Source organism: Myroides fluvii, assembly GCF_009792295.1.
GTDB lineage: Bacteria > Bacteroidota > Bacteroidia > Flavobacteriales > Flavobacteriaceae > Flavobacterium > Flavobacterium fluvii_A.
In genome coordinates this window covers 3218406-3449091 of sequence record NZ_CP039934.1, presented here as the reverse complement: position 1 = coordinate 3449091, position 230686 = coordinate 3218406, and the positions used below count along the sequence as shown (strand labels likewise).

181 protein-coding genes, 1 other RNA gene and 3 pseudogenes (2 of these 185 only partly in view) are annotated in these 230686 nt (G+C 35.9%); 101 read left to right on the top strand and 84 right to left on the bottom strand.

The annotated features are described in order from the left end of the window. The 7 genes from FBR08_RS15250 to FBR08_RS15220 form a co-directional block, all read left to right on the top strand. Window positions 1–481 carry the 3' portion of an HAD-IIB family hydrolase gene (locus FBR08_RS15250; protein ID WP_158963639.1) on the top strand. Its footprint begins 374 nt before the window's first position, so 481 of the gene's 855 nt are visible here — the last part of the coding sequence; the start codon falls outside the window, past its left edge; the stop codon is at window positions 479–481. 144 nt (window positions 482–625) lie between these two features. Next, window positions 626–1612, top strand: coding sequence for a fumarylacetoacetate hydrolase family protein (locus tag FBR08_RS15245; RefSeq protein ID WP_158963637.1), 987 nt, complete (start codon window positions 626–628; stop codon window positions 1610–1612). A gap of 852 nt (window positions 1613–2464) precedes the next feature. Further along, a complete protein-coding gene (locus FBR08_RS15240; protein ID WP_158963635.1) occupies window positions 2465–3046 on the top strand; it encodes a non-canonical purine NTP diphosphatase in 582 nt (193 codons plus the stop codon). A 220-nt stretch (window positions 3047–3266) separates the two neighbouring features. Continuing rightward, window positions 3267–3854 (top strand): peptide deformylase, encoded by a 588-nt coding sequence (gene def / locus FBR08_RS15235; RefSeq protein WP_158963633.1) that lies wholly within the window; start codon window positions 3267–3269, stop codon window positions 3852–3854. Between the two features lie 57 nt (window positions 3855–3911). Next, complete coding sequence (locus FBR08_RS15230; protein WP_158963631.1) at window positions 3912–4325, top strand: DUF5606 family protein; 414 nt, start codon at window positions 3912–3914, stop codon at window positions 4323–4325. A 72-nt stretch (window positions 4326–4397) separates the two neighbouring features. Beyond that, a complete protein-coding gene (mazG, locus tag FBR08_RS15225; protein WP_158963629.1) occupies window positions 4398–5174 on the top strand; it encodes a nucleoside triphosphate pyrophosphohydrolase in 777 nt (258 codons plus the stop codon). A gap of 18 nt (window positions 5175–5192) precedes the next feature. Then, on the top strand, window positions 5193–5849 hold the full coding sequence (locus tag FBR08_RS15220) for a hypothetical protein (protein WP_158963627.1): 657 nt from the start codon (window positions 5193–5195) through the stop codon (window positions 5847–5849). A 412-nt stretch (window positions 5850–6261) separates the two neighbouring features. Here the strand turns inward: FBR08_RS15220 and FBR08_RS15215 are convergent, their stop codons facing one another. Further along, window positions 6262–8382: a TonB-dependent receptor domain-containing protein gene (locus FBR08_RS15215; RefSeq protein ID WP_158963625.1), complete on the bottom strand. Its 2121-nt coding sequence runs from the start codon at window positions 8380–8382 to the stop codon at window positions 6262–6264. Between the two features lie 426 nt (window positions 8383–8808). On the opposite strand from FBR08_RS15215, the gene bcp reads away from it, so the two are divergent. From bcp to FBR08_RS15175, 8 genes are all read left to right on the top strand, one after another. Continuing rightward, on the top strand, window positions 8809–9264 hold the full coding sequence (gene bcp / locus FBR08_RS15210; RefSeq protein WP_158963623.1) for a thioredoxin-dependent thiol peroxidase: 456 nt from the start codon (window positions 8809–8811) through the stop codon (window positions 9262–9264). Between the two features lie 52 nt (window positions 9265–9316). Continuing rightward, window positions 9317–10306, top strand: coding sequence for a DUF2157 domain-containing protein (locus FBR08_RS15205; RefSeq protein ID WP_158963621.1), 990 nt, complete (start codon window positions 9317–9319; stop codon window positions 10304–10306). After that, entirely contained in the window at window positions 10296–11399 is a 1104-nt protein-coding gene (locus FBR08_RS15200) for a DUF4401 domain-containing protein (protein ID WP_158963619.1), read from the top strand. Before FBR08_RS15205 ends, FBR08_RS15200 begins: the two co-directional genes overlap by 11 nt. Then, window positions 11389–11889, top strand: a complete 501-nt coding sequence (locus tag FBR08_RS15195; protein WP_158963617.1) for a GDYXXLXY domain-containing protein — start codon at window positions 11389–11391, stop codon at window positions 11887–11889. The genes FBR08_RS15200 and FBR08_RS15195 overlap by 11 nt, the downstream gene beginning before the upstream one ends. Window positions 11890–12286: 397 nt before the next feature. Then, entirely contained in the window at window positions 12287–12748 is a 462-nt protein-coding gene (locus FBR08_RS15190) for a copper resistance protein NlpE (protein ID WP_158963615.1), read from the top strand. Between the two features lie 974 nt (window positions 12749–13722). Next, complete coding sequence (menA, locus tag FBR08_RS15185) at window positions 13723–14634, top strand: 1,4-dihydroxy-2-naphthoate octaprenyltransferase (protein ID WP_158963613.1); 912 nt, start codon at window positions 13723–13725, stop codon at window positions 14632–14634. Between the two features lie 10 nt (window positions 14635–14644). Next, the gene (locus tag FBR08_RS15180; RefSeq protein WP_158964329.1) at window positions 14645–15331 is read left to right on the top strand and encodes a metal-dependent hydrolase; all 687 of its coding nucleotides are present in this window, start codon (window positions 14645–14647) and stop codon (window positions 15329–15331) included. A 6-nt stretch (window positions 15332–15337) separates the two neighbouring features. Further along, the gene (locus FBR08_RS15175; protein WP_158963611.1) at window positions 15338–16366 is read left to right on the top strand and encodes an o-succinylbenzoate synthase; all 1029 of its coding nucleotides are present in this window, start codon (window positions 15338–15340) and stop codon (window positions 16364–16366) included. A gap of 84 nt (window positions 16367–16450) precedes the next feature. Here FBR08_RS15175 and FBR08_RS15170 read toward each other — a convergent pair whose 3' ends face one another. From FBR08_RS15170 to FBR08_RS15150, 5 genes are all read right to left on the bottom strand, one after another. Further along, on the bottom strand, window positions 16451–17323 hold the full coding sequence (locus FBR08_RS15170; protein WP_158963609.1) for a helix-turn-helix domain-containing protein: 873 nt from the start codon (window positions 17321–17323) through the stop codon (window positions 16451–16453). 250 nt (window positions 17324–17573) lie between these two features. Next, window positions 17574–19367 carry an acyl-CoA dehydrogenase family protein gene (locus tag FBR08_RS15165; RefSeq protein WP_158963608.1) on the bottom strand — a complete coding sequence of 598 codons (1794 nt, stop codon included), beginning with the start codon at window positions 19365–19367 and terminating at the stop codon, window positions 17574–17576. Between the two features lie 29 nt (window positions 19368–19396). Next, a complete protein-coding gene (locus tag FBR08_RS15160) occupies window positions 19397–20578 on the bottom strand; it encodes an acetyl-CoA C-acyltransferase (RefSeq protein WP_158963606.1) in 1182 nt (393 codons plus the stop codon). Between the two features lie 22 nt (window positions 20579–20600). Then, window positions 20601–23006: a 3-hydroxyacyl-CoA dehydrogenase/enoyl-CoA hydratase family protein gene (locus tag FBR08_RS15155; RefSeq protein ID WP_158963604.1), complete on the bottom strand. Its 2406-nt coding sequence runs from the start codon at window positions 23004–23006 to the stop codon at window positions 20601–20603. 47 nt (window positions 23007–23053) lie between these two features. After that, the gene (locus tag FBR08_RS15150) at window positions 23054–23494 is read right to left on the bottom strand and encodes a MarR family winged helix-turn-helix transcriptional regulator (RefSeq protein ID WP_199268610.1); all 441 of its coding nucleotides are present in this window, start codon (window positions 23492–23494) and stop codon (window positions 23054–23056) included. A gap of 277 nt (window positions 23495–23771) precedes the next feature. On the opposite strand from FBR08_RS15150, the gene FBR08_RS15145 reads away from it, so the two are divergent. From FBR08_RS15145 to FBR08_RS15110, 8 genes and pseudogenes are all read left to right on the top strand, one after another. Further along, entirely contained in the window at window positions 23772–24542 is a 771-nt protein-coding gene (locus FBR08_RS15145; RefSeq protein WP_158963600.1) for a GNAT family N-acetyltransferase, read from the top strand. A gap of 327 nt (window positions 24543–24869) precedes the next feature. Next, a complete protein-coding gene (locus FBR08_RS15140; protein ID WP_158963598.1) occupies window positions 24870–26210 on the top strand; it encodes a peptide-N-glycosidase F-related protein in 1341 nt (446 codons plus the stop codon). A gap of 77 nt (window positions 26211–26287) precedes the next feature. Further along, complete coding sequence (locus FBR08_RS15135) at window positions 26288–26908, top strand: SCO family protein (RefSeq protein ID WP_158963596.1); 621 nt, start codon at window positions 26288–26290, stop codon at window positions 26906–26908. Between the two features lies 1 nt (window position 26909). After that, window positions 26910–27287, top strand: coding sequence for a hypothetical protein (locus FBR08_RS15130; RefSeq protein ID WP_158963594.1), 378 nt, complete (start codon window positions 26910–26912; stop codon window positions 27285–27287). A 116-nt stretch (window positions 27288–27403) separates the two neighbouring features. Then, complete coding sequence (locus FBR08_RS15125) at window positions 27404–28270, top strand: AraC family transcriptional regulator (protein ID WP_158963592.1); 867 nt, start codon at window positions 27404–27406, stop codon at window positions 28268–28270. A gap of 164 nt (window positions 28271–28434) precedes the next feature. Further along, entirely contained in the window at window positions 28435–29853 is a 1419-nt protein-coding gene (locus FBR08_RS15120) for a class A beta-lactamase-related serine hydrolase (RefSeq protein WP_233266131.1), read from the top strand. A gap of 513 nt (window positions 29854–30366) precedes the next feature. Further along, a complete protein-coding gene (locus FBR08_RS15115) occupies window positions 30367–31917 on the top strand; it encodes a hypothetical protein (protein ID WP_158963590.1) in 1551 nt (516 codons plus the stop codon). Window positions 31918–32144: 227 nt separating this feature from the next. Next, a pseudogene (locus FBR08_RS15110) lies at window positions 32145–32309 on the top strand (Fic family protein); the annotation flags it as partial. Between the two features lie 87 nt (window positions 32310–32396). Here FBR08_RS15110 and FBR08_RS15105 read toward each other — a convergent pair. Further along, window positions 32397–32501, bottom strand: coding sequence for a 30S ribosomal protein THX (locus tag FBR08_RS15105; protein ID WP_158963588.1), 105 nt, complete (start codon window positions 32499–32501; stop codon window positions 32397–32399). Window positions 32502–32768: 267 nt separating this feature from the next. On the opposite strand from FBR08_RS15105, the gene FBR08_RS15100 reads away from it, so the two are divergent. The 5 genes from FBR08_RS15100 to FBR08_RS15080 all read left to right on the top strand — a co-directional run bounded on the left by FBR08_RS15100 (window position 32769) and on the right by FBR08_RS15080 (window position 40523). Further along, window positions 32769–34754 (top strand): alpha-ketoacid dehydrogenase subunit alpha/beta, encoded by a 1986-nt coding sequence (locus FBR08_RS15100; protein ID WP_158963586.1) that lies wholly within the window; start codon window positions 32769–32771, stop codon window positions 34752–34754. A gap of 27 nt (window positions 34755–34781) precedes the next feature. Beyond that, window positions 34782–35735, top strand: a complete 954-nt coding sequence (locus tag FBR08_RS15095; protein WP_158963584.1) for a phosphoribosylaminoimidazolesuccinocarboxamide synthase — start codon at window positions 34782–34784, stop codon at window positions 35733–35735. A gap of 10 nt (window positions 35736–35745) precedes the next feature. Then, on the top strand, window positions 35746–36381 hold the full coding sequence (locus FBR08_RS15090; protein ID WP_158963582.1) for a nitroreductase family protein: 636 nt from the start codon (window positions 35746–35748) through the stop codon (window positions 36379–36381). A 237-nt stretch (window positions 36382–36618) separates the two neighbouring features. Continuing rightward, window positions 36619–39024, top strand: a complete 2406-nt coding sequence (locus FBR08_RS15085) for an alpha-ketoacid dehydrogenase subunit alpha/beta (protein WP_158963580.1) — start codon at window positions 36619–36621, stop codon at window positions 39022–39024. A 233-nt stretch (window positions 39025–39257) separates the two neighbouring features. Beyond that, the gene (locus FBR08_RS15080) at window positions 39258–40523 is read left to right on the top strand and encodes an aminotransferase class I/II-fold pyridoxal phosphate-dependent enzyme (protein WP_158963578.1); all 1266 of its coding nucleotides are present in this window, start codon (window positions 39258–39260) and stop codon (window positions 40521–40523) included. Between the two features lie 109 nt (window positions 40524–40632). Here FBR08_RS15080 and FBR08_RS15075 read toward each other — a convergent pair whose 3' ends face one another. Next, window positions 40633–41169: a hypothetical protein gene (locus tag FBR08_RS15075; protein ID WP_158963575.1), complete on the bottom strand. Its 537-nt coding sequence runs from the start codon at window positions 41167–41169 to the stop codon at window positions 40633–40635. A gap of 286 nt (window positions 41170–41455) precedes the next feature. Here FBR08_RS15075 and FBR08_RS15070 point away from each other — a divergent pair, with 286 nt between their 5' ends. Beyond that, entirely contained in the window at window positions 41456–41941 is a 486-nt protein-coding gene (locus FBR08_RS15070) for a hypothetical protein (RefSeq protein WP_158963573.1), read from the top strand. 229 nt (window positions 41942–42170) lie between these two features. Here the strand turns inward: FBR08_RS15070 and punC are convergent, their stop codons facing one another. After that, on the bottom strand, window positions 42171–43349 hold the full coding sequence (gene punC, locus FBR08_RS15065) for a purine nucleoside transporter PunC (protein ID WP_158963571.1): 1179 nt from the start codon (window positions 43347–43349) through the stop codon (window positions 42171–42173). Window positions 43350–43562: 213 nt separating this feature from the next. On the opposite strand from punC, the gene FBR08_RS15060 reads away from it, so the two are divergent. Beyond that, window positions 43563–43973 carry a hypothetical protein gene (locus tag FBR08_RS15060; protein ID WP_199268608.1) on the top strand — a complete coding sequence of 137 codons (411 nt, stop codon included), beginning with the start codon at window positions 43563–43565 and terminating at the stop codon, window positions 43971–43973. Here FBR08_RS15060 and FBR08_RS15055 read toward each other — a convergent pair. Beyond that, window positions 43929–45020, bottom strand: a complete 1092-nt coding sequence (locus tag FBR08_RS15055; RefSeq protein WP_158963569.1) for a M42 family metallopeptidase — start codon at window positions 45018–45020, stop codon at window positions 43929–43931. The two genes, FBR08_RS15060 and FBR08_RS15055, sit on opposite strands and share 45 nt — an antisense overlap. 79 nt (window positions 45021–45099) lie before the next feature. Between FBR08_RS15055 and FBR08_RS15050 the strand changes: the two genes are divergently transcribed. The 12 genes from FBR08_RS15050 (at window position 45100) to FBR08_RS14995 (ending at window position 58239) form a co-directional block, all read left to right on the top strand. Further along, window positions 45100–45795: a DUF4294 domain-containing protein gene (locus tag FBR08_RS15050; RefSeq protein ID WP_158963567.1), complete on the top strand. Its 696-nt coding sequence runs from the start codon at window positions 45100–45102 to the stop codon at window positions 45793–45795. A 47-nt stretch (window positions 45796–45842) separates the two neighbouring features. Next, a complete protein-coding gene (gene dnaX / locus FBR08_RS15045) occupies window positions 45843–46928 on the top strand; it encodes a DNA polymerase III subunit gamma/tau (protein WP_158963566.1) in 1086 nt (361 codons plus the stop codon). Between the two features lie 32 nt (window positions 46929–46960). After that, window positions 46961–47710, top strand: coding sequence for a hypothetical protein (locus FBR08_RS15040; protein ID WP_233266130.1), 750 nt, complete (start codon window positions 46961–46963; stop codon window positions 47708–47710). 16 nt (window positions 47711–47726) lie between these two features. After that, complete coding sequence (locus FBR08_RS15035; RefSeq protein ID WP_158963564.1) at window positions 47727–48557, top strand: CvfB family protein; 831 nt, start codon at window positions 47727–47729, stop codon at window positions 48555–48557. Window positions 48558–49166: 609 nt separating this feature from the next. Beyond that, the gene (prpB, locus tag FBR08_RS15030) at window positions 49167–50060 is read left to right on the top strand and encodes a methylisocitrate lyase (RefSeq protein ID WP_158963562.1); all 894 of its coding nucleotides are present in this window, start codon (window positions 49167–49169) and stop codon (window positions 50058–50060) included. Window position 50061: 1 nt separating this feature from the next. Then, window positions 50062–51213, top strand: coding sequence for a bifunctional 2-methylcitrate synthase/citrate synthase (gene prpC / locus FBR08_RS15025; RefSeq protein WP_158963560.1), 1152 nt, complete (start codon window positions 50062–50064; stop codon window positions 51211–51213). A 28-nt stretch (window positions 51214–51241) separates the two neighbouring features. Further along, window positions 51242–52693, top strand: coding sequence for a bifunctional 2-methylcitrate dehydratase/aconitate hydratase (locus FBR08_RS15020; RefSeq protein WP_158963558.1), 1452 nt, complete (start codon window positions 51242–51244; stop codon window positions 52691–52693). 81 nt (window positions 52694–52774) lie between these two features. Next, window positions 52775–54274, top strand: coding sequence for a CoA-acylating methylmalonate-semialdehyde dehydrogenase (locus FBR08_RS15015; RefSeq protein ID WP_158963556.1), 1500 nt, complete (start codon window positions 52775–52777; stop codon window positions 54272–54274). A 14-nt stretch (window positions 54275–54288) separates the two neighbouring features. Further along, window positions 54289–55449, top strand: a complete 1161-nt coding sequence (locus tag FBR08_RS15010; RefSeq protein ID WP_158963548.1) for an acyl-CoA dehydrogenase family protein — start codon at window positions 54289–54291, stop codon at window positions 55447–55449. Between the two features lie 10 nt (window positions 55450–55459). Beyond that, a complete protein-coding gene (locus FBR08_RS15005; RefSeq protein WP_158963546.1) occupies window positions 55460–56569 on the top strand; it encodes an enoyl-CoA hydratase/isomerase family protein in 1110 nt (369 codons plus the stop codon). A 3-nt stretch (window positions 56570–56572) separates the two neighbouring features. Further along, window positions 56573–57454 (top strand): 3-hydroxyisobutyrate dehydrogenase, encoded by an 882-nt coding sequence (gene mmsB, locus FBR08_RS15000; RefSeq protein WP_158963544.1) that lies wholly within the window; start codon window positions 56573–56575, stop codon window positions 57452–57454. A 2-nt stretch (window positions 57455–57456) separates the two neighbouring features. After that, a complete protein-coding gene (locus FBR08_RS14995; RefSeq protein WP_158963542.1) occupies window positions 57457–58239 on the top strand; it encodes an enoyl-CoA hydratase/isomerase family protein in 783 nt (260 codons plus the stop codon). Window positions 58240–58299: 60 nt separating this feature from the next. Here FBR08_RS14995 and FBR08_RS14990 read toward each other — a convergent pair whose 3' ends face one another. Further along, window positions 58300–59286 (bottom strand): diaminopimelate dehydrogenase, encoded by a 987-nt coding sequence (locus FBR08_RS14990; RefSeq protein ID WP_158963540.1) that lies wholly within the window; start codon window positions 59284–59286, stop codon window positions 58300–58302. A gap of 185 nt (window positions 59287–59471) precedes the next feature. Here FBR08_RS14990 and FBR08_RS14985 point away from each other — a divergent pair, with 185 nt between their 5' ends. The 3 genes from FBR08_RS14985 to FBR08_RS14975 all read left to right on the top strand — a co-directional run bounded on the left by FBR08_RS14985 (window position 59472) and on the right by FBR08_RS14975 (window position 62240). After that, the gene (locus FBR08_RS14985; protein ID WP_158963538.1) at window positions 59472–60284 is read left to right on the top strand and encodes a helix-turn-helix domain-containing protein; all 813 of its coding nucleotides are present in this window, start codon (window positions 59472–59474) and stop codon (window positions 60282–60284) included. A 122-nt stretch (window positions 60285–60406) separates the two neighbouring features. Next, window positions 60407–61633, top strand: coding sequence for an NADH:flavin oxidoreductase (locus tag FBR08_RS14980; RefSeq protein ID WP_233266129.1), 1227 nt, complete (start codon window positions 60407–60409; stop codon window positions 61631–61633). 178 nt (window positions 61634–61811) lie between these two features. Further along, window positions 61812–62240 (top strand): GNAT family N-acetyltransferase, encoded by a 429-nt coding sequence (locus FBR08_RS14975; RefSeq protein ID WP_158963536.1) that lies wholly within the window; start codon window positions 61812–61814, stop codon window positions 62238–62240. A gap of 37 nt (window positions 62241–62277) precedes the next feature. Here FBR08_RS14975 and FBR08_RS14970 read toward each other — a convergent pair whose 3' ends face one another. Next, window positions 62278–63000 carry an FAD-binding oxidoreductase gene (locus FBR08_RS14970; protein ID WP_233266128.1) on the bottom strand — a complete coding sequence of 241 codons (723 nt, stop codon included), beginning with the start codon at window positions 62998–63000 and terminating at the stop codon, window positions 62278–62280. A gap of 395 nt (window positions 63001–63395) precedes the next feature. Here FBR08_RS14970 and FBR08_RS16960 point away from each other — a divergent pair, with 395 nt between their 5' ends. From FBR08_RS16960 to FBR08_RS14930, 7 genes are all read left to right on the top strand, one after another. Continuing rightward, window positions 63396–71462: a GEVED domain-containing protein gene (locus tag FBR08_RS16960; protein ID WP_233266127.1), complete on the top strand. Its 8067-nt coding sequence runs from the start codon at window positions 63396–63398 to the stop codon at window positions 71460–71462. A 75-nt stretch (window positions 71463–71537) separates the two neighbouring features. Further along, a complete protein-coding gene (locus FBR08_RS14955) occupies window positions 71538–72398 on the top strand; it encodes an outer membrane beta-barrel protein (protein ID WP_158963534.1) in 861 nt (286 codons plus the stop codon). A gap of 82 nt (window positions 72399–72480) precedes the next feature. Then, a complete protein-coding gene (locus tag FBR08_RS14950; protein ID WP_158963532.1) occupies window positions 72481–72969 on the top strand; it encodes a hypothetical protein in 489 nt (162 codons plus the stop codon). Between the two features lie 240 nt (window positions 72970–73209). After that, complete coding sequence (locus FBR08_RS14945) at window positions 73210–73677, top strand: lipocalin family protein (RefSeq protein ID WP_158963530.1); 468 nt, start codon at window positions 73210–73212, stop codon at window positions 73675–73677. Between the two features lie 202 nt (window positions 73678–73879). Beyond that, window positions 73880–74359, top strand: a complete 480-nt coding sequence (locus tag FBR08_RS14940; protein ID WP_158963528.1) for a lipocalin-like domain-containing protein — start codon at window positions 73880–73882, stop codon at window positions 74357–74359. An 89-nt stretch (window positions 74360–74448) separates the two neighbouring features. Next, the gene (locus FBR08_RS14935) at window positions 74449–74937 is read left to right on the top strand and encodes a lipocalin family protein (RefSeq protein ID WP_158963526.1); all 489 of its coding nucleotides are present in this window, start codon (window positions 74449–74451) and stop codon (window positions 74935–74937) included. A gap of 35 nt (window positions 74938–74972) precedes the next feature. Next, the gene (locus FBR08_RS14930; protein WP_158963524.1) at window positions 74973–75428 is read left to right on the top strand and encodes a DUF1801 domain-containing protein; all 456 of its coding nucleotides are present in this window, start codon (window positions 74973–74975) and stop codon (window positions 75426–75428) included. 78 nt (window positions 75429–75506) lie between these two features. Here the strand turns inward: FBR08_RS14930 and FBR08_RS14925 are convergent, their stop codons facing one another. Together FBR08_RS14925 and FBR08_RS14920 are read right to left on the bottom strand one after the other, a co-directional pair. Then, a complete protein-coding gene (locus tag FBR08_RS14925) occupies window positions 75507–77447 on the bottom strand; it encodes an oleate hydratase (RefSeq protein ID WP_158963522.1) in 1941 nt (646 codons plus the stop codon). Window positions 77448–77695: 248 nt separating this feature from the next. Next, entirely contained in the window at window positions 77696–78055 is a 360-nt protein-coding gene (locus FBR08_RS14920) for a DUF6713 family protein (RefSeq protein WP_158963520.1), read from the bottom strand. A 300-nt stretch (window positions 78056–78355) separates the two neighbouring features. Between FBR08_RS14920 and FBR08_RS14915 the strand changes: the two genes are divergently transcribed. The 3 genes from FBR08_RS14915 to FBR08_RS14905 all read left to right on the top strand — a co-directional run bounded on the left by FBR08_RS14915 (window position 78356) and on the right by FBR08_RS14905 (window position 79794). Next, complete coding sequence (locus FBR08_RS14915; protein WP_158963518.1) at window positions 78356–78610, top strand: hypothetical protein; 255 nt, start codon at window positions 78356–78358, stop codon at window positions 78608–78610. Window positions 78611–78901: 291 nt separating this feature from the next. Further along, window positions 78902–79462 carry a helix-turn-helix domain-containing protein gene (locus FBR08_RS14910; RefSeq protein WP_158963516.1) on the top strand — a complete coding sequence of 187 codons (561 nt, stop codon included), beginning with the start codon at window positions 78902–78904 and terminating at the stop codon, window positions 79460–79462. A 98-nt stretch (window positions 79463–79560) separates the two neighbouring features. Then, window positions 79561–79794: a hypothetical protein gene (locus tag FBR08_RS14905; RefSeq protein ID WP_158963514.1), complete on the top strand. Its 234-nt coding sequence runs from the start codon at window positions 79561–79563 to the stop codon at window positions 79792–79794. 218 nt (window positions 79795–80012) lie between these two features. Here FBR08_RS14905 and FBR08_RS14900 read toward each other — a convergent pair whose 3' ends face one another. Beyond that, window positions 80013–80867, bottom strand: a complete 855-nt coding sequence (locus tag FBR08_RS14900; protein ID WP_158963512.1) for an isoaspartyl peptidase/L-asparaginase — start codon at window positions 80865–80867, stop codon at window positions 80013–80015. An 11-nt stretch (window positions 80868–80878) separates the two neighbouring features. Beyond that, window positions 80879–81751: a cyanophycinase gene (locus tag FBR08_RS14895; protein ID WP_158963510.1), complete on the bottom strand. Its 873-nt coding sequence runs from the start codon at window positions 81749–81751 to the stop codon at window positions 80879–80881. A gap of 142 nt (window positions 81752–81893) precedes the next feature. Here FBR08_RS14895 and cphA point away from each other — a divergent pair, with 142 nt between their 5' ends. Continuing rightward, window positions 81894–84503 (top strand): cyanophycin synthetase, encoded by a 2610-nt coding sequence (gene cphA / locus FBR08_RS14890; protein WP_158963508.1) that lies wholly within the window; start codon window positions 81894–81896, stop codon window positions 84501–84503. Between the two features lie 475 nt (window positions 84504–84978). Further along, window positions 84979–85560, top strand: coding sequence for an HPP family protein (locus tag FBR08_RS14885; protein ID WP_158963506.1), 582 nt, complete (start codon window positions 84979–84981; stop codon window positions 85558–85560). A 160-nt stretch (window positions 85561–85720) separates the two neighbouring features. Here the strand turns inward: FBR08_RS14885 and FBR08_RS14880 are convergent, their stop codons facing one another. Together FBR08_RS14880 and FBR08_RS14875 are read right to left on the bottom strand one after the other, a co-directional pair. Further along, on the bottom strand, window positions 85721–88612 hold the full coding sequence (locus FBR08_RS14880; RefSeq protein WP_158963504.1) for a tetratricopeptide repeat protein: 2892 nt from the start codon (window positions 88610–88612) through the stop codon (window positions 85721–85723). Between the two features lie 127 nt (window positions 88613–88739). Then, complete coding sequence (locus tag FBR08_RS14875) at window positions 88740–89498, bottom strand: LuxR C-terminal-related transcriptional regulator (protein ID WP_158963502.1); 759 nt, start codon at window positions 89496–89498, stop codon at window positions 88740–88742. Window positions 89499–89611: 113 nt separating this feature from the next. Here FBR08_RS14875 and FBR08_RS14870 point away from each other — a divergent pair, with 113 nt between their 5' ends. From FBR08_RS14870 to FBR08_RS14835, 8 genes are all read left to right on the top strand, one after another. After that, window positions 89612–89893 carry a hypothetical protein gene (locus FBR08_RS14870; protein ID WP_158963500.1) on the top strand — a complete coding sequence of 94 codons (282 nt, stop codon included), beginning with the start codon at window positions 89612–89614 and terminating at the stop codon, window positions 89891–89893. Between the two features lie 265 nt (window positions 89894–90158). Continuing rightward, window positions 90159–90710 carry a hypothetical protein gene (locus FBR08_RS14865; RefSeq protein WP_158963498.1) on the top strand — a complete coding sequence of 184 codons (552 nt, stop codon included), beginning with the start codon at window positions 90159–90161 and terminating at the stop codon, window positions 90708–90710. A gap of 128 nt (window positions 90711–90838) precedes the next feature. After that, window positions 90839–92053: a hypothetical protein gene (locus tag FBR08_RS14860; RefSeq protein ID WP_158963496.1), complete on the top strand. Its 1215-nt coding sequence runs from the start codon at window positions 90839–90841 to the stop codon at window positions 92051–92053. Further along, entirely contained in the window at window positions 92050–92472 is a 423-nt protein-coding gene (locus FBR08_RS14855) for a hypothetical protein (RefSeq protein WP_158963494.1), read from the top strand. The genes FBR08_RS14860 and FBR08_RS14855 overlap by 4 nt, the downstream gene beginning before the upstream one ends. 70 nt (window positions 92473–92542) lie before the next feature. Beyond that, window positions 92543–93625 carry an alpha/beta fold hydrolase gene (locus FBR08_RS14850; RefSeq protein ID WP_158963492.1) on the top strand — a complete coding sequence of 361 codons (1083 nt, stop codon included), beginning with the start codon at window positions 92543–92545 and terminating at the stop codon, window positions 93623–93625. A gap of 247 nt (window positions 93626–93872) precedes the next feature. Next, on the top strand, window positions 93873–94322 hold the full coding sequence (locus FBR08_RS14845; protein ID WP_158963490.1) for a hypothetical protein: 450 nt from the start codon (window positions 93873–93875) through the stop codon (window positions 94320–94322). Between the two features lie 12 nt (window positions 94323–94334). Next, window positions 94335–95033, top strand: coding sequence for a hypothetical protein (locus tag FBR08_RS14840; protein ID WP_158963488.1), 699 nt, complete (start codon window positions 94335–94337; stop codon window positions 95031–95033). An 8-nt stretch (window positions 95034–95041) separates the two neighbouring features. After that, entirely contained in the window at window positions 95042–95755 is a 714-nt protein-coding gene (locus FBR08_RS14835; RefSeq protein ID WP_158963486.1) for a DUF1266 domain-containing protein, read from the top strand. 241 nt (window positions 95756–95996) lie between these two features. On the opposite strand, the gene FBR08_RS14830 is transcribed toward FBR08_RS14835, so the two are convergent. Next, entirely contained in the window at window positions 95997–97490 is a 1494-nt protein-coding gene (locus FBR08_RS14830; protein WP_158963484.1) for an FAD-dependent oxidoreductase, read from the bottom strand. Window positions 97491–97924: 434 nt separating this feature from the next. Here FBR08_RS14830 and FBR08_RS14825 point away from each other — a divergent pair, with 434 nt between their 5' ends. Continuing rightward, window positions 97925–99052, top strand: coding sequence for an erythromycin esterase family protein (locus FBR08_RS14825; protein WP_233266126.1), 1128 nt, complete (start codon window positions 97925–97927; stop codon window positions 99050–99052). A gap of 649 nt (window positions 99053–99701) precedes the next feature. Then, a complete protein-coding gene (locus FBR08_RS14820; protein ID WP_158963482.1) occupies window positions 99702–100028 on the top strand; it encodes a hypothetical protein in 327 nt (108 codons plus the stop codon). Between the two features lie 63 nt (window positions 100029–100091). On the opposite strand, the gene FBR08_RS14815 is transcribed toward FBR08_RS14820, so the two are convergent. Genes FBR08_RS14815 through FBR08_RS14800 form a run of 4 tightly spaced genes read right to left on the bottom strand, consistent with a single transcriptional unit; the run spans window position 100092 to window position 107834 of the window. Beyond that, a complete protein-coding gene (locus FBR08_RS14815; protein WP_158963480.1) occupies window positions 100092–102653 on the bottom strand; it encodes an alpha/beta hydrolase family protein in 2562 nt (853 codons plus the stop codon). Window positions 102654–102657: 4 nt separating this feature from the next. Continuing rightward, entirely contained in the window at window positions 102658–103380 is a 723-nt protein-coding gene (locus FBR08_RS14810; protein WP_158963478.1) for a hypothetical protein, read from the bottom strand. Continuing rightward, on the bottom strand, window positions 103370–104761 hold the full coding sequence (locus FBR08_RS14805) for a RagB/SusD family nutrient uptake outer membrane protein (RefSeq protein ID WP_158963476.1): 1392 nt from the start codon (window positions 104759–104761) through the stop codon (window positions 103370–103372). Before FBR08_RS14805 ends, FBR08_RS14810 begins: the two co-directional genes overlap by 11 nt. Before the next feature lie 10 nt (window positions 104762–104771). Beyond that, window positions 104772–107834 (bottom strand): SusC/RagA family TonB-linked outer membrane protein, encoded by a 3063-nt coding sequence (locus FBR08_RS14800; protein ID WP_158963474.1) that lies wholly within the window; start codon window positions 107832–107834, stop codon window positions 104772–104774. Window positions 107835–108941: 1107 nt separating this feature from the next. On the opposite strand from FBR08_RS14800, the gene FBR08_RS14795 reads away from it, so the two are divergent. The 9 genes and pseudogenes from FBR08_RS14795 to FBR08_RS14755 all read left to right on the top strand — a co-directional run bounded on the left by FBR08_RS14795 (window position 108942) and on the right by FBR08_RS14755 (window position 123325). Further along, window positions 108942–109286, top strand: coding sequence for a hypothetical protein (locus FBR08_RS14795; protein ID WP_158963472.1), 345 nt, complete (start codon window positions 108942–108944; stop codon window positions 109284–109286). A gap of 292 nt (window positions 109287–109578) precedes the next feature. Then, window positions 109579–109695 (top strand): annotated as a pseudogene (locus tag FBR08_RS14790) (DUF4138 domain-containing protein); the annotation flags it as partial. A gap of 224 nt (window positions 109696–109919) precedes the next feature. Continuing rightward, the gene (locus tag FBR08_RS14785) at window positions 109920–110186 is read left to right on the top strand and encodes a helix-turn-helix domain-containing protein (protein ID WP_158963468.1); all 267 of its coding nucleotides are present in this window, start codon (window positions 109920–109922) and stop codon (window positions 110184–110186) included. Between the two features lie 417 nt (window positions 110187–110603). Continuing rightward, window positions 110604–112943 (top strand): type I restriction-modification system subunit M, encoded by a 2340-nt coding sequence (locus FBR08_RS14780; RefSeq protein WP_158963466.1) that lies wholly within the window; start codon window positions 110604–110606, stop codon window positions 112941–112943. Between the two features lie 2 nt (window positions 112944–112945). Next, window positions 112946–114178, top strand: a complete 1233-nt coding sequence (locus FBR08_RS14775) for a restriction endonuclease subunit S (protein WP_158963464.1) — start codon at window positions 112946–112948, stop codon at window positions 114176–114178. A 36-nt stretch (window positions 114179–114214) separates the two neighbouring features. Further along, window positions 114215–118651, top strand: coding sequence for a protein NO VEIN domain-containing protein (locus FBR08_RS14770; RefSeq protein WP_158963462.1), 4437 nt, complete (start codon window positions 114215–114217; stop codon window positions 118649–118651). Next, window positions 118635–121646, top strand: a complete 3012-nt coding sequence (locus FBR08_RS14765) for a type I restriction endonuclease subunit R (RefSeq protein ID WP_158963460.1) — start codon at window positions 118635–118637, stop codon at window positions 121644–121646. The genes FBR08_RS14770 and FBR08_RS14765 overlap by 17 nt, the downstream gene beginning before the upstream one ends. Before the next feature lie 11 nt (window positions 121647–121657). Beyond that, on the top strand, window positions 121658–122701 hold the full coding sequence (locus FBR08_RS14760) for a DUF6615 family protein (protein ID WP_158963458.1): 1044 nt from the start codon (window positions 121658–121660) through the stop codon (window positions 122699–122701). 366 nt (window positions 122702–123067) lie between these two features. After that, window positions 123068–123325: a transposase gene (locus FBR08_RS14755; protein ID WP_158963456.1), complete on the top strand. Its 258-nt coding sequence runs from the start codon at window positions 123068–123070 to the stop codon at window positions 123323–123325. A 73-nt stretch (window positions 123326–123398) separates the two neighbouring features. On the opposite strand, the gene FBR08_RS14750 is transcribed toward FBR08_RS14755, so the two are convergent. The 3 genes from FBR08_RS14750 to FBR08_RS14740 all read right to left on the bottom strand — a co-directional run bounded on the left by FBR08_RS14750 (window position 123399) and on the right by FBR08_RS14740 (window position 126554). Continuing rightward, window positions 123399–123683, bottom strand: a complete 285-nt coding sequence (locus tag FBR08_RS14750) for a hypothetical protein (protein WP_158963454.1) — start codon at window positions 123681–123683, stop codon at window positions 123399–123401. Window positions 123684–124259: 576 nt separating this feature from the next. Further along, window positions 124260–125093: a hypothetical protein gene (locus tag FBR08_RS14745; protein ID WP_158963452.1), complete on the bottom strand. Its 834-nt coding sequence runs from the start codon at window positions 125091–125093 to the stop codon at window positions 124260–124262. 108 nt (window positions 125094–125201) lie between these two features. Then, a complete protein-coding gene (locus tag FBR08_RS14740; RefSeq protein WP_158963450.1) occupies window positions 125202–126554 on the bottom strand; it encodes an AbiH family protein in 1353 nt (450 codons plus the stop codon). Window positions 126555–127511: 957 nt separating this feature from the next. Between FBR08_RS14740 and FBR08_RS14735 the strand changes: the two genes are divergently transcribed. Then, the gene (locus FBR08_RS14735) at window positions 127512–128729 is read left to right on the top strand and encodes a hypothetical protein (protein ID WP_158963448.1); all 1218 of its coding nucleotides are present in this window, start codon (window positions 127512–127514) and stop codon (window positions 128727–128729) included. A gap of 441 nt (window positions 128730–129170) precedes the next feature. Then, window positions 129171–129398 (top strand): hypothetical protein, encoded by a 228-nt coding sequence (locus FBR08_RS14730; RefSeq protein WP_158963446.1) that lies wholly within the window; start codon window positions 129171–129173, stop codon window positions 129396–129398. A gap of 46 nt (window positions 129399–129444) precedes the next feature. Here the strand turns inward: FBR08_RS14730 and FBR08_RS14725 are convergent, their stop codons facing one another. Next, a complete protein-coding gene (locus FBR08_RS14725; RefSeq protein WP_158963444.1) occupies window positions 129445–129759 on the bottom strand; it encodes a hypothetical protein in 315 nt (104 codons plus the stop codon). Window positions 129760–129897: 138 nt separating this feature from the next. Between FBR08_RS14725 and FBR08_RS14720 the strand changes: the two genes are divergently transcribed. From FBR08_RS14720 to FBR08_RS14705, 4 genes are all read left to right on the top strand, one after another. Beyond that, entirely contained in the window at window positions 129898–130425 is a 528-nt protein-coding gene (locus tag FBR08_RS14720) for a hypothetical protein (protein WP_233266125.1), read from the top strand. A gap of 718 nt (window positions 130426–131143) precedes the next feature. Beyond that, complete coding sequence (locus FBR08_RS14715) at window positions 131144–133102, top strand: hypothetical protein (RefSeq protein ID WP_158963442.1); 1959 nt, start codon at window positions 131144–131146, stop codon at window positions 133100–133102. A gap of 412 nt (window positions 133103–133514) precedes the next feature. Further along, on the top strand, window positions 133515–134570 hold the full coding sequence (locus tag FBR08_RS14710; RefSeq protein ID WP_158963440.1) for a hypothetical protein: 1056 nt from the start codon (window positions 133515–133517) through the stop codon (window positions 134568–134570). 530 nt (window positions 134571–135100) lie between these two features. Next, window positions 135101–135484, top strand: a complete 384-nt coding sequence (locus FBR08_RS14705; RefSeq protein ID WP_158963438.1) for a hypothetical protein — start codon at window positions 135101–135103, stop codon at window positions 135482–135484. Window positions 135485–135916: 432 nt separating this feature from the next. On the opposite strand, the gene FBR08_RS14700 is transcribed toward FBR08_RS14705, so the two are convergent. Beyond that, window positions 135917–136384: a hypothetical protein gene (locus tag FBR08_RS14700; protein WP_158963436.1), complete on the bottom strand. Its 468-nt coding sequence runs from the start codon at window positions 136382–136384 to the stop codon at window positions 135917–135919. Between the two features lie 188 nt (window positions 136385–136572). Continuing rightward, window positions 136573–136969: a transfer-messenger RNA gene (gene ssrA, locus FBR08_RS14695) on the bottom strand. 163 nt (window positions 136970–137132) lie between these two features. Here ssrA and FBR08_RS14690 point away from each other — a divergent pair. The 3 genes from FBR08_RS14690 (at window position 137133) to FBR08_RS14680 (ending at window position 140211) form a co-directional block, all read left to right on the top strand. Next, window positions 137133–138338, top strand: a complete 1206-nt coding sequence (locus FBR08_RS14690) for an NAD(P)-dependent oxidoreductase (protein WP_158963434.1) — start codon at window positions 137133–137135, stop codon at window positions 138336–138338. A 319-nt stretch (window positions 138339–138657) separates the two neighbouring features. Beyond that, a complete protein-coding gene (locus FBR08_RS14685) occupies window positions 138658–139086 on the top strand; it encodes an acyl-CoA thioesterase (RefSeq protein WP_158963433.1) in 429 nt (142 codons plus the stop codon). Window positions 139087–139314: 228 nt separating this feature from the next. Further along, on the top strand, window positions 139315–140211 hold the full coding sequence (locus FBR08_RS14680; protein ID WP_158963431.1) for a 3-hydroxyacyl-CoA dehydrogenase: 897 nt from the start codon (window positions 139315–139317) through the stop codon (window positions 140209–140211). A gap of 127 nt (window positions 140212–140338) precedes the next feature. On the opposite strand, the gene prmC is transcribed toward FBR08_RS14680, so the two are convergent. After that, window positions 140339–141181: a peptide chain release factor N(5)-glutamine methyltransferase gene (gene prmC, locus FBR08_RS14675; RefSeq protein WP_158963429.1), complete on the bottom strand. Its 843-nt coding sequence runs from the start codon at window positions 141179–141181 to the stop codon at window positions 140339–140341. A gap of 45 nt (window positions 141182–141226) precedes the next feature. Here prmC and ribD point away from each other — a divergent pair, with 45 nt between their 5' ends. Next, entirely contained in the window at window positions 141227–142300 is a 1074-nt protein-coding gene (gene ribD, locus FBR08_RS14670) for a bifunctional diaminohydroxyphosphoribosylaminopyrimidine deaminase/5-amino-6-(5-phosphoribosylamino)uracil reductase RibD (protein ID WP_158963427.1), read from the top strand. Continuing rightward, window positions 142300–142929 carry an IMPACT family protein gene (locus FBR08_RS14665; protein ID WP_158963425.1) on the top strand — a complete coding sequence of 210 codons (630 nt, stop codon included), beginning with the start codon at window positions 142300–142302 and terminating at the stop codon, window positions 142927–142929. The genes ribD and FBR08_RS14665 overlap by 1 nt, the downstream gene beginning before the upstream one ends. Before the next feature lie 189 nt (window positions 142930–143118). Here the strand turns inward: FBR08_RS14665 and FBR08_RS14660 are convergent, their stop codons facing one another. From FBR08_RS14660 to pnuC, 27 genes are all read right to left on the bottom strand, one after another. Then, window positions 143119–143982 (bottom strand): EamA family transporter, encoded by an 864-nt coding sequence (locus FBR08_RS14660; protein WP_158963423.1) that lies wholly within the window; start codon window positions 143980–143982, stop codon window positions 143119–143121. 181 nt (window positions 143983–144163) lie between these two features. Continuing rightward, window positions 144164–144727 carry a hypothetical protein gene (locus FBR08_RS14655; protein ID WP_158963421.1) on the bottom strand — a complete coding sequence of 188 codons (564 nt, stop codon included), beginning with the start codon at window positions 144725–144727 and terminating at the stop codon, window positions 144164–144166. A 109-nt stretch (window positions 144728–144836) separates the two neighbouring features. Beyond that, window positions 144837–145400, bottom strand: coding sequence for a hypothetical protein (locus tag FBR08_RS14650; RefSeq protein ID WP_158963419.1), 564 nt, complete (start codon window positions 145398–145400; stop codon window positions 144837–144839). 59 nt (window positions 145401–145459) lie between these two features. Next, a complete protein-coding gene (locus tag FBR08_RS14645) occupies window positions 145460–146485 on the bottom strand; it encodes a cytochrome-c peroxidase (protein ID WP_394350561.1) in 1026 nt (341 codons plus the stop codon). Between the two features lie 53 nt (window positions 146486–146538). Further along, window positions 146539–147408, bottom strand: coding sequence for an MbnP family protein (locus FBR08_RS14640; protein ID WP_158963415.1), 870 nt, complete (start codon window positions 147406–147408; stop codon window positions 146539–146541). Window positions 147409–147426: 18 nt separating this feature from the next. After that, window positions 147427–149409: a TonB-dependent receptor plug domain-containing protein gene (locus FBR08_RS14635; protein ID WP_158963413.1), complete on the bottom strand. Its 1983-nt coding sequence runs from the start codon at window positions 149407–149409 to the stop codon at window positions 147427–147429. 3 nt (window positions 149410–149412) lie between these two features. Then, a complete protein-coding gene (locus FBR08_RS14630; protein ID WP_158963405.1) occupies window positions 149413–150309 on the bottom strand; it encodes a FixH family protein in 897 nt (298 codons plus the stop codon). Between the two features lie 283 nt (window positions 150310–150592). After that, the gene (locus tag FBR08_RS14625; protein WP_158963404.1) at window positions 150593–150922 is read right to left on the bottom strand and encodes a hypothetical protein; all 330 of its coding nucleotides are present in this window, start codon (window positions 150920–150922) and stop codon (window positions 150593–150595) included. A 264-nt stretch (window positions 150923–151186) separates the two neighbouring features. After that, the gene (locus FBR08_RS14620; protein ID WP_158963403.1) at window positions 151187–153139 is read right to left on the bottom strand and encodes an OmpA family protein; all 1953 of its coding nucleotides are present in this window, start codon (window positions 153137–153139) and stop codon (window positions 151187–151189) included. 12 nt (window positions 153140–153151) lie between these two features. Then, window positions 153152–154084: a PorP/SprF family type IX secretion system membrane protein gene (locus FBR08_RS14615; protein ID WP_158963402.1), complete on the bottom strand. Its 933-nt coding sequence runs from the start codon at window positions 154082–154084 to the stop codon at window positions 153152–153154. 11 nt (window positions 154085–154095) lie between these two features. Next, window positions 154096–155403, bottom strand: a complete 1308-nt coding sequence (locus FBR08_RS14610; RefSeq protein WP_158963401.1) for a gliding motility-associated C-terminal domain-containing protein — start codon at window positions 155401–155403, stop codon at window positions 154096–154098. A 58-nt stretch (window positions 155404–155461) separates the two neighbouring features. Then, on the bottom strand, window positions 155462–156196 hold the full coding sequence (locus FBR08_RS14605) for a hypothetical protein (RefSeq protein WP_158963400.1): 735 nt from the start codon (window positions 156194–156196) through the stop codon (window positions 155462–155464). A gap of 1 nt (window position 156197) precedes the next feature. Continuing rightward, a complete protein-coding gene (locus tag FBR08_RS14600; protein ID WP_158963399.1) occupies window positions 156198–156899 on the bottom strand; it encodes a hypothetical protein in 702 nt (233 codons plus the stop codon). Window positions 156900–156909: 10 nt separating this feature from the next. After that, complete coding sequence (locus FBR08_RS14595) at window positions 156910–157632, bottom strand: hypothetical protein (RefSeq protein ID WP_158963398.1); 723 nt, start codon at window positions 157630–157632, stop codon at window positions 156910–156912. Window positions 157633–157662: 30 nt separating this feature from the next. Beyond that, complete coding sequence (locus tag FBR08_RS14590; RefSeq protein ID WP_158963397.1) at window positions 157663–162996, bottom strand: hypothetical protein; 5334 nt, start codon at window positions 162994–162996, stop codon at window positions 157663–157665. A gap of 589 nt (window positions 162997–163585) precedes the next feature. Then, window positions 163586–164845: a tetratricopeptide repeat protein gene (locus FBR08_RS14585; RefSeq protein WP_158963396.1), complete on the bottom strand. Its 1260-nt coding sequence runs from the start codon at window positions 164843–164845 to the stop codon at window positions 163586–163588. 19 nt (window positions 164846–164864) lie between these two features. Continuing rightward, on the bottom strand, window positions 164865–167420 hold the full coding sequence (gyrA, locus tag FBR08_RS14580; RefSeq protein WP_158963395.1) for a DNA gyrase subunit A: 2556 nt from the start codon (window positions 167418–167420) through the stop codon (window positions 164865–164867). 311 nt (window positions 167421–167731) lie between these two features. Further along, window positions 167732–168529: an ABC transporter substrate-binding protein gene (locus FBR08_RS14575; RefSeq protein WP_158963394.1), complete on the bottom strand. Its 798-nt coding sequence runs from the start codon at window positions 168527–168529 to the stop codon at window positions 167732–167734. Continuing rightward, window positions 168523–169347, bottom strand: coding sequence for an orotidine-5'-phosphate decarboxylase (pyrF, locus tag FBR08_RS14570; RefSeq protein WP_158963393.1), 825 nt, complete (start codon window positions 169345–169347; stop codon window positions 168523–168525). The genes FBR08_RS14575 and pyrF overlap by 7 nt, the downstream gene beginning before the upstream one ends. A 59-nt stretch (window positions 169348–169406) precedes the next feature. After that, window positions 169407–170480 carry a peptide chain release factor 1 gene (gene prfA / locus FBR08_RS14565; protein WP_158963392.1) on the bottom strand — a complete coding sequence of 358 codons (1074 nt, stop codon included), beginning with the start codon at window positions 170478–170480 and terminating at the stop codon, window positions 169407–169409. Window positions 170481–170574: 94 nt separating this feature from the next. Continuing rightward, the gene (locus FBR08_RS14560; protein ID WP_158963391.1) at window positions 170575–171180 is read right to left on the bottom strand and encodes a YceI family protein; all 606 of its coding nucleotides are present in this window, start codon (window positions 171178–171180) and stop codon (window positions 170575–170577) included. Window positions 171181–171294: 114 nt separating this feature from the next. Next, window positions 171295–171717, bottom strand: coding sequence for a hypothetical protein (locus tag FBR08_RS14555; RefSeq protein ID WP_158963390.1), 423 nt, complete (start codon window positions 171715–171717; stop codon window positions 171295–171297). Between the two features lie 177 nt (window positions 171718–171894). After that, window positions 171895–172410 carry a hypothetical protein gene (locus FBR08_RS14550; RefSeq protein WP_158963389.1) on the bottom strand — a complete coding sequence of 172 codons (516 nt, stop codon included), beginning with the start codon at window positions 172408–172410 and terminating at the stop codon, window positions 171895–171897. A 159-nt stretch (window positions 172411–172569) separates the two neighbouring features. Next, a complete protein-coding gene (locus tag FBR08_RS14545; RefSeq protein WP_158963388.1) occupies window positions 172570–174042 on the bottom strand; it encodes an aminoacyl-histidine dipeptidase in 1473 nt (490 codons plus the stop codon). Between the two features lie 142 nt (window positions 174043–174184). After that, window positions 174185–175027 (bottom strand): EamA family transporter, encoded by an 843-nt coding sequence (locus FBR08_RS14540; protein WP_158963387.1) that lies wholly within the window; start codon window positions 175025–175027, stop codon window positions 174185–174187. A 133-nt stretch (window positions 175028–175160) separates the two neighbouring features. Beyond that, a complete protein-coding gene (locus tag FBR08_RS14535; protein WP_158963386.1) occupies window positions 175161–176180 on the bottom strand; it encodes an acyl-CoA dehydrogenase family protein in 1020 nt (339 codons plus the stop codon). Next, a complete protein-coding gene (gene pnuC, locus FBR08_RS14530; RefSeq protein ID WP_158963385.1) occupies window positions 176170–176763 on the bottom strand; it encodes a nicotinamide riboside transporter PnuC in 594 nt (197 codons plus the stop codon). Before pnuC ends, FBR08_RS14535 begins: the two co-directional genes overlap by 11 nt. A gap of 638 nt (window positions 176764–177401) precedes the next feature. On the opposite strand from pnuC, the gene FBR08_RS14525 reads away from it, so the two are divergent. The 4 genes from FBR08_RS14525 to lpdA all read left to right on the top strand — a co-directional run bounded on the left by FBR08_RS14525 (window position 177402) and on the right by lpdA (window position 182197). After that, on the top strand, window positions 177402–178451 hold the full coding sequence (locus FBR08_RS14525) for a carboxypeptidase regulatory-like domain-containing protein (protein WP_158963384.1): 1050 nt from the start codon (window positions 177402–177404) through the stop codon (window positions 178449–178451). Window positions 178452–178919: 468 nt separating this feature from the next. Beyond that, a complete protein-coding gene (locus FBR08_RS14520; RefSeq protein WP_158963383.1) occupies window positions 178920–179513 on the top strand; it encodes a TetR/AcrR family transcriptional regulator in 594 nt (197 codons plus the stop codon). A 91-nt stretch (window positions 179514–179604) separates the two neighbouring features. Then, window positions 179605–180777, top strand: coding sequence for a thiolase family protein (locus FBR08_RS14515; RefSeq protein ID WP_158963382.1), 1173 nt, complete (start codon window positions 179605–179607; stop codon window positions 180775–180777). Between the two features lie 16 nt (window positions 180778–180793). After that, complete coding sequence (lpdA, locus tag FBR08_RS14510) at window positions 180794–182197, top strand: dihydrolipoyl dehydrogenase (protein ID WP_158963381.1); 1404 nt, start codon at window positions 180794–180796, stop codon at window positions 182195–182197. Between the two features lie 134 nt (window positions 182198–182331). On the opposite strand, the gene FBR08_RS14505 is transcribed toward lpdA, so the two are convergent. Further along, window positions 182332–183426: a hypothetical protein gene (locus FBR08_RS14505; RefSeq protein WP_158963380.1), complete on the bottom strand. Its 1095-nt coding sequence runs from the start codon at window positions 183424–183426 to the stop codon at window positions 182332–182334. A 274-nt stretch (window positions 183427–183700) separates the two neighbouring features. Here FBR08_RS14505 and FBR08_RS14500 point away from each other — a divergent pair, with 274 nt between their 5' ends. Further along, entirely contained in the window at window positions 183701–184372 is a 672-nt protein-coding gene (locus FBR08_RS14500) for an endonuclease III domain-containing protein (RefSeq protein WP_158963379.1), read from the top strand. Between the two features lie 13 nt (window positions 184373–184385). On the opposite strand, the gene FBR08_RS16790 is transcribed toward FBR08_RS14500, so the two are convergent. Continuing rightward, window positions 184386–184541, bottom strand: a complete 156-nt coding sequence (locus FBR08_RS16790; protein WP_199268607.1) for a hypothetical protein — start codon at window positions 184539–184541, stop codon at window positions 184386–184388. A 48-nt stretch (window positions 184542–184589) separates the two neighbouring features. Beyond that, a complete protein-coding gene (locus FBR08_RS14495; protein ID WP_158963378.1) occupies window positions 184590–185174 on the bottom strand; it encodes a sigma-70 family RNA polymerase sigma factor in 585 nt (194 codons plus the stop codon). Window positions 185175–185399: 225 nt separating this feature from the next. On the opposite strand from FBR08_RS14495, the gene uvrA reads away from it, so the two are divergent. The 3 genes from uvrA (at window position 185400) to FBR08_RS14480 (ending at window position 189227) form a co-directional block, all read left to right on the top strand. Next, window positions 185400–188210, top strand: a complete 2811-nt coding sequence (gene uvrA / locus FBR08_RS14490) for an excinuclease ABC subunit UvrA (RefSeq protein ID WP_158963377.1) — start codon at window positions 185400–185402, stop codon at window positions 188208–188210. Between the two features lie 469 nt (window positions 188211–188679). After that, complete coding sequence (locus FBR08_RS14485) at window positions 188680–188931, top strand: type II toxin-antitoxin system ParD family antitoxin (RefSeq protein WP_158963376.1); 252 nt, start codon at window positions 188680–188682, stop codon at window positions 188929–188931. Next, window positions 188928–189227 carry a type II toxin-antitoxin system RelE/ParE family toxin gene (locus FBR08_RS14480; protein WP_158963375.1) on the top strand — a complete coding sequence of 100 codons (300 nt, stop codon included), beginning with the start codon at window positions 188928–188930 and terminating at the stop codon, window positions 189225–189227. The genes FBR08_RS14485 and FBR08_RS14480 overlap by 4 nt, the downstream gene beginning before the upstream one ends. A gap of 62 nt (window positions 189228–189289) precedes the next feature. Here FBR08_RS14480 and FBR08_RS14475 read toward each other — a convergent pair whose 3' ends face one another. From FBR08_RS14475 to FBR08_RS14460, 4 genes are all read right to left on the bottom strand, one after another. Next, window positions 189290–190597, bottom strand: coding sequence for a glycosyltransferase family 4 protein (locus FBR08_RS14475; RefSeq protein ID WP_158963374.1), 1308 nt, complete (start codon window positions 190595–190597; stop codon window positions 189290–189292). 19 nt (window positions 190598–190616) lie between these two features. Further along, on the bottom strand, window positions 190617–193043 hold the full coding sequence (locus FBR08_RS14470) for a YfhO family protein (protein ID WP_158963373.1): 2427 nt from the start codon (window positions 193041–193043) through the stop codon (window positions 190617–190619). Window positions 193044–193317: 274 nt separating this feature from the next. After that, the gene (locus FBR08_RS14465; RefSeq protein WP_158963372.1) at window positions 193318–193608 is read right to left on the bottom strand and encodes a DUF4834 family protein; all 291 of its coding nucleotides are present in this window, start codon (window positions 193606–193608) and stop codon (window positions 193318–193320) included. A 78-nt stretch (window positions 193609–193686) separates the two neighbouring features. Continuing rightward, window positions 193687–194061, bottom strand: a complete 375-nt coding sequence (locus tag FBR08_RS14460) for a rhodanese-like domain-containing protein (RefSeq protein WP_158963371.1) — start codon at window positions 194059–194061, stop codon at window positions 193687–193689. 91 nt (window positions 194062–194152) lie between these two features. Between FBR08_RS14460 and hemN the strand changes: the two genes are divergently transcribed. The 3 genes from hemN to FBR08_RS14445 all read left to right on the top strand — a co-directional run bounded on the left by hemN (window position 194153) and on the right by FBR08_RS14445 (window position 196356). Beyond that, complete coding sequence (hemN, locus tag FBR08_RS14455; protein WP_158964319.1) at window positions 194153–195514, top strand: oxygen-independent coproporphyrinogen III oxidase; 1362 nt, start codon at window positions 194153–194155, stop codon at window positions 195512–195514. A gap of 8 nt (window positions 195515–195522) precedes the next feature. Beyond that, window positions 195523–195723 (top strand): hypothetical protein, encoded by a 201-nt coding sequence (locus FBR08_RS14450; RefSeq protein ID WP_158963370.1) that lies wholly within the window; start codon window positions 195523–195525, stop codon window positions 195721–195723. Window positions 195724–195957: 234 nt separating this feature from the next. Continuing rightward, on the top strand, window positions 195958–196356 hold the full coding sequence (locus FBR08_RS14445; RefSeq protein WP_158963369.1) for a DUF5367 domain-containing protein: 399 nt from the start codon (window positions 195958–195960) through the stop codon (window positions 196354–196356). Window positions 196357–196451: 95 nt separating this feature from the next. Here the strand turns inward: FBR08_RS14445 and FBR08_RS14440 are convergent, their stop codons facing one another. The 6 genes from FBR08_RS14440 to ychF form a co-directional block, all read right to left on the bottom strand. Next, window positions 196452–197369 (bottom strand): phospholipase A, encoded by a 918-nt coding sequence (locus FBR08_RS14440; protein ID WP_158963368.1) that lies wholly within the window; start codon window positions 197367–197369, stop codon window positions 196452–196454. Between the two features lie 39 nt (window positions 197370–197408). After that, entirely contained in the window at window positions 197409–200054 is a 2646-nt protein-coding gene (locus FBR08_RS14435) for a DNA gyrase/topoisomerase IV subunit A (protein ID WP_158963367.1), read from the bottom strand. Window positions 200055–200057: 3 nt separating this feature from the next. Then, a complete protein-coding gene (locus tag FBR08_RS14430; protein ID WP_158963366.1) occupies window positions 200058–201911 on the bottom strand; it encodes a DNA topoisomerase IV subunit B in 1854 nt (617 codons plus the stop codon). Window positions 201912–201997: 86 nt separating this feature from the next. Continuing rightward, on the bottom strand, window positions 201998–202924 hold the full coding sequence (locus FBR08_RS14425; RefSeq protein ID WP_158963365.1) for a YihY/virulence factor BrkB family protein: 927 nt from the start codon (window positions 202922–202924) through the stop codon (window positions 201998–202000). A 4-nt stretch (window positions 202925–202928) separates the two neighbouring features. Next, window positions 202929–203597: a TIGR02117 family protein gene (locus tag FBR08_RS14420; RefSeq protein ID WP_158963364.1), complete on the bottom strand. Its 669-nt coding sequence runs from the start codon at window positions 203595–203597 to the stop codon at window positions 202929–202931. An 82-nt stretch (window positions 203598–203679) separates the two neighbouring features. Further along, window positions 203680–204774: a redox-regulated ATPase YchF gene (gene ychF / locus FBR08_RS14415; protein ID WP_158963363.1), complete on the bottom strand. Its 1095-nt coding sequence runs from the start codon at window positions 204772–204774 to the stop codon at window positions 203680–203682. Between the two features lie 180 nt (window positions 204775–204954). Between ychF and FBR08_RS14410 the strand changes: the two genes are divergently transcribed. Then, window positions 204955–205422 carry a GNAT family N-acetyltransferase gene (locus FBR08_RS14410; RefSeq protein ID WP_158963362.1) on the top strand — a complete coding sequence of 156 codons (468 nt, stop codon included), beginning with the start codon at window positions 204955–204957 and terminating at the stop codon, window positions 205420–205422. Window positions 205423–205590: 168 nt separating this feature from the next. Here the strand turns inward: FBR08_RS14410 and FBR08_RS14405 are convergent. The 4 genes and pseudogenes from FBR08_RS14405 to aroB form a co-directional block, all read right to left on the bottom strand. Continuing rightward, a pseudogene (locus tag FBR08_RS14405) lies at window positions 205591–205887 on the bottom strand (DNA primase); the annotation flags it as partial. 94 nt (window positions 205888–205981) lie between these two features. Next, a complete protein-coding gene (locus FBR08_RS14400; RefSeq protein ID WP_158963360.1) occupies window positions 205982–206956 on the bottom strand; it encodes a deoxyhypusine synthase family protein in 975 nt (324 codons plus the stop codon). A 30-nt stretch (window positions 206957–206986) separates the two neighbouring features. Continuing rightward, the gene (locus FBR08_RS14395; protein ID WP_158963359.1) at window positions 206987–208390 is read right to left on the bottom strand and encodes an arginine decarboxylase; all 1404 of its coding nucleotides are present in this window, start codon (window positions 208388–208390) and stop codon (window positions 206987–206989) included. 299 nt (window positions 208391–208689) lie between these two features. Then, complete coding sequence (aroB, locus tag FBR08_RS14390) at window positions 208690–209757, bottom strand: 3-dehydroquinate synthase (protein ID WP_158963358.1); 1068 nt, start codon at window positions 209755–209757, stop codon at window positions 208690–208692. Window positions 209758–209851: 94 nt separating this feature from the next. Between aroB and FBR08_RS14385 the strand changes: the two genes are divergently transcribed. Continuing rightward, window positions 209852–211024 carry a proline dehydrogenase family protein gene (locus FBR08_RS14385; protein ID WP_158963357.1) on the top strand — a complete coding sequence of 391 codons (1173 nt, stop codon included), beginning with the start codon at window positions 209852–209854 and terminating at the stop codon, window positions 211022–211024. Window positions 211025–211096: 72 nt separating this feature from the next. Here the strand turns inward: FBR08_RS14385 and FBR08_RS14380 are convergent, their stop codons facing one another. Both FBR08_RS14380 and FBR08_RS14375 read right to left on the bottom strand, forming a co-directional pair. Then, window positions 211097–212047: a phosphodiester glycosidase family protein gene (locus FBR08_RS14380; protein ID WP_158963356.1), complete on the bottom strand. Its 951-nt coding sequence runs from the start codon at window positions 212045–212047 to the stop codon at window positions 211097–211099. Window positions 212048–212050: 3 nt separating this feature from the next. After that, on the bottom strand, window positions 212051–213097 hold the full coding sequence (locus FBR08_RS14375) for an SGNH/GDSL hydrolase family protein (protein WP_158963355.1): 1047 nt from the start codon (window positions 213095–213097) through the stop codon (window positions 212051–212053). A gap of 240 nt (window positions 213098–213337) precedes the next feature. Here FBR08_RS14375 and FBR08_RS14370 point away from each other — a divergent pair, with 240 nt between their 5' ends. Further along, the gene (locus tag FBR08_RS14370; protein WP_158963354.1) at window positions 213338–213871 is read left to right on the top strand and encodes a DMP19 family protein; all 534 of its coding nucleotides are present in this window, start codon (window positions 213338–213340) and stop codon (window positions 213869–213871) included. A 76-nt stretch (window positions 213872–213947) separates the two neighbouring features. Here the strand turns inward: FBR08_RS14370 and FBR08_RS14365 are convergent, their stop codons facing one another. From FBR08_RS14365 to FBR08_RS14330, 8 genes are all read right to left on the bottom strand, one after another. Continuing rightward, the gene (locus tag FBR08_RS14365) at window positions 213948–214817 is read right to left on the bottom strand and encodes an AraC family transcriptional regulator (protein ID WP_158963353.1); all 870 of its coding nucleotides are present in this window, start codon (window positions 214815–214817) and stop codon (window positions 213948–213950) included. Between the two features lie 855 nt (window positions 214818–215672). Then, complete coding sequence (gene acs, locus FBR08_RS14360; RefSeq protein ID WP_158963352.1) at window positions 215673–217580, bottom strand: acetate--CoA ligase; 1908 nt, start codon at window positions 217578–217580, stop codon at window positions 215673–215675. 176 nt (window positions 217581–217756) lie between these two features. Further along, window positions 217757–218701 (bottom strand): NAD(P)H-dependent flavin oxidoreductase, encoded by a 945-nt coding sequence (locus FBR08_RS14355; protein ID WP_158963351.1) that lies wholly within the window; start codon window positions 218699–218701, stop codon window positions 217757–217759. A gap of 16 nt (window positions 218702–218717) precedes the next feature. Beyond that, window positions 218718–219932, bottom strand: a complete 1215-nt coding sequence (gene mnmA / locus FBR08_RS14350) for a tRNA 2-thiouridine(34) synthase MnmA (RefSeq protein ID WP_158963350.1) — start codon at window positions 219930–219932, stop codon at window positions 218718–218720. A 179-nt stretch (window positions 219933–220111) separates the two neighbouring features. After that, entirely contained in the window at window positions 220112–220972 is an 861-nt protein-coding gene (locus FBR08_RS14345; protein WP_158963349.1) for an outer membrane beta-barrel protein, read from the bottom strand. 64 nt (window positions 220973–221036) lie between these two features. Next, window positions 221037–227528: an MBG domain-containing protein gene (locus tag FBR08_RS14340; protein ID WP_158963348.1), complete on the bottom strand. Its 6492-nt coding sequence runs from the start codon at window positions 227526–227528 to the stop codon at window positions 221037–221039. A 441-nt stretch (window positions 227529–227969) separates the two neighbouring features. Beyond that, window positions 227970–229868 (bottom strand): membrane protein insertase YidC, encoded by a 1899-nt coding sequence (yidC, locus tag FBR08_RS14335; protein ID WP_158963347.1) that lies wholly within the window; start codon window positions 229866–229868, stop codon window positions 227970–227972. 47 nt (window positions 229869–229915) lie between these two features. Further along, window positions 229916–230686, bottom strand: the 3' portion of a protein-coding gene (locus FBR08_RS14330) for a CTP synthase (RefSeq protein WP_158963346.1). 843 nt of this gene lie beyond the right edge of the window; only the last 771 of its 1614 coding nucleotides appear in the window; its start codon lies beyond the right edge, outside the window — the gene reads right to left on this strand; it ends in the stop codon at window positions 229916–229918.

The window sequence follows — 230686 nt, the reverse complement described above, 5'->3', positions numbered from 1 at the left end:
AGGATTGCAGTACTTTATGAATCTTCGTCCACACGATCCTCGATTCATAGAAGTAGTAGATTTGGCACAAGAGGCAACAGCTTGGGATGCACAAAGTCTCGTGCTGATGTTTATTGATGCGTATGATATTTTAGTACCACTTAAACTTCAGTTGCAAGAACAGCATGGAGAAGAACTCAAGTGTTTGTTACTGCAGGATCAATACATTCCCAATCACTTTGTATTGGAAGTTTCAAGCGCTAAAGCAACCAAAGAAAAAGCGATTGAATATTTACAAGAACAATACAATATTAAAGGAGAAAATTTACATCTATTTGGCGATAATCTCAATGATCAAGGTATGCTGAAATTGGAAGCACATACCTATGCCGTAGGCAATGCACATCCCTCTATTTTAGATTTGGCACAGCATAAGATAGCCACCAATGATCAAGATGGAGTGGCGCAAACCATTAAACACCTTGTAAATCAAGTCCTCTAAATAGGAGCGTGAGCAAAACAACTGCGAGGGAAAGGAAATTATAGTATTCTCTATTTTTTTTATACCTTCGGCTTTTCCTTTTCCTCTCTTTTATAGGAAGGAGAAAAAGAAGTAAACCAACAATAAAAACTAAAACATAAATTCATGAAATTAGCTAGTATCAACAATGGCACAAGAGATGGTCAATTAGTCGTTGTTTCAAAAGATTTGACAAAAGCAGTTGTAGTAAGTGAAATTGCAACTACCATGCAAGCAGCATTAGATCAATGGGCAACAAAAGAAACACTTTTAAAAGAAGTGTATGACAACTTAAACGCAGGAAAACTATCTAATACCATCGATTTCACAACCGCAAAAGTAATGGCGCCAATTCCACGCGCGTATCACTGGGCAGACGGAAGTGCTTATGTAACACATGTTGAATTAGTGCGTAAAGCGAGAAATGCAGAATTGCCAGCATCATTCTGGACCGATCCTTTAATGTACATGGGAGCTTCAGATGCTTTTATCGGAGCAACAGATGATATCTTAATCGAAAAAGAAGAATGGGGAATCGACTTCGAATCGGAAGTAGCTGTTATTACAGATGATGTACCTCCAGGAGTAGATGCACAAACGGCGTTAAAGCACATCAAAATGGTAACGATCTTAAATGACGTATCATTGAGAAATTTAATTCCAGCAGAATTAGGAAAACAGTTTGGATTTTATCAATCAAAACCATGGACCACTTTCGCACCTGTCATGGTAACCCTTGATGAATTAGGAGATGATTGGAAGGACGGGAAATTGCATTTGCCGTTACACTCAACATTGAACGGAACTTTAGTCGGATCGCCAAATGCAGGAGTAGATATGACCTTCAATTTTGGACAGTTGGTTGCTCATGCGGCAAAAACGCGTTCGTTAATGGCTGGAACAGTAATCGGATCTGGAACGGTTGCTAACCAAGGAAGCCCATCAGGATCAAGCTGTTTAGCAGAAGTTAGATGCTTAGAAACCATTAAGGAGGGCAAACCAGTAACCCCATTCATGCAATTCGGAGACCGAATCGAAATTGAAATGATGGATAAAGAAGGAAAAAGCATCTTTGGTAGAATTAACCAAGTGGTGAAAGAATACAAAAAATAGTAAAAAAAGGAGCGAATTTTCGCTCCTTTTTTTATGGGGATCAGGTTATCGGTTATGAGTTATCAGAGATCAGATTACAGTTATCGGTTAATTTTCTGATTTAAGGATATATATTCTTTCATCGATAATCTGCCGAAAAAGCAACTGGCGAAAAAACGAAAAAGCAAATCTAAAGGTTATGAGTTATCGGTTATGAGTTATGAGTTATCGGTTATGAGTTATCGGTTATGAGTTATCGGTTATGAGTTATGAGTTATCGATTGATTACTAGAAAAGACAAGACTGTCTTTAAACGAAAATTTCAACATCTCATCATCTCATCCTCTCATCCTCTCACCAAACAACAATCACCAAACAACAAACACCAAACACCAAACACCAAACACCAAACACCAAACACCAAACACCAAACACCAAACACCAAACACCAAACACCAAACAACAAACAACAAACAACAAACACCAAACAACAAACAACAAACAACAAACAATTGAGCTCCCTATATCCACGTTTGAGTGTTTATATTTTTCCGTTTCGGTATGTTTTTTTGAAACAAAACCCGAATTAGAAGTACTATTGTAGTAGGTTAAAACTTGTGAAGGAAATGAGGTACAGCTATTTAACTGTTTGTGATTCTTTTTTTGATATAAAATGGTTGAGTTAAAATTTTATTAGGATCACTTACGCGATAGCTTGTATTTTCTTTTACTAGGTTAGTAATTGATAAGGTGAATGAGAAGAACAAACTTGTAATGAGTTTGTTCTTTTTTTATGTTCTTTTTTCATTACTCATTTCGTTTTTCCATCATTCACAACTATTTTGTATTTTTGACCTTACAAAAACAAACCCAATGAAACTTATATTTGCCTCAAACAACAAGAATAAGATCCAAGAAATTAAAAACCAATTACCCGATTCAATTGAAATATTGAGTTTAGAGGATATAGGTTGTATGGTAGACATCCCCGAAACCGCAGCTACTATAGAAGGGAATGCCTTATTAAAAGCAGATTACATCAAAAGACACTATGGATTCAACTGTTTCGCTGATGATTCTGGCTTAGAGGTAGATGCGTTGGATGGTGCGCCGGGTGTATATTCGGCAAGATATGCAGGAGAAGAGAAAAATGATCAAGCAAATAATGCAAAATTACTTGGTGAATTAGCAGATAAAGACAATAGAAAAGCAAACTTCAAGACGGTTATCGCCTTACATTATAACGGTGAGCAACATTTGTTTACAGGTATTGTTGCAGGAAAAATTTTAGAAGTAGCCCAAGGAGAAGGCGGATTTGGATACGATCCTTTATTTCAAGCAGAAGGGATGACTAAATCATTTGCCGAACTAACGTTAGAAGAGAAAAATGCCGTGAGTCACAGAGGAAGGGCCGTGAGTCAATTGGTAGACTTTCTAAAAGAAAAAGAAGAATAGAAAACGCTTTTTTATTCAATAAATTCATTTAAAACACTAGCACTTAGTTTGTTACTTTTGTTTTTTTAAAACTTTGCACAAGTAGGAGAGTAGAAAAACCAGATTGATATGCAAGAAAGGTGAAAAGTTAAACCGAAAAAAGTTTTGTGGTCTGCGAGAATACTATAAATTTGACTAATTTTGCAATCGTTTAAATCAATAAAGTTACAAAAGAACAACTATGATACTATCAATTGTTGGTTATGGAGATCCTGTTTTGCGTAAAGTAGGAGAAGACATAACAAAAGATTACCCGAATCTAGATGAATTAATTGCTAATATGTACGATACGATGTATTCGGCTAGTGGAGTAGGATTAGCAGCTCCTCAAGTGGGATTGCCTATCCGTCTATTCGTAGTTGATTGTGCGCCATTTGCAGAGATTGAAGACAATACACCAGAAGAAAAAGAATTTTTAACTACGTATAAAAGAACATTTATCAACGCTAAAATCATAAAAGAAGAAGGCGAAGAGTGGTCGTTTAACGAAGGTTGCTTGAGTATTCCGGATGTACATGAAATGGTAGTTCGCAAAGAACAAATTACCATTGAATATTGCGATGAGCATTTTGTAAGCTACACCGAAACAATCAATGGATTAGCAGCACGTGTTATTCAGCATGAGTATGATCACATTGAGGGAATCTTGTTTACAGATAAATTATCAAGCCTGAAGAAGAAATTAATTGCCAAGCGATTAAATAATATTATGGAAGGTAAAGTATTCACAGACTATAAAATGAAGTTTGCCACTAAAAAAGGTAGATAAAAAATTGGAAATTAAGAAGTAATTAAGATATTTGTTACCAAAGAAAAATTTTAGAAAATGAGTTTAGAAAAAGTATTAGCTATTTCTGGTAAACCAGGATTATTTGAGTTAATTGTTCAAACACGCACAGGATTTATTGCAGAATCATTAGCTGACGGGAAAAGAAGCACAGTAGGATTAAAAAACAACGTTAGTTTATTATCTGAAATCTCAATATACACGCACGAAGGAGAAATTAAACTTTTCGACGTATTTAAAAATATAGCGACAAAAGAAAACAACGGAGAAGCAATTTCTCACAAGGTTTCTGATCCAGAATTAGTAGCTTACTTCCAAGAAGTATTGCCAAACTATGATGCAGAGCGCGTTTACAATTCAGATATTAAAAAAGTAATTAACTGGTATAATATCGTACAAAAAAGAGGGTTAATTCAAGAAGCTTTCCAAGAAGCAGTTGAAGAAAACAAATAAGAAAAAAAATAGATAAAAAGCTCGTTATACAACGGGCTTTTTTATTTTTACATGGAATTAATAGAACTTGCTATGCATACACAACAAGAAAAATTAGAAGCTGTTGGGCGTTTATTGACCCTTATGGATGAGTTGAGAGTACAATGTCCGTGGGACAAGAAGCAAACTTTTGAGTCGTTGCGCTCGTTGACCATTGAAGAAGTCTATGAATTAGCGGATAGTATTTCAGTTGGTGATTCCAAAGAAATGCAAGGGGAATTAGGTGATTTGCTCCTGCATATTGTCTTTTATGCCAAGATCGGTAGTGAAAAAGGATTGTTTGATGTTAAGACCATCGCAGATGGTATTTGTGATAAGCTCGTTTACAGGCATCCTCATATTTATGGAGATACTCAAGTAGCCAATGAACAAGAAGTCCTACAAAACTGGGAACAACTCAAGCTAAAAGCTGGGCGCACATCTGTTTTAGAAGGAGTGCCTACGAGTCTGCCAGCTATTATTAAAGCCCTGCGCATGCAAGAAAAAGCAAGTGGTATTGGTTTTGATTGGAGCGATAAAACAGAGGTTTGGGCTAAAGTAGTAGAAGAAATTGAAGAGTTTAAAGCGGAAGAAATAGCTGGAAATAAAGAGCTGATGGAAAAGGAATTTGGCGATATTTTATTCTCTTTAGTTAATTATGCCCGTTTTGTGGGAATTGATCCTGAACACGCCTTAAGTCAAACCAATCACAAGTTCATGACGCGTTTTCAAATGATGGAAAAACTAATACAAGAAGAAGGTAAGGCCTTGCCTCAAATGAATTTAGAAGAAATGGATGTGTATTGGGAGAAAGCAAAAAAAAAGGAATAAACTGAAATTAAGGACAACATGAAACAAATACATCGCGTTTGGGCTACATGGATCGTGGGATCTATGGTCTTGCTCTTTTCTCTCGCAACTTATGGACAACGCATTCAACAAGATATTTTTGATGATTTAGTGTATAAATCCGATCATTATAATGCAAAGCTGAAGAAAAATATCTTTGATGATTTGACCTTTACTGATTCAAATCAGAACACCCTCAAATTTAATAAAGCCTACCTGGAAAAGAAAATGGGGCTGAACTACAATGAGGTAGACATGAAATCCATGTTTTTTCAAGACTTAATTTTCGACTACATGCAAATTAACAACTATGAAGCTACGTATGCGGTTGATCTATTTGGTACCATAACAATTGAGGATAACCAAGGAAAGAAACTAGTCCTAAAAGAGAATGGCTTTGGTAATTTTCAAGTTAGTAAAGAGTGGGATAAAAAGCGTTGGAATATACAGACGACAAGTGCGGGAGATTTGGAGTATCTCGGTAATCAACAGACGGCAACCCTAATTAAAAACAAGGAAGGACATCGAATTTATACGGATAGTTATAAAACTAAAATAGTAATAGAACAACTTATTTGGGAGCGCCTACTCAAGAAGCATGGGTCAGAGTATCACGTATTCATCAAGTTTTTAGAGGATTACCTACTAGTGAAGTAGTGAAATTATTACACTTTATGATGTACTTTTGAATATAATGTATTAAAGTGAAGGCTATCTGCTGATTCTGCTATGTTTGTTTGAATAATTTAGTCAAAGCGGCTTCTGGTTTTGTCATTTAAATTATTTGAACTACTTTGCATGCCAAAATAAAACGAAAGTTCCCCACTTCAAGTAGACGGTTTCTTATAAAGAAGAGTTTTGAAGGGATCTTAAAAATAAAGAACAACATCAGTTGGAAATCAAATTAGACAAGTAGCCACGTCTTGATTTTATGGTAAAAAAAAGCCGACTCACTGAGTTGGCTTTTTCATTTCACCCCTTTTCCAATCTCGTGTTTGAATCAAATAGTAAAAAACACACCCTCGCTTTCACAGTCGAGAGGCAAAGGTGTGCTGAAATAAAAGATGACTTAAAATTTATAATTGAAGGATAAAGTGAAAATACGACTGTCTAGATTGTACTCTTGTTTTACTTTTGAATTGAAATTATCTCCTTGAATGGTATAGTTATTGGTTTTTAATACATCAGTAAGTGCCAATTTGATACTTCCTTTTTCTTTTAATACTGGAGTAGAGGCACCGATGGATAGATCAAAATAAGAATCTCTTTTGTATAAGCCGATATTTGATTTGGAAAAGTATTGCGCATTCACTTCGGCTTTTATTCCTTTAAATAGGGTAAAGCTATTTTGTGCATTTAGGGTGAAAGCCAATTGTTCACTGTCAATGGTTGTTCCTTCATATGTACCCTTGTACTTGTTGTTGAAAAGATTAAACATCGTACTCATCGTCCAAAAATCCGTTGGATTTGTTGTGGCAGTAAGGGTAGTTCCATAATGGTACGATTTGCTTAAGTTCTCTTGTGTTTTAACGAGAATTGTATGGTCTTGTTCATACTTGTAAACTTGGGTCATTACATCATGGGTCTGGCTAAAATAAACCGTCGCAATCAGGTATTTACTCCAAATATAACCAACCTCGGTAGCATGGGTAGTTTCTGGTTTTAGGTTTGCATTTCCCTGCCAATAATTAAAAGGGTCGTCGTAAAAGCGGAAAGGGTTTAAATCAAAGTGACTCGGTCTGTTAATGCGTTTGCTGTACGAAGCATAATAGCTGTGTGCATTGTCTGTTTCGTATTTTATCGAGGCACTAGGGAAAAGCTTATTGTAGTTCTTGTTGTATTCCTCTTTCGTCGTTTTTTGATTGATCTTGCGGTCCGTATATTCATTGCGCAAACCAAATTGAATCTGCCAGTGGTCTAAAGCAATCTTATAGTTGGCATATAGAGCGTGAATCTGTTCCTTGTAATCGTAGTGATTCGTCGTTACAGGGTCAATAATCCATTGACTATTTTGTTCTAATTCATACACGGAAGGATTGTCGTTGGATTTAACAATGGACTTCCAACCTGTTTCTAGCGTTTGTTTTTCATTGATAGGAATAGTGAAATCTAATTTTCCATTCCATACTTGTAGCGTGGATGGAATCTTTCCTTTTCTATTGGGATAATTCTCTGAGGATGGCAGGAGGTTTTCCTGTAATTGAGTTTGCAGTGATCTAAATTTGGAGTTCTCGTATTCCACATCAAAATCAAAGTGAACACCGTCTTCTGAAAATTTGTGTATTCCATTCATACTAAACGTATAATCGTACCAGTGTTCGTCGTTGTAATTATTGGAGCGAATATCAGAAAACAACGTGTGAATAGGGGTATAAATCTGACTGCTTCCTTTCGACTTATTCTCGTAGCGACCAATTTTTGCATCAAATAGAACGCCAAGAGTTGTTTTAGTGGAAACTTGGTAATCCGCACCAATCTTGAAGTTATTGGAGGTTAACGGTTCGCTCGTTCTATACGTTTGCGCCGTTTTTTTGATTAGGGTATTTGGCTGATTGGGATCAAAAAAGTCTTGATCAAATGCTTTGCGCTCTTCTTCGCCTCGAAACGTATAGCTGTAATCGGTGTAGAGACTTAGTTTATTGTGGGTGTAGTTTAAACTCAGTCCTGAATTGACGCGGTTTTTTCTTCCTCTTCCGCCGTTGACATAGACCGTTCCGTTGAGCCCTTCTAAAACGCTTTTCTTCAATACAATATTGATGATTCCCGCATTTCCTGCTGCATCGTATTTAGCAGAGGGATTGGCGATAATCTCAATATTCTTGACGACGGATGAATTCGTTGATCGAAGTAGATTGGCTAGTTCCTTTGAAGAAAGCGAACTCAACTTGCCATTGATCATCACACTTACTCCTTTTTTTCCTCTCAAAGATAGTTCCCCATCCTGTGAAACAACAACACCGGGTGCACGACCTAATACTTCCAATACCGTACTTCCTTCTGATAGTGTACTGCTTTCAACATTGAAAACCATTTTATCCGCTTTTTGTTGAAATACGGGCTTATCCATGCGGATAATTACCTCACCCAAGTTGGTGGTATGCTGTTGAAAGATACTGTCTAATTGTGCTTCGGTTTGAGCGTTTAAGTTCAATCCGCATAATGAAAGTAATAAAATATAAGCGTTATTCATGTTTAAAATATATAAGATATAGGCTGGTTTTACTTTTTTTATTTTGATGCTTGATTCAGTCTACTAAATAATACTGAACAAGAAGTGACAGGTAATCCTTACTAAAATCTACTGAATCCCCTTTTTGGATGAAGTAGTTGTATTAAATTCCAATCTCATTAGATAAAACGAATGTTTATTTAGATTTAATATAAATAAATAAACCAAAACGCAAATATAATATTATTTAGAATCATTTTAATCTTTAGAGAAAGTATTTTGTAAAGGTTTGTTTTTGAGTATTTTGTATTGTTTGTACGATGCTATTATGCTCTTTAATCGGAGCGTAATTTCAGATAATAAGGCATAATGAAGAAGATTTGCTTTAATTTTTAATTGCTACTTAAAAAAAAAGTAATTTTACTAATCATTAAAAAACGAATCAAAATGACACAGTTGAAAGTTGGTGATCAAGCGCCAAATTTTGTTGGTATAGATCAAGCAGGAGTAAAGCATCAATTAAGTGATTATAAAGGGAAAAAATTAGTGGTCTTTTTTTACCCTAAAGCCAGTACACCGGGTTGTACTTGGGAGGTATGTAACTTGAGAGATAACTACCAGGAATTGAAAGATCAAGGTTTTGAGTTATTAGGAGTAAGTGCTGATTCTGCAGCAAGACAACAAAAGTTTATCGATAAAAATAAGTTGCCATTTCCCTTGTTGGCAGATGAGAGTAAAGAAGTATTAAATGCTTTTGGCGTTTGGGGGCCTAAAAAATTCATGGGACGAACTTATGATGGCATTCATCGCATGACTTTTGTTATCAATCCAGAGGGAATAATTAGTGAGATTATTGAAAAGGTGAAGACAAAAGATCACGCAGCTCAAATTTTAGGACAATAGAGAACAGGATATTTTTACGCTTCTCTGCATGCTAAGTGCTTATAAAAAGAATATGAAAGAAAAAGAAAATAACATCTCAAAACAAGAGTTGTTCTTGCTTAAGGAGTATTCTTCTATGGATAATCAACAGCTTTCGGAGCTCTATGATTCCCATGGAACGGTATCCGAAAAGGATTGGAAGAACTTTGTTTATTATGCGCTACTTGTTAGTGGAGCAGGATTTTTAATTAGTGGAATTGTATTCTTCTTTGCCTTTAATTGGGATAATATGCCGAAAAGTGTTAAATTTTCACTCATTGGAGCTGGACTTTTGCTCAGTGTATATTTTTCCTTAACGAATCGTGTAAAAGAAGGGATACAAAAAATTAGTTTACTGGCGAGTACAGTGTTAGTCGGGGTTTTAATGGCTGTTTTTGGACAAACGTATCAGACAGGTGCCAATGCCTACGATTTATTTCTTACTTGGTTAGTAGTCATCACACCACTTACTGTGTTAAGTAAGTTTACTTATCAATGGTTATTCTACAGTATTTTAGCTAATACAACCGTTATTTTAGCCTTGGTACAGTTGCTGCAGGTGGATTCTATTTTTATGGGGATTTTGTATTTGTTAGGTACCAATCTTCTTTTGTTTATCCTTCCACAGCTCAAATTGGTGGCTGCAGATTTTAAAATTGACCAATTTTATAAGCAAATCCAATTGATTGCTATTTACCTTTTAGCAGCAACAGGCGTTGGCTTTTGGTTATTTACCAATACCCAACGCCATGAGGCTAATGATGTACAAGGAGCAACCTGGACATTGATTAGTGCCCTATTGGTGTTAGTGGCAGGATTAGGGATGGGATGGAAACAGAAACAAATCTACTTGTTTTCCTATGCGTTTATTGCGTGTATTAGCTGTGGATTAATGTTGTTAATGAAGCTTGTTGAAGACGGTGCTGAAGGCTTGTTGGTTTATATGTTATATTCAATAGGGGCTATATTCCTTATTATTAAAGTAGTGTCAATGAAATCTAAAGCGTGGAAGCATGAAGAATAAAGCATTAGATTCTTTGATGAGTCAATTGGAAAATCGTGGAATAACGATTCAGGAACAAGTACTTGAACGCATACAAGATGAACAGTCAATCAAGTATTCCTTTTTAAAGGTAGTAGCTATTTTAGGTAGTTTATTGGCCGTTGGTTTTTTCTTTGGTTTCTTGTATATGGCGATTGGCGATAGTCTTGGTACGGTTAGCTTTTCTTTGTTTGCTGTTATCTTATATGGAATCAGCTTACTCGGAAATAAAAAGAGCGAACCAGCCTTGAGAGATGGCGTTTTTGTAGCTACCTATATCAGTTCATTAGCGTGCTTAATTTTTGCTTTTATTGATTCAAATGCTTCAGAAACGACCAATTTATTGATTGTAACCGTATTCAGTATAATCGGATTTTTGTCGTTTAAAAGTAAGCTAATTCAATTTTTGTCTGTCGTAGGTTTCTATTATGGGCTTATTTATCTTTTAAAACTGATCCCTCTTTCGTACGGAGATAGCTTTGTTTTTTGGCTTGCACTAATCGGATTGTATTTGATGTTTTACTTTGAATTAAATCTTCGTACTTGTTCTGTATTTTTAGCCGCGAAGTTTAATGCGTTGCGCAATGGACTTTTTGTCGTGGTATTCTTGGATTTAATCCAGCAAAATTTTGAGCGTATTAACCCCATGCGTTGGATGCTAGGGCGAAGTTATGGAGAGTTTAATATCGTATATCATCGCATTTACCTTGTATTTGTAGCTATAATATTAATTGGATTAACTTATTCTACCGTAAAAGCAATCCAGGACAAAGTAAAAATAAACAAAATGCCAGTGGTAACTGTTCTAAGTTGTTTGTTGATTGTAGGACTGTCTTTCTTGATGAGAGGCTTTGGAATTCCTTTTGCCATTAGCGTACTGCTTTTGGTTTGGTCGTTTCATTTTCGCTTTCAAAAAGGGATGGCCTTAGCTTTGGCAACTCTCGCTTTATCTCTTATCTCCTATTATTACTATTTAGATGTTACTTTACTTAGTAAATCGCTTATTTTAATGGGATTAGGAGTTTTGTTTTTAAGTTTATTTGTAATCTATACTAAATTGAATCGTGAAAAATAAAAGAAATATAGTAGTTATAGCTACGTTTATCTTGTTTGGATTGTTTTTCATTCGTGCCGTGTGGCAAAAAGAAAATACCATCCACAAGGGAAGACTCGTTTTGTTGGAACTAGCTCCTGTAGATCCTAGATCTTTAATGCAGGGTGATTATATGCAACTAAATTATGCCTTAAACAGTCAAGTAAACGTATTAGATAAGGATAAAATCACAAAGCGAGGGTATATTACTTTAGCTTTAGATCGTGAAAATAGAGGGGTATTTAAAGGAATAAATGACGCTTTACCCACAACGGAAGTAGATTCGTTCATTGTAGTTAAGTACTTCAATTGGGATGGATTTAGTCTCTCTGTTGGTGCAGATAGTTATTTCTTCCAGGAAGGAAAAGACACACTATTTGAACAAGCTAAATATGGAGGACTTCGAGTTGATGATAAAGGAAATAGCGTTTTAATAGGTTTGTACAAAGAGAATTTAGAGCGTATAGAATAGACAACTGCATGGAATACCTCTGATATGAGGGATGTTTCGGTACTGTAACGTACAGAGCGCAAGAGTCAAATCACAAAAAAGACGAATAGTAAGGTTGTAATTCGAAACAAGGTGAAATAAAGGCAATAGGCGTATTTACACTTGATCCCGACCCTGAATTTACGCTATTCAATCTACTATCAGGAAGTTTAAACTAGGTTATAAAATCGCTTTTTGCAAAGTAAATGAGTATCAATTAGATAAGAATTATTAGCTTGTTTTAAAACATAAAAAAATAAGTAATCGTTAACAGTTTGGTGAGATTTAAACTTATTTTGTGTTTTTTAGGATAAATGATAAACTTCTATTAAAATTTAGTTGTAAATTTGATAGTACAATAATAATATAAAATCTCACTATGAAAAGAAAGTATTTTGCTGTATTAACAGTGGCTGCAATGAGTGTGTTAACTCTTGCTAGTTGTAAAAAAGAAGTAAAAGACACAACAGAATCAGCGACAATTGAAGAAGTAACTTCAACTGAAACTATGGCTGATAATTCAAAAACTTCATTAGATTGGGCTGGAACGTACAAAGGAACTATTCCATGTGCTGATTGCCCTGGTATTGATGAAACAATCGAATTAAAAGAAGATGGTACATTCAAATTAGTGGATCACTATCAGGAAAAAAAAGACGGACATTTTGAAGAAGAAGGTACGTTTGAGTGGGACGCTGCGGGAAATAAAATCACCCTTACTTTAAAGGATGGAAGTAAAAAACAAGTCGCAGTACACGAAGGAAGTATCTTGCTTTTGGATCAAGAAGGAAACGTGATTACAGGAAATTTAGCTGAACATTACCGTTTGAAAAAACAATAAGTCAAGCTAAAAAAAGCATAGTAAAAAAGGATGAGAATGTTTCTCATCCTTTTTTTTTTGTCTTAATTCTACGCTGTTGAACTTGTAAAAGTATAAAAATGAGAACCGTTTAAGCAAGGGTAAGACAGCCCAAAAAGAGAGAATAACGAAAGAATAGTGCTGGAGGTAGTTTTCGTTTTTTTATCAATAGTAGTGAAAAAAAGAAGGAATGCTAGATTCTTTTTTAGTACGCCTATAGAGAAATAAATCAAGTAGAAGCAAAGTAAATAAGAGCAGGAAAAAAATAATAGGTTGAGGATATAACCGTGTTTATTGCTTTTTTTCAAAGACATCAAACAACAGGAGAAAGTGATTTTTGTGTTAGAATAGCAGCGATTTACGTTGACTGATTACAGCAGTAAAAACAGAAGTAGGAGTGGCGTAACTTTTTAATGAATAGTGGAGAATAAGGGCGTGAAACAGAGGGGAATTACTGTTTTTGGCTATCTATTAACCTATAACTTTTTGTTATAACTATGTGAATTTATATATAACTTATTCTTCTTTAATTACTTAAATATGTTTAATTCAAGTAAAAATAGAAGTTGAATATGATTCGCTTGAGGTGAAACCAAAAGATGCTTGTATGACTTGAATAAAAAACAAAACAGACTCTAAAACAGATTACTGCACTTTATCTAAAGTAAAGATTTAAGTAAAAAAGGGTTATTTGTTTACAAGGAGATTCCGCTTCTGCTCATCGAGTCTCAAGTTATTTTTATTGGAGCTACTTGTTTTTCAGTAATGCTATCCATCGATTTTAACGTTGTTTTTGTTGATGGATTTTTACTTCTTTTTTCTTGATGAAAACCAAGTGAAAAAAGAGAAATAATTATAAAATCAAAACGGACAACAAGGTTGTATTTACTTTCATTTATACTTAATTTTGCGCAACTGGACCGATAAGATTATTTGTCTGTTGAAAGTTTATATCTATGTCTAAAATTAAAACTTGGGTTTCTGCAGCTAGATTGCGTACGTTGCCTTTATCTATATCTGGAATTATTGTAGGAACGGCCTGTGCATTTCCCTATTATCACAACCGGGAAGATTTTAATCTGATTTTTTTGTTTGCTATCTCAACAACTTTGTTGTTTCAAATTCTATCCAATTTTGCCAACGACTATGGAGATGGGGTAAAAGGAACAGACAATGAAAATAGAGTAGGTCCGCAACGTGCTTTGCAAAGCGGTTTGTTGACGAAAGAAGAATTGAAAAGAGGTATTATTTTTACTTCGGGCTTATCTTTGGTATCAGCCCTAATTTTAATCTACCTCGCCTTTGGAAGGGATCATTTTTTTACCTCCTTATTTTTCTTTGTATTGGGAATTAGTTGTGTGGCAGCCGCTATAAAATACACCGTTGGAAAATCAGCTTACGGTTATCGCGGGTTAGGTGATTTGTTTGTTTTTATTTTCTTTGGATTAGTAAGTGTAATCGGATGTTTCTACCTCTACGGACAGACAATCGATCCATGGGTAATTTTACCCGCAGTAGCGGTAGGTAATTTGAGTATAGCAGTATTGAATATTAACAATATGCGCGATTTAGACGCAGATAAAGTGGTAGGTAAAAATACACTAGCTGTAAAATTAGGTCGTGCAAAAGCGAAGCGCTATCATTATTTCATTGTGGTCTTCGCTTTAGTTGCTTTTGTAATTTATGGGATTTACAGCCAAAAGCCTTTACTCAATTTCGCTTTTGTCTTGGCCTATTTCCCCTTGGTAAAACACTTGATTTTCGTTAAAAATAATACTAACCCTAAAGAATTAGACAGCCAAATGAAAATAGTAGCCTTGAGCACTTTTATGGTTTCTGTACTTTTTTCCTTAGCTTTAATCTTCTAAAATAAAAATGATGAAAATAACTTATTACGGACACGCTTGTTTAGGCATTCAGATTGAAGATTTTAACCTGATTGTCGATCCTTTTATTACGGGAAATCCATTGCCTGCTGCAAAAGACATCAACGTTAATGAATTAAAAGTAGATTACATTTTATTGACACATGCCCATGGGGATCATATTGCGGATGTTGAACTAATTGCTCAAAATAACCCCGAGGCCATTATTGTTTCCAACGCGGAAATCGCTGGTCATTATGAAGCCAAAGGATTTAATGCACATCCAATGAATCACGGTGGAAGTTGGCAGTTTGATTTTGGAAAAGTAAAATACACGCCTGCGATCCATTCGAGCTCATTCCCCGATGGAAGCTATGGAGGACAGCCTGGTGGTTTTGTAATCGAGAGCAAAAATAAAAACATCTATATCGCAGGGGATACTTCTTTGACGATGGACATGAAATTAATTCCCCTGTTTACAAAATTGGATTTGGCCATTTTGCCTATCGGAAGTAATTTTACGATGGGAATTGATGAAGCGGTAATTGCTGCCGATTTCGTACAGTGTGATAAGATCATGGGATATCATTTTGATACCTTTGGATATATTGAAATTGATCACGAAGAAGCAAAACGCAAATTCTTTGCAAAAGGAAAAGACCTCATGCTTTTATCTATCGGTGAAAGCTTAACGTTATAAAAAGAGATGAAGGCAACGTACAGCAAGCATATTCTTCAATTTAAGCGACCTTCGGGAACTTCTAGAGGGGTAATGACAGAAAAAGAAACTTGGTTGCTTAAAATCGAGGAAAACGACAAAATCGGAATAGGAGAGTGCGGAATACTGCGAACGCTTAGTTTTGATGATCGCCCTGATTATGAAAACCAGTTGCAATGGGTAATAGAACACATCCATTTGGGCAAAGATAATTTATGGGAAGCACTGCGCGACTGGCCTTCGATTCAATTTGGCGTAGAACAGGCTTTTTTATCGTTGGAAAGCGATAATCCGTTTGTTCTTTTTCCCTCTGCTTTCGTACAAGGTAAACAAGCCATCCCAATTAATGGATTGATTTGGATGGGAGAGGAAGCTTTTATGAAAGAACAAATAGACGAAAAACTCGCTCAAGGATTTACTTGTGTTAAATTAAAAATTGGCGCGATTGACTTCGATGCAGAAATCAACCTGTTAAAATACATCCGACAGCATTATAATGTAGATCAAATTGAATTGAGAGTAGATGCCAATGGCGGATTTACAGTTGCTGATGCGCCAAGGAAATTAGCGCAATTAGCGCAATTGGATATTCACAGTATTGAACAACCCATTAAACAACATCAGATTGCTGAAATGGCCGCCCTTTGTAAAACAACAGCTTTGCCCATAGCTTTAGATGAAGAATTGATTGGCGTAACAGCTTATGCAGATAAAGTAGCTTTACTTCAAGCCATTCGGCCACAGTATATTATTTTAAAACCAAGCTTGGTTGGCGGTTTTAAAGGAAGTCAAGAATGGATTGAAATAGCTGAACAATTGCAAATCAAGTGGTGGATTACGTCCGCTTTGGAGAGCAATATTGGCCTCAATGCAATCGCACAATGGACTTTTACACTACATAGTTCCCTGCCTCAAGGATTGGGTACGGGAGCTTTATATACCAATAATTTCGATTCTCCTTTGGAAGTAAAGGACGGAAAACTTTGGTATGATAAAATAAAGGGTTGGGAGTTGTAGGGAGTTTGTTGTTGGCTGTAGGTAGGTTGTTGGCTCTGTCAACATACAACAACTCACAACAAACAACTCACAACAAACAACTCACTATTTTCTTCTATATTCATCTGGCCCTACACCGATGTGTTTTTTAAAAAACCTCGAGAAGTAGGAGTTGTCTTTAAAATTCAATTGGTACGCAATTTCACTCGCAGATAAATCGGTGTGAATGAGCAGTCGCTTGCATTCAACTAAAATCCGATCGCGAATCATGTCACCAGCAGATTTGTGTTTAATTTTTTGACACAAGGCGTTTAGGTAATTTGGGGAAATCAAAAGAACCTTAGCATATTCTTTTGGAAAGCGATATTCGTAAAAGTGCTTGTCAATTAATGATTCAAACGATTTAATTAATTCATTGTTTTTTACTGAGTTAAGGCTAGTTAGAGAAGTCTGATCCACCTCTTTTTTAGATAGTAGAAGCACTTCTAAAAGATAAGCTCGTATCAAATTGATGTATTCCCCATCTTCCGTTTCGTATGCTGTAAGCATCCGCTCCATGGCAATCTGAATATTGTCTTTTAACTCTCCTTGCAGTTCTAATACACTGTGCTTGGTAAATCGCTTGAAGAAGGGTAGGTCGTGAACAAAGAGATGATCAGAAACGAATTGCGTAATAAAACTCGGAGTAAAACGCAGTACATATCCCTGTATCGCAGCATCATAGCTCCAGTGATGTTGTTGCCAAGTATTGAGAAAAATGATATCTCCTGCCTTAACTTCATAGGTTTGTAAGTCGATGCAATGAACCCCTTTCCCTCCAGTGACGAGAATAAGCTGAAAAAAGTCATTTTTTTGTATTTGTGCGGTTGTATAGCTATTTTCGAGACGCAAGGCATGCTGTAGTTTCATGGCAATAAATTCTCTTCGTTCTCCTTTACTGTCAAATAACCCATGTTTGTTTAAATCCCCATTGTACATTTTGTCTGTTTTGAATAATAGGCTAAAGATAGATTTATTGTTCTAAATAAATTGTTTTATTAGTTATTTTAGTATTTTTTTATAAAAAACATACGTAATGAGGGAAATATATGCGAATTAGTTATTTGATATGTATAAGTGCGATGAAGTTTTTTTACGCTTATTGTAAGAAATCAAAAAGACCGCCCTTTCGACTAAACGAGAGAAGCGGTCTTTTTTTTTAACAAACTAAACCAATCGTTTGTTTTCTTTAGAAAACATATTCGTTAGCTTCTATTGCTTTTTTGGCAATAGATTCGCGTAATGCATTTACATTTGGCAGATTTACATATTTTGTAAATCTTCTTAATCCCATTAACATGATGCGTTGTTCATCACCCTCTGCAAAAGAAGCAATCCCTTCTTTTCCTTTTTGTGCCACAATGTCTACAGCGTGGTACAAGTAGAGTTGAGCCATAGCGATTTGCTCTTGTACTTGTTGTTCACCTTTGCTTTTTGCTAATTTCTCTGTTCTTAAAATAGCACTTTCAGCCATGTAGATTTCAATCATCATATCTGCCGCGGCCATCATAAGCGCTTGGTGCTTTTCTAAGTCCGGACCAAATTTTTGAACAGCACTTCCTGCTACCATTAAAAAGGCTTTTTTCAATTTCTCAATCATTTCCTTTTCTTCGGTAAACAATTCCGTGTAATCTGGTGTGTCAAAACTAGGGATACTCATTAATTCATCCGCTACTTGCATGGCCGGTGTTAATAGATCCACGTGTCCTTTCATCGCTTTTTTAATCAACATGCCCACAGCTAGCATGCGGTTGATCTCATTGGTTCCTTCGTAAATACGGGAAATACGAGCATCTCTCCATGCGCTTTCCATTGGGGTATCTTCTGAGAATCCCATCCCTCCAAAGATTTGAATTCCCTCATCTGTACACATTTGTACGTCTTCTGAAACCGCCACTTTTAAGATGGAACACTCAATGGCGAATTCTTCTACTCCTTTTAATTCTGCTTCTTGGTGTGTATTTCCTTCCGCAATGCGCTGGTTGATGCGTTTCTCAATACTTCCTGCTGCACGATAGGAAGCCGATTCCCCTACATAAGCATTGGTTGCCATTTCGGCAATCTTGGTGCGAATAGCACCAAAAGAAGAAATAGGCACTTTGAACTGTACGCGTTCGTTGGCGTATTTAATTGCCTCCGTAATTAAACGACGTTGAGAGTCTAAACAAGCAGCAGCTAGTTTGATGCGCCCCACGTTTAAGGCATTCATGGCAATTTTAAATCCATTTCCGCGCTCAGACAACATATTTTCAACAGGTACCTTGGTATTGTTAAAGAATACTTGACGAGTAGAAGAGGCTCTAATTCCCAATTTGTGTTCTTCTTCTCCTAGCGCAATGCCATTTGAAGGATCGTTTTCTACAATAAACCCCGTGATATTTTTATCCTCTTCAATACGAGCAAAAACGATGAATACATTACAGAATCCCGCATTGGAAATCCACATTTTTTGTCCCGTGATATTGTAGTATTTTCCATCTTCAGATAATACGGCTTTCGTTTTACCTGAGTTTGCATCCGAACCAGCATCAGGTTCAGTCAAACAATAAGCCCCGAACCACTCACCACTTGCTAGTTTAGGAACGTATTTTAGTTTTTGTTCTTCATTTCCGTATAAGGTAATAGGCATGGTTCCAATCCCTGTATGTGCTCCAAAAGCAGTAGAGAAGGAGCCTGTAGCTCCAGAGATGTAATCACAAACGAGCATGGTAGAAACAAAGCCCATTTCCAATCCACCGTAAGCTTCTGGAACAGCAACTCCTAAAAGGCCTAGCTCTCCCGCTTTTTGCATACACTCTTTCGTGAAAGCGTAATCTTTATTTTCAAATCTATTCTTGTGTGGCCAAACCTCTTTGTCGATAAATTCCTTTACCGAATCGCGCATCATCAATTGCTCTTCTGAAAAGTCCTCAGGAGTAAAGATGTTTTCGCTTTTTGTTTCCTGTATTAAGTATTGACCTCCTCTTGTTATAGCTGTATTCATGGTTATTTTTTTTATGGTTAATAGATTGGTTATAGCAATTCGTATATTCCAGCAGCTCCTTGTCCTGTTCCCACACACATGGTTACCATGCCGTATTTAGAGCCTCTGCGTTTCATTTCGTCGAATAATTGAACCGATAGTTTAGCACCTGTACAGCCAAGAGGATGTCCTAGGGCAATGGCTCCTCCATTTACATTGACGATTTCGGGATTAATACCCAGTTCTCTAATGACAGCCAAGGATTGCGAAGCAAAGGCTTCGTTTAATTCGATTAAATCGATGTCTTTTAACTGCAAACCGGCTTGTTTCAGTGCCTTTGGAATTGCCTTAATCGGGCCAATTCCCATGATTCTAGGTTCAACACCTGCGGCCGCATAGTTTACCATACGGGCAATGGGTTCAATATTGAGTTCCTTGACCATTTCTTCTGACATAACCATCACAAAAGCAGCCCCGTCACTCATCTGAGAAGAGTTTCCTGCTGTTACGGATCCGTCAGCAGCAAAAACCGGTCTCAGTTTTGATAAAGCTTCTACTGATGTTCCCATACGTGGTCCTTCATCTTGAGTTACTGTATACGATTTGCTTTCTCTTTTTCCCTTTTCGTTGACAAATACTTCCTCAACGGTAATGGGTACAATCTGATTGGCAAATTTCCCATCTGCTTGTGCTTTTAAAGCCTTCAGATGCGATTGATAAGCGAATTCATCTTGATCGGCACGAGATACCTTGTAGTCATTGGCCACTGCTTCAGCTGTCAAGCCCATGCCCCAGTAATAATCTTCGTGTCCTGCTTTAGCAACACCGTAATCGGGGGTCGGTTTGTATCCACCCATGGGAATATAACTCATGCTTTCCGCACCACCAGCAATGATACAATCCGCCATTCCAGCTTGAATCTTAGCCACAGCCATACCAATAGTTTCAATTCCCGATGCACAATAGCGATTTACGGTAACACCAGGCACATCATCTACTTTTAATCCCATGAGGGAAATTAGGCGTCCCATGTTTAACCCTTGTTCCGCTTCCGGCATTGCATTTCCTACCATGACATCATCAATGCGCGACTTGTCAAATTCAGGTAGTGCGTTCATTAAGTATTCGATGGTTTCTGCTGCTAACTCATCGGGTCTTTTAAAGCGAAAGACACCACGAGGAGCTTTTCCCACAGCTGTTCTATATCCTTTTACTATATATGCAGTTTTCATGTTTCTGTAATTAGTTGGTTAATTAGTTTCTCAAAGGTTTACCTGTTTTCAGCATGTGCTGGATACGCTCTAAAGTTTTACGCTCTCCACATAGCGAAAGGAAAGCTTCCCTTTCTAAGTCAAGCAAGTATTGTTCTGAAACTAAAGTCGCTTCAGATAAATCTCCTCCAGCCATCACGTAAGCTAATTTATTAGCAATTTTGTGATCGTGTTCTGAGATGTACTTTCCTGCCATCATACTATCTGTTCCAACGTAGAACATACCTAAAGCTTGACGCCCTAATACTTTGACGTCTTTGCGTTTTACTGGTTGCGTATAACCTGCTTGAGCCATAACCAACGCTTCGCGTTTGGCTTGAGCAATTTGAAGATCTTTGTTCACTACCACAAGGTCTTTTCCTCTTTGAAGAATATTATAGTCAAAAGCTTCTTCTGCTGAAGTAGCTACTTTTGCCATTCCAATGGTTAAGAAATGCTCTTGTAACGTATTCAATTCAACGTCGTTTTTGCGGTACAAGTCAGCCGCTCTAAGGGTCATCTCTTTAGAACCACCACCACCAGGGATTAATCCTACACCAAACTCAACCAATCCAATATAGGTTTCGGCTGCGGCAACTACTTTATCCGCGTGTAAACTAAGTTCACATCCACCGCCAAAGGTCATCCCGTGAGGAGCAGCGACAACTGGAATCGCAGAATAACGCATTTTCATCATCGTGTCTTGGAACATTTTGATGGCGATATTCAATTCATCCCAATCTTGTTCTGCGGCCATCATGAAAATCATCATCAAATTGGCCCCAACCGAGAAATTTGAACCTTGGTTTCCGACAACTAATCCCTCGAAATCATTTTCTGCAATTTCAACGGCTTTGTTTAGTCCTGCTAAAACCCCACCGCCAATGGTATTCATTTTCGAGTGGAATTCTAAGTTTACAATTCCATCACCCAAATCGAGTAGGGTAGCTTCGCTATTCCCCCAAACTTTATTGGTATTGCGGATATTGTTTAAGATAATAAAGGCATCTTGACCTGGAATAGCGTCAAAAGTTTGCGCTTGTTGGTTGTAGAATAACTTCTTGCCATTTTCAATTTTGTAAAAACTCGTTGCTCCCGAAGCGGCTAAGTCTTTTACCCATTGGGCTACTTGATACCCTTCTTTTTCAACTAAGTCGATACCCTTTTGAAGTCCCAACACATCCCAAGTTTCGAATGGTCCGTATTTCCAAGCATAGCCTGTACGCATAGCGTCATCAATAGAGAATAAGGTATCGGTAATTTCGGGTACACGTTGAGAAACGTAAGCAAATAAAGACGCAAAGTGCTTGCGCATCAACATACCTGCTTTTCCTTGATCTGCTAGAAGTACAGACCATTTTGCTTTAGTACCACCTGCTTGATTAGCCGTTTCAACAGCTTCAATTTTAGCGCGTTCTAAAGGTCTATAGGTTAACGTATTTAAGTCTAGGGCAAAGCGGTTGGTTTTGCCGTCTTTGTCTATTTCTTTGTAGTAGAATCCTTTTCGGGTTTTATCTCCTAAGAATTTATTTTCCAGTAAGAAGTTCAAGGCTGCATTGTCTTTTACCTCTTGAATCATGGCATCGTCCGGACAATTTTGTTTTAGTCCCATCGTTACGTTAATTGCCGTATCCAATCCAACTAAATCACCTAACTTGAAGGTTCCCGTTTTAGGACGTCCTAAGAAAGATCCTGTTAAGGTATCGGCCTCTTCAATGGTAAGTCCAATCTCTTGTGTAAGTTGCATGACCATGGCCATCGAATACACTCCAATTCTATTTCCAATAAAACCAGGAGTATCTTTACATAAAACGGGTGTTTTACCTAAAAATACACGCGCGTAGTTCTGGAAAAAAGAAACCACAGCTGGAGCCGTTTGAGGACCAGGGATAATTTCAAATAAAGGTAAATAACGCGGTGGGTTAAAGAAGTGTGTCCCACAGAAATGTTGTTTAAAATCCTCCGAACGACCCTCAACGAGTAATTTCATCGGAATTCCAGAAGTATTAGAAGTAATTAAAGTGCCCGGTTTTCTGTGCTTCTCGATGTTTTCAAATACTGATTTTTTAATATCTAGACGTTCAATAACCACTTCAATAATCCAATCTGCGGTTTTGATTTTCGCTAGATCGTCTTCTAGGTTTCCAACTGTAATACGATCGGCAAAGCGAGGCGTATAAATAGGGGATGGCTTTGATTTGAGTGCATTCGTTAAATGAGTCTGTGCAACTTTGTTTCGAATCGCACGGTCATTTAAAGATAAACCTTTTTTCTCTTCTTCTGGAGTTAAAGCATTGGGAACAATATCCATTAACAATACCTCAACACCAATATTGGCAAAATGACATGCAATAGCTGATCCCATGACACCTGAACCAATTACAGCCACTTTTTTAATTCTTCTTTTCATATGTTTATACAATTCCTAGGGTTAATACTTTTTTAAATTCTATTTCGCTACTTCTTAGAGTCAAAAATAGCCTTGTCAGCAATCAATTGATTTATCGTTTCTGTAACAGCGATAAAATTGGCAATTTGCTCTTCTGTCAAATGCTTGCGTATCGCTTCGTTGAATCGTTTTACTTTATCTTTGGAAAGTTCTCTCTTTTCAAGTCCTAAAGGAGTGAGCTTTATGATAACCCCTCGACCGTCATTCGGGTTTTTCTCTCTAGTGATTAATCCTTTTTCCTCCATTTTTTTTAGTGTACGAGTTAAACTCGTTGCTTCCATGCCCATATTGGGTCCTAATAGAGTAGAAGGTGTACCTTTTTTGTCAATACTCAACAGAGCAAAAGCCAAAGACATCGTCGCGTCGTATTTAGCAGCTTCTTCGTTATACATCCTCGCTACGGCTTGCCAAGTTGCTCGTAAAGTATAGTCTATTGTTTTGTCCTTCATTTCAAGTTGGTTAAACTCAAATATAAGAAAAAAATAATATGCACGCATACTATTGGGTTGATTTTTTTTAAGTAGTTGTTTTTTCCTCGCTAAATAAAACACCCAACCTGTTTAAGTTCTTCTAAATTAGTGATTTATTTTAAAATAGAAAAGAGAAGAAGTTTATCGTTTGGTTAACAAAAGGTAGAAAATAGGAAAAGCGCAGGTGATTTGGGAAGAAAGAGTATCTTTGGCCTGTTTAATAAAAATAGATTCATCCTAGGCAATTTTTAAAATCATGGACAGCGATACAAGCCACTTTTCTTTCATAAGAACATCGAAAACCTATTTACCTCAATATGATGTATTATTGGAAAAAGTAAATGCTTATAGTGAATGGCCCACGTTTATTTTACAAGATAAAGTAAATGTTAAATACTGGGAAGACCTTTACGTCGAATTTCCACTGTACCAGTTTTTCTTAGTTGACGGACAAGAAGTAGTCGGAAATGGAAATTGTGTGCCGCTCAGTTTAACAGCTGCGGAATTGGATAATCTGCCCGCAGAAGGATGGGATTGGGCCTTGGAACGCGCATTTTTGGATAGACAAGCAGGAAAAACGCCTAATGTGTTATGTGCCTTGCAAATCGGAGTGAATCCAGCCTATCAAGGAAAAGGCATAAGCAATACGCTAGTGCGTTTTATGAAGGCCATTGCCAAAGAGCAACAAGTAGATTCGTTTATCTTGCCTATTCGACCAAATCGAAAGTATCAATATCCCCTGCAGCAAATGGAGGATTATATTATGTGGAAAAACGAAGACGGATGGCCTTTTGATCCTTGGATTCGCACCCATTGTAAAAATGGAGCTACTCTTGTTAAGGTATGCTCCAAAGCCATGTTCGTAGAAGGTAGTGTACAGGAATGGGAGCAATGGACCAATCGCTCGTTTCAAAGTTCTGGAAATTACGTCATCGATTTTGCATTAAATCCCATTGAGATCGATATCGAAAAAAATATAGGACGTTATATTGAACCCAATGTTTGGATGAAATATGCGTTAGATTAAAAAATAGAAGTAAGGATTGAAGCCCACAAAAAAACTCTTTTTGTGGGCTTTTTTGTACGCAAAAGGCAGGAAAATTATAAATGAAATAAAAAGAAAGAGGCACTTGTTTATTCTTTTATTTTAGTATAATTTTAAGTTAAATTATTGTTGTTTCTTTTTCTTTTCAGTTAATCGTTTTTTAGTGTTTTTGCAGCAGCTATACTTGTTGTAAAGGAACAAGAAATCAAAAGGGAAGAAAGAGGTTAGTTACTCCGGGTTTGACAAGGAGAATTTGGAGAGAAATGACAACAGCATAAACCGCAAACCAATCTGTTAATTTATAAATCAATGAAGAGAAAACTACCCTTGTTGAGCTTGATGACAACTTGTTTGTTTAGTTCATTAAGCTTTGCACAAGAGAATACCCGTACAACGACAATTTTCGACAAAATTGTTTTTTACGATGGGTATGCCGCAACGTCTGAAGAAGCCACACCTCCAGGTATTGTGCGGCTAAATAATGCACTATATGCAAAAAAAATGAGCGCAGAAGAGCGTCAGGCAATTTTGTCCACCTTAGAAGTAGAGGTTACGATAGGTGCGCTTTGTGATAATTACGACCGTATTGGCGGTGTTTTTCTCTCGTTGGTTCCTCAAGGAGAACCTCTAACGGAGCAAAATAAGAAGTCGATTGAGATTGGGCGTTTTATTACGCCTTTTATGAATAAAAATAAACAACCGAAAGAAGTCCCTTATGTCTTTGATTTGACGCATTTGGTTCCTATGTTCAAGGATCGATCTTTTGCGGCGTATGACTTTTGGATTGAATTTAATGTGTTTGGCGTGCCTTATGCGGCCAATAATGAAGTGCAAGGATGTGCGGGACGATCAGACGTGTTTGAAGGGACGTTGAAATTGAAATCACAAGAGACAGGAAATCCTTTAGATACCTTTTTCTTATTGCCTTTGGCTAGCAGAGATTCGTTTAACAATTACAATGCAACAGATGAAGCAGGTACTACAACAAAAATCTATCAATTTGAATTAGAAGAAGCGCTTAATGAGTCGTTTTTTCATTTGATTACTTCAAACCACGGAGCAAACAGTGGAGGAGAGGAATATATTCGCCGTACGCATCAAGTCTATTTGGATGGCACATTGATCGAAACCTATAAGCCAGGAGGGAAGTCTTGTGAACCTTATCGCCAGTACAATACCCAGGGCAATGGAATTTACGGTTCGCGACCTAAAAGTGAAGCAGATTGGACCAGTTGGAACAATTGGTGTCCTGGAGATGTAATTCCCAATCGAATCCTCCCTATTGCCCATCTTGAAAAGGGAACACACGAATTTAAAATCACCGTGCCTGATGCGCGTTTTAAAGAGGGACAAGGCGATTTTCCATTATCGCTCTACTTTTTTGCTAAAGGGGTGAATGGCGTATTGTCTACGGATAAATTTGAACAAGCCAGCTATCAGATATATCCAAACCCCACTACAGATGCAGTTTATATTCATTCACCCAATGAGGTTAAAACAGTTGTGGTGTATAATATGAGTGGAAGCAAAGTACTCGAAGCGCAACATACAACGACAATCAACTGCAAAGCTTTGGCTGAGGGAACGTATATTTTCTCCATTGTATTTGCCAATGGAATCAAGACGACAGAAAAGATTGTCAAGAAATAAACATAGCCTTTATTATGGCGTGAACAAAGCACTGTTTTTATCGAACAGTGCTTTGTTATTTTTAGTACTTTTGTTAGATGAAACAAATACTCCTTTTTCTTGTTGTTCCTTTTTTTTGGGCTTGCTCCAAAGAAGTGAAGCAATTGCCGTATTTGGGTAACCCTACAGAAGAAGTTGCCGCAACAGGAGAACGAAAGGAGAAGCCGTATCAAATTCCCCCATTTTCATTGATTAATCAGGATAGTCTGGTTGTTTCAAATCAAACACTTGCAGGGAAGGTGTATGTAGCGGATTTTATCTTCTTGCAATGCCCGACCATTTGCCCGAAGATGAATTTCGAAATGAAAAGGGTGTACGATGCTTATCAAACGCAGGAAAATGTCCTATTTGTTTCCCATACCATTGATCCAAAAAACGACACCATTCCCCTGTTAAAAGCTTTTAGTGAATCCATTGGTGTTCAAGCTCCAAAATGGCAGTTTTTACATGGAGAAGAAGGAGTGATCCATCAATTGGCACAAGGCTATTTCATGCAAGCTTACCAAGAAAACAATGTCCCTGGAGGGTATGCGCATAGTGGAGGTTTTTTGTTAATTGATAGCAAACAGCATATTCGCGGGGTTTACGATGGAACAAATGCAACTGATGTTGATCGATTAATACTGGATATCAAACAATTGTTGAAGGAGGAACGATAAGATGAAAAAGCAACTGTTACTACTTTTATTGCTTTCATTTATATACCAAAACACCTCGAGTTTTTGGATCCTAACCTCATTCTATATTAATCAAGCGTACATTGCTGAAAATATCTGTATTAACCGCTTTGACGCTATTCCCATGTGTTATGGAAGTTGTTATCTTCAAAGCGAATTATCGGAAGATTCGGATAAGAAAATGGACCTTCCTCAATTAAAAATGAAGGAAATACAACCTTTATTCAGTCAATCCATGGCTTATGAAGCGTATGAGATTCGCCCTATTCTTTTAGAAAATAAACCCTACCCAAGTGATGTAAATACCTTGGAGGTCACTGCCTTTATTTATTCTGTTTTTCAACCGCCCGAATGGGTTTAATCCCTTGAGAGAACCACATCGTTGTAGCAATGCTCTAGTAGCTTAAGCCTTAGTTATTGGACCTTTTGTTCTACTTCGATGTAAAGAGTGAAGTTGAACCAGAAAAAAACAACCATATGCAAGCGACAAGAGTACCCGTTTGCACATTGGGTTTATTCAATGCGAAACAAGATATTTGGATGGATTCTCTTGAGAATTTACTCCAAAAATATCCTGTATTAGCTGCGCCACATACCCCCGCTTTTTATTTGATCCTCTGTATCGATAAAGGGGAGGGAGCGCTTGTTGTAGACCAAGATAGAATCCGATTTAGATCAGGACAAGTCTTGATTATCAAACCCAATTGTATTAACACCATTACCTTAGAAGAAGGAAGCACAGGAACCGTAATTGGTTTTACGACCGACTTCTTTTCGTTGCGATACAACACCAATGTATTGCATCAGTTTTCTTACTTTAACGAAGGAAATCAAACGGCTTTTTACGTCCCTCAAGAGGCGGTAAAAGGCATGCAATTCCTCTTGTGGCAAATGTTGGAAGAGTTTAGAATGCAGAAAAAAGCCACTCAGAAAGTATTGCGTTCTTATTTGAATATACTTCTAATAGAATTAGATCGAATACACGTGCCTCAGCATACCATCAAAATACACAATGCCTTGCACGAAAAAATACAGAAGTACCAAATGCTCATTGAACAGCATTTTAAAACCCATAAGATGCCGTCAGAATACGCGGATATGTTGCATATCAGTACGAATTACCTCAATAAGATTTGCCGTACTATTTTAGGGCAAACCTCGGGTAATTTGATTAAGCAACACATTATTCTAGAGGCGAAGCGATTGTTGAGTTATACCACGCATTCTATTAGTGAAATAGCCAATGAATTAGGCTTTGAGCATGCGTCTTATTTTGTGACTATTTTCAAAAAGGCAACCAATCAAACGCCAGAGCAGTATAGAAAAAGTCAATGGATTGCGTAATCTATAAATGAAGGGCAATGCACTAGATTGCCTTTCATTTACATCGCATAAAAAAACAGTAGACTATTTCCTAATTCTAGTGAAAAACACTTTCGTTTTGTTAAAAGTATCAAGGATTCATTTCTAAATGACTACCTTTAATTTTTATAAAGTAAAAAGATATTATGTTCAAGCGTTTGCTATTGCTTTTTTGTTTGTTCGGTGGTTTACTGTCTCTACAAGCACAGAATCGAGTAGAGCAGGTGATGGAAATCTTCAGAGAAGATTACAATACCAGCAATTACGATCAATTCTATCATCGTTTTTCAGAGTCCCTTCAAAGTAGAGTGCCCTTCAATACGGTAGAAGCTTTCTTTGATGAGATGAAGCAAAACTTAGGGTCGATTGTCAATATCGAATACTATGGGTTGAATGACGACCAAACCCCTTTGTTTAAAACACAATTTGAAAAAGATACAGCTATTGTCAATTTCGCTTTTGATGAAGAGGCAAATATTATAGGGTTTCGCATTTTAGATTATGTAAATCAAGACGACTTACGACAAGGTTTACAAGAAAAATCACTGGAAGATATCATTTTAGATAATGCCAATCTGTTACCTGAACAAGGAGAAATTGCCTTGGCTATTATTAAAGGAGATCAAGTGTATTATTATGGCTTGAAGAAGAAATCCAAGTTAATTCGCGATATCGATAACAAAAGGGGATTATTCGCCTTAGGAACATTTACCTCCATCTTCACCAACACGATTTTGGCCCAAGCAGATGTAGAAGGCAAAGTAAAACTGTGGGAAGACATCAATGCATACTATCCACAGCCGTTTAAAGATACGCTGTCCTTTTCTTTTTCCTCTTTGGCTAATGGAAGTGCGATGCTGCCTTTCTTTCCAAAAATCACTTTAGTAGGCGAGGATTTAGTATCCAATAAAAAGAAGAAAAAAGGACAAGAAATCAGTATAGGAAATCCGTCTATTGCCCATTATCTAGCCCAAGATATCGAATTAGATACCCTAAAGGTAAGAGGTCGTTTCTCTATCTTTGGCAGCAGTGTCTTAGGAGATGCTTTGGCTCGTGTATACAACAAACCCTATGCGGATTTGTTTAAAACGCATATCGTAGACCACTATAAATTGCCGTCTACGCAGTTGATTAAATCCAGAAAAACCAAGCCAGTAGAATCGATAGGCAAGGTTGATTTAGGACTAGACAACAAAGCAAGCTATATGGACATCTTCTTGCCTTCCACGCAAGGGTATTCTACAATAGAGGATTTATCTACCTATATTCAGGCGTATTTTGATCCCAAACACAAAGAATTAGCCCTTATGCAGAAGCCAACGTATATGATTACTCCCGATGATTGGATTAGCTTGGGATGGCGATTAAACTTCTTCGGAGATAACGAATCCCTCTATTTTCATCGCGGTATAGACGTGGCTTACTCCAATTTTGTCAGCTTTAGCCCGGAGCGAAAAGAAGGGGTTATCGTATTAGCCAATAGCTCCATGGATGACATGATTCAATTGGTTGAGAATTTGAGTTTTCAGTTGTGGTCTAAACTCGTTTTAGAAGATAAAGAATAGAGACATAAAAGGGCTGATTTAACGATCAGCCCTTTTTTTATGCTTGAATGTAGCCTTTCATCGTATCAAATGATAGTGCGTAATCGCTTTGGCTAAAGCCTCCGTGCCATCGAGGTTAAATTTTATATAGTCGAATCTAATTCGGAAGGATTAAGCAATATACAAATGTGAATTATTGTATATTTGTTGATAACGATAGGTATACCTTGGAGATATTCATTAGATTTTAGTGAACTCATATTTACTAAATTGGAAGATTTTAGAAAGAATTAAGGAGCGCTGTTGTGCGGCTTCAATGGGTATTTACAAGTTAAGATAAATATAGGATCTCTACAGTATATTTTTCGTTCATACTCCATAAGAAATATTAATTAGTAGTTATAGATGACAATACTTCAATTGCTTAAACAGTAACCTGCTTTAAAAACGAATCATTTAGTCGTTCGTGAATTAGACCAAGAAGAAAAAGATTATTGGGTTGGCTTTGTCGATGATGATGCATATAGTTTTGACGTGCATATTAGGTTAAAAGGCAAGCAAGTAGTAACGATGACTTGTGATTGTGGTGAGTTAGAGGAGGGGCTTTGTATCCATAAATTTTGTATGCTGGAAGAAATGCATCAACAGTTAAATGGTGCGAGTAAAGGCACCCAAACGCCTACGCTTAAAAAACAAAGAAGTTCAACAAAAAAACTAACCCCTAGTGCTGCACTTCTCCATGAAACTGGGCAAGAGCAAGTTTATGCTTGGTTTTTAGAATTGTTTAAAAAAAACAAAGAAGTAGAGCAAGAATTTTTACTTACTTTTCAGGAAAAAGAACAGAAAATCTATACTGTTCAAAATCTTGAAACTATTTTTGATGATGTGCATAAAGCGGTGTTCGGAAAACGAAAATCAGCTGATGCAAAAGACATAAAAAAGTATGTGGATTTACTGGCCTTAGCGTTGAAGCCCGTTCAAGATTTTATGTTGGTATCTATTGGTCAGTCTAGTGTATTTGACTTGTATCACTACAGTATGAAAAGAATGTATTTCCTAGGAAATCGAGTGAACTATACCTCAAAGCGAATTGAAACTTTTATAGTTAAACTTGTCGACTTTTACAGTTTAGCTCTTGTAAATATTAAAGATCATACTACACAAGAAAATATAGTAAAACAGTTGTTTATTAAGCTTTATGATCAAAGTGATTTCCACCTAGAGACGATAACCCTGGAATTATTAGCTAAAATATATACCCAAAACAGCAATCCTAGTATTAAACAAGTATTTTCTATTGAAATAACTAAATTACTTGAATACAATAAGAATAAAAAACGAAAGGTCGAAGTAGAGCAATTATACTTTTTTCTAGCTATCTCAATAGAGACTGATACCTTTAAAGATCACTATAGGTTATTTGAGCCTATCAGGTATGAAAATAAATATAATCTACTGTTATTAGAGCATTTAGTTGATTATGATAGGGATCTAACTGCAAAGTATTGTAAAGAAATTATCGCTTCAAATTATAATCCGTATTATAATGTACCTTATATTAATTTACTTGATGAGCTATATAGAGTGAATGAAAATTACCAAGGGTTAGCTCAACTTAAGGCAGATCATTTTCTATTAGATCCTACTATAGAAGACTATTTGTTTATTGTAGAACATTTAGACGATGAAATGTTAGTATCCAGGTTTAGAATAAAGGTTTTATCATCTTTGCGCAATAGTTTCTCCTGTTATGCAGAAAGTACTGATTATGCAGATTTATATTTCAAAATACTTTATTATGAACAGAATTATAAAAAAATGCTAGAGGTTTTAGATCGTAATGTTCCTCAAAGTATTATCTATTTATATGCTGAGGAAATACATAAATTTAACGCCAAAAATTTCTTAAATGCTGTATTGAATTTGGGGCAATATGCTGGTTACAATTATATTGCAGAACCTAAGTTAGCAGCGTTTATTGTGAATCATTATACCAAAGAAGAAATTCATCAGGTTTTTAAAAAATACAAAAGCCAGAAACAAAGTCTAAACGAACTCATCTTAAACAGTTTAAAAGCGGATTGATGCGATTATTTATGTGGATACTAATCTCGGATCGCGCGAATTTGACTTCGTTCCATTCGGCTGATGCCTCGAGTGCAATCTTCGCTATCAAGTATTGTTTATAGGATATAAAAGGCACGGATTACAACCTTAAATCCGCGCCCCCGTATTCTTCCTAATTTTATATGATTAGGCATCACTGATGAATTAAATGTTTAACTTTGTGATAGTATCAAATGATAGTATCAATGAAGCTGCCTTATGAAATAACAGCAACAATCTTAAAGTATATTTCTTCCATTTCAGAAAAAATTGGAGCAGTTAATGCAAAGTATATCATCAAAACAAACCCAACGTTAAGAAAAGAAAATCAAATTAAAACGATTCATTCTTCTCTTCGCATTGAAGGGAATCAGACTTGTAAAAGAAAGTAAATCACAAGGGCAATAAAAAACAAAGCGGATGTCTTTTTGAGATATCCGCTTTGTTTTTTCTATTTATTATCCTTTAGAAGAAGTAGGTTTGTTAGCCTTTCTCGGTCTTCTACGACCATATGATTTATTTACAATCTTCCCTCTTCTTGTTTTTAAATCTCCTTTTCCCATAATAAAAAATTAAAGTTTAACATTCGATTCTCCAAGATACGAATTTTAATCCAAAGGATAAGCTTTAAGAGTCTAAAAGTTTAAGAATCAGTTGTTTTGTTTCTTCTGGTGCTTGTTGAATGCAAAATTGAAGAAGGAGTGAAGAAGGAGTGAAGAAGGAAATAACTTCCTTGGAAAAGGAGGTGAAAATTTAGTGGCAAAATGTTGTGCAAATTAGTTTGTAGAGTTCCTATTTAAGCTTTATTTTAGTGCCCTTTAAAACCAATTATGAAACATATAGATTATAACCGAAAAGACCTATCGGATCAAACGTTAGTTGAGCTGTATAAAAGGCTATTGAAACCAAGAATGATTGAAGAAAAGATGCTTATTTTAATCCGTCAAGGAAAAGTGTCGAAATGGTTTTCTGGAATTGGGCAAGAAGCAATATCGGTCGGTATTGTAGCTGCTTTAGAGAACGATGAGTATGTGTTGCCTATGCACCGTAATTTAAGTGTTTTTACCTCTAGAGATATTCCGTTGTACCGTTTGTTTTCACAATGGCAAGGAAAAGGAGAAGGTTTTACAAAAGGAAGAGATCGCTCGTTCCACTTCGGTACCCAAGAGTTTAATATCGTAGGGATGATTTCGCATTTAGGTCCACAATTAGGTGTGGCAGACGGAATCGCCTTAGCTCATAAATTGCGTGAAGAAAAGAAAATTACCGCTGTATTTACAGGAGAAGGCGCAACTTCAGAAGGAGATTTTCACGAAGCCTTAAACGTAGCTTCTGTTTGGGATTTACCCGTGTTGTTTGTTATCGAGAATAACGGATATGGTTTATCAACGCCAACAAACGAACAATACCGTTGTGAGCACTTAGCTGATCGCGGCATTGGGTATGGAATGGAAAGCCACATCATCGATGGAAATGACATTTTGGAAGTCTATACAAAGATTGACGCATTGGCAAAATCAATGCGCGAAAACCCACGTCCCGTATTGGTGGAGTTCTTGACTTTTAGAAGAAGAGGACACGAAGAGGCGAGTGGTACGAAATACGTTCCACAGGAGTTGATGGACATGTGGGAGAAGAAAGATCCAGTTGAAAATTACCGCGCTTACTTAAAAGAAATCGGTGTTTTAACCGATGCTTTAGATGAGGAAATTAGAGCGGCATTCAAAAAAGAAATCGATACCGATTGGAAACGCACCCAAGAAGAGGAGCCAATCCAAGCGAATCTGGAAACGGAAATGAATGATATGTACGCACCATTTACCTATGAACACGTAGAAGCAAGTGGGGAGATGAAAAACATTCGTTTAATCGATGCAATCTCAGAAGGATTAAAACAGTCGTTCGAGAAACACCCCGAGTTAATCATCATGGGACAAGATATTGCAGAATATGGAGGAGCATTTAAAGTAACCGACGGATTCGTAGAGCAATTTGGCAAAGGACGCATTCGCAACACGCCAATTTGTGAGAGTTCAATCGTTTCTGCTGCCATGGGATATTCAATCAACGGAGGAAAGGCAATTATGGAAATGCAATTTGCCGATTTCGTGTCAACTGGATTCAACCCAATTGTAAACTATTTGGCAAAAGTACACTACCGTTGGAATGAAAAAGCCGATGTAGTGGTGCGTATGCCATGTGGAGGAGGAACACAAGCTGGGCCTTTCCACTCGCAAACCAATGAAGCTTGGTTTACAAAAACACCAGGATTGAAAGTAGTTTATCCTGCATTCCCAATAGATGCAAAAGGATTGATGAATACTGCAATTAACGATCCTAACCCGGTTATTTTCTTCGAACACAAGCAATTGTACAGAAGTATTTACCAAGATGTACCGAGCAACTATTATACCATTCCATTTGGTCAAGCGGCTTTAGTAAAAGAAGGAGCAGATGTAACGATTGTCTCTTTTGGAGCAGGAGTACACTGGGCGTTAGAAACATTGGAGAAACACCCGGAAATCAAAGCCGATTTAATTGACTTGCGTACCTTACAACCGTTAGATACAGAAACTGTATATAAATCAGTAAAGAAAACAAATAAAGTTATAATTTTGCAAGAAGACACTCTATTTGGAGGTATTGCAAGTGACCTATCAGCAATGATTATGGAAAACTGTTTTGAACACTTAGACGCGCCAGTAAAACGCGTAGGAAGTATCGAAACAGCCATCCCATTTGTGAAAGCTTTAGAAGATCAATATTTGCCAAAAGGTAGATTTGAAACCGCGCTATTGGATTTATTAGCGTACTAAACAGAAAGAACTACACAACATACATATATGAGTAACACAATCACACAGACTAATTTTAAATTTCCAAACCAAAAAAGTGTGTACCACGGAAAAGTAAGAGAAGTTTACACCATTGCAGACCAAGTTTTGGTTATGGTAGCAACGGATCGTTTATCTGCTTTTGACGTGATTATGCCTAAGGGGATTCCTTACAAAGGACAAATATTGAATCAAATTGCAACGCGATTTATGCAGCTGACTGAAGACATCGTGCCGAATTGGCTGATTGCTAGTCCTGATCCCAATGTTGCAGTTGGGCATATTTGTGAACCTTTTAAGGTGGAAATGGTAATTCGAGGCTATTTAGCAGGACATGCGGCTAGAGAATACAAAGAAGGAAAAAGAGTATTGTGTGGTGTTGCCTTGCCTGAAGGGTTAAAGGAAAACGACCAATTGCCACAACCGATTATCACCCCTTCAACGAAGGAGGAATTAGGGTTGCACGATGAGGACATTTCCAGAGAAGATATTCTCGCTCGTGGTATTGTTTCAGAAGAAGATTACCTTGTTTTGGAGCAGTATACAAGAGCCTTATATCAAAGAGGAAGTGAAATTGCGGCTCAAAGAGGATTGATTCTCGTAGATACAAAATACGAATTTGGCAAAACCAAAGAAGGAAAGATTGTATTGATTGACGAAATTCACACCCCAGATTCTTCGCGTTATTTCTATGCAGAAGGATACGCAGAGCGTCAAGCGAAGGAAGAACCTCAAAAGCAATTGTCAAAAGAATTCGTTCGTCAATGGTTAATTAGTCACGATTTCCAAGGAAAAGAAGGACAACAAGTACCAGAAATGTCCGACGAATACATTCAAACTATTTCAGAGCGCTATATTGAGTTGTATGAACATATTTTAGGAGAGCCTTTTGTAAAAGCAGATGTTTCGAATATCGATCAGCGAATTGAAACCAATGTAGCGGCTTTTTTGTCTAAAATTTAAAAATTAGAACATGACATTATTAGATAATTTACAGTGGCGCTATGCTACAAAACGCTATAATAGCGCAGTTAAGTTAGAAGATGACAACGTAATGCAAATTGTAGAAGCTGCTCGCTTGGCGCCTACATCATCTGGATTACAGCCTTTCGAAATGATTTTGGTTAAAAACCAAGAAGTAAAAGAGCAGTTGTTTCCTATTGCGATGAACCAAATGCAAATCAAAGAATGTTCGCATCTTTTGATTTTTGCCGCTTGGGATAGCTATACAGCAGCGCGTATTGACGCTGTTTTTGACAATATGGAAGCCATCAGAGCCTTGCCAAAAGGGGAGATGGACGATTTCAAAAATAGCATTAAAGCTAATTTTAAAGGACAAACGCAAGAACAACAGTTTCAACATGCTGCCAGACAAGCGTATATCGCTTTTGGAATGGCAATTGCAGCAGCAGCAGAATTGAAAATTGACGCCTCTCCAATGGAAGGTTTTCACAATGATCAATTGGATGCCTTCTTAGGATTGGATAAAAAGGGATTGAAGAGTGTTACAATCTTAGCTTTAGGAGAAAGAGATGCAGAAAATGATTGGTTGATGCCGATGAAGAAAGTGAGATTTCCTTTAGCGTCGATGTTAACCGTTATCGAATAAATTTTAAAAAAGCCTTTGTTGATGAAAACAAAGGCTTTTTTCTTTTTAGCAAGTTGAGGATTTAGTAATCAAAAGCTTTTTTTTAAGATATGATTTTTAAATTCTTATTTATTTTAATGTTTTAGCTTGTTAAGTTCAAAGAATTAGTGTGGGAATTCACAATTTTACTTGGGTTTAAATTAGCTTTTTTGCTTGGATTATTTTATATTCGTATCCTGTAAAATATTAGATTACGCGATGAGTCAAAATAAAAAAAACACAGCACTTTCTTTTGAAGATTTTAAGAAAGAGGTTATTCAAGATTATACAATTGCAAAGATCAGTAGAGAATGTAGTTTACTAGGTCGTCGTGAAGTTTTAACAGGTAAAGCTAAGTTTGGGATATTTGGAGATGGAAAAGAAGTACCACAATTAGCAATGGCTAAAGCTTTTCAGAATGGAGATTTCAGATCCGGATACTACCGCGATCAAACCTTTATGATGGCAATTGGTCAGTTAAATATCCAACAGTTTTTTGCTGGTTTATTCGGTGATGCCAATATTGAAAATGATCCAATGTCAGGTGGGCGCCAAATGGGAGGACACTTTGCAACACATAGTTTAGATGAAAATGGGAACTGGAAGAAACTAACAGAGCAAAAGAACTCGAGTGGAGATATTTCTCCAACTGCTGGGCAAATGCCTCGTTTACTTGGACTTGCACAAGCTTCAAAATACTATAGAGCGATTCCAGACGCAGATAAAGATCAACAATTTTCAGTTAGTGGAAATGAAGTAGCTTGGGGAACGATTGGAAATGCATCTACTTCTGAAGGGTTGTTTTTTGAGACGATCAATGCAGCTGGAGTATTACAAGTGCCGATGGTAATGAGTGTTTGGGATGATCAATATGGAATCTCAGTGCACGCCAAATACCAAACAACAAAAGAAAATATATCTGAAATTTTAAAAGGTTTCCAACGCGATGAGCATGGAAACGGATATGAGATTTTACGCGTAAAAGGATGGGATTATCCAGCCTTAGTAGAAACGTATGCTAAAGCAGCTCAAGTCGCTAGAGAAGAGCACGTTCCAGTGTTGATTCACGTACAAGAATTAACGCAGCCTCAAGGACACTCAACTTCAGGATCTCATGAGCGTTACAAAAGCAAAGAGCGCTTAGCTTGGGAAGCAGAACAAGACTGTATCCTGCAAATGAGAAATTGGATGATTGAATCCAATATCGCTACTGCAGAAGAGTTAGACGTACTAGATAAAGACTTGAAAAAACAAGTATTAGACGGTAAGAAAGAGGCTTGGAAAAACTACTTGGATCCAATTATTGCAGAACGCAATGAGTTAGTTGCTGTTTTACAACAAGTTGCTGCTCAAAGTCCCAACAAAGTATTTATTGAAAAACACATTGCTGATTTACAAGGTACAAAAGAGCCTATTCGCCGTGATGTAATGATTACAGCACGCAAGGTATTGCGTTTGATTATTCAAGAAGGAAGCAAAAGTTTATTGATTCAATTTATTGAGAAATACTATGCGACTGTTCAACCAAAATACAGCTCTCATTTATTCTCAGTTTCGGATCAAAAAGCAGAAAATATTCAAGCAGTAGCGCCAACCTATGATGCTGATGCAGAAGAGGTGGATGCCCGTGTAATTTTACGCGATAACTTTGATTATATCTTGGCTAATCACAAAAATGTAACTGTTTTTGGAGAGGATTCAGGTAATATCGGAGACGTAAACCAAGGATTAGAAGGATTACAAGAAAAACATGGGGAAGAACGCGTAACCGATACGGGAATTCGCGAAGCGACAATTTTAGGACAGGGAATTGGTATGGCAATGCGTGGACTACGTCCAATTGCAGAAATTCAATACTTAGACTATTTGTTGTATGCTATTCAAATCATGAGTGATGATTTAGCTACGCTACAATATAGAACTGTAGGTCGTCAAAAAGCGCCTTTAATTGTGCGTACACGTGGGCATCGTTTAGAGGGAATTTGGCACTCTGGATCTCCAATGGGAATGATTATCAATGCAATCCGCGGAATGCATGTATTGGTTCCAAGAGATATGACAAAAGCAGCAGGTTTCTATAATACACTATTAGAAAGCGACGAGCCAGCCTTGTTAATTGAGTGTTTGAATGGATATCGCTTGAAAGAGAAAATGCCAAACAATATCGGACAATTCAAAACGCCTATTGGAGTTGTGGAAACAATTAAAACAGGTAGTGATTTGACGATTGTATCCTATGGATCAACCTTGCGCATTGTTGAACAAGCAGCAAAAGAATTATTGGAAATTGGAATTGATGTTGAAATCATTGATGCACAATCCCTATTGCCATTTGACATCAACCAAGATGTAGTGAAAAGTTTAGCTAAAACGAATCGCCTATTGGTTGTGGATGAGGATGTACCTGGTGGAGCATCGGCTTATTTGTTGCAGCAAATTTTAGAAGTGCAGAAAGGATACCGTTATTTAGATAGCGAACCTCAAACCTTAACTTCGAAAGCACATAGACCAGCGTATGGAACCGATGGAGATTATTTTAGCAAGCCATCTGTTGAAGATGTATTCGAAAAAGTATATGAATTAATGCATGAAGTAAACCCAACAAAGTTTCCTAAACTGTATTAAAAATAAAGTAAAAACCTCTCAATTTGAGAGGTTTTTGTTTATTTGATAAATTTAATTTATAAATTGTGTGTTTCTAAACGAATTATTTGTTTTATATATTACTAAATTCTTGTAGTTTTAGGGGAAATAGGAATATTAAATAATCTATAAGTGAAGAAATTCTCTTTAATTTATTATGAAAGCATACAAAATATGAGTAATTTTGCAATTGTTTTTTTAAACATAGTTATATTATGGTAAATGATTTATTTGACAGAATACAAAAGAATAAAGGACCATTAGGAAAATGGGCATCTCAAGCTGAAGGATATTATGTTTTCCCTAAACTTGAAGGACCTTTATCAAATCGTATGATGTTTCATGGAAAAGAAGTAATCAATTGGAGTATCAACGATTACTTAGGGTTGGCAAATCATCCAGAAGTACGAAAAGTAGATGCGGAAGCTGCTGCTGAATATGGTGCGGCTTATCCAATGGGCGCTCGTATGATGTCTGGGCACACTACTGTACACGAACAACTTCAAGATGAGTTGGCTGCTTTTGTTCAAAAAGAAGCTGCTTATTTACTAAACTTCGGTTACCAAGGAATGGTGTCTATTATTGATGCTTTGGTAACGAAGAATGACGTTATCGTTTATGATGTTGATTCACATGCTTGTATTATTGATGGTGTGCGTTTACATATGGGAAAACGCTTTACTTATAAACACAACGATATCGAGAGTTTTGAGAAGAACTTAGAGCGTGCTACGAAAATGGCTGAAACAACAGGTGGAGGTATTTTAGTAATCACAGAAGGTGTGTTTGGTATGCGTGGGCAACAAGGAAAGTTGAAAGAAATCGTTGCTTTAAAAGAAAAATATAACTTTAGATTGCTAGTTGATGACGCGCATGGTTTTGGTACCTTAGGTGCTACAGGAGCAGGAGCAGGAGAAGAGCAAGGATGTCAAGATGGTATTGATGTTTACTTCTCTACGTTTGCTAAATCAATGGCTAGTATCGGAGCATTCGTTGCAGCTGATAAAGACATTATCGATTATTTAAAATACAACCTTCGTTCGCAAATGTTTGCAAAATCATTACCTATGATTTTCACAAAAGGTGCATTGAAGCGTTTAGATTTATTGCGTACACAACCAGAACTTAAAGCTAAGTTATGGGAAAATGTGAATGCTTTACAGAATGGATTAAAAGATAGAGGATTCAATATTGGAGATACCAACACTTGTGTAACACCTGTTTACTTAGAAGGAAGTATTCCTGAAGCAATGGTGATGGTAAATGATTTACGTGAAAATTACAATATTTTCTTGTCAATCGTTGTTTATCCAGTAATTCCAAAGGGAATTATCTTGTTGAGAATGATCCCTACAGCAACGCATACAATGGAAGATATCCAAGAAACCCTATCAGCTTACGAAGCAATTCGCGAGAAGTTAGAAAACGGAACATACAAGCGCATAGCTGCTGAAACAACAGTAGATGTGTCAAATGCATAAAGAATAAAAAAACTCGAAACAATGTTTCGAGTTTTTTTTGCCTCTAGGTATAACCTCTTCTTTACAAGAGGATGGCCTTCAGGTCTAAAATATCCCGATTCCTCTTCACTTATTTCTTTTCTCTTAAAAAAAGTATTTTCTCTTCTACTTCTTTAATTTTAGCTATCCAATAATCAATCCCCTCTTGATTGGTAATCCCCCCTTTTTTTCTGTTGGGTTTTATTTTGTAATACTTATGCCAGTTGCGCTGATCATCTTTAATTCGCTCTGTTTTTGTTTCGGGTTCTATTCGAGCTCTCCAAAATAGAAGTTCCTTTTCATAGGACGTCTTAAGTGTTGTAAAATATAGAAGTAAAGCCTCGTAATCTCGCGGAATATAACCTGGTCCTACACAACCACAAGAATACCAAATGAATCCCACTTGATATAAATCTTTGATGTGTTTCCACGCTTTGTCGTCTCCTTTTTTTGGCGCTTCAAAATCCTTGCCCATATCGGCCATTAAATTTCCACATTGTGGGCATTTAGCAGCGGAATTAACGAGATCCCCTTTTCTAATGTCCTTCCACAAGCGTCGTTTAAAGGTTTTTTGACAATCAAAACAAGCATAATGAGGCTTGTACGTTGTCATGGAATATCTGCACATGTCTCCTTCTTTAATTTAATTATCAAACATACAGTATTAATTTACATGATTCCCTTTATTGTAGGTTAAAACTCATATAAAGGAATAAAAATGGTTTATTTTTTGCTTTTTTAGTAATTTATACTTTGACTTCAATTAAGTTTAATAAAAATTGCTTTTTAAAGTTGATGTAAAATTATTTATTCTTAAATTTGTTAACACATTTAAGTGAATTTTAATTAAAAATAAAATGTAGCTTTGCTATACGTTTTTGTTTAGCCGAAGCGTTATAGCTATAAAATAGAGCATGAAAAGGATAATTTGTATTTTAGGTCTAAGTTTTCTCTTTGTACAGTGTATGGGAGAGAAGAAAGAACGTGTAAAAAACACGCCAATTGAGCAAGAAGGAACAATTAAATTATATCAATCAACGGAAGTTCCCTTTCAGTTGAATGGAAACTATGTATTAAAGAACAAGGGACATGTGGTAGGTGTTCAACACGTTAAAATCACAAGTAAAGCCCACTTTGATCGATTGTTTGATCGCAACACTAAACAAGAGGAATCACAAGAGGTAGACTTCTCCAAATCCTTTGTTTTGGCTTTAGTTGGATTGCCTAGTACATTGGAAACATCCTTTAAAATTGTCAGTATAAAAGAGAAAGGCGATGTTATTGAATTGATTTATTGCTTAGAAGAGGAAGAAAAAGAACTCGCTCAAGCCGTTTATCCGTATGCAGTTTTAGTGGTTGACAAGAAATTTAATAAGGATATTCGATTCTTGATTGAATAAGCGCAAGAAACAAGAAGAGAAAAGATAAAAAAAGACTGAGTTAAAATGGAAGGTACTAAAAAAGCTGTTGATAGAGAAAATAGGGAGATACATAAAACCTCTGTTTTTTACTATTAAGGGATTCAGGTCTACTTACAATTAGCAAAGGAAAAAAGAAGAAATAAGCATAAACACAAAGGGTCTTTCGCTAGCGAAAGACCCTTTTATAGTAAGAATGCGATAGGTTAGTTTACTTTTTTGTCCAATTATAGGCCCAAAAGGCAAGTGGAATGGTACCAACCATAACTAAAGCTGTTGAAAATAAGGCGTCTTTGGAAAATAGTGATACTATAGCGCTAGCTATAAAGCACATTCCCAATTGAATGGTATTTTGTAGGGCTGCCGCTTTTCCAGAATTTTCGGGAAATAATTTCAATGCTTCAGCTACCACAATAGGGTAGCATGCACCATTGGCTAACGCCATAAAACAAAAAGGAATTAACAAACTCGTTAGGGTCGGTGTAGTGAATATAGCCAAAGCAGCTGTAATGACAATGGCTATAGCAAATAGCGAAACAAAGTAGGCGATTAGTTTTGTGCCATCTACTCTTGGAGCAAGGGTTCGATACCCAAAACCACCAATTAAGAAAGCAATCGTCTGTGGAACAAAGCTAAAGCCAATTTCACCTTCGCTATATCCCATTTCCTTTAGAAAGAAAGGAGATCCCGTTAACCACGCAAAGAAAGCAGCAGAACAACAGGCGTAAATCATGACGTTGCCTACATACGCTTTGGATTGTAAAAGCCTCCAATACGATAGGGAGGGTGGTGTTGTATCCTTTTTTGAAGGACTGTCTGCCGTTGCTTTTTTATGCTGAATGGTAAAAGTATAAAGCATTAGCGCGATAGCGATAAGGGCTAAAGTGATAAAGATAGAACGCCAACCAAAGTGCTCGAGTAAATAAACGCCTAATAAAGGGGCTAGGGCGGGTGATAAAGCTACTAAAGGCATGATGGTGGCAAAAACTCGATTCGTTTGTTCTTTGGGGTAACGCTCTATGACGAGCGCTTGCCAACTAACTGCAGCGGCACAAACTCCAATGGCTTGAATCAATCGCAAAATTAGAAAAGCAGTTACACTAGAAGTGAAAAAAATAGCTAGAGACGAAAGGATAAAAATACTCAATCCCATTAAGATTGTTTTGGGCTTTCCTACTTTATCAGAAATAGGCCCCCATAATAGTTGAGCAATAGCATAACCTGCTAAAAATAGACTTAAGGTTGCGCTAATGTTGCTTTTTGTAGTATCCAAATCTACTCGCATTTGCTCAAAAGCGGGTAGATACATATCGGTTGCAAGGAATCCAATAATACTTAATCCTGTTAAGTACACCAGGAATAAAAAGTTGTTTTTATTTTGTTTAGGCATATAGGTTGAAAAAAATTAATCCGCGAAGATACACTTTTATAGGAAATTGGTAATCACTGAACCGTTTAGTTTTCTCTGATCTAAGCTTACTTGTTCTTACAACATTCTTTTAAAAAGACAATTTTCTAAAAACCATACTTTCTTTTGTCTTGATACAAAAGAAACAAAAAATCAAGACGGATACCCCATATACCGGTCAAAAGAAGATTGTCTTTGATAGCAAATTATTACTTTAAAAGAAAAAACCATCCCTTACACAGGAATGGTTTGTCTATTAGTGATGATTTTCCGTCAACCTTTAGGTTTGCTTTTTTGCTAGTTGCTTTTTCGCCAGATTATCGATTAAAGGATATATCCTTAAATCAGAAAAATCAACCCACAACTATCAACTATCAACTATCAACTATCAACTATCAACTATCAACTATCAACTATCAACCGTCAACCGTCAACTATCAACCGTCAACTGTCAACCGTCAACTGTCAACCGTCAACTGTCAACCGTCAACTGTCAACCGTCAACTGTCAACCGTCAACTGTCAACCGTCAACCGTCAACCGTCAACTGTCAACGAATCACCTATTTAAAATACGAAAAGGTCTCGCCGTTTTCGATTTCCAATAGGGTGTGGTAAATCAATTGAATGGTGTTTTCAACATCGTGTCGGTGAATCATTTCCACTGTGGTGTGCATATAGCGCAAAGGCAATGAAATTAGCGCTGAAGCTACGCCGCCATTGCTATAAGCAAAAGCATCTGTATCCGTTCCTGTTACGCGTGACAAGGCATTGCGTTGAAAGGGAATTTCATTTTTCTCAGCGGTTTGTTCAATCAAGGCGCGTAGGTTGTTCTGTACGGCTGGGGCATAAGCAATTACAGGTCCTTTTCCAATGGTATTATCACCTTCGATATTTTTATCAACCATCGGGGTATTAGAGTCGTGGCAAACATCCGTTACAATCGCCACATTCGGTTTGATGGTTTGCGTAATCATTTCTGCTCCACGTAATCCTACTTCTTCCTGTACTGCATTAACAATATAAAGCCCAAAAGGTAATTCTTTCTTATTTTCTTTTAATAAGCGAGCAACTTCCGCGATCATAAATCCGCCAATGCGATTATCTAAGGCTCTACAAACCCAGCGTTTGTTGTTTAATACCGTAAATGTATCCGGGTAGGTAATGACGCAGCCAATATGAATGCCTAAATTTAAAACTTCCTGTTTGCTGTCGCATCCAACATCAATAAAATTGGTTTCAATTTTTGGTGATTCTTCTTTACCAGCTCTATTTCTAATGTGAATTGCTGGCCAACCAAATACTCCCTCAACAATTCCCTTAGGAGTATGAATATTTACGCGCTTAGAAGGTGCAATCATGTGATCACTACCTCCATTGCGAACAACATGGATAAACCCATCTTCTGTAATGTACTTCACATACCATGAAATTTCATCTGCATGTCCTTCAATAACTACTTTATAAGGGGCATCAGGATTAATAACGCCTACGGCATTGCCATAGGTATCCGTAATAAAAGTGTCTACATAGGGTTCTAAATAATTCATCCACAGTTTTTGACCTACATGTTCATGTCCTGTTGGAGAAGCATTATTCAAGTAGTCCGTTAAAAAATGTAGGGAGTCCTGATTTAATATTGTATTTTTATCCATGATTATTTTTTACACGAATGTACTGATTCGCTTGGAAATACTCAATCTAATTCTTTACATTTGGTTATATTTTTTACCTATGAAAAAGCTATATTTCTTTTTTATTGTCATCGTTAGTTTTACATCCGCCCAGGCTCAGGAAAAGGAGTTACAAGCTGTGCCTAGTTTAGTGCCGATGATTGAAATAGAAGACGATACTTTAAAGTATAGTATTCCAGAGATTTACATTGGATCCAATGCGAAAGAAGATCAATATCGACAGGATATGAATATCTTGCGCAATCGCATTCGCCGAGTTTATCCTTATGCTCGTGCTACCGCAGAAAATTTAATGATCCTCAATGAAAATTTAGAAAAATTAGAGACCAATAAACAAAAGCGACAATACATCAAACGCTCGCAAAAATATTTAGAGAGTCAGTTTAAGGAGAAATTAAAAAAATTATCTCGAAAAGACGGGAAAGTTTTGTTGAAATTAATACACCGAGAAACGGGAGAAACGACCTTTAAGCTCATAAAGGAATTTAGAAGCGGATGGACGGCTTTTTGGTCTAATACAACAGCAAGAACCTTTGATTTAGACTTAAAGTCTGAGTATCATCCCGATAGTAATTTACAAGATTTTTATTTGGAAACCCAATTGCAATTTTTATTCTACACCTATCAATTAGAGCGCAGCAGCGGCAAGCAAAAAATCGATTTTAATGCGTTGAGAAAAATGTGGGAAATCAAAATTTCAGAAGAAGAGTTTTTTCCATTGGAATTGAGGGAATAGTTTTGGCTTTCTAAAAATTAAGCTACCTTTGCAGTAATAGTGATTTTATGGAACAATTTATCGTATCAGCAAGAAAATATAGACCACAAACTTTTCAAGAAGTTGTAGGGCAACAAGCCATTACCAATACCTTAGTAAATGCTATAGAGAGCAATCACTTAGCGCAGGCCTTGTTGTTTACCGGACCTAGAGGAGTTGGGAAAACCACTTGTGCGCGTATTTTGGCTCGTAAAATCAACCAGGTGGGGTATGATGATCCTACGGAAGATTTTACGTTTAACGTTTTTGAATTAGACGCGGCGTCAAATAACTCGGTGGATGATATTCGAAATCTAATTGACCAGGTGCGTATACCCCCACAAACAGGAAAGTACAAAGTGTATATTATTGACGAGGTTCACATGTTGTCAACCGCAGCATTTAATGCCTTTTTAAAGACTTTAGAAGAACCACCTCGTCACGCTATTTTCATCTTAGCAACTACAGAAAAACACAAAATTATACCGACGATTTTATCGCGTTGCCAAATATTCGACTTTAAGAGAATTACCATCGCCGATGCGGCGGATCATTTGGCTTTAGTAGCCAATAGTCAGGGCATAACTTATGAAAATGATGCCTTGCGTATTATTGCACAAAAAGCAGATGGAGCTATGCGAGATGCTTTGTCTATTTTTGACCGTGTGGTGTCTTATTGTGGAAAAAACTTGACAAGACAAGCTGTTGCCGAAAACTTAAATGTACTTGATTTTGAGTACTATATTCGCGTAACCGACTTGATTCTAGCTAATAATATTCCCTCTTTGCTCACTTCTTTTGATTCGATATTGGCCAAAGGATTTGATGCACAGCACTTTATTGCAGGCTTAGCTTCTCATTTTAGAAATCTTATGGTTTGTAAAACGCCAGAAACAGCCGCTCTTTTAGAAGTAGGGGAGCACGGAAGACAATTGTTTGACGAGCAGGCACAGAAAGCAAGTGTTGCTCTTTTATTGGAAGCAATTGACTTGGCAAATGAAGCAGATTTAAAGTATAAAGCGAGTCAGAATCAACGATTATTAGTAGAACTGTGTTTAATGAAATTGGCGTCTTTATCTTATGAAGGCGAAAAAAAAAAGATAAATCTTTCATAATTCCAGTTGATGCAGTAAAGCGAATTGAATCGATGCCAGCAGTAGTGTTGTTGTCTACTTCAGATCTGCCCGTTACTGCGCCTACAGTTGTGCAACCAATAGAACAACAGACACAAGAGCCAGTTGTAGCGACTGAAGCTATTGTAGAAGTTGCGCCTGTTGTTCAGGTAAATCAGGTAAATGAACCCCAATCAGAAGAAATTCAAAGCTCAGCTCTTTCTCCTGCAGCACCCGTTACAACAGCGGCAATAGAAGATGACACAGCTCCAGCACGCTTTGATGTCGATCCTATTCCGGACGCAGTACCTGTAGAAAAAAAGGTGTCAGCCCTTTCTCTTTCTAGTATTCGCGCGCGAAAGGAAATGGAGTCTTCCATTGAAAAGAAAGTAGTTAATCCCGATGATTTACCTAAAGAACCGTTTACATCAGGACAATTTATGGAAGAGTGGGGTAAATATGCAGATAAATTAGCTCGATCGGGCTTTATGTTAATGTCTTCGCTTATGGGAATGGTTCCCCCAGTAATTAACGGTGCTTCTGTTTCTTTAGAAATGCCAAATGAAGGCTCAAAACTCAGTTTTGACGAGAATAAGTTTGACTTAGTTAACTACCTGCGAAAAAAACTAAGTAACTATGATTTAGAAATTGAAATCACAGTTAATGAAGAAGTTAAAATTCAAAAAAGAGTACTAGATAAAGAAGATAAATTAGTTCGTTTTATAGAGCTAAATCCTGCAATGCAGCATATGAAAGAAATCTTTGATCTAGAATTTAAATACTAGTAAAATCTAATCGTTTATGATTAAAATTGGAAATGACAATACGCTAAAAGTAGCTAGAAAGACGAGCATCGGTTTGTATTTAACTGATGGAGAAACGGACATTCTATTGCCAAATAAATACGTGCCTAAAAATATAGAAGTAGAAGATGAAATTGTAGTTTTTGTTTACTTGGATCAAGAGGAAAGACCCGTAGCTACTACATTAGAACCTTATATTTACATCGATGAATTCGCCTTGTTAAAAGTGAGTTTTACCAATCAATTTGGGGCATTTTTAGACATGGGGTTGGAAAAGGATTTATTTGTTCCTTTTGCAGAACAAGCCCGTCCAATGCAAGAGGGGAATTACTACTTGGTGTACATGCAATTGGACGAAAAGTCGAATCGCTTAGTTGGATCAAGTCGATTGAATCAGTTCTTGAATAATGACAATATTACAGTGAATATTGGAGATGAAGTGGAATTGGTGGTGTCTCATATTACTGATTTGGGAATTAATGTTATTATTAATGAACTACACAAGGGATTGATGTACAAGAATGAAGTCTTTGAAGATTTGCGTACAGGAGATCGCATTGTGGGGTATATCAAGAATATACGTCCTGATGGAAAAATAGATGTTTCTAGAACACGTGTAGGATTTGAGGCCATTACGGATGGTGCAGAACAAGTACTAGCAGCTTTGATTGAAAACAACGGCTTTTTAGGACTATCTGACAACAGTCATCCAGAAGATATTCGCACCGTACTGAACATGAGTAAAAAGATGTTTAAAAAAGCCATCGGAGGCTTGTATAGAGACAAGAAAATTACGATTACAGATAAAGGGATTTTCCTTTCGAAGTAACGAAGTAAACTATTTAATTAAAAGCACCTGATTATCAGGTGCTTTTTTTTGTTTGTGCTAAAGTGTTAGTTTAAGGTGGTTCAAAAATGGTATCGCTGAATTATTTAACATTAATATTTCCCTTGCGTTGTGTACAACAAAGTAAAAATCAGTATATTGAGAATGCGAAAAAAAAGTAAATCTACAGGCTTTGAATAAAGGTGATGTCTTATGCACCGGGTGTCGCGCTCAATTGCAGTAGAGGCAATGTGATTTATTTTTCGTAGGAATAGGTTTTTTAAAGGGTTTTATCCTATCCTTAGATTTTATTTTTATTATAAATCCTCAGTTTTAGCCCTTGTAGATTGTTATTTCTTCTTAATAAAGGGTTAATTTAATCGCTGTTTTGTCTATTCGACAGTATTTAACTTTTATTTGGCTGATTTTATTTTATGGAAATTTAGATATAAAAAAATTTTCAATAAAAATATTCATATATTTATCAAATATAAGTAGTTTGTCACCCCTTGAGACTAGTAAAGACTGTGGCTATTCGGTCCACTAGAGGATGTGTGTTTTTTGGCGAATTGCGACTTACACTCAAAATGTAGATTATTAACAACCATAAGAATGAACAAAACAAACAATTTCAAATCTCCAGGATTACTTTTCAGGGAGGCAATGCAGAAGGAAAGTCCCCTCCAAATTGTTGGTGCCATTAATGCGAATCACGCTTTATTAGCACAACAGGCAGGATTTAATGCTATTTATTTATCAGGAGGCGGTGTTGCAGCGGGATCATTAGGTGTTCCTGATTTGGGTATTACCACATTAGAAGACGTTTTAATTGATGTACAACGCATTACCAATATATGTGATTTACCTTTAATGGTAGATGTAGATACGGGATTTGGTCCGTCTGCGTTTAACGTAGCGCGTACTGTAAAATCGCTTATTAAGGCAGGTGCTGCCGCTTTACATATTGAAGATCAAGTAGGAGCAAAACGCTGTGGTCACCGTCCTGGAAAAGAGGTGGTGAGTCAGCAAGAAATGGTTGACCGTATTAAGTCGGCTGTAGATGCTCGTACAGACGAACATTTTGTTATAGGTGCTCGAACGGATGCTTTTGCTAACGAAGGATTAGAAAAAACACTGGAAAGAGCCATTGCTTATAAAGAGGCGGGCGCAGATTTCATTTTTGCGGAAGCTGTTCCCGATTTGACTTTTTATCAAAAGTTTGTAGATGCTACAGGAATCCCTGTATTGGCAAATATCACCGAATTCGGCATGATAAAAATGTATACTGTAGAAGAGTTAAGAGCAGCAGGCGTTGGCTTAGTGTTATATCCACTATCCGCTTTCCGCGCAGCAAATAAAGCCGCTTTGAATGTATACACCCATCTTCGTCAAGAGGGGACACAAGCCAATGTGTTAGACACCATGCAGACCCGTGAGGAGTTGTACCAAAGCATCAACTACCATGATTATGAGCAAAAATTAAACAACCTATTCAAAAAACAATAATATGTCAAATAACGAAACAACTTTTAAGCCAAAGAAAAGCGTGGCTCTTTCGGGAGTTACAGCTGGAAATACGGCTTTATGTAGCGTTGGAAAAAGCGGAAACGACTTATACTATAGAGGATACAATATTTTAGATTTAGCGCAAAATGCTGAATTTGAAGAAGTAGCATACCTTTTGATATACGGGCAATTGCCAAACGAAGCACAATTAAAAAACTACAAGGCGAAATTAAAATCGCTGCGCGGGTTGCCAAAATCGGTTCGCAGTATTCTAAAAAATATTCCAGCTGCTGCACATCCAATGGATGTAATGCGTTCAATGGTATCAGCTATTGGTACAATTCAACCAGAAAAAGATGATCACAATACAGCTGGAGCAAGAGACATTGCCGATAAGTTATTAGCTTCTTTTGGTTCTGGATTGTTGTATTGGTATCACTATACCCACAATGGAAAAGAAATTGATGTAGAAACAGATGACGATACAATCGGAGGGCATTTCTTGCATTTATTACACGGAAAAAAACCATCAGAATCATGGGTTAAAGCGATGCAAGTATCTTTAATTCTCTACGCAGAACACGAATTTAATGCCTCTACCTTTACAAGTCGCGTTATTGCAGGAACGAATTCAGATTTCTATTCTTGTGTAACAGGAGCGATTGGTGCCTTAAGAGGACCAAAGCACGGAGGAGCAAATGAAGTAGCTTTTGAAATTCAAAGCCGTTATAACAGTCCAGATCAAGCCGAAGAGGACATTCGAAAACGAGTGGAAAACAAAGAGGTTATTATTGGTTTTGGACATCCGGTTTACACGATATCAGATCCTAGAAATGAAGTAATTAAAAAAGTAGCCGAAGAGCTTTCTCAAGAAGCAGGAGATATGCTATTATACAATATTGCAGAGCGTTTAGAGCGCGTGATGTGGGAAGAGAAAAAAATGTTCCCGAACCTCGATTGGTTCTCTGCGGTATCTTACCACCAAATGGGCGTGCCAACGTTGATGTTTACTCCTCTTTTTGTAGTCTCTCGTATTACAGGTTGGAGTGCACATATTATGGAGCAACGCCAAGATGGAAAAATTATCCGTCCAAGTGCGAATTACACGGGACCAGATAATCAAGAATTTGTTACAATCAAAAACAGAAAATAATTTAATAACTAAAAAATAAGAATTTAAAATGTCATTACACATTTCAAACGAACGACCACAACCAGATCAAGTATTAGTGGACATTGCGGATTACGTATTAAACTATGAGATTAAAAACGATTTAGCTTGGAAAACAGCACATTACTGTCTATTAGACACGATAGGATGTGGGTTAGAAGCGTTAACATATCCTGCATGTACTAAATTATTAGGCCCTGTAGTAAAAGGAACAATTGTACCAAACGGAGCAAAAGTACCGGGAACACAATTCCAATTGGATCCAATTCAAGCGGCATTTAACATCGGAACAATCGTACGTTGGTTAGATTTCAACGATACTTGGTTAGCCGCAGAGTGGGGACACCCTTCAGATAACTTAGGTGGAATTTTAGCAACTGCAGATTGGTTGTCAAGAACGAATATCGCAGAAGGTAAAGCACCTTTAAAAATGAAACAAGTTTTAGAAGCAATGATCATGGCACACGAAGTGCAAGGAATTATGGCTTTAGAAAACTCGTTCAACCGCGTAGGATTAGACCACGTATTATTAGTAAAATTAGCCTCTACAGCTGTAGTAGGTAAATTAATCGGATTAACACGTGATGAATTAATCAACGCTATTTCCTTAGCATTTGTTGATGGACAAGCGTTGAGAACGTACCGTCATGCACCAAACACAGGAAGCCGTAAATCATGGGCTGCTGGAGATGCAACGTCGCGTGCGGTTCGTTTAGCTTTAATGGCGAAAACAGGAGAAATGGGCTATCCATCTGTTTTAACAGCGAAAACTTGGGGATTCTATGATGTTTCTTTCAAAGGAAATGCATTCAAATTCCAAAGAGACTATTCTTCTTACGTAATGGAGAACGTATTATTCAAAATTTCGTTCCCAGCAGAATTCCACTCTCAAACAGCAGTAGAAGCGGCAATGACGTTACATGCAAAATTAAAAGAGCTAGGAAAATCAACAGAAGATATTAAAAAGATTACCATTCGTACGCACGAAGCAGCAATCCGCATTATCGATAAAAAAGGGCCATTAGACAACCCAGCTGACCGTGACCACTGTATTCAATACATGATTGCTGTTCCATTAATCCACGGAAGATTAACTGCTGCAGACTACGAAGATAATATCGCTTCAGATGCGAGAATCGACGTATTACGCGATAAAATGGAATGTGTGGAAGACGTTCAATTTACAAAAGATTATTTCGATCCAGAAAAACGTTCAATTGCTAATGCATTGACTATTACGTTCAATGATGGATCGTCAATTGATGAAGTAGTAGTTGAGTACCCAATCGGACACAAACGCAGAAGAGAGGAAGGAATTCCGGAGTTAATTAAAAAATACAAAATTAACTTAGCTCGTGTTTACCCAGAGAAACAACAACGAGTAGTAATGGAAAACTCTTTAGATTACAACACTTTAGTGAATCTAAATGTAAATGAGTTTGTTGACTTACTAGTTATCTAAGCTGATAAAGAACACAAGAGTTGATTGCAAAATCAACTCTTGTTCCTTAAGCAACCACCAACCCAATAAATTATGACAACTATGACACAAAAAATAAACCTATATATAAATGGTGCTTTCACTGCTAGTAAAGCAACAGCCTATTTACCAGTTGAAAACCCAGCAACACAAGAAATTATTGCTGAAGTTCCCTTAACCGAATTAGCAGAAATTGATCAAGCGATAGCTTTAGCAGGAGAAGCGTTTAAAACGTGGAAAGAAGTAGCTACACCCGAGCGCGCAAGATTATTTTTGAAATACCAACACTTATTAAAAGAGAATCAAAAGGAAATCGCTGAAATTTTAGCCACTGAAAACGGAAAGACTTTTGCAGATGCAATGGGCGATGTGTGGAGAGGAATTGAAGTAGTGGAGCACGCTTGTTCGATTCCAACGTTAATGATGGGAGAAACGGTAGAAAACGTAGCTCGTGCCGTAGATACCTATAGCTACATTCAGCCGTTAGGTGTATGTGCGGGAATTACCCCGTTTAACTTCCCAGCGATGATTCCTTTGTGGATGTTCCCAATGGCAATTGCTTGTGGAAATACTTTTATTTTAAAACCATCGGAACAAGCGCCAATGACAGCAATGAAATTGGCTGAGCTATTCCATCAAGCGGGATTCCCTAAAGGCGTTTTGAATATTGTTCACGGATCAAAAGATCAAGTAAACCACATTTTAAACCACGAGGATATTCGCGCGATTTCATTCGTAGGATCCGTTCCAGTTGCAGAGCACGTTTACCGTACGGGTACGCACAACCTAAAACGCGTACAAGCGTTTGGAGGAGCGAAAAACCATATGGTTGTGATGCCAGATGCTAATAAACAACAAGTAATCAACAACTTAGTTGGCGCATCATGTGGAGCAGCGGGTCAACGTTGTATGGCAATTAGCGTTGCTGTATTAGTTGGAGAAGCTCAAAACTGGGTGAATGATATTAAAAATGCATTAGGCACAATCAAACCAGGCGTTTGGTCAGATGATGCGGCAGCTTATGGTCCGTTAATCAACAAACAAGCCAAAGAAAAAGTATTGCGTTTAATTAAAAGTGGATACGACCAAGGGGCAGAAGTACTATTAGACGGAAGCGACTGTGTTGTACCAGGTTACGAGAATGGATATTTCGTAGGACCTACTTTATTCAACAAAGTAACAACGGATATGGATATCTACAAAGAAGAGATATTCGGACCTGCTTTATTATTGATTACAGCTGATTCACTAGATGAAGCCATCGAAATTATCAACAACAACCCATACGGAAATGGTACTTCTATTTTTACCAATTCTGGAGCCGCAGCGCGTAAATTCCAACACGAGATTCAAGTAGGGCAAATTGGGGTGAACTTACCAATTCCAGTGCCATTACCATTCTTCTCGTTCACAGGATGGCGCAAGTCGTTTTTCGGAGATTTACATTCTTACGGAAAACAAGGCGTTCGCTTCTATACTGAAACCAAAACCATTACAGCGCGTTGGTTCGAAGAAGATGTGCCTGCAGGAGGGAATGTGAATATGACGATTAATCTTAAATAAGGAGAAAGAGTATTATGCAATTTAATTTAGATGAAAATCAACTCGCATTTCAAGACGCAGCAAGGAGTTTTGCAGAAAAAGAACTAGCTCCGTATGCCTCAGATTGGGATGCAAATAAAATATTTCCGCGTGAAGCGATTCAAAAAGCCGGAGAACAAGGTTTTTGTGGCGTTTACACGCGTGAAGATGTCGGTGGATTAGGTTTTTCAAGATTAGATGCTGCAATTATTTTTGAAGAATTAGCAGCGGCTTGTCCTTCTACCACTGCGTATATTACCATTCACAATATGGTAACGTGGATGATTGATACCTTCGCAACAGAAAACGTGCGTCAGGCTATTTGTCCCGAATTAGCTTCAGGAATGAAGTTAGGATCCTATTGTTTAACTGAGCCTGATTCAGGTTCGGATGCAGCAAGTTTAAAAACAACAGCCGTTAAACAAGGAGATACCTACATTTTGAACGGTACCAAAGCGTTTATTTCTGGAGCCGGAGAAAGTGATTTCTTAGTGGTTATGGCGCGTACAGGAGAAGCAGGACCCAAAGGGATCAGTGCTTTTGTGGTACCGGCAGATGCCAAGGGAATCAGTTTTGGAGAAAAAGAAAAGAAACTCGGATGGAATACACAACCTACGCGTTTTATCTTTTTAGACCAAGTGGAAATCCCCGCTGAAAACCTATTAGGTAAAGAAGGCGACGGATTTAAAATCGCTTTAAAAGGATTAGATGGTGGGCGTATCAATGTGGGAATCTGTTCCGTTGGAGCAGCACAAGGAGCGTTAAATTTAGCGCAGCGCTATATGCATGAGCGCGTGCAATTTGGCAAATCATTAGCCCAGTTTCAAGCCTTACAGTTTAAAATTGCCGATATGGTAACCGAATTAGTAGCAGCGCGTCAGATGGTGTATTTAGCAGCATTCAAATTGGATTCAAAAGATGCCAATGCAACAACCTATTGTGCGATGGCGAAGCGATTAGCAACAGACAATAGCTTTACCGTGTGTAACGATGCCCTTCAAATTTTAGGAGGATATGGTTGTACACAAGATTTCCCTGTAGAACGCTTAATGCGCGATGCACGTGTACATCAAATTGTAGAAGGAACCAATGAAATTATGAAGTTGGTGATATCCAGAAGGATATTAGAAGAAGGAGCAACTGCTGAAATCCGTTAATTGAGAAAGCATGAGTTTAATACAAACAGAAATAAAGAATAAAGTAGGGTTTATCACGTTGAATTCAGAAGCAACGCTAAACGCCTTGAATTTAGAAATGATCGAAGGGCTAACTGCCGCAGTAGAATCTTGGAAAAATTCAAGTGAAGTGGCGTGTATCTTTATTCAAGGAGCAGGTGAAAAAGCGCTTTGTGCTGGGGGAGATGTCAGACAGTTGTATGACAATATCATCGCACAACGCGAGGTAGATGCAACGCAAGTTCCGCCAGGATGTTTTGATTTCTTTGCCAAGGAATACGCGTTGAATTACGCGATTCATACCTATCCTAAACCCATCATCGTATGGGGACATGGAATTGTAATGGGCGGAGGAATTGGCGTGATGGTGGGCGCTTCTCACCGCATTGTAACTGAGCGAAGCAAATTAGCCATGCCGGAGATTACCATTGGTTTATTTCCCGATGTAGGAGCGACGTGGTTTTTGAATAAAATGCCTTCTGCTTATGGCTTGTATTTAGGGTTAACAGGGGCGCGTTTAGACGGAGCAGATTGTCGTTTTCTAGGGTTAGCCGATTACTATATGGAATCGACCGCCAAACAGAATGTATTGGATGGGCTAGCGCAAGCAACGTGGACAGGAGATGCATCAGAAGAAGTATCTGCTATGTTAGCCACTATTGCGGCAAACTATACCGTAGCACCTTCTCAAGCGGCAGCGCATCAATCGTTTGTTTCCTTGTTTGAACAGGTTGAAACAGTAGAGGAATTTCGCGCTATATTGACGAATTATACCGAAAGAGATACGTGGATTGAAACCGGGATGCAGAGCTTTGAAAAGGGTTCTCCAAGTTCAGCACATAGTATCTTTAGACAGTTAAAAGAAGGAAAAGAGTATACCTTGGAGCAAGTATTTCAAACCGAATTAAACTTGGCTTGTCAATGTTGTATTCACCCTGATTTTGCTGAAGGTGTACGTGCATTATTAGTAGATAAAGATCAATCTCCTAAATGGCAACCTGCTACTTTAGAAGAAGTTACGTCCGATTGGATTGAGGGTTACTTTAAGCCTCTTTGGACGAAAGAAAATGACGTTTTAAAGAATTTAGGTAAAAACGAATAGCGTATGGCAAAAATAGCTTTTATAGGTTTAGGAAATATGGGTGGTCCAATGGCTGCTAACTTACTAAAAAAAGGACACCAAGTAATGGGATTTGATTTGAGTGAAGTTGCATTAAATCAACTGGTTGCTCAAGGTGGGAGCATTGCAAAATCAGCGTTAGAAGTAGCACAAGGAGCAGAAGTAGTGGTTTCGATGTTGCCTTCAGGAAAACACGTGGCAGACTTGTATACAGCGGATTTTATGGCTAATTTACAACCCAATGCAATCTTAATCGACAGCAGTACGATTGATGCAGTAACGGCACGTGTTGTTGCCGCTGCCGCTGTTGCAAAAGGACATGCTATGATTGATGCGCCGGTTTCTGGTGGAACCGCAGGCGCTCAAGCTGGAACATTAACCTTTATTGTAGGGGGAGCCGCTTCTGATTTTGAACGAGCGAAACCCATTTTAGAGGCCATGGGGCAAAATATATTTTATGCGGGAGAATCAGGTGCTGGACAAGTAGCAAAGATTTGCAACAATATGTTATTGGCTATTCACATGATCGGTACTTCCGAAGCGATTAATTTAGGGGTACGCCACGGGTTAGATCCGAAGGTGTTAAGCGAAATTATGCAGAAGAGTTCCGGTAGAAACTGGTCCTTAGAAGTATACAATCCCTATCCAGGTGTAGCGGAGAACACGCCTGCATCAAGAGAATACGCGGGTGGTTTTGCAGTAGACTTAATGACGAAAGACTTAGGTTTAGCAGCAGAAGCAAGTTTGGATACGAAAAGTTCAACCCCATTGGGAAATACAGCTTTAAATCTATACCGAATGTGGAGTGAAGCAGGCAATGGCAAGATTGATTTTTCGAGTATTATTAAATTTTTAAACCAGCAATAGACATGAATTTTGAGACTTTAATTTACCAACAAGAGGGGTATATTGGCACGTTGACGATTAATCGTCCAACTGCGCTAAATGCGTTGAATGCAACGGTATTGGCGGAATTAAAATCATTTGCAGCACAAGCAAAAAGCAAAGGCGATATTCGCGCGTTGATTATTACGGGTTCTGGAGAAAAAGCATTTGTTGCAGGAGCAGATATCAAAGCCATGCAAAGCATGACACCAGAAGAAGCAACTGCCTTTTCCTATATGGCGCAAGAAGCATTTAATGCCATTGAAGCCTTACCTTTCGCTGTGATTGCGGCGGTAAATGGTTTTGCACTAGGGGGAGGATGTGAATTAGCCCTGTCTTGTGATATCATTTTAGCCAGTGAGAAAGCGAAATTTGGTTTACCCGAAGCTACCTTAGGCTTGTTGCCTTGCTTTGGGGGTACCCAACGTTTACCACGCGCTATTGGTCTGTATAAAGCAAAAGAAATGGTGTTTACTGGCGATTTCTATTCCGCAGCTGCTTGTGAAGCCATGGGGTTTGTGAACCGTGTAATTGCACCAGAAGAGCTATTGAACCAAGCACAAGTCATGGCACAAACCATTGCTTCAAGAGGTCCAATTGCCATCGCGAAAGCAAAAGATTCCATGCATACTGGTTTTGACCTTTCTTTAGCAGAAGGATTAAAGCAAGAAGGTGCCCTTTTTGGAACTCTATTTAATACAGCAGATCAAAAAGAGGGAATAGGTGCTTTTGTAGAAAAAAGAACACCTGAATTTACAGGGAAATAATTATTTCTAAACAAAAATAAAGGGCGTACTAAAATAGTACGCCCTTCTTATTTGATTTATTTACAAGAGTTCTTTGCGCAATTGTTCTGCTGATTTAGGCGATAAAAAACCTAAAGGAATATCGTAAACCGTCTTCGCTCCAACCTGTCCTTCTTTTGCCATTTTGGCAATAGCACGAGTAAAAGCAACTAATACAGACGCAGTAAACTCGGGGTTGCTTTCTAATTTTAAACGGAACTCTAGGTGTTGTTTGTTTCCTTTTCCAGTTTCACCAGAACGCAAGACAAATCCACCATGGGGCATAGCACTGTGATTGAGTTTTAATTCTTCTTCTGAAATAAAATAAACGGTAGTGTCATACGGTTCAAAGTAATTGGGCATTGTTTTAATTGCTTGTGCAATTTGTTGTTGATCTGCACCTTCTTCTGCTGCGACATAACAAACGCGTTTGTGTTTCTGTGCTGCGGTAAAGTTTGGATTTTGACCCGCGCGCACTTGCTCTAGCGCTTGTTCGATTGGCAGGGTATATTGTACTCCATTTTTAACTCCTGGTAAGCGGCGAATAGCGTCGGAATGCCCTTGACTTAACCCTTTACCCCAAAAGGTATACGTTTCTCCCTGTGGTAAGATCGTTTCGGCTAGTAAGCGCAACATAGAGAATAGACCGGGATCCCAACCTGTTGAAATTAAACTTAGGGTTTGATTTGCTTTTGCACACTGATCCACTTTTGAAAAATAAGCGGGAATTTCTGCGTGATTGTCAAAGCTATCGACTGTATTAAAATGAGTAGCTAATTGAATGACTTGCTCTGGTAAATCCGTTGAAGATCCACCACATAAAATCATCACGTCTATTTTGTTTTGGTAATCTAATACTTGATCCAAAGCCACCACTTTAGTCGTTGTTGGCAAGGATTCGGGCGTGCGTCTTGTAAAAATAGCAACAAGTTCTAAATCTTCATTTTGTGCAATTGCATGTTCTACACCTTTTCCTAAATTGCCATATCCTACAATACCTATGCGAATAGGAGTTGTTTGCTGTGTCATATGTTGTCGTTTTTAAACCATGCCTAGCCATGGTGTTCAAAAGGGACAAAAATAGGTAAAACTTTAGTGAGATTCGGAAATTAGGTTATTTTTAATTGTCTCTTGATATCGTTGTGGTAACTCTCGTTAATCAGCTTTAATTATCTTATCTTAGTTAGGCTCAAAATACATAAAATTAAGGCGATATGAAAGGGATTTCTGTTTTTCAACCCCATAAACAACCCGATGTATTAATAGAAGAAGGATATTTCTCTATTCTCTTTATTAAAGCGGGACATCTGCAATTTCATCAAGGAAATGAAGCGCTCCTTGTTACAAAGGGACATATTGTAATCAATACGCCTGCTAGGGCAGAAAAACCTTCCTATGTTAGTGATGATTGTCAAGTAATAGGAGTAAAGTATACCTTAGATTATTTGAAGGAAATAACAACGTTAAATAATTTTTATAAGACTTTCGCCCATTTTGAATACCAATATCTTCCTATTTGGGATTTGTCTCCGACGGAACAGCAGACCATAGCAGAACTAATTCGAAAGCTAAAACGCAGAGAAGAGGCTTTCGGACATCATTTATTTGCGGATCATTTGTTTAACTTGACTTTTACCGAATTAGTTTTAGAGTTAATCGATATCGGCAGTAAGCAAGACAAGACTTCTTTTCAAAACTACAACCGTGCAGAATACCTTGCTTTACAGTTTATGATTTTGGCAAGAGACGCTTATAAAAATGAAACTAAACTTGATTTTTATGCCGATCAATTGGCTGTATCGGTTAAATATCTTTCTGAAACATTAAAGAGTATAACCGGCAAAACAGCGAAAGAAATTTTGGTTGAATTGCGCATGAATCAGGCTAAGTCTCTTTTAGCTACGAGTGATCTAGATATTACTGAAATAGCCTATGCATTGTCCTATGATTCCTTGTCTTCTTTTTCTAGATCTTTCAAGCTAATTGAAGGAATGTCACCAAAAGAATACAGAGATTCACATCTATAGGTGTTTTTAACAACAATAGGCGTGATTTTCCTATGGGGTTAGAATAAGTTATTGATTATCTTTACTATACAAGTTTGAGTTTTGGGTATTGCTATAGCAATTAAGTTGAACAAATAAGTAAAATGATGGATAGAAAAGATAATAATTTAACCGTAGAAACTATTTTTCAACCCGTTCAGTTGGGGCCAATTGTATTGCGAAATCCGATCATTAAAGCTGCAACAAGTGAAGGGCGAAGTCCGGAGGGAAAAGTAACACAAGCTTTAATTGACTTCCACCGCGGATTTATCGAAGGTGGAATTGGGATGACTACCTTAGCTTATTGTGCAATTTCTAAAGAGGGATTTGCTGCCCCAGGTGAGATTTTGATGGTGAAGGAGAATATGGGCGGATTGAAAAAATTCACTGAGGCGATGCATGAAGCAGGAGGAAAAGCCTCTGCACAATTAGGACATGCAGGACCTGTTGCAACAAAGAAAATTACAGGTGTGCGGCCTATTGCTCCTTCGCGTTTTTTTAATTTGACGAGTTTGCAAACCTGTAGGGCTATTACACTAAAAGAAATAGAACAAATTAAAGTGCAATTTGCGGATGCGGCAGAAGTAGCTGTGGAAGCAGGCTTTGACGCGATTGAACTCCATTTTGGTCACTTGTATCTCGTCTCTTCATTTTTCAGTCCCTGGTTGAATAAAAGAACCGACCAATACGGAGGATCAATTACAAATAGAACCCGATTTGCCAAGGAGATTTTATTAGCAGTAAAAGAACGTATTCAAGACCGGTTGGCTATTATAGTGAAACTCTCTATGGATGATGGCATTAAAGGATCCATATGGTTGGATGAATCTACGGAAACGGCTAGAATATTAGATGAAACAGGTGCAGTTGACGCGTTTGAATTAACGATGGGGTCTTCTGTTTCCAATCAAATGTACTTATTTAGAGGCGAAACAGATATTGACGGAATGGCCGCTACGCAAAAAGGAATTATGAAGCTAGGGGTCAAGTGGTTCGGAAGAAAAATTTTAGGTGAATATCCATATAAAGACCTCTATATGCTCGAATCCGCTCGTCAGTTTCAAACTGTAGTTAAAAAGGCTAAATTAATTTTGCTCGGGGGAATCAATAACTTTGAGCATATTGCAATAGCGAAACAGGAAGGATTCTCTTTAGTTGCGATGGGAAGGGCACTATTGCGTGAACCTGATATCATCCAAAAAATGAGAACCCATCCCTATAAAACAGGATTGTGCATCCATTGTAACAAATGTATGTTCTCTGTGTATTCAACAACCAACTGTGTATTTACTAAGGATTATGCAACCACATCACAAGTGGCACTGGGTTAATTTTTCTTATCATTACCCGAATCGAGCGATACCTACTTATGGATCGCTCGATTCATTTTTGTGCCTTTTGTTCTTTGTTTAAACCTTTTTATCTATTGTTGGTAAGCGCATTTTTTACCTAAGCTCCGTATTTTAGGTGGATAAGTACCTAACTTTGCACTTCTAACATAAAATAGATATGATAAGACAAATTGAAACTGCGGACTATCCTGGTTTATTAGCCATTTGGGAAAGTGCTGTTTTGGCTACACATGATTTTCTGAAAGCAGAGGACTTTGCTTATTACAAAGAGAATCTACCGACTTATTTTTCCTTTGTTTCTCTTTGGGGATATGAAGAGAATGGAATTTTAGTTGGTTTTCTGGGTTTAGCAGACAACACAATCGAAATGTTGTTTATCGCAGCTACAATCCGAGGAAAGGGCATTGGTAAAAAACTCCTTGAATACGCCATAGAGCAAAAGGGAGCCAATCAAGTAGATGTTAATGAACAAAATGAGCAAGCAGTTGGTTTTTATGAGCACCTTGGATTCAAAATAGAAAGTAGAACTGAGCTAGATGGCCAGGGAAAAGCATATCCCATCTTAAAAATGGTATTAGCACAATAAATACAGGTAGCAAGGAGAATACTCCTTGCTACCTTTTTTATAGACCTTCGATGCCTTCAATCCAATAACCACGGGTATAGACTTTACTCGTTGTTTTATCTTTAATTACTTTTCTAAAAATCTGTATGGATTTTGCATTACCTGTCAATAGAAAAACAGCATCTTTCCACTGCATCGATTCAATAGGCTCAAGTGCTCCAATTATTTTTTCATTTCGAAATACTTTGTTTTTAGGATAAATCACGGCATGCTCAAATCCGAGTTTTTCGGGGAGTGCTTTATTTTCTTCATCTAACTCAAAAAGAAAGAGAAAGGTAACATTCCTTTTTTTCCATTTTTGCAATAACGATAGTCCTAGGCCCAAAGAGGTTTCATCGCCAAAAAAAACAAAGGCAGTGGAAGGTAAATCTAAATAATTGCTATTGGCGCGTAAACTATTCATACTTATTTTATCACCGATGCTCAGTTGATTCATAAATACTTGTCCACTGCCCTTGTATTTGTGCCCGTAAACAATAAATTCCAAATAGCCTTTTTCTTTATCTAATGTCGCTACCGTATACGTCCTAATCTGTACATGATTCAGTTTAAAACTAACATAAGAGCCGCTGTCACAATGTAGTTTTTCAAACGGGCCTTTAAGTCTGATTTTTTTAACAGAAGGGGATAGGATATCAACATCGACTACTTCTGCTGGAGGTACTTTTATCGGCGCTATACCTAAAAAGTCTAACATTCTTCTAACGCTATTTGATATCATTGTTTTTTCTTGCAAATGTAAATTAAAAAAGGAGGGGGAATTAGTAAACAAAAGCTGTAGATGATGGACAAAACGCAGTTTTTAAAGGACCTCCATTATGCTACAAGAAGCTATTTTTATTTTTATTAACATAAGTGCTACTTGTTATTTTTTTTATTAAATTCATTTTGTTGTTTATTTTAAATATTTGCATAAATAATGATGTAATTTTATTATAATTACTATATTGGCAACTATGATAGAATAAAACAAAATAAGAACGACAATATAAGGGCTTAATTTGCTGAATACTGTAAGAATTATTTAACATTATTAACAAAGGGTATCAATAACACAACAGGATGAAACCCATTATTTGATTAAACGAACCGAACGAACGAACCAAACAAATGATTATGAATAAAAAACTACTTTTACAGTTCTTTTTAATCTTCATGTTATTATCTGGACAATTCACTAGAGGACAAAATTATACGCCTTTAGTTGTTACATCTGGATTTAATGAAGATGTTATTGCAGAGGATAGACCGGCGTCTACCCATAGTACCGCAGCCGTTGATGCAACAAGCGGTGGTGCTAACAATGCGTTTATGAGTATTAATTACCCAGGCGCGACAGTGGGTCTACCCGCTAATGGATTGATTACCACCATTGCAACAGAAACCCCTGGATTGACGTTTCAACTGGCTGCTTACAACCAGAATAATGCATTAAAAATTAATGCCAATAACGGAACGGGCTCTTTGGCTGTTCAAGCTGCGCCTAATTTGAGTAAACTATATGTTTTAGTAACTTCAGGTAGCGCAACTTCTTCGTTTACGGGAACCATTACGTTTACGGACACAACAACGCAAACGTTTACCTCACAATCGGTACCCGATTGGTATCAAACTGGAACACCTCCTGTTGCCATTCGAGGAATTGGGAGAGTACCGCGTACTGGATCAGAAAATCCAGATAACAATACTACAAATCCTAAATTGTTCCAGGTTGCTATTGCTATAGATGTAGCCAATCAAAACAAAATAGTCCAAAAAGTAGATATTGTTAAGACAAGTTCAACTAGTGGGTTTTTAAATATTTTTGCTTTATCAGGAGAGATTACCCCGACATGTTTTCCACCCACTCAGTTGGGTATTGAAAATCTAACTGCTACTACTGTCAATTTAACTTGGCTTAGTTCAGGTACAACTTTTGATATTAAATGGGGGGCTAGAGGGTTCAACGTTGCTTCGGCAGGAACTTTAGTGACTGGATTTGCCAATGGAGGTACACTATCTAATTTAACAGCAGATACGAATTACGATTATTACGTACGCCGTGATTGCGGTGCTACAGATGGAGTAAGTACTTGGGCAGGGCCTTTCCAATTTAGAACGGGTTATTGTATTCCTACTGGAGCATCGAATAACTCAGATGAAATTAGAAATTTCACCTTGGGTAATTTAAATAATAGTTCTACCGCTTCAGATGGTGTAAATGGATATAAGGATTATTCGGCTACAGTTGCACCAGCACAGTTGCAAGCAGGAGTTACTCACGTTGCTTCTTTGACGAGTGGATCTGGAACTGGAACTCATGGAGCTGCTATTTGGATTGATTACAACAATAATCTACTATTTGATACAGATGAAAAGGTAGCTATAATAGGAAATACAATTGGTGCAAACGCAACGGTTAATTTTCCATCATTTACAATTCCTGAAACAATGCCTCCAGGAATATATCGCTTGAGAGTACAGTATCAACATAATAAATCAGGAGCAGATTTAAATTCTTGTTTAGCATCGAGTCAATATGCGGAAACAGAAGATTATGCAGTGCAAATTCTTCCACCGCCAGCTTGTGCGCTACCTAGTTTATTAACTGCAACTAATTTGACGTTTCAAAGTGCGGATTTAGCTTGGGCTAGCTTGGGAACAACCTTTGATATCAAATGGGGAGCTAGCGGTTTTGCTGTTGAAACGGCAGGAACTTTAGTCAGTGGGTTTGCCAATGGTGGAACGTTGACTGGATTAACAGGGGATACCAACTACGATTATTATGTACGTCGTGATTGTGGTGCAGATGGTGTAACCGTTTGGGTGGGACCCTATGCATTTAGAACGGGCTATTGTATTCCTACAGGTTCAGGGAATAATGCGGATGAGATTAGAAACTTTACCTTGAGTAATTTAAGTAATAACTCAAATCCAAGTGATGGTGTGGCTGGATATAAAGATTATGCTGCAACGGTTGCTCCGGCACAGTTAGAAGCAGGAGCTTCTTATACGGCTTTCTTAACTGCTGGTACAGGAAGTGGAAGTCACGGTGCAGCCATCTGGATTGATTACAATACTAATTTAGTATTCGATGCAAATGAAAAAGTAGCGGTAATTGGAAATACCATTACTGCAAATGCGACCGTTAGTTTTCCTGAGTTTACAGTACCAGCTACGGTACAACCGGGTATTTATCGATTGAGAGTACAGTATCAACACAACAAAGCAGGAGCAGATTTAGATCCATGTAATGCTTCATCTGCAAATGCTGAGATAGAGGATTATGCGGTTCAAATTTTACCTGCAGGTACGTGTGCAAGACCTTCTGCTTTAGGAGTGACGAACGAAACTGTTACAAGTGCTGTGCTAAATTGGACTAGTTCAGGAACTTCATTTGATATCAAATGGGGACCAAGTGGATTTGACGTAGAAACAGCAGGTACTTTAGTTACAGGTTTTACGAATGGAGGTACATTATCAGGATTAACACCTGGTACATATTACGCTTATTATGTACGCCAAAATTGTGGTGGAACTAATGGAGTAAGTACCTGGGTAGGTCCATTTAGATTTAATACTACCTTATATTGTATTCCTACTGGATCATCGAATAACTCAGATGAAATTAGAAATTTCACTTTGGGTAATTTAAATAATAGTTCTACCGCTTCAGATGGTGTAAGTGGATATAAGGATTATTCCGGAACAGTGGCTCCTGCACAGTTGCAAGCAGGAGTTGCTCATGTTGCTTCTTTGACCAGTGGATCGGGAAGTGGTACGCATGGGGCTGCTATTTGGATAGACTATAATCAAAATGGTATATTTGATGCTAACGAAAAAGTAACGGTTATTGGCACTACCATTACTGCTAATGCAACAGTTAGTTTTCCAAGTTTCATCATACCTGAAACACTAGTTCCAGGTCTTTATCGCTTGAGAGTTCAATACCACAGCGGGAAAAAAGGAGAGGATTTGAATCCATGTACGGCAACTTCAAGTTATTCAGAAACAGAAGATTATGCCATTCAAATTTTACCGCCACCAGCTTGTCCTTTACCAAGTGTATTACAAGCAGATAATATGACATTTGTAAGCGCTGATTTATCTTGGACAAGTTTAGGAACAACCTTTGATATCAAATGGGGAGCTAGCGGTTTTGCTGTTGAAACGGCAGGAACGTTAGTCAGTGGGTTTGCCAATGGTGGAACGTTGACTGGATTAACAGGGGATACCAACTACGATTATTATGTACGTCGTGATTGTGGTGCAGATGGTGTAACCGTTTGGGTGGGACCCTATGCATTTAGAACGGGCTATTGTATTCCTACAGGTTCAGGGAATAATGCGGATGAGATTAGAAACTTTACCTTGAGTAATTTGAGTAATAACTCAAATCCAAGTGATGGTGTGGCTGGATATAAAGATTATGCTGCAACGGTTGCTCCGGCACAATTAGAAGCTGGAGCTTCTTATACGGCTTTCTTAACTGCTGGTACAGGAAGTGGAAATCACGGTGCGGCCATCTGGATTGATTACAATACTAATTTAGTATTCGATGCAAATGAAAAAGTAGCGGTAATTGGAAATACCATTACTGCGAATGCGACCGTTAGTTTTCCTGAGTTTACAGTACCAGCTACGGTACAACCGGGTATTTATCGATTGAGAGTACAGTATCAACACAACAAAGCAGGAGCAGATTTAGATCCATGTAATGCTTCATCTGCAAATGCTGAGATAGAGGATTATGCGGTTCAAATTTTACCAGTAGGTACGTGTGAGAGACCTTCTGCTTTAGGAGTTTCAAATGAAACGGCTACAAGTGCGGATTTGAATTGGACAAGTTCAGGAACAACTTTTGATATCAAATGGGGACCTAGAGGATTTGATGTAGCAACAGCAGGTACTTTAGTTACGGGATTTGCTAATCAAGGTACACTTTCAGGACTAACCATTGATACGGCGTATGATTACTTTGTGCGTCAAGATTGTGGTGGAACTGATGGAGTAAGTACCTGGGTAGGTCCATTTAGATTTAATACAATAGCTTATTGTATTCCAACGGGTTCATCTAATAATTCAGATGAGATTCGCAATTTTAAACTTAGTAACTTAAATAATAACTCTGCCACTTCTGAAGGAATAAGTGGATATATAAACTATGCCAATACAGTTGCTCCAGCGCAATTGCAACCGGGGAGTTCTTATGTAGCTTCTTTGACAAGTGGATCAGGAAGTGGTACACATGGGGCTGCGATTTGGATTGATTACAATCAAAATGTAGTATTTGATGCGAATGAAAAAGTAGCTGTAATTGCGAATACGATTAGTGCGAACTCTACGGTTAACTTTCCAGCATTTACCGTACCTATCACCACTACACCGGGTATTTATCGTTTGCGCGTGCAATATCATCATGCGAAAAATGGGGCAGATTTAAATCCCTGTTCGGCAACGTCTAGTTATTCGGAAATCGAAGATTACGCAGTTGAAATTTTACCACCGCCTTCTTGTTATTTCCCATCCAATTTAGAAGTAACTCAAATAGGTAAAACAACAGCTAAATTAACATGGGGACTACCTTTAGTTGGTAATACAACGAATGTACAATACAAAGTAGAATTGCGCACTTCGGGTGTACCTGGAGAAGCCACTGGTTTGGTCAATACGTTTACAACGACTGATTTGTTTTTACTATTAACAGGTTTAAATAATGAAACAGCGTACACCGTTTATGTACAAACTGTATGTTCACCTACAGAGCAAAGTGATTGGAGTTCGCCAAAAGTATTTAGAACTTTGTGTAATTTTCCCGATTATGAATTTGTAACAAATGAGGAAGACCTAACTTTTTGTGGTACACGCGATGTTACCTTAGAAGTAGCTACGCAAGGAATTGTGAATTGGTATAATTCAAGTACTTCAACTACCCCAATCCACGTAGGTAATACTTATACAACGACTATTGCTGCAAGCACTTCCCTTTGGTATGATGTAACTTCTACTACAGCATCAGATGTTAGTACGGGTCCATTAAATGCGGCAGCTGTAGGTACAGGTCAAGATGCTTGGACGACTAGCACTTGGGAAGTAAACTTTACAATTTTAGAAGCGACAACGCTAAAGACCATTGATATTTACCCTTATACAAACGGAGTAAGTGGTAGTATGGTGTTTAAACAAACTGGGGCAACAGGTTCTGCAACGGTTGGAACAATCAATTATACTACAGTAGGAACTGGAGGAACGACAAAACAGGAACTTCCGATTAACCTTCAATTAGCACCAGGTACGTATAAAATAACAAATAGTTTACCGTCAGGTGGAATTCGAAGAAATACAAGTAGAGCATCCTATCCGTATACTTCGCGAGTAGCCTCTATTACAGGTAATGGCTATGACTCGGCATATTATATGGGGTATTACAACTGGGTTTTTGAAGTAAAATGTAAGTCAGCAAGAGAGGAAGTTGCCATCACGGTTATACCTGCTCAAGTCATTGCGGATGCAATTGTCGATGTGACAGCAACTGATGGACCAACACTAAACATCATTTCTGATGCTACTCTATTTAATATAGAGTATGGATTAACTGGTTTTGAACGCGGAACAGGAACTGTGGTTGAAAATATTGAAAATCCATATACATTCAGGAGTTTACATGCATATACAGTTTATGATGTTTATATTCAGGGAGTTCCTTGTGGAATGTGGTATGGTCCTGTTATATTCATGACACAAGAAGCTACAGATAATCAAATCATTACCGCTACTGATCTTGCGAAAGATTACGGAGATGAGCCTTTTGTTCACGGAACATCTGATAGTGGATTACCGGTTTCTTTTGAAATCGATAATGAAGATATCGCTGTTTTTGAAAATGGACGATTTGTTATTAAAGGTGCTGGAACAACTCGAATTAAAGCGAGTCAAGAAGGAAATTCACAGTATTTACCAGCTGACGATGTATTCTTCAATTTAACAGTAAATAAAGCCATGTTAACGGTTACTGCAGACGCAGATCAATACAAAGAATACGGAGATGCAGATCCTGTTTTAACCTATACTGTTGACGGGTTGCAATATAATGATGATGCGCGTATTTTACTCAATGGCATCAGTAGAGATGCAGGGGAAAACCTGGGTGAATATCCAATTACTCAAGCAAATTTATATGCTGGACCTAATTATGACATCACCTTTATTGGATCTACTTTTGAGATTACAAAGGCTACATTGAATGTAAGAGCGAATGCATTGACAAAGGTATATGGAGACGAAGATCCAGTTTTGACTTATACAGTAACAGGATTGAAAAATAATGATACCGATGTTTTAGCAGGAACTTTAGCACGTGTTACGGGAGAGAATGTAGGCAACTATATGATTAACCAAGGAAGTTTACATTTGATGAATGCCAATTATATGTTGGTCTATCACTCAAGTGTGTTAACAATTAACCCTGCACCATTAACAATCAATCCTACTGTGGGGATGTCAAAAACATATGGCGCTCTAGATCCTGTATTTACATTTACCGTGACAGGATTCAAGTACAGCGATACAAGTGAAACCATACTTCGCGGTACACTTCAGCGAACAGCAGGTGAAAATGTAGGTTTATATTCTTATGAGGCGCGTAGTTTAAGCACTACTTCTGCTAATTATAATCTTGTTATCATAAATGAGAGTAAATTTGAAATTAAACCAGCATTAATTACCGTTCGCGTAAATGAAAATCAAGGTAAATCATTTGGTCAAGCAGATCCATTGTTAACCTATACAGTTGAAGGATTACAACGCGGAGATCAAACGGAACAAGTTATGTCCGGTCGTTTAGTTCGTCAACCAGGGGAAGCATTAGGACTTTATCCAATTGGGCAAGGAACCTTAGCCGCAAGAACAAATTACCTGATTGACACATTTGTTCCTGCTGATTTTGAAATTGTTAGTGGAGCAATTACAGGCTTGTCTTTACCATCACGTACATTTATTTATGACGGAACAACTAAGTCGTTAGCTGTAGTGGGCAATGTGCCTGAAGGTGCAGTAATTACCTACACAAACAACGATAAAATCAATGTGGGCACCTATACTGTTACTGCACGTGTAACGGGAGGAACAAATTATGAACCACTCACATTAAGTGCGGTATTAACTATTGTACAAGCAGATCAAACGATTGATTTTAATGCTCCTACACCAGTAGTACTTGAGGATACACCAACTTTACAACTACATGCAACAGCTAGTTCATCTTTACCAGTTTCGTTCAGTATCGATTACGCTGAAGATCGCGAAATAGCCACTGTTAGTGCAAATGGACAAGTGACGTTCTTGCGTTCAGGTTTTGTAACAATTACTGCACGTCAAGAAGGCAATGAAAATTACAATGCTGCAATGCCTGTTAGTCGTACCATAGAAGTAGTTAGCAAAAATGTAGATATTCTCGATTTAATTGTAGATGGGGTGTCGTATGGCAAAATAGAAAAAGAAGTTTATGTTGTTGTAGGTTGCGACTCAAAACAAAATAGCGTAACCATCGAGGTGAAAACGTCAGAAGGAACAATCGTAACTCCTGCAAAACACATTGTTGTAGCGGTACCTAACTATGGTCAATATGTACAACTAATTACCGTTAAATCCCCACATGGGACAACAGAAACCTACAAAGTGATTATTGATAAACACATGCCTACAGATAAGATTGTATATCAAAAATACAACAACGTATTATTGGTAAACAACAACAAACAAACCAATGGAGGTTATGTATTTACTGCTTATGAATGGTTTAAAAATGGAGAATCAATAGGAACGGGGCAGGCTTATTCCGCAGGAGATGCTTATGGCAGCGTCTTAGAAGTAGGTGCTACTTATCACGTAGCGTTGACTTTAAGTGACGGTAAAAAAATAATTAGCTGTCCAATTTATATTGAAGCACCAACAAAGAGTGAATTGAGTGTTTATCCAAACCCAGTGAAGAAGAATCAGCTTTTACATGTTCGTTTAGATCAACCAAATCAAGAAACAGTAGGTTATGTGATTTACGATGTTAAAGGGCAGCTGATCCAAAAAGGAGAAGTACAACTTGGCAATTCAAATATTGCTATTCCTACAACAGTTGCATCTGGATCTTATTTCTTAGTGTTGAAAATGATAAAAGGAGAACAAAGCGTCCAATTCATTGTTAGAGATTAATTATATTACTTTCAATATTGTAGGGTTTTAATTCTAGAACCCTACACTTGAAAGTAAGTTTATAAAACATAAAAGATGAAAAAACACAACATCCTTTTGATTTTTGGCTTGCTCATTGCAGGTTCTTACCAAGCACAAGCACAATACAGCCGTTATTATTTTAATAAACACGAAGTTGGCGTAAATGCTAAAGCGGGATTAATGAAAGCCTATGGTAGTTTACCAGAACAGTTTTCAAGTGATTTGAAGTTCAATACGGCCTTAGGTTTACAGTATGACTATTTCTTACACCGAAAATGGAGTGCTGGAATAGGCTTACAGTATGCCATGCAAACGATAGATTTTAATGCCTCAAATTTGAGTGGTAAAAATCCTCAAGTGGATTCAGAACAAGAGAATTTCATTTTTGTATATTCAGGGAAAAGCTACAAAGAAGAATGGAAAGTAAATCAGATCCATATTCCCTTAACTGTTCAATATATAGGAGAAGGAGAGACGGCTTTGTACGCCCGCACTGGGATACAATTTTCTTTAGTTATGAGTAGTAAAACTACACTTTCGTGGAATGACTTTAAAACAGAAGGCCATTTTCCACAATATAATCTAATTTTAGACAAGCCTACATTTGCTGGTTTTGGTTCTTACGAAAGCAAAGAATACCAACCCGATTTAGATCTCAAAGATCGTTGGTCTTGGATTGCAGAAGTTGGTGTACGACACAGTTTAAAAGAAAATCAACATCTCTATGTTGGTGCTTATTTTGACCTGGGATTAAACAACCAAAAACCAACGGTTAGTCAACCAAAAGAGCATTTGTTAGGTTATACAGCAGATCCCTTAGAACCCATTGAATACAACAGTATTCAGCAACGTTCTTCTGCGGTTTTCAAAAATTACAACTTTGGCATTCAACTGCGCTATGGATTAGGTTTATAAAAAAACAAAATAGAAATAAAAAGTGCTGTTTAGCCTTTTATAATCAATGAAAAACAATTTTAAAACACTAATTTTTTTAACGATGAGAAAAAAAATACTAGCGGTAGCACTAGTTGCATTAGGGTTGAGTACAGTTAGTTGCTCAAGTGATGATTCTAGTTCTTCTAAGCAATATAAAAAAGAAATTCAAGGTGAATGGATAGAAGTTGAAACATTGTACTTAGATGAAAACAGAAGGGTCGTTTCAACTGAAAAAGCTAGTGATAATGAGGGATGTGGTTTTGATGAAGTTGAGTTTAAAGAAAATAAAATGATAGTAAAAATGCCTTTTAGATCAGTTAAAGATGCGAATTGTCACGTCGAGCTGATTGAAAATCGATTTACATTAACAGATAGAACGATACTTGTTCAAATTAAAAATGAAGAAGAGATAGAGCTAATCAAAAATAAGATTATCCAGGTAGATGAATCTACATTAGTTTTGGAATATGCGAATACGGGAGATGAATCACAAGAGGGAATCACCTACGTACAAACCAAACACACCAAAAAACAGATAGCTCAAGAATAAATTTTTATCCTTCCTGCTTTTTGTAAATAGAAAAATCATCAAGTAAATACAAAAGTGAAATTCTAGCGAAGGGAGTATAAGTTAAAGGATGAAGGCTTTATATAACGGGTTTACAAGAGAAAATAATAAAAAGAAGCTTAAAGATATTGTATTTAAGAAAAATAAAAAGCAATACGCTGTTTTTATCATTGCTTAATTGAGTTATTTTCATAATTTTGCGCTAATTTTAAATATAATTTTATGAAAAAGTTTTTCTCAATCGCAGCATTAGCTGTATTTGCTTTTGGAACAATTGCTTGTTCTAGTGATGATAATTCATCTAGTTCATACAAAAGTGATATTTTAGGAGAATGGAAAGAAGTTAAGATTACGTATTTGGATAAAGATAAAAACGTGATCGATGAAGAACTAGCTAAAAATGAGGATTGTGGACCAGATGAAGTAGAGTTCAAAACGAAAGAAGTTAATTTTAGATATAGTTATAAGGATTTCTTTACTAAGGATTGTATAACTGAAATAGAGACTAATATCTACTCTATTTCTGGAAATACAATTACGGTTGAACTTGAAGAAGAAGGAGAAAAATTATCTATTAAATCTCAAATCCTCGAGATTTCTAAGACTAAATTAGTTATTGAAGCTAAAGATCAGTTTGAAGAATTCAACGATGGAACGGTCTATGTTAGAAGTGAATATAGCAGAAAATAAGCCAAATTTAATCGACTAATAGAAAGGGGAATGTGTTCACATTTCCCTTTTTTTATGCCTTATATTGTTAAAAAACCAATAATATTTGTCCTGTATTTAGAAAATACGAATCCATTTTTTTTTAATAAAGTGAATTTTTGTAAAAAATTATACTTTAATTATAAAATTATCTTAAATTCGCGAATTAATTTACTAACAAAATATGAGAAAATTTTTTTTATTAACTGTTGTTGCAGTTTTAGGATTGGCTACAGTGGGATGTTCTAGTGATGATAGTGGTTCATCAAAATTTGACAAAAGTATTCAAGGAGTTTGGAAAGAATCTAGAATTATTTACTTGGATAAAAATATGAAAGTAATAGACGAAGAACATGCTTATGATGAGGGTTGTGGCTTTGATGAAATTGAATTTAAAGGTTCAACAATGTTTGTGAGAGCGTTTTTTAAAACAATAAAGGGATGTGATAAAGATGAAGATCAACAAGAATTTTCAATCAAAGGAGATCGAATTTATATTAAGGGAACCAAAGAAAGTGCTAGAATTATTGAAATAACCAATAAAAAATTAGTGATCGAAGGAGAGTATTTGGGATCTGATTATACTACTGGAATTAAAGCACTTGGAGAATGGGTAGACCCATACGAAGATGTAAAAGAGGTTCATATTGAATATGTACGATAATACGAAAGAGGATGCTATTAGGGCATCCTTTTTTTTTATGCTTTTTTCCTAAAAATTGCTATATTTATTTAACATACAATTGCTATTTAATGAAAAGAAATTTTTTTTTATTTGCTGTAGTTTCACTCTTAGGGTTAACTTCAGTAGGATGTACAAGTGATGACAATAGTTCATCTAACTTTAATCAAGATATTCAAGGAATTTGGCAAGAATCAAGAATACTTTATCTGAATAGTGACCGTCAAGTTATTAATCAAGATATTCTTGTTGACGATGGATGTGGTTTAGGAGAATTCGAATTTAAAGGTAATGTTTTAACTACAAGATCCGTTGATTATGGACTAGACGGTTGTGAAACTGAAGAACAGAAACTAACGTATTTTATCAAAGGAGATCATATCTATAGTAATGAAAGAGAAGAAAACACAAGAATTGTTGAGCTAACAGCTAAAAAATTAGTTTTAACCGCAGACTTTGCGATTGAATTTCAAGGTCAAAAAAAAGCGTTTGATCAACCCGAATTGGGGAAACCGGATAAAAACATAACAGAAGTTCACGTTGAATTTAGAAGAAAATAAAAAAAACTCATCATCTCAATTAGCATTAGACATCTATGAAAGCAGTAGGAAATACAGTAGAAGAAATTTTATCTCATATCCCCTCAGCGCGCATTGAAGCTTTTAACAAGTTACACCAAACGATTGTAGATAATCTTCCAGAGGGATTTAAACCAGCAATCAGTTATGGTGGTTTAGGTTATGTAGTGCCGCACGAAATTTATCCTGCGGGGTATCACTGCAAACCTATTGAACCATTGCCTTTTGCTGGATTAGCCTCTCAAAAAAATTCCATTAATTTTTACCACATGGGCATTTATTCTGATCCAGACTTATTGGATTGGTTTGTAACCGAATATCCCAAACACAGCAAGCAAAAATTAGATATGGGTAAGAGTTGTATTCGATTTAAAAAATTAGAGGACATTCCATATGACCTCATCGGAGCATTGATGCGAAAAATGAGCGCTCAACAATGGATAGACTTATACGAAAGTAAATTAAAAAAATAAATAAGCGGTATCGGCAGAATAAAGAGGTCTAGGCATTCTTAACTTTTTATTCTGTGTTTCGTATGTTTTCAAATCCGTTTAACCGAGTATCTTTTTAAACCAATCTCTTGCTTTTTCGTATTGTTCAACTAAAAAGGACTCGTGTTCATCCTTATTTTTTTCAACTGGGGGTAAAATGTGTTCATAATAAGTTCCCCTTAAAAATTTTCGCACTAGTGCTTCCCCAGCAATGGGCTGATCGTCATTTAATGCATGTGCTGCCTTTAGGAGGTGGCGAATATCATATTGAAACGGAAAAATATCAGGTACTTGTTTGTTTAGATTCAACAATTGATATACGGCTTGCCTTCCAGTACGCACAGAACTTTCCATCGTAAAAACAACATCGTTAGGTGTTTCTACAAATTGTCCAATTAATCCTAGATTGCGACAACCTTGGGGTACAACTTGCGGGCGATCTCCCTGAGCACGTGGCATAAACATCGAAGTAATATAAGGCATATAAGCAGTTCTTACGATGGTGTTTTCAATGATCTGATCTATTTTATCCACAATACCAAAGTGATAGCATAGCTCAGCTAGAATCTCATTTCCAGTACAAGCGGGCATGGTTTTCTTTACGTAATTTCCTTCTTTATCCATAAATAAAGCATAAACCCAAAGGACAAGAATATCATCTGGTTGAGTAGGGAAGTGGGGTTGACGATTACACGTAAAACTCATCAACCACTTGGAGTCAGTTATTGTGATAATACCTCCAGTTACCGTTTTTCCTGAATAGGGATCATTAACGCTATATTCTTTTAGCTTGTCAATTAAAGGCGAAGGTTTACATGTTAACGTAGCAGATTCCCAAGAGGATTTTTCAATATTGGAACAGAATTTCTCTGGATTTCCAAAAAGAGGTGATTTAGCCGCTAAGTTCTTCCACAAGGTCCATCCCGGACTCTTACCGCTTGTAGTAGGATCTACTTTTAATATAGGAACCGTTGTATTCGTTCCATATGCTGTATCTTCCGTCATAGAACCTGTGGTAATCACCACAAAATCTTGTTCATCGATCGGAATACGCGTTTCCTTTCCCCCTTGCTTAACTAGTAAACTTTGTACCACTTTTCCTGTTGTATTGCTGTGTAATTCGATATCTTCAACAAGTGTATCCAATTGAATTTTCACCCCTAATTCAACCAAGTGTTTTCGAAGAGGAGTGACAAAAGTATCATATTGATTATAACGTGGGAATACGAGAGACGATAGATCTTTTAAACCGTCGATGGCGTGTAAAAAGCGATGCATATAGAGTTTAAACTCTAACAAACTATGCCAATTTTCAAAGGCAAACATCGTTCGCCATAAGGTCCAAAAATTACTTTCAAGAAAAGAAGGAGTAAAATATTGCTCTATCGCAATATCATCGAGTTCCTCTTTCTTTTTCAAGAGGAGTTTAACCAGGGCCATTTGATCTTTTTTAGCCAGCCCAAATTTTCTAAAGTCTTGCACTTCCCCTAACTGGTGAATAAATCGAGCTTTAGAATAGTTGGGATCATTGTCGTTAATCAAACGATATTCATCCAATACACTATAGGGTTTTGGGAGTTCCAAAGCTGGGATATCTTGAAAGATATCCCATAGGTTTTCATAGGTCATATCCATTTCCCTACCCCCGCGAATAATATAGCCTTCTTGCGCAGTACCAGCACCATCTAAAGATCCACCATCAATGGATTGCTGTTCTAAAAAGGTGATATTCGCCCCAGGAATACGTCCATCTCGAATAAAGTAATAAGCAGCAGACATACCTGCAATTCCACTTCCTACAATATACACTTTGCTTTGGGTGTAATCCTTTGTAGGAAGTCCTCTATTTCGTTGATAATTTCCAGGTTCATCCGCAAAAGGCATGGAGCGTTGAGCTGTATTCATTGGAGGCTCTGTATTGGCATTGGGCGCGTGATTGACGCGTCCATACGTAGAAGAAGTTTCTACTACCTTATCAAATTTGTGGGTATCTACTTTCATTTTTTTAGTTTTACGATTAACAATTTAGCAAACGGTCTAGCTAAAATTAAATAAAAAAACCACACGTACTTTGTGAATGAGGAACTAAAAATAAGAATATTTGAATATTTTAACAAAATGAATAAATGCTGTGATTTACTTTAATACTCTTCCTGGTCTTGCTTAAAAAATAAAAAGCGTATTCCTCCTGTAAGTGAGCATTTATTACTATTTCTATGCTAAGCAGAAGGAAAAGAAGGAACGAATAGCTACGCCATCCTAATCAATTGAAGTAAACCTGATACACCCGCACCAATAATTAAGGTCCAGGAAATCCAATCCTTAAACTCATTGTATTTATGTTTTAAAAACAAAAGGTGAAGCCCGATATGAACGATGCAAAAAATGCTAAATCCCTTGATAAAAGGCAGTGGATTTTGACTGTGATTCAACAGCCATAAAACGAAGACAAACAACGGCAAGTGAGCAAAAATAAAGAGGATATAACCTACTTTATCACCTAAAGAAGCAAGTCCTGGAAATATTCGCCATTCTTTGCAGCGAACGGCATCAATTTCATGCATGATCATAAAAGAAAGTCCAAAATAAAAAAAGAGGTACTCCATCATGGGATTAAAATTAGATTTACTAAATATACAGGCAAATTTAAATCCTTTTTAGCATACTGCAAGCCTCAACCAAATCTTCTAGTCTCACTAGTATAAAACATTGATTTATAATTAAATGATTCAATATTTGGTGTTTTCTCTTATTACAGTTGTGTCTCAATCCTATCAATCATTAACGCTAAAAGAGAATTTACAGCAAATAAAAAATAGATAAGTGTGAACTATATAATATATATCCATTATTATGTAACACTTTCAAGTCTATTAAGCGGGATATTTGACGTATAACGATGAAGTAAAATGGACATAAAAAATCAAACCGCCACAAGCACCTCCAAACAGGAAGTGTTAGAGCAAGAGATACTAAACCACAACCAAGCGGTTCGTTATTTGGAATTAGCCGTAAAACACCATTTTGATGCAGCAAGGCATTTTGAGAATGGCAACCTCGATAAAGCTAATGCATGTAGTGCAAAAGCACAAAACAGCACCAATAGGGCGGTAAAGTTTCATTCTAAAATAGAGAATAAACAATTGAATGAGGGGATAAAGTAAGGCGAAGGGAAGAAACAGACGTTGATATTGAATGCCCAAAAGGTAGTTTTATTCAGTATTCCTTCTCTTCGTTTTATTTTATGACTTACAAGGCTAAACCACAAACATTTTTTTCGCAAAACCTCAACCTAGGGGTTTTAACTAATCAGCGTTTTGCTAAAAGAGAAAGTTCTTTATTGAGCTTTCTCTTTTTAGCCTAGCATCGTTAGTTTCTTATTTTATAGCTTATAATTGAATGCCAATTAGTTAGATATTTAGTTTACCTTTAAACAAATAGCTTTTACCTTAAGTATGAATATTTTTATAAAATATATGGTAAGTTTTCGTTGCAAAATGATAGTGAAGATGGAGTTAGAAAAACTCGGAATTGCCTATGGCTCAGTTGATCTTGGGGAAATTGAAATAAAACAAGAACTTACTTCTGAGGAGTTTTCAAAACTAAAAAGCGCATTACTTAAAACAGGATTAGAGCTCATGGAGAGTAAAAGAGCCATTTTAATTGAAAAGATTAAAAAAGTAGTCATAGAACAGGTGTATGGAGATATTGAAAATTTAAAAATAAAAAAATCAGACTACATCAGTAAGCAACTAGATTATGATTATACCTATCTCGCCAATATATTCTCCGAGGCAACGGGTACTACGATAGAGCAATTTGGTATTGTTCACAAAATTGAACGTGTAAAAGAACTGTTGATCTATGATGAGTTAAACTTATCTGAGATTTCGTATAAACTTAATTACAGCAGTGTAGCCCATTTATCTGCTCAATTTAAAAAAGTCACTGGTTTAACACCTACCTTTTTTAAAAAGCTCAAAGATAAAAAAAGGATAAATAGGGAAGATGTGTGAATCATGTAATCTATTATGTTTATTGTGTAATACTTTCTATATCAATAAATACAACCTTTGTAGGGTAGTAATAAAGCTATAAGATAACACATAAAAAAATGGATAGAAAAGAGGAAAAAAACAAAGCTGTAGCTCTGAATTCTGAAAAGGAAATCAAAGGTCATCGCGAAGCTGCTGGTCATTTAGAATCAGCTGTAAAATACCATTTAGATGCTGCTAGACACTATGAAGATGGATTACCTGAGAAAGCGATAGAAAGTCATACAAAAGCACAAGCCTGTACAGAAAAAGCAATTAGCGAAACAACTAAAAGAATGCGTACTAGGCTTTAACGTTATTGAAATAAGAGATTAAACGCTAACAAGATAAGTTCTTTACTGAATTTTACAACTTTATTAATGATTTGTTGCTTCTTTCTAAAACCACTTGATATTTGTCGTCAGGTGGTTTTTTAATGACTGTAATAGATCAAGTGCTTGATATGTTACACGTTCTCTTTTTACTCCCTTCAGGTAGGCTTAATCAGGAGGGTGGAGGTTGCTAACTTCATTTAGAAAATATCCAATAGAATTCCATCATAACTAGCATACACCATGGTGGGGTGTGATTCTTGATGCTGTATATTTCCCTTGTCATCAATTCCTATAGCTCCAGCTAATCCGTCTATTTGTTTCAACTCCAGGAAGCTTTTTTCAAAAGCATGAGCCAAAGTCATTCCATCACTAACTCGTGTTGCAATTTTTGCTGCCATGGCAAGGCTTACAATATCCTCACCAATACCAGTTAGACTAACGCCACAATGCGCATTGGCATAATTCCCTGCTACTGTTGCAGAATCAGAGATTCTTCCTGGCCTTTCATATCCTTTACCGCCAGTAGAGGTTGCCGTTGCAAGTTTACCTAACTTGTCTATACAAACGCATCCTACGGTGCTTGTTCTTGTTGTAGCGTGATTCTTATTGTCTTTTTTCTTATCATATTCCTCTTTTCGCTCTTTAGTTTGTGGGTCAAAAAAAGGGAAATGATGTGTTCTAGCAAATTCAATAGCTCCGGTTCCACCAAGTATCTTATCCTCATAAGACATCAATTTCTCAGCTACCAAAATTGGATTTTTTACATGTTCAATATTAACAACCCCTGCCATTTTTAAAGAACTACCATCCATTAGTGCGGCACTCATCCTAATCCTTCCATCCGCTTGTATCTGAGACCCTGTCCCAGCATTAAAAAGAGGATCATCTTCTAAAAGCTGAACAACATACGCAACGGTTTGAATCGAAGTATGGTTTTTTAAGTATTGGAAACCTTGGTGAACAATGCGTTTTAGCGCTGCTTGTTTTTGGCTTTTTGTTTTGTCATGGGTATGGGATTCTGAAAAAAATCCCCCATGTATAATTAATTTCATGGTGCTTATTTTTATTCGTTATTATATTGAGAATCCTTTATAACTATTTTATTTTTTTTAAAGTAAAAGATATCATTTTGAGTCATAACATGGGTAATTATATTACTAATGGAAATGGGGCTTCCAATCTCTATTTGCGTTAGATTGGTATCTGTAATTTGTCGTCCATCGACAAGGATAATGCTACCAGAACCAATGGCAATCATGGTATCATTGTTATCCGTGATGATTAAACCTGTATCCTCGCCTAAACCTATACCTATTTTCATGGGATTTCCCACAACAACTTGGAACAATCGACCGATTCTACCTCGTTGAATAAAATGAGTATCAATAATGACAGAATCAATCAGGCCTAACCCACTATTTATTTCTACCAAACCTTTTAATAAAGCATCTGAGCTATTTCCTTGATAAATCATACTAGATGATACTGCGGCAGCTCCTGCAGAGGTCCCTGCATATAAAAACTCTTCCTGGTTATATTTATTCAACAACATTTGCTGAAAGGGAGTTCCTCCTATTACAGAAGTTAAGCGCAATTGATCGCCTCCTGTAACTAGCACAGCGTTTGCTTGAGTGAGCCGTTGTAAATTGTCGGGATTATTAGCTTCTAATCTACTATTGATAGGCAGATGAGCTACGTTTTTAGCTCCAAGAAGTTTAAAAGCACGTATATACATCTCACTTACTTCTTTTGGTATTTTGGAGGCGGTGGTTATAATTTCAATTCGGGATTCTTCCTTGTATTTCGATTCCTCTATAATATTTTTCAAAATACCACAACTGCAAAAGTAACTCCTGTTTATTTCTTTCTCATTCGCTATAGAATCTCCCACATCTATTCCTCCACCAATGATAATTAATTTTCCTTTAATACTCATGAGTAAAATTATTGATTTTGTAATGTAATCAAATTAAATCATTATTTCATTAAATAATTGTCATAATTTATTAATAATATTTTTAATTAAAATAGCAGTAGTCCCTATTTAATGGTAACTTAATAAAAATAAAGTAAGAACTATGATTATAGAAAAAACATCAGTTTTAAGAGGCCCTAATATTTGGAGTAAAACAAGAGTTAAACTCATTCAAATGAGATTAAATTTAGAAGAATTAGAACAAAGTCCCACAGATGTAATTGACGGGTTCTCAGATCGACTCCAAGCGCTATTGCCTTCACTGTACAGTCACCGTTGTTCTGAAGGAACTCCAGGTGGCTTTTTTAGTAGAGTTAGTACAGGCACTTGGATGGGGCATGTAGTAGAGCATATAGCCATTGAAATTCAGTCTTTAGCAGGCATGCAAACGGGATTCGGTAGAACGAGAGAAACTAGCGTTTCAGGTACCTATCATGTTGTGTTTGACTATGAAGAAGAAAATGCAGGTCTATTCGCTGCTAGCGCAGCAGTGGAAATTGGCCAAGCCCTAGTAGATGGGGTTCCTTATGACTTGGATGTAACAATCCAAAAAATGAAGGAAATGTATCAACGTTTTACACTAGGGCCTTCTACTTTGAGTATTGTAAAAGAAGCCGAAATTAGAAATATTCCCTGGACACGATTGGACAATCAATCGCTCATTCAATTGGGCTATGGAGTGAATCAAATGCGCATTCAAGCGACCATCACTTGCAAAACGAGTCACATCGCTGTAGGTTTAGCATGCGATAAAGAAAAGACTAAGTTGATGCTCAAACAATCCGCTATACCTGTTGCAGAGGGAGGAGTTTGCATCAACCAAAACCAACTCAAACAACTTATCAAAAAAATCGGATATCCACTAGTGCTAAAGCCTCTTGATGGAAATCAGGGGAAAGGTGTCTCTATCAATATTCTAGATTTTGATTCGGCTAGTCAAGGGTTGATCCATGCACAACAATACAGTGAAAGGGTCATCGTAGAGCAATTCATTACAGGCTATGATTTTAGGATTTTAGTCATCAACAACAAAGTTGTGGCTGCATCCAAAAGGGTTCCTGCTCATATTGTTGGGGATGGAGTTCGTACAATAGAAAAGCTCATAGAGCTAACAAATAAAGATTCTTTGCGGGGAAAGGGGCATGAGAATCTTTTAACTAAGATTGAAGTCGATCGAGATACGCTCAATCTTTTGTCAAAAAGGGGACTTCAATTGGATTCTATTGTTGAGGATGCTGTAATTGTTGATTTAAAATCCACGGCTAATTTAAGTACAGGAGGCACAGCCCTAGATGTAACCGATCAAATCCACCCGGAGAACATGTTACTAGCAGAAAGGATTGCAAGAGTCATCGGATTAGATATTTGTGGTATTGATATAATGGCTGTTAATCTTACCACGCCAATAAAAGAAAATGGAGGTATGATCTTAGAAGTAAATGCAGCGCCCGGATTTAGAATGCATTTAGCTCCTAGTGAAGGAATGCCACGGAATGTAGCAGCACCTGTATTGGATATGTTGTATCCTCAAGGAAAAGAATCTAGGATTCCTATACTAGCAGTGACAGGAACAAATGGAAAAACAACAACAACTCGCTTACTGGCGCATATTGCTAAAGGGCATGGTTTAAAAGTAGGTTTTACAACATCTGATGGAATATACATCGATCATCAATTAATGGAAAAAGGAGATACTACGGGGCCAATTAGTGCTCAGTATGTACTGCGAGATCCAACAGTAGAACTCGCTATATTAGAGACTGCTAGAGGAGGAATTTTACGTGCAGGATTAGGGTTTACTAGTTGCGATATTGCTATTATTACAAATATAAAAGAAGATCACTTAGATTTAGATGATATTCATACCTTGAGTGATTTGGCAAAAGTAAAAGCGGTTGTTGTTGAAAGTGTAAAAAGTGAAGGTTGGGCTATCTTAAATGCAGATGATCCTTATTGTATGAAAATCTCAGCAACATTACACTGTCAAGTTGCTTATTTTTCACTAGATGAAAATAGCCCTATTATAGAGGCATGCCTGAAAAGAGGCGAAATAGTTGCTGTTTATGAAAATGGATACATCACCATTAAAAAAGAGAATTGGAAAATTCGAATTGAAAAAGTGCGTCATGTTCCACTTACCATGCAAGGAAAGGCGAAATTTATGGTGCAAAATGTTTTGGCAGCTACCTTAGCCAGTTATGTATATGGATTTGAACTAGCACATATCAGAATATCCCTACAATCTTTTCTTCCTAGCGTCACGCAAACCCCAGGAAGAATGAATGTCTTTGAATTTAAAAAGTTTAAAATCATGGTTGATTTCGCTCATAACCCTGCAGGATACTTAGCTATTGAAGACTATTTAACTTTTATAGAAGCCTCTAGGAAAATTGGGATAATAGCAGGAGTAGGAGACCGACGAGATGAAGATATCATTCAATGTGGTAAAATTGCTGCGCGAATGTTTGATCACATTATTATTCGTCAAGAAACTAATCTACGCGGAAGAACAGAAGAAGAGATAATACAATTGTTATTAATAGGGATAACAAGCGTAGATAAACAAGTCACTTATCAAGTAATTCCAAAGGAGATTGAAGCGATTAAACATGCCATTTCTATTGCAAAAGAAGGAAATTACATCGTTGCCTTAAGCGATGTGGTATCCAATGCCCTAAATCTTATTCAGTCCTATCTTGAAAATGATCAATAGCAAGATTGTAATTTATTCAAATCGAACTAAGTACCATTTGCTTTATGCATTCGAAAATAATATCCAATCTTATCTCTGAACAGTTCGTGATATCGGCTTATGATCGGATTTACATCTGATTCAGATAAGACACAAACTACGTACATATTTAGGTTTAAAATCTTTTTCGTACTAAGATTTTAGTTTGAAAGGCAAAACCTTCTTTCCCCATTCTTTGCAGCGAACGGCATCAATTTCATGCATGATCATAAAAGAAAGTCCAAAATAAAAAAAGAGGTACTCCATCATGGGATTAAAATTAGATTTACTAAATATACAGGCAAATTTAAATTCTTTTTAGCATACTGCAAGCCTCAACCAAATCTTCTATAGCAATAGATAAAAAGCGAGTAAACCAGCGGAGGATATAAAATAAAAATCCCCCTCTTATCTAGTCTAGATGTAATATATTTGCCATTCTATAGCAATCGAGCAAATGTCAATTAAAAAAAATAAAGTATACCGCAGAACGCGTTATTTGTTGTATAAAGAAACACTCGTTGATTTTAAAGAGCATTTTTGGGCTTTTATCGGCTCATTTGTTGGGTTAGGAATGATTTGTTATCTTCATTTCGAGGCATTTTCTCAATACGACCTAACCTTGCTCATTGGTTCTTTTGGAGCAAGTTGTGTTTTGATTTATGGCGCCATTGGCAGTCCGTTGGCACAACCTAAAAATTTATTCTTTGGTCACCTTATTTCAGCTGTGATTGGAGTTACCATTTTTAAACTACTAGGCAGCTACATTTGGATTGCAGCTCCCTTAGCAGTATCCTTATCTATTATTGGGATGCAAATGGCTAAATCCCTACATCCACCAGGTGGTGCAACTGCGCTGATTGCTGTAACAGGGGGTAGTAGTATAACCAACTTGGGCTATACCTATGTATTTTCACCTGTATTAACTGGGGTTATCATTTTGTTTATTGCGGCTCTTATTTTTAATAATATTCCACACAAACGACAATATCCTGTAAAATCGTTTATTTTATTCCACCGAATAAAAAGACGAAAATAGAACCTCTTTAGCTTCTTTTTATGCTGAATGAATGAAGATCACACTAGTAAAAGCAACTTAAAAGTAGATAAAGTTTAGAGGTAGACTCAAAAAAAAACCTGTCAAGTAGAAATACTTAACAGGCTTAAAAGGGATATGATAGGTAAACTATATCATGGGTTTATCTTTTGATTGAAGAAGGAGAAAAACCGAAATGTTTTTTGAATACTTTACTAAAGTAAACGGGATCTTCGAAACCAACGGCCCAAGCAACATCAGCAACAGTTTCCCCTTTTTTCAATAGTTCAATTGCCTTCTCCAGTCGAATATTTCGGATAAACTCTGCAGGTGTTTTTCCGGTGATGGTTTTAAGCTTTCGAGTAAGCTGACTGACCGATAGGAATACCCCCTCAGCGAGAATATTTACTCCAAACTGTAAATTGGAAATGTTTTTCTCTACTAATGCTGTCACATCATCTACAAATTTTCTATCTCGACTGTTTAATTCTGGCGTTTCTTCGGCCGTTGGGAGGGTGTTGCCTTTAAACTTTTTGCGGAGCAATTCTTTAAAGGCCAAAATATTTTTCACGCGGAGCTTGAGCTCTTGAAGGGAAAAGGGTTTGGTCAGATAATCGTCAGCTCCAGTTCCCAAACCAACCAGTTTATCATTTTGTTCGGCTTTTGCCGTAAGTAATACAATCGGGATATGGGAAGTAGCGACATTGTTTTTGAGTGTTTCACACAATTCAAATCCGCCTATATTGGGCATCATAACATCGCTAATAATCAAATCAGGTAGTATTTCTTTTGCTAGTTTTATACCATCCTTACCATTTGAGGCTTGTTCATAACGATATTCGTTTCCTAGATTCTGCACGATAAAAGAACGCAATTCCGATTGGTCTTCTATAATAAGAAGTAAAGGAAGCTCTGCATTTTGCAGTTCCTTTTCCTTGTTTGTAGCTTCTGCTTCTTGCCTAATCGGGAAGTCCGTATTTAATTCGACATCGTCTGTGCGATCGATATTTTCTATTTGCGCGCTCATGATCCAAAAGGTAAAAATACAACCGCCCTCGATGGGAGATTCTAGAACAATATCACCTCCGTGTAGTGTGACTAATTCTTTGACCAATGCCAATCCAATGCCCGAGCCAGCATAAGTACGTTGTCCGGGGTCGTCCACTTGATAAAAGCGTTCAAAAATTTTAGGCAAATGCTCCGGGGCAATACCTTCTCCCGTATCTGCAAGGGTAACAGTCATTTTGCCTTCTAGATAATCTATAGTAGCCGTTATACTTCCTCCCGAAGGTGTATATTTGATTGCATTGGATACTAAATTGGCAATAATAATAGTCAAAGCTTCCGAAGAATAGCCAAATGGAGACGCTGCTAATTTTTTTGCATTTTCGGTTTGCTGAAGTAGGAGTGAAATACCTTGCTGTTCAGCATAAGAATGAAAAGATTGTACCAACATATTGACTTCGTTTAGCACATTTGCATTTTTGTATTCCAACTTGTATTGGCCACTTTCCATTTTTGAGAGATCAAGCAACTGATTGATTAAAGTAAGAAGTCTTTTTCCATTTTGTTCAATTTCATTAAAACGAGAAAAATCTTCCTGACGTCCGTTCTCTTTCAATACTTCGATATGCCCGTTGATTAAAGTGAGTGGAGTTCTGAATTCATGTGAAATATTAGCCAAAAATCGAGTTTTAAACTGTTCATTTTCCTTTATAATTTCTACCTCTCTGCGTTGCAACTCTAGGTTTTGCTTTTCAACTTTCAATTTTTTATTTCTCAACTTAAAAAAATAAACAATTAAAGTGGTTAATATCAGCATCCCTCCAAATCCAGCAAAAGCTACATTGCGCTGTAATTTTTTTGTTTTAAGTTCGGCTTGGATAACGGCTGCTTTTTTATCGAATTCATAGCCCATGGATAATTCTAGGCTTTTCTTTTCTTTTTCTTCGTTGATCAGGCTGTCGCGATAAACGATATAGTGTTTGTAGTTTTGGTAAGCATCTTTGTAATTTCCCAGCGTGCTGTCTACTAGTGTAAAATTGTAATACAGGTCTCTAAGTAGGCTATTCATTCCTATTTCTCTGGCAAGGGTCAAGGATTTTTCGTAGTTAGTTTTAGCAGAATTCGGTCGATTTAATTCAAATTCAACAAGCCCAATATTGTTATGAGCTTGTGCGATGCCATATTTATCACCAATTTCTGTTGCTAATTCTAAAAATTTAAAATAATTTTCCAGTGCTTCAGTGTACTTACCTTGCTCTTTATAGATAACACCTATGTTGTTATAAGAACCCGAAATTTCATGTTTATTTTCTAGTTCTTCTTTTATTTTCAAGGCTGCGAAGTGACTTTTTAATGCTTCGGGGTATTTACCTTGAAGGTGATAAACAACCCCAATGTTATTGTAAGTCATTCCAATCCCTTGTTTATCATCAATTTCTTTAACTATTTTCAAGGTTTTGAAGTAGTTTTTCAATGCTTCGGGATATTTTTTTTGATTTTTATAAATAATACCGATATTGTTAAGCGAATTTACAATTCCCTTTTTATACTCGATTTCTTCAAATATTTTTAAAGCTTTGAAATGATTTTCCAGCGCTTGGGGATAGTTTCCTTGATATAAAAAAATAATGCCTATATAATTGTATGAATTTGCAATTCCTTTTTTGTCTCCGAGCTCTTCAGTTATCTCCAAACCAGCGTGGTGACTTTCTATTGCTTCTGTATAATTGCCTTTAAATGTATTGATGATTCCGATAATGTTGTAAGCTCTTGCTTCACCGCTTTTAAAATTTAGCTTTTCCGATATTTTTTTTGATTTTTGAGCATAGTTAATCGCTAGATCAAATTGAGATACTCTTAACAAAAGAATAGCTAACTCATTCATATGGTTTACCGTTAAGGTATCAGGAGCGGTTTGTTTCTGCAGAATAGTTGTAAGCGAGTCTATTTTTATTTGCTGCATCTGCTTTTTTTCTTGTGCAAAAAGCACCAGATTAATTAAAAAAGTAACAAGGATAATTCGATAGGGGATCGTGTGGTGATTAAACATGATTTGTTTTTAAAAAAGGTCAAAAGTAGAGAAAAGAATTAGATACCTAAGCCATGTTCTCCTTCAATTTAGTAACTAACTTAACCTTTGTTTTTTTAGCGTTTGAGGAAAGGCAATGTTATTGGTGTTATACCCATCCTTCTCGAATTGATTTAACTAGTAATTCCTGCAAATTCTTACACCCTGATTTTAGTAAAATATTTTTGCGGTGATTCCGAATAGTAAAGATACTACGACCTAAAAGAGTAGCTATCTCCTCACTTTTTTTTCCTTGTACCATATAGCGCAATATCTCCCGTTCTCTAGGAGTAAATAACCGATTTGCTGTAGTAAACTCTTGTGTTAAAGGAACATTGTAATAAGAGGGGGCACCTTGCATGCCGATAAAGGATAATTTGGGAATTCCCGTAACATTTAAGTGGGAGATATCCGTTAAGATCGTTAAGGTGCGTACACCTCCTTCTGGAAAATAAAGAAGAGGAATTGTTTGTTGTTGTATTCTTTTTATTGCGCCACTCTTTGTTTTAAAACGATAGTCATAAGCAAATTTATATTTAAAAACTAAATCCTTTGTTAAACCAGAAAAAAAGCGAACTGCACTTTGCTCATAATGATAAAAATAAGGTAGATCTTCTGGGTGTATACGATCTATAACAAATGGCAGGTAAAACTCCTCAGCTGTATAACCTAAAACATGTTCAATAGAGGGGCTCACGTATTCGATTTCGGCCTTTAGTGTATTGAAGATTAAATAAAAATAATTTCCAAAGTGAAACACATCCATGTAGCGGTTAATAAATTCCTCTTGCGAGAGATCGATGGGTTCGGTTAGTCCTTCGGGAATATCGTCCCAAATATCGCGCAATTTGTCAATGCTGTTATCCATAGTTAGTAGGTGCTAAGTGTTATATAATCAACAACATGGTTCGGTGTGTTTATTTTTAACAAAAATATAAAAAATATTTTTGTTAAAAAAATTAACACATTGAATAGTTCTTTATGAAATTGATTGTAAAAAGCATAGGAAGCTTAGTTGGGCTAATCGTTTTATTTAGCTCTACTGATATAGTAGCGCAAAGAACATCCACTTCTTTTTCTTTATCGCAGCAAGGTACTCGTTTACAAGTTAGTATGGAGTATCAATTTGAAGATAATAGCGTTTTGGGGAGATTTTCCGATGACTATCGTATCAACGTGCAAAATAAAACCAACGATAAACGGCATCGTTATAGGGAATACGAATTGGGAATACGAATTGGAAAAGCTTGTATAATCAAATAGAAATGGATTTTATTTCATATCCAAAACGTAAGCTGGGTCTGTAGTAGTTGGATTGCACGTAGCGCTCTACCTTGGTTTTTAAAGACGTAGGGCCTATAAAAAAACGACTTAACTTTTCAGGAATTTTTCATTAACATTTTAAGAAGTAAAAATGTTATCAGTGTGTTAAAATTATTAACTTTGTCTCTTGCTATTGACCCTAAAACTAGGACTGTCAAGCAACAGAAAACCGTATTCTTTGATTAAAAATCAATTGGACTTTATTATGAATCTATTTTTTAAAAAACTAAGTTTTAGTTTACTTTTTATGGCTGCTACTTCTACAGCTTTCGCACAAGACACACCTACTCAAACCCCTAAAGAGCCTAATAACGTTTATATGGGATTGGGACTGGGATTGGATTACGGTGGAATGGGGGCTAAAATTGAATACTTGCCTGTTGAAAATTTTGGCGTTTTTGCTGGTTTAGGTTACAATTTAGAAACAGCAGGGTGGAATGTAGGTGCTTCTTATAAACTGTGGGCGAGCGAGCGCTTGTCTATTAATCCGATGGCTATGTATGGGTATAACGGAGTGCTTAAAGTAGACGGAATTTCTGAATACGATATGGTTTCTTATGGTGTTACTTTCGGTGTCAATCTAGATATTTACGTAGGCAAAAAGGGCAATAAAATTAGCACGGGACTCTATGTACCTATTCGTTCTAAAAAATTTATGGATAATTACGATGCCGCTAAAGAGGATTACCGCGTGGTGATGAACAACGAATTGCTACCAGTTGCTATAGGTGTAGGGTATAACTGGAAGATAAATTAGTTTATAGCTATACGATTTAACGATAAAAAAAGCGTTGTACAACCTACAATGCTTTTTTTATCGTTAAAAATAAGTACTAAAAAAAATAGTGCGTAATTATTTAAATAACAGTAGTTAAAACAGTGTAAATGAGCAGAAAAAAACAAATTTTAAAACATAGCGCAAAATCCTTTTTACTTGCTTTTATCCTTGCTGTTGTTTATTTTATTCTGGGTAATGCTTTGTTAAAAGGAGCCTATGCTGAGCTTTTTCACTTTTTTGTTGCTGTAGGTCTATTCATAGGAAGTGTTGTTTTTTATTTCTTATTTATCTATTTTAAATCGATAAAAAAATTAAAATGGCTCTTCGGTGGACTTGCTATTTATCTTGCGATTACGGGCATAGCAAGTACCAATTTGGATCTTTATTTTATAAACTTATTTACTAGTAATAAGCTACCAAAACAGTATTTGGATTATCAAGAGATAAACGAGCCCCTATTGCATTTTAAAAACAAAGAAATGAGTCTCTTAATGGAAGGCGATGTTCCTTTGAATCCGTATCTAACACCTGAACGACACTTAATTCTAACTAAAGCCAAATTTGAAGGAGCAGACAGGGAGCAAAGATTAAAAAAGGAATTCTATAAATTCGATACCTACGGTAATTTACTTGCTCTATACAAATCTTCGACGGAGGATGAACTATTTTTTGAGGGCTATATAATCAATCTAGAGGAAAGTTATTATAAAACCTGGGCTTTAGATGGAGATACGCTAAAGAGAAAAATTGAAATACACAATGCCGATTTCAACTTTGATAGCCAAAAGCAGATTGAATTCATTGGAAATATAGAGAAAAAAGCTACTTTTTTCTTTGCTGAGAATTATTACAGTTTAGCTGATGGAACGTATAAGATCTTTGAAAAAGTGGTCTTTTGGCAAGATAATACGTGGAATATTCTTTTTAATGATACCAAAGCATATCGTGGAATTCAAAAAAAGGTGAGCAACGAATTATTTCGATCCTATTCGACGGACAAGTATGAGTGGGTAGTTAATGAAAATCCAACTATCCAATACCAATATTTTCAAAAAATAAAATTGGAAGAGAACGACCTATGGCGGGGATTTTTATATACAACTGTGCGTATTGATCAAGATACCTTAAAAATTAAGGAAGCATTAAGTATGAGTGATACGTGGAAGAATGACCAAGTTAAGATCAACAATAAACTTGTGGGCAATCTATACCGAGCCGGACAATCTGATTTTTTGCCTTATTTATACTATGCGCATTCAAGTCTGCACTATCAATTGTTTTCCAATGATTTAAGAAAACTATACCTAATTAAAAATAAATGAAAAATTTAAATCGATTGCCCCTTTTTTTGGTCCTGTTCCTTGTCATCAGTTCCTGTTCTTCTCGTTATATTAAAGTGGTTAACCCTGATACAAAAACAGCATTTGGCATAACATTGAAAGCGCCTGCTCAAGCTATTTTCTTTGTTGAAAATGTAAACGTTACAGGAGACAATGAAAGGCATACCAATCTAGCCAATTCGCTGTACAACCAATATGGCCCCGCAACGGATAAACGAGTGGTAGGAAGAACGGATGCCAAACAGCTAAAATTTATACTCAAAGACAAAACTTACTTGATTGATATTACAAAATTGAAGAAAAGAACAGCCTTGATTCTGTTTGATGGAAAAAACAAACCTATTATTGAATATAAAACGAAAAAGTATAGGTCTTTGATTCAACGCCATTTTGGTTCTTAATCAGAATAGGTGAGCATAGAATAGCCTTCTTTTCAAAAATGAAAACGAACTTAAAACGCTGACTAAATACATGAAAACAGTACTTTATACTCTCATGGTCTTTTTTTTTGCAGGAATAACTTCTTGTAACGCACAAAAATCAAATGAAAATCAAATTGACGATGAATTCTTTATCCCTGTTGAACAATCCAAGCTTTATACTCGTGTTGTTGGCAATATTGAAAAGCCCATTATTATTGTACTTCATGGAGGACCAGGTGCGTTTTCTATTGACCACGAATTCTATAGAGATGTATTTGAAAAAGAGTATTTAGTTGTCTATTTTGATCAACGAGGAGGAGGTAAATCGGAAAATTTTACAGATAAATCAAAGCTTACAACGGATCAATTTGTTGCTGATTTAGCTCTAGTTGTAGATTACGTTAAAAACAAATATCCAAATAAAAAAATCAATCTACTCGGCACTTCTTGGGGTGGTACTTATGGTTTTTTGTATTTAATTAAACATCAAAATGAAATTAATTCCTTTATTAGTAGCTCTGGATTTGTAGATAGTCCACAACGAAATTTTGCCTTAATAGCGCATGAACGCAAATTAGCACAAGCTCTTTTAAAACGCGATACGGATCAGCATAAAAGAAAGAGATATAAAGAAATTTTGGAGCAATTAGATGCAATTGAAAAAAGTGGTTTTAAAAACTTCTTTTTAGATATGAATACCATACGATATGAAATTCCCAAAGATTTGGGTTTCGATGTTTATTGGGCCAATCCAGCTTTGAAAGAAAAAAAGGATGCCTTATTTCAGGGAGATGATTTTTTTGCCCGAGTAAAATATACCCCAGAACTACTCGAAAAAGCGATTGAAAGATTGGAATACGTAAATGAGGTATTTATGAATACGGAAGCTTATAACAATTTAAATATTGTAAAAGAGCTCAGCAGCATAAGCACACCAACCTTAGTTATTCAAGGAGAATATGATTACGCAATCGGAACTGAACAAGGCAAAACCATATTTAACGCCCTTATAAATATTCCTGAAAAGGATAAAGAATTAATTTATATCAAAGACGCATCACATAATACCCCTTTTGAAGCACCTGAGGTTTATTATGAAGCACTTAAAGCTTTTTTTAAGCGGTACAATTAACTAGTAAATAGGTCGTTTCGAATAAAAACAACCTCATAATCATTCATTTTCAGTTCAATTGATTGCCCTTTGGAGCTTGCTTAATATCTATTCTTAATTTTTAGACGCGTATTTTTAACATTTTGCAATATAATTATAAAATATTTAAGAATATTTTTTTTAACAATATTATTTTTATTTAAAAAATAATACTTTCGCTGTCGAAAATCCTCTAATAATGGAGGGAAATAATTTAAAAAAAATGAATATGACAAAAAAAGTATTTTTACTTACAGCGCTTACGTTTTTTACCATGAATATGGTAACTGCAAAAGCAAAAATTCCAGTTTGTTTACCTTGTGAAACAATAGAAACAACCCTAGAGTTACCTACTGATTCTGAAATTCAAAAGATCGTAGGTCAAAAAGTGAACCTGGCTTATCTAAATACGGAGTATGGTGCATTGACAATGTCTATTTGGAATGAGAATGGACGATTTGTGTTGGCTGATATTTCAAATAACACATATTTTGAAATTGACGATCAAATCGCTACAATATTAAAGGAAGAACACAATTTTGATGTAAAAACAGCGGAAAGTCCTTTGTCTTTCTGGAAAAAAATAGGAGGAAAACTAGTTTTTATACTTGTAATAGCCTTGATAATTTGGGGATCACTTCCCTCAAAGAAAAAGAAGGTACAACCAACTACTGTTTAACTGTATTAAGTTATGAATCCACTATTTTTAATCCCCATTGTTTTAGTCATTGCAGGCGTGTGTTTTATGATTTATATGAATAAAAAACACAAAACAGTAGCTACAGCCATCGACTTAGAGGTTGAAAGAGGCAAGTATGAGGTTTATAAACAAGCTGTATTAGCAGAAGATTTTTCTCAATTAAACGTATGGATGAAGGGAAAGTCGATCGATGCTTTTACTTCAGCATCTGTTCCTGAATCAACGGCTACCAAGGTTGAGCATCTTGTAAGTGAAGGCATACAAAATGTTGCTTTGTCGGCAATTGGCCTGAAATTAACAAGCATTGAAACAGCCTGTTTCTGGGTTTTAAGCGGAAGTGATTTACATTTTTTCAGTACGGATACAGCGGGTGAATTAAGTGAGCATATTATTTTTGATGCGTTTAGGATTGAAGCAGCTAAACTTCAATACAATGGTATTTTAAAATCGGTATTGGGCGTATATTCAAAATCTTCAGCAGAGTATTTACCTAAAGTACATCTCATTACATTTAATATAGAGGGTACGGAGTTAACGCTTGAAATTCACGATAGATTAAATTATGTACCGGATCCAATGGACCTTTTAAATGTAGAAAAACAATTTAGAACAAGAGCGAAGTATCAGGTTGTTGGTGAGCGATTTATACCAGCGCTACAAGCTAAGTTTGCTAACTTAACTTTGAAATAAGCGCAAGTATGAGTTTCTTTTCAAAAATTTTAAATGCGTTTAAAAGTATTCGATTAAATCCAAAAAATGGAGTAACGGGACAGCGATTGGATCACCTCTTACTCAGTTCAATGTATGCAGAACAACAATCGGCTTATCTCAATTCCTATGAAACAGGGCTTAGTACGGCTACAATAAAAACCCTTTTAGAAGACTATTGGCAACTCTTTGACAAGGCTGATGCCCTTGAGATTCTATCAGATTTGCAAAATAGAAATCAAGATAAATACATCGATATTGTCTATCGAGCATTTGAAGATAAAGAAAATTATGTAGCTATTTTAAAGTCAAATTTACCAGCTGAGGAAGAGGTTTTTAACTATTATTTAGCGATTTATAAGGATTTAAATAATCTTGTGCCTGAGCTGATAGAAGAGGGAGTAGTCCAAAATTTTGCAATTTTGCGTCAAATAAAAGATGCGGGTTGGAATTATGGAAGAGGTGCATTTCTTGCGCGCTGTTGTTTTGACATGGGGTATCTTACAGAAGAAGAAATAAAGGACTACTTAGAACAATCCTATATCGGAATAAAAACCTATTGCAGTTCTTGGAAAGAATATACAGTTAGTTATATTTTTGGAAGAGCTTTATGGAGTGGTGCGAATAACAATGGAATGATCCAGATTGCCCAAGACTTATTAGAAAATGAGACAAGCCCATTGAAAAACAAAACGTTTTTTTAATCAAAGTCATACTTTGCACGCCTATAGCCTCAAGTTAATTCTGTCAGGAGCTAGTAATGCAATGTTTAAATTAATACAAGTTTACTAAAAAAGAGTAGTTTATTGCAATATCTACTCTTTTTTTTTATCTAAAATCAGCTTTAAAATAGCGTCCGTAAAATGATTGAAGAAGCGTTGAACTATGTTCTATTTTGGCATGATCTTTTCGTATTTCGTTTCTCCATCTAGCAGTTGACTTCGCTTACATCTGTGCCTTTACTAAGGAACCTCTGGGCTCATCTCGTTCTTGTAGTACAAGGTCAGAATGCAGTAATTTAGCTGCTTCTGCCGAATCTCTTACTTTTGAAGCACTGCGTTCAAACATCGCGGACTCAAAGGGAGTTAACACAGCTGCTCGTAATCCCTTTTTTTTTCCTTGTAAGTTGGAATCACAGCCTTTGGTTATCGCACGTGCCAAGAGCAAAGCATCTAATAAAGCCTGATTTGCTCCTTGTCCTTTAAAAGGGCTCATGGGGTGAGCGGCATCCCCAAGTAAAGTAATTGCATTTCTTTTTTCAAGGAATTCCAAGTTAAGTAATTCTCGATCATAAACGGGATAACCTGAGATTTGAGCGGGTAGCGTAGCTTTTAAGAGCTGCGGAATCGGATCGTGCCATGGGGTTCTACGGCAGGCTTCTTCTTTGAGTGCATCAGTTCCTAAAGCACTTAAAGCCATAGCCTCTTTCTCAGCAATGGGAAAACTAAGTTGCCACATCACGGAATCTTTCGTATAAGGCATTACATAAATGCGCTCTTTGCCATTGGCCGTTTGAAACACCGTTGCCGAATCGAGTAAAACACTTGCTGCAAAACCTTCTATAGCCGTTAAAGGGCAAATTCCCAAGATAACCATACAGTCCAAATAACGCAAAGGCGCCACCGCTTCACCGATTAATAATGTTCTCACCGCACTGCGAATTCCATCAGCGCCAACGATAAGATTGGCTTTAGCCGTTTTTATCTCTCCCTTTACTCGAAAGTTCAATTCGTAGTTTTCTGCTGAAATTTCCTTATAATCCATAAATTGATGGCCCCATTGTATCAGTTGATGCTCTCCGGGCTGACTTTTGAGCTGATTGTATAAGGCCAAGCGCAAAGACTGACGCGCGATATGTATATTCGTTTTTTTAGGTGTTTTTGATGGGGTAGATGGATTCCATTTTCGGAGTCCCCAGGCTGCAAGTACTTTTCCTTCCGTATTGTGAACCACATGTTTGGTAGAAACGACTTGATCTTCTAGGGCTAAAATACCCAATCCCTTAATGGCTTTACTTGCTTGCTGCAGGGTAAGTCCATATCCTTGTGCTCGCGCATAAAAATTAGTATCGCGCTCATAAAGTGTAAACGGAATTCCACGGTGTAAACAAGCAACGGCAAGAGCCATTCCGCCAATGCCACCACCAACAATAGCAACATGCGGATACCTGTTACCATCTGCAACGGGAGGACTTTCGCAAGGGAGTATCCCCGATCCTAAACACTTCGAACAGGTATATAAATGGGGGGTAAGGGGAGTAGCGCCTACTTCCTTGTCTATTTTTGTGTCTATTTCTGCATCCGTTTCTTCCTTCAACGGGTTGGTCAACTTCGGAGATTTGTATTTTACTTTTTTACTGCGTCCCTTACTTTTTTTTCCAAGGCCTTGACACGCTTTGCAAATGACCCAACTTACCTGGTTTATTTCTGTTCTTTCCATCTCTATTGTATGCCATTTGATTCCACCCCCTCAACGAAGAAAAGAACGCAACAGACACTATTGCGATTTAATATTGGGTACAAATTTACTATAAATCAGTACAAATTAATTACGTACACAGCGTTAATTAAGGAATAATCTTCTCTCGTTTTTAGTTGCTCCAATAAGGGTATAAAAGAATTTCGACTCTTTTTATACGCTGTAAAACCTAGCTTTCTATTTTCGAACGGGACTTAAAGTTTGATATGCCTTTTAGCATCTGCAAGCATACTATACTAATCCAGAAGAAAAACTCTTCTGGATTTTTTGTTTTAAAAGGGCATTGAGGATCGTATTTGGTCTAAAATAACACCGATATGCTTGTTAAGTATTTTAAAAAATGTAGTTTAGTAAGGTTAAAACAGGATTTAAAAAATAACTAAAGGATTCTAATTATGATGAAACAGGTTTCACTGTCTTTATTTGCTGTAGTTGCTTTGTTTTCAAGCTGTCAAAAAGCAACTGTAGAAGAACAAATAGCCGCTTATCTCATTCCATTTGAGCAGGTTGATACCGCTTCATTTGAAGAAATAGCAAATAGAATAGGAGATTGTGATCTTGTTATTTTGGGAGAATCTGGACATGGCGATGGTACAACTTATGAAGTGAAAGCAGAGCTTGTGCAGTATTTAATGAAAGAAAAGGGATTTAATACCTTAGCACTAGAGGGGGAGGGATTTATTCAAATGGAAATCAAAAATAATGGCTATCCTGATCTTTTTCCACATGCAGATGTGAGCAAATGGAAACCCCATTGGGGGAATGTTGTGCAAACTACAGGACTTGTACGCGATATGCTACACAATCAGCATTTAAATTGGAAGTATATTGGCATTGAAGGATATGATCACCATGTTCCTGTGCATGATTTTCTTTATGCAGAACTAGAAAAAGGAAAGCTTGATACCAAGACCAAGAATCAGTTTATTGAAACCTATAAAAAAATGATTCAGTATGATGAAAAAGGCATAACTGTTGAAGAGGTTGACTTTATTTTAGAAACGATGACCTTTATTATTGAAAATGTACAGGATCAAACTAAAAATGGGTTTATTAAACAAGCTTTAGTTAATATCAAAGGAGGGCTAGAAGATTATAAATACACTGGTATTTTAGGCGGATATGAAAATGAAAATAAATATGTAAACATTCGCGATAAAAGGATGGCTGAAAATGTGATTTGGTATAAAAAGAATAATCCAGAAGCGAAAATTATTGTTTGGATTGCTAATTTTCATGGAGCCAAACAAGCACAAAACGTACGATATAGAGAAAATGATCCTGATTTATATCAACGTTTTAAGCTATTTGCAGAATATTTAGTCGATGCGTTTGATACAAAGGTGTATAGTATCGCCTTTATATCCTCATCAGGAGAGGCAAAAGAGATTCATGAAAATAGTACACTTCGTCAAATTTACACCCCTGAAAACGCGTTAGAATATTATTTGCATCAGCGCAATACGCCTTTTGGTTACCTAGATTTTAATGAAGTAAAAGCCAAAGAACCTACACTCAAGTAAACGAAGTTTACTAGTATGTTGTTTGGTTACGATTCTAAACCGGGGTTGTGGTTGGATGTGTTTGATGGTGTTTTTTATATTAAAAAGCAAGAACCACTAAAAATGGCAGAATATCAAATCTGGTAAGGGTTAAAAAAGTAATACACCTGATACCCTAAAAAGTCCAAGGTATACAATAGAATAGGTAGTCCAAAAGCGATGATAAAAAGGTGTAACTGCTTACTTCCAGCTGCTTTGTAATAATACTATGATTACTCGCATTCATAAAAGTAATAAATACTTTTCTGTATGATATAAAACTGTAAAGAACTCATTCAAAAAATTAAGAGGAATCCTTCTTTTTACTATGCGTTGGCATTATAATTAATTGGTATGAGCGAAAAAAAAATGAAAATACCGTGAAAACACGTATTGTTTTTAAAAATAATGGTTTGTACTTTTACTTCTGTTGGTATTACTCTTAGAATAGAGCAATACAAAAAGAAAAAAAATCTTGTTTTTTCTAGAGATACAAGATAAGTAGCCCGTTCGATTTCAATTAGCTATAGTAAATTGACTTTTAAATTCATTACAACTGATTAACCCTAAAAAGAGACCATTAGATGTAACAAGCACGAGGTTTGTTATTTAATTTCAAAACAATAAGATCATGAAAAAATCAATAAAAATCCTACTCCTGTCATTAGCCGTTGTTGCAATGCTAAGTGTAGGTGCATTCACCGTGAATGCTAGTAATAATACAGATAAAGCTGTTAAAGTAGAAACTGTAACATTGGCACAAGTTCCCTATACAGGAACGCTTTATTATAAAGTAGGCAATTCGTATCCAGAAGCTCATATTGTAAATCTTGAAAAATGTACTTTTGAAGTAACCATTAATCCTTATTATGAGAATGTAGGTGGCCAAATTGAGCGCATGTATGGTTGGAACTCTGATCAAGGGAAATATCTTCCGCTTTTTGAGATCATTGAATAAAAGAGTTTGATAGATATTTATTAAAAGGTAGAAGACGCCAATTGGCGTCTTCTACTATTTTTTTTAAAAATTATCTAATTGATTCCATGAATAAGGATTTTTAATACCTTCTATAATCCAATTTCTATCTTGTTTGCCTTTTAAGAAATAATCAAACCAATCCTTAACACGATGATTGAGGTCTAATGTTTGTTTGGGAACATCAGGACCTCCTCCGTGATCCATATCGTTATAAAAAAGAGCAATCGTAGGCTTTTTATATCGTAGTAGTGCAATATACATTTTACGGGTGTTTTCCCAATATACATTTTCATCCAAAAGCCCAGTCCAAATCAGAAGAGGTGTGTTGACATTTTGCGCATGTAAAATAGGAGAGTTATCGATATATTTTTTTGGGTTCTCTGCATAACTCTGCTTCATATTATATTGAGAGCTTTCAGCCATAAACCATTCTGGGTAATATCTATAGTTACTGAATCTATAAGTAAAACCACCAATAAAATCATGCGCTCCAGCCCCACTAACAATTGCTGCAAACAGATTTGAATGGGTTGCAATAAAACTGGTTTTATATCCTCCAAAAGAGTGTCCGATAAGCCCTAGTTTAGTTTTGTCAATACTGGGCTGTGCTACAGTTACAGCTTCAACCCCTTTGGTTACACATTCAACTGCTGATAGTCCAGGTCCCTCATCGGAAACATAGGTATCAATATAGCAAATAAAATAACCCTCCTCATTTAATTTAAAATGATTAAATCCCACTGAATTTAGAGGCTCAGGGCTTTTAAATGAACGGTCAGAAAAGGTTTTTACTGTATGAACTTTGTTATAAATGTATACAATCATTGGATACTTCTTATTTGGATCATAATCTTTAGGATAATATAGCAAAGCCTTTAGTGGAACGTCGTATTTATCTGTAAAGTCAATGGTTTCATATTTATACCAGTTGTATAATTCTTGTGGTAGGCTAGGTGAGAGGATTGTACTTTCTTTTTTGTTCTTAAGCAACTTAACTGTAGGAGGTGTTAAAAGATTCTCTTCTGTATATACCATGGTTTTAGCATCTTGACTTACTAAATCATGAATTTTTGAAGTATTGGTCAGCGATGTATTATTGACGTTTTTTTGAAGCTCGAATCTATCTTTCTGTAAAGAATAAATAGCAGTTCCCTTTATACTTGCTGAAACAAAAAGAACTGGTTTATCCGTATGAATAAAGGCATTATCATAGTTTTCAAAACGAACATCATTTATCGGATCTATTTTGTTTTTCAATTTAAAATCGGATATTTTTTTATGTTGATTTTTAGTAAGATTCAAGTCCCAAAGCTCATTTTCTTTCGTATAATATATGTTTTTTGAATCTAAACTCCATCTAGGTTTAGATGAGTAATCATTATGAGCATATAGGTCTACTATTTCTTGAGTCTGTATTGTATAAACTCCCCATTGAGCTAATTTCTCATCCATTAAGTATAGCAAGTGCTTGGAATTTTTGGAGGGAATGAAGTCCCATTTTCCTCTGGCTGTAGTTGAGAGCACTTTTTTATTTGTTGAAAGCTCGACTAAAGTATACTTAGCTCTTTTAACGAAATCCTGATAATCAATCAATAAAAAAGGATTATACGTTAAAATGTGATTTGGGATATTCACGAATTCACAGTCGTTCTCTCTAGAACGATTAATCTCCTGTACAACTTCTTCCTTGTATTTATATACAAGAGCTTTGTACTTTAGCTTATGTTTTAGGTTGAATTCGCTAGGTGATAGAAATTTAGAATTTCCATTCCAAATGTCAAGATAATCAGAGCTTTCAATTATTTGATCCGTTTTGATGTTATACTTAATAAAAATATCGTTGTTGCTATAGAATTTCAACTCGAAACGTTCTAATTTTTCCTTGTCAAGAGCTAATTCTCTTACCGATTGTACCTTAATATTGACAATTTTCAAATTATTATCATGGGTTAAAAAAGCAAAAATATCTTGATTGGTATTCCAGTATAGCGATTTTAAGCTTTCTGTTGCGAGGTTTATTGCTTGTTTTTTAGTTGTATTTAAGTCTACCGTAAATAAGATGTCTTTTGTATTCGATTTGCGATAAAGAAGCGTGTTTTTGTTTGGATTTAAAGCGAATTCACTTATATCTGCGTCCCAGAATACCACTTTGTTTTTTTTATTGAGATTTCGAACTTCTAAAACTGAGTCATTGGATATAGTTAATAGTAGATTGTGATCTAGCTTAGCTCTAGTTTCAAAGCTTTTTATATTTTCAAACAAAATGGACTGTTGAGCCTTGTGAAGATTTACAACCTCTATTTTATTTTGTTTTTTTCCTACAATAATATCATTGTATAACAGATGATTATGTGCACCATCTAACTTTGTAATATCAACTTTTTGACCACTTTGGGTATTGACATAATACGTAGAATTAAGTGTTGTATCAAAAGTATTCCAGTTATAAACTAATGTCCAATTTCCATCAGGACTAATTTTAGAGGCCAATAAAATATTCCATCTCCTATCCACAGGTATGCCGTCCTGCTGTACGTAAGCATACGATAGAAGTGATGTAGTTAAAAATCCAATCAAAGCTAGTATTTTACTTAATTTACTCATGCTGTTATAGATAAAGGTTAATAATTGTGTCTCTTTGCGGATAAAATTCAATAGAATTTGGGGAAAGAGAAAGCACACTAAACAAACTTCCTTTGTGTAGTTGAAATTTAAATTCTCCTTTTTCATCTGTTAAGTGGTAGGTTGCTGTACCAAAAGTACTGTTGTTAAAGGCAGAGCTTACATCTACATTTTTTAAAGGTTTATGTGTCTCTTTGCTAAATATGGTGCCAGAAACAGTAACAAGAGTTTCAAGATCTAGATCTTTTAGGTGTTTTTCTAAATTAGCTTTAAGCACAGGATTGTTTTTTGTAAGAGCTTCATAGGTGTTTGTGTCTTTTTTTATTTGCACATTTAAAGTTTGACTTTCGTTGAGATTGGAATACGTATATTGATCGATATTGTTTCCATAAAGTATGTGATTGGGTATAAAAACTAAGGTGTCGTTTTTTTGAATATGAATTTTGTAATATCCTTTCTTATCAACGAATACTCTTTTGTTTTCTCCATAAGCTTCAAGGTTTTCATCTTTCCATACCCATTTGTTTTTTATGTTGACTGATGTTATTCCCAAAGGAACAGCATCTGTTCCCTGAAGCGTCACTCGGCCTTGAATCACGATTGAATCATGCTGAATCTTGTTACTTCGCATAGAGGAGCATGCATAGAAAAGAAATAGAATAAGGATACTACTACTAGGTAATAGGATGTGTTTTGTTTTAGTAACCATTGTTTTGAGGATTAAGGTTTGGATTAATTAGTAACTGTTTTTCAGGAATTGGAAATAGATTGTTGTAATCTTTCCAATTAGGTTTTATTTCTTTTATTTGATCGAATTGATTTAGCCGTTTTAGGGTGAAAAAGCGATGTCCATTTTCGGTAAAAAACTCTTTGTACATTTCTTGTAAAAAGTGCTGCTCTACTTCTTGTTTCCCCATACTTGCACCAAGTGGTAATAGACCTCTTTTCGTTCTTATTTTATTTATTATCTGAATGGCTTGAGGAAGTTTATTTTGGTTTAAAAGACTTTCAGCTAAAATGGAGTAGACCTGTTCTATTCTAAAGAAAATGGAATTTTCATCTGTATTATCCGTTTTGTTTTTATACTTGTAAACCCCATAAAATACTTGTCCATTTACCTCTACTTCTTTAAGCCAATACTGTTTTCTTAAGTCGCTCGTATCAAAACTTTTTAATAGCTTATCACTAATAACTGAAGTATTAGCCGCAATCGTTGTAAAAATATAGTTATTAGCCTCTGGTGTTATATAACTACCTTGTTCTGGGCTAATTTGCCAAATCGTACTTTTAGCATCTTTTTTGAAAGTCTTAGTTAGATCATCTTCTATAAAATATAAATTACTGTCTATTACATTTTTACTGTATAATTCAGCTAAATCATATTTTTTCTGAAGTAAATAATTTTCACTTAGAAGTAATTCTGCTACAGCTTTGTTCACGTAGTATTTGTCAGGGCTTCTAAAGGAGTAATTTAGGTATTCTATAGCTTGGAGTAAGTCTTGTTCTATATCAACTAATACCAACGGATACGGTTTTTTAGAAATAATTGTATTTAACTTGAAATCTGTTGAAGTTGTATAGGGAATATCCCCATAGAGTTGGGCTAGATTTTGGTAGTATAAGGCTCTAAGTGTATAGGCTTCTCCTAAGAGTGTTTTTTTTATTTCTTGCTCAATATAGGATGATTGGGTTAATCCTTCTATAAATGCATTAATAGCATAAATATCTTGGTATGCATTATTCCACCATAGCGCGGTTTCAGCACTATTTGCTTGTATAGTATTTAAAAAAAAATTGTTATCTGTTGTTCCAATATGCTCCAGTTCATCCGTGTATAGACTTAATCCATGATGTAAGCCTGTTGGTTTTTTGGATAAAAAAGAATTAGCTCTAATATTGGAGTATAAATAGGCGAGCGCTGCTTTTGTTGTAGCAATATCTTTATAGACATCCTCTTTTTTAACTATATTGGTTGGGGAGTCTACTTCAATCATACGCTCACAAGAAATCAACGTACTTGCAAGTAAGATCATCGTCATGGAGACTAAGATTGTAGCTCTTATAGTTGTATTTTTTTGGGTCGTTTTCATGATTACAGGTTTAAAAAATTAATTGCATTCCAAAGGCATAAGTAAGAAGGGGAGGTAGGTATCCAAAAGTTGTAAATTCGGGATCCATTCCTTTATAAGAAGTAATGGTCCAGAGGTTTTGCCCTTGTAGGTATAGTCTTAATGATTCGATATGAAGTCTAGGTATTTTTAAAACATAAGAAAGAGATACGTTTTTTAACCTTATATAGGAAGCATCACTAATGGCAGCATCACTTTCTCTAAATGGAGTTGAGCGATTATTAAGGTCACTGTTTTTATAACCTGCAGGCATATAGGCTCCGTTAGGATTCGATTGTGACCATCTGTCCGTCATTTCTTCAGGTTGATTAATTAGGGCTGCACCAGCAACATTGTAGTATTGATTTAGATTATAATTCTCTTGTTTTTTAAAGTAAAACAGAAAATCTAATGCAAATTTTTTATACGTAATGGTGTTTTGTATACCTCCGTAGAATTCAGGATTTAGGTTTTTTGCTACTTGTTTATCTTGAGCATTTATAATTCCGTTAGCATCAAAATCTTTAAAAGTAAATGCTCCAGTATTTGGGTCAATACCTTCATATTGATAAAGTTTCACAAGGTTTAATGATTTCCCGATGATATAAAAACTACTTTGAGTTCCTTCTTCAAGACCCGGATAGGCCACTAATTTATTTTTAGGAAAAGAGAGATTAAAATTTGTAAACCATTTCCAATCCGTAGTGTTAATATTAGTCGTATTAAGTGTAAATTCCCATCCTGTATTTTCAACCACCGCAGGAGAATTCATTAAAATAGTAGAGAATCCTGTAGTTGTTGGAAGTGTCATTCCGATTAGTTGATCCGTAGAACGATTGTTATAATAAGCAAGCGAGGTATTGATTCTATTTTGCAAAAAACTAAGTTCTACTGCTGTCTCAAGTTTGGTTGTTTTTTCCCATTTGTAATTAGCATTGTACAAAGCAGTAGGATATAAACCCGTTTCTCCATTGTATTGAGGCGGAAATACGGTATAAGAATCCAAATAAGCATAATCTCCAATATTATCACTACCTGTAACTCCATAACTCGCGCGAATTTTTCCAAAAGAAAACCAGGCGATATCTTTAAGAAACGATTCTTCCGAAAAAATCCAAGCAGCTCCAACAGCACCAAAATTACCAAAGCGATTATTTTCTGCAAAACGAGAAGAACCATCTCTTCTTCCTGTTAAGTTTAAAAAGTATTTACTGTCATATTGATAGTTGATACGTGAGAATATAGCTGCATATTTATATTGTGAATCGGATGATATGCCAATGTATTTATCTTTAGCAGCACTTATATTTCTTATTAGCGCATTAGAAGAAAAGTTTCTACCACTACTATTGAAGCTATTTGATTCGGAGGATTGTAGTGTTGATCCTACCAAGATTTCAAAAGCGTGTTTATTCCAACTCTTCTTGAAATTTACTTGAGGTTCTATGATATAGGTTTTGGATTGGTTTGTAGCCTTTGAAGACTCAGACATTTCACTCGTATATCCATCACTAGGGTTGAAAACCGTATGAGGAATAATATTTCTCTCTTCAAGATTAGTTGAGGTTAGTCCTGTATTTACTTTAAAATCAAGATTTTTAAAGATATTGTATGAAAGATTCATATTCAGAATTAACGAGTTAGTATTGTTTTCATATGCTCCTTCTAGTTGAGCTAAGGGATTTAAAAATGTACCCTCTTGCCAGTTAAGATTTCCCTTTTGATCATATAAGGCAGGTGCATTGGGCGCTAAGGTCAATGCTTGTCTTGTTAGATCCATTGTGGGTAAATTATTGCTCTGGTTGGAATAGGAGGTAGAAAAGTTAAGCTGTAATCTATTGTCTTTACTTTGGTGATTAACTCCTAGTAAAACAGCGTCTCTTTTATATCCCTTATCAATAGGAAATACTGTATTGGAATTGTTATGAGCTAGATTGATATTAAAATGGGTTTGATTACTACCTCCATTTATTCCTAGAGCAATATCTTCAGCTATTGCTGTTTTTCCAATTAATTCTTTTTGCCAATTGGTATAGCGATTGCTATCCCAAGCACCATTTAAATCATAGGCATTTGCAGGAAGATCAGTAATACCACTATTAGCAAAGGCTTCTTCACGCATCTGTACATATTGCTCCGTATTCATTAGGGCTAAAAACTTGGGAACTTTGCTAAAACTCGTTGCAGAGGATACCGTGAAGCTTGTTTTTTCTGATTTTCCTTTTTTCATTGTTAGTAATACAACTCCGTTAGCCCCACGAGATCCATAGATGGCTGTTGCATCAGCATCTTTTAAAATTTCAATACTTTCTATATCATTTGGATTTATAGCATTAAGCGGTGAAATACCATTTTGCAAGATTTCAATACCAATATTACCACTGGATAACCCAAGCGCATTTGAAAGAAACGGAACACCATCAATGATATAGAGTGGATTATTTCGTCCAGAAAATTTGTTCCCCATAAAATTTGTTCCCCGTATTTCGATATCCATATTACCACCAGCAACTCCGCTACTTTGAGTAATATCAACCCCAGCCACTCTTCCTTGAATGGCCTGAAGTGGATTGATAACAGGCTGAAACTCGATGTCTTTAGCCGTTACACGGGCAATACTTCCTGTACGCTCCCGATCTTTAACGCTGTAATATCCTGCATTGACAACAATCTCGTCCAGGGTGCTATTACCTTCAGTAAGCGTAATATTTAGTACCTTTTCACCCGTGTACACCCTAGACTGATCTTTATACCCCATCATGGAAAAGGTAATCGTATCACCAGGCGTAATATCAAGGGTATATTTTCCATTTACATCTGTTGTAACTACGTTGTTTCCAACAGTAACCATAACTCCTTCAAGGACACCAAAGGAATCTTTTACCGTTCCTTTTAGTTGAATCTTTTGTTTTACCTCTTGTAACGAACCAGAGATACGAAAGAGCAAGTGTGTATCACGCGATACGGCATAGCTTGGACTGCTGCTTAAGCCCACTAAGGGAATCAGTAACAGGGCGATCCGATAACCCGTTAGCGTTGTAAAATGAATTTTCATGCTAGTATAATGAATTTTGATATACCTGCTTGTAAGGCATAAAAACTCTTATGGCCCTAGTGCGTAAACAAGCTTTTATCAAACGGTTAGTGAATGGGTATGATGTGATTCATACCTGTTTTTGATCCAAACTATCCCCAAGCGCTAAAGCCGATCTCCCAAATTGCAAACTAGCGCAAGGAGATAGTCCTAGATGGATAGCACCACTTAAAATCCCTTTAAGCCATCCTATTTTTTTGTTTTTGTTTACATGCTCACTACGGGCTAAGCCTAGATAAACCAACCCGGGTAAAGCCCTTGAGCAAGCGATTTTCTTCCATATTGAATTGTTTTAAGGGGTGATTACTACATAAACAGTCGGGGAGACTTATTTCATTGCCTTTGCGTGGTACGAACTAATCCAGGCCTCCTGCTTTTTTAGTTGAATGAGAGGAATAATACATACTGAGACTCAAAGGCAATCGTGATCCTGTACGCATCTAAAAACTGTTTTAGATCTAGCGCAACAGCTGTTATAAGGCGAACTAAATAGGGAATAGGGTAGGCGGCTAACATTAAAGCATGAATGTAAAACCAATCTACATCGATACGATTTAGTTCAACTAAAATGGAATGATCGGTTAAACGTAAGTGTAGTAGCTACTTTTTTGTTGTTTCATCCAATGTACTACCTGACAAAATCTCGAATCGAACATTGGAATAAGTTCAGTAAGGATCGATAGGGTATTGCAAGGATTTATCAAAATGCCAAGACTAAACAAATCTACCTTTGTTTTTAAACTTCTATAGACCTAATTGGGAGACGGTAGGAAGAAGAGGGATGTGGTATGTTTTAAAGATTACTTTCGATGAGTACTCCTTATTACTGCTTTGAGGTATTGGTATACCATATAACAGATAGATTAACTTATCCACTCGTTGCTTGTAAATTATCAGTTTTCAGAGTTAGATTATAAGTAATAGCTTCTGATTTTTAAAAGAATATTTCAAATATTGCGCCTTTAAAAACGAACAATAATACACAAATATAAGCTTTTTTTTATTATTGGAGTCGTTCGACTCCAATAATGTTTGAAAAAAAGTGCTCTTTTGAAAAAATATACTATTATGGATAAAGAGCAACAGAATATTAAAAATAAAGTTGATAATAAAGATTTATTTAAATTTGCTAATAAACTTGTATGCAATTTTATTACTCAAAAATATATTTATAAGTTTAGTACAGATGAGGAAAATAATAAGGTGTCGCAAAGAAAATATCAAGCTAAATGCGGTATTTCTCATTCAACCATACAAAAGCTTGTAAGAGAGGAGGGATATAATATTCCTCTATCAGTTTTATACGTGATATTACATTATGAGAATATTAGCCTATCTAGTTTTTTTAAACAGCTAGAGGAATATTCTAATAACGAATTTCCATTAAATGAAATATTAGGCATTATTGAGTAACTGAATATAAATAACTCATAATTGTATTTGTATATCTTTCATAAAGAAATAATTGAAAAAGCACTGTTAAAGGAGCGCTGTTTTTAATTTCTATTACTTTCTTTCAATTCTTTTCTTCTGGCACTGAATTCCTTTTATGGATTGAGCGTATTATGATGCGCTTTGATCATTTGTTAGAACATATAAAAAATCTCCCTATAAACTCAAACTATAGTAAGTTTACTTCAAATACTAAAGAGATGAACAAACAGCAAATCATCTATTCTCATGTAGAGGATTGGAAAGGAAGTTGATTTTTATGTTAGATCAGTTTACCCTGTTGGATAAGCAAGTACTTTTAATTGAAATTGAGGAAAAAAATGGAGGGAGGAATCAGGTTTTGAAAGTGAAAATTTCGGATATTTTATAAGCAAAGCTCATAACTAAATTACTTATTGCCTCGTTGTTAAATGAAAAGTGCCAGTTTTCGAGTAGAGAAATAGATAAGCTTTAGGTAATATTATGTATGTCATCGAGACTATTTCTTTAGCTTACAAAGAAGTAAGAAAGGATGACTATTACAAATGTAATATAAAAAAAATTGTAAACCAAATGGTTTACAATGTAAAGAAGAATTAATTTTAATATTGTTTCATGGCGAAATTAAAGGATAGAGATAAAGAATTACGTGACAAGATTAAGAGTAGGATTAATTTTCTAATTAAAGAAAAGAACTTGACGAAAGTTGAGTTAGCAAATCTTTCTGAAAAAGATAGACAGGCTATTAATCGATGGACAAATCTAGGTGAGAATCGTGGAATAACGATTTATACCTTGTCTGATTTCTGTGATGCAATGAAAATAAGTCTAACAGATTTTTTTAAAGATCCTATTTTTATAAAGAATTTTGAAATTAAATAAAAGAGCACTGTTCAAAAAACAGTGCTCTTTTATTTAATTTTTGTTATAGGCCTATTACTCTTTATTTCGATTTTATGTTCTTTTCTATCAATCCTTTTCTTCTCGTACAGAATTTCTTTTATGGATGGAGTGTTTTATTATACGTTTTGATCATTTGTTAAAACAGTATTAGATACAGACGCAAGTTTATGGCTTTTGGGTGTATTGAGAAGATTCTTAGTTTTTTGTTACGAAAATGGTAGCTTCTGTTTGTAGATATTTTCAGATGCGATGTAGAGAAAAACCGTTATGCAGAAAGTCCCGTTTTTCTTTCTTATAATGAATAACTATTAACTTTCCTTTGTTTTTCTATGTTTTATCTTTTTAAAATCTTTAACAAGTCATACATTTACCTTTTATTAAAGTAGAATATACTCCATGACTCATAATTCCCATAATAAATTAGTTAGTTTCATCTGGTCTATAGCCGATGATTGTTTAAGAGATGTTTACGTACGCGGTAAGTACCGCGATATTATTTTACCTTTTGTAGTTTTACGCCGTATTGATGCGCTATTAGAACCAACAAAGGATAAAGTACTAGAAGAAGTTCGTTTTCAAAGAGAAGATTTAGATCAGATTGAACTCGATCCTAAAGGACTTGAATCTTCCACAGGTTATGTATTTTATAATACTTCAACTTGGACCATGGAAAAATTGCGTGGTACGGCAACAAATTCGCAACAAAAATTAGTAGCTAATTTCGAAGAATACTTAAACGGATTTTCTTCGAATGTAAAGGAAATCATAGAAAAGTTTAAGTTATCTTCTCAAATTCAACACATGGCAAGTAAAGATGTTTTACTGGATGTGCTAGAGAAATTCACTTCACCATATATTAATTTAACTCCTTTTGAAAAGAATGATCCAGAAGGAAGAATGCTTCCAGCCTTATCAAATTTAGGAATGGGTTATGTTTTTGAAGAGTTAATTCGAAAATTTAACGAAGAAAATAACGAAGAAGCTGGCGAGCACTTTACGCCACGTGAAGTAATTCAGTTAATGACTACTTTGGTCTTTGAACCTTTAAAAAATTCTTTACCAAGCATTATTACCATTTATGATCCAGCTTGTGGAAGTGGTGGAATGCTAACTGAAAGTGAAAATTATTTGGTAGAAGAATCTCATATTAAATATGCGGGTGACGTGTATTTGTATGGAAAAGAAATCAATGATGAAACCTACGCTATCTGTAAATCAGATATGATGATTAAAGGTAAAGATCCTGAAAACATTCGTGTAGGTTCTACTTTGAGCACCAATGAATTCTCAAATATGAAATTCGACTTTATGTTATCTAATCCTCCGTACGGAAAATCTTGGGCAACAGAAGTTAAATATATAAAAGACGGAAAGGAAGTTATTGACAGCCGCTTCCAATTTAAATTAAAAGATTATTGGGGAAACTGGGAAACTGTTGATGCTACACCAAGAACTTCTGACGGACAGTTGTTGTTTTTGATGGAAATGGTTGATAAAATGAAACCTGCCTCTGCTAATAAGGTAGGAAGTAAAATTGCATCAGTTCATAACGGTTCATCTTTATTTACAGGTGATGCTGGTTCAGGAGAATCTAACATTCGTCGTTATATTATTGAAAACGATTTATTAGATGCTATTGTACAATTACCTAATAATATGTTTTACAATACAGGTATTACAACTTATATCTGGTTATTAAATAACAATAAACCTAAAGACCGCCAAGGGTATGTTCAGTTATTAGATGCTAACAACCTGTATCAAAAACTAAGAAAAAATTTAGGTTTAAAAAATTGTGAATTAACAAGTCAACAAATTCAAGAAATAGCTAAAGCATATTTAAATAATCTTTCTAAAAGCACAGAAGAATCAGATCTTAAAATAAAACGTTTTAAAAATAGCGATTTTGGTTATTATAAAGTAAATATTGAACGACCTAAACGTTTACGTTCACAATTTACAGCAGAAGCAATGGCTGATTTACGTTTCGAAAAATCGTTGGCTACGCCTATGAAAATGCTTTATGAAACTTATGGAGAAGCTATTTACGAAGATTTAGTTGCTGAGGAAACAGCGATTTATAAACGTGCCGAAAAAGAAGATTGGGACTTAAATAAAAAACAGCTTAATAGATTAGTTGATAAAGTAACTTGGGAAAAACCAAAGGCAATTTATGATGCAGCTCAATCGCTTTGGAAGTTAATCGGTAATGAAGTATTTACAAACTTCAATGCATTTTCTGCTTTAATAGATGATGTTGTAAAGAAAAATAAATTGAATCTTTCAGCAACAGATAAGAAAGTTATTTTAAATGCCATTTCTACCTACGATGCACAAGCAGAAAAAGTAGTTAAGAAAGTTGAAAAGCTTTCAGGAGATAAATTAACTCAATTATTAGATAGATTAGGATGTAAAGAAAATGACTTATCATTTTTTGGTTATTATCCAACTACAAAAGTGGGGGAATTTGTCACCTACGAAACAGAAACCGATCTACGTGATAGCGAACAAATTTCGTTAAACGAAGAAATCTTAAAGTATTTCAATCGTGAAGTAATTCCGTACGTAGATGAAGCTTGGATTAATTTAGATTCGGTGAAAATTGGTTACGAAATTTCGTTCAACAAATACTTCTACCAGCATACACCGTTGCGAAGTATTAAAGCTATTAAAACCGATTTATTAGCTTTAGAAGAACAAGGTGATGGTTTATTAAGTGAAATTCTTAAATTCTAATCATGCAAAAGTACAAACACTATAAAGATAGCGGCATTGACTGGATTGGAAATGTCCCTGAGCATTGGGAAATAGTTAAACTTAAACATATTTTTAGAGAGAAGCCTAAAACATTAAATTCCACTTTATCGGCTGGGTCAATAAGTTTTGGTAAAGTTATTTATAAAAATGACGAAAAAATTCTTGAATCAACGAAAGCTTCATATCAAGAAGTATTAGAAGGTGATTTCTTAATTAATCCTTTAAATTTAAATTATGATTTAATTAGTCTAAGGATTGCTCTCTCTGCAATAAATGTTGTTGTAAGTTCAGGGTATATCGTTTTGCAAGATGTTAAAGGAATAAATAAAGAATTTTACAGATGGTTTTTACATCAATATGATGTTTCATATATGAAATTATTAGGTTCTGGTGTTAGACAAACTATTAACTTTAATCATATAGCTAATAGTTTATTAGCATTTCCCCCAATCCAAGAACAAGAAGCCATTGCCAGTTTCTTAGATGAAAAAATAGCTAAAATTGAAGCCTTAGTGCAAACCAAAGAGCAACAAATAGAAAAGCTGAAAGAACTGCGCCAAGCCAAAATACATCAAGCTGTTACCAAAGGTTTTGATACTAGTGCTCCAACAAAAGATTCTGGTGTAGAATGGATTGGTGAAATTCCTGAGCATTGGGAAATAGTTAAACTTAAACATATTTTTAGAGAGAAGCCTAAAACATTAAATTCCACTTTATCGGCTGGGTCAATAAGTTTTGGTAAAGTTATTTATAAAAATGACGAAAAAATTCTTGAATCAACGAAAGCTTCATATCAAGAAGTATTAGAAGGCGATTTCTTAATTAATCCTTTAAATTTAAATTATGATTTAATTAGTCTAAGAATTGCTCTCTCTGCAATAAATGTTGTTGTAAGTTCAGGGTATATCGTTTTGCAAGATGTTAAAGGAATAAATAAAGAATTTTACAGATGGTTTTTACATCAATATGATGTTTCATATATGAAATTATTAGGTTCTGGTGTTAGACAAACTATTAACTTTAATCATATAGCTAATAGTTTATTAGCATTTCCCCCAATTCAAGAACAAGAACAAATTGTTGCTTATTTGGACGAAGTAATATCTAAAATAGACCAAGCCATTGTGCAAAAGCAAGAGCAAATAACCAAACTAAAAGAATACAAACAAAGCTTAATTAACGATGTAGTTACAGGTAAAGTAAAGGTTTTTTAGATTAACAAAGTATATTAACCAGAGATTAGTTTTAGAATGAGACAAAAAGTACAAGATGCTATTAATAAACGACTAGAAAGCTTTACAGACATAAAGTCACTTTTAAGCCTTTACAAAACAGAACTAGACACAAATAAGGGCTATAATGGTAGACAATTGTTGGAGATGTTTCAAAATTGTGAAGATGAAGGAGCACATACAGTTGTGATAAATCTTGATACTGAAAATTGCTATTTAGAAATAAGCAATATCGGAGGAAATCCATTTTCTTTAGAGGGTTATGACTCATTATTATATCCAGGATTGTCATCCAAGGTTTCTTCTGGCTATATTGGTAATAAAGGATTGGGGTTTCGCTCTATTGTAAACTGGGCAAAAGGAATTAATATAATCAGTAATGGTTTTGTAGTTGCATTTAAAGAATCTAATAAGAAGGAAGTACTTTTAGAAACCTTAAAATACTCTGAAGATGATTTAAATACAATTAGAGAAAAACGTAGACTAAAGTCTAGTATATATCCAATCCCATTGTTGAATTGTGGAATTATAGAAGACCTCAAGACAACTCATAATTATACAACAACGGTATCAATAAATTATGATGAAAATTATGAAAAAGATATTAAGCTTCAATTAGAAGATATAAGTGTAATGACATTATTGTTTTTAAAAAACATCAATAAAGTTGTCATTATAATAGATGGTTTTGAAAAAGTTATAGAAGTTTCGAGAAGTATAGCGCATGATGTAGGTGTAGTTTATCATGGAAATCAAGCAAATTACATAATAGAAGATGAGGGAGTTATTGATGAGGAAATATTAGGTAAATATGAAGGCTTAGATGCTAAGCACTATTCTGTTAAAATAGCTTTTACAAAGGACTTATCTTTATGTGATAAAGTACTTTATAATTTTTTTAAAACCCAAATTCCTTTTGAACTTCCATTTGTAGCACATGCAAGTTTAGAACTTGACCAAAACAGAAACCATAGTACGGAATCACCAATTAATGATTTCGTTTTTAAAAAATTATTTAAACTTCATTGTCGATTAATAGAAATTTTAAAGAAAGAAGATAAAAAGTCTTGGTTACCTTATAGAACTATTGCAACAGAAACTTATCATGTTTTTAATGATTATGAAGAAATAGTTAATAATGAGTTCGAAAATTTAGAGGTTTATCCAACATTCTCTCTTAACTATAATAATAAACAAAACGTATTTAAATTAAATAATGTAATAACATCTTTTATTGATGAAAATAAACTTACGGATAGTAATTTAAACTCTATTGTAATTCCATGTGATGAGGATCTTAAAGCTCTTGATTATATATCAGAGATAAATGATAAAGCTAGTGTTTTAGAAAAAACAGGAAGTTTAATTAGCTCTTACAGTGTTAGGGCACAATATATTGTATTATTGATTGTTCATTATTCTGGTTTACAGTTAAGTGTATTACTTGATAATAATGGAGTTTTAATTGATAAAAAAGATTTTGTTTATACTTCTAAAACAAATGATAATATAAACTTGAAAGTTCCTAAATACTCTAGTATTAAGTTTATTAAAAGTGAATTATTTGCCGCACTGGTCATTGCATTAGACCTTAATGAGGAAAATAATAAATCAAGAGCATTAGCCGATAAATTATCTAAATTGTCGAATGCACATTCTTTTGAACCACAGGTGGTTGTGAAGAAGATAATTAGCGAAACAAACAACCTTTTAGAAAATGGAGGGAATTCTAATGAGATTATTAAAGAGTTCTACATAGTCTTATTTCATAACTATTCCCTAAGAGATGAAAATCCGAAGTTAGAATATGATTCAATCATTCCTTGTTTGAATGTAAAAGGAGAAATTGTAGATATTAAAAAACTTGTTCTTTCAGATGAATTTGAGGATAGAAAGAGATTTTTATCCATATTTGAAGAATTATATAAAGATGAGGATATAATTACTTCTATTAGTGATTTGGGCTTAACTGGTGATAAAGAGCATATTCAGTCCTTTTTAGTTTGGTTAGGGATAAATAAAAACTTTGTAATTTATCTTACTAATAATAATGTCTCTTCTGCATATAAATCGTATCTACTTTCTAAATGTGAATTGATCAGTCCTTCATTTGAAATATACGATATAAAGTTATTTGAGAGGTTTCTGTCAAATGATAAGTTAACAATTAGTAAGCTATTACAATTTTTAAGTTTGGATGAAACAATTAAAGAAATTTTTAACGGGTTTCAAAATACTAAATCTCATGAAGAGCGCTTAAGTTATTTTTATCGTACTACTAAAATTGTTTATTCATTTCAGAACTACATATTCTTTCAAATTAATCAAAAATTCAATATTTCAGATTACTTAATCACTACAAAACGTGATGAAGAATGGTTTAACCCTTTTAAAGTAGATTATGAGTATCTACTTGAGTCTAGCGGTTTAGAAAGAAGAGAAATAGAAAGGATTTTGAAGTTTTTTGGTGCAAAGGATAATTTTAATGACCTTTCTATAGGTCATTTAAGATCAAAAACAATTGAATTATCTGAGAAAAATAATCATAAGGGAGCTCAAGTATTTTATAAAAATCTTGTAGGACATTATAAGCAAAATCAACAACAAATAAATGATATAAAACTTTATGCAAAAAAAGGAAATACAATTGTAGTTGAAGAAAGTAGAAGGATATACTATAGTGATAGAATACAGTTACCAGAAAATTTAACCAATGAGTTTCCCATTTTATATTATCCAGCTAGATCGGGGGGGATGACGGCAATTGAATTATTTAGCCTAGTAGATTTGAATGATTTAGATTTGAAAATCATAGACACCAAAGATAACGTAGAGGCTTCGAGCTTATTTGAGGCTTTTATAAAGGAAATAAAACCTTTTATTTTAGCACATAGATTAGACAAAATATCGAGTTCAAAAGTCAAAGAAAATCAAGCCCTATTGCTTAACAAACTTTCCATTAAAATATGTTCATATTTGAGTTGTAGCTTAAATAATAATCCTTTTTATATTGAAGACTTTAATTATGTAATAGCAGATGATATTTTTTATTTCAAAATTCCTAATAATATTAAAATAGACGAGTTAAAATCCAAGAAAATATTTGCGGATAATTTATCTGATCTGTTTTTGAAATTATTTGATACTCAGGAAGAAAAAAGGATTTTTGAAAGTGTAATTAGACAGTCTAAAGAAGATAATTTATATGATTTAAATAATATAGCTGACGGATTATACGAAGAAGCACTAATTCTACTTGGTGAAATTAGTTCTCGTTTATCAATTTGGAAATCTATTTCTAAAGTTTTGGATATTGACTTTAGTGATACAAATGAAAATAGTCTAGATGTTTGGATTCGTACTCAATTCCCTAATCTTGATACATTTGAGCTTTTCAACTCAGCTCAAAATATTGAAGAATTAAGTAAAATTCGAAATGTCTTCGAAGTGTTAGGAGTTAATCTAAAAACATATAACAACATTAGTGATACGCCGATTTCTTTTAATAATTTATTTCTTAAAGAATTAAATAGTTATTGGGCTACAAAGAAAAAAGAAGTTAAAAATCAATTGTGGCATCAATTAAAAAATAAAAATAGAGATCATCAGTCTATATTTTTGAATCAGCTCAAGGATATCGAAACTTTGGATATCACCCTAGATTATGAAATTAAAGAAAATACTTTAGATTATAATAAATATATAGTTGATAAACTATATGTTTTATTACCTGACTATAAATTTGATTTAACCTCTGAAAGTAAATTAGATTATGATTCTATACAGTTGAATACTGATGCTAATTTTAATTTTGATGAATTACAGTTATTAAAATCAAATTTATCGATTGAAAGCCTCAAATATTTTGATGGAAATATAGATTTCATACGAAAATGGTTAGAAAGTCATAAAAATGATACGCTTTTAATAAAAGAAAACACAAAGAAAGAATTTACTATACTTAATAGCACTGAACCAGAATGTATAAATGACTTCTCAGTTATTATAAATAGTTCTATTCTTTCTCAAGAAACTAAATTTGATTCTGGACCTTGGTTAGGTAAAACCTCTAGTGAACTTTCAAATAGTGGAAAAAAAGAGCTAGGAAATGATGTTGAGAAAATTGTTGTTAACTATCTTAATAAGGCGTTGAATACAAAAGATGTAGATCACGTTTCAAAAACCAACGAAGGGTTACATTATGATATAAAGTACTTTGACACTGATCTGAATATTGTAAAATATGTAGAATGTAAATATTTTAATGGGTATAACTTCCTACTATCTAGAGAGGAAAAACAGTTTGCTGATGCTAATATTGAACAATATGAGATTTGGTTAGTTGATAAAGATTTGAAAATATATCCAATAAGGGATATAAGAGAACTAGGAGATTTATCACCTGCAAATTATAAAGTTAAAATTAAGATAGATATCAATGACAACACAATATAACGAACAAGCTTTAGAATCATTAATCGAAAAATCGTTAACTGGCTATAGATTAGAAGAACTTAAGGAAGAAAAAGTTTCTATCGATGCATTGCAAGAAAATCAAGCACAATATTTGAAGGGCACTGGTTATTATATGGGATTTCCTTCAGATTTTGATAAAAAGTACGCATTGGATACCTTTCGTTTTTGGGACTTTCTTGAAAATACACAACCGAAAGAATTAGAAAAAATTAAAATTTATAGTGATTGGAAATTAAAAATATTAGAACGCTTTGACCGTAAAGTCAAGAAAGAGGGTATTTTAAAATTACTTAAGAAAGGTTTAGAAGTTGATAATGCGCACTTCACTTTGTTCTATGAAGCTCCAAGTGCAAGTAGCGCGCAATCTATAAAAGAAAACTTTGAAAAAAATCAATTTTCAGTTACGCGCCAATTAAGATATTCTTCTATAAATCCAGGCGAAGAAATTGATATGGTTCTTTTTGTTAATGGAATCTCATTGGCCACAATGGAATTAAAAAACCCGTGGACATATCAAACAGCTGCGGTTCATGGTATTGAACAATACAAAAAGTCACGCGATAATAATCAAGCATTATTACAGTTTGGGCGTTGTTTGGTACATTTTGCAGTTGATACGGATGAAGTTTATATGACCACTAAATTAGATGGCGTGAATACTTTCTTTTTGCCATTGAACAAAGGAGATAATTTTGGAAAAGGAAATCCAATCAATCTAAATGGGCACAGAACAGCATATTTATGGGAAGAAATTTTTTCTAAAAATTCTTGGTCAAGTATCATTCAACATTTTATGTTGTTAGAAGGAAAGGAGAAAGATCAACTTTCTAAAAAGTTTTATATTTTTCCTCGATATCATCAGTTAGAAGTCGTTAAAAATTTAATTACTGATGTTAAAGAAAATGGAGTTGGTAAAACTTATTTAATTCAACATTCGGCAGGTTCTGGAAAATCGAATTCGATTACCTGGGCAGCTTTTCAATTAATAGAAATTGAAGATGAGAATCAAAATCCAATGTTTGATTCAGTAATTGTGGTAACCGATCGCAGAATCCTAGATAGACAATTAAGAGATAATATCAAAAGTTTTTCTGATATAAAAAACATCATTGGTGCGGCTAATTCTTCTAAAGATTTGAAACTTTCATTAGAATCGGGTAAACGTATCATTATTACAACTATACAAAAATTCCCACATATAGTTAAAGATATTGATGAAATGGGAGACAAACGCTTCGCAATTATTATTGATGAAGCACATAGTAGTCAAGGCGGAACAGCTGCAGACAAAATGAATCAGGTTTTGGGTAAATTAGAAACCAATGAGGAAGGAGAGGTCGATGCTCAAGATTTAATTATTAGTTCAATGCAAGCTCGTAAAATGCGTAATAATGCATCTTATTTTGCTTTTACTGCTACGCCTAAGAATACCACTTTAGAACGTTTTGGAACTCGTCAGGAAGATGGTTCATTTAAACCGTTTCATTTATACACAATGAAACAAGCTATTGAAGAAAAGTTTATTTTAGATGTATTAGCAAATTATACTACGTATCGTAGTTACTATCAACTTCAAAAATCAATTGAAGATAATCCAGAGTTTAATACTAAAAAAGCTCAAAAAAAACTGAAAGCGTTTGTAGAACGTGATAAACGTACAATTAAAGCTAAAGCAGAAATTATGCTTGACCATTTCATGGAACAAGTGGTTAATAAAAAACTACTTAAAGGGAAAGCAAAAGGAATGGTAGTAACACAAAGTATTGAATCTGCTATTCGTTATTATGATGAATTAAAACAGCTTTTAAAAGAACGAGATACCCCGTTTAAAATAATCATTGCTTTTTCTGGTGAAAAAACAATTGATGGTAATGAACTTACTGAAGCAAAATTAAATGGTTTTGCTGAAACAGAAACTAAAGATCAATTTAATACAGATGAATATCGTTTATTGGTTGTAGCTAATAAATATTTAACTGGATTTGATCAGCCAAAACTAACTACAATGTATGTAGATAAAAAGCTACAAGGAGTTTTGTGTGTTCAGGCTTTATCTCGTTTAAATCGTGCTGCTGATAAATTAAATAAACGTACAGAGAGTTTATTTGTTCTTGATTTCTTTAATGATAGTAACGATATTAAAGCATCTTTTGATCCGTTTTATACTGCTACAAGTCTTAGCACTGCTACTGATGTAAACGTATTACATGATTTAAAAGATGCCTTAGATGATTCTGGAATATATGAATGGAGTGAGGTTGAAGAATTTAATACGCTGTTCTTTAAAGGCGTAATTGCAGATGATTTAAGTCCTATTTTAGGAAAGGTTGAAGATCGCTTTAATAAATCATTAGAATTAGATGAAAACACAAAGGCTGATTTAAAAATTAAAGCAAAGCATTTTGTAAAAGTTTACGGACAATTAGCCGCTATCATCTCATTTGATAATATGAATTGGGAAAAACTTTATTGGTTTTTAAAGTTTTTAATTCCTAAAATGATTGTCAAAAAAACTGAAGCAGATTTATTAGATGAAATATTAAATAGTGTTGATTTATCTACTTACGGGATTGAACGTGTACGATTAAATGAAACTTTAATTCTAGATAAAGAAGAATCTCAACTTGATCCAGCAAATAGTAACCCACGTGGAGCACATTCAGATGACGAAAATGATTTATTAGAAACCATCATTAGTGATTTTAATACACGTTGGTTTGCCGATTGGGATGCAACAAATGAGGATAAGAGACAGTTTTTTCAAACTTTTATTGAGAAGATTCAGCAACACCCAGATTATGAATCAAAATATTTAAATAATCAAGACACCTACACACGTGAATTAGCTTATGATAAAATTATGGAGCAAGTAGCACTCTCTATGAGAAAATTACAATTAGATTTTGCTAAACAATGGACAGATAGTTTTTTTAAACAAGATTTTAAATCGGGTACACAGAGATATTTAAGGTAAAAAATAATAAAATGATTTCAAATATAAATTATAAAAAAGATGCTGAGAAAAATGACTCATCAGCAAGTCTAATTAAATATGTTTCTGTAGATGTATATAATAGAATTGGTTTTGTACATAACAAAAAAGATAGTAATTTTTCAAGAATGGGAGAAGTTACTTTAACCGAAAATTTGATATACGAATTACATAAATTTGAAGATGAAACTAAATTAAAATTTTTTAAAATTTTCGAAAGTGAAGACGAAAAAACAAACGGCGCTGATTTAATTTTAGATTTCCCTATAGGAGATCAATATATTAGTATCCCTATTCAAGCAAAAAAACTAACAGTTTATAAAAATAATAAAGAGGATGGAAGCTACAAATGTTTTGTACATAATAATAAAAATGGTTTACAAAGTGAATTACTCAAGGAATATTCTAAAAATTTAGGAAGTAATCTACCTCTTTATTTATTATACAATTATACTTCAAATAGTCCAAATTTAAAAAAATCTAATGATGCGGAAGAGTTATTTGGGTGCTCTGTTATGAATATTAATACGTTTACTAACAATCAGAAAACGGTTAAATTTTCTGATTTACACACTGAAACAGCAATACCTTTTTATAAATTATTTGATTTTTTTGATAGAATTAGAAAAAAAGGAAATAGTGGACCAGATGGACCAGATGGATCAGATGGTCCAAAAACTCCTATGGTTGAAAATTTTGAAATACTTAAAGAATTCTATAAATTGTTTGGTATTTCTTTAGAAAAAAAAGATCTAGAAGAAATAAAGCTTAATGACATCGCTCAAATATTTACAAAAGAAAATAAATCTTATATAATTAATAATGGTTCCAAAGATGAAACAATTTTTAATCCAAGATATCGTATTGTTTTACTTTCTGAACCTCAATCACCAAAAAAGGATAATAATGGATATGTAAATACAGGCGCTCCTGGTAAAAATTTAGGAGATTATGAGTACACAGATTTAACAAAAAAAGATAAGGAAATCGATCAAATTGAATCTAAAACTGAAGACGCAATAAATTATGCTTTCTAATTTTTTCAGAAATAGAATAGCCGAAAAGTTTTAATTACCTACACTATTAAGGTTTTATATATCAAAAAGGTATAAATACGAGATGATTATTTGTAAAACATAAGTGTAAAGAATTTAAGTTAACACAAGAAGAATTAGTGTAAAATACTGGTGTAGGTGTAGGTTTATGTTTTGTATGAAACTTAGAATAAGATAAGAAAACACTCCATTTAGACAAAGCAAACAATGTTTAGCTTTCTTTGATCAAGAAGTTGGATATTTCTGTAGGCTTCCCTATTTTGTAGGCTTCCCTAAAAATCGGACAGTTGTTAATTCGAAATTATTAACTTTAAACAAAACTGTCAATTATGAAAATAAGTAATTTTAGTGAGAACCAAATCATTAAAGCTCTCAAAAAAAAATGAACAAGGAAGATCAGTAAGTGAAATCTCTCGACAATTAGGTATCGATAAGAGTACGTTTTACTATTGGAGAAAGAAGTATGGTGGAATGGAAAAACAAGAGTTGAAGCGTTTAAAAGAACTTGAAGAAGAAAATCGCAAGCTCAAACAGATGTTGGATATTTCGGTTCGATTTGTGCCAGTGATTTCGGAGTGGATATTCCACTCTATACTGCACCATTAATTCCATCAAAGTATACCATTAATTCCGACAAATAGCACTCCAATGATCTAGCGATGGAACTTAAGTATTTTGATTAGTTTGTATCATAAGCATCTGTAATAGATGGTTTTATGCTACTTTTAAATATAATTTTTAAATTGTCTGTAATGTTAGGGTTTTTAAATACTTGAGAGCTTATTTCTTGACATTGATATAATTTTTCAATTACTTCTATCTCTGAAAAAGTAAAATATTTCTCTAAATATTTGCTTTTATTTATATTTAATTCAATACTTAGTTCTTCGTCATATCGTACATTGTCTTTTACTAATAAATTAGTGAATTTTTCAATTGTTCCAATTATTTCATTTTTTAACAATTCATTCTCTGTTTCTTTATACAGTGTTTCTCCATATAAGAATAAATCAAATAATGTGGGGTAAATATTAGGGGATAACTGTCCTTCTCTTTCAGATTCTATTTTAGTTAATTTAAAAAGCTTTTCAATTGCATGTAAAGTGGTTAGTTTTGAATCTTTAATAGTTTCTTTTAATTCTATTAATCCATTATTGCTGTTGGATAAATTGTTTTCAATTTTTTCTAAACTTAGCTCAAATGACTTATATGATAAAAGGCTACCTAACCCTAATATTAAGGTTACTGAAGTAAGTATAATTACTGTGTTATTGCTAAATTAATTTAGTATTAAATCATCTTTGGATTGAGTTTTTTCAGTCACACTTTCCTCTGTATATAATTGTAGCTGAAGCGCTTTTATTTCGTTGTGTATATAGAGGCTATAGGTTATGGATAGTAAACAGAAAATAATAGTGGCGTATACTATAGTTAGTAGTTTTTTCATAGAGGTTTAATGGCTTTCGTGATAGATTCTATTTTTTTTGATGCTTAGAAAAGGCTTCAATGATTTAACAATGGATTTTAGTGAGTATTTTGATTAATTGTCTTTAGTTAGAATACTTTTTATATTATCGAAATATTTTTTATAGTGTGCAGGTAGTTGCTCTGTATTTGGGTATGTTTTTTTTAATAGTTGTATTTGTGTATGTGTAAGGAAGTTTTTAACTACTTTAAATTCGGATTCAATAAGTTTGAATTCATATTTTAAAGTATTAAAGTAATTTTGATTTTGACTGATATTTAGTCTTTGGTTAATTTTTCCCCAATTCTCAATATGGTCTATAATGTTGGTTATTGTGTAAATTAATTCATAAAGGACATTTGATTGTAGATGTTCTTCTTCTCTTGTTTTATGTGTAAGGAGTATGATTCTACCTTGCTTTTCTTGTATTTTTGTTAAATAGTACTCTTCTTGACTATTTATTAATTCATTTTTAATTGTTTCAGTAGTGGCAATTTGTTGAGAAAGAGTATTTTTTAATGATTTATTTTCTTCAATTTGTTCTTTTAATTTATTATGATATTCTTTAGAATTTTGCATCACTCTTTTAATCTCTAGTTTGTTCTTGTTCATTTCATCATCAACTCGTTTAAATGAAAAAACAGCTCCTAGAGCAATTAAAACAGTAAAAAACGCAATTATAATTGTAGTTGAAATATTAAAACTTGATAAGACTAGATCATCTTTAAAATGTGATTCAAAAATTAAGCTATTGATTTGTCTTAAATCTTTTTCGCTATTGGTAATATATAGTTGGTCTAGTGTCTTGTTTAAATTATTTAATCTGGAATATAGTGTATATGATATTACAAATAAGATTCCTATCAATGAGCTTAAAACATATATTAGGATTTGATTATGCTTTTTCATTACTATATTTCTTTTAATTTATCAGAAGTTATTTGAAATGTTTTTAAAATAATGTTCGAAGAATTCCGATGATTTGACAATGGAACTTTGGTGAGTTTTTTTGATTAATTAAGATATCGAGTAAGTGCTTGTTTTGCTTTTATTTACCACAAGTTCTCGCATATTTATTTTATTAACAAAGCTTCTTGATATATTCATAACTGTATCTTGATAATTGTCATATTTATTTTTATTGTTTGCGTAAAAGTAAGGTTTGATTGAGATACAATTTTTATGTTCAAATAAAGTACTAAGTAAGACTCGATCAGACACCCCACATGATAATCCTAAAATTATAATCTGATATTTATTTTCATCAAGTAAAGATAGGAGGGTTCTGTAGTTGTCATTATTTAAATACCAATAAGATTTAATGTTTTTTAAAAAATTATTATTCTTCTTTAACAGCTTATCGAATTCGTCATCTCTTTCATCACCATAACCAAATATAATAGGATTTTTAGAGTTTGATACTTCTCCGTGAATATTAACTACGATATTTTTACTATTATTTGGGTCTGAATAGAGAGAATGAGTATTTGTATAATTAAAATTTAAAAAAATTGTTTTGTTTAATTCTAACTCATCGAACTCCTTACTCTCTTCTCTATTCTTGTTTATTCTCTTTGATATATCAGCTGTTTTTATTAAAATTTCGTTCAGCTGAGTTTGTATTTTATTTAGGTCTTGTTTTTTAGAATAATCATTTGAATTGTAATGTTCTGTTAGTATTTGTGCTTCACGTTTTAAGTTTTCTATAAGTTGAGAATTGCTTTGATCTTCAACTATAAGATTTATTTCTTTTTGCATAAAATCTATTTGTTTTGCAACAAACTCAGTGTTAAAAGAAATTGTAATATCATCCGTTTTGATGATATCTTTTATTATACTTTCTATTAAAACCTTTTTTTCTGGTTTTTCATTCTTTTCAATTACTTCATTTTTTAGATACAATTCAAACTCTTTTTTTATAAAATCAAACTCCTCATTTAGTTTAGACACTTGTTCGTTATTTTGTTGTATCAATTCTTTGAAATAAAGCTCTTCTATATCTATCCAGCTTGACAGATGAAGTAATGCAATTTTTCCGAAAAAAGAATTTTTGAAATAAAAATTAGACTCTGGAAACATATTTTTTATTGATTTAAAAGTATCCTTTGGAGATCTTTTGGTATCATTTTTAAAATATGTCATGATTCTTTTTTTTCTCTGACCTGTAATATTTGTTATAAGTATTAAAGAACTTTCTAGTGTTGTTTTTTTATTTTGTTGTGAAACGTTGTTTGCTTCATAATAAAATTCTTCTTTTAGTTGTTCTAATTCTTTATTTATTAAGTGGTTACAAAAATCTCCATATGTGGTTTTTAAACCATGAGCTAAATCAAAACCATTTCCAATTAAAACTATTCTATTAATTTTCATTACTGTATTTCTTTTAATTTATCAACTGTCCATTTAAACGTCTCCTAAACTATTTTCTTAGCCTTTTTCTTTATTTCAAAATCTATGTATTTTTACTTCTTTGCAAGATTTTAGTTCTATCATGATTAGTAAGGTGTTTTAATTATCTTCTCCCATCTCTCATTACTTTGACAACGTTAAATAACTTGTCAATGTGGGATAAATTTAACACATTATTTTCAAACAGCCGATTTAATGAGTGAATGGTGATATTTCCTGAGTTAACGTCGTGGCCAGCAGGAGGAGAAATCAGAGCAAGAAGAAAAGAAGAAGGTAGAGCAGGAGCAGTTTAATTGGTTGGGGGGAATAATCTCCTTTATTAAACTTTCATTGATAGTTTTATTGTTTCTTAAAAGCGGAAATTAGTCTAGTATCCAAAAGTTAGAAAACAAAAACTGTACAAAAATCACTCACAAAAAAAGCAACCGCCTGATAATTAGATGGATATTTTTTGTTTCTGTGGAATCGCCGAGAATCTAACTCGGGTGCAAACAAGCAATCAGAGAGCTTTCTACACGCTTAGTTTCAACTTGAATTTTCGATCAGCAGCTTAGTTTGAAACAACCACTGCTAACTTAGCCTCTAAGATTTTGGAAGATGTCCGAGACACTAACCCGATTGCGCGGATTTGAACCTTAAATCCGCGCAATCGTAGTTATAAAAAATTTACTACATCCGCAACACTCAATCCTCACAACCCCTTATAAACAAAGGAATATAAGACACTTTTTCAAGTCAAACAACCCAAACCCACATAAAAACGCCTTTCCAGGCGTTTTCTACTTTTTAAACCAGAAATAGCCATTCCTAGCGAGTTATCTAGAAAAACTTCAAAACACCCCTTAAAAATGGCCAAAAATAGGGTATGCTTACTCCGATAGAATCTCTAATTTTACCACTGAGTTTAAAAAAAAGAAGATGGAAAAGAAAGAAACCTGGATCGAAGGAAATATCCTTTTTTACATTGATCGACAAGCGATGGAGGAAATAGCCTTGGATAAGCTAAAATATACCTATGTTCAAATTTTGGGCGAGGTACCTTTTCTCTTTCTATTTGCTGATCATCAGCACTATATCTCTACGGAGTTAAACGGGTTTGAATCCATGTATGAAGCGTTGTCCAAGCAGTTTCACTTGGATGATGCAACCTTTTTTGCTGTGTGTCAAACGAATATAGAAGGCCATAAAGCTAAAATTTGGACCAAAGCAATCCAGCAAAATTATCAAATCTTAGATCCCTATTTAGACGATGGTGATTTCGGCTATGAAGTATATACAGAACCGAAACAAAAAGTGTCTTGGGACATCACCTATGAGCAGTTGGAAGCCTCGGGATTGGTAGAAGCCTATTATACCGATTACAGTTCTAAATATTTGCGATTTAAATATGCTGTTCGCGTAGAAGGCATTTTGATTCATCAATTGGAAATCTATGCCGATCAGGTACGGGCCAATCTCCCGGTGGAAGAATACTTTGTAGACTTATACGATGAAACCAATACCGACCAAAGCTATAAACAATTGCGTGAACTCTGGATTGATGATTCCATTGATATAGACCAATATGGATATGAGAGAGAGGATCAATGCCATGTGCAATTGATGCTGGCGGAAGGAATAAGCGCTTCCATTTGTTATACCTATGATACGGAATATGGGTATGATGATGGCAGTACTTCTCTTCATTTTTACAACAAAAGAGAATACGATTCTTTCTTGGAAAATAAGGCCTATGAAGAAATTATGGTGCTAGCTGAATTTCTCCCTTTTCCGGATTGCCTAGATTTACAAATTGGATATAAGGAAAGGGAAGAGGTAAAACATATTCCGGTACAAGTAAAAGAGGTTTGGGGCGATACCAGTGGTATTTGGCTTGATCAGGTGAATCATAAAATTGGATTTGTTGGACGAGATACCGCCTTGATTTTAGACCTGGACCAGATTGACTATTTTACTTTCCAGAATGTTCTTCCCGCAAAAGGAGCAGGGTATGCGGATTGTATCATTCATTTTAAACAGGGAGATTACCGCTCTATTTTTATGGCAGATACGTATTTCTTTGATTCATTTGCAAAGCCGTTGGAACAACTAACCCAAAAAAGAGTCTCGATACCAGAAGCTTACTATAACTGTTAGCCTAATCTAGACTACTGGATCATAACAAAATAGGTCCTAAAAAGTATATTTTAGAGCCTATAGGAGGTGGTTTGTGTTTTTGCTTTTTTGCTTTTTTGTTTCTTTGCTTTTTTGTGGTTCCCCGTTTATATATCAATTCTCTTTGAAAGCACAATCTTCGGTTTGACGTGGAATAAAGCAAAAAGGCAGTGTACAAAACAACAAAAAAGCCCTTTCATCTTTTTGTTTCTTTGCTTTTTTGTGGTTGATCGTTTATATATCAATTCTCTTTGAAAGAAGAATCTTCGATTTGACGCAAAATACAGCAAAAAAGCAGTACACAAAAAAACAAAAAAGCTCCTTAAAAAAAAGCCCTTTTATTTTTTGTACATTCGTCTTTTATCTCTATGGGTATGTTCACACGTTGTATCTAAAATAGGAGGTAAGCCTGAGTATGAAGAAATGACTAGGCAGGGAGCAGATACGGAAATAATCTTCGCTAAGTATCGTGCTGGTTCCGTTGGAACAACTTATCTAAAACAGATTGGCGATAAGACAAAGTTTATTGATCCAACAGATAGTAACGAGAATGGAAGCAATCAGCAAGAAACAAATGTATATGGTAATCCTGGCGAGTATGTTCCGACTGTAAGTGTAGTTGAAGCTTTTGGAGATGATACACCGTTTTAAATAAAAAAAGCATCCTTAATGAATTAAGAATGCTTTTTTAAATAAATTAAAGATTCCATTTAGGTCTATAATTCTCAGGATATGCCCAATCAGGAAATTTATTGTATTCACAGATATAATCTTGAATCATTTTTTCTAAATCAGCAGGTTTTACAGAACCAATCCAAGATTCAGGACCGCATACCAATACATCATATGTTCCAGGAAAAACGTATATAACCCCTGTTCCTATTCGGCATGTTGGTGTAACATCATACAAATAAAAACAGAGTTGCAAATTGGGATCTCTTGGGTAAGTTTGATCCTGAGCAAAAACTCCAATTGATAGCATAAAAGCTAATGCTAAAAGTAATTTTTTCATAATAAATAATTTAAAATTGGTTATCGTAATTTAATTTTTTTTAAAATATTAAAAAAATATAATTCAAATATTAACTAAGATTACAGTTTTACTGTAAAAACAAAACTTCCCACTTGAATTTGTAAGTGGTTTATTGGAATGGAAGGAATAAGCGCTTCCATTTGTTATACCTATGATACGGAATATGGGTATGATGATGGCAGTACTTCTCTTCATTTTTACAACAAAAGAGAATACGATTCTTTCTTGGAAAATAAGGCCTATGAAGAAATTATGGTGCTAGCTGAATTTCTCCCTTTTCCGGATTGCCTAGATTTACAAATTGGATATAAGGAAAGGGAAGAGGTAAAACATATTCCGGTACAAGTAAAAGAGGTTTGGGGCGATACCAGTGGTATTTGGCTTGATCAGGTGAATCATAAAATTGGATTTGTTGGACGAGATACCGCCTTGATTTTAGACCTGGACCAGCTTGACTATTTTACTTTCCAGAATGTTCTTCCTGCAAAAGGAGCAGGGTATGCGGATTGTATCGTTCATTTTAAACAGGGGGATTACCGCACTATTTTTATGGCAGATACGCATTTCTTTGATTCATTTGCAAAGCCGTTGGAACAACTAACCCAAAAAAGAGTCTCGATACCAGAAGCTTACTATAACTGTTAGCCTAATCTAGACTACGGGATCATAACAAAATAGGTCCTAAAAAGTATATTTTAGAGCCTATAGGAGGTGGTTTGTGTTTTTGTGTTTTTGCTTTTTTGTTTCTTTGCTTTTTTGTTTCTTTGCTTTTTTGTGGTTCCCCGTTTATATATCAATTCTCTTTGAAAGCACAATCTTCGGTTTGACGTGGAATAAAGCAAAAAGGCAGTGTACAAAACAACAAAAAAGCCCTTTCATCTTTTTGTTTCTTTGCTTTTTTGTGGTTGATCGTTTATATATCAATTCTCTTTGAAAGCACAATCTTCAGTTTCACGCGGAATAAAGCAAAAATGCACTGTACGAAAAAGCAAAAAAGCTCCTTAATGTTTTTGTTTTTTTGCTTTTTTGTTTCTTTGCTTTTTTGTGGTTCCCCGTTTATATCCTTAATTCTCTTTGAAACAAGGATCTTCGGTTTCATGCGAAATAAAGCAAAATTTTTTTGTGGTTTTGTGTTTTTGATTCTATGCTTTTTTGTGGTTGATCGTTTATATATCAATTCTCTTTGAAAAGAAGAATCTTCAATTTGACGCAAAATACAGCAAAAAAGCAGTACACAAAAAAACAAAAAAACTTCTTAAAAAAAAGCCCTTTTATTTTTAGTACATTCGTCTTTTATCTCTATGGGTATGTTCACAGGTTGTATCCAAAATAGGAGGTAAGTCAACGACTAAAATGGCATAGAATGAAAAGAATATTGACTTCAATTTTGGCCTTATTTCCTTTTTTAGGGAAGGGACAAACCAATTCTACTTTACAAGGCAGTCAGCTTGATTCCTTATTTGATAAAGTAATCCTAAAAGATTCGGGCTATCCTGTAAAAAAGGTAGATATCTTTCCCCTTAGCGAGATTAAACAAAAGCAAACAGGAACTAAATTAGTGTATAGTCCCACCCAAAAGCTGTGGGATGATAATTTAAGGGTAATTCTAGACAACGACCACTATACTGCGCAAGAAAAGATAGCCTTTATAAAAGAAGCATTGAATGATGAGAGTCGAGATGCATTCGAATCCATCAATAGAAGGTCTATTCGCTTTTGGAGCGCGTCTAAAGAGGCAGAAGATCTAATTGAGGGCTATTTCAAGCAAAAGAATTTTGAAGCATCAGAAGATCCTGATGTACGGTTTACGCATTTTGAGTTTAGAACGAAATCCTTACTCCCGGATGCGTATGACTTAATTGTTCAATACTTTAATGAACGGGATACATTAGAACAAAAGTATCCAGACGAAGGCGATTTAGTATATCGACTGATTCAGCTCAACAAAGAAGAGGAAGCCATTACCTATTTAACTCTTTTGGTTGATGATTACTTAGCAAAAAAGATAAAACGGTTGAATTTAGGAAGTCAAAATCCGCCCCTCTATGATGGGTATGTTTTTGAATTTTTATGCTTTTCTGAAAATAAAGAAATAGCCCAAAAAGCAACCCATCTTCTTTTTTATCTCTTAGAGCGAAGCAATTTAGAATCGTATAATCTATATCCGTTGACTTCCTATTTGGATCAAGAGCGCCATCTTAGGATGCTAGAGAAGCGATTTGATTACTATAGGACCTTTGATTTTTCACCCATTGATTTAAATCAACTAGAAGAGGGGGAGGATATCAGGTATTCTAAACGGGTTCCTGAAGCTTATTTTTATTTTAGCTTTATGGGGAACGATGCCTTGAAACTTGGGGAAAGGAAAGGGAGAGAAATCTGGACTACTTTTGTAGAAACAATGCCGTACTGGATTAGTATAAAAAACAATTTTGAAACCCAGCAATTGGCAATGCTCCAATGTGCTTTTAAAGATGCTACGTTAACGGTAGAAGAGAAAAAAAACTTCCTCATACAAGCGGAAAAAACAAAACAATTCTTCAATCAACGTGATTATTACGGAGAAAGAAATACTCGTTTTTTACAATTGGTATTGGCTGCTTATCCCGATAGGAAAATTCCACGGGAAGATTTTGACCGCATGCAGCTGAATCAGGTTCTTCCATATTCTTTTCCTTTAGCCATTCCCGATCATATGCTTGAAAGTAACCCAAATAGAACGGGAGCAGATGAACAAAACAAAGACCAAGTAGTGGTTGATTTGAATCATTTTGCTAAAAAAATGAATTGGAACCCAATTGAAGTAACAGATAGAGCAGGATATTATCTATCGTTAGAGTCTGTAGAAAGTATTATTTTGGATTTCTTTAGGAAAAACAAGCGTCTTGTTTGGTTTGATGCAGAAGGTTTTACGGGGGATTACGTTGCCTTTTTTGAAGAGAACTTTTTACCTGTATTGGAATCGTCTAATCTAACAGATATACAAATTAGTCAACAATCAAAGCAAGTAGAAGAGGATGATTACCAGTATGAGATTTACATTAAAAATAGCGTAAATACCTATTTATTTGATTATACTGAACATGGAACGGATTGGTATCAACCACAACGCTTAGTTAAAATGCTAAACCTAAGCCTGATGGACTCTAAGTCCTCTTTGCGCTTTGTACAAGTTGATTCTGGTGATCAAACGGTTATCTATTTACTGGCAACGCCTAGTGAAATCAAACCTTTATTAGATGCCTATGGGCTGCATTCTTTTGCTATAAGCTATGATGATGATTTCAATCATGCAAAGACCACAGCTGCTCATTTAGACTAGTTCTTCTTTTATGTAGTTGTTTTTTCGCACTTTTGTTTCTTTGCTTTTTTGTGGTTACCCGTTTATATATCAATTCTCTTTGAAACAAGAATCTTCGGTTTTATACGAAATTGAACAAAAAGGCACTTTGCGAAAAAGCAAAAATACATTTTTAGAAAAAACAAAAAAACTTTACAGATTATATTAAAAAAATAAGTCTACTACAACTCCTAATATAAAGACAAACGGAACGGCATATACTTCTCAAAGCTGAACGCTTAGGGGGTCTTATTTTAGATGCAATGCTGTTGATTTATTTTGGTACTAATCAGCAATATACATTTTTACAATTGCATCCAGAGATTCTTGTTGAAAGGGCTTTCCTTACTATATTTTTTATCTTTGTTTTATTATTAAAAAAAATTTGCAACACATGATGAAAAAGAAAATCCTAGTATGTCTCGTTTTAGCACAAGGCCTGCTACTTTGTGCACAAGAAAATGAATATCAGAAAAAAGCCCAAGAAATCGTAATCAATCCCATTAAAGCGTATGCCTCTAATGAATTAATTCCCTATTACGCTTCAAAAGATCAAAAATGGGGGTATATGGATCGAAATTCGAAAAAAAAGCTAACAAAACCTTTTACTAGTGAACCCCTTTTCTTTCATCCGAATTTTGAACTTTCCATCTTTCAAAGAGAGTTAACGGATTTAGATTCTTATGGAACAATCAAAGGAAGTACGTTTGATTATGATAGTAGTGATTTTGGTAAAATTAGATTTATGGAACCAGAAGTAGGTTGGATTGATCGATCGAAAACGGATGATAGCCATTTGCTAAAGGAGAGCATCGTTGGTTTTGATGTTGATAACCATGGCAAACTAAGCGCAATTGGTCCTGCTTATTTTGATTCGGAGCTAAAAAAGAAAACCATTATAGAACTTATTGTATTTCAAAACCAATATAGAGCTATTGTCAACCATCATCAAAATGACACAAGAACCTATTCCATCATAAACCAAGAAGGGGAAACCATCAAAGGGTTTGAACATATCACAGTATATCCAGAAACAGTTATACGGTATACTGCACAAAAGGATGTGTGGATGTATGTAAAAGAAGGGGATAAAATTAAGATAAAAGGCCTGTTTTCTGGAGAAGAGAAAGGCGTATTTGATGAAGAATTTCACAATGGATCTTATAAAAATTATTCCGGTTTAGGTTATACTATAGCCAGAGTGAATGGTCAAGATGGGGTTCTGGATTTACTAACGATGGAATGGAAAATAAAACCTTCAAAAGCAAATAAATTTAAAGCCTTGTTTTATAGCACCTTAAAAGAGTTAGAGGGTAATCCTGAACAAACTCCTATCTCAACGGAAGTAGTAGCATACAATAGAAAACATAGTTATATCTATATTTTAAATGATAAAAACACTTTTTATGATTTAGAAATGAACGAATACAAACCTAAGAACAGCAAATAACCCTATTTGATTTAGACTAAAAAACCAAGTATACCTTTGTACTTGGTTTTTTAATTCTTTGTTTTTGATTGTATAAGGGAACCACAGAGCAAAAGAAATATTCCTAAAGGAAAACCAATAGAACAGACAAACAAAACTTGATTTTCATTGAAAATAGAAGTAGCCCGATAGTTAGATTACACCCGATAATTTGGCTGAACTAACTGAACTGAAATAAGTTAAGTTGGTGTTATTGAATAGATTTTTAGATTTAACGAAGTATTTAGTAGGAATACTTGAAGATAGATTTCCTTTAATTAAGGAAGGTGGGGGCATCGATGCAGTACATAGTTTTAAAGACAAAAAGGGAATTATTATCTTTGATGTGTCTATGTGTCTGGATGGAGTAATGGAACAGGACATCTTACACTTTGGGACGGAGCTAATGTAGGAGTTGATTTAAGGCATAATGATCCTAATTCTGATCGATATTATTTTAGTATGAATTACGCACAAGGAGGAAAAACGATTAAGACTACAAAAATAAGATTATGGGAAATCAGTTAAAAATAGCAGCAATAGTTTTTTTGTGTTCTTTCAATTTGTTTGCTCAAAAAAAAACAAATTTTAAGGAAGCTCAGGGGTATTTGTTATATTATTGTATTACAAGAGAATACAACAGTATAGAGAGTAATGAAAACGCTCCCTATAATAAAGATTATTCAGGTAGTTATTATATACAAATGACGAATTTGCCTTTACAGGTAATAGATAGTTTAAATACGTATTATAAAAATAAAATAATAGAATATCGAGGAATTCCACAAGAAGGAAGTCATGATTCCCTTGCTACTATGACCTGCTGGAGTTGTATACAGCTTGTTGAGGCGAAAGAAACAAGAAAATATATAAAAAAATGGATAAGAATGAAGTGAATTTTACTAAAATACAGCTATTCTTTGTTAGCTTCGGATTTTAAGAGTATATCCAACTTCTAATTTTTTTTCCTATATTATTTTTAATATGATTCTTAACTTTAAATGCATCAATATCTTTTGAGATAAATATTTCATTACCTATACTGGCATATTTTCATTTACCCGCTTTTTCTGAAAAGGAAATATTTATGTACTAGATTTCCATCAACAAATTTTAGTTTTATAATATCCTAGATAAAAGAGAAGGCAAGTTTCCTCGTGAAATATCTGATCAAAAACACAACGTTTTATCAAGAAAATTTGTAAAAAAGCAAATCTTAACGAAAGGGTAGAGGGGGCAAAAAGTTGAAATTACCAAGAATATTTGGCAAAATAAAAAGGGATCTTTAAAAAATGGATAATGACGCTCATACCAAGCAGAATTTTAGGTTATAGTTTGCTTTTAATTCTATTTAACAAATCAAAAACTTTGCTTGCTATCTCTAAATCGACAATTGTTGTTATTCCGCTATTTCTCTCAAGTTCAGGAAAAGCGGGGTCGATTAGACAGTTATTATTAAATTTACATTTAAAACTTATTATTGCCATTTCAGGACAAATATCTGCGCATCCAGGTTGTTCAGGTAGGTATTCAATAGTGATATCAACGTCTTTTAAATTACCTGCTATTCTACCTGCAGAAGCTGAGCCTGAATCAAAATAAAAATCTCCATTGCTTTTTATTGGTTGATTCAATAATGAATAAACCTCTTTTATTTCTGCATTTAATATTTCTTCTTTAGTTCTATGTTCTAAGAAAACATTATTAGATTCTGTAGAAGTATTTGTTGATTGTTCTTTAGAATTGCAAGAAAAAAAGAGCGATGATAGTAATATAGTAAAAAGTATGCTTTTCATAATAATTTATGGATTAAAGTTCTTTTATAAATTAGAATTATCTTCTAATATAGTAAAACCATTCATATTTTAAGGATGATTTTCTTTTTTACAAAAAAGTATACAAAAGAATATTTAAAAAAACAATGTCTACAAATAGCACCATAAAAAAAACAACCACCTGATAATCAGGTGGTTGTTTTTTATTTCTGTGGAGTCGCCGAGAATCGAACTCGGGTCCAAACAAGCAATCAGAGAGCTTTCTACACGCTTAGTTTCAACTTAAATTTTCGATCAGCAGCTTGGTTTGAAACAACCACTGCTAACTTAGCCTCTGTGATTTCGGAAGATGTCCGAGACACTAACCTTCCTAGGTTTATTTTACGGTTCCCCTCAACAAAGCGCCACAAACCAAGGCTCTTAAGGAGAATCTAGCTCTTCCACCTGGTGGAAACTAAGGCAATCCTACTGTAATTCGGATTAAGCAGCTAAAGCGTAATTATTTTCGCCGTTTAAAAAGTTCGTTGTCTGATATTTACGAGCTAAACAACCACGCTCGACGTGCTTACTGACTAATTCCACTCGCTGTCAAAACCGATCGACCCCTTGTAGTCTTAGCTTTTAAGAGATTGCAAAATTACAATTTTAAAATAAACAATACAACCTTTAACGCTGAAAAAAGTTGAGTTTTTTGGAATAACAGAGAAATACAGCTATATTTGCAAGAACCACTCCCAAAAAACGAAACAACTAATTTATTATATACATTATGAAAATTGGCATTATTAAGGAACTAAAAAGTCCTCCTGATAGACGTGTTGTGTTTACACCTGAAATTCTAGCAAAGGCCTTACAAACGTATGATACCCTAGAAGCAGTCGTAGAACCTTCACCCATCAGAATCTTTTCGGACCAAGCGTATGCTGACCTAAACCTTACACTTAGTGATGATTTATCCGATTGTGATGTTTTAGTCGGTGTAAAAGAGGTTCCTGTAGAGGCTTTAATCCCCAACAAAACTTATTTTTTCTTCTCTCATACGATCAAAGAACAAGAATACAATAGAAATATTTTACAAACTTGTTTAGCAAAAAACATTCGCCTTATTGATCATGAAACACTTGTAAACCAAAACAACAAGCGATTGATCGGTTTTGGACGTTATGCAGGTATTGTCGGTGCCTATAACACCATGCGTGCTTTTGGTTTAAAATACGAGCTATTTACCCTGAAAAAAGCAGAAAACATGCTTCATACGGAGGATTTGATCGCTCAACTGAGAAAGCAATATTTTCCTCCTATTAAAATTGCAGTAACAGGAAATGGAAAGGTAAGTCACGGTATTATGGAAATTTTGGAGGGAATGAAAGCCAAAAAAGTTTCGATCGAGCATTTCTTGACACAGAAATACGATGTACCTGTTTATACCCAACTTGAAGTGATGGATTACTATAAACGCAAGGATGGAGTAGAGGCGACTAAAGCTGATTTTTATGCTAATCCAGAACAGTACGAAAGTAACTTTGAACGCTTTACTAAGGTAACAGACGTACTAATTACGGGGCATTTCTTCAAACATGGATCACCAAAGATCTTAACGCAAGACATGTTAAATGCAATTGACAACAAAATTCAAGTTGTAGGAGATGTTTCTTGTGATGTAGACCATGGTCCAATTGACTGTACCTTAAGAGCTTCGACAATTTCAGACCCTTTGTATGGGTATCATCCAGGTAAAAATATAGAGGTAGAATTTGATCATCCTGCTGCTATTACCGTGATGGCGATTGACAATTTACCTTGTGAATTACCTAAAGATGCAAGTGAAGGTTTTGGAACCGTGTTCTTAGATGATATTCTTCCCGCTTTCTTCAATGAGGATAAAGATCAAATCTTAGCGCGCGCAACCATTACTCAAAATGGTCGTTTAACAGAGCGCTTTAGTTACCTACAAAATTACGTAGACGGCAAATAAACAAAATATATATTTTGGCATACTTTGAACTTTAGATTGTTAAGAGTATGCCAAAATCAAATATTATTTGAAAAATTCCTAAAAAAATAGTTTTACTCCGTATATTTGTTGCGAAATTTACAATCTCAAAATTGGATCAATTAAGGATTGTATAGCAATTCCCGCTAGATGCTTTAGAATTGTTATACATGGAGGATTTTTAGTTCTAAATAAGTAATGAAAATCCGGATTATCCTTCACAACTGTTGAAATTGATCCATGCAGGAGTCCGTATTTTTCCAAACAACAAGTCTATTATTTAATTGTTCAAGATAAAACTATGGAAGGTGAATTAACAAGTAAGGAGCTGCGTATTCAAAAAAAGATTAAAGATTCTGAAACTCACGTTTTTAGAACGGTATTCCCAGGACAAACCAATCACCACGGAACGATGTTTGGGGGAGCTGTTTTAGCTATTATGGATGAAATTGCCTTTATGACCGCTACTCGCTTTTGCCGCAAACCAATTGTTACTGTATCCAGTGATAAAATCGATTTCAATCAACCTATTCCGGTGGGAACTTTAGTTGAATTAATCGGAACAGTAGTGCGCGTAGGACGCACAAGTTTAGATGTTCAGGTAGATGTTTTTGTAGAAAGCATGTATAGAGAAGGACGTGAAAAAGCAATTTCGGGTAATTTTACCTTAGTTGCCATCAACGAAAGTAAACGTCCAGTACCTGTAATGGATGAAATTGAAACATTTTAGATTATTGCAAATAAACAAAAAAAGCTACTGTATATTCAGTAGCTTTTTTTGTTTTTAGAAGTTGTACAAAACAACCGAAAGCTAGGGGAGTCCTCCATTTCAATAGTTAAAATGAAAGAAGGAAAAAACGGCATGCAATCAAAAAGGAAGAAGAATTAGTTTTGAAAATTAGTTAATTCGATCTCGTATTCGTAATTTTAAGGAACAACCCTTTTTATCAAAAAAATTATGAATATAAAACATGTTACCGTCGCTGGAAGTGGCGTTTTAGGCTATCAAATTGCCTTTCAAACTGCCTTTCACGGATTCAACGTTACCGTTTACGATATTAACGACGAAGCTATTGCAAAGGCAAAGGCTAAATTCGATCCGCTGAGTGAACGCTATAAAGCAGATCTAGGCGCAACCCCTGCGCAAATTGAACAAACAAGAGCAAATTTGTCGTATTCGAGCGATTTAAAAATCGCTACGGCCGCAGCTGATCTAGTAATTGAGGCTGTTCCGGAAAGCCTTAAAATTAAGATCAGTTTTTATCAACAGCTTGCTGCCGTAGCACCCGCACATACGCTTTTTGCAACCAATTCCTCTACCTTATTGCCCAGTCAATTTGCTGAGGCCACCCAAAGACCCAAACAGTTTGTCGCCTTGCATTTTGCCAATGAAATATGGACGCATAATACAGCTGAGATTATGGGGCATCCACAAACGGATCCACAGACGTTTGATCAGGTTGTGGCCTTTGCTAAAGCGATAGGCATGATTACCCTGCCGTTGCACAAAGAACAACCGGGGTATATCTTAAACTCCCTGCTCGTCCCTTTCTTGGACGCGGCAACCAACTTATTAGTGAATGAAGTATCAGATGCGCATACCATTGATAAAACTTGGATGGCAGCCACAGGTGCTCCAACAGGACCGTTTGGCATCCTGGATATTGTAGGGATCACAACAGCCTATAATATCAATAAAATGGCGGCCGACGCCACGCAAGATCCACTGAAAATTAAAACAGTAGAATACTTAAAGAAAGAATTTATTGATACGAATAAACTGGGTGTAGGAACTGGTGAAGGATTCTATACCTATCCTAATCCCGCGTATTTAGATAAGGATTTCTTGAAATAGCTATCAATACAGAGCTTAATGCGCTGTAAAAAAGGTATAAAATCGAAGTGATTTTATACCTTATTTATACTTAAAGCTTTACTTTAATTAATATTATGTAGAACACATAATTACAGTGATTTACACCCTACAAAACAACTGATTTTGTCATGCGGTCGTTCTGCATCATGTCGCGGCGTAATTCGGTGTTTTTGAATCCTATAGTCGTTAATAGTTCAAGCATTTCTTGACCTAAATATTGGTTTATTTCATAAAATAATTGACCTTGAGGTTTTAAATTTTCAACGGCTAATTCCGCAATTTTTCGGTAGAAGATAAGTGGATCGCTATCGTCTACAAACAAAGCAGTATGCGGTTCATATTCCATGACATTGCTCTTTATTTCCACTTTTTCCAATTGACGGATATAAGGTGGATTGGAAACAATGATATCATAAGAAGAAGAGAGCTGTTTTAAAGCTAAAATGTCTTGTTGGATAAAATCAACCTTGACATCCAAAGCTTTTGCATTGCGCTGTGCTACTTGCAACGCTTCTGAAGATATATCCAAGAGCGCAACTTGACTCTGCGGCAATTCCTTGGCTAGGGTAAGACCAATACAACCACTGCCTGTTCCAATATCCAAAATGCGAATCGGTTGATTGAGAGGAACAGAAGCGATAATCCACTCTACTAATTCTTCTGTTTCGGGACGGGGAATCAACGTATGTTCATTCACCTCAAAAGTATACCCATAGAAATAAGCTTTTCCGAAAATATGCTGAATGGGTTTTTGTTGAACGAGCTTGTCTAATGTCGTTTGCCATTGTGCTAGCTTAACTGTAGTCAACTCGGGGTTCATTGCCAAATCGATACGCGTCTTTCCCTCCAATTCTGATAGACAAAAAAGGAACAATTGCTGGGCTTCTCCCTCGTCATAAATCGGAGTGAGCTTTGATATAAACTGGTCTTGAAGTAATTTTATAAACATAGTTTGAAAGCTAAATTCTCTGAGATTAGCTAAAAAGAATTAAATTTGTTCAAAGATACAGTTTTATCAATGTTGGAAAAAGACGAATACTATATTTCTCGATGCTTACAATTAGCAAAACAAGGAACCTTTGCCGCGATGCCCAATCCTTCGGTTGGCGCTGTGATTGTTTATCATGACAACATCATAGGAGAGGGGTTTACCGCTGCCTATGGGGGTTCTCATGCAGAAGTAAATGCAATTGCCCAGGTAAAAGATCAAGCCTTATTAAAAGAAAGTACGCTATACGTTAGTTTAGAACCTTGCAGCCACTTTGGCAAAACGCCTCCTTGTAGTGACCTCATTATTGCAAAGCAAATTCCTCGTGTTGTTGTTGGAACGATAGATCCTTTTGCGAAAGTTTGCGGGATGGGCATTCAAAAGATGAGGAATGCAGGCATTGATGTTGTTGTCGGTGTTTTGGAACAGGCCTGTCAAGAAAGCAACCAACGATTCTTTACCTTTCATCAAAAGAAACGCCCCTATATTATTTTAAAATGGGCCGAAAGTAGAGATGGTTTTATTGCCCCGCTACAACGAGAAGAACAAGCGCCTGTGTGGTTGTCTAACACCTATTCCAAACAAATAGTCCACCAATGGAGAAGTGAAGAAATGGCTTTTTTAGTAGGAACCAATACGGTTTTAGAAGATAACCCTTCGTTGACAACGAGAAGTTGGTATGGCAAAAACCCAGTGCGCATCTATTTGGATCGAAAAGGTCAAATTCCAACCTCCTTTGCTATCAATCAACAGAAAGAACCTGCTATTTGTATTACAGCCAATAAGGCTCTGATATCCAATGCCCATACGAGATACTATTACGCTGATTTTGAGCGCGATTTGGTGCAACAAATTTGCAGGATTCTCTATGAACTTCAAATTATGTCCGTCGTTATTGAAGGCGGAACGCAAACGATTCAGCACTTCATTACTGCAGGTTTGTGGGATGAAGCACGCATCTTTAGTAGTGATGTGGTACTCAAAGAAGGAATTGCAGCGCCTCAATTGAAAAAAAGCCATTTAACCAAGCGCTATACGATAGCCAATAATGAATTACAGATTTTACACGCCCAATCATAATGTCGGAAGAGAAAGATTTTTATAAAACCATAAGCGAGCCCACTGAAGAAGTATTGTACAAAGAAAAAAACAGCAAATTCTTTGGCTATGCTTTTCCTATTAAAAAAGAAGAAGAAGTAAAGGAATACCTTGATCAAATTAAAAAAGTGCACTACAATGCACGCCACTGGTGCTATGCTTTTCAGTTAGGTACCGATCCTGTTTATTATCGGGCCAATGACGATGGGGAGCCTAGTAATACAGCAGGAGCTCCCATTTATGGTCAAATACAATCCTTTGATTTAACGGATATTCTCATTGTCGTTGTGCGCTATTTTGGCGGCGTAAAATTAGGCGTTGGTGGATTGATTACCGCTTATCGCGCAGCCGCTCAAATGGCCCTAGAAGAAGCCGATATTATCGAATGCACCATTGACAAGAAGTTCAAAGTTCGCTTTGATTACAAAGACATGAACAACGTTATGCGCGTGATTAAAGAACGCAATCTAAATTTGGTGCAACAAAAGTTAGAAATGACCTGTGAAATTGAATTATCTATTCGAAAAAGTGAATACCAACAAGCACTAGAGGCTTTTGTTCCTTATTACGAGGTAAAGGTAGTTGAACCGTCAGATGAAAACTACAATTAAACTTGACTCTCTTAAGCAACAAATAAGTGTTAGTGACTGATAATAAGTCAATTAAAACACAAACTTCCAACGAATAAAAGAAAAAGGGATATCTTTTACAAGACATCCCTCGAAGTAAATAATACAATAAAAAACAATATTTCTACATTTAAAACGCAGGATAAACTGTTTTAGTATTTCTATGTTATTTTAATTCAATGAAATAATTAGCAATGTAATCGCTAAAGCAGCTAAAGCTAATCCAATGATGTTCTTTTTGTTCAATTTCTCATTAAAAAGCGTGTAGCCCAATAGCGTACCCAAGAAAATAACCCCAAAATTCATACCTGCAAATACAATGGTAGGGTTAGAGGAGAAGTGTTGATGGGCTTTCATGTAGAAAATAATATTGACAAAATTCAATCCACCAATAAAAATTCCCGAGGCTAGATTTAGTTTTTTAATCATAAAAATATTCTTCCTAGTACCCAAAGTATAAGCAACTAAACTCAAAATCAAAGCTGTAGCAAAAACGTAGAACAAACTTTGTGTGTAAGGAATAGCAGAATAAAGCGCTAGTTTTTTGAAGCAAATATCGATCACACCAAATCCTAAAAAAGTACCTAATAAGTAATAAGTACTTTTATTTGAAGTAGAAGTTTTTATTGCATTTCCTTTATTTAAAATAAAATAAACGGAAACTAATCCAACCGCCAGAGCAACATAGCGCATTGTATTCAATTCCTCTTGAAAAATAAAGATAGCGGCCAAAATAGGAATTAAAAGAGATAAACGCTGCGCGATATCTGTTTTAATTAAACCCGCATGTTTAATAGCATAGAATTGAACCACGAAAATGGTGGGTAATAAAATCCCCAAAGCCAAAATAATTTCCCAAGGCATATTAACCGAGATTTGATTGAAATCAACCTGGAAAATAAAAAAGGAAAATAAAGACGTTATAACGTAATTGATGATGATGATTTCAAAAATATTGATGGCATATTTTTTAATGTATTTGAAAAACACACCAACAGCAACACTTCCAAGAATACTGAAAAGTAAATAGATCATGATAGACTCAATAGGTTTACAAAAATAGAAAATATAGGAATATAGCCAATACGAGTAGGTGTTTAAATTTCCTATTTTACATAATATTAATTATAGTATAAAAGTAATTCAAATGAAAGAAGGGCTGCATCAGCTGTTTAGCTACCACTTATAAAAAAACCACGCCTTGCGTGGTTCTATTTTAATTCTTTATAAAGTCTTTTCTTTTGATTACTTGAAAATCCTCACTAACGATAATGCCTAAAGTATCTGTTTTGATTAAACGACCTTGGTTCTTAATACTTAATAATGCACTGACTTTATAAGCCACAAACTGCTTGTTATCTGCAATTTTTTCCTTGGCTATAACTTCTTCTAATTCCTTGATTAACGGCGCTGCTTTCGCTTCAATTTCACTGTACTCGCGTACGGCATTGTCAATTTCACTGCGCACTTTTTTGTCTGGGTGAATTTTGTACAACAACATATATTGATTCACTGCGTGTTGTTGTAATTCAATAAACGGCAAATAACCGACTTGTAATTCTTCGAGAATTTCTTGTCCTTTCAAATACAATCGATTCTTTTCGGTTAAGGTATCGATGCGAACAATCGTTAAGGTATTTTCTTTTTTCTTTAGATCCACGCCCAATTCTGCCTCTACATAAGGTGTTACAGCGATTCGCATACGCTCTTTTGAACCGTCTTGTACAGCAAAAGACGACAAAACAATAAAACTCACGAGAAGTAAAAGATTTCTTTTCATTTCTTATCTATTGGGCTAAAATTTTGGATGTAATTTACGTCTTTTGAGCTTAATTTTACTTAATTCAAAGAAATAATACGTCATTATACTGAAATCAATCCTTTGAAATTTAATAACTCAAAATGTCTTCTACTGGAATAACACTAAATCTATAATTCATAATTACACTCATTATTATGTCTTGTGATCCCTTACTTTTAGAAGTATAAGTGAAGAAACCATGTACGCGATAAGCAAAAAAATGAATGGAATCTGCTGTTTGTGCTTTTACTTTAGTTTCTTCTATTTCTCTTTTAAAGGATTGGATTTCTGCTTCCATTTCAACATAATCTTCTCTTGCTGATTCCAATTGTTCTTTATGAGCTGCTATAGGATTCTCTTGGTATTGTTTCTCAAATAGTGCCAATTCCTCTTTCTGCATCTTTAATTCAGGCTCATGTTCCATTTCAAATTGCCTTAGCAACTCCTTGGCCTTGAATTCTAATCTATCCTTTTCTGTTAATGTATCAACTTTTGTAATGGTAATATGATTTTTGGTTTCATCAAAAGCCTGTCCTAATTGTACTTGAAAGAAAGCTATTAAACCAGGCATCATTTGCTCGTGAAGTTGATCTTTTTTTGCACATGCTACTAAAATGAGACAACCTATTAAAGGGAAAACGATCTTTTTCATTCTATTTATTTAACAATTCTTTCACGAAACTAGATAAAAAATTAGTCCTTTCCAACTTTTTATTGTCTGCCTATAAAGTTCACATCACTCAAGGTTTGCATAAATACAAGCAAGGCTTCTTTTTCTTCGGCTGTTAGCGGAATTTTGTTCTCGTTCTCTTTAAAAATAGGATCTAAATTATCCGCATCTAAAACACCCTGATCCATATAATCCAAGACTTCGCTGAGCGTTTTAAACTGCCCAAAACTACCGTAAGGCCCTGTATATTCGACGTTGCGCAACGAAGGAACGCGAAAGCTCATATAATCGTTTAAATCGCCTGTAACACGCGCTCTTCCGGCTTCATTGGAATCGCTATTGATCGGGAATCCTATGTTTCTAAACGTCTGATCGGTAAATAAAGCACCACTGTGACAACTGGCACACTTTACTTGAAATACTTCATAGCCGTATTGTTCTTTGGGTGTAAATGCCGTTTCCTTGCGCTGAACCTGATCGTATTTACTGTTGGCCGAAATTAAGGTGTATTCATATTGTGCAATACTTTGGTAAATGCGCTGATCGGTAATTCGCTTATCGCCAAAAGCTTGTTGAAACAATTTTTGATAGTCTGAATCTTCTTGTATTTTTCCAATTACTTCCACAATAGAAGCATGCATCTCTTCTGGAGTAATAATAGGGACAATCACTTGACTTTCCAATTGGCGTTTACTCCCATCCCAATTGTAATACAGCATAAACGCAAGATTCTGAATGGGGGGCACATTTCTTAGCCCCACCTTCCCTTCTATTCCAACGGCTTGTTTTTGATGATCTGCATAAGCATTAGATTGGATATGGCAAGTAGCACAAGCAATGGTATTATCTCGGCTTAAACGCGGATCAAAAAACAATTTTTTACCCAATTCTACGCCAAACTTGGTGGGTGGATTGTTGTAAAAAGCGGGATTAAGTGAAGGAAAATCAGCTGGAATAATCAAATCTACGAATGGATTCGATTCTATTGGTTCATAAGAATCATCTGAACGACAAGACATCAACCCCAAAACAGGAAGTAAAACGCTGATTTTTATTGCTTTATATATTTTTTTCATAGCAAATAAAGGGAGTCGTCTTTTCAAACAACTCCCTGTGGTATTTAATTTTTAACTTGTAAAATTGAAAACATGCCGCTTAAATCGCTTGTTCCATTTCCTCCTAAATTGTCTACAAATTTTACCATTTGTACCGCTGTATGCACATTGGGTGTAGCATTGTCATCTGATCCTGTACCTGAGCTAAGTGTTATCGTATTTGATTTTCCACTTAAAAGGGCATTAAAATCAGCTTTAATCGCAATGACTGGTGATGATTTTCCAACTTGAGCGAATACAGGTAAATCTAAAACGACATCTCTGTAAGCATCTACTCCTTGTTTTAAATCGTTATTGTCGCCATCTTCTAATGTGCTTCCGGTGTGAATGGATAGTTGTTTGTGATCAGCTTCATAAAAACCTTCAATCTTCGTAAAGCGATACCCTGTTCCCCATTCCCACATCATCTCTGTATCATTGGCTCCTGCCGCTGCGTAAAACTGCGGAAAGCGAACTTCGTTCAAAACATTGAGGTCACTTCTCACGCCTAATCCGAATTTAATCTGCTTGTATTCTCCTTTTGGAATATCGCGTAGAACATAATTCAAACTGCTTTCTTTCGCTTGGTTAACTACTGTTGCTCCTTGATCTAAATCATTGATAAAATAAGGAATTTCTTTTCCGTCATTCTTTACTAAACGAATATTGCTAATGACATATTTTAATTCGCTAAAATGATGGACTTGTCCTTCTGCTGATGTATGTACCGTAGCTGTAGTTGAATTAGCATCGCCTAAAACAATGGTTTTATCTCCAAATGTATTAGTAAAAGCTAAGGTTACATTGTTAGCAGCTGAGCTGTTGTCATCACTTGAACATGATACCATAGCAAAAGTTAAAGCAGATAGAGCGAAATATTTTATTGTATTTTTCATTTTTTTACGTGTTTTTATTTAAAAATTAAGTTTTAAGGACGTATAAATATTGCGTCCCATTCTTGGTATATTGCCCCAATCGGCATAAGTAGAGTAATATTCGTTGAGCAGGTTTTCTGCTCCAATTTGAAACACCGCTTTGACATCTTTGACATAAAAAGAATAATCAACGGAAGCATTCCAAATGGCATAAGCAGGCGTTTGACTTTCTCCATACTCTGGACTATAATCGCGTTGTTTGGCATCTCCATGTACAGACGTTTGTATGCTAAAATCACCATAGCCATAATGCAAGGATGTTTGATAGCTCAAAGGGCGAATAAATGGCAGATTGCCTTGATCGTCATCTTGTCCTTTTGCATAGGTCAGACTTCCTTTCCAATGTAAATGATCGGAAAGATTATAGGTTCCCGTTACTGAGAAGTTAAACAACGTAGCATAGTCTAAAGAAGTATAGCCTTTCACTCCTATGGATTGGTAGTTCATCGGACTTCCCAAGCTTAAAATACGCCCAATGATATAATCCTTAATGTAGAAGTAATTGGCTTTGGCTTGTAAACCGAAGCGCTTTCCTTTGTATCCAGCACTTGCATTTAGCTCATGAGAAACTTCATTTTTCAAATCGGGATTTCCAATGTAATCATATCGATCATAGCTATTGTAAATGTAATAACCATAAGCTTCAGAAACCGACGGAGCTCTGTGGCCATAGCCTGCTCCTAGTGAAAAATTAAACGCATCAACTTTGATTTCATAGCTGGTGTGAAGGCTTGGCAAAATTCTTGTCTTTTCTTGGGCTGCTCCTGGATGAAAAATCCAATTGAATTCAATGTATTTCGCCTTGTTATAATTCACCCCTAATCCACCGCCAACATGCCATTGACTCGTTTCTGATAATTGAACGGCATTGTTCAACGATAAACCTGCGTAGGTTGTAGTAACCCAAGGCCAGGTATAGGCAAACATACTTTGTTTAGCTCGATCTTGTGGATACATGCGCATTTCAGCAATTGACAGATTATTGTACACATTAAGCTGTAATTCAGAACTATAGATTCCCTGTTTGAAATCTGCCTTAGAGATTAAACCATAGGTCGTACTCCAACCGGGCATATCCATATGAACTAAATTTTCCGGACGCGTAGTATCATCCATATAATGTTCAATGGCATTGAAATAAGCTTTCGTATCCCAAACTTTAATCAGCTGATCTTCAAATAATTGTTTATAGCTTATTGAAGTAATAATTGCACGTGATAACCAGAGATCCATTGGCAATGCTGGATATCCAACATCTTTAGCTACATCAAAAATAGCATCCACGCGCACAGAAGACAATTCACTCGTTTTATGCGCAATACCCAAGGAGGTATTCCATTTTTTATATTGAGAATGATTTACTTCTCGATTATTTCCATCCTTGTAATTTTGAGCGGTACGATAGGCGATACTTGCATCAGTAGCCCATTTCTTTGTAGCAAAAGAAACATTTCCGAGGTTGTAGTATTGTTTATTGTTGAATTCAAAACCACCTTGATAGCCTCCCGTCCATTGATTATAGGGACTAAAGGCCGTGTTTTTTCTCTTTAAATCAATGCTTCCTGCAATGGTGGATCCGTGCATTCCTCCTTCTTGTCCAGATTGAATATCAATCGCAGCAAGGTTATTGCTTTCTACATAAGAAGTAATAGGGTCCATTTTGTCTGTACAAGCACCAAAAATATGCATGCCATCAATCGTCAAGGTCGATCGCTCCGTACTCATATTGTTCAACAACGGTTCCCAGGCATAAGCCCCGCGTTTGATGAAGCTAATCTGTTCAGAAGAGGCTAAATACTCATCCACTGAAACGGCCATTTTTAAGTCCGTTTTGATTTTTTCTTTCGCCTTGGCCATAACGGCAATTTCATCGAGTACAGTGATACTATCTTGTTCAATACCCGTAGATTGAGCTAAAGCTCCCACTGTTGCGAAGAACAGTAAATAAGATAAACTACGCATAAGCTAAAAGAGTATATCAAGATACAATTCACTCTTCACACCTTCAATTCCTGGCGTAAAATCCAAAGGAACTTTTGTTCCTTTGAGGATGCGTCCTTGTTGGTTTTGAAGGATAAAATTCAACGTCCAATTGCCCGTCATCGTATAATTGACAACGCCATGATAGAAGCCATCTTCTTTTTGAATCAAATTGCGGTTATTTGGAGACGAATGATTCCCCATAGAAGGCTCTGGCATTCGCGGATCCAAATACAGGGTATAATCATCAACCATTTGATAAGCTTGATCTAAGGTTACAGCCGTTTTATTCTTTTTAAAAATACCAGCCACAAGTGCATTTTCTGCTACTTTGGGTTGCATAGGCGCAACTAATGCAATACTGTATTCCTCTTGATCCTGACCAATAAAAGAAGTCATATTTAAATTCTTATTGGATTGCTCTTCTATCAAAATGGTTTGCGTCAGTTCTATTTTTTGACCTTGAAGTTCTAGTTGAATCAAGACTTGCCAAGTACCTTCTTTGCTGGTTTTGGTAAATACGGTATATCCTTTATAATATTGACCCTGTTTTTGATAGGCCAATTCATATAAATTGGGACAAGATTCCTTACTACCCTGGGACAAGGTCAAAAAAGGCAAAAAAGTTGCTTTTGCTTCTTCGACAACCTGATTCGCATCGGTCTGAAAAATTCGCAAACGCACTTCATTATAGCCTTGATACAAATGACCTTGAAGCGCTTCTACACTAATTTTGTACGGGGTTTTCTCGATGGAAAACACTTCTTTAAATTCCTGATTATCCGGCACTGTAATAGTTGTTTCAGCTTCGTAATCTGTTTTTTCCACAGTACAAGCCGTAACAACAAAAAGCGCTGCTAGCAAATAAATAAATTTTTTCATTGTTTTCAGTGAATGACTTCAGCTGCCTTTATACTGTGATTTTTTTGCCGCACGTTCTTCTATGAAAGGCAACAAAGCATATGGGCACTGAATATTACAGTGATCATCAGTATTTAGTTCGCTTCGTCTTTTGAAGATTGTAGATACAGATCTACAACCTAGGGTTGAGAACTCAATTAAAAATGCAATAAGAGGTGACAGCATACACATAGCCATATCAAAGCAAATGGATCAAAATCCGTAAGCTGATATACCCAAAATATTTACTCTTCTTATTTTTAATTTAGAAAACAGGAGGTCTGAACAGAAAATTAGAAAGTGAAAAAGAATATAAGTTCGCTACAGCGCTATCATTTGTAATGCGATAAGGATTAAAAATGATTGTACTCATTACACCAAGTGCTTGGTAATACATAACCTGCACTTCTGCTGAAGCAAAGTTTACTTTATTTTTCTCAGTTTTAGTATCTGAAGCATGTGCCATCTCCTTTTTGAGGTGACATTTTCCATTACACTCAAGTTCTGGCTTGTCTTTATTGACACATAATTCATTTTTGATATAGTCATAGAGCACCACATATTCCACAACCGGTAGTACAGGTTTGAAAAACATAAATAAGGATAATATGAGAGTGGCTATTTTCACCTTACAAAGGTCAACTATATTTTTAAAAAGACAAAATTTGGTGGTGTTTCTGTGAATTAATGGATTGAAAAAGTAAATAAGCCAGTCCAATATAGTACTTATACAGCCTTTTTCTTCAGTTTAGTAGATGATTTTCTCTATAAAGAAAAAAGCGGATGTCTTTGATGACATCCGCTTGGTAAACGTAATCCTGTTTTTGAAATTAACAGTAAGGTTTATGAAAAAATTAAATTACTTGATATTCAAAATAATAAACTCACTTCGACGGTTTTCTTCGTGCTGTTCATCTGTACAGTCTACTTTATTGCTACAGTGATTGACTAGCTGGCTTTCTCCATAACCACGTCCAGTTAATCGACTGGCCTTCACTCCTTTGCTAATCATCCATTGGATGGTTGCTTGCGCACGGCGTTCAGATAACTTCATGTTGTATCCATCATCTCCACGGCTATCCGTATGCGATCGAACATCAAGCTCCAATTTCGGATGCTCTAGCATGGTATTGACTACCTTCATTAATTCAATGGCCGCATCTGGACGAATCGTCGAGGAGTCGAAATCAAAGTGAATCGGAGAGAGTTTCAATTTCTTGAATAGGTCATCTCCTTTTTCGATGATTTCCAATTCGATATTCACGCGTTGTTGGATTTTTCGATCCACCGCTACAGTGAAATCTTTCGCAAAATAGCCTTCTTTACTCACGTGAATGCGATATTGCTGTCCGCAGGCTAACTTTTCTGAATGGTAATACCCCAGTTCATCCGCCTGTACAACATCGATTTGTTTTTCCATGTAGTCGTAAATAGCAATTTCTACATGGCTAATTGCCTTGTGTGATTCAAGGTCTGTGACCACTCCGTCAATCATTTGGAAACAAGGCTTTTCCACAAATAGATAAACATCATCACTGCCTACGCCACCCGTTTTATTGGAGCTCACAAATCCTTTTTTCGTGGCTGCGTCAATATAAATACCAAAGTCGTCAAACGCACTGTTGATATCCGATCCTAAGTTGGTCGGAACACCCAGTTGTCCGTCGCGATTGATTTTTACTTTGTACAAGTCCAACCCTCCAAATCCAGGATGACCATCACTGGAAAAGTACAACATATAATCACTCGAGATAAAAGGAAAGGTTTCTCGTCCTGCGGTATTGACTTTATCGCCCAAGTGTTCTACGGTTCCAAAGCGTCCCGTATCGTAGAGACTCACGCGAAACAAATCCGACTGACCTAAACTTCCTTGGCGATCCGAAACGAAATACATCCACTTCTCATCGGGTGTCAACGCCGGGTGCGCCGTGTTATATCCATCCAGGTTAAAGGGCAAGGCTTCTAGGGTTCCCCAAGTGCCATCGCTTTGTTTGCGGGTTTTATAAATCTTCAACAAGGAAGACTCCTCCTCGTTGTATTGGGCTTTTTTACCTCCTACACTACCGTTGTTACTGGTAAAATACATCGTATTGCCATCTTTGGTAAAAACAGCAGTTCCCATATTGAGCTCTTTCGAGGCAATTTCCTTGGCAAATAACACGGGATCTCCAAAACTACCGTCCTCGCCAATAGTCGTTGCATACAACTTGGTATAGCGTTGATTGGTCCAATTGTGTACTTTGTTTTTCATCTCTTCACTCGCTCGTGCAGAAGTAAAAATCAAGCGATTGCCCAACAAAGAAGCACCATAATCTGAAGATTCACTATTGGTAGAGAGATTCATCAGCGTAAAACGAGAAGAGGCAATGGTTTGCTCTACCAATTCACTATTGGTGATAAACAGTTGTGCTCTAGAATCATTCGCTTTTAATGCAGCAAACTCCTGTAATACAGCATCTGCTTTTTCCAACTGATTCACCGCTTTGAGCGTTTGACCATAGCGGTAGTAATACTCTTTGTCTAAAGCCCCTATATTCTTATCGGGATAACTCCCTTGAAACAACTCATCGTACCATCTATGGGCTTCGACAAATTTGCCATTGAAATAGTAAGAATCCCCTAGCTTACTCAAAATAGAGGTATTGATCTCGCCTTTTTCCACCATACCTTCATAAAACTTGATGGCATCAACATAGGCAAAATTATCGTATTCGCGATCGGCTTTGCGTTCTTTTCTGGTTTGACCAAACCCAACGAGGCTGGAAAACAAGAAACAAAACAAAAGGCCTTGGTATATATTTTTTCTAATCATATAGGCTGGTCTTTAGAAAAATCGAGGTGCGACTTTTCTCCTGTTGTTATTAAATAGTTCAAACTTCATAAAGATCTCGTGAGATCCCGAGTTGTACTTCGAGAGTTTGCTGGTATCCGCATCGTACGTATACCCTACAAATAATCCGTCCGTGATTTGGAATCCAGCCAAACCACTTACAGCGGCATCCCAACGATACGCCGCTCCTAAAGTAAATTTATTGTAGAACAAGAAGTTAGCCGTAACATCTACCTGCAAAGGAGCACCGGTCATTACTTTTACCAAAGCAGCAGGTTTGAACTGGATATCGCGATTGATATCAAAGACATACCCTCCCATTGCGTAAAAATGAACTTTCTCTTTCATTACTTGATAATCGCTATCGTTGTAAATCGTGCTAGAGAAAATCATAGGTGCAGATAATCCAACATAGGCTTTATCCGAATAAAGGTAAACCCCAGCCCCTACGTTTGCTGAAAACTTATTTTTTATATTGTTTTCTGAGATGGGATCTGTGCCATCATAGATATATAACTTATCGTAGTTTACATCCAACAAAGACCCTGTTCCCTTTAGTCCAAAAGCCAATTTATACTGGTGGTCTAGATCTACTGAATAGGCCAAATCAAGGGATAAACTGTTGTCATCCATCACCCCTAAATGGTCGTTCTTAAAGTGAACGCCCAAGCCTAATCCGTTATCGGTAAGCGGCGTTGTAGCTGAGAGATAAGCTGTTTTTGGAGCTCCTTCCAATCCTACCCACTGGGTGCGATACAACCCAAAGAGTTGCAAGTGATTCACACTCCCTGAATAAGCAGGGTTGATCGAGGCAGGATTATACATATACTGCGTATATTGAGGATCTTGCTGGGCGGAAACGTGTTGTAAACTCAACAAACCTAACCCACACATCAAGACCTGCTTTATTGTGTTTCTTCTTTTCATTACTTGTGTTTTTAATTGGTTTCAAGGTGTAAGTTGGCCGCCTTTTTTATCATGCGACTGCCGTTGGCATCTTTGTACTCGTAGGTAATTACGTAGTAATACGTACCGCTTGGCAATTTACTCCCTTTGTCAACTGTGACTTTTCCTTCAGAATAACCTCTAAAAACATTCGTGCTTCCGTCGCCTTTCGGATCGTAATCCGTCGTCTCATACACACGAGCTCCCCAACGGTTGAAAATCTCTACTTTGTTGGGATAGTTCTTGATGTTGTCAATGATAAAATAATCGTTCTTCCCATCGCCATCTGCTGTAACTAAGTTGTAGATTACAATATCCCCATCTAAAATCCAGTCCTTTTTAACGGTTCCCAAAGTGAAAAAACCATAACCTTTTACCGTTCCAATAGTCGTCACTTCTTTGGTAGACATATCGACAACACCACCTTCATCCACCCAAATCTGTTGTTTGGCATCCCAACGCACAATGTGCAATTCCTCTTCAGGATTAGTCAATACAGCAGCAGAAGTTGTTGATTCATCCCAAGTTAAGGTCAACAAAACATCACTTTGCTCGTTAGTACCCTTGTCTACAATCCAATATTCGGTATCGTTGATGCTATTGATCACCCCAACTGTATTTTGACGAGCGTTAAAAAAAGCAGCATCATTATACACGTATTGACCTAAAAAAACATCCCCTACTTCTTTAGATGCTGATATTCGAGCTGGGCGATAGCGCTCTTGATCCCCTATAGGGTATACAAAAATCTCATTTCCTATCTTTTCAATCGCACCCTCTACGTGAGAAGCGTCACCCATATGCTGAGCTGTAGCTCCTTTTTTGAAGGTAAACATCCCATGTGAAACTTTCGTGATGGGATTATATGTCGAATCCACGACAACGATTCCATTTTGAAAATCAACCAAACCAGTTGCATCGATATTGTTTTTTAAATCAAAAGCAACTTTGCTCACTGGGCTATCAAAAATGATGTTGTAAAACGAAGCCAATTGATTTCCAGCAATTTGTTTCGCTCGCTGAGGATTACCTTCCACCGTAAATACAGTGGTCGAAGTAGTCCCTTTGGTGGTAATTCCATAAGCGCCATCGTTGATGAAATCGTGAAAATAAATCACCATGCCATCATTGGTTACATGTCCAGATGCGCTGTTCTCGAAATTTCCCTCTATCGAGACTACACCTTCTGGAGACACGGAGAAGAGTCCTTCGTTGGTAATCAACGAAGGGGTTTCTTGTCCATAGAGTAGTACACCACTTAAACTGAGTACTGCTACAGTATATAATTTTATTTTTGTCATGTTTTTCTTTTTTATCCTATCCCGTCTAACAACACGTAAGATGTTTATATACAAAAGGCTATAGTTTTTTTTCGTAAATTTGAATGATAAACACTCCTGTTCCATAATTTTCATCAGCGCCCACTGGACTTCCAAAAAACATGGTTCCCCTACCATTTTCAACATACCCTTTGGCTGAATACGTTATGTATTTTGCACTAGTTGTTAGGTTCGTGAAAATATCTGTCGCTTTACCTGAAACAGGCATGGTGATATGTCGCTCTGATCCATAGTTTTTAGGTACATTATATAAGGTAAACTTACGCGACCCCTCTTCTAATTCGGTTTGAATATTATTTTCACTTCGATATAAGGTTATCCCCATATAACCAGGCACAGGAGTATTGATGTTAGTTAATACCCCCGTGATGGAAACATTGTATTCTAAAGCGACAGCCACTGTTGTACGCGGTTCAATTTTAACGACCAAATCTAGATTCAATTCTACAGGTACCATCGTCACTGCATTTGAATTATTCACGAGTGTTGTAGAAACACTTTGCGGTAAATTCTTAAACAAAACGTCTTTTGCAGTATACGCATCCTCCCCCAAATCATTGTATCCTAAGTTTCCATGTTCATCAGCTAAAATCATTCGATTATACTCGATGGGATTTGCCAGTTTACGCAATCTCACTTCGCCTTTTACATCTAAATCAGCTTCAGGCTTTTCATTGTGTATACCTACTTGCCCAAAGAGATACCCCGTGAACAAGAAGGAAAGCAACCAATGTATTTTAAATAATTGTTTCATCTTAATAATCAAAAATTGTAATGTTAATCGATCCTTTACCCCAATTGTAATTTTTTACATCATTGACTTTTCTCCACATTCCAAATATGTTGTTGGAATAGGAATTAGCGGCAGGCTGCGATAGAATACCGTACACTTTATAGGTAACTAACTTCACACTCGTACTGCTATTTTCTACCTCGTCATAATACATATTCGATATGGCTATTCCTTTTGCAGATGCACTAGGTGCATATCCATTAGAAAACGAATAGGTACGCGTCGCTTGGTATAAAATTGTTTCACTTCCATTTTCTATCTTGCTAATAAGGATAGAACCTTGTCCCGTACCTCCATTGATTACACCAATACTATAGTTGATTTCCATCAAAGATCTCTTCATGGGTAAAATTGGGACGGTAATAGCCAAATTCAGTGGAGTTAGTGTTTGACCAACTTGTACCGCACTGGTCATTTTTTGAAAATAACTCGTTCTATATACATAACTATCGCGAATTCGTTGTCGATATCCAATATTTCCATCTACATCTGCATATAAAACTCTGTTATAGGTTTCTAATTGATCACTGACATTAGGAAGATTACTGGCCTTCATTATCACATTCACATCAAAATCTACTTCTGGTGTTTCAATTCCAACACCTACCTGAGCGACACCTACATTTACAACAAACAAGGTGATAGTTAAAAAAAATTGTCTCATCCTTTTTGTTTTAAAGTTTTTTATCAAAAATCATAGCAGAAAACACGCCTACTCCCATTGAATTTAGGGATAAATCAGAGATAGAATCCCCAAAAAACAAAGCTGTAAAATTGGGGCCATCCGTAAATCCTTTTAGTGAATATTCTACTATTTTCTTTGTATTTGTTGTATTTTTAATCACATCCACATACTTGCCATCGATAAACATTCCGCGTTTTGTTTCATTAATCGCATTGGGATAAGACAATGCAAAAGAAAATTTCCTCGATCCTCCGTGCATAATTTGCGTTTGTATCCCCTCCGTCTTGATCAATTGTACTCCTCCAAAATGCGGATATACGCTAGCCGTATTAACATTTAAATAAATCGGTACATTGTAAGTCAAAATCACAGTTGTTTCACTATGCGCATCTACTTCTACAGTTAACTTTACTCCTAAATCTTGTGGCATAGCAACAGGAACGATTACTACATTCGTCATAAACTGTTTCACTATGTTTTTAAAAATCAAGCCATTTTGATAAAACTGTATGGCTGTTAAGCGCCCTTCATCGTCACTTCGAACTTGCCTATAATGGGTATATTGGCTTTGTTGTTCTAGATCTTGAAATCGAACTGTTCCTTTTGTTTCAAATTCATAGGTCGGTTCTTCTGTGCCTATTCCTATTTGAGCATAAGAAATAAAACTCAAAAACAGGAATAGTACAGAAAATATTATTTTTTTATACATCATAACTGTGTATTTTTAATTCGGTTAAGCAATTTACTTTTTCACATACTCCAGAATCAAGTAGTATGTTCCTACTGGATGGTATGTTGTAATAATTCCTGGTATACCTAAAACAAGTTGTGTATTTCCATTCACGACCTTTTTTCTAATAACACCTTCCGTAATCGAATTGGTTGTTTTATTGATCAAACGTGCGTGTATAACTACTTCAGCAAAATCGCCTGTTATCTCCACCACATTTGTCTTTACCCCTAGCGTAATATCAAACATTCTGACGGCTACTTTCTTCGTTGTATTTAACCACTTCTCAGGCTTAATAACTTCATCATAGGAATAGTCTACCACTCCAACAGCATTGCTTATAAACTCATTCAAAATATTTTTTACATTCGTATTATCCACGATGGTTTGGAAATTATTTTCCACATCTTCTACTACATTAATAGTAGTTCCAGCCCCATTGGTTTTAATCGCTTCTTCGTTTTTGTATACGTAGACACCCGCTCCAGAAGAAGTCAAAGTTGTAGTCGTCTCCTTTGTCTTAATCTCTGTGGTTAAATTAAATTCACTACTAGGTGTTTTAATAATCAAATCCCCATCGGTATTGCGCACGACAGATATATTTCCTTGTGCCTCCAAAATAAATTGTTGCAAAAGCATTTTTACGCTATTATCGTTTAAAATCGTCTCAAAATCTTGGATGATATCTTGGGTTACCTGAATCACAACACTGTCTTGACCTCCTGTCTCATTCTTGAAGTAGTATTCAGTCAAAAGATTTGCGTCTTTTCCTTTAGCTAAAGCAGTTAAGCTTTCTGAGAATTGCACTGTCTGGGTATTCAAACCATTGTTGAAAGAGAAACCTGCTTGTACAGCATCAACATTGACTGTAGTATCTGTTAAGGTTAATGCAGATGCTGGAGCATTGTTTTTAATGATCGTTTTAAATTCATTACTATCTCCTAACTTAGTAATAAATTGCTGGTTGTCAACTAGATTAGTAACAAATACATCGTTGTTTGCGATGATCTCTCCTAATTCATCAATCGATACTTTAAATTCCCTATCCTCTGTATCCGTAATGATTAAGAAATCACTGTTCACAGCAAAGGTTTTAATTTTTGTGTTTCCTAAAACATCCCAGCTAATCGGTACGGGTTGCTTGTTTTCATCATAATAGAAAAACGAATGGGTCGTAGTATCATACCCTACGTTTCCATATTTTCCTTTTAACTCTTCAATGATGTTTTCAATGAATTCGTTGTTGTTGGTAATTTGATTGATGAAGTCAATATTATCTCCTAACTTAGTAATGAATTCGTTGTTATCAACTAAGTTCGTAACAAAAGTGCTGTTATTCGCGATTTCTGCAACAGCCAATTGAACCGAATCACCTGCGGAATCCCACACAATCAAGAAGTCATTTTCTAAGGTAAAACGCAAGTTGGTCGTATTTAAACTCGACCAATCAATCGCGTGTTCTACTCCTTGATCGTCATAGTACACAAAAGTATGGGTTGTCGCATTGTAATTGACATTACCGTACTTTCCTTTCAGTTTATTGATGATATTTTCAACAAACTCGCTGTTGTTGGTAATTTGATTGATGAAGTCAATACTATCTCCTAACTTAGTAATGAATTCGTTGTTATCAACTAAGTTCGTAACGAATACATCGTTGTTTGCGATGATCTCTCCTAATTCATCAATCGATACTTTAAATTCCCTATCCTCTGTATCCGTAATGATTAAGAAATCACTGTTTACAGCAAAGGTTTTAATTTTTGTATTTCCTAAAACATCCCAGCTAATCGGTACGGGTTGCTTGTTTTCATCATAATAGAAAAACGAATGGGTCGTAGTATCATACCCTACGTTTCCATATTTTCCTTTTAACTCTTCAATGATGTTTTCAATGAATTCGTTGTTGTTGGTAATTTGATTGATGAAGTCAATATTATCTCCTAACTTAGTAATGAATTCGTTGTTATCAACTAAATTCGTAACAAAAGTGCTGTTATTCGCGATTTCTGCTACCGCCAATTGAACCGAATCACCTGCGGAATCCCACACAATCAAGAAGTCATTTTCTAAGGTAAAACGCAAGTTGGTCGTATTTAAGCTCGACCAATCAATCGCGTGTTCTACCCCTTGATCGTCATAGTACACAAAAGTATGGGTTGTCGCATTGTAATTGACATTACCGTACTTTCCTTTCAGTTTATTGATGATATTTTCAACAAACTCGCTGTTGTTGGTAATTTGATTGATGAAGTCAATACTATCTCCTAACTTAGTAATGAATTCGTTGTTATCAACTAAGTTCGTAACGAATACATCGTTGTTTGCGATGATCTCTCCTAATTCATCAATCGATACTTTAAATTCCCTATCCTCTGTATCCGTAATAATTAAGAAATCACTGTTCACAGCAAAGGTTTTAATTTTTGTGTTTCCTAAAACATCCCAGCTAATCGGTACGGGTTGCTTGTTTTCATCATAATAGAAAAACGAATGGGTCGTAGTATCATACCCTACGTTTCCATATTTTCCTTTTAACTCTTCAATGATGTTTTCAATGAATTCGTTGTTGTTGGTAATTTGATTGATGAAGTCAATATTATCTCCTAACTTGGTAATGAATTCGTTGTTATCAACTAAGTTCGTAACAAAAGTGCTGTTATTCGCGATTTCTGCTACAGCCAATTGAACCGAATCACCAGCGGAATCCCACACAATCAAGAAGTCATTTTCTAAGGTAAAACGCAAGTTGGTCGTATTTAAGCTCGACCAATCAATCGCGTGTTCTACCCCTTGATCGTCATAGTACACAAAAGTATGGGTTGTCGCATTGTAATTGACATTACCGTACTTTCCTTTCAGTTTGTTGATGATATTTTCAACAAACTCGTTGTTGTTGGTAATTTGATTGATGAAGTCAATATTATCTCCTAACTTAGTAATGAATTCGTTGTTATCAACTAAATTCGTAACGAAGGTGCTGTTATTCGCGATTTCTGCTACTGCCAATTGAACCGAATCACCAGCGGAATCCCACACAATCAAGAAGTCATTTTCTAAGGTAAAACGCAAGTTGGTCGTATTTAAGCTCGACCAATCAATCGCGTGTTCTACCCCTTGATCGTCATAGTACACAAAAGTATGGGTTGTCGCATTGTAATTGACATTACCGTACTTTCCTTTCAGTTTATTGATGATATTTTCAACAAACTCGCTGTTGTTGGTAATTTGATTGATGAAGTCAATATTATCTCCTAACTTAGTAATGAATTCGTTGTTATCAACTAAGTTCGTAACAAAAGTGCTGTTATTCGCGATTTCTGCAACAGCCAATTGAACCGAATCACCAGCGGAATCCCACACAATCAAGAAGTCATTTTCTAAGGTAAAACGCAAGTTGGTCGTATTTAAACTCGACCAATCAATCGCGTGTTCTACTCCTTGATCGTCATAGTACACAAAAGTATGGGTTGTCGCATTGTAATTGACATTACCGTACTTTCCTTTCAGTTTATTGATGATATTTTCAACAAACTCGCTGTTGTTGGTAATTTGATTGATGAAGTCAATACTATCTCCTAACTTAGTAATAAATTCGTTGTTATCAACTAAGTTCGTAACAAAAGTGCTGTTATTCGCGATTTCTGCTACAGCCAATTGAACCGAATCACCAGCGGAATCCCACACAATCAAGAAGTCATTTTCTAAGGTAAAACGCAAGTTGGTCGTATTTAAACTCGACCAATCAATCGCGTGTTCTACCCCTTGATCGTCATAGTACACAAAAGTATGGGTTGTCGCATTGTAATTGACATTACCGTACTTTCCTTTCAGTTTGTTGATGATATTTTCAACAAACTCGCTGTTGTTGGTAATTTGATTGATGAAGTCAATATTATCTCCTAACTTAGTAATGAATTCGTTGTTATCAACTAAGTTCGTAACAAAAGTGCTGTTATTCGCTATTTCTGCTACAGCCAATTGAACCGAATCACCAGCGGAATCCCACACAATCAAGAAGTCATTTTCTAAGGTAAAACGCAAGTTGGTCGTATTTAAGCTCGACCAATCAATCGCGTGTTCTACCCCTTGATCGTCATAGTACACAAAAGTATGGGTTGTTGCATTGTAATTGACATTACCGTACTTTCCTTTCAGTTTGTTGATGATATTTTCAACAAACTCGTTGTTGTTGGTAATTTGATTGATGAAGTCAATATTATCTCCTAACTTAGTAATGAATTCGTTGTTATCAACTAAGTTCGTAACAAAAGTGCTGTTATTCGCGATTTCTGCTACAGCCAATTGAACCGAATCACCAGCGGAATCCCACACAATCAAGAAGTCATTTTCTAAGGTAAAACGCAAGTTGGTCGTATTTAAGCTCGACCAATCAATCGCGTGTTCTACTCCTTGATCGTCATAGTACACAAAAGTATGGGTTGTTGCATTGTAATTGACATTACCGTACTTTCCTTTCAGTTTGTTGATGATATTTTCAACAAACTCGTTGTTGTTGGTAATTTGATTGATGAAGTCAATATTATCTCCTAACTTAGTAATGAATTCGTTGTTATCAACTAAGTTCGTAACAAAAGTGCTGTTATTCGCGATTTCTGCTACAGCCAATTGAACCGAATCACCGGCGGAATCCCACACAATCAAGAAGTCATTTTCTAAGGTAAAACGCAAGTTGGTCGTATTTAAGCTCGACCAATCAATCGCGTGTTCTACCCCTTGATCGTCATAGTACACAAAAGTATGGGTTGTTGCATTGTAATTGACATTACCGTACTTTCCTTTCAGTTTGTTGATGATATTTTCAACAAACTCGCTGTTGTTCGTAATTTGATTGATGAAGTCAATACTATCTCCTAACTTAGTAATGAATTCGTTGTTATCAACTAAATTCGTAACGAAGGTGCTGTTATTCGCGATTTCACGAATCGCCAAATACACACTGTGATTCTCAGTATCCGTTATAATTAAAGACTCTTCATTATTCTTTGTTGGATTGGCTCCAATAGTGAATGTATTATTCATCCGGTCAATCACCGTATCTCCTGAAAGCAAAGGAATCCAGCTATTATTTCTCCAATAATAGAATCCTGCTTTAAGATTATGCTCACCTGTGTGATATACCAATAAACTTTCAACTTGATCACCTTCTATTGGTGCATACTGTGTCAGAACTTCAAGTTTAACACGAGGAATTAAAACTCCTTTTTTTTCAGCTACAATATCTAATTGAGCCGCACTTGCAGCTTTTTTAGTACCGATACCTACTTGCGCCATGGCCGAAGTACTTAGAATCAGGGCGAATAGCGGAATAACTTTTCTTATCATAATTTTCACTTTTTTATTGTATAACATTAAAATATCATAACCCATCAAAGTTACAGTCATTATGTATTTTTTAATAATAAAATATAATTATTACCGATATTAATATTCAACAACACAACATACATAGTTAAACTTATTTTTTTTCATAAAAAACACGTTTAACTTTAAAATATAAAAAAATATTTAATTCGCAAAATATCATCATAAAAGGATGAGATTGTCGATGAAAAGGAAGAAAGAAAAAAATTGATTCGCAACAAAATAAGTCAATCGCAAATTGAGTAAAATAATTCTCTTAAAAAAAAATTAATTTTTCTCAATCTCAATTTTTAGATTTTTAACAAAAAAAAAGGCTTGAAGTAGAAAAAAGCGCTTGTAACTGAAAAAAGGAGTCCAACATAGAAAGATAGCCAAAAGTAGATTAAGTTAAATTCAATGCTTCATTTTATACAAAAAACAAGAAATAAAATATGTTATTTAGAAAGAATAAGAAAATTAGCTACAGATTAAAAAATCAACAACGAATACGCTATAAAAAAAAAAGCAGAGATTTCTCTCTGCTTTTTTTTTAAACCTGTTTATTTAAAACCTATTTTGCTTCTAAAGCTTTTAATTTATCATTCATTTCTAACGCGCGATAAATGTTTTTCAGTGTTTGAATAGCTTCCTCGTTTTGTGGATTAATCGCTAACACTTTTTCTAAATCATTCATTGCATCACGATAAATCGCTTTCTTTTCTTTTTGCAATTGCTCGTATTTTTTATTATCTGCCGCAGACATGCCTAAACTATTCATCTTATTAGTCAATTCCTCGTCTGGTTGCAATTTAATGAAGGCCATATTTAAATAAGCATTATCGTTTTTCGGATTGATGCGAATGGCTTGCTCGTAATACTTTTTAGCATCCTCAACTCTACCTGCTTGGTAACTTGTAACACCTAAATTATACAACAATAAATCGTCATTGGGGTTCTTAGTTAAGGCTTCTTTCGCAATTTCCTCGTATTTACCCATATTATTTGACTTCAAATACAAATCCATTTGCGTCAACATTAAGTTTGTATCATCTGGATTTGATTTTCTAGCCTCAACGATTGCTTTTTCAGCCTCCTCATATTGACCTTCTTGGTAATAGATTAGCGCTAAATTTTTAACAATTTCAGGGCGTTTTGATTCCTCTTTCACTAATTTAGGATCTGTATGTGAACCTTGTTTCACTAATACATCTCTCATCTTAGAATCTTTACCAAAGTTTTGAACTTCACCTGTAGCTTTTTCAACTGCAGTATAGTAGGATTCATTTCCTTTATATCCCAAATCAATTAATTGCTTGTAGTAAGCCGTTGCTGCAGGATAATCTTTAGAGCTAATTGCTGTTGAAGCAGCATAATATAAATACAACGTATCTTGTGGATTGATATCAAATGCTTGCTTGAACTTTTTAGTAGCTCCCTTATAGTTTGATGAATTATTATCTTCAATCGCTTTGTTAATTACTTTAGAAGCAACTGTTCCTAACTCCTCATTTGCTTGTTTCGCAAATTTATTGTTTTTGTCAATTGCCGCTATTTCTTTATAAGCTTCTACCATTCGATCCACATTGGCATCGAAATCTTGGTTTTTCTCAATTTGTTGAAAGGCCAAATTCGATTTTAAGTAATAAAATTGAATTTTTTGGTCATTATTTGCTTGACCTAAAACACCTTCAACGGCTTTCAATGCTGCATTAGCTTCTACAACATTTCCTTTTTTTACTGCTTTCTCAGCATCTTTCAACTCTTTCTTCTGAGCCATAGAAAGCCCTGAAATCATTAGAGCAGCTGCTAAATAAACAAATTTTTTATTCATAACTCTGTTGTTTTATTTTTTATTCTTGATCTTGGTCTTCTAGTTCTTGATCATCGTCTTGATCCTCAAAATTTTCTGTAACGTCTAATACTGTTCCATCAATTTCTACAAATTCTTGGTCTTGATCCTCTTCATCCTCTTCTTTCATTACCTTACAAACAGCGGCAATAGAATCATTTCCTTTGATGTTAATCAAACGAACCCCTTGCGTTGCACGTCCCATTACACGAAGATCAGAAATACGCATGCGGATCGTTAATCCTGATTTATTGATAATCATCAAATCATCTGCATCAGTAACAACGTTAATTGAAACTAACAATCCCGTTTTATCACTGATATTCATCGTTTTAACTCCCTTACCTCCACGGTTTGTTTCTCGGTATTCATCTAAAGCTGAACGCTTACCATATCCGTTTTCAGATACAACCAAGATTTCACTATTCAGATCGCTAACTGATACCATTCCGATTACTTCATCTTTGTCATCTGCTAACGTAATTCCGCGAACTCCCGAAGCAGTTCTACCCATTGGACGCGTTTTTTCCTCATCAAAACGAACTAATTTTCCAGATTTTACAGCAATTAATACTTTACTCTTACCATCTGTTAATTTCGCTTCTAGTAATTCATCGTCTTCTTTAATTGTAATGGCATTGATACCATTTTGTCTCGGGCGAGAATATTGCTCTAAAGGTGTTTTCTTCACTTGACCTTGTTTGGTCGCCATGATAACATAGTGATTGTTGATGTACTCTTCATCTTTTAGATCTTGTGTACAAATAAACGCTTTCACTTTGTCGTCATTCTCGATGTTAATCAAGTTTTGAATAGCACGTCCTTTACTTACTTTTGTTCCTTCAGGAATTTCATACACTCTCATCCAGAAACACTTTCCTTTTTGAGTAAAGAACAACATATATTGGTGATTTGTAGCAACATACATATGCTCCAAGAAATCTTGATCTCTTGTTCCTGCCGATTTCTGTCCTACTCCTCCTCTATTTTGTGTCTTATATTCAGAAAGTGGTGTTCTCTTGATATATCCGGCGTGAGAAATAGTAATCACTACCTGCTCATCTGCGATAAGATCCGTAATACTTACATCTCCTCCAGCATATTCAATAACAGAACGACGCTCATCTCCGAATTTAGCTTTTACTTCATTTAACTCCTCCTTAATCAAGTTCATTCGCATTTCTTTGCTTGCCAATAACTCTTTTAAGTGGTTGATTAATTTCATGATTTCTTCGTACTCCGCACGTAATTTATCTTGCTCTAGTCCAGTTAATTGACGTAGACGCATTTCAACAATAGCACGGGCTTGAATTTCAGATAAAGAAAAACGTTCAATTAATTTGGCTCTAGCTTCATCTGCATTGTTTGAAGAGCGTATTAAAGCAATTACTTCGTCTATATTATCTGACGCTATAATTAACCCTTCTAAGATATGTGCGCGTTCTTCCGCTTTTCTCAACTCATATTGCGCACGTCGAACTACAACATCGTGTCTGTGTTCTACGAAGTGGTAGATCAGCTCTTTTAAGTTCAATGTTTGTGGACGTCCATCTACCAATGCAATATTGTTTACACTGAAAGACGACTGCAGTTGTGTATACTTATAAAGTGTATTTAATACAATGTTTGGAATAGCATCGCGTTTTAATACGTAAACAATACGCATCCCTTTTCGATCCGATTCATCGCGGATAGTAGCAATTCCCTCAATTTTCTTGTCGTTAACTGCTTCGGCCGTTTTCTTAATCATTTCGGCTTTGTTTACCTGGAACGGAATTTCCGTTACCACGATACACTCTCTACCATCAACTTCTTCGAAATTGGCTTTTGCGCGCATTACTACGCGTCCGCGTCCTGTTTTGAAAGCTTCTCTTACTCCTTCATAACCGTAAATAACTCCACCTGTAGGGAAATCGGGCGCTTTGATGTGGTTCATCAATTCGTCAATCTCAATATCGTTATTATCGATATACGCCAATGTTCCATCAATAACTTCTGATAAGTTATGCGGAGCCATATTAGTTGCCATACCTACAGCAATACCCGAAGCACCATTAACCAATAAAGTAGGAATACGCGTTGGCATTACTTTTGGCTCTTCTAAAGTATCGTCAAAGTTTAATTGGAAATCAACGGTTTCTTTATCGATATCGGCAAGAATCTCTTCAGATATCTTCTTCATTCTAGCCTCTGTATAACGCATTGCTGCCGGGCTATCTCCATCTACAGATCCAAAGTTACCTTGTCCATCTACAAGCAAATAACGCATGCTCCAATCTTGAGCCATACGCACCATGGCGTCATATACAGAACTATCACCGTGTGGGTGGTATTTACCTAAAACTTCCCCTACAATTCTGGCAGACTTTTTATGTGCTCTATTAGACATAACGCCTAACTCGTACATACCAAATAACACTCTTCGATGCACAGGTTTTAAGCCATCTCTAACATCGGGAAGCGCTCGAGATACAATCACAGACATTGAATAATCAATGTAAGCTGATTTCATCTGTTCCTCAATGTTAATAGGAATCAACTTTTCTCCTTCAGACATAAGTATATTAAATTTAAATTGTCATTATTAAACGTGCTAATATACAGTTTTTAAAGTGTTTTTTCACAATCTAAAGGCATGAAAAATTCACTTTTTTCAGGATTTTTCTGTTTTTTTTTCGCATCGAGCTAAATAGAGTCATTTTGAGGCACGAATTAGCGACTTTTGAGTTTATCGTGTACCCTAAAGGGGTATATGGAGGATACTGATGGCGATTTTACTTTAGGGGATGACCTTGAAGGAGGTGGATCCATTCATCGTTATAGCGGTTCTAAAAATAAAAAAATCTCACTAGTAGTGAGATTTTTATTTTATAATCGATTGTGAATTTGTTTAAAGTATGCAAATGCCTTACACACCCGGGTACCATACCAAGAAAACATTTCTCCTTCGACAAAGACTGTTTTTCCATGATGGGTAAATCGCCCGATTTCAAAAGCATCTTCTTCTTGAAAAGCATAAGGCATGGAAGGGAGAAATACCACTTCGGGATCGCCTTGTATTCTTATTTTTTTTATTTCAACTTCAGGATAAAGCTCCGCTCGCGTGGCATAGACATTCTCAAACTGGTTCAAGGTTAGGAATTCGTGAATCAACGTTCCCTCTCCCGCAACAGTAAATGGGTCTTTACCGACAAAATAAGCTACTTTATATCCTTGTTTATCACTTACAAAGTCCATCAAGTCCTTTTGCCCAAACTGGATCTTATCCATCCATTTACGCGCTTCTGTGCGCTTATTAAACAATTGTCCCAAAGCTTCCATTAGCTGAATGTTTTGATCCATCGTTCGAACATCTGTTAACCAAATCGGACAAATTCCCTTTAATCGCTCTATTTCTTCTAGTGTATTCTCTTCGATATTGGCAATAATAACATCGGGATTCAATCCCTTAATCTTCTCAACATCAACTTTTCGAGGTTCTCCAATGTGCTCCTTGGTTACCCCGAGGTGATAGGGATGTATACAAGCTGTTGTAATGCCTACTAATTCATCTTCTAACCCTAGGTCGAAAAGCGTTTCTGTCAGTGATGGCACAAGAGAAACGATGCGTTTTGGCGATTGCTCAAACCGGTGTTCACGTCCTAATTGATCTTTGAATACTAGCATAATCGTTCCTTTAAAATGGCTTGCATTTCTTGCTGCATTTTCAGCGCCTCTTCTCTAGCTTTCTCCGCAAAATCCGCTTGATTCGAAGCGTAAATAATCCCGCGGGAAGAATTAATCAACAACCCCACATTTTCTGCTAATCCATACTGACAAACTTCTTGTAAGCTACCTCCTTGTGCTCCAACACCTGGAACTAATAGGAAGCTTGTAGGCGCAACTTGGCGAATATCCTTGAAATATTCTGCTTTTGTCGCTCCTACTACATACATCAAATTCGATGCATTTTTATAGTGTTGCGATGTTTGAATTACCTTTTTGTACAAGGGTTCTCCATCAATCAATTGCGTTTGAAAATCAAAAGCTCCTTCATTAGACGTTAAGGCCAACAAAATGGTGTGTTTGTTTTCAAAAGCCAAAAAAGGTTCTACAGAATCTTTTCCCATATAAGGAGCAACCGTTACACTGTCAAAAGCCATATCTTCAAAAAAGGCCTTAGCATACATGGTTGCTGTATTGCCGATATCGCCTCTTTTCGCATCTGCAATCGTGTACAATGCTGGATAATACTCCTTGATATAAGCAATCGTCTTTTTCAAAGACTCCCATCCTTTCAATCCATAAGCTTCAAAAAAAGCGATATTGGGTTTATAGGCTACCGCTAAATCATGGGTAGCGTCAATAATTGCTTTGTTGAAACTAAAAATCGGATCCTCTTCTTCGAGTAAAAATACGGGAATCTTAGTTAAATCAACGTCTAACCCTACACATAGAAACGATTTTTTGCGTTGAATTTGCTCAATGAGTTGTTGTGTTGTCATGCTCTAGTACTTTGTAAAAAAACCACACTGCTTAGTGTGGTTTTTCTTTATCTTGCGTATTAATAAACTTCGCTTTCTTTTAACTTCTCTGTATTACTCACCAATTGTAACTCTTCTACAATTTTCTGAATACCTCCATTCATCACACCATCTAGATCGTATAGCGTCAATCCAATGCGGTGATCTGTCACGCGTCCTTGTGGATAGTTATACGTTCTAATTTTTGCAGAACGGTCACCACTACTTACTTGAGAGTTACGTTTTTTAGCATCTTCTTCTTGCTTTTTCGCCAACTCCATTTCGTATAAACGAGAACGCAATACAGACAAAGCTTTATCTTTATTTTTGTGCTGTGATTTTTCATCCTGACATTGCGCGACTAATCCGGTTGGGATATGCGTCATACGCACGGCAGATTTCGTTGTATTTACCGACTGTCCTCCAGGTCCTGACGAACAGAATAAGTCAATACGCACATCGTTCATATCAATGTGAACGTCAAATTCTTCCGCTTCAGGCAACACCATTACGGTTGCTGCAGAAGTGTGAACACGACCTTGTGTTTCTGTTTGAGGAACACGCTGTACACGGTGCACCCCTGCTTCAAACTTCAGTGTTCCGTACACATCTTCTCCTGTTACTTCAAAAATAACCTCTTTGTATCCTCCCGAAGTCCCTTCGTTCACATCTACAACAGATGTTCTCCAACCTCTAGATTCACAATACTTGGTATACATTCTAAACAGGTCTCCAGCAAAAATACTCGCTTCATCTCCTCCCGTTCCAGCACGCACTTCCACCATTACGTTTTTCGTGTCTTCTGGATCTTTTGGAATTAAAAGAAATTTTATTTCATCTTCTAATTCTGGCATGCGATCTTTCGCTTCTTCTAGTTGCATTTTGGCCATATCAACCATTTCTGCATCACTCCCGTCCGCTAAGATTTCATTTGCTTCTGCTATATTTGCTGTAAGATTTAAGTATTCAGTACGTTTTTCAACCAACTGCTTTAAATCTTTATATTCTTTGTTTAATTGAACATATCGTTTTTGATCTGCAATCACATCGGGCTGAATAATCAAATCCGAGATTTCGTCAAAACGCTGTTTTATAATTTGTAATCGATCTGTCATATCTAGAAAAGAGATAATTTAATTGGACTGCAAAGGTAAAAAAAAAGAGGAATATATCTGCATATTCCTCTTCATTTCATCTCTTTTATTACTTTTATTTTTTAATCTCTACAGCAATCTCTACATCAGACCATGTTTTTCCTTCGTGTAAAGCACCACAAGCTTCATGTAAAGCATTGAAAGCGTCTTTTGCAGTAAAATCTGCTAAGATGTCAATCGCACCATTTAATTTTACACCTGCTTCTGTTTCTTCATAAGAAAACTCTTTTTCTTTCGTAATTCCATTCAGCGTAAGATTTACAAGTACTTTCCCCTCTTTAAACTCTCCAAAGAATCCATTGATGTTTCCTACTAACTTACTGAAGAAATTCAAACGCAACGTTTCATCTCTAGCTGGATCTCCCGTACTAGCTGAACTTGTGACAATTGAAAACTGAGCTCCTTTTAATCCTTCAGCTAACGTAGCTGCTTCTTGGTTTACCTCTGACAATTTCACTTGATCAAATGTTCCTTTTACTCCAACTTTTGCTGGTGTTTTGAATGCAGTCCATTCAATAGCGTAAGTCAACTCTTTTTGTTGAGGCACTTCTGTTGTTTGCTCTACAGCTTGTTCGGGTGTAGTTGTATCTGTTGATTTTTTATCTCCACATGAAATAGCTACTAAACTTACTAATGCCAGTGCTAAGATTGATTTTTTCATAATGCTTTTGAGTTTTGTTTTCTTGAGGCAACTAATGTACAAAAAGCAATTTACAATTCGCCTGGCTTAAAAATTAAAATTTCCTTAAAATATTTAGGATTATCTGTCTTCCTCTTAGCGAATTAAAAGCTTGGTAAGGGTGTCTTCATATTTCACTTTAAAGCGTTCCATAGCCTCAACATTGACAGTTCCATCAGGCAAAACAACCCCTTCTTTCACCAATTGTTTGAAAATATTTTTCATGCCTTTTTGATTGAATTTTTGTGTTTCAAAAGACACTTTTTCTTGCACAAAAACAAGGGTATAATAGATTATTTCATTGTATTTTCCTCTATCTTCTCTTGCAGGCGTGATATAAACAACTTCCTCCTGCGAATGGAGTTTTTTGAACGTAATTTCATCGGATAAAAAAGGTTGTTCATAGCGCAACACCTCTTGTTTATCAATAAATACCGATTTGTTTTTAAATTTAACCTCTTGGGCCACCAAGATGCTTGTAAAACATAGTGCCACGAAGGTAAAGTAAAGTGTTTTCATCCTAAATATTTGATTGGATTATAGCAGTAAAAATACTTGCATTATATCCTTATTAAAACTGATTTTATAATTTGTCTTTATTTTTCAACGCACACATCAAACAAGTGTTCAATTACTCGTAATTTCCCGATTTTCACTAGCTGTACGCTCCTAAATGTTATTCGCAATCGCCTTAGCCTAGTGACAATCCCCATCGCAATCTGTTGCTGCTTCATAATCTGCTTTTGTTATCTTATAATGCTCCTCTACATTTCTATAGTTAAATGTATCTAACAGATTTCTTTCCTCACAGTCCACTATTTCCCCAAAAACGTTTGTGCAGTTATTCTCTATTATACCATTGAATTGCAGTTGTACAAAAACGGTTTTCTTCTTATTTTCATAAATAACTTCTACCACATTAGGCGCTCCTTCCTTTGTGCGAAAAAATTCAGCAAAATTATAGCCACTATAAGAAGGATAATCTTTGTAATTTTTTGTTATTTGTTCGTTAGGAGCCAAGGAAATGTAGTGCACATTATTTTTTGCTCCATCTTTTTCCATGCTGTAGACTTTCAACTCTACCGGAACACCACTTTGATTTTCGATGGTATAGTGATAATGTGTTGGGTCTCCTTCTCTAATACAAGCGGAAGAAAAGAGTATTGGCACAACCAACAACATTCTAATTCCCTTCTTTCTTATTAATTTCATACCAATGCATATTCGTTATTAACGAATGGAAAAGTACAAAATAATAGTAGTGCTTTTTAATTTTATGATAATTTAATTTAAAGCACTTGATTTTGACATAAAAAAAACAGCAAGAAAGGCTCTTGCTGTTTTTTTACTATTAACGATCGTTCGATGCGTTTATTTTCTTTCGGGGATTTGCTTTAAGATCTCTAAAACAAAGTTCCAGAATTTTTGAAGGGACTCAATATTCGCGCGTTCTGCAGGAGAGTGAGCTCCTTTGATTGTCGGACCAAAAGAAATCATATCCATATCTGGATAATGCGTTCCTAAGATTCCACATTCTAATCCCGCGTGACAAGCCACAACACTAGGTTTTTCGCTGTGTTGTTTTTCGTAAATATCCACTAACACATCTAAAATTTCCGAGCTAGGATTCGGGCTCCATCCTGGGTAAGAACCTGAAAACTCAACTTCACATCCCATTAATTCGAAAGCCGAGCGCAAACCATTGGCTACGTCCATTTTAGAAGATTCAACAGATGAACGCGTTAAACATTTTACCGTTAACTGTCCGTTACCTACCTCAATTTTAGCGATATTATTCGACGCTTCAACTAAATCATCGAAATCTGGGCTCATGCGGAATACGCCATTATGAGCAGCATACATCGAGCGCACGAAAAAATATTGTGCCATAGAAGGCATTACTTTTTTCGGCGTTTCAGCTTCGTCTAATTTTTCAAAGATCACTTCCAATTCTGGATCTACTGTATGTAATTCTGCTTTGATATCCTCTACAATTTGCGTCATATCGTATACAAAAGCTTCATCGTACATCTGAGCAATAACAACAGTTGCTACACTTTCGCGTGGAATTGCATTGCGCAAGCTTCCACCTTTAATTGTAGCGATTTGCAAGCCAAAATTATCAAAAGAATCAAACAATAATCGGTTCATGATTTTGTTGGCATTCCCCAATCCTTTGTGGATATCCATTCCTGAATGCCCACCGTTCAATCCTTTAATTGTAATGCGATATCCTACTGAATTTCCTGGTGCATCTTCTTCATCGTATTCTGCTGCTGCAGTTACGTCAATTCCTCCAGCACATCCGATATCAATTTCGTCGTCTTCTTCTGTATCTAAATTTAAAAGAATTTCACCTGCTAATAGGCCTCCTTTTAATCCCTTTGCCCCTGTCATTCCGGTTTCTTCATCAATTGTAAAAAGAGCCTCAATCGCAGGATGTGGAATAGTTGAACTCTCTAAAATTGCCATAATTGTAGCAACTCCAAGTCCGTTATCCGCCCCTAAAGTAGTTCCTTTAGCACGTACCCATCCATCTTCCACATACATTTCGATTCCCTGTGTATCAAAATCGAAATCCGTATCGTTGTTTTTTTGGTGAACCATATCCAAGTGTGATTGCATCACAATAGTCTTTCTGTTCTCCATTCCCGCCGTTGCAGGTTTTTTGATGATGACATTTCCTACCTCATCCTGGATTGTTTCTAATCCTAATGACTTTCCAAAGTCTACCATAAACGCAATCACGCGTTCTTCTTTTTTAGAAGGACGTGGCACAGCATTTAAATCAGCAAACTTATTCCATACTTGTTTAGGTTCTAAGTTTCTTATTTCTTGGTTCATAATTTCAATCTAGATTCTTATTATTCCTTGTACCTCAAAGGTAAACTATTCTCTTTAAAAATGGAGTGCTAACTTTTATTTTGTTCTCTGCCTCCTCCTACACTTCTTAAAACAAGTAAAGTAAAAGATTAACAAACAACCACTAACTAGCTTTAGATGAAGTTATTGTAGTTCCTATACTTGCAAAAACAACACATGCTATAGACAACCACTGAATCAAGCTAAGTGCTTCACCTAAGAACAATAATCCACTCAAAGCTGCAAATGCAGGGTGTAAACTAGTTAAAATACTAAAGCTCTTAGCAGGCATGCGCTTCATTGCGACCAAGTCCAACGTAAAAGGAAGTGCACTAGACAAAATAGCAACTGCCAATCCCAATAAAAAAAGATTGAGCGTAAGATGAACCAATCCTCCAGAGGCAATGCCGACAGGAACGATAATCATTGCGGCAAATAATGTTCCAACAGAAACCGCAGTTCGCCCATCTATTAGTTGGGAAACCTTGCTTCCCATGACAATATAACCAACCCAAAACATCCCCGCTGTAAAAGCCATCGCAAGTCCGAATAAATCCACATTATTGCTCTTCCAAGGCACAATCAACAAGATTCCAACACAAGCGAGCAAAGCCCAAAGTACATCGAGTACTTTTCTCGATAAAAATAAAGCTAAAAGCAAAGGACCTACGAATTCTACGGTCACTCCCAATCCTAAGGGCACTCTTTCGATTGCAAAATAAAAGAGTAAGTTCATGCCTCCAATACTCACGCCATAGCCCAAACAGCACAACCATTGTTGTTTGGTTAATGCTTTAAAATTAGGTCTATTGATAAGTAGCAACAAGATAGCGGATAAACCAATGCGCAAAGAGCTTGCACCTGCTGGTCCTAAAACTGGAAACAGCCTTTTTGCTAAAGACGCACCCCCTTGCACACACATTATAGAAGTCAAAGCGGCTGAAATAGCAGTTCTTTTTTCACTCATTTCAAATAATTAAAAAAAATAAACTTTATTCTTCTGCAAGCATAAAGTTCAAATTTGGTGCAAAAGTAGTGCTTCAAGAGAAGTCTTACAATGGAAACAACCTTTTTATTTTAGAAGAATACAGAATTAAAAATTAAAAAACCGTCAAATCTGATCTAAAATTAGCGTGTTGGGTTGCTGTAAAAAAATCAGCGAACACTTGATGTATTGGTTGATCTACTTGAGTTCCCTTAATCCCCAATTGAACGTGTACACGAATCACTTGTTCGATTAATTGGGCAACCACTTGTGTTCCAAAAGTGTGTATTTCCTCTTGTATTTCAAGCGCTACAGCTGCATTATTCGCTAAAGCGATTTCGATTTGACTGGCATAGTCAAGGACTGTTTCAAAAGCAGTGTTGATTTCACTTTGATCCGAGGCTAAAACTTTGGCCGGAAGTACAGTCTGCGCTTCTTCCATATAGTGATAGGCCATGCCCAAATAGTTCACAAGGAGTGTCAAATCAGCAAAAGTGCGAAAGGGAATTTTAGTTACAACATCAGCAGTATAAAAAGTGTCATATACAAAGTGATAATCTGCAGGAACGGTCACTTGGTTCACCTCAAAAGAAAAGGTCCCTGTCGCTTTCATCCCCATAGATTTCCAATTTGGAATAATCGTCACCTTACTCTGCTCTACGATAAAAGAGCGAATACAAGGATTTCCTTCAGCATCCAAGCGTGGTTTTCCTTGTTTCAGCAGTCGAGCGTTGAGTGTAAAATGACTCAAATAAGGCGCACCAGTCGCATAATGCCACACCCCCTGAAGGAGATACGATCCGTCTTCTTGTTCATCTGCTGTTCCACCCACCATACCACTACCTCCAAAACAAGTATACTCCTTGGCAAATAATCGTTTAGCCGTTTCAGGCAGCATGTTCCGAGCAAAGTAATTTGCACCAGAACACAGGGTAAGCATCCACCCTAAACTCCCATCTATCTTTGCCCATTCGTATAGATAGGTAATTCCAGTTTTAAAATCACATCCCAAACCTCCATAACTTTGTGGTACCCAGATTTGCAACCATCGCTTTTTGTAAATATGGTTGATCACCTCATCCGAAATAGCCGTAGCCCCTTGCATACGAGCCCTCAATTCACCATCACTTAACATATTGCTGCTCCTTTAAGATTTTACTCCATTTGACAAACCCCACTACCGCAACAATAAACAAGAAAACCGTTAATCCCGCATAGAGATACAAGTCTTTGTGAATCATCAAAGGCACAGATATCAAGTTGCTGATGTTCAGTAGTATCCAATTCTCAATCTTTCGCTTTGCCATCAACCACATCCCTGCCCAAGCAAAAGCGGAGACTAAGGAATCCCAAATAGGCACATCAGAATCAGTATAATGAGTGAGAAAAAACCAAAACAAGATGAATGTAAAGCTGACAAGGCCCACTACAATAAGTCTCTCTTGGGTATTGGTAATCGAAATTTTCGCTTCTTCTTTTTGTTTGCCGTACTTCCAATACAACCAACCGTAAATACTCATCACTAAATAATAAAGATTGAGTGTAAATTCACCATAGAGCTTTGCGACAATCATGACATAAAGGGTCAAAGATATACCGGCAATGCCAAAAAGATAGTTGTTGGAGTTATTTCTCGATGCAAGCACCACTTGAATCATAGAAAAAAGAACACCGAGCCATTCGGCCCACGTTGTTTGTTGTAAAATGTCCTGCATCATATTAACTTAATAAAGTAAATGATGAGATGATAAATAGTCAATCCCTACGCTAGCATTACCTAGATCAGGTGCGGAAACGAGTTCCAGGGTATCATCTCAGCCACAATACCTTGCAGCACCCCTTTAAGGGCACAAAGTTGACGTTTTTTTCTGATACAAAAAAATGAAGGATGAACCTTCTGTAAAAAAGAACCAAACCTCAGATTACCAGTACCCCTATTTAGAAGTTTGTAAACTCTAACAACTTCTACTACTAAATTTAGATAACCCCAACAAAATAGTCTCGTGATTCAACAGTAAGTTTATATTACTTCTAACTTAAATAAACCATCCAATCCGATTTTTGCGTTGATGCGCCCCTTATACTTATTTGTTTATTTAATCTTTCGCGTATTCTTATTTGAATAATAAATAACAAAAACACATTAAATATGAAGTATGTTTATTTTTTTTATTAAAAAATTAAACATACTAACAATAATAGTTGTGTTTAAATAAATATACATTGGTATTTTTTTTCAAAAATTGAATAATTAACAAATATGCATTAAAAACCACTATTTAATCAATTTAAAGTTGCAAGCGTAAATAATTAGACTAATTTTGCTCATTATAAATAATTTTTTAAATAAATCTTTATGAAAAAAGCATTTTCATTATTTGCATTAACTGCATTATTTAGTTTAATTATGATGGCAACTTCTTGTAGCAAAAGTTCGGATTCTGAACCGCCATTCGTAGAAAAAGCCTTAGTATTAACATCAAACAAAACCGACATTAAAGAAGGAGAAGCTGTAGAATTTACGGTAAAAGAAAACAATGAATTAGTTGCAGGAGCTACCTTATTTATTGACAATGTGGCCATTTCTAATCCATTTATTTTCCAACAGGCAGGTACCTATACTGTCATTGCCAAAAAGGAAGGTTACAAAAACAGTAACAGTATAACGATCAAAGTAAACAACGGACAAGCCACGCAAAAAAAGTTGGTTTTATCTGCAGAAAGAACAATTTTCTATGAAGGAGAAACGATCAAATTTACTGTAAAAGACAATAACAATCAGCAAATTTCAGATGCTGTTATTAAACTCGATGGCAAGGAAGTAGGCTCATCTTGGTTAGCGCAAAAGGCAGGCAATTACACCTTTATTGCTACTAAAGAAGGATACGAAGCTAGTCAACCCTTACCGATAGATGTTCGCGTAAGTGAAGTTGAAATTAAATCCCCTAGTTATTTTATTTACCAAGACAAAAGATATGACCTAAGTAAGGCTTCTTTTAAATATATTGGTCAAAAAGTTGGAGATGGAGGAATTTATGATCAATATCGATTAGAGTTGTCTAATGGGATTAACAGCTTCAATAATGTACTTCAATTTAATGTGGAATTTAAGAGAGAACTACTCGCTTTTCAAGTATCTCCAAAAAATGGAAATTACACCATTACTCCTTTTGAACCTTTTGGTTTAACTACTTGGAGTTCTACATGGTTAGACGTACACACGGATGAAGGCTCTTCTGTAGACCTAGCAGATATGTACAAAACAGCAACGGGAAATCAATATATAGAACTAGTTAAAGACGGTAAAATTGACTTTACACTATGGACGATGGACTTTAAAGGTAAACCCAAAGAAAAAATCATAGGAAAGTACACAGGAGAAATCACCATCAATACCAAAAAATAAAAAAATTCATTCTTTATTTTTTCTATTTTACACTTGTTAAATATGAAGCAGGGAGCGCTATCTAGCGCTCCCTGCTTTTGTTTTTAATCTAACCTGCTCGATACTACTTCCTCTTTTTAAATCATTTCATCCAGCCTATTTAAAAGCTACTTTTATATTCTTGGTTTACTTGTAATCCTCCGCTTGAACTACTCAAAACATCTTAAACAAGGCGTTTTGGCAAGCAATGTGTATAGGATTTATGCAATTGCAGCATCTGTAGGATATAAACACAGGCATCACTTTACGACTGCTTGTAAAAAACACTATGGAAAACTACCTACGCAACTAAAGTAATAAGTTTTTTCCACATACAATTCTACCATCTTTTGACAACGTTAAAAATGTATTCTTTCAAAAATTAGGTGATTCACTCAATATACCAATTGGTATTTTTTATATCTTTGTTGCATCAATCTACTTTTAAAGATGAGTAAAGCAGCTAAAACAAGACAGTTCATTATAGAAAAAACAGCGCCTTTGTTTAATACAAAAGGCTACGCAGCTACTTCTATATCGGACATTACCGCGATCACTGGACTAACAAAAGGAAGTATTTATGGCAATTTCAGCAACAAAGATGAGGTTGTCATTGAAGCTTTTTTACATAATGTGGCCCTCATAAAACGCGAAATTCACGCCGCACTTAATCGAGGAAAAAATCCGAAAGAAGCTTTACTGAATTTTGTCGATTTTTACAGACAATATTGGGAGAAACTCGTAACCTCTGGCGGATGTGCTCTATTAAATGCAGCTACAGAAGCCGATGATCACCTGCTCTTCCTCAAAGAAAGCGTACAACACAATTTTACGCTCTGGATACAGCGTTTAACTGGCGTAATTGAACAAGGAAAGGAACAAGGGTATTTTAAACCAAGTGCACAGGCAGAAGATGTAGCCTCTTTATTTGTGATTCTCATAGAAGGCGGTATTTTACTTTCTCGATCACTGGGAGACCGAAAACACCTCAATATTGCACTTGATCAAATTGAGCACATTATCCATACTGAACTAGCAAACTAATCTATCAATATTGTTAAGGCATAACCCATGCCTTTTTTTAGAAACAAAAATATACCAATCGGTATTTTATTAATATTAAAAAAACAAAACAATGAAAGAAGTATTTATTATAGCGGCTAAACGAACACCTATCGGTGGATTTCTAGGTAGTTTACAACCGTATGCGGCCACAGATTTAGGTAGTGTAGTCACACAGTCTATTGTCAGTGATCTCGACTTGCCAACAACGGCTATAGATAGCCTCTACATCGGAAATGGATTAAGTGCAGGACTCGGACAGGCACCAGCACGACAAGTAGGTATTTTGTCTGGTCTTTCGGACCAGACGGATGCAACCACCATCAACAAAGTATGTTCTTCTGGGTTAAAAGCAGTGGCTCTAGCGACCCAACAAATTCAGTTGGGACAAGAACACTTAGTGATCGCTGGAGGAATAGAAAGCATGAGTCGTGTTCCTTTTTATTCTTCTTTTCGTCAAACCCATAAACTCGGGCATGTTACGAGTATTGACGGGCTTTTACACGATGGACTAACCGATGCATATGCCAATATCCACATGGGAAAAGCGGCAGAAATAGGGATCCGCCATTTCAATTTTACTCGAGAAGAACTCGATACTTATGCGTTAGACTCTTATCAAAAGGCTCAACAAGCAACGGAAAAGGGCAAATTTAAAGCGGAAATTGTCGCTTTGGAATCGCGTAATAAATCAAACCCTACTCCTATTGATCGCGATGAAGATATTTACAAGATTATACCGGAAAAACTCGCTCAGCTCGCTCCTGTTTTTGAAGAAAACGGCAAACTAACAGCCGCCAATTCCAGCAATTTAAACGACGGTGCGGCGCTGCTTCTTTTAGCCTCTGCAGACGCAGTAGCAACCTATAATTTAAAACCCATAGCTAAAATTATTGGATATGCTGACGCGGCACAAGACCCCCTTTGGTTTACGACAGCGCCCGCTTTAGCCATTCCCAAAGCACTAAAAAATACCGAATTAACTATTGAAGAAATTGATTTATTTGAAATTAACGAAGCTTATGCTTCTGTTCCTTTATCTGTGGCTCAGCTCTTGAATATCCCCCTGGATCGCATCAATATTTACGGTGGTGCCGTGGCCTTAGGACATCCTATAGGAGCTTCGGGTGCACGTATTTTAGTCACTTTAACCCATGCGTTACAGCAAGAAAATAAGCGCTATGGAGTAGCGGCAATTTGCAATGGTGGTGGAGGTGCAACAGCCCTGGTAATTGAAAAAATATAATTTAATACAACAAAAAATGGAAAAATTTGATCTTGTCGTTATTGGTTCGGGTCCTGGTGGATATGTAGCCGCCATCCGAGCCGCCCAATTGGGATACAAAACAGCCATTATAGAAAAATACGAGACATTAGGTGGTACATGTACCAATGTTGGGTGTATTCCTACCAAAGCCCTACTAGATAGTACCCATCATTATGTAGATGTCTTAACTAAGTTCAAAAAACAAGGAATTGAAATTCAAGGAGTTCATCTGAATTTCAAACAAATGTATCAAAGAAAACAAGAAGTAGTACAAAAAACCACCCAAGGATTGACTTTTTTAATGCAAAAGAACGGCATTACAACCTTTTTCGGTACCGCTAGTTTTACTAGTAATACGTCTATTACCGTAACTACTTCCGCAGGCGAGGTTACTTCCATAACGGCGGCTAAATTTATCATTGCAACAGGTTCTAAGCCTGCAACATTACCAGGAATTCACCTAGATAAAAAGCGCATTATCTCCTCTACCGAGGCCTTAGCCCTAGCAGAACAACCCACAAGTTTACTCATTATTGGCGGAGGGGTTATTGGGGTTGAGATGGCTTCTATTTTTAATCGAATGGGAACTAAAGTAACTATACTAGAATATGCCTCAACCTTATTACCTGCGATGGATAAGGAATTGGGGAAAACCTTGCACAACATACTCAAAAAGGACAATATTGATATACGTTTAGAGCAACGTGTGTATCACGTCGATACGATTGGAAATCAAGCCTTGGTTAAATTCAGAGATAAGGAAGAGCAAGAACAACAGCTAGAAGCTGATTATGTACTAATGGCTGTGGGTCGACGTCCTTTTACTACTGGACTCGGTTTAGAACACACGGATGTTACCCTTGACGCAAAAGGGTTTATCCTAACCAATGCACAGTTGCAAACAGCTGCCCCGACCATTTACGCCATCGGCGATGTAATTGGCGGAGCTATGTTAGCACATAAAGCGGAAGAAGAAGCTGTTTTTGTTGTAGAGACGCTAAATGGTCAAAAACCGCATATGCAGTACAACCACATTCCCAGTGTCGTTTATACCTGGCCTGAAGTAGCTTCTGTTGGTGCAACAGAGCAAGAATTAATCGATAAAAACATCCCGTATAACGTTGGTAAATTTCCATTTTCAGCCAATGCTCGCGCTCGCGCTTCTATGGATACAGCGGGTTTCGCAAAAGTACTCGTTGACCCCAAATACGGAGAGGTTCTGGGTGTTCATCTCATTGGTGCACGTGCTGCGGATCTAATTGCTCAAGCAGTTGTAGCTCTTGAATATGAGGTAACTGCCCAAGATATGTACTCCATTTCTTATGCTCATCCTACTTTTTCAGAGGTTTTCAAGGATGCCTATCGCCTGGCAGTAGGTCAACCTTCCCTTACAATTTAAACGGGTAATTTTATACTAACCCTAAGGTTATCCTACAAAAAAGGCAGCTATCCTATTGTGACAGCCGCCTTTTTTCTATTGCATCCAAGTTGAAGTGTTCAACCAAAAAAACAAGTGATTTTTTTCCTTCCTTCTTATCGCAATCCATTTAAGATAGCTATCACCTCTTCCGTTGTTCCTGTTTTTAAATCTTCTGGTTTAATTTGAATCAACTGATTTTTAGTTACTGTAATATCTTTAATCGCATAGACTACTTTTTTGGTATTCGGATCTACTGAAATAAAGAACACGTATCCCTCCAATCCTACTGGTACCCAACCGTAGTGCTCTGTAAAAACATCTCCTAGTTCAGGGTGATTGAGAAAAACATCCAAATGTGCAAGTCCTTCTTCATTTTTAACGCCTAAGTAAATAGCCGCAGTTTCATAGTTATATCCTTGGGGAACGCTGACGAAAAACTGTGTTTTTTCACCTTCAAAATTGGCATATTTATCGATGTTTGACCACCCTATTTCTCCAGGTAAATTATCCCATCCATTCAAATACATCACATAATTCTCATTGGCTTCATCCCCTTGCAAAAATCCCATTTCTGTTTGAATTGGAATCTCCGTAAAGGTTAAATCATCTTTTTCATTTACATTTCCTTGCCAAACCAACATCCCCTCTTGAAATCCTCTGGTATTCTTAGCAGGAACAACCATATTGATTCCGTAATTCGTTACCTGTTTACCTTTGACTTTAATATCAAAATAAAACTCCCCACCTGTAATAATAAATCCGCGGTACCCTTCAGCATGGATACGACCATATTCATCTTTCGTCACATCAAAATAACCATACTCATCGCGATCGGGATAAATACCCATCGTTGGGCGGTTGGCTAAAGCCATCACCCCTTTATCATATAGTTCAATAAAAGTACAGGTTACTTCATCCCCTTCTTGGACTGAATCATCTCCCACACTCAAGTAATTGACCTCTACTTCCACTCCTTTCTTACTCGTAAAAGTAATTCCTCCATGTTCATTAATTGTCGTGTTAACGTATTGTTTCTCTCGCTCTAAAATACTTTTTCTCAAATCACTAAACTCAATAGCAGAAGGAACTTTAATCTCTTCTATTGGCGGTGTTGGTGCAGGACTACTGTCATCACTACTACAAGAAATAACCCCAATAAAACTCAGGAACAACGCAAATACTGCGGCAGTTTTAACTCTTTTTTTCATAACAATTTGATTAATTTAAAAAGCAAAACTATTAAATATAAATCAATATAATTAATTAAAATTATACCATAAAAGACTAAAAATAAAATAATTACGATTATTCAATACTAAAAATAGTTAAAATAGAAAGATTAAATAGTTTATTCAATTCAGATAGAGATAGCCAATCACACGCTTACCTAAATCTATAGTGCTCATCCAAGGATATGATTTTTTTTGACGATATTTGTAAATCTTTTCACAAAGGATGTTCTTATAATTTGAATGTTTAAACATGACTAAAACTGAAAAAGTGCATTTTGTTCTTGAAACTTTAGATGCCTTATATCCTGAAATACCCGTTCCTTTAGACCACAAGGATGCGTATACCCTATTGATTGCGGTCTTATTATCGGCACAATGTACAGATGAGCGCGTCAATAAAATCACGCCTATTTTATTTGCTAAGGCTGATAATCCGTATGATATGGTCAAGATGACTGTAGCGGAGATTCAAGACATCATCCGCCCATGTGGTTTATCTCCAATGAAAAGCAAGGGTATCTACGGTTTATCGAAAATTTTAATTGAAGAGCACAATGGAGAAGTGCCTGCAGATATGGAGGCTTTGGAACGTTTACCTGCCGTGGGGCACAAAACAGCCTCGGTTGTCATAGCCCAGGCGTTCGATATTCCCGCTTTTCCTGTTGATACGCATATTCATCGTTTACTGTATCGCTGGGGGTTTTCAAACGGAAAAAGTGTACAACAAACGGAGAAAGACGCCAAACGCTTATTTCCCAAAGACAAATGGAACAAATTGCACCTGCAATTGGTGTGGTACGGACGTCAATATTCTCCGGCTAGAGCCTGGAAGTTAGAATTAGATATTATAACGAGTGTAATTGGTCGAAAAACGGTGCTCAATGAATACTATAAGAAACAAGAAAAAAAAGCATCGAAATAATCGATGCTTTTTTTTAGTTCGCCTTTGAAGTTTTCAAACTTGGCTCCATAAAATCGCTAAGTGCTAAATGTGACCAAAATTTAGAATACGTCAGTATTTTTTCGATTAATTCTGTTTTGGGCAGCTTGGCTTCTTTCGTTTTTAAAAGGGTTTTGTATTTTTTTTCCATATAAAATCTATTGGTTTATTCCCTTTAAACGCAAAAAACGAGATTTTATTATTGGCTAAGAGAAATTTGTCTTTTCTCCATGAGTCTCCTCAAATTAATGATGGCATAACGCATTCTACCTAATGCCGTATTGATGCTAATCGCTCTTGTTTCTGCAATCTCCTTAAAGCTCATATCCTGATATAAACGCATGCGAATCACTTCTTGTTGATCTTCAGGCAACTCGAGAATTAGCTGTTGTAAATCTTCTGTAATTTGATTGTTGACTAATACTTCTTCTATCGTCTCACTGTCATCTTTTAAAAACGTAAAAAATGGCGTTTGTTCGGTATCGTTGTATATTGTTACGCGTTTTTCTTTGCGGTAATGATCCATAATCAAATTGTGAGCAATGCGCATTACCCAAGAAATGAATTTTCCTTCTTCGTTGTACTTTCCTGTTTTTAGGGTATTGACCACCTTGATGAAGGTATCTTGAAAAATATCGTTGGCCAGTTCAACATCATCTAATTTACTGAAAATAAATCCAAAAATTTTAGCTTGATGTCTTTTAATTAAAATTTCAAGCGCCTGTTCATTTCCTCCAACATAATGATGCACTAAAGTTGCATCTGGTAATTGAATTAATTCCATAACAAAATTCTTTTTATAGCTGTTTTATTTGTATCTAAAAAAAGTAATGCTGTTATATAGGCCTTTAATTTTATCGGTTAAGTGCAACAAATATATATAAAATATTTTGTTAAAAACAATAGTTTAAAAAAAATGTTAAACACTTTAATTATTCTTTCCTTTCTCAAAGCATTTCGTAAACAAAGATAAAAGCGTATTTTTGTGTTTCATATACACGAATCTCCTATGTCTAAAATAGATTTTTCTAAACTAGATCCTAAACACAATATTATAATTAAGGGAGCACATCTGCATAATTTAAAGCATATTGATGTAGTCATTCCAAGAAACCAAATGGTGGTCATTACAGGGCTTTCTGGCTCTGGAAAATCCACTTTAGCCTTTGACACACTTTATGCAGAAGGGCAACGCCGCTATGTAGAAAGTTTGTCTTCTTATGCCCGTCAGTTTTTGGGTCGCATCGATAAGCCCAAAGTAGAATATATCAAAGGAATTGCTCCTGCTATTGCGATTGAACAAAAGGTAAACACAACCAACGCTCGATCAACCGTTGGTACTTCTACAGAAATCTACGATTATGTAAAATTACTGTTTGCGCGTATCGGCCGTACGTACTCTCCTATTTCTGGACATGAGGTTAAAAAAGATACCGTTACTGACGTCATCGCTTTAATCAAATCCTTTGATTTAGATAGTAAATGGCTTTTAGTCGCCCCTCTATTGTTTGAAGATGATCGAACTTTAGCGGAGCATCTAGCCATTTTACTCAAACAAGGATATGCTCGTTTGGCTGTAAAAGGTGAAATGGTTCGTTTAGATGAATTTCTAAATCTAGAGGATGATCGTATCAATCAATTCACAACAGCAGACATTCAATTAATTATTGACCGTATTGTCGTAAAGGATACGGATGAATTTTACAATCGATTGGGTGATGCGATTGAAACGGCGTTCTTTGAAGGAAAGGGCACTTGTTTTGTTCGCGCTTTGGAGGACAAAATGCAATACGAATTCAGCAATCGCTTTGACCTAGATGGCCTTACTTTCTTAGAACCCAATATTCACTTATTTAGTTTTAACAACCCCTATGGCGCTTGTCCTACTTGTGATGGATATGGCAACGTGATTGGCATTGATGAGGAACTTGTTTTTCCCAATACTGGGTTATCTGTATATGAAAATGCCGTATTCCCTTGGCGAGGTGAATCTATGGGATGGTATCGCGATCAATTGGTTCAACATGCCTACAAATTTGATTTCCCCATCCACCGCCCTATCTTTCAACTCACTCCAGAAGAAATGGCTCTATTGTGGGAAGGAAATGAATTCTTCATGGGACTAAATGGCTTTTTTGAAGAACTGGAAGAAAAGAATTACAAGATTCAAAATCGCGTCTTACTTTCGAGATATAGAGGAAAAACCAAATGTCCTACTTGTAAAGGAAAACGCTTGAGAAAAGAGGCAAACTATGTCAAAATTGGTGGAAAGACCGTTTCTGATTTAGTGGATATGCCGATTGAAAAATTGTTAGTCTTTTTTGAGGAATTACAACTAAATGAATATGAACAACAAGTCGCTAAGCGCCTGTTGATTGAAATCAACAACCGTTTGGGCTTTTTATTGAATGTCGGACTCGCCTACTTAACCTTAAACCGAAATTCATCTACCTTATCTGGAGGTGAATCACAACGCATTAATCTGGCTACTTCTTTGGGAAGTAGTTTGGTGGGTTCTATGTATATTTTGGATGAACCTAGCATTGGTTTACACCCCAAAGACGGAGAAAAATTGATTCAGGTACTCAAACAACTCCAAGCCTTAGGCAACACGGTGATTATTGTGGAGCACGACGAGGAAATCATGCAAGCAGCGGATCAAATTATTGATATTGGCCCTGAAGCAGGTACATTTGGAGGAGAACTGGTGGCACAAGGTACACTAGCCGAGATTATGAAATCAGATTCCTTAACGGCTCAATACCTCAATGGTACAAGAGCGATTGAAGTGCCTAAAAAACGAAGACCCTACAAGCATTATATCGATATTATTGGGGCAAGAGAACACAATTTGAAAAATATTGACGTTCGATTTCCTTTGGATTGCTTAACTGTTATCACAGGAGTTTCAGGCAGTGGAAAAAGTACGTTAGTCAAGCGAATTTTATTCCCTGCTTTACAGAAAAAACTAACGGGATTAAGTGATAAACCAGGACAATTTACTGCCTTAGAAGGTAAATTTGACCACATCAAACAAATTGAATACGTCGATCAAAATCCAATTGGACGAAGTTCTCGTTCCAATCCGGTGACTTATATAAAAGCATACGATGAAATTCGCGATTTGTATTCCAAACAAAACACCTCTAAATTAAGAGGGTACCAACCGAAACACTTCTCTTTCAACGTGGATGGTGGACGTTGTGAAGTCTGCAAAGGTGAAGGTAGCGTAACAGTTGAAATGCAGTTTATGGCTGACGTTCACTTAGAATGTGAAGCTTGCCACGGCAAACGCTTTAAAAAAGAAGTGCTCGAGGTCAATTATGAAGGCAAGAACATCGATGATATTCTATCCATGACCATTGATGAGGCTTTGGCTTTTTTCAAACAGTACAATCAGACTAAAATCGCAACGCGTTTACAGCCGTTACAAGATGTAGGACTGGGCTATGTACAGTTGGGACAATCGTCTTCTACTCTTTCGGGTGGAGAAGCGCAACGCATCAAATTAGCTTCTTTCTTATTGGCGGGATCTACTAGAGAAAAAGTACTTTTCGTATTCGATGAGCCAACTACAGGATTGCATTTTCACGACATCAAAAAGCTATTAGATGCCTTTAATGCCTTAATTGACAAAGGACATTCTATTTTGGTTATTGAACACAATTTAGATTTAATCAAATGTGCCGATTACGTCGTAGATATAGGTCCTGAAGGAGGTGAAAATGGCGGGCAATTGATTGCTTTTGGAACACCTGAAGAAGTGGCACAATGCGCTGCATCTAGTACTGGACAATACTTGAAGAATAAATTGAAATAAACTCTTTTATTAGAAAGAAGAGAGAGGAAATCGTAACGTAGTGAAAATCGGAGCGTAGCGTAGATTCATCGAACACTAAAACAAATATAAAATAGGTGAGATATATTCATCGAATACTAAAATAAAATATAAACCTAATGAGATAAAGAGGAAATCATAACGTAGTGAAAATCGCAGCATCGCGGAGATTCATCGAACACGAAAACCAATATAAACAAAAAACAAAGGACGAGTGCAACTCGTCCTTTGTTTTTTCAATTAAAATCCCCCATCTCTCTTTTTAGTTAAGAGAGTAAGAACCTCTGATGTAAAATTCTTTCGATTAAAAAGAAACATAATCCTATAACAGAAATCCCATCAATAAGAATGTTCACACCATCAGCTATAAACTGTATGAACTATCCTGACGCAAATAATTTGGAATAAATACCAAGACTTGGTATATTTGATGTAAAGAATCAAAAAAGTTATGGCAAAAAACACTTCGATTTTATTGGGCGATTATTTCGACGATTTTATCAATGCACAAATAAAAAGTGGAAAATATTCTTCTGCAAGTGAAGTTGTAAGAGCTGCTTTAAGAATGTTTGAACACCAAGAAACTAAAAAATTAGCCTTAATAAAGGAACTTCAGCAAGGAGAAGAATCTGGGTTTTCTCCTGATTTCAATCGCGAAATTTTTAAACAAAACCTACATAAAAAATATTCCGCTGAAGAATGAAATATAAGATTAGTAAACAAGCTAAACTTGATTTAGAACAAATTTGGCTTTACACTTTTAAAGAATGGTCCTTGGAGCAAGCGGATTACTATTTTGACTTACTCGTAAATGAAATGGAATATATTGCTGATCATCCAAACTTAGGAAAAGATTATAATGAGGTGAGAAAAGGTTATTTCCGTTCAAGAGTAAAATCTCATTTTATATTCTACAAAGTCAATCTGCTAGAAGAAAAAGTAGAAATCATAAGAATCTTACATCAACAAATGGATGTTGATTCTCATATCAATAAATAGTAATTTAGAGGAGATGAGATGTGCGTCTCTGGTATAGATTGACTCATTTCTCATCTCCTTAATTATTTTTCTTCTTCCAAAAGACTCACCAAGCGTTCAGTTAGTCGTTTACGACCAAAATACTGTAAGCCCATGGCATGCACTTTTAGTTGATTACTTTGATATTGTTCAAAATACTGCATCAGAATTTCGCGTATTTTATCTTTCTCACTGTACAAGGCATTTCGCCCTACGTTTGTTTGTTGGATGATTTCAAAGAAATCAGATTCTTCTGGTCCAATTGCTAAAATAGGACGTTCTGCGGCCATATATTCAAATAATTTCCCTGGAATAATCGCTTTTGTGTCATCCGAATCAATCTCGACCAACAACAACACTTGAGAAGCGCGCATTTGTTTCAAAGCTTCTTGATTCTCTACATATCCCCTATTATCTGTACATTCTAAGAGCTTAAACTCTCCTAATGTATTCAAAATATCCTCGCTAATTTTTCCGATTAACTTTAATTCAAAAGCATCTTTAAAAGATTTATTCTCCCTTCTCAACTCGCTAATTGCCTTCCACAATACCCGAGGATTACGATTGGAAAGAAAAGAGCCAATATGGGCTAAAGTAAACTTCTCGTCTAAAGCAATTTTACCGAAATTACTAATGTCATACCCGTTGGTAATAATAGCGATGGGTTTATCTGTTTTTGCTTCAAACTCTTTGCGCGTAGTTTTACTCGTTACAATAAGCTGATCCGCAGTATTTAGCACCTCGTGTTCAAGGGCAATATGTTTTTCTTTGGCTTGATCTGATAGTTTAAGTTCCTTGTGATAACCTATTGTTGTCCAAGGATCTCTGAAATCAGCAAACCACTTTATGTTTAATTTTTTCTTCAGTGCCAATCCAATCAAGTGAACACTATGGGGAGGTCCTGTGGTAATAACCGTTTCAATATCGGGATGTTGCTTTAGGTAGTCTGTCAGATAAGCAACAGAGGGTTTAACCCAACCCATTCTCGCATCGGGAATAAACATATTTCCGCGAATCCACAACAACAATTTATCCCATTTCGATTGGTTTCGAACTTGGGGAATCATACCTGAGCTCATCGTTTGAGCGCGTTGTCCAGCCAATTTCTTTGCTAGCGCATAAGGCTCTTTAATCTTGTGTTTTAACACCGTAATAGACGGATCAACCTCTCGCTCCAACTGCGTATCGATCAAAGGATAATTTGCTCCCTCTGGTACGTAAACGATGGGTTCTATATCAAAATCAGGTAAATATTTGACAAACTTCAACCAACGTTGAACCCCTGGACCACCTGCTGGAGGCCAATAATAACACAGTATTAAAACTTTTTTCTTTTCTTTTTTCTTTTCCATTTTACCTCCTACATCGCGTTTATTTTTCTTTTCTTTTTTTCATTGTCCAACCAATCGCACCTAAAGACAAGAGTAAAATTAAAATGGAACTAGCCAAAGCAATACGGCTTCCTGTTTTTACAACTTGTGGGTCAAAGCTAAATTCGATTGTATGTTTTCCCTTTGGCAATTCAAGAGCGCGTAATACATAATCCACAGCCAAAATAGGCACTTCCTCTCCATCTATTTTAGCAACCCATCCTTTGGGATAATAAACTTCAGAGAATACTGCTAGTCCATCATTCGCATTATTTGCTTCATACACCAACTGATTGGCTTTGTATGAAACAAGCTGAATAGACGCCAATGAATCAACGAGGTAACTGTCTTTTACCCCTTGAGTAAATGCATGGGTGTTCAACACTGCTGTTGTTTTGGTGTTGAGGTCACCCAAGGCTTTCATCTCTTGATCTGCTGATGTTACTTTTTGAACCGTTGATACAAACCAAGCATTGCCGTTGGCTTCATTATTTAGCATGGCCACACTGCGCCCCTCTTCATCCGGCTGGATGACGTATTTAACATTCAACATATTAAATATTGGCATGGGGTTCTGGCTCATTTGATAATCTGCCAATTGCTGAATTCTTCTAGGTTTAGCCGCGTGATATCCTCCTAGCGATTGGTGGAAGTACGAAGCCTTAGCACTATTTAGTCCACCTTGTACATCAAATACTCTAAAGTGTGTCGGGTCATTTAAAATTTGCTTATCTGCTTGTGTAATTTCAAAAGGTTCGGTCATTTGCCTTGCCGGTACAAAAGATTCATCATTGACATATTTGCGGTCAACCATCACTAAATCTCCTACCAACAAACAGCCGATAATTACCAAAGCATACCTTTCTTTTAGCTTGTCTTTGGCAATTAAAAACAAGACCACTGCACTAGCTAGAATCAACATGAACGAACGTATTAAATCGCTCGTGTACATTGCTTTACGCTCTTCTATCAACGCGCGAATAAATCCAGGTCCAACCTCACCATAAGCCATGCGGTAATACTCGTCATTTAAACCGGAAAAAGAAAGTGTCCCTTTCATCGCGAATAAGAATACGACTATCCCTCCAGCAATCAAACTCGTTTTCTTTAGTGCTTCTATTTGTTGTTTTTGCTCTATCTTAAAGAAGCTATATAATCCTAAAATAGCTAAAACAGGAATGCACATTTCCAAGATGACCTGAATCGATGATACGGCTCTAAACTTATTGTACATGGGTACGAAATCGATAAAAATATTCGTAACGAATGCAGCGTTTTTTCCCCAAGATAAAACCAAGGCGAAAATTGCACCAACAAAGAAAATGTATTTTATTTTGCGCTTTTCCGTAAACATTCCCAAGATAAACAAGAAAAACACAACCGCTCCAATATAAGCAGGTGCGGCAACAATAGGTTGATCCCCCCAATAGGTCGGTGCCTGTTTACTCATTTCTTTTGCTTGTTGCGGATTGGCTCCTACACTAGTAAAGTAGCGATATATTGCGTTATCTTCCTCTAATTTTTCATTATTTGCCCCCCCTGTTAATCGAGGTGCAATAAGGTTTAAGCTTTCAAAAACTCCATAACTATATTCCGTGATATAATCGTAACTCATCGCATTAGACGATGTTTTAGGAGAACCATCTGGATTATAAGTTAACTCACTTGAACTACGGGTACTGAATTGGGTATATTCTGCTGTTGCCAGGATGTTTGTTGCATTCGCTCCAATACTCAAAATTGCTGATCCAACGAGAATTGCATAAGCCATACCCAACCCTTTCCAATCTTTTGCCTTGCAGTATTGATATGTATAAGCGATAGCGAACACCAACAAAAACAACAATAAATAATACGTCATCTGGAAGTGGTTCGCGCTAATTTCCAGCGCAGCTGCAACCACCGTTAAGATTCCACCAGCGACATATTTTTTCCTAAAAACTAATAATACTCCAGCAACCACCATTGGCATATAGGCAATAGCATGTGCTTTTGCATTATGCCCTACCCCTAAAATAATAATCAAATAGGTAGAGAATCCAAACGCCAAAGATCCAATAAAAGCTTTTAATGGACGAACGCCTAAAGCCATCATTAAGGCATAAAACCCTAAGAAATACAGAAATAAATAGTCCGCAGGTCTTGGTAAAAATCGAATAGCCGAGTCTAAATACTTCACAAAGTTATAGGGATATTTGGCTCCCAATTGGTAGGTTGGCATTCCGCCAAATGCACTATTCGTCCAATAGGGCTCTTCCTTAAACTCGGTTCTAAAATTATTTTGCTCTTTAGCCATTCCAGTATATTGCACTATATCAGACTGATATATTACCTTATTCTGCAATACTGGTGAAAAATAGAATAAAGCTACTACGATAAAACCAACCAACACCAAAAGATGTGGTACATACTTTTTTACTGCATTCATGCTGTCGAATTACTTTGCGTGATTTGAGTTCTGTTCAATTAGCTAAAGTAAGTAATTTTAAGGTTAGATGGGAGGTTCGTTTATAAATTTCAGCAACAAATAATTGACTCTATTTCCATACCCTAAATCTTTGTGTGCTTGAATAAATGAAATATTCCAACAAACAGCCAACCCAAAAAGGAACGAGCTAGTTTTCCGTTAATCTCCTCACGCTTTACTTCCAAAAATAAAAAAAGCTCCTATAAAAGGAGCTTTGTATTTCACGTATTAAAAATTATTTTTTATCAACCTCTTCAAAATCAATATACTCACCAACTACTTTAGTTGAACGCGGAAACTTGTCCTTTCCCCCTGTGCTTTGATCATTAAAATTTGGTTCTTCTTGCGTTGTTCTATTTTGCTGATAAAAATCTTGCTGTTGCTGTTGAAAATTTCGTTCTACTTTTTTTGCCATTTTATAGACAAAAAGTGGAAATAAATAACGCATCGCAAATTTAAAAGCATAATAAATCACTACTATAATGACCAATGTTCTTAAAAAACCTCCAAATGATGCTATATCCATACTTTACCTTTTTTTCAAAAATAGCAATTTTTTCTATCATCTAACGGCGTCAATTCTTAAATAATTGATAAATTAAATCTAGTTTTTTTCAGCCTTCCAAGCTTTATATCCCCCGTCTAGCTCTACTACTTCAAAACCTGCTTCTTGCATTTTTTTTGCTGCAGCGGCACTTCTTTTTCCGGATTGACAGAAAATATAAACCGGTTGTTTTTTATTTAATTGCTCGATATTTTTTGAGAAATTATCATCCAAAAAATCAATATTACTTGCATTTAATATTGTGCCTTCCTTGTATTCTTTTGCTGTACGAACATCGATCAACTGTACTTTTTTAGAGGCAATTTGCTGCTCAAAAGCAATTGGATTTACTAATTCTTTCGCTTTAACTTCCTGAGCGCTAACCTTAAAAAACGAAAACATTACTAAGATTGCTGTTAAAATTATGTTTTTCATCCTATATTTAAACTAAAAATTTTTAATCAAGTGACAAATGTCAGGATTATTTGTTTTGATTCCTGCTACATTTGTTACAAATATACGAAAAATGGCTACTCCTCTTATACAAAAATACAATGTACCTGGTCCGAGATACACGAGTTATCCGACGGTTCCCTATTGGGACGAAACGGGTTTTTCAAGCAAAGAATGGTTGAAAAGTGTGAAGCAAACCTTTGACCAAACCAATGAAAAAGAAGGAATCAGTTTGTACATTCACTTGCCCTATTGTGAGAGTTTGTGCACATTTTGTGGTTGCCACAAGCACATCACGAAGCGCCATGAGGTAGAAATGCCGTACATTCAAGCCGTATTAAAGGAATGGGCCCTGTATTGTGCGGTCTTAGTAGACAAGCCCCTAATCAAAGAAATTCACTTGGGCGGAGGCACACCTACTTTTTTTGCCCCAGAGCAGTTAAAAACGCTTATTGAAGGTATTTTAGCGCGCGGAATTAAGGCGGAGGGTTATGAATTTAGTTTTGAAGGACATCCTAATAATACAACAAGAGAACACTTACAAACTTTATATACCCTTGGTTTTCGAAGAGTTAGCTTTGGCGTACAAGATTATAATCGCGAGATACAAAAGGCCATAAATCGTAATCAAACGTTTCACGATGTCGCTAAAGTAACTCTTTGGGCTAAGGAAATAGGGTACACATCCATTTCACATGATATTATTTTTGGACTTCCGTTCCAACAAATTGAACATGTGATTGACACCATCGAAAAAACAAAATCGCTATCTCCTGATCGCTTGGCTTTTTACAGCTATGCTCATGTGCCGTGGATGAAAGGAAATGGGCAGCGCGGTTTCAAAGATGAAGATGTTCCCAAAGATGAAGAGAAGAGAAAACTCTATGAAATTGGAAAAAATCTTTTAGAAGAAAAAGGATACATTGAAATTGGAATGGACCACTTTGCACTCAAAACAGATTCTTTGTACAAATCACTAAGCAACAATAACATCCATCGAAACTTCATGGGATACACTTCATCCAAAACAGATTTGATGATTGGTTTAGGTGTTTCTTCTATCAGCGATAGCTGGACAGCTTTTGCACAGAATGAAAAAAACATAGAAGCTTATTACAGCGCTTTGGCAAATAATGAGATTCCCGTAGTCAAAGGACATATTTTAAATGAAGAAGATTTGATAATTAGAAAACATATTCTACATTTAATGTGTAATTTACAAACGGATTTAAAACCTGATTTACATTTGATTGACTTTACTCCTATACTAGGAGAATTGAAAGAAATGGAAAAAGATCAGCTCATTACAATCCAAGACAATATCATTACCATTAGCAAATTAGGTCGTGCCTTTGTTCGCAATATTTGCATGGCTTTGGACTTGCGCTTACAGCGCAACAAACCCGATCGCGCTTTATTTTCTATGACTATTTAATCTGTACTATGAATAAAAAATTTGAAAAAATAACCACGTATCTCGTTCTTTTGTTACTTGTTTATGGCATTTATCAATTGAATATTGATCAACTGTGGTCTATACAAGTCAATTGGTTCTCCTTTCTGGCTTTCTTGATTTTCATTTGCTATTTAATTTTCTCTTTGAAAAAAGCCGCAAAACAGCAAGATCTACAGAAAAGAAACTAAGAAATCTCTATTTGCCTTTTTTCTTTTATTTAAAAAAAGGCAAAAGATTAAAAAACGACTGTAAAAATAGTTACAGTCGTTTTTTTATTTTTAGTTCATGTAATTGATTTTTTTATTCTCTTTTTTTCTTATTTTCGTTCTGCTAACCGACAGGCTCTAAACCAATAAGGAGAAGGCAAAAACATCAAACAAACAACATTGAAGCGGATTATTATCTCCACTAAAATCTTAAACATGGATAAAGCAAACCAATCATTTATTCTACCCGTTCTTTTTATCGGTTTTTTAGTTTGGCTCTTCGCTACTTTAGCTTTTCGTTTTGCAGGGCAGTACTTCTTTATTACAGAATCACCCGTAATCCTAACAATGCTATATTTGGTTGTTGTTCCTTCCATGGCTTTCCTTTCCCTTGTTACATTTAAAAAATTCAATTTATCGGGACTTGAAAAAATAGCAGCAGGCGCTCTTTTGGTATTACCTGGAATGATTATAGATACGTTTGTCATTCAATTTTTTGAACCTATTTTCCCGAATATGTCCTCTGACAAAGCGGCTTCTTTTGGTTCTTGGTTGATGTGGGCTTATTCTACTGTATTGGTAACTTCTCTAATTTGCGGGCTCCGTCAAAAGTAACTTGAAAAAACAAACTTTTCTACGTAGATTTCTACTATGTAAAATAAAAACAAGAAAAAAGGAGAGCCAATGGCTCTCCTTTTTCTTGTTTTTATCTAGTACCATTCCATCAAAGAAATCCCAATTCCAATGGTGGTTTGATTCCAGTTATAATCTATTAATGATTCTCCGTACCCGTTATTTACCACAAAAAAAGCTTTCAAATTATTCTTTATCGGATAGGTATAAGTAAGTTCATGAAATCCTTTATACTGAGCATTCAATCGCATATTATTGCGCATCATAAAAGTCAATACTTGTCCTTTGTACTGATAAGCGACTGTAACCTCTCCTTTTCCGTAATATTCCGTTATTCTAGCATTGTCATCGGTTTTGTTCTTTTCTCCTAATCGAATCCACGGTTTAACCATAAAAGTCCAATTATAGTATTCCATTCCCGCATGCATAATAAATCGATTCCAACTCCTAGATGTTGGCTCACTTTTTCCGTTGGATTGGTGATTAAAAGCAAAACCAGCCATAATGAATTTAAAATTACCTATTGTTAGATCCAATGGATAATTAAAAATAACTTCTGGTTCATAATTTAACTCTCGAAAAGGCCTGGACACTTTTCCGTTATACACTTGCCAATTGGCTGTTTGCGTAAAGGCTAGCCATACATCCCCTTTGCCAAATAGGAGTCCTTCTGTAATTTTTGTTTTAAAACTCAACTGAAAACGAGCTTCCGCATTGTTGTAGTTTACAGCTTGGGGTTGCCCCATGTGTTCACTATAACTAAAAGGCTGATCATTGGGTTTTGTTGTCAAACGAACAGGTAGTAAATAAACGGGTTTATAAGGTGAAATAGTAAATGTTTTTCGTTTAGCAGTTGATGATAAATCCCATCTTTCGGCTAGCGAATGTACATCGGTCTTCTCAAACAGATTATCATCCGTTGATACTTGTCCATACGAGCTCCAAGCCGAAACAACCGCTACACATAAACCTGTTATATTTCTTCTTTTACCCATTGAATTTTAAACCTTATCTATTTTACGTCGCATCTACGATTAGAACAAACTACTTTGTCCATCTTCGTCGATTGACACATCCGGTAAATCTTTTAAATCGTAAGAAATCACTTCCTCTTCTGGCTCTTCCTCTTCATAAGGCAGAGATTCCAAATGATCGACTTGCTTGATCTTATCTGCTGTTAATTGATTACCTAAAGCTTTAATTCCCTTCACTGTGATAAATTGCTCTAAATCAAGCACTAGATTCTCTTTCTGAACCCCTTTTACTTTGGCAAAAACAACTTCCACTACGGGACGGAAATCAGTTGAAATTAATTCTAATTTTGAATTTTCATGTTCTGAGATAAAACTATCTTCTCTATTTTCATTTTCAACTAAGAATCGCTTCACATAGTATCTTGACTTCTCACCATCGAAGTAAAGTGCCGAAATTGGTTTGGTTGGTTTCCATTTTTCCAATACAATCATATCTTCATCAAAGTGAGTCGTCAACTCTGGAACAACTGTTTTAACTTTTCCACTTTGGGTGATAATCAACAAGCGATCTTCTGGTTTAAATTCGCCCAATAGCTCTCCTCTACCTTCCACATTCAGTCGTCTAACTGTATCATCATACCAAACTTTACGCGGACGCAAAGTCGAAATTCCCTTTTCCTTTAACTCAATCTTCTTGATGGCGTACTTTGTCACTAAGTTTCCTTTTGCAATACGTCCTTTGATCAGCAAATCAGCAAAGTCAAGATCAAATTTCAATTTCTTCACATTGCTTAATTGACGCAAGAGAATGGTTACGACTTCAGCTTCTCCATTTGGATTAGCAGAGAAATACAAGATTTGAGACCCTGGACTTCCTTGGGTTAAATCATATACTTTATCACGTGTGATGCTCATCACATTGAAACGTTTGATATAGGTAGGTCCTGATTTTCCATCGCGGTAAATCAAGTTGTAAATTGTGCGTTTGTCATTTTTAGCAAAAACATCAATATGGATAATGTCTTTTCCTACAAAGCGCTTCTCTTCTACCTTGGAGATAACCATGGATCCATCGCGTAAGAAAACGATAATATCATCAATATCAGAACAATCACAAACATATTCATCTTTACGCAATGCGGTTCCGAAGAACCCTTCTTGCTTATTGACATAGAGTTTGGTATTTCTCAACACAACTTTCGTTGCTTCGATGGTATCAAAACTTCTCAGCTCTGTTTTACGCTCTTTGCCTTTGCCGTATTTTTCTTTTAAACTAGTGAAATACTTAATCGCAAAATCGATTAAGTGGTCCAAATTGTATTTTACGGTTTCAATATCCCCTTCTAAAGCTTCAATTTGTTGATTGGCTTTATCAATATCAAAACGAGAGATACGCTTGATTCGAATTTCCGTTAGTTTGGCGATATCTTCTTGAGTTACTGCTCTTCTCAAATTGACAACAAAAGGCTTTAAACCTTCGTCAATCGCACTTAGTACCCCTTCCCATGTTTCTTCTTCCTCAATAGCGCGGTAAATTCTATTTTCAATAAAAATACGCTCTAAGGATAAGAAGTGCCAACGCTCTTCTAGTTCATCTAATTCAATTTCGAGTTCTTGCTTCAGCAAATCAACCGTTTGGTGGGTTGAACGTCTTAGCATTTCCGAAACTCCGATAAACAAGGGTTTATTATCTTGAATAATACAAGCGAGCGGTGCGATAGAAGTTTCACATGCTGTAAATGCATATAAAGCATCAATCGTTTTATCTGGAGAAGTTCCCGGAGGTAAGTGAATTAGAATTTCCACATTAGCCGCCGTGTTATCTTCAATTTTTCTAATTTTTAATTTCCCTTTTTCATTGGCTTTCAATATACTATCAATCAATGTGGTTGTAGTAGTTGAAAAAGGAATCTGCGTAATAACGAGTGTATTCTTGTCTGATTGCGAGATACGGGCACGTACGCGAACGCGTCCACCGCGTAGTCCATCGTTATAATTCGATACATCAGCAATCCCTTCTGTTGGAAAATCAGGATATAGTGTAAACGGTTTTCCTTTTAATATTTTAACGGAAGCATCGATAAGTTCCAAGAAGTTATGCGGTAAAACTTTCGTAGATAAACCTACAGCAATCCCTTCGGCTCCTTGCGCTAAAAGCAGAGGGAACTTAACCGGTAAATTAACCGGTTCATTTCGACGACCGTCATAAGAAGATTGCCATTCGGTAATTTTAGGAGAATACAACACTTCTAGGGCAAATTTACTCAAACGCGCTTCAATATAACGCGAAGCAGCTGCCCCATCACCTGTTAGGATATTTCCCCAGTTTCCTTGCATGTCAATCAGCAACTCTTTTTGCCCCAATTGTACCATCGCATCACCAATACTCGCATCACCGTGTGGGTGATACTGCATGGTGTGCCCCACTACATTGGCCACTTTATTGTATCGACCATCATCCAACTCTTTCATGGAGTGCATAATACGACGCTGAACAGGCTTAAAACCATCTTCGATAGCAGGAACTGCACGTTCTAAAATTACATAAGAAGCATAATCCAAGAACCACTCTTTGTACATCCCTGTAACCTTGGTAATGGTTTCCTTTTCCTCTTCTTCTTGTAATGCCGTATGATCTTCTACAAACTCCCCATTTTCTAGGTTGTTTGGTTGCATATCTTCATTCAAATTATCTTCAGTACTCATAGTCTATTCTTCTACAACATCAAGTTCAACTTTCAAATTATCGATAATAAATTCCTGTCTATCGGGTGTGTTTTTCCCCATATAAAACTCCAACATTTTCTCTATAGACATCGATTTATCAAGCATAACTGGATCTAAGCGTATATTTTCACCGATAAAGTGTTGAAACTCATCTGGAGAAATCTCTCCTAATCCCTTAAATCGCGTGATTTCTGGTTTGGGTTTTAATTTCTCAATAGCAGCCACACGTTCTTCATCGCTGTAACAGTAAATCGTTTCTTTCTTATTTCTTACACGGAACAAAGGTGTTTGTAGGATATACAAATGCCCTTCTTTAATTAATTCAGGAAAAAATTGCAGGAAAAAAGTAATCAACAACAGGCGAATGTGCATTCCATCGACATCGGCATCGGTTGCGATTACGATGTTGTTGTAGCGCAAGCTTTCAAAATCCTCTTCAATGTCTAACGCGGCTTGAAGCAAGTTAAACTCTTCGTTTTCGTATACAATCTTTTTGGTCATTCCGTAGGAGTTCAGCGGTTTTCCACGTAAACTAAACACGGCTTGTGTATTAACATCTCTTGATTTCGTAATGGATCCAGATGCTGAATCTCCCTCCGTAATAAAAAGAGTACTTTCTAAATATTTAGGATTCTTGATATCCGTAAAATGCGTACGACAGTCGCGTAGTTTACGGTTGTGTAAACTTGCTTTTTTTGCACGTTCTTTTGCTATTTTACGAATACCTGACAATTCTTTGCGTTCGCGTTCTGCTTGCAAAATTTTGCGCAACAGTGCTTCTGCAATGTCTGGATTTTTATGTAGATAGTTATCTAATTGCGTTTTGACGAAATCATTGACAAAAGTACGAACCGTTGGTAAATCAGGTCCCATATCGGTTGATCCCAACTTTGTTTTGGTTTGCGATTCAAACACCGGTTCTTCTACCTTTACGGAAATAGCGGCTACAATGGATTTTCTAATATCCGAAGCCTCAAAGTTTTTATTGTAAAACTCCTTCAATGTACGCACTAAAGCCTCTCTAAAAGCTCCCAAATGGGTTCCTCCTTGCGTGGTATTTTGCCCGTTAACGAAAGAATAATATTCTTCTGAATACTGTGTTTTACTATGGGTAATCGCTACTTCAATATCATCCCCTGTTAGGTGAATGATTGGATACACTTGATCTTCGGTATCGATATTTTCATTTAACAAGTCCATTAACCCGTTTTCTGAATAGAATTTTTCACCATTGAAGATAATGGTTAACCCTTTATTCAGGTAACAGTAATTTTTGAGCATACGTTCGATATACTCTTTACGGTACTTGTAATTCTTGAATATTTTTTCATCCGCAATAAAGGACACTTTGGTTCCTTTGCGTTTGGTTGTTTCAACTAGTTCTTCTTCGTTAACTAAATCACCAGCGGAGAAATCTGCTGCTTTTTGTTGGTTATCTCGAACCGAAACAACGCGGAAATAATTAGACAAAGCATTCACTGCTTTGGTACCTACTCCATTTAAACCAACTGATTTTTTAAATGCTTTTGAATCGTACTTACCTCCGGTATTCATTTTCGAAACAACGTCGATTACCTTTCCAAGGGGAATTCCACGACCGAAGTCACGAACGGTAACCATTTTGTCTTTTAAGGTAACTTCAATAGTTTTTCCTGTGCCCATCACAAACTCATCAATACTATTGTCAATTACTTCCTTAATCAGGATATAAATACCATCATCAGGAGACGACCCATCACCAAGCTTACCGATATACATACCCGGACGCATACGGATATGCTCTTTCCAATCTAAAGAACGAATATTGTCTTCAGTATACTGATTTTGATTTTGCATATAAATTGTTGGAATTTGCGCTAAAATACTACTATTTAAGCTAAAATAAAAATTATAAAAATTTGTAAATACCGTTTTTTTGACCGCTAAAGCTCCTCTTCTTCTACCTTTTTAATGGCATTTTTATCAATTTCCAAAGAAAATTCTCCTGGTCTGATTTTTTGACCAAACATTAACGCATAATTTTTAGTAAACTCCGCGCCAAAATACAAAATCATTGCGGAATAATAAATCCAAATTAGCATCACAATAATGGAACCCGCTGCACCATATAAGGATGAAGTGGCTGTTGTTCCCAAATAGAAACCAATCCCAAATTTCCCCACCATGAATAAAACAGCAGTAAACGCAGCGCCAACAAAGGCATCTTTTATTCGAATCTTACCACTAGGTAACGTTTTGAATATAAGCATAAAAAGCAAGGTAATTACCCCAAAAACAATTGCATTATTCAGTAATTTCACTAGATGAATCGTTGATTCAGCAAACAGCGTGGCTAAATATTCATACAAGAGACTCGCTAAGGAATTGACTAACAAGCTCACCAAAAGCAAAAAACCAACGGAGGCGATCATCGCAAAAGAGAGCAATCGATTTTTGACCATTCGGATGATACTTTTATCTGGTTTAGCAACAAAACCCCAGATATAATCTATGGAACTTTGTATTTCGGCAAACACACTAGAAGCTGTAAAAAGCAGCATCACGATTCCAATAATCGTTGGCAAAACCCCCGAGCGATTAACCGTTACATTATTCATTGCTCCCTCCACCTCTTTCGCTGTATTCGGCCCAACTAAATCTCCAATTTGCTGATAAAAGAAAGCCGAAACATCTTTTTCTTCTAGGAAGAATCCAGAAGCTGAAATAATCAAAATAATTAAAGGAGGCAGTGCAAAAATCGTATAATACGACAAGGCGGCACTAAATTTTGTTGCTCTATCATCCAAAAAGTCAATCACTGATTTTTTAAGTAATTCACCAATCTTCTTATAGGGTATATTTTGTAACATAGTATTATTTATAATGTCTGAATATGCCTTGGTCATGTAAAGTCCACAAAGCAGCTTTTTGATTTATTCGTTTTAATCCTTGATTCACCCAGGTATTGCAAGTATAGAATAAACTATAACTTCCTTTTGCCTGATAAAATGCATCATACGGTCCATAAGCGCTGGTTTCTATTCGCTGGTAAAGCCCCTCATTCTTTTGAAACGTATGATCAATATACAGCACCAGTTCCCGATATTCCTTAGGCGAAAGCAACAGTTCAACCGCATCTGAATCTACCGTAAACGAAGGATAAGCCGTAACATGCATGGCTGAAGCTCCTCTACCAGACAGTGCCGCTAAGGCGGTTGACATTTGTAAATCACTCCAATTGGGTGTATTCAGATAGAATCCCTGATCTCCCCAACCAAAAGCAAGCCATTTCACTTGCGATGTAGGCAAGGTAAATTTTGTCTTCCAATCCATCACTTCTGTAGTAACAGGTACTACAAAATCCGTATGTACACCATTGGTCGATAAATAAATGATGATTGGTTCTTCATCTGCACTTAACTCCCTCACTTCCACAGGTGTAGACACAAAAGACAAGGCGTAAAAAACGCCAACATACCCGATGACCAACGTAAAAAGACACAAGAAAAAACGCGCCAAAAACGTTGCTGCTTTTTTGCTCATAACCTATTAAAATAAAAATAAATATACAAAAAAAGAGAGGTTAAAATCAACCTCTCTTCAATATTTATAGCATAAAATATCCTTATACGTTAAAACGGAAATGCATTACATCACCATCTTTAACGATATATTCTTTTCCTTCTACTCTTAATTTTCCTGCTTCTTTTACTTTTGCTTCCGAACCAAACGCCACATAATCATCATATGCAATAACTTCTGCGCGAATAAATCCTTTTTCAAAATCGGAATGGATAACACCTGCTGCTTGCGGTGCTGTATCGCCAACATTAATCGTCCAAGCTCTTACTTCTTTCACTCCTGCTGTGAAGTACGTTTGCAATTTAAGCAATTGATAGGCCGAACGGATTAACTTAGATGATCCAGGCTCTTGTAAACCCAAATCTTCTAAGAACATCTGACGCTCTTCGAATGTTTCTAATTCCGTAATATCTGCTTCCGTTCCAACGGCTAAAACAATTACTTCTGCATTTTCATCTTTTACCAGCTCTTTTACTTGCTCTACATAGTCATTTCCATTTACAGCTGCTCCTTCATCTACGTTACATACATATAAAACAGGCTTGCTTGTAATCAACTGAAAAGCTTCTAATAGCTCTACTTCGTCTTGATTTTTTGCTTCAACCACACGAGCCGATTTACCTGCTAACAAGTTCTCTCTGATTCGCTCTAATAAGTCCGCTTCTACTTGCGCTTCTTTATTTCCTGTTTTGGCTGCTTTTTTTACTTTCTCTAAACGTTTTTCAACTGTATCTAGATCCTTTAACTGCAACTCAATATCAATTGTTTCTTTGTCGCGAATTGGATTTACTTTTCCATCTACGTGCACGATATTATCGTTGTCAAAACAACGCAAAACATGGATAATCGCATTACACTCGCGAATATTTCCTAAAAATTGATTTCCTAATCCCTCTCCTTTACTTGCTCCTTTTACCAATCCTGCAATATCAACGATTTCCACTGTTGCTGGTAAAACGCGCTCTGGATTCACTAATTCTTCTAATTTCGACAAACGTGGATCTGGTACGTTCACCACACCAACGTTAGGTTCAATTGTACAGAATGGGAAGTTTGCACTTTGCGCTTTAGCGTTTGATAAACAATTAAATAATGTTGATTTTCCAACATTAGGCAATCCTACAATACCTGCTTTCATATTTTTAGTAACTTATTGTCTTTTTTATAATGCTTGCAAATATATTCAATTTTTACATAAATTCTTCTATCCACAAGGAAGAACACCATCAAATAAAACAATATCCTTCACTTTTCATGGAGACAACTCCCTTTGATCGGGGAAAGACCTTATTTTTGCGTCAGATTAAATTCAACTACTATGCTACTTGAGTCACTTCAAATTAAAGAAATTCTAGACAACACCTATCCGATAGATTTACTTCTATTGGCCGATGAAACCCTTGAGGCTATAGAAAAATACGTAGATAACAGTCGTGTTTATAGCGCATGGCATGAGCAAAAAGAAATTGCTGTTTTTTGCCTCTACCCTATAGACGACAAAACGCTGGAAATAAAAAACATAGCGGTTCACACCGCCTATCAAAACAAGCACATTGGGAGTTATTTGATCGATCAAATTAAAAGCATAGCCCGCCAGCAAAGCTACCAAACGCTAATCGTCGGAACCAGTGACACGGGAGAGGCTCAAATACGCTTCTATGAACGCAATGGCTTTGTGCTATACGCCAAGCGAGAAAATTTTTTCATTGACCATTATCCGGAACCTATCTTTGAAAATGGAAAACAGATGATTGATATGGTCTTATTGAAGTGCGCAATCAGCTAACGTTAATTGTTTCGTATTGCCCTATGCTCCGACCTGCCTTTCTGTTTCTTCGCTTTTTTTGTCCGCTCCAGGGGGAAACAGTTATTGGCTATCTCTCCTCGCATTAACGCATAAAAAAAGGCTATCGCAATGCGATAGCCTAATATGATATATTACCTGAAACCGTTAATCTTCTTCGTCAGCGATTTCTAAGTCTTTTAATGCATCTAAAGAATCATCTGCAGGATCTACAAAATCTTCTTCATCTTCGTCATCGAAATTTTCGATACGATCTGCTAACTTAGTACTTACTTTAACCAAATAGATGGTGTCTTCTGTTCTCACCTCAACAGCCTCAACAGTTTCGTTTTTAATATTTTTAAAACGAATAATATCTGAATCGTCATAACCATCGGGAAATTTTTCCACTAGAAGTGTCAAAATTTCGTTTGTTAATTTCGCGTAATCAACAATTACTCTCTTCATTTTTTATTTATTGTATTTCGTTTTCAAATGTAATAGCTAAATCCTAATTAACAAATAAAATGCCAATATTTTATTGAGATTTTTTTTCTATACATTAATGACCTAGAATGTAAGCAAATACCAACGGTGCAACGATTGTAGCATCGGATTCGATTACATATTTTGGTGTATCAATATCCAATTTACCCCATGTAATTTTCTCATTTGGCACTGCACCAGAATAAGAACCGTACGAAGTTGTAGAATCAGAGATTTGACAGAAATAAGCCCAGAAAGGTACATCTTCCCATTCTAAATCTTGATACATCATTGGAACAACACAAATAGGGAAATCTCCAGAAATACCTCCTGCGATTTGGAAGAAACCTACTCCTTTACCTCCTGAATTTGCACGGTACCATTCTGTCAAGAAGATCATGTACTCAATTCCTGATTTTACTGTATGAACGTTTAATTTACCTTTAATTACGTTTGAAGTAAAGATATTTCCACACGTTGAATCTTCCCATCCTGGAACAACAATTGGCAAGTTTTTCTCTGCCGCTGCTACAATCCATGAATCTTTTGGATCGATTTCATAGTATTGCTCTAACACACCTGAATTGACAACTTGGTATAAGAATTCGTGTGGGAAATAACGCTCTCCTTTTGCTTCAGCAGCATGCCATACATCTTCCAAGTGTTTTTGTAAACGACGGAATGCTTCTTCTTCAGGAATACACGTATCCGTTACACGGTTATAGTGGTTATCTAATAACTCTCTTTCTTGCTCTGGCGTTAAATCTCTGTAGTTTGGCACTCTTTTATAGTGAGAGTGAGCTACTAGATTCATTACATCTTCTTCTAGGTTTGCTCCTGTACAAGAGATAAAGTGAACTTTATCTTGACGGATCATTTCTGCTAATGAAATACCTAATTCGGCTGTACTCATTGCACCTCCCATAGAGATCAACATTTTTCCACCTTCTGCTAAATGCAATTCATATCCTTTTGCAGCATCAACTAATGCCGCTGCATTAAAATGTCTATATTGATGCTCAATAAACTGACTAATCGGTCCTTTACTCATTTTATTAATCTTTTATATTTTACTAATTTGTTACTTATTTTTGTTGTATCCTAAAATTTCCAAAACTTCCTCTGCAGTTTGTTGTTCAGAGAACAATTCAGAAGCGATAATTCCATTTTCATCTTTGTCAATTAAGATGTGTTTTGGTTGTGGAATTAAACAGTGGTGAATACCACCAAATCCACCAATCGTATCTTGATAAGCTCCTGTATTGAAGAATCCAATATACAATGGCTTCTCTTTGTTGTATTTCGGCAAATAAATGGCATTCAAGTTTTGCTCTGAATTGTAGTAGTCATCACTATCACAAGTTAAACCACCCAATAAAATACGCTCATATGGATCATTCCAACGGTTAATTGGCAACATAATGAATCTTTTATTAATTGCCCAAGAATCGGGTAATGTTGTAATAAAAGACGAGTCGATCATATTCCATTTTTCACGGTCGTTTTGTTGTTTTTGGTATAAGATTTCGTAGACTGCTCCTCCACTTTCTCCAACAGTATACGAACCAAATTCAGTAAAGATATTCGGAACATCTACATCTGCTTCCTCACAAACGATTTTAATTTGATTGATGATTTCATCTACCATGTATTGGTAATCGAATTCAAAAGCCAAAGAATCTTTGATTGGGAAACCTCCACCAATATTCAAACTATCTAAAGTTGGACATTCTTTTTTCAACGTAATGTACACTTTTAGACATTTTACTAGCTCATTCCAGTAGTAAGCCGTATCGCGAATACCTGTATTAATAAAGAAGTGAAGCATTTTAAGCTCTACTTTTGGGTTTTCAGCAATTTGTTTTCTATAGAAAGGCAAAATACTCTTATATCCAATACCCAAACGCGAAGTATAAAACTCAAATTTAGGCGATTCCTCTGATGCAATACGAATTCCTATTTTAAATTTCTTGTTAATTTGATCTTGTAAAAGATCCAATTCTTCGTAATTATCAATAATTGGAATTGTTTTATCGTGTTTGTTATTGATCAGGTTTGCAATATTATCAATGTACTGCGTACGTTTAAATCCGTTACAAATAACGAACGTATCCTTGTTTATTTTCCCTGTTTCCAATAGCTTCTCCACAATATTCACATCAAAAGCAGAAGACGTTTCTACGTGAATATCGTTTTTAAATGCTTCATTTAATACATAAGAGAAATGAGAACTTTTGGTACAGTAGCAATAGTAATAATTTCCTTTGTATTTATTTTTTTCCATTGCCTTTCTAAACATCCCTTTTGCTTTGGCGATGTTGTCAGATATTTTCGGCAAATAAGTGAATTTCAGTGGAGTTCCGTATTTTTCAACTAAGCCCATTAAATCGATATTATGGAACTGCAGGTTGTCTTTGTTTAGTTTAAACTCCTCCTGTGGGAAATAAAAAGTCTGATTGATTAAATCAACGTATTTTGTGTTCATTTGAAAAGTCAATTTTAAAAGTTATTAATTATTTTAATCTAAACGGTAATGAAACCGCTTTTCAAACTCTAATATTGGCAAATACAATGGGAAGCTTGTGTCTAAAACGAAAGGAGTTTAGTGCTTCTTTTGAATATTTAATAATCGTATATATGAAATTGGCCTTTTGTTTTCTAACAAAACGCTTCATGTTTCTTCGAGACGAAACACATAATCTAATATATAAAACATCTATTTTCACGAGCGCAAATGTAACAAAATATTGAATCCAATTCTTAAAAAGTGGGTTAAATTCAATACTATTTTAAATAATCTTCAAACCCTTTCAGGATCAAGTCCTTACTCACTTCTATGTCGTAAGCGCTTTCTCCTATTTTCGACAGCAAAACCATTCGGATTTCACCAGCCTTATTTTTCTTATCAAACTTCATCCAGGTTAGTATTTCTTCCAACTCTGTTTCGATAAAAGTTTGTTTTCCATAAATATATTGAATAGATTCCTTAATCTCCTGATAAACTGTGGTATTTAACCCTAAAATAACAGTTGAGATGTACGATTCTACAATCATTCCTATTGCGATTGCTTCACCGTGTAACATGCGCTCTCGGGTTGAACTTGTCAAACAATAGCTTTCAATGGCGTGTCCGACGGTATGTCCAAAATTCAATATCTTGCGCAATCCAACTTCTTTTGGGTCTTCTTGAACGATTTGACTCTTTATCTTTATTGAGTGATAAATCAATGTTTCAATATCGGCAAAATCGACTTGTGCGATATCTTTGAGGTACTTAAAATAACGCTCATCGTGGATTAAGCCGTGTTTTAGCATTTCTGCATAACCTGATTTCAGTTCTCTAGGGTCTAATGTATCTAAATAAGTTGCATCAATCAGCACGAGTTTAGGCATCGAAAAACTCCCTATACTATTTTTGATTCCGTTCAAATCGATTCCTGTTTTTCCGCCTACAGATGCATCAACCATAGCCAGTAAGGTAGTTGGCACAACAAAACAATCAATACCCCGCATATAAACAGAAGCAACAAATCCGCCTAAATCAGAGACAACACCTCCTCCAACGGCAATAACCGCACTGTGCCGATCTAATTCTAAATCGAGCATGGCAGACCACACTCCTTCACAAGTAGCGAGATCTTTGGCTGTTTCACCAGGTTCAATCTCGATAATTTCAAAGGGAATCACTGTGGGAAGGTGGGCTAAAAAATGAGGCAAACAAAGTTCGTTACAAGTTGAATCTGTTAAAATCAGCAACTTACTGTATTGTTTTTCGTTCAAAAAGTCACCTAAAATCGCGTAGCTTTCAACTCCAAAATAAATAGGATAATCCGCTGTTTCTACTTTTATCATTTAAATTCATTTTCTATACAAAGTAAAGTATAAATATTTTGAATAAAAACTAAAAGAGTAGCTATATTTGCACAACAGTTATTAGTAGCAAATAATGAAAAATTTATTTAACAATACAGAAGTAGCTTTTGCACTTAAGAACAATAAGGAGTTAAAAAGAGCTCACTTTTTATTTAAAATGATTAGCAAACCCGCACTTGTAAAAATGGGGTCCTCTTTAGCTAATTTTGCCATCAAGACTCATTTACCGGTTACAGGATTAATCCGATCGACGGTTTTCGACCACTTTTGCGGTGGGATAAACGAAGAAGACTGTTTGAGTGTAGTGGATAACATGTACAATCAGGGCGGAGTTGCGTCAGTATTAGACTATTCTGTAGAAGGAAAAGAAACCGAAGAACAGTTTGACGCGGCATTAAATATGACGATTAAAACGATCGAATTGGCTAAGGCACGACCTGATGCTATTCCATTTGCGGTTTTCAAACCAACTGGATTTGGTCGTTTCGATATGTTCGTTAAAAAGGGAGAAGGCAAAACCTTTACAGCTGCAGAAGAAAAAGAATGGGAACGCATCGTTTACCGTTTTAACATGGCGTGTAAATTCGCCTATGACAACGATGTATTGTTGTTAATTGACGCAGAACACAGCTGGATGCAGGATGCTGCTGATGCCATTGTATTGGATATGATGCGCAAGTACAACAAAGAAAAAGCATTGATTTACAATACAGCTCAGATGTATCGTTGGGATCGTTTGCAGTTCTTAAAAGATTTACATGGTATTGCGAAAGCGGAAGGATTCCACATAGGAATGAAAGTGGTTCGCGGTGCTTATATGGAGATTGAACGAGAACGCGCAGGACAAAAAGGGTATAAATCGCCAATTTGTGTGGATAAAAACGCAACAGATATCAACTATGATGCTGGTGTAACGTTTATGTTAGAAAACATGGATTGCATGGCGCTATTCGCTGGAACACACAATGAAAACAGCTCAAAATTAGTGATGGATTTGATGGAAAAACACCAAATTAATCATGATGATAAAAGGCTTTTCTTTGGTCAGTTGTATGGAATGAGTGATAACATCAGTTTCAACTTAGCCAAAGCGAATTATAACGTAGCAAAATACCTTCCTTTTGGACCTGTACGCGATGTAATTCCGTACTTAATTCGACGTGCACAAGAAAACACCTCAGTAAAAGGACAAACAAACCGCGAATTAGATTTGATTGAAACAGAAATGAAAAGACGTAAGCTTTAATTACGGTTCACTATAAAATAAAAGGCGTATTTCTTTGAGAAATACGCCTTTTATTTTTATGTAATCAACCCGCTAGTTTATCTTTTTAACGACCAAAGCATTGCGCAATAGTCGTTGTCCCAAATGATCTTGTTTCCGATTGTCCGAAGGATAATTAACCACCCCATTAACCTGAGGTACTTTTGTGGTTGCTATCCACATGGTTGTTGATCCTCCTCCATCTATATTCAATGCCTCTTGAACAGGAAAATACGTTTGAATAAATTCGGTCAATTCCTTTGCACTCATTCCAGCAGCAACGGAGCTTCGACCATCTACGGTGATTAATAATACTTCCTTTTCTGTCAAAGCAATAGCTGTACGAGGATGTCGAACTCCCTGATGACGTTCGGGATTTTCATAATGCAGTTGATGTAAATCGCGAGTTGGAGATTTGACAAAATGAGCGCCCACGGGCTTTCCTTCTTCAATCAAAATTGGGGAGCCTGATATTATATTTTCTTCTTTAGCCTTGCCATACACTTGATTATTTCCTCTAATAATTTTCATCTGATCTTTTGTAAACGCCAACGCTCCTTCGTGCTTCCATCCAAACTGATGCGCTGCATCTACTTCAACACTGTCTATCAATATGGTATTGATTTTCAAATAGGCCGTTGAACTTCCACGAGTCAATCCTTTTTCAAAATACGTTCCATTGATAGCTGCTACAATAGAAGAATCAATCGTTACCGCTTGCGATAGGCTATCTTCAGGCAAAATATCAAACAACTCCAATCGCAAGGTTTTACTTTTCTTAGGCAAAGCCAATACGCGAATGGTTTGATAAGAATCATAAGGCTCATAATAGTGCCCTACCCAACTATACAGCACTAAATCATCAACAATCTGTTGGCGTGTCCACCTTGCTTCTTCTTTTAATAAAATGGATGATTCGCCTTTAATCCCGCTTTTGCAACTTACAACCATAAAAAGCATACACAGAAAGAGTAGGCCTGGCGTTTTTGTATTGAATCGAGTCATCGATTAAAAATAACGATTAAACACCTGCTCAAGATGCGGTTGCACCGTTTCAATCCATCGGGCAAAACCGAGGTCGGTCGGATGAACACCATCAGAAGTACCTTCGTGATCTGTACCCAGTAAGTGTTCCACATCAAGATAATAAATATTTTGAACCCCTTCTTTAATCAAAGCTTCATATTCTATTCTAAATTGCTGATTCTGAGCAGTAACTCTTTGGCCAATAACGGTATTAAAATAACCTACTTCGCGAATTACAGAAGGAATCATCACAATAGGCACTTGTGGATTTTTCTTTCGATAAATCGCAACAAAAGCAGCTGTACGCTGTTTAATCTCTGCTACAGAACTATTGGGTACACAGTCCATAATCAATAGATCCACTGCGGGAATATCCGCCAAAAGTTCAGCAACAGAAGCTTCCATCTTCGCACTTCCACCAAAACCGTAATTTAAAAATTCATGCCCTAATTTTCGTTCCAATTGTGCGGGATATGCCATCCCAGGTCTACTAGCTGAGGCTCCTTGTGCAATACTAGAACCATAAACTAAAACACGCTTCTTGTAAGTAGTAGGAGTTTCTTGAAACGTAGCCTCTTCTTCTACTCCAATTTGCAGGGTTGCTAGTTCACTATAAACGGGAAAGTATAATCGATACTCTCGTTCTTCCCCTGTCAGTTGATCGATAATTACTGCTTCTGTACAATCCTTAACTGTATCGGGAAATCCAGAACGAACATATTGATAAACACCCTCTACTTTGGCATATAAATCTAACCCTCTTCGGTTTACCTCACTCAAATATGAAAAAGCAGGAGCAGGATTCACACACCAGCTCGCTTTAATGCTCTTCGAATTCGTTTTAAAATCAACATATAAACCAGCACTGTGTCTACCCGTATGTTTCACACCGCTTGGTAAGTCTTTGTACTTCAAGGTATCCACTCTATAAAAAGGAGGGTCTATCTCGTGATAACTCATTTTCTTATCCGTTTGTGCTACAATACAAAACGATTGCAAGCACAAGAGTATTCCTATAACTTTTCGCATATGATTACATTTAAATTGCAGATGCAAAACAAGGGGTTTACTATTAGCCTAGTATTACCCTCAGGTTATGAAAAGACTAAAAGCGCCTTAAAACTGGGAAGCTTTTCCTATAAATAAATAATATACTGCCATGAGCCAACCAAACCGCTATAATCTGTTACAATTCGAACGAAAATCGAGGAAAACAGATTATGAATTCCATACAGACTTATTTACCTTTGCCGTTCAATTTAATGTACCATGAGAGAATTTTCAGCCATTTTAATATCCGAAGACGCTATGGCAAGCCATACTGCTCTTGCAATACTAAACTCCAACATATCCGTTATCAACTACTTGCGAAATTCAGAAGTTGGTGATGATGAACTACATCCTGATGCTTTTGCTAGTTATTGTGTGGATTATTATTACAATACAGTGAAAAATGAAGGCCTAGCTTCTTTTATTCATAAAACGCAATGGGACAGTGACATTGTAGACATTGTGCATGCAGGCTTAACAGCTATGGCTGCACTAGAGCATCTCGCATATTTTGAAAAACAAATGCGCCAGATGAAATTGTTCAGCAAAATTAAATTGGCTAAATTTTTAGCTTCCCCTCATACACCTAAGGATGCTATCAGTCAAGCATTAGAAGACATTGGGTTTCAAACCATCACAGAAGATCTTGTACAACTAAACGCAACTTGGCTAAAAGAGCACCCTGATACTCAAATCGTTGCTATAGCAGAAATGCAAGAAATTTTAACTGATTTCTTAACTGAAGAAGAATAAAATACAAAGAGCGAAACGTTGATCAAACTGTTTCGCTTTTATTTTTTTGTTCCTTCCTAGTATCCCTAATTCTTACCTAGTGCTTTTTTCTGTATTCATCTGGAGTCAGATCCACATATTTTTTAAAAAAACGCGTAAAGTAAGAACTATCTTTAAAATTCAACCGATAGGCAATTTCACTAGCTGATAAATTTGTCGTCGTCAAAAGTCTTTTACTCTCTACTAAAATACGATCGCGAATCAAATCTCCCGCTGACTTATCCTTCATTTTTCTACAAATACTATTCAAATAATTTGGCGTTACTCTTAAGTGCTTGGCGTATTCTTTTGGAAATTTATATTCGCAAAAATGATTTTCGATGAGTTGTTCAAATTGCTCGACAAGTATATTGGAATTAACACGTTCAGTTTTAACTTGATTTTTTCGATCAATCTCTCGCTTAGATATTAATAATATTTCTAGTAAGTAAATGCGTATTAAGTCAATATCCTTATTTATCTCAAGTTTTAATTCATGTAAAATACTTTGAATGGCATGTTCTACTCGATTGCCTAATGTGTGATTTTCCAACAAATTATGTACGGTAAATTGATTGAAAAAGGCGAGTTCTTGTACAAAAAAGTGATTGGAAATGAACTTGGTTAAAAAAGCGAATTTAAAATGGATGATATAGCCTTTAATACTCCTATTTACACTCCAACGTTGTTGTTGAAAATCGCCTACAAAACAGATGTCGCCCTTCTTCAACTCAAACGCTTGTAAATCGGCATAATACACTCCTTCTCCTTCTGTAATATAAATAACCTTAAAAAAATCGTGTTGATTTAATGCAGAAAAAGAAGCAGTCCCCAATTGCAAGACTTGATCAATTTCCATAAACATAAAATCGTATTTATTTCCACTGGCATCATATAAAGCATAGTTATCAAAAACATCATTTTTCATTATAAATCATTTTTTTTACATAAATTTAAATAAAAAAACCGATACAAATACAAAAATAATGATTTAACGCATTTATTTAAATTAAAATAACAAATAAAACAAAATCACCTTATTTCCTACAAGTAAGTAGTAAAAAAATTCAGCTGTTCAAGGGGTAGAACAGCTGAATACACTTTCTTTTCAAAATAGATTTAAAAAGATTCTCATTGCGACTATTGGCTAATTTTGTTGCAGGGCTTACAGGGCGACGATGATAAATTCACTGCGTCTATTGACCTGATACTCAGTTTATGTGCTAACTTGGACAGTTGGAAAACAAGTTGTAAACAACGCGCATAACGCATAACTTTTCTAATCAGATTGTAACTTTTAATCAATATTTTATCAAACTTAATACTAATTATCAATCAAAAAACACCAAAAGAAAAAGAACGCTACAAACCAAAACTGTCTTGTATTGAATTATTATCAATTAATACAGCTATTTTAGATACTTGCGAAAAGCAGCGCTTCAAAAAAAAATATTTTTTTCAACAAACAAGTCTATCTTACTGAAATGACCTAAAATTCACAGGTTCAAGAATCACAAAAAATAAGTAAAAAAGAACGAAAATATAGAATAAACACCTATATCGTTTTTTTATTTATTAACAATAAACAAATAAACACACCTTACAATAGGTAAAAAACACTAGGAATAAACACCTATTTTATTAATTAACAGTCTTTTTATCAAAATTATTTCATTAAAACTTACCTTAAACATTTAAATCATCTAGCATCCTTTTATAGAAAAAAAAACAGTGGTAATGCTCTATACCACTGTTTTTTTGTAATTAAAAAGATTGGATGTCTTTATATTTTAGCTTCTTTAATATCATCAATTACCTCAGGGTTAATGAGTGTTGAAACATCACCAAAATCTTTGGTTTCCCCATCTGCAATAGAGCGCAAAATACGACGCATAATTTTTCCTGATCGTGTTTTTGGCAAACTTTCAACAAACTGGATTTTATCTAATTTGGCAATTGGTCCTATATGGCTGCTGATATACTGATTGATTTCTTTTTTTACATTTTCTCTATCTCTATATTCTCCTTCTACTTTTAATGTAATAAATCCATATAGTGCATTTCCTTTGATTTCGTGTTTGTATCCAACCACGGCACTTTCTGCTACTGCTGGATGCTCATTAATTGCATCTTCAATTGGAGCTGTACCAAGATTATGTCCAGAAACAATAACCACATCATCTGCACGTCCTGTAATTCGATAATAACCTACTTCATCGCGCAATGCTCCATCACCTGTAAAATATTTACCTGGAAATTGACTAAAATAGGTGTCTTTATATCGTTGGTGATCTCCCCAAATTGTTCGTGCCATTGAAGGCCAAGGGAATTTAATACACAGTGAACCATCGATTTGGTTATCGTCGATTTCATTGCGTTTTTCATCCATCAACACGGCTTGAATGCCTGGTAAAGGCAAGGTTGCATAGGTCGGTTTAGTTGGGGTAATAAACGGCAACGGAGAAATGAGAATACTTCCTGTTTCCGTTTGCCACCACGTATCAACAATAGGGCATTTTTTCTTTCCTACATGGTCATTATACCAGTGCCAAGCTTCCTCATTGATTGGCTCTCCTACAGATCCAATTACGCGTAGGCTGGATAAATCATGTGCATTTACATATTTATAGTCTTCCGTCATCAACGAACGAATAGCCGTCGGAGCAGTATAGAACTGCGTTACCTTATATTTATCAATAATATCCCAGAATCGACTTGGATTTGGATACGTTGGCACTCCTTCAAACATCACAGTAGTTGCTCCGTTTAACAAGGGGCCGTATACAATATAGGAATGTCCTGTGATCCAACCACAATCTGCAGTACACCAAAAAATATCATCGTCTTTATAATCAAAGATATTTTTAAACGAATAGGCCGTTTGTACCATATACCCTGCAGTGGTATGAACCATTCCCTTCGGCATTCCTGTAGAGCCTGAGGTATAGAGAATAAACAACGGATCTTCTGCATCCATCACTTGTGCTACATGATTCGTTGAAGCAGCTTCTAACAAGGGATTCAACCAAATATCTCTACCCTCTTGCATCGCTGTTTCAGCGCCTGTGCGTGCTACTACTAATACCTGTTGTACTGAAGGACACGATTTTAACGCATCGTCAATAATTGGCTTTAACGGAATTGTTTTACTTCCTCTAAAACTTCCATCCGAAGTAATTACATAATGACAATCTGCATCATTAATACGCTTACTTACGGCTGAAGATGAAAACCCAGCAAAAATCACGCTGTGAATAGCTCCAATTCGAGCACAAGCCAACATCGCTACTGCTAATTCAGGAATCATGGGTAAATAAATACAAACGCGATCTCCTTTTTTTACTCCTTGTTCTTTTAGAACGTTTGCCATTTTACAAACGCGATTAAACAAATCGTTATACGTAATTATTTGAGCCGTTTCTTCTGGATTATTTGGTTCAAAAATAATCGCCGGTTTTTCTCCTCTTTTCGCCAAATGACGATCTACGCAGTTTTTTACAATATTTAATTTTGCATTGACGAACCATTCAAATTTAGATTCTTCCATGTCAAACTGAAAAACCTTATCCCATACTTGGTACCATACAAAATTTTCCTCTGCAATCTTACTCCAAAATTTTCTCGGTTCTCGTACAGATTTTTTATAGTGTTTAAAATACTGTTCAAGGTTTTCTATTTTATAATAACTCATATGTAGTGTATCGTTTTTTTAATTTATTTTACTTCCTATAAAAATAAAGGATTATTAGTATATACCAAAAAACCATCCGAACTTTTTATTCAAAATTCGCATGGTTTTTGGAATAATATAAAAAAATTCCTTCAATTCTCAGTAAATCCTCCCCTTTTATTAGGGGCTAATTCCCTTTAGAAGTTGAACTTTTCTTGTTGAGCTACTCTAAATTCACTCATAATTGTATCGATAATTTGTGCAACTGGCTCGATGCTGTGAATTAATCCTGCTATTTGACCAGCCTCTAATTCTCCGTCTACCAAATTGCCTTCAAACATTCCTTTTTTTGATCGTCCTTTACCCAAATAGGTTTTCAATTCATCCTTTTTAGCTCCATTTGCATATAAATTTTCAATGCCTTGATAAAACTCGTTCTTGATCAATCGCACGGGAGCTAATTCTTTTAGGGTAACAATGGTATCCCCCTCCTCGACTTGAACCACTCTATTTTTGAAATCGCTGTGCGCAGAGCTTTCTATAGAAGCAATAAAACGCGTTCCCATTTGCACGCCCTCTGCTCCGAGAATCATAGCGGCTAACATTCCCTTACCCGTTGCAATTCCACCTGCAGCGATTACCGGAATATTGACCTTTGCGTGAACCATTGGAATTAGAGTAAACGTGGTCGTTTCTTCTCTTCCGTTGTGTCCTCCCGCTTCAAATCCCTCTGCGACAATAGCATCAACACCTGCTTCTTGCGCTTTTAGAGCAAACTTAGAGGAGCTAATGACATGCACTACGGTAATACCGTGTGCTTTTAAAAAAGGCGTCCATAGTTTAGGATTTCCCGCAGAAGTAAATACGATTTTAATCCCTTCTTCTACAATAATATCCATTACTTCCTGAAGATCTGGATAAAGCAAGGATACATTAACCCCAAACGGTTTGTCTGTGGCTTGTTTACACTTCTGAATATGGGATCTCAAAACATCGGGATACATAGATCCTGCTCCTAATAATCCTAATCCGCCCGCATTGCTTACAGCACTAGCGAGTTTATAGCCACTATTCCAAACCATTCCCCCTTGTATGATGGGGTATTGTATACCAAAAAGAGCAGTTATCCTATTTTGTCCCATGTGTCTATTTTCTTATTTATTCTACTTTGGAAATAACTCCAGAGCCTATTAATTCTTCCTCTATATGCCAAGATACGAATTGTCCTTCAGTTATCGCAGATTGAGGCTCGTCAAAGCGAACATACAGTCCTTTTTCCATCTTGTACAGCGTTGCTTCTTGCAGCGGTTGACGATAGCGAATACGCGCTTTAATGCGCATCGTTTGACCAGGTTGTAATTGCATGTCTTCGCGAATCCAGTGAATTTCGTGTTCTTGTACAAATAGTGTGCTGTGAAATAATCCGGGATGTTGATTGCCTTGTCCTGTATAAATAATATTATTTGTTACATCTGTTGCAATAACAAATAACGGTTCTACTGTTCCTCCTACATTTAATCCTTTGCGTTGCCCGGTTGTAAAATAATGCGCGCCGTAGTGATCCCCTACTTTTTTACCCATTTCGGGTGTATAGTGAAAGGCTTTAGCTTCTGCATACAATTCCTCCTCTAGAGATGAATAGGTCACTGCTCCACCTGTTGAAAAAAGAGGTGCATCTTTCGCTATTTCATAGATAAACCCCGCTTTGGGCTTTAATTGTTGTTGTAAGAATTCAGGCAAACGCACTTTTCCAATGAAGCACAACCCTTGGGAATCTTTTTTCTCTGCTGTAATTAAGTCTGCTTCTGCTGCAATTTCTCTTACCTTAGATTTGTATAATTCCCCTACTGGAAATAAAGCCTTCGCTAATTGTTCTTGAGATAATTGACATAAAAAGTACGATTGATCTTTTGAAGGATCCACTCCTGCCATTAATTTATAAACCGTTTGAGAAGTTCCATCTTCCAATACCACTTCTTCTTCCGCTTTTCTACAATAATGCCCTGTAGCTACATAATCTGCACCTAGCTCTAAGGCAATTTTCATAAAAACATCAAACTTAATTTCTCTATTGCACAATACGTCGGGATTTGGGGTACGACCATTTTCGTACTCCTTAAACATATAATCTACAATCTTCTCCTTATATTGTTCACTTAAATCCACGGTTTGAAAAGGGATGCCCAACTTTTCGGCAACCATCAGAGCGTCATTGCTATCTTCTAGCCACGGACACTCATTCGAAATTGTAACGGTATCATCATGCCAATTTTTCATGAATAATCCGATGACTTCGTATCCTTGTTCTTTCAATAAATAAGCGGCAACACTTGAGTCTACCCCTCCTGAAAGTCCTACTACTACTCTTTTCATAATAAAAAAAACTTAGAGGCAAAGGTACGGAGAAATGAATGAATCTAATACGATTTTACAGTTGTATTAAGAAGTAATGCGAAATAGTTTTCTTTTTCAATCTAAAGGAGAGGTATAAAAAAAACCACTCCTATAAGGAATGGTTACACTATATTTCATCATTTGCTGTTGCACTATCTTTACAATCCGATGCCATATCTCAGTTGAATACCAACACTGTAATTTTTAAATACAGCTGCTGACTGCTGTTGGATACTATTAAACTCAATTGCGTTATCCAGTTCGGGTTTATACGTAATTAAGTCCTCTTTAGTAGTAGAAACAGCGGGGCTTTGGTTATTCAATCCCAAATCCAAATAAACACCTACATATAAATTTTGATTGGATTTTAGGTTGTGCTTCACGCCGACTTCTGCAATCCACGCCCATCTATTTTTTAAATCAAGCTTGGGTTTTGATTCCATTTTCTCCTTATCGCCAAATCCAGCAAACCAAGGATGATCAAAAACGACATTGTATTGAGGAAAATATCCTTCGGCTGTTAAGTTGTTCCAGGTTAAGGTTGTCTTTGAACTCATTATCACGGAAAACTGTATCCCTGTACGAACGTATAAGCTCGTTTCTCCCTTTCCGACATACTGCACAGTTAAAGGTAAATTAAACTGATTGACTTTCCACTCTTCTTTGTATTTTTTACCGAGATAACTAAAAGTAAACGTATCATTTTCAGTATCGATATACGATCTTTTTCCTTTTAAATTGGTTCCTGAGAAATTAGTCGTTTGCATGGCGTACTGTCCCCCAATTCCCAAACTCCACGTGGGACTAACATAATAATCATACTGAAGACCAAAAGCCATGGTAAAAGCCCTATCGCTTCCTATTCCTTGTGGCAAGCTGCCATAGGCTTGATTCCATCCTGCCTTTAGATTAATACCTATCTCGTGATCAGGATAATAATAAGACTTGAATTGTGCTTGTATGGTAGAAAATCCACTGCTTAAAATTCCTACTAACGCGATATATAGTTTTAGCTTCATGTGTTCTTGCAACTAGTTTGTTTTTAAAATACTCAACTCTAGAGGAACGAATCATTATAGTTCCCTACTGGATGATAAATTGTACCCCTTGTTGTGTTTCTTGGGTTTTCAGAATAAGGAAATAAGAACCCGAGGCTACTGTAGTTGGAATTTCAATACCTGTATGATCGCCTTCTAAAGTACCGCGTTTTATCAACTGTCCTTTGATACTGTATATCATATACTGAACCTCTTGCTTTTTGGCTTCGTCCATTTGCACATATAACCACTGACTTTTTTGTACTGGATTGGGATATACAGCCCAATTGGACGTTGCTTTACCTTTTATTATAATCGGACAGCTTCTTATTTTCTTGCCATTATGCAACGTCAATTCTACTTGATATTCAGCTTTAGGATCTAAAGTTGCACCAAAATTGTCTCCGGCAGAATACGCTTGTTTTTCACTTAGTAGGGCTCCATTTTTAAACCATCGATATGCTTTGAAAACGTAACCGCCATTGGTTTGTTTGTTGTTATTCACCAACAACACATTATCGTATTTCTGTATCACAAGATTTTCAGTAGGAATGCGCTTGTCAATGACAATCTTATAGGTTTCTGTCACTTGTTTATTTTGCGATTGAACCGTAATCAATTGTTCATAAATTCCATAATCCTTCACTGGGATTACAATAGAATTAGCGGGACTAACTTCAGCTCCTTCTTGGGTGTGAATCTTCAGATTTACTTCGTCTTGTTGCGTTTCGCATCCCAAGACGATATGTACTTCTTTGGCTATTTTACCGTAGGAAGTACCATCCACAACCAAATCCCAAATACTTGCATCTCTACTGCTCACTGTAATTGTATGAGATACAGCTTTAGCAGAATTAAAATTAGCATCCCCCTGTTGATTGGCTGTTATTGTAACAAATCCAGGTTGTAAAAAGCGCACGAGACCTGATTCATCCACACTTGCTACCGCTCTATCAGATTCATTTTCAATCGCATAAGAAACGGGAAGGTCGGAGCTTGCTCTTGCTGTTAAATGCAATGTAGGTGTATCTTCTACTACAACTTCCGAGACTTGATTCCAAGAAATATTCTGCTCTGCCTTCGTGATTGTCAACACACTTTGCAAGGTCAAAATTTCATAATTAGATCCATAATCGACAGTAGCCATAATGGTATATCGTCCCACCTGTGTTTGATTGTTATTCGCATAAACAACAGTTGCTTGAGGTTCAATATTCCCTTGTATTTGCAACTGTTTATACTGACCATCATAGACAAAAGTTTGAGCAGGTAAGGTCAAACCTTTGATTGTGTTTTTCTTTATTTCAAAAGTTGCCTGAGTAAAGGAATCAATCGCATAATTGGCTCTAGCAATTAAACTTCCTTGCTCTATAGCATATTGTCCCACTGCCTCTCCTGCTACACGAGTTAATTGTCCAGTCACCGCTTGCAGGGCAAAATCCCCACGTTGTAATCCCGTCACTTGGTAACGGAATACAGGATCGGTTTCTCCGAATCGCTTGAACTGATTTGCATCCGCCACAACTTGTAAAAGAGCGGGGGTGATTTCAAATTTTTCTTGTGTATCCAAGGTCAAGTTATAATTCATCGCTACCGCTTGTAAGCCATCCAATCGATACGCATAATGATTGACATTTTCTCCACTCACTCGTTCTAATCTACCAGTCATTGCCGTTGTCATGGTATCGTGATGTTGCAAACCTGTAACAGTAAATTCAAAAATAGGATCCGTTTCTCCATATTTTTTCTGTTGACCTATCATTGGATGAATCTTCAACTCTGCGGGTGATATTGTAAGTTGAGCTTCCTCAAACAAAAAAGTATAGTTTGGACCTACTTGTATATTTCCTCGTCGAATTGGGTAAATTCCTACATTGTCACCTGCTTGACGCGAAAGATTACCCGTCAGCACTGTTGTTACTCTATCTTGGCCTTTTAATCCAATTACCTGATACGTCAATATAGGATCAGCATCACCGTATACTTTGGTTTTCGCCTCTGCTTTGATCGTTAGTAAAGCAGGTGTAATAATTAGATTGGCCGAGTGAAAGTCCAAAGTATAATTGGTTGATGCTTGTATATTGCCTTGATTAATAATGTAAACGCCCACATTATTTCCACTATCTCGAGACAATACACCTGATATAATATTCGTTTGTTGTTCGTTGTTTTTCAACCCCGAAACGAGATAAGTCAGCACAGGATCAGCATCCCCGTATACTTTGGTTTTCGCTTCTGCATTAATCGTTAGTAAAGCAGGGATAATCGTAAGATTCGCAGATTGAAAATCCAAAGTATAATTGGTTGATGCTTGTATAGTACCTTGATTAATGGCGTGCGAACCCACATTCTCACCACCATCACGAGATAGTATACCTGTTATAATATTCGTTTGTTGGTCGTTGTTTTTCAACCCCGAAACAAGATAAGTCAGCACAGGATCAGCATCCCCGTATACTTTGGTTTTCGCTTCTGCATTAATCGTTAGTAAAGCAGGGATAATCGTAAGATTCGCAGATTGAAAATCCAAAGTATAATTGGTAGATGCTTGTATAGTACCTTGATTAATGGCGTGCGAACCCACATTCTCACCACCATCACGAGATAGTATACCTGTTATTATATTCGTTTGCTGTTCGTTGTTTTTCAACCCCGAAACAAGATAAGTCAGTGCAGGATCAGCATCCCCGTATACTTTGGTTTTCGCTTCTGCTTGGATTGTTAGTAAAGCAGGCAAAATCGTAAGATTCGCAGATTGAAAATCCAAAGTATAATTGGTAGATGCTTGTATAGTACCTTGATTAATGGCGTGCGAACCCACATTCTCACCACCATTACGAGATAGTATACCTGTTATAATATTCGTTTGTTGCTCGTTGTTTTTCAACCCCGAAACAAGATAAGTTAGTTCAGGATCAGCACCCCCGTATACTTTGGTTTTCGCCTCTGCTTGGATTGTTAGTAAAGCAGGGAAAATTGTAAGATTCGCAGATTGAAAATCCAAAGTATAATTGGTTGATGCTTGTATAGTACCTTGATTAATGGCGTGCGAACCCACATTCTCATCACCATCACGAGATAGTATACCTGTTAGTATATTCGTTTGTTGCTCGTTGTTTTTCAACCCCGAAACAAGGTAGATCAATTCAGGATCAGCATCCCCGTAAACTTTCGTTTGAGGATGAGCCGTTACCGTTAAAACAGCAGGGGTAATTTCAAAATTAGCTTCTTCAAACACGAGTTTATAATTGGCGGTAGTTTCTAACGTTCCTTGAGCAATCGTATAATTCCCAACCGCTTCATCTCCCGTACGGGTTAAACTTCCACGTAAAGCACTAGCCACTGAATCTCCCGATTTTAATCCAGAAACCGCATAGGTTAAGTGTGGATCGATATCTCCATATACTTTTCCTAAGGGTTGTGCTGTTACCGTTAAAACAGTAGGCGTAATTTCAAGATCAGCTTTATGATACTCTATTTCATAATTGGCCGTAGCAGCTAAACTTCCTTGTCTGATTTCATAGTTTCCGATCCCTTCACCCAACTCGCGGGTTAAGTTTCCACTTAAAACAGCAGTTGCTTCTTCATCGCGTTTAAATCCAGTAACGGTATAGGTAAACGCTGGATCTTCCTCACCATATACTTTGGTTTTATCCGCCGCTGTTACCGTTAATGTTGCTGGAAGAATCCTAAAGTTCGCATTATCCACATTCAGTATATAATTAGCCGAAGCAGCCAAGGTTCCTTTGCTAATTACATAAGTACCAACTTCTTCTCCTGGAGCACGGGTTAAAGCCCCCGTTAGTTGATCATTATTAACTAACCCACTAACACGATATAACAAAGTAGGATCCTCCTCCCCATACACTTTTCTAGTAGGTTGTGCAGTAACCCATATAGACAAAGGACGTATAGTCAGACTGATATGACTTCTTATACTCTCACAACCATTTACTACTCCACTCACCCAATAGTCATAATTTCCTACAGCTAAGTCAGCAAATGCTGGCGTGTCAACGGGTAATCCTCCAGTCTCCTCTGTGTACCATTGCAACTCTGTTGTACCTACTGCATTATAAATGCTAGTTCCAACCGTTTGTGAATCGGTTCCATAATTATAATGCACATTGATTCCTGTTGTCTGAAGACGAGCTTCTTCTACGACTACTTTTACGGCAGTACGCCTTGGACTTTCACAAGCATAGAGAAATTGAGAAGCATAATAGGTTATATTGTGTACCAAAGGAGTCGTATTTGACAACGCAACGCCCCCAGTTTCATTTGCATACCAGCGAATATTTGTTCCTGTGATAGCTATATCTGCCAATGTTGGATTTGAGCTTTTACAAAAATATTGTATCGCCTGATCCACTGTAGGTGCAACTGCTTTAACTACTGTAGCATCGAGTACAACACCTGAGGTTGAACATGCTCTTTGAAATACCAGTTCAAAAAAATAGGCATAGAAAGCTCGATTCTCTCCGGGTGTTAGACTAGAAGTTACTCGCAAGCTATTGTGGCTATCATATATCGGAAAAAGAACCTTTTGATCAATGAAAAGCTTCGCATTATTTACCTCCTTCAAAATCATTTTATATCCCCTTTCTGCATTTAATTCAGCATTTAAAGAGACCGTGATAGGTACAGTAGGACCTGCGGCATTAATCGCTATAGCATTTGATACATATACCTCTCTTCCACTTGAATTTAGAATCGCAACCCGGATGCTTCCCGATTGACTGGCATATACGGTGGTGCTTTTAATCGTACCTGGATCGAGTAAATCAAATGAAATCCCCCAAGCTGCATTCGTTTGGGTATCGTTGGAATTGGTAGATAAACTTTGTTTACCACCTTTGCTATCTTCTAAATAGGATTTAACATAGTAACTTTTTGATTCTGTTAAGGGTGGAGTTACAAAAGTAGAGCCTTCTCCTAAAACTTCCGTACTCGTTCGCGAGTCATACCAACGGAGTGTACCATAATTAGCCTGAGCCTGCAAGGTTACTGGCCCGCCTTCACACACCCATCCACTTAACCCCCAAAGTAATCTATGGCAACTTGACTGCGTTACTTCAATATCACCCAAGTAAAATAAAAACTGATCTGCAAGGGAATGTACTTGAAAACCAATATACAAAACACCCGTTTCATCTGCTGTAAATTCAATCAATTGATCTGTTACTTGGTCCGTTCCACCTGTATCCACATTAAAAATTTCAGTGGTCATCGCTTCGGGATAGGCGAATTTCCCTAAGCTTACCCGTAACTTTTCATTAAATTTTTTATCTCTATACTTAAATCGCAAACGATACGTTTCTCCTCTAGTTACATTAATTCCACGGGTAAAAAACCAATCATCTGCTGCTTGAGTAGGATTATAACGGTATCTCAAAACAGAACCTTCAAAACCAATGGCACTACTTTCTGTAATCCAAGTATAATCATCTTCATTTGCATTTAAAATCGTCGTACAAGCAGGTGGATTTGGAACATCTACCGTATCAAACGGCACCTTATAGGGTGTGTTAACAGCATTGCATAAGGTTGTAAAAGTAAAAGGTCCTTTCCAATATCCTTGGTTTGTATCTGAACAAAACGAACGAACATAGAAGAAATATGCTGTTGCATTAGCTAAATTAGTAAAAGTGATCTGATTATTACTTTCACTAAAATTTTGACTTTTAACGAGTCCTGTATTCCCTGACCCCGGTAAACCAGAGGTACGTAATTCATATTGATAGGTTGTTGCCGGCAACACTGGTAAATCGACTGCTGCAACTACGCTATTCATCGTTAATTTGCTAAATGTAACAAATTCAGGGCTCGGACAACTATCTAACAATTCTGCTGAGACTGCGAAAACATTTAAAATCCCTTCAAAGGTAATGGGACGGACAAATTTAATTTGCTTGACTTTCTTTAGCTGATTTTGTTTACCAATATTTAAAGTAACTTGATATAGTCTAGGGTTATCTATTGGTTTTTCTAAAACACTTGCTCTTGTTAATCGACCAAAATTTTTATGAACCACGGGCAGCGCAGTTCCATTAAACCAATCGGGTACACGGCTTGAAAATATTTCTGTGGTATCATCCTCAAAGATTACCGTCACTTCTAACGCTGTACTTGCTAGTCCAGCTGTTGTCAGTACAAAAAGTTTTCTCGTTTTTACAGGTGTACCTAAGCTAGAAGTAACACTCGAGGTAGTAGTACTTAAACGAATCGAATTATTCGCACTGTAATTTTGCAAGAGAAATTTCATTCCTAGTATATGAACAGAAGAAATACTACCACTCATAGGCAAACCTGTTCCGCTCAAAGGTTGACTCGCATCTAACTTCCAATCTTCTGCAAGTAAATAATGTCCTGAACTATCGATATCATTCGTAGTTGAACTCCCAACTACTCCAACTCCATTAGCAATAATATCGGCATTATAACCATCGATAATTAGTGGTTGATAAGGTTGTCCCAGTAGTTTAATGGGCTGTATAAATACCAAAATAAAGAAAAGAAGGAGTAAAACTTTTTTCATATGTAAGGGGGCAAAAAAATAGTTTGTTTTCATTTTTGAATTCGGTATTACACAACCCAATTCTTCGCAAAAGTAGATTCTTCTTATAAGAAAATGACAAAATGAGGGGGACAAATAGGGGACAAATACTTTTCACACTACTAAACCATTAAAAACCAACACTTTAAATGGCGTGAACAAAAAACTCTTTACTGATTTACCGTAAACAATTGACGGTTTTATTTTTGGAACTGAGTAGATTCGCCCTATAATCGAGCGCTTGTTATCTTTCCAAAAAGCAAAATAACAAGCTGACGACCTAGCCGTAGTCAAGCTTGTCATTCTGACGAAGGAGAAATAGCAGAAGTCCATTAGCGTTTGTGAGATGACGCTGTACCTAAATCCTATTGCGGATAAAGAGGTAAACAAAAAAAGCCTTCCCGTTATGGGAAGGCTTTTGTATTATTTTTTATTCTGATCTTTCAAGCGTTGTTGTTCTTGTGCTTGTTCCATCATTTCTTGCATTTTTCGCTGCCATTTTCCTTGTGGACGCTTTTTCGTTTTATTCTCTTCGATTGTAGCTAAAATCTTTTCGTCTTTTACAATGTGGTTTTTAATTACATACATAATTCCAATTGTAATGGAGTTCGAGATAAAATAGTACAACGATAGACCCGAAGCGTAGTTATTAAAGAAAAATAACATCATGATTGGAGATACGTAAATCATAATCTTCATGATCTTACTCATATCAGGCATCCCCTCTTGTGTAGGTTGCGCCATTTGTTGATCTCCTGTTGTCATCTTCATATAGAAGAAAATAGCAACTGAGGCTAATAATGGGAATAAACTCACGTGGTTACCATAAAAAGGAATATTAAATGGCAATTGCAACACAGAGTCATACGAGGATAAATCATCTGCCCATAAGAAGCTCTTTTGTCTTAAATCAAATGAAGACGGGAAGAATTGAAACAACGAGTAGAAAATTGGAATCTGCAATAGTGCAGGAATACATCCTGCCATTGGATTCACGCCAGCTTTCGAATACAATTTCATTGTTTCTTGCTGTTTCTTCATTGGGTCATTTTTAAACTTCTCGTTCAATTCGTTTACTTCTGGGCGAATCATTTTCATTTTCGCTTGAGAAACGTATGATTTATACGTTAATGGTGAAGTGAATAAACGAACTAAAATCGTCAATACAATAATACCAATACCGTAAGGTAAGAAACTAGTCAATAATCCGAATACAGGAATAAACAAGAAACGGTTAATCCATCCGAAAATCCCCCATCCTAATGGAACGATATTGTCTAAGTTGCGCTCATATGACTTTAATATTTTGAAATCCGATGGACCAAAATACCAGTTCATATCGTAGTTTAACTCTCCATTACTATAGTTCAATGGAATTGTACTAGAAAATTGTTTTGTAAATACGGTATCTACTTGTTCGTCAGCCACTAAATTCTTGGTATTTAATGTTGCTGTTTCGAAATTTTTATCTGTCAATAAAACAGAAGTAAAGAAGTGTTGTTTGTATGCGATATACGAAACGTCTTTTAATTCTTTTGTATCGTCTTTACTTGATTCGCTTAGGTTGTTGTCTTTCCCTTTTTCGTGTTCATAGTATAAACGAACGTATCTGTTTTCATACGCAATACTTTTCTCATTGCGGTACGTTTTCATTTCCCAGTTTAACGCTGGAGTTTTAGATGCGTCAACAATTTTACTCAATCCTTGTGTACGGATAGAGAAATCAAGCATATAATCATTTGGTTTCAATACGTAGCGATACTCTAAAAACGCTGTTTCAGAAGCTTTTAAGCGCATAGCTAATACTTGGTTTTCTCCTTCTTTTGTCAAAGTAGGCTCAAAGTACAAGTCTTCCGTATTGAATACTCTATTGTCGTTGGTGTGTAATTGTAAATTGAAATTTGCGTTTTGATCTTTAATCAACGCAACGATTTCTGCTGAATCTTTGCTGAAGCGTTTAAAATCGTTTACAACTACGTGAGATAATTTTCCACCTTTATTATCAACTTCTAGTGTAAGTAAATCTGATTTTAAAGTTGTAGTTCCTCCTTTAGCTGCTGGTAACATCGCACTATAAGCAAAAGGACCGAATGTAGCGCGAACTTGTTCCGATTGTAAAGAATCTCCTTCTACAGGGGCTTGAAGCGCCTTTTCAAAAGTAGCGGACTGTTCTTGTTTAACGATTTCTTTCTCTGCTAATTCAGTATCTTTCACAATAGACTCCTGCTCTTTGTTGATATTGTTCAACATCATCCAAATCAGCAATCCGGCAATAATAACAAAGCCTATAATACTGTTACGATCTAATTTTTTTTTCTCCATTACTTAGTTTGTAAGTGATAAAATTTATGATATAAAAAGGCAATTGATTAATTTGTTTTATAATCAATCGCTGCTTTTACAAAATGAACAAAAAGAGGGTGCGGTTTCGCTACCGTACTTTTGTACTCTGGGTGGAATTGAACCCCGACAAAGAATGGATGAGCATCCAATTCTACAATCTCGATTAATCCCGTTTCTGGATTCCATCCTGCAGCTGTTAATCCTGCTTTTTCGAAATCTTCTAAGTATTGATTATTGAACTCATAACGGTGACGGTGACGCTCATTGATCATGCTATCCCCATAGATTTCAAATACTTTTGAACCTTCTTTCAGTTTACAATCCCATCCTCCTAAACGCATGGTACCTCCTTTATCTGTAATATCTTTCTGATCTTCCATGAAAGTAATTACCGGATATTGTGTACTCTCGTTTACTTCGGTTGTATTGGCAGTTTGATACCCTAAAACGTTTCTAGCGTATTCAATTACAGCCATTTGCATTCCCAAACAGATTCCCAAGAAAGGGATTTTGTTTTCTCTTGCGTATTTTACAGTTTCAATTTTTCCTTCAATACCACGTGATCCAAATCCTGGAGCAACTAAAATAGCATCTAGGTTTTTCAATTTATCACTTACATTCGCTGCTGTGATTAAATCCGATTGAATCGTAATGATATTTACTTTCGCTTGGTTTTGAGCACCTCCGTGAACTAAAGCTTCTAAAATTGATTTGTATGAATCTTGTAATTCGACGTATTTTCCTACTAACCCAATATTCACTATGTGGTTAGGGAATTTTAAACGGTGAATAAACTC

What these genes read in the sequence shown, in the direction of transcription:
- FBR08_RS16960 (WP_233266127.1), top strand. Translation starts at nt 63,396, where the DNA reads ATGAATAAAAAACTACTTTTACAGTTCTTTTTAATCTTCATGTTATTA.
- FBR08_RS14840 (WP_158963488.1), top strand. Translation starts at nt 94,335, where the DNA reads ATGAATCCACTATTTTTAATCCCCATTGTTTTAGTCATTGCAGGCGTG.
- FBR08_RS14630 (WP_158963405.1), bottom strand. Translation starts at nt 150,309, where the DNA reads ATGAAAAAATTTATTTATTTGCTAGCAGCGCTTTTTGTTGTTACGGCT.
- FBR08_RS14970 (WP_233266128.1), bottom strand. Translation starts at nt 63,000, where the DNA reads ATGATATCAAATAGCGTTAGAAGAATGTTAGACTTTTTAGGTATAGCG.
- FBR08_RS14710 (WP_158963440.1), top strand. Translation starts at nt 133,515, where the DNA reads ATGATGAAAAAGAAAATCCTAGTATGTCTCGTTTTAGCACAAGGCCTG.
- prpB (WP_158963562.1), top strand. Translation starts at nt 49,167, where the DNA reads ATGAACAAAACAAACAATTTCAAATCTCCAGGATTACTTTTCAGGGAG.
- FBR08_RS14650 (WP_158963419.1), bottom strand. Translation starts at nt 145,400, where the DNA reads ATGAAAAAGATCGTTTTCCCTTTAATAGGTTGTCTCATTTTAGTAGCA.
- FBR08_RS14705 (WP_158963438.1), top strand. Translation starts at nt 135,101, where the DNA reads ATGGGAAATCAGTTAAAAATAGCAGCAATAGTTTTTTTGTGTTCTTTC.
- FBR08_RS15150 (WP_199268610.1), bottom strand. Translation starts at nt 23,494, where the DNA reads ATGAAGGACAAAACAATAGACTATACTTTACGAGCAACTTGGCAAGCC.
- FBR08_RS14915 (WP_158963518.1), top strand. Translation starts at nt 78,356, where the DNA reads ATGGACATAAAAAATCAAACCGCCACAAGCACCTCCAAACAGGAAGTG.
- FBR08_RS14880 (WP_158963504.1), bottom strand. Translation starts at nt 88,612, where the DNA reads ATGTTTAATCACCACACGATCCCCTATCGAATTATCCTTGTTACTTTT.
- FBR08_RS14725 (WP_158963444.1), bottom strand. Translation starts at nt 129,759, where the DNA reads ATGAAAAAATTACTTTTAGCATTAGCTTTTATGCTATCAATTGGAGTT.
- FBR08_RS14445 (WP_158963369.1), top strand. Translation starts at nt 195,958, where the DNA reads ATGGATAAAGCAAACCAATCATTTATTCTACCCGTTCTTTTTATCGGT.
- FBR08_RS14365 (WP_158963353.1), bottom strand. Translation starts at nt 214,817, where the DNA reads ATGAAAAATGATGTTTTTGATAACTATGCTTTATATGATGCCAGTGGA.
- FBR08_RS14765 (WP_158963460.1), top strand. Translation starts at nt 118,635, where the DNA reads ATGACAACACAATATAACGAACAAGCTTTAGAATCATTAATCGAAAAA.
- FBR08_RS14895 (WP_158963510.1), bottom strand. Translation starts at nt 81,751, where the DNA reads ATGAGTATTAAAGGAAAATTAATTATCATTGGTGGAGGAATAGATGTG.
- FBR08_RS14435 (WP_158963367.1), bottom strand. Translation starts at nt 200,054, where the DNA reads ATGAGTACTGAAGATAATTTGAATGAAGATATGCAACCAAACAACCTA.
- FBR08_RS14795 (WP_158963472.1), top strand. Translation starts at nt 108,942, where the DNA reads ATGGATAAAGAGCAACAGAATATTAAAAATAAAGTTGATAATAAAGAT.
- prmC (WP_158963429.1), bottom strand. Translation starts at nt 141,181, where the DNA reads ATGTTTATAAAATTACTTCAAGACCAGTTTATATCAAAGCTCACTCCG.
- FBR08_RS14475 (WP_158963374.1), bottom strand. Translation starts at nt 190,597, where the DNA reads ATGGAAAAGAAAAAAGAAAAGAAAAAAGTTTTAATACTGTGTTATTAT.
- FBR08_RS15050 (WP_158963567.1), top strand. Translation starts at nt 45,100, where the DNA reads ATGAAAAAGCTATATTTCTTTTTTATTGTCATCGTTAGTTTTACATCC.
- FBR08_RS14760 (WP_158963458.1), top strand. Translation starts at nt 121,658, where the DNA reads ATGATTTCAAATATAAATTATAAAAAAGATGCTGAGAAAAATGACTCA.
- FBR08_RS14355 (WP_158963351.1), bottom strand. Translation starts at nt 218,701, where the DNA reads ATGGGACAAAATAGGATAACTGCTCTTTTTGGTATACAATACCCCATC.
- FBR08_RS14560 (WP_158963391.1), bottom strand. Translation starts at nt 171,180, where the DNA reads ATGAAAAAATCAATCTTAGCACTGGCATTAGTAAGTTTAGTAGCTATT.
- bcp (WP_158963623.1), top strand. Translation starts at nt 8,809, where the DNA reads ATGACACAGTTGAAAGTTGGTGATCAAGCGCCAAATTTTGTTGGTATA.
- FBR08_RS14730 (WP_158963446.1), top strand. Translation starts at nt 129,171, where the DNA reads ATGACTAGGCAGGGAGCAGATACGGAAATAATCTTCGCTAAGTATCGT.
- FBR08_RS14600 (WP_158963399.1), bottom strand. Translation starts at nt 156,899, where the DNA reads ATGAGACAATTTTTTTTAACTATCACCTTGTTTGTTGTAAATGTAGGT.
- FBR08_RS14450 (WP_158963370.1), top strand. Translation starts at nt 195,523, where the DNA reads ATGAATAAAAAATTTGAAAAAATAACCACGTATCTCGTTCTTTTGTTA.
- FBR08_RS15245 (WP_158963637.1), top strand. Translation starts at nt 626, where the DNA reads ATGAAATTAGCTAGTATCAACAATGGCACAAGAGATGGTCAATTAGTC.
- FBR08_RS15010 (WP_158963548.1), top strand. Translation starts at nt 54,289, where the DNA reads ATGCAATTTAATTTAGATGAAAATCAACTCGCATTTCAAGACGCAGCA.
- FBR08_RS14480 (WP_158963375.1), top strand. Translation starts at nt 188,928, where the DNA reads ATGAAATATAAGATTAGTAAACAAGCTAAACTTGATTTAGAACAAATT.
- FBR08_RS14395 (WP_158963359.1), bottom strand. Translation starts at nt 208,390, where the DNA reads ATGAACACAAAATACGTTGATTTAATCAATCAGACTTTTTATTTCCCA.
- FBR08_RS14930 (WP_158963524.1), top strand. Translation starts at nt 74,973, where the DNA reads ATGAAAGCAGTAGGAAATACAGTAGAAGAAATTTTATCTCATATCCCC.
- FBR08_RS14830 (WP_158963484.1), bottom strand. Translation starts at nt 97,490, where the DNA reads ATGGAAAGAACAGAAATAAACCAGGTAAGTTGGGTCATTTGCAAAGCG.
- FBR08_RS14805 (WP_158963476.1), bottom strand. Translation starts at nt 104,761, where the DNA reads ATGAAAACGACCCAAAAAAATACAACTATAAGAGCTACAATCTTAGTC.
- FBR08_RS14950 (WP_158963532.1), top strand. Translation starts at nt 72,481, where the DNA reads ATGAGAAAAAAAATACTAGCGGTAGCACTAGTTGCATTAGGGTTGAGT.
- FBR08_RS14495 (WP_158963378.1), bottom strand. Translation starts at nt 185,174, where the DNA reads ATGGAATTAATTCAATTACCAGATGCAACTTTAGTGCATCATTATGTT.
- FBR08_RS15085 (WP_158963580.1), top strand. Translation starts at nt 36,619, where the DNA reads ATGAGTCAAAATAAAAAAAACACAGCACTTTCTTTTGAAGATTTTAAG.
- FBR08_RS15005 (WP_158963546.1), top strand. Translation starts at nt 55,460, where the DNA reads ATGAGTTTAATACAAACAGAAATAAAGAATAAAGTAGGGTTTATCACG.
- FBR08_RS14800 (WP_158963474.1), bottom strand. Translation starts at nt 107,834, where the DNA reads ATGAAAATTCATTTTACAACGCTAACGGGTTATCGGATCGCCCTGTTA.
- FBR08_RS14785 (WP_158963468.1), top strand. Translation starts at nt 109,920, where the DNA reads ATGGCGAAATTAAAGGATAGAGATAAAGAATTACGTGACAAGATTAAG.
- FBR08_RS14825 (WP_233266126.1), top strand. Translation starts at nt 97,925, where the DNA reads ATGATGAAACAGGTTTCACTGTCTTTATTTGCTGTAGTTGCTTTGTTT.
- FBR08_RS15170 (WP_158963609.1), bottom strand. Translation starts at nt 17,323, where the DNA reads ATGTACAATGGGGATTTAAACAAACATGGGTTATTTGACAGTAAAGGA.
- FBR08_RS15155 (WP_158963604.1), bottom strand. Translation starts at nt 23,006, where the DNA reads ATGAAAAGAAGAATTAAAAAAGTGGCTGTAATTGGTTCAGGTGTCATG.
- FBR08_RS15015 (WP_158963556.1), top strand. Translation starts at nt 52,775, where the DNA reads ATGACACAAAAAATAAACCTATATATAAATGGTGCTTTCACTGCTAGT.
- FBR08_RS14870 (WP_158963500.1), top strand. Translation starts at nt 89,612, where the DNA reads ATGAAATTGATTGTAAAAAGCATAGGAAGCTTAGTTGGGCTAATCGTT.
- FBR08_RS14515 (WP_158963382.1), top strand. Translation starts at nt 179,605, where the DNA reads ATGAAAGAAGTATTTATTATAGCGGCTAAACGAACACCTATCGGTGGA.
- FBR08_RS15125 (WP_158963592.1), top strand. Translation starts at nt 27,404, where the DNA reads ATGCAAGCGACAAGAGTACCCGTTTGCACATTGGGTTTATTCAATGCG.
- hemN (WP_158964319.1), top strand. Translation starts at nt 194,153, where the DNA reads ATGGCTACTCCTCTTATACAAAAATACAATGTACCTGGTCCGAGATAC.
- FBR08_RS14575 (WP_158963394.1), bottom strand. Translation starts at nt 168,529, where the DNA reads ATGCTAGTATTCAAAGATCAATTAGGACGTGAACACCGGTTTGAGCAA.
- FBR08_RS14780 (WP_158963466.1), top strand. Translation starts at nt 110,604, where the DNA reads ATGACTCATAATTCCCATAATAAATTAGTTAGTTTCATCTGGTCTATA.
- FBR08_RS14440 (WP_158963368.1), bottom strand. Translation starts at nt 197,369, where the DNA reads ATGGGTAAAAGAAGAAATATAACAGGTTTATGTGTAGCGGTTGTTTCG.
- FBR08_RS15190 (WP_158963615.1), top strand. Translation starts at nt 12,287, where the DNA reads ATGAAAAGAAAGTATTTTGCTGTATTAACAGTGGCTGCAATGAGTGTG.
- mmsB (WP_158963544.1), top strand. Translation starts at nt 56,573, where the DNA reads ATGGCAAAAATAGCTTTTATAGGTTTAGGAAATATGGGTGGTCCAATG.
- uvrA (WP_158963377.1), top strand. Translation starts at nt 185,400, where the DNA reads ATGTCTAAAATAGATTTTTCTAAACTAGATCCTAAACACAATATTATA.
- FBR08_RS14815 (WP_158963480.1), bottom strand. Translation starts at nt 102,653, where the DNA reads ATGAGTAAATTAAGTAAAATACTAGCTTTGATTGGATTTTTAACTACA.
- yidC (WP_158963347.1), bottom strand. Translation starts at nt 229,868, where the DNA reads ATGGAGAAAAAAAAATTAGATCGTAACAGTATTATAGGCTTTGTTATT.
- FBR08_RS14550 (WP_158963389.1), bottom strand. Translation starts at nt 172,410, where the DNA reads ATGAAATTAATAAGAAAGAAGGGAATTAGAATGTTGTTGGTTGTGCCA.
- FBR08_RS14460 (WP_158963371.1), bottom strand. Translation starts at nt 194,061, where the DNA reads ATGAAAAACATAATTTTAACAGCAATCTTAGTAATGTTTTCGTTTTTT.
- FBR08_RS14485 (WP_158963376.1), top strand. Translation starts at nt 188,680, where the DNA reads ATGGCAAAAAACACTTCGATTTTATTGGGCGATTATTTCGACGATTTT.
- FBR08_RS14375 (WP_158963355.1), bottom strand. Translation starts at nt 213,097, where the DNA reads ATGCGAAAAGTTATAGGAATACTCTTGTGCTTGCAATCGTTTTGTATT.
- FBR08_RS15120 (WP_233266131.1), top strand. Translation starts at nt 28,435, where the DNA reads ATGTTCAAGCGTTTGCTATTGCTTTTTTGTTTGTTCGGTGGTTTACTG.
- mazG (WP_158963629.1), top strand. Translation starts at nt 4,398, where the DNA reads ATGCATACACAACAAGAAAAATTAGAAGCTGTTGGGCGTTTATTGACC.
- aroB (WP_158963358.1), bottom strand. Translation starts at nt 209,757, where the DNA reads ATGATAAAAGTAGAAACAGCGGATTATCCTATTTATTTTGGAGTTGAA.
- FBR08_RS15090 (WP_158963582.1), top strand. Translation starts at nt 35,746, where the DNA reads ATGACATTATTAGATAATTTACAGTGGCGCTATGCTACAAAACGCTAT.
- FBR08_RS14680 (WP_158963431.1), top strand. Translation starts at nt 139,315, where the DNA reads ATGAATATAAAACATGTTACCGTCGCTGGAAGTGGCGTTTTAGGCTAT.
- FBR08_RS15175 (WP_158963611.1), top strand. Translation starts at nt 15,338, where the DNA reads ATGAAGGCAACGTACAGCAAGCATATTCTTCAATTTAAGCGACCTTCG.
- FBR08_RS14980 (WP_233266129.1), top strand. Translation starts at nt 60,407, where the DNA reads ATGATGGATAGAAAAGATAATAATTTAACCGTAGAAACTATTTTTCAA.
- FBR08_RS14855 (WP_158963494.1), top strand. Translation starts at nt 92,050, where the DNA reads ATGAAAAATTTAAATCGATTGCCCCTTTTTTTGGTCCTGTTCCTTGTC.
- FBR08_RS14885 (WP_158963506.1), top strand. Translation starts at nt 84,979, where the DNA reads ATGTCAATTAAAAAAAATAAAGTATACCGCAGAACGCGTTATTTGTTG.
- FBR08_RS14875 (WP_158963502.1), bottom strand. Translation starts at nt 89,498, where the DNA reads ATGGATAACAGCATTGACAAATTGCGCGATATTTGGGACGATATTCCC.
- FBR08_RS15180 (WP_158964329.1), top strand. Translation starts at nt 14,645, where the DNA reads ATGAAAATAACTTATTACGGACACGCTTGTTTAGGCATTCAGATTGAA.
- FBR08_RS14635 (WP_158963413.1), bottom strand. Translation starts at nt 149,409, where the DNA reads ATGCGTAGTTTATCTTATTTACTGTTCTTCGCAACAGTGGGAGCTTTA.
- FBR08_RS15240 (WP_158963635.1), top strand. Translation starts at nt 2,465, where the DNA reads ATGAAACTTATATTTGCCTCAAACAACAAGAATAAGATCCAAGAAATT.
- FBR08_RS15165 (WP_158963608.1), bottom strand. Translation starts at nt 19,367, where the DNA reads ATGAATACAGCTATAACAAGAGGAGGTCAATACTTAATACAGGAAACA.
- FBR08_RS14770 (WP_158963462.1), top strand. Translation starts at nt 114,215, where the DNA reads ATGAGACAAAAAGTACAAGATGCTATTAATAAACGACTAGAAAGCTTT.
- FBR08_RS14910 (WP_158963516.1), top strand. Translation starts at nt 78,902, where the DNA reads ATGAATATTTTTATAAAATATATGGTAAGTTTTCGTTGCAAAATGATA.
- FBR08_RS14660 (WP_158963423.1), bottom strand. Translation starts at nt 143,982, where the DNA reads ATGATCTATTTACTTTTCAGTATTCTTGGAAGTGTTGCTGTTGGTGTG.
- FBR08_RS14955 (WP_158963534.1), top strand. Translation starts at nt 71,538, where the DNA reads ATGAAAAAACACAACATCCTTTTGATTTTTGGCTTGCTCATTGCAGGT.
- FBR08_RS14470 (WP_158963373.1), bottom strand. Translation starts at nt 193,043, where the DNA reads ATGAATGCAGTAAAAAAGTATGTACCACATCTTTTGGTGTTGGTTGGT.
- FBR08_RS15230 (WP_158963631.1), top strand. Translation starts at nt 3,912, where the DNA reads ATGAGTTTAGAAAAAGTATTAGCTATTTCTGGTAAACCAGGATTATTT.
- FBR08_RS14345 (WP_158963349.1), bottom strand. Translation starts at nt 220,972, where the DNA reads ATGAAGCTAAAACTATATATCGCGTTAGTAGGAATTTTAAGCAGTGGA.
- FBR08_RS14900 (WP_158963512.1), bottom strand. Translation starts at nt 80,867, where the DNA reads ATGAAATTAATTATACATGGGGGATTTTTTTCAGAATCCCATACCCAT.
- FBR08_RS15095 (WP_158963584.1), top strand. Translation starts at nt 34,782, where the DNA reads ATGAGTAACACAATCACACAGACTAATTTTAAATTTCCAAACCAAAAA.
- FBR08_RS14745 (WP_158963452.1), bottom strand. Translation starts at nt 125,093, where the DNA reads ATGAAAAAGCATAATCAAATCCTAATATATGTTTTAAGCTCATTGATA.
- FBR08_RS14700 (WP_158963436.1), bottom strand. Translation starts at nt 136,384, where the DNA reads ATGAAAAGCATACTTTTTACTATATTACTATCATCGCTCTTTTTTTCT.
- FBR08_RS14535 (WP_158963386.1), bottom strand. Translation starts at nt 176,180, where the DNA reads ATGTTAAGTGATGGTGAATTGAGGGCTCGTATGCAAGGGGCTACGGCT.
- FBR08_RS16790 (WP_199268607.1), bottom strand. Translation starts at nt 184,541, where the DNA reads ATGGAAAAAAAATACAAAACCCTTTTAAAAACGAAAGAAGCCAAGCTG.
- FBR08_RS14610 (WP_158963401.1), bottom strand. Translation starts at nt 155,403, where the DNA reads ATGACAAAAATAAAATTATATACTGTAGCAGTACTCAGTTTAAGTGGT.
- FBR08_RS15055 (WP_158963569.1), bottom strand. Translation starts at nt 45,020, where the DNA reads ATGGATAAAAATACAATATTAAATCAGGACTCCCTACATTTTTTAACG.
- FBR08_RS15080 (WP_158963578.1), top strand. Translation starts at nt 39,258, where the DNA reads ATGGTAAATGATTTATTTGACAGAATACAAAAGAATAAAGGACCATTA.
- FBR08_RS15130 (WP_158963594.1), top strand. Translation starts at nt 26,910, where the DNA reads ATGAAAAAGCAACTGTTACTACTTTTATTGCTTTCATTTATATACCAA.
- punC (WP_158963571.1), bottom strand. Translation starts at nt 43,349, where the DNA reads ATGCCTAAACAAAATAAAAACAACTTTTTATTCCTGGTGTACTTAACA.
- FBR08_RS14665 (WP_158963425.1), top strand. Translation starts at nt 142,300, where the DNA reads ATGTCGGAAGAGAAAGATTTTTATAAAACCATAAGCGAGCCCACTGAA.
- lpdA (WP_158963381.1), top strand. Translation starts at nt 180,794, where the DNA reads ATGGAAAAATTTGATCTTGTCGTTATTGGTTCGGGTCCTGGTGGATAT.
- FBR08_RS14925 (WP_158963522.1), bottom strand. Translation starts at nt 77,447, where the DNA reads ATGAAAGTAGATACCCACAAATTTGATAAGGTAGTAGAAACTTCTTCT.
- FBR08_RS15140 (WP_158963598.1), top strand. Translation starts at nt 24,870, where the DNA reads ATGAAGAGAAAACTACCCTTGTTGAGCTTGATGACAACTTGTTTGTTT.
- FBR08_RS14400 (WP_158963360.1), bottom strand. Translation starts at nt 206,956, where the DNA reads ATGAGTAAAGGACCGATTAGTCAGTTTATTGAGCATCAATATAGACAT.
- FBR08_RS14985 (WP_158963538.1), top strand. Translation starts at nt 59,472, where the DNA reads ATGAAAGGGATTTCTGTTTTTCAACCCCATAAACAACCCGATGTATTA.
- cphA (WP_158963508.1), top strand. Translation starts at nt 81,894, where the DNA reads ATGATTATAGAAAAAACATCAGTTTTAAGAGGCCCTAATATTTGGAGT.
- acs (WP_158963352.1), bottom strand. Translation starts at nt 217,580, where the DNA reads ATGAGTTATTATAAAATAGAAAACCTTGAACAGTATTTTAAACACTAT.
- FBR08_RS14920 (WP_158963520.1), bottom strand. Translation starts at nt 78,055, where the DNA reads ATGATGGAGTACCTCTTTTTTTATTTTGGACTTTCTTTTATGATCATG.
- FBR08_RS15075 (WP_158963575.1), bottom strand. Translation starts at nt 41,169, where the DNA reads ATGTGCAGATATTCCATGACAACGTACAAGCCTCATTATGCTTGTTTT.
- FBR08_RS15205 (WP_158963621.1), top strand. Translation starts at nt 9,317, where the DNA reads ATGAAAGAAAAAGAAAATAACATCTCAAAACAAGAGTTGTTCTTGCTT.
- FBR08_RS14605 (WP_158963400.1), bottom strand. Translation starts at nt 156,196, where the DNA reads ATGAAACAATTATTTAAAATACATTGGTTGCTTTCCTTCTTGTTCACG.
- dnaX (WP_158963566.1), top strand. Translation starts at nt 45,843, where the DNA reads ATGGAACAATTTATCGTATCAGCAAGAAAATATAGACCACAAACTTTT.
- FBR08_RS14995 (WP_158963542.1), top strand. Translation starts at nt 57,457, where the DNA reads ATGAATTTTGAGACTTTAATTTACCAACAAGAGGGGTATATTGGCACG.
- def (WP_158963633.1), top strand. Translation starts at nt 3,267, where the DNA reads ATGATACTATCAATTGTTGGTTATGGAGATCCTGTTTTGCGTAAAGTA.
- FBR08_RS14380 (WP_158963356.1), bottom strand. Translation starts at nt 212,047, where the DNA reads ATGACTCGATTCAATACAAAAACGCCAGGCCTACTCTTTCTGTGTATG.
- mnmA (WP_158963350.1), bottom strand. Translation starts at nt 219,932, where the DNA reads ATGAAAAGAGTAGTAGTAGGACTTTCAGGAGGGGTAGACTCAAGTGTT.
- FBR08_RS15070 (WP_158963573.1), top strand. Translation starts at nt 41,456, where the DNA reads ATGAAAAGGATAATTTGTATTTTAGGTCTAAGTTTTCTCTTTGTACAG.
- FBR08_RS15100 (WP_158963586.1), top strand. Translation starts at nt 32,769, where the DNA reads ATGAAACATATAGATTATAACCGAAAAGACCTATCGGATCAAACGTTA.
- pyrF (WP_158963393.1), bottom strand. Translation starts at nt 169,347, where the DNA reads ATGACAACACAACAACTCATTGAGCAAATTCAACGCAAAAAATCGTTT.
- FBR08_RS14425 (WP_158963365.1), bottom strand. Translation starts at nt 202,924, where the DNA reads ATGTTACAAAATATACCCTATAAGAAGATTGGTGAATTACTTAAAAAA.
- ychF (WP_158963363.1), bottom strand. Translation starts at nt 204,774, where the DNA reads ATGAAAGCAGGTATTGTAGGATTGCCTAATGTTGGAAAATCAACATTA.
- FBR08_RS14525 (WP_158963384.1), top strand. Translation starts at nt 177,402, where the DNA reads ATGAAAAAAGCATTTTCATTATTTGCATTAACTGCATTATTTAGTTTA.
- FBR08_RS14420 (WP_158963364.1), bottom strand. Translation starts at nt 203,597, where the DNA reads ATGAGCAAAAAAGCAGCAACGTTTTTGGCGCGTTTTTTCTTGTGTCTT.
- FBR08_RS14810 (WP_158963478.1), bottom strand. Translation starts at nt 103,380, where the DNA reads ATGGTTACTAAAACAAAACACATCCTATTACCTAGTAGTAGTATCCTT.
- FBR08_RS14505 (WP_158963380.1), bottom strand. Translation starts at nt 183,426, where the DNA reads ATGAAAAAAAGAGTTAAAACTGCCGCAGTATTTGCGTTGTTCCTGAGT.
- FBR08_RS14715 (WP_158963442.1), top strand. Translation starts at nt 131,144, where the DNA reads ATGAAAAGAATATTGACTTCAATTTTGGCCTTATTTCCTTTTTTAGGG.
- FBR08_RS14640 (WP_158963415.1), bottom strand. Translation starts at nt 147,408, where the DNA reads ATGAAAAATACAATAAAATATTTCGCTCTATCTGCTTTAACTTTTGCT.
- FBR08_RS14975 (WP_158963536.1), top strand. Translation starts at nt 61,812, where the DNA reads ATGATAAGACAAATTGAAACTGCGGACTATCCTGGTTTATTAGCCATT.
- FBR08_RS15035 (WP_158963564.1), top strand. Translation starts at nt 47,727, where the DNA reads ATGATTAAAATTGGAAATGACAATACGCTAAAAGTAGCTAGAAAGACG.
- FBR08_RS14520 (WP_158963383.1), top strand. Translation starts at nt 178,920, where the DNA reads ATGAGTAAAGCAGCTAAAACAAGACAGTTCATTATAGAAAAAACAGCG.
- FBR08_RS15215 (WP_158963625.1), bottom strand. Translation starts at nt 8,382, where the DNA reads ATGAATAACGCTTATATTTTATTACTTTCATTATGCGGATTGAACTTA.
- FBR08_RS14340 (WP_158963348.1), bottom strand. Translation starts at nt 227,528, where the DNA reads ATGAAAAAAGTTTTACTCCTTCTTTTCTTTATTTTGGTATTTATACAG.
- FBR08_RS15105 (WP_158963588.1), bottom strand. Translation starts at nt 32,501, where the DNA reads ATGGGAAAAGGAGATTTAAAAACAAGAAGAGGGAAGATTGTAAATAAA.
- FBR08_RS14865 (WP_158963498.1), top strand. Translation starts at nt 90,159, where the DNA reads ATGAATCTATTTTTTAAAAAACTAAGTTTTAGTTTACTTTTTATGGCT.
- FBR08_RS14625 (WP_158963404.1), bottom strand. Translation starts at nt 150,922, where the DNA reads ATGTTTTTCAAACCTGTACTACCGGTTGTGGAATATGTGGTGCTCTAT.
- FBR08_RS14935 (WP_158963526.1), top strand. Translation starts at nt 74,449, where the DNA reads ATGAAAAGAAATTTTTTTTTATTTGCTGTAGTTTCACTCTTAGGGTTA.
- FBR08_RS14845 (WP_158963490.1), top strand. Translation starts at nt 93,873, where the DNA reads ATGACAAAAAAAGTATTTTTACTTACAGCGCTTACGTTTTTTACCATG.
- FBR08_RS14905 (WP_158963514.1), top strand. Translation starts at nt 79,561, where the DNA reads ATGGATAGAAAAGAGGAAAAAAACAAAGCTGTAGCTCTGAATTCTGAA.
- FBR08_RS14620 (WP_158963403.1), bottom strand. Translation starts at nt 153,139, where the DNA reads ATGATTAGAAAAAATATATACCAAGGCCTTTTGTTTTGTTTCTTGTTT.
- FBR08_RS14615 (WP_158963402.1), bottom strand. Translation starts at nt 154,084, where the DNA reads ATGAAAAGAAGAAACACAATAAAGCAGGTCTTGATGTGTGGGTTAGGT.
- FBR08_RS14430 (WP_158963366.1), bottom strand. Translation starts at nt 201,911, where the DNA reads ATGCAAAATCAAAATCAGTATACTGAAGACAATATTCGTTCTTTAGAT.
- FBR08_RS14545 (WP_158963388.1), bottom strand. Translation starts at nt 174,042, where the DNA reads ATGAACCAAGAAATAAGAAACTTAGAACCTAAACAAGTATGGAATAAG.
- FBR08_RS14685 (WP_158963433.1), top strand. Translation starts at nt 138,658, where the DNA reads ATGGAAGGTGAATTAACAAGTAAGGAGCTGCGTATTCAAAAAAAGATT.
- FBR08_RS15135 (WP_158963596.1), top strand. Translation starts at nt 26,288, where the DNA reads ATGAAACAAATACTCCTTTTTCTTGTTGTTCCTTTTTTTTGGGCTTGC.
- FBR08_RS14835 (WP_158963486.1), top strand. Translation starts at nt 95,042, where the DNA reads ATGAGTTTCTTTTCAAAAATTTTAAATGCGTTTAAAAGTATTCGATTA.
- FBR08_RS15160 (WP_158963606.1), bottom strand. Translation starts at nt 20,578, where the DNA reads ATGAAAACTGCATATATAGTAAAAGGATATAGAACAGCTGTGGGAAAA.
- FBR08_RS15040 (WP_233266130.1), top strand. Translation starts at nt 46,961, where the DNA reads ATGCCAGCAGTAGTGTTGTTGTCTACTTCAGATCTGCCCGTTACTGCG.
- FBR08_RS14850 (WP_158963492.1), top strand. Translation starts at nt 92,543, where the DNA reads ATGAAAACAGTACTTTATACTCTCATGGTCTTTTTTTTTGCAGGAATA.
- FBR08_RS14500 (WP_158963379.1), top strand. Translation starts at nt 183,701, where the DNA reads ATGACTAAAACTGAAAAAGTGCATTTTGTTCTTGAAACTTTAGATGCC.
- FBR08_RS14820 (WP_158963482.1), top strand. Translation starts at nt 99,702, where the DNA reads ATGAAAAAATCAATAAAAATCCTACTCCTGTCATTAGCCGTTGTTGCA.
- FBR08_RS14585 (WP_158963396.1), bottom strand. Translation starts at nt 164,845, where the DNA reads ATGAATAAAAAATTTGTTTATTTAGCAGCTGCTCTAATGATTTCAGGG.
- FBR08_RS14860 (WP_158963496.1), top strand. Translation starts at nt 90,839, where the DNA reads ATGAGCAGAAAAAAACAAATTTTAAAACATAGCGCAAAATCCTTTTTA.
- menA (WP_158963613.1), top strand. Translation starts at nt 13,723, where the DNA reads ATGTCTAAAATTAAAACTTGGGTTTCTGCAGCTAGATTGCGTACGTTG.
- gyrA (WP_158963395.1), bottom strand. Translation starts at nt 167,420, where the DNA reads ATGTCTGAAGGAGAAAAGTTGATTCCTATTAACATTGAGGAACAGATG.
- FBR08_RS14990 (WP_158963540.1), bottom strand. Translation starts at nt 59,286, where the DNA reads ATGACACAGCAAACAACTCCTATTCGCATAGGTATTGTAGGATATGGC.
- FBR08_RS15020 (WP_158963558.1), top strand. Translation starts at nt 51,242, where the DNA reads ATGTCATTACACATTTCAAACGAACGACCACAACCAGATCAAGTATTA.
- FBR08_RS14385 (WP_158963357.1), top strand. Translation starts at nt 209,852, where the DNA reads ATGAAAAATTTATTTAACAATACAGAAGTAGCTTTTGCACTTAAGAAC.
- FBR08_RS14595 (WP_158963398.1), bottom strand. Translation starts at nt 157,632, where the DNA reads ATGATGTATAAAAAAATAATATTTTCTGTACTATTCCTGTTTTTGAGT.
- FBR08_RS15220 (WP_158963627.1), top strand. Translation starts at nt 5,193, where the DNA reads ATGAAACAAATACATCGCGTTTGGGCTACATGGATCGTGGGATCTATG.
- FBR08_RS14465 (WP_158963372.1), bottom strand. Translation starts at nt 193,608, where the DNA reads ATGGATATAGCATCATTTGGAGGTTTTTTAAGAACATTGGTCATTATA.
- FBR08_RS14370 (WP_158963354.1), top strand. Translation starts at nt 213,338, where the DNA reads ATGAGAGAATTTTCAGCCATTTTAATATCCGAAGACGCTATGGCAAGC.
- FBR08_RS14590 (WP_158963397.1), bottom strand. Translation starts at nt 162,996, where the DNA reads ATGATAAGAAAAGTTATTCCGCTATTCGCCCTGATTCTAAGTACTTCG.
- FBR08_RS14690 (WP_158963434.1), top strand. Translation starts at nt 137,133, where the DNA reads ATGAAAATTGGCATTATTAAGGAACTAAAAAGTCCTCCTGATAGACGT.
- FBR08_RS15200 (WP_158963619.1), top strand. Translation starts at nt 10,296, where the DNA reads ATGAAGAATAAAGCATTAGATTCTTTGATGAGTCAATTGGAAAATCGT.
- FBR08_RS14655 (WP_158963421.1), bottom strand. Translation starts at nt 144,727, where the DNA reads ATGAAAAGAAATCTTTTACTTCTCGTGAGTTTTATTGTTTTGTCGTCT.
- FBR08_RS14735 (WP_158963448.1), top strand. Translation starts at nt 127,512, where the DNA reads ATGGAAAAGAAAGAAACCTGGATCGAAGGAAATATCCTTTTTTACATT.
- FBR08_RS14945 (WP_158963530.1), top strand. Translation starts at nt 73,210, where the DNA reads ATGAAAAAGTTTTTCTCAATCGCAGCATTAGCTGTATTTGCTTTTGGA.
- FBR08_RS15145 (WP_158963600.1), top strand. Translation starts at nt 23,772, where the DNA reads ATGGACAGCGATACAAGCCACTTTTCTTTCATAAGAACATCGAAAACC.
- prpC (WP_158963560.1), top strand. Translation starts at nt 50,062, where the DNA reads ATGTCAAATAACGAAACAACTTTTAAGCCAAAGAAAAGCGTGGCTCTT.
- FBR08_RS14555 (WP_158963390.1), bottom strand. Translation starts at nt 171,717, where the DNA reads ATGAAAACACTTTACTTTACCTTCGTGGCACTATGTTTTACAAGCATC.
- FBR08_RS14740 (WP_158963450.1), bottom strand. Translation starts at nt 126,554, where the DNA reads ATGAAAATTAATAGAATAGTTTTAATTGGAAATGGTTTTGATTTAGCT.
- pnuC (WP_158963385.1), bottom strand. Translation starts at nt 176,763, where the DNA reads ATGATGCAGGACATTTTACAACAAACAACGTGGGCCGAATGGCTCGGT.
- FBR08_RS14775 (WP_158963464.1), top strand. Translation starts at nt 112,946, where the DNA reads ATGCAAAAGTACAAACACTATAAAGATAGCGGCATTGACTGGATTGGA.
- FBR08_RS14720 (WP_233266125.1), top strand. Translation starts at nt 129,898, where the DNA reads ATGGAAGGAATAAGCGCTTCCATTTGTTATACCTATGATACGGAATAT.
- FBR08_RS14410 (WP_158963362.1), top strand. Translation starts at nt 204,955, where the DNA reads ATGCTACTTGAGTCACTTCAAATTAAAGAAATTCTAGACAACACCTAT.
- FBR08_RS14540 (WP_158963387.1), bottom strand. Translation starts at nt 175,027, where the DNA reads ATGAGTGAAAAAAGAACTGCTATTTCAGCCGCTTTGACTTCTATAATG.
- FBR08_RS14940 (WP_158963528.1), top strand. Translation starts at nt 73,880, where the DNA reads ATGAGAAAATTTTTTTTATTAACTGTTGTTGCAGTTTTAGGATTGGCT.
- prfA (WP_158963392.1), bottom strand. Translation starts at nt 170,480, where the DNA reads ATGACAGATCGATTACAAATTATAAAACAGCGTTTTGACGAAATCTCG.